Origin of the sequence: Janthinobacterium breve, assembly GCF_051380895.1 — a bacterium.
Classification (GTDB): Bacteria; Pseudomonadota; Gammaproteobacteria; order Burkholderiales; family Burkholderiaceae_D; genus Janthinobacterium.
This window is the reverse complement of record NZ_JBNYXY010000002.1, coordinates 57,672-281,269: the sequence shown is the minus strand read 5'-3', so window position 1 is coordinate 281,269 and position 223,598 is coordinate 57,672. Positions and strand designations below refer to the sequence as shown.

Genomic DNA, 223,598 nt, shown 5'->3' with positions numbered 1-223,598 from the left:
AGCGCGGCGCCGACCTGACGGTGGCTTACCTGGAAACCCAGGCGCAGATGGCCGGCTTGCGCCCCGTGCGGGGAAACAGTTACCGCCAGAGCGTGCATATCGCCGGCGTGAAGTCCTTGCCACAAGACAGCAGCCTGCAGGCCGTGGTGGGCGGCAAGGCCGTGCCGCTGGCGTTCGGCCCGGACTGGGTTTGGGCCACGGGCGATTCCGTTGCCGCCCATACCTTTGATGCGCCGCTGGTATTTGTAGGCTACGGCATCACGGCGCCGGAAGAGGGCTGGAACGATTTCAAGGGCGCCGATGTCAAAGACAAGATCGTCGTCATGATGGTCAACGACCCGCAACCCACTAGTGCCGAGCCGAACCGCTTCGCTGGCAAGGCGCTGACGTATTACGGCCGCTGGACGTATAAATTCGAGGAAGCCAAGCGCCAGGGCGCCGCTGGCGTATTGCTGATCCACACGAAGCCGTCGGCATCGTATGACTGGAGCGTGGTGCAGAACAGCTGGAGCGGCAGCGAACGCTTCCAACTGGTAGACCGCACTGCCGGCACGCCGCTGCAGGGCTGGATCGCGGAAGACGCGGCGCGCCGTCTGTTTGCGGCAAGCGGGCAGGACCTGGACGCCTTGCGCGCGCAAGCGGAAAGCAAAGACTTCAAGGCCGTCGCGCTGGACGCCAGGCTGAGCGGTGAAATGAAGTCCGCCGTGCGCAAGGTGGAGCAGTTCAATATCGCCGGCATGGTGCCCGGTACCGATCTGGCATTGAAGGATGAAGCCGTCATCTACAGCGGCCACTGGGACCACCTGGGCAAGCAAGGCGAGGGGGACGAAAAAGCGGGAGATACGATCTACAACGGCGCGGTCGACAACGCTTCGGGCACGGCCGGCTTGCTGGCCATGGCGCAGGAAGCCGTCAAGAAACCGGCCAGGCGCACGCAGATTTTCCTGTGGGTAGCGGCCGAGGAACAGGGCTTGCTGGGCAGCGCCGCCTACGCGGCCGACCCGCTGTGGCCCCTGGACAAGACGGCGGCCGCGCTGAACCTGGACAGCCTGAATTTCGTGGGCGCCACGCACGACATCGGCGCGCAAGGCAGCGAGCGCACGGAACTGGGGGCCATGGCCGCCACGGTGGCGAAATCCATGGGCATGCACATTGCGCAAGCGCGTCCCGACTTGGCCGGCGGTTATTTCCGCAGCGACCATTTCAGCTTTGCCAAGGCGGGCGTGCCCGCGTTTTCCGTCAATGGCGGACGCGAGTACATCAAGGACGTGGCAGCGTCGAAAGCCAAGGCGGCCGCCTACGGTCCCCGCTATCATCAGGTGACCGATGAGTACGACGCCAGCTGGGATTTGTCCGGCATGACGCAGCAGGCGCAATTCACCCTGAACCTGGGGCAAGCCGTGGCGAATGCAGCCAGGATGCCGGCCTGGAAGGCGGGCGATGCGTTTGGCAAGGCGCGCGAGCAGGCGAAGTAAACCCGGGGTCAGACCCTCAACACCGCCAACATCAAGATTAGCGTTAACTCGCCCGGGGGGCTGACCCCAGCTTTCGCTGCTCGAATCGGTACTTGCTCCACACCAGCAGCAGCAGCAACGGCATGGCGCCACCCACGGCGCACAGGGCCGGCCAGCCGCCGGCGGCAAAGCTGGCGCTGGCCAGCGCCGAGCCTGCCGAGGCGCCGATGAAGCCGCCCGCGATGAACACGGTGGTCACGCGCGCCCGCGCATGCGGCGCCAGCTTGTAGATGATGGACTGGTGCGTCACTTGCAAGCCCATCACGCCCATGTCCAGCAGGACGATACCGATCAATAACAGCACCAGCGAGTGGGCGCCAAAGCCGATCAATGCCCAGCCCGCGATCGAGGCGACGGCCAGCAGCCAGGTGGCCTGGCGCGCATAGCCGCGGTCGGCCATGCGGCCCGCCGTGTTGGCGGCAAAGGCGCCGGTGGCACCGGCCAGGCCGAACAGGCCGATCTGCATTTCCGAGTAGTGGTAGGGTGCGCCGCTGAGCAAGAAGGTCAGGCCCGTCCAGAACACGCTGAAGGTGCCCAGGCCCAGGCCCGAGAACAGGGCGCGCTGGCGCAGCAAGGGTTCCTGGCGGATGATGTCGGCCAGCGACGCCATCAGCTTGCCGTACTGTAGTTGGCCACGCGGCGCTTCGTTCGGCAGGATGCGGCGCAGCATGACGAGCAGGGCGGCCACGACGATGGCCGCCAGCACGTAGACGGTGCGCCAGCCGCCGCTGATCTGCGACACCGTGCCGGACACGGTACGCGCCAGCAGAATGCCCAACAACAAGCCCGTCATGACGGTGCCCACCATGCGGCCCCGGCTGTGATCCGGTGCATACGAAGCCACCATGGCCGTGACCACCATCAATGCGCTGGCCGTGATCCCCATCAAGACGCTGGCGATGGCGAAGACGATAATATTCTGGCTGGTGGCGGCCAGCAGCAGGGCGCCTATCTTGGCGATCAGCATCCACGTCAGCAACTGGCGGCGGTTCAGCACGTCGCTGAGGGGAACCAGAAACACGATGCCCAGCACATAGCCGATCTGCGTGGCCGTGACCAGGTAGCCCGCTTGCGGCACGCTCACGCCAAACGAGGCGGCCAGCATGGAAGTGAGCGGCTGCACGTAGTACAGGCTGGCGACGAGCACGCCGGCGGACAGGGCAAATAGCAGGATGCGGGTGGAGCTCAGCAGGGCGCTGGCATCGACGGAAGATGGTGCAGATTTCATGCGATACAACTTTCTTGGAATGACGCTTTTGGATCAGCATGATAGCGGGGCTGCGCATTTCTTGCCGGGCGCGGCCGATTTTGCGGTTGGGTGGCAGGTAAAAAAGCCAGGCAAAAAAATCCCGGTGATCGGTGCCGACGGCCGGGAAAAGGGTATAGGGGGATATACCGAGGGAGGAAAACAAAACGTGTTCTAAACTTACTGCGCGTCGTTAGTCGCGGCCTGCGATGCTCACTGCCTCGGCGGCCCCGTGCATCCGCACAGTTCCGCGCCTCGTCCACAACTCACTTCCGCTCGTGACAGTTTAGAAAGCGTTTTTATGAATGCTGCGCCAGCTCCGCATGCACCTGCGCCGTGATTTCATACGAGCGCAGCCGGTGCTGGTGGTCGAAGATCTGCGAGGTAATCATCAGCTCGTCGGCACCTGTTTCGGCAATAAAGGCGGCCATCTTCGCCTTCACCGTGTCCGGCGCGCCGATGGCCGTGCAGGACAGGACGGAATCGAGCATGGCGCGTTCCTGCCGGCCCAGCTGTTCCAGATAGCCGGGCACGGGCGGCTGCAAGCGCGACGGGCGGCCCGTGCGCAGGTTGACGAAGGCTTGCTGCATCGAGGTGGCGCGCAGGTGCGCCTCCGCATCCGTGTCGGCGGCGAACACGTTAAAGCCCAGCATTACGTAAGGCTTGGCCAACTGCTTCGATGGCTTGAAATGTTCGCGGTAGTAGGCCACGGCTTGCATCATCATTTGCGGCGCAAAGTGCGAAGCGAACGCATATGGCAAGCCCAGGTGGGCGGCCAGCTGGGCGCCGAACAGGCTCGAACCGAGTATCCACACGGGCACTTTCGCGCCCTTGCCGGGCACGGCCAGCACGCGCTGGCGCGGCTCGTCGGACATATAGTCGATCAATTCCAGCACGTCTTGCGGAAACTGCTCGGCGTCGGACTGCAAGTCGCGGCGCAGGGCGCGCGCCGTCGTCTGGTCGGAGCCGGGCGCGCGGCCCAGGCCCAGGTCGATGCGGCCCGGGTGCAGCGCTTCCAGCGTGCCGAACTGTTCCGCGATGACCAGCGGCGAGTGGTTCGGCAGCATGACGCCGCCCGCACCCACGCGGATGGTTGTCGTGCCGGCCGCCACATGGGCGATGACGACGGCCGTGGCGGCGCTGGCGATGCCGGGCATGCCGTGGTGTTCGGCCAGCCAGTAGCGGTTGTAGCCCCAGCGTTCGCCGTGCTGCGCCAGGTCCAGCGTATTTTTGAACGACTGGCTGGCGTTGCTGCCTTCGGCGATGGGCGCGAGGTCGAGTATGGAAAATGGAATCATGGTAGCGATATCGGGACGTGGTGGAAAATCACAATGGACGATTTGTCTATCCCCTGACGACAATAGGGTCGGCCTTGGAAGCGGCAGGGATGACAGGCTGTGCACATGATAATGCGAATCGGGAATTTGCGTACTGATCGGTAAAAAACTCGTATCGATTGGAAATCGTCCCTGGCAATGCTAGAGTGAGCCTCCTCACTTTATGCATCCCGCCATGTTCAAGACACCCCTCCTGCTGACCCTGCTTGGCCTGCTGCTGCAGCCCTCCGTTCACGCCGCGCCCGTCAGCCTGCAGGCGCAGGACACGGCCCGCTACGCGCTGGCCACCTATCCCGAAGCGCTGATCGCCAGCCTGGCAACGATGGTCAGTTTCAACACGGTGGCCGACCCGTCCGTGCCGTTTGCCGACAATCCCCAGCACATGGGTTTCAAGCGCTACCTGGCGCAAGAGGCGCAGCGCCTGGGTTTCGATTTCCACGATCATGGCCACGTGCTGATCATCGGTATGGGCAGCGGCAGCGAAAGGGTGGGCGTGATCACGCATGGCGACGTGCAGCCCGTGAACCCTGCCAAATGGGCCCGTTCGCCGTTCGAGCTGGACCGCAGCAGCGAGCCTGGAAAACTGCTGGGACGGGGCACGGAAGACGACAAGGGGCCTATCGCCACGGCCCTGTATGCGATGAAAGCCATCCAGGATAAACAGGTGCCGCTAAGCAAGCGCATCGAACTGTACGTCTACATGGCCGAGGAGTCCGACTGGGAACCGTTGAAACAGTTCCTCAAGACCCATACGCCGCCCCAGGTCAACATCACCATCGATGCGGAATACCCGGTGGTGACGGCCGAGAAAGGCTATGGCTCCATCAAGCTGACCTTACCGCCACGCATGGCTTTGCCGGTTGCGGGCGGCCCCGTACTGACGCAGCTGACGGGCGGCTTTTTCGGCAGCCAGATTCCGGAAGACGCCAGTGCCGTCATCGAGCACGCACCGGCGGCGCTGGAAGCGGCCATCCGCGCCCGCGCGCAGGGCCAGCAGGGCATGCGCTACAGCTATGCGCGCGATGGCGACACCTTGACGGTGACGGCGCTGGGCGTGTCGGCCCACTCGTCGAAGCCGGAAGACGGCGTCAACGCCATCAGCATGCTGGCCGACGCCCTGGCCGTACAGCGGTGGCAGGGCACGCAGGCGGCCGACATGCTGTCGTTCCTGAATGAACTGGTGGGCACGGGCATCTACGGCGAACGCTTCGGCCAGATCGCCTACCGCGACGGTTTCATGGGACCGATGACGGTGGCGCCTACCGTGCTCAAGCAACAAGGCGGCGCGTTGGAGCTGAACATCAATGTGCGCCGTCCGCAAGGCAAGACGGCGGCCGTGTTGCAGCAGCAGGTGACGGCCGCCTTCTATGGCTGGAAGGCGCGGCGCCAGGTACCGGCAGCGCTGCAAGTGCAGATCGGCGAGCCGTGGCTGCAGACGGACGCGCCGCAGATTCCCACCTTGCTGTCCGTCTTCGAGCACTACACGGGCATGGTAAATCCGCAACCGGTCGCCATCGGCGGCGGTACCAATTCGCGCCTGTTCCCGAATGCCGTCAGCTTTGGCCCGGCCATGCCGCACACGGTGTACACGGGGCATTCCGAACACGAGTTCATCACGGAAAAACAGCTGCTGCTGAACTTGCAGATGTACACGGCCGTGCTGATCGAGCTGGCGAAATAGCCGCTTGCAAAAATAGAGGGAAGTCATAGACTGCAAGCCTGAGACGAATCCGGGCGCCGAACTTTTTATGCGCATGCGGGTCTGACGTTTCCATGTAGGAAGGGAGCAGCTATGCATGAGCAACAGGAGGCCCGGCTGGCGCCAGGCAGTGCAGGCGGGGTGGTACCGCGCCTGAACCCGGACGAGGGGCGGTCATGAACTGGCCGCTGGAACTGGAAGTGGCGCACAAGCTGGCGCAGATGCGGGGCTGGCTGGAGCAGGAACGTGCCGGTGCCGTGCGCTTGCGTGGCGTGGACTGGTTTGCGTGGGCCACGGCGGGCGCGTCGAACAGCCATAGCCATACGGCCGAGTGCGGCTGCGCGGAAGTGCTGGTGACGCGCGATGCCGCCTACATCCTGACGGACGAAGCCGAAGCCATGCGCATGCGCGAGGAAGAAGTGCGCGGGCCATGGACGTGGCAAGTGTCGCCCTGGATGCAGCCGCAGCTGTATGAGTTGCGCGAGCATTTCGTGCAGCATGCGGCCGGTGGTGCGCCGGTCTTGTCCGACCGGCCAGGCTTGCACGAACGCAGCTTGCCCGTGGCCCTGCGCGAAGAGCGGCTGGTGCTGCTGGAATCGGAGCAGCAGCGCTATCGCCAGGTAGGGCAGCTGGCTGCCGGCGCGGCCGCGGATGCGCTGCGCCAGGCCCGCCCCGGCTGGAGCGAGCAGGAACTGGCTGCCGCGTGCGTGCGCGCGCTGTGGCTGCGGGGCTTGCAGGCCGTGCATGTGCTGGTCAGCGGCGAGGAGCGCCAACAGCGGTATCGGCGCGCGCCGCCGGCCCAGACGGAGCTGGGCACGCAAGCCGTGCTGGCCTTGTGCGCGCGGCGTTTCGGCCTGTGCGCCAGCCTCAGTCGTCAACGGCGCTTCGGCCCGGCGCAGCGTCGCGCCGATGGCACGGCGGTGGCCATGGACGATGCCGATGCCGCCATGCTGGCGCTGGAAGCGGTGGCGCTCGACGCTTGCGAAACGGGCCATGCGCTGAGCATGGTGTATCACGCGCTCGACAGCGCCTACGCGTATGCCGGCCAGCCCGACACGGTACGCACCAGCCGGCAGGGTGGCATCCATGGCTACCTTGCGCCCGAAGTGGCCGCCGGCGCACACACGGAAATCATCCTCAAGCGTGGCATGGCGCTGGCCTTCCACCCCTGCTTGCCCGGCAGCACGGTGGAAGATACGTTTTTGCTCGACGGCAGCCAATTGCACAACCTGACGCACGACCCGGCCTGGCCCTCGGCCGTGGTGCAGGGGCGCAGCCGGCCGTTGACCCTGGCCTTGGCCTGATGCGGCCATGTGCGAAAAACATTGGCAAGCATCGGCAAGCCCTGGCACCTATCAATAGCGCTGCATCACGCCTTTTTGCACGCTGACCCGGTCGCCGATCTGGAAGACGGGCTGAGTATTTTGCATGAGGGTGCGCGTCGTGCCATCGTCCAGGCGCAAGGTGACGCGGTACAGCATATTGCCCGCCGCCCCCGAGGTGCTGCCGCTTGTGCCTGATGTGCCCGCCTGCGTGTCGGCACTGCCTTGATCCATGCCGCGCGGCACGGTGACTATCGACTGCACCGTGGCTGAGCTGATGTTCATGCTGGACTGGCTCATGTCACTGCGCATGTCACTGTTCACGTTGCTGCTCATGGCCCTGCCGGTATCGGTGGCGGTGCTGGCCGTGCTGCTGGCCGGCGCGGCATAGCTTTCGCCACTATTGCTGCTCGCCAGGTCGGTATTGTCCGTGGAATGGCAGGCCACCAGCAAGGTACAGGCCAAGCCGGCCAGCAGCAGGGTTTTTTTCGATCTCATCTTGGTCTCCTCATGGTCGAACACTCAGGATCGGCACCCGCGGTGATGCGGATAGCAGCGATTGCTGCATGTAAGAGCACGCTGGCACCCGGATGTTCGGCAGCCGTCACTACCGATTGCGCTAGATCAAGCGGCTCATTGCCGTGCTTGGTATAAACGATGCTGGCAATCACCATTTGTGCATCCGCACGTTTCCTCACTGTTGAATAGGGAGAAAAAATGTCATCTGGTCCTACCGCAAAACTGATCGATGAGTTGGTGCTGGCCGTCGTCGGCACTACGCGCGATGCCCGTGCGCGCCATGTACTGAGCCAGGCCTTGCATGGCCTGGTCCGGCTGGCGCGCTCGGAACAGTTGCTGGACATGCAGCGCGATGCGGCACGCGCATTGGGCGCCGACAGCCGGCGCGAGGCGCGCGCCCTGATGCGCCGCCTGGGCGCGCGCAGCCAGGGGCAGTTGCAGCTGGCATTGCTGGATAGCGAAGCGGACCGCGCCTGACGGGCGGTCATGCCCCGTTCAGGCGTTGGGCTGCGGCGTACCCTTGCCGAGGGCAGCGGAGACCATTTTCGGCCAGAGGAAATACAGCGGCAGGCAGACCGCTGCTGCGGCCGTGATATCGACCACCCAGTCGCTGACGGCACCATGGCGGTAAGGCAGGAAACTCTGGATGAATTCGTCCAGCGCGCCCATGGCCGCCACCATCAGCACCGACAGCAGCGCCCGGCGCGCCATGCCGCCGCTCGTGCCGCTGAACAGGATCAGGGCCAGTACGCCATAGCCGAAGGAGTGCAGCACGCCGCCCGAGGCATATTGGCCCACGTCCGCGCGCACGCCGGGTATGTCGCCGACCAGGATCACCAGGACATACAACAGCAGTGCCGTACGGTAGCGCAGGCGTTCGTGGCGGTCGGCAAAACAGAGTTCGAGCAAGGGTGCAGGCATGATGCGTCAGGACAGATGGAAAGGCAGTCACAATATCATGTGCAGGGCGGGCCGCCGTGTTTTTGCGCAAGAGCCTGCCGTACAGGCAAAAAAAAGGCCCGCAGGGACGCGGGCCAAAAACCCAAATGAAATGGGTCAAGAGTTGAGAGTTGCTCGGTACTTGCCATGTCGCCCGCCTTGCCGGCGCGCGCCACAGTCATGAAAGGGGAGTGGTGTGCCATCGCAGCACACCTGTCTGTAGTCAGGCATATCGGTTGCCTGTACAGCAGATGAAGCAAGTATAGGGGGCGAACATGACCGGCCGATGACACGCCGCAACATTTTTTTGCAGCAGGCAGAATGACCGGGAAAATTGTGGGATATGGCAAGAATGGCCATGTTTCAGGAGTGACGGCAAAAAAAAAGCCCGCTGGTGAAAGCGGGCTTAAAACTATTTTCTTGGAGGAGAATAGTGGAGACAGGTGCATTATGCTGCGTCGCACGATATGTGTCTAATGATCTTTTTAGATATGCATTATTCTTTTTTGATATAACTCTGCTGTTTCACTCTCACTCCTTCACGGCCACCGTGTAGTTGAGCGCCATGCGTCCGCCATCGACATAGATGGTCTGGCCCGTCATGTAGCTGGCGTCGTCGCTGGCCAGGAAGGCGGCGATGCCGGCCACTTCTTCCGGTTCGCCGCAGCGGCCCAGAGGCGTGCGCGACAGGATCGTGTGGCGCGCCTGCGGGCTCGACAATACTGCCTGCTTGGCCAGTTCCGTCAGGATGGTGCCCGGCCCGATGCCGTTCACGCGCACACCGTGCGAGGCCAGATTCAAGGCCATGACCTTGGTCAGTTGGTTGATGGCGCCTTTCGACACCACATACGGCACCTGGTTCGGAATCGCCAGCTCCGCATTCACGCTGGACATATTGATGATGCAGCCGCTGTTGCGCTTGACCATCTCGCGCGCCACGGCCTGGCCGCACAGGAACATCGATTTCAGGTTGATGCGCATGACGCGGTCGAAATCATCTTCGCAGACGTCGAGGAAATCGGCCGCGTGCGTGACGCCCGCATTGTTGACGAGGATATCGATGTGGCCGAACTGCGCCAGCGTTTCCTTCAGCATGGCGTCCACGTCCGCCTTCTGGCTGACGTCGGCGCAAAAGAAGCGCGCTTGCGGGCCGAGGGAGGCAGCCGCCTGCGCGCCTTCTTCCTTGATGTCGACCAGCATCACTTGCGCCCCTTCGGCGATCAGGCGCGTGGCGCAGGCCAGGCCGATGCCTTGCGTGGCGCCCGTGACGATGGCGGTTTGATTGATCAGTTTCATATGTGCTCCTCGGCGGTAATAGGGGCCGCGCTGCCCAGCCTGCCAGCCTGCGCGGCAATGGGCAGATTTTAATCCCTGGGCAGGAATCAGAGGAGGATGGGTTCGTTCGGCAACTGGTTGCCGCGCGTACCGTCGGCGGGGAAGTGGCTTTGCAACAAGGTATTCAGTTGCTGCAAGGCGTCGAGCGTGCTGTCGTGATAATTGCCATCCTTGAAGCCTTTCGTCATGGTGCGGCACACGGCTTGCCACTGTTCCGGCGTGACGCGCCGGCCCACGTGGCGGTCGGCCACGATATCGACCTGGTGTTCTGCCAGGTTGATATAAATCAGCACGCCAACGTTATCTTCCGTATCCCACACGCCATACTGGGCGAACAGTTCGCGCGCCCGCTCGCGGTTGCTCACGCCCTGGTAGGCCATGCCCGGTGTCAGGGCCGCCTCGACGATCAGGCGCACTTCCGCCTGGTGCATCGCTTCACCGTCGGCAATGGCCGTCTCGATGGCTTTCAGGGTGCGTTCGGGAAAGGCCTGGCGCGCCGTCGCGGGCGTGCCCCGTAGATGCTTCAGGGCGCGTCCGCAGCGTTGTCCAAATGATAGTTGTTTTGTCATTACCAATCTCCCGAGGCGCCGCCGCCGTCAAAGCCGCCGCCGCCGCCGCCGCCACCGAAACCACCGCCGCCACCGCCACCGCCAAAACCACCGCCTCCGCCGAAGCCGCCTCCGCCGCGGTTGTTCAGCGCCTGGCTCAAAATGCTGCCCAGCACGACGCCGGTGGCGCCGCTGGACCAGTTGCTGCCGCGTTGCAGCCGGGTCGGCCCGCCGCGCGAGCGGAACACGGTCAGCACGATCAGGAAGCCGAAGAACAGCAGCGGCAGCCAGAAGGTCAGGCCGCCCGCTTCCACGGTGGCCGGCGCTTTCTGCTGTGCGGGAGCGGGGAATTGCTCCTGGTTCAGCAGGGTGGCAATCGCGCCCACGCCAGCGACCAGACCGCCGTAATAGTCATTTTGCTTGAAATGCGGGGCGATCACGTCTTGCAGGATGCGTTTCGATTGCGCATCCGTCAGCACGCCCTGCACGCCGCGGCCCGCTTCGATGCGCAGGCGGCGCAACGATGATGGATTGTCTTTCGCCACCATCAGCAGCACGCCGTCATCGACGCCCTTGCGGCCCAGCTTCCAGGCATCCGTCACGCGGATGCTGTATTGCTCGATGGCTTCCGGTTCCGTGCTCTTGACCAGCAGCACGGCGATCTGGCTGCCCGTCTTGGCTTCGTAGTCGGCCAGCACGCCTTCCAGCGCCGCTTTCTGCTTGGCGTCGAGCATGCCGGCGTTGTCCGTCACGCGCGCGGCCAGCGGCGGCACGGGCTGCAAGCCCTGCGCGCTGGCAGGCAGGCTGGTGCACAGCAGCAGCGCCGTCGCCAGCGCCGCCAGATAAGACCAGGCTTTCATCTTATTTGCCGAAGTTGACGGTTGGCGCGGTCGAGATGGCTTTTTCATTTTCCACCGTGAACGACGGCTTGACCTTGTAGCCGAAGACCATGGCCGTCAGGTTGTTCGGGAAGCTGCGCGCATGCACGTTGTAATCCTGCACGGCGACGATGTAACGCTGGCGCGCCACGGTGATGCGGTTTTCCGTGCCTTCCAGCTGCGACTGCAAGTCGCGGAAGCTGGTGTCGGCTTTCAGGTCCGGGTATTTCTCGGACACCACCATCAAACGCGACAGGGCCGACGACAGCTGCCCCTGCACTTGCTGGAACTTCTCGAAGGCGGCCGGGTCGTTCAGCACTTCGGGCGTGATCTGGAAACTGGTGGCGGCGGCGCGCGCCTTGGTCACCGCTTCCAGCGTTTCGCGCTCGTGCGTGGCATAGCCCTTGACGGTGTTCACCAGGTTGGGGATCAGGTCGGCGCGGCGCTGGTACTGGTTGACCACTTCGCCCCAGGCGGCCTTGGTGGCTTCGTCCTTGGTCTGGAAATCGTTGTAGCCGCAGCCGGTCAGGATGCCGGCCAGGACGGTGACGCTCAGCGCCAGGCGCAGCCATTTGGTGAATTGATTGGTGATTTGCATGATGGGTTCCGTGCGTAATGGGGGAAGTGAGGCAAATATACCTGAAACGGCCCGGGATGTCGGTTTAATAAGCGCTGGACGCCGCCCCTGGCTGCCTTGGCGCGCCGTGGCAACCCTGCGCCGCGTTACAATACGGTGTTTGCAACTGAATATAGAGAAGGTGTGCCGTGAATTTCATCAATAAATTATCCGCCGCGTGGACGGCCAATAATTCCCTGCTGTGCGTGGGACTGGACCCCGACCTGGCGAAACTGCCGGCCGAATTGCGCGACTTGCCCGATGGAATCACCACCTTTTGCACGCGCATCATCGACGCCACGGCCGACCTGGCCTGCGCATTCAAGCCGCAGATCGCCTATTTCGGCGCGCTGGGCGCGGAAAAGCAGCTGGAAGACATCTGCCGCTACGTGCGCGAACATTATCCGCACATCCCCCTGATTCTCGACGCGAAACGGGGCGATATCGGCGCCACGGCCACGCAATACGCGCGCGAAGCGTTCGAGCGCTACGGCGCCGACGCCGTCACCGTGAATCCGTATATGGGCGAGGATTCGCTCGACCCCTACCTGGCGTGGCAAGACCGCGGCGTGATCATCCTGTGCCGCACCTCGAATCCGGGTGGCTCCGACCTGCAATTCCTCGACACGGACGGCGTGCCCCTGTACCAGCGCGTGGCGCGCCTGGTGGCCGAGAAATGGAACAAGAACGGCCAGTGCGCGCTCGTCGTCGGCGCCACCTTCCCTGAAGAGCTGGCGCAAGTGCGCGCCATCGTCGGCGACATGCCGCTGCTGGTGCCCGGCATCGGCGCCCAGGGCGGTGACATCGCCGCTACCGTCGGCGCGGGCCAGACGGCCAACGGCATGGGCATGATGATCAGCTCTTCGCGCGCCATCATTTACGCCACGCCGCAAGCGGGCGAAGATTTCGCCGATGCGGCGCGCCGCGTGGCGATCGAAACGCGCGATGCGATCAATGCGCACCGTTCTGTATAAAAAACCCAACACCTTAAATGCTGGGGTCAGACGGGGACGCCGAGTCCCGTCGGGTCTGACCCCGGATTTTAGTCGCGCTGCGGGGCGACGATCTCCGCGTAATCGTAGAGCTCGCCCAATATCTCTTCCCCTCGTTCATCCACTGATTCCGACAGCACGTCGATTTCTGTAAACAGCATCTCGATGGTGCGGGCGCCGCCGTCGCCGTCGAACAGGCGGGCGGCGCGGTGCTGTTCCCAGCGCAGGTTTTCTGCTTCGCTCAGGGTTTGCGGAAAATTGCGGGCGCGGTAGCGGAACAGCAATTCCTGCAAGCGCTCATCGGCAAACGAGGGACGGGCCGTGGCCAGCTTGGCCGGCGTTTCCCGGCGCAGCGATTCGAGCAGGCGGCGGTCGTCGTTGCTGACGAAGCCGTTGTACAAATCTTCATCCACATCCAGCGGGATATGCGCGCCCGGGCGCTGGAACACTTCGGCCCAGATGGCATCCATGTTCGGCGCCGTGGCGGCCAGCTGGGCGTTGACTTTCGCGGCGTCCATGTCGATGCCCCACTGCGCGGCCATGGCGGGCGACAGGGTTTTCAGATTGCCGACCAGCATGGGCGACTTGTTCAGGTGCACGCTTTTCACGGGCAGGCGCGTCATGCCTTCCGGCATGGCCTCCTTGCGCGTGAACAAACGCGTGCGGATGGTGTCCGCGTCCAGGCTGAACAGTTCGCGTGGATCGTAGGCGCAATCCCAGACGAGGATTTCATTCTTGTTGCTCGGGTGCGTGGCCAGCGGCCAGACGACGCCCAGGCAGCCCCGTTCGGCGGGGAACATGCCGGACACGTGCAGGAAAGGCAGGCGCTCGCTGGCCGCCAGGTGCATGCCCATCTCGCTGGCGACCCTGTCCTTCTTGTGCAGCGCCAGGCAGAATTCGAACAGTTTCGGCTGTTTTTCGCGGATCAGGCGCGCCAGGGCGATGGTGGCGCGCACGTCGGACAGCGCATCGTGCGCCGCTTCGTGGACCAGGCCATTGGCCTTGCTCAAGTGTTCCAGTTTAAAACTGGTCTGGCCATCGTCGCGCTTCGGCCATTGAATGCCTTCCGGGCGCAGCGCGTGCGTCATGCGCACCACGTCGAGGATGTCCCAGCGGCCGCAATGGTTTTTCCATTCGCGCGCATACGGGTCGATCAGGTTGCGCCAGAACAGGAAACGCGTGACTTCATCGTCGAAACGGATGGTGTTGTAGCCCACGCCGATGGTGCCCGGTTCCGAAAAGGCCGCTTCGATGGTGGCGGCGAACTGGTGTTCGGGCACGCCCAGCTGCAAGCACTGCTGCGGCGTGATGCCCGTGATCAGGCATGATTGCGGATCTGGCAGGAAATCATTGGCAGGCTGGCAATACAGCATGATGGGCTCGCCGATCTCCTTGAGTTCGGCATCCGTGCGGATGGCGGCGAACTGGGCCGGGCGGTCGCGGCGCGGCTGGGCGCCAAAGGTTTCGTAGTCGTGCCAAAGAAAGGTCTGCTTAGTCATTGATGGTCGTTACTTGATTGGTTATCCGGGCCGGTAAAAGCGCCACTGCTACAGTTTTCTGAAAACCTGCCGATACTACACGAGAGGATGGTCATCATTGCGTTTCCCGCATGGTGGCATATATTGCCCGTTCAAGGAGGCCTATCGTGTCAATTCCCATCGCCGCAAGCGGCAATTCCACCCCTTCCGTGACTTCCGTCAGTACGGGCGTTGCCGGCAAGGACGATAAAGTACAGCAAAAGGACGGTGTCAATACTGAAATGAGCGTGAATGACCGCAGCAAGCTGCAATTGAACGCTTCCATCATGCAGGCCTCGCTGAACGTCTCGATCGGTTCCGAGAACGAGCCGCTGGCGCTGCTGTACAAGACGGCCATCACGAATATCAATGAAGCGCTGAAGGGCCAGTACGGCGAGGACGCGATCCAGAACGCCGCCTCGCAGGACAATAGCGCCGAAGCGACGGCGAGCCGCATTGTATCGCTGTCGACGGGTTTTCTTGACGCTTACAAGAAACAGAATCCCGGCATGGACGACGATACGGCCCTGACCAAGTTCATGGACACCATCAGCGGCGGCATGGAAAAAGGCTTCAAGGAAGCGCGCGACATCCTGGGCGGCTTGAAAGTGCTGAATGGCGATATCGCCGGCAATATCGACAAGACGTATGAACTGGTGCAGAAGGGCTATGCGGATTTCGTCGCCGCGCACAGCAGCAAGAAGGACGATGCCGCCAAGCCGGCTGACAGCAAGGCTGCCTGAGCTACAGCATGACCCTGTTGCGGCCGCTGGCCTTGGCGCGGTACAGCGCCGCATCGGCCGCCGCGATCAGCGCTTCGTCGTCCTGTTCGGCCGCCAGGCTGGCCACGCCGAAGGAACCCGTGATGTGCGGCAACGCGCTGCGCATGTCGGCGAAAATGACGGCTTGCTGCATGCGCTCGCACAAGCGCTCGGCGACCCGCAGGGCCACGTTTTCGCTGGTGTCGGGCAAGATCACCATCATTTCCTCGCCACCATAGCGCACGGCAAAATCCGTGGGCCGCAGGGCTGCTCCCAGCACTTGCGCGGCGATGCGCAGTGCCTGGTCGCCCGCCTGGTGGCCGTGGGTGTCGTTGAAACGCTTGAAATGGTCGAGGTCTATCATCACCAGCGACAGCGGCGAACTGCTGGCGTGGGCCGTGATGATCATGTTTGGCAGTAAATCGGTGAGCCAGGCGCGGTTGTACAAGCCCGTCAGGCTGTCGACCATCGATAGCTGGCGGTAGAATTCGCCCAGTTTCTGGCGCCGGCGCAGCAGGGCATTGGCGGCGCGGATGCGGAAGGACAGCAGTCGCAGCAGGTTGCGTGCCAGGCCGTTCGATTGCTCGATCAATTCCCAGACGACGGCCGCATCGATTACCAGCAAGTCGGTTTCTTCCAGGGCGGATATGGCGGCCAGGTTGCTCGCTTCATCGAGTACCGATTGTTCGCCCACGCTTTCGCCGGGCAAGACCTTGCTGACGGTGCCGTCATCCATGCCCGTGTGGGTGTCGGCGGCCACGGCCAGCGAGCCGCGCAGGACGATGTACAGGCTGGTGCCCTGGGTGTCGGCAATGGCTTCGCCCGCTTCCAGGCGCATGACGGGGCAGGGCGCCAGCATGGCGGCCGTCTGGCTGTCCGCAGCATCGCTAAATAGCTGTAAATCGCCGATGTTGCAGCCTGAAGCACCGAAGTTGCCGATCTGTTCCACAATCATACTTTCAAAAAGCCGGCGCGCGCGAGCAGTGGGCCGGTATCTTCATGATAGCGTAAAGCGGCCTAGACCGTAACGGCAAAAGCTTGCCTGATGTCACTTACTGTGGGAAATACGACAATTATTTCATTCTCGCCTACATGCGCTGGAATGCTGATGCTTTTGGCGTTGTGGTTGCCGCGCGCGAAAGGCGGGCCGCATGTGCAAAGGCAGCCTTGAACGGCTGCCTTGGTCTCTGGCGAATGTTGCAGTGGGGGAATTACTCGGCGGTTTCTTCCGCTTCGGCCGTATCGATCACGGCATTCTTGCCGCTGGCGTGGCGCTTGCTGTCTTGCAGGCGGCCCAGGGCACTATCGATGGCGCGTTTCAGTTTGTCGGTGGCGCCGGCAACGGATTGATGCACGGTGGCGTTCTGTTCGGTCACGGCAATTGGCTGATAGCCAGCAACGCGTGCTTCCATGACGCAGCGAATATCATCGGCGCCGCCTTTCGGGCCATTCGTGTCGCTGATGTGGACTTCGATGCGGGTCAGGTTGTCGCGGAAGCGGTTCAGTGCGCTTTCAAGTACGGATTGCACATGTTCGTTCAGTCCAGCGGTGTTGGCGATGGTGCTGTCGGTATGAATATTGATTTGCATATGCTTACTCCTGTCAATTCAAAAAAAACCCATCTCAGGCGTGTTGCGGCCTGGTTGCTGCCTCATGCACATGACCTCGTGCATGGAACTTATCTTACTCCAGTTTCCACAATTTCAAGGGGGCTGCACGATTAAGATGCGCTTAACCCTTCAGTCAGGTCAAGTTTCCCTGCGGAATTCTTTTGCCCCGCTGCTTAGCCATTGATCAGGCCGGCGGCGATATTGATCGACAGTCCCAGCACGACCAGGTTGAAGAAAAAGCTCAGCACGGATTGCCCCAGCACGATCTGCCGCATCAGCCGCGTCTGTACGCAAACGTCCGACGTTTGCACGGCCACGGCGATGGTGAAGGCGAAATACAAAAAATCCCAGTAATCGGGGTTTTGCTCGTCGTCGGGAAATTTCAGGGGGCGTAGTGCTGGGTCGGCCTGGTAATACAGGTGGGCATAATGGAAGCAGAACAGGGTGCCGACGAGGAACCAGGAGCCGACCAGGGTGAGGATCGTCAAGCCGTAATGCAGCGCGCGCTCGTCCGGCGCCATGTCTTTCATCGAGGACAGCTGCGAGACGATGGCCACCAGGCTCATCACGGATGCGACGGACAGGGCCGACAGGACCGTGGCGGCGCGCTCATCCTGGCGCGCCGCCATCACCTTCACTTTGTGATGGTTGGCACGCATCATCATCCAGGCCATCGTCGCCAGGTAGAACCAGACGGCGACGTTCCACGCCGTCAGCAAACGCGTCATCTGTTGCCAGGACGCGGGCAGCAGCAGGCCGGCCGCCACGCCGATGGCCGTGGCCATGCTCAGGTGGGGGCGGCTGCGGATGAAGCTGTGCAAGGGAAGCGTGATTTTCATGGTGCGGAGTGGTCAATGACAATAGCGCATCTTAGCTCTTAGTGCGCGCTCGCGGTGGCCGTTCTGGCGGCCGCTTCCTTCTCGTGGTGGGGGAAGCGGTCCATGCGCGACAGCACGGGAAATAGCACGGCCCAGATGCCCGTCACGGCCAGGGTGGCGGCGCCGCCGAAGAGGACGGCGCGCACCAGGCCGAACCAGCCGGCCGTCAAGCCGGATTCAAATTCGCCCAGCTCGTTCGAGGCGCCGATGAAGACGGCGTTCACGGCGCTGACCCGGCCGCGGATCTCGTCAGGCGTCTCGAACTGCACCAGCAGGTGGCGGATGTAGACGCTGACCATGTCGCCGGCGCCCATCAGGAACAGCGCCACGAGGGCCAGCGGGAAATAGCTGGTGCTGCCCAGCACCAGGGTGCCCAGGCCGAAGACGGCGACGCCGCCGAACATCCAGGCGCCCACGCGGCGCGTGATGGGAAAGATGGCCAGCGCGATCGAGCACAGGGCTGCGCCGGCGCCCGGTGCCGTGCGCAGCAGGCCCAGGCCGCTGGGGCCGATATGCAGCACGTCATGCGCGAGCGCCGGCAGCAGGGCCGTCGCGCCGCCGAACAGCACGGCAAACAGGTCGAGCGAAATGGCGCCCAGCACGATGGGTTTCGACCAGACGAAGCGCAAGCCTTCGAGCAGGGTGTGCCAGCTGACGGGTTCGCGTTTCACCACTTGCGGCGCGGGCGTGGTGGCGCGCATCAGCAAGACGGACACGATCAGCAGCGCGGACGAAATCAAATACACCACCTTGGGGCCGAAGTAATACAGCAAGCCGCCCAGGGTAGGCCCCAGGATGATGGCCACATGCGAGCTCGAAGAGCTGAGCGCGACGGCGCGGCTGAAGTGTTGCGTGGGCACCATGTTGACCAGCACGGCTTGCGTGGCCGGCATCATGAAGGCGCGCGCGCTGCCAAACAGCACCAGCACGGCAAACACGGGCCAGACGATGGAAATATTACTTAACGTAAACGCCAGCAGGGCCAGCGCGCAGGCCAGCTGCGCCGCCAGGCACCAGGCGATGATGTTGCGGCGGTTGTAGCGGTCGGCGACGTGGCCGGCCGGCAAGATCAGCACGAGGAAGGGCGCGAACTGCGCCAGGCCGATCAAGCCCAGGTCGAACAGGCTGCCCGTGATCTGGTACACCTGCCAGCCGATGGCCACGCTTTGCATTTGCACGGCCAGCGTGCCCAGCACGCGGGCGGACAGGTAAAAAGCGAAATTGCGGTGACGCAGGATACTGAAGCCGTTGCCGGCGGACGCGAGGGACATGAGATTTCCAGGGAACAGCAGGGTGGAGCGGTGGCGGCAGCGGATGCCGCGCCAGCAGCACCCGCTGTCTGGATGCTTACTTGGCCAGGTCGGCTTCGGTGGTGAAGGCGTCCGCGTAAAACTCGTCGGGTGGAAGTTGACACAATTGCACGAAATCGCGGTTGGCCGATTCGACGACGATCGGTGCGCCGCAGGCATACACTTGATAAGCGGACATATCCGGCAAGTCGGCCATGACGGCCTGGTGCACGAAGCCCGTGCGGCCGCTCCAGGCGTCTTCCGGCAGCGCTTCCGACACGACGGGCACGTAGGTGAACTGCGGCAAGTCGGCGGCCCACTGGCGGCACAGCGCATCCATGTACAGGTCGTGCGGACGGCGCGCGCCCCAGTACAGGGTGATCGGGCGCGGGGATTGCTCGTTGATCATGTGCTCGACGATGGCTTTCAGGGGAGCAAAGCCCGTGCCCGAGGCCAGCAGCACGACGGGCTTGTCGGAATCTTCGCGCAGGAAGAAGGTGCCCATCGGGCCTTCGAAGCGCAGGATGTCGCGCTCTTTCATGCTGCCGAATACCTGGTCGGTAAACAGGCCGCCCGGCATGTGGCGGATGTGCAGGCTCACGGGGCCGCCGTCGACGGGGGCGCTGGCCATGCTGTAGCTGCGGCGTTTGTTGTCGCGCAGCATGATTTCGATATACTGTCCGGCGCGGTAGTGCAGGCGTTCGCTGGCCGGCAACTGCAGGGTCAGCACGACGACGTCCGGCGCGACCTTTTCAATCGTGGTCACGCGTGACGGCATTTTCTTGATCGGATAATCGCTGCTGCCCGCCACTTCGCGCGCCTGCACCACCAGGTCGCCCTGGGGCACGGCGCAGCACAGCAGCGAGTAGCCTGCCGCCGCTTCATCTTCCGTCAGGGAGCGGGCCTGGTATGGCTTATGCTGTACATTGCCGGACACGATCTTGCCCTTGCAGGAGCTGCAGGCGCCGCTCTTGCAGCTATACGGCAAGCCCACGCCGGCGCGGATCGCCGCCGACAGGACGGTTTCGTCCGCTTCACAGCTGAATTGGTGGCCGCTGGGCTGAACAGTAATTTGAAAAGTCATACAATCCTTGAAATGAAAAATATGTTAATGCACTCTTTGCGCAAGCCGGTGGGCTTGCCGCGCCTGCTGATCCTGGGCTGCGGCGACGTCGGCCTGCGTCTGCTGCCCCTGCTGCGCGCGCGCTTTCGCGTCTTTGCCGTCACCAGCCAGCCTGCGCGTTGCGCGCAGCTGCGGGCGGCCGGCGCCGTGCCCATCGTGGCCGACCTCGATGACCGCGCCAGCCTGAAACGGCTGGCGGGACTGGCGTCGCTGATCGTGCACCTGGCGCCGCCCTTGTCGTCGGGCTTGCTGGACCGGCGCACGCGCAATCTGGTCGCCATTTTACCCGAGCATGCACGCATGGTGTATGTGAGTACCAGCGGCGTGTATGGCGATTGCGCCGGCGCCTGGGTCGACGAGACGCGCCCGCCCGCGCCGGCGAATGCGCGGGCGAAGCGGCGCGTGGATGCCGAACAGGTCTTGCGGGGCTGGGGCACGCGCCGCAGCGCCAGTGTGGCCATCCTGCGCGTGCCCGGCATTTATGCGCACGACCGCCTGCCCTTGAAGCGCCTGCGCGAAGGCACGCCGGCCCTGGCCGCGAGCGACGATGTGTACACCAACCATATCCATGCCGATGACCTGGCGCGCGTCATCGAACGGGCCCTGTGGCGTGGCAAGCCTGGACGCGTGTATCACACCAGCGATGACAGCGAACTCAAAATGGCCGAATATTTCGATGTCGTGGCCGACACCTTCGGCCTGCCGCGCCCGCCGCGCCTGCCGCGTGCCGAACTGCAGCAAGTGGTCACGCCGATGCTGCTGTCGTTCATGTCCGAATCGCGCCGCCTGCGCAATACCCGCCTCAAACGCGAGCTGGGCGTGCGCCTGCGCTACGCGCGCGTGGCCGATGCCTTGCAGTCGCTGTCCGCCGATGCGGCCAGCATCGGGTAAAATGGTCGGTTATCTGCGCACTTTGCTGGGCCGGCGCGCAGCGCGCCGTTGCGGCGGTGCGCCATTCACCTAAGGACTACAGCATGACCACCCTCACTTACGAAGCATACCTGGACGAGGTCACCACCGTCCTGACGGAATTGTACGACCTCGACGACGATGCTGCCATCAAGCTGGTCGTGGCGGCGCAGGACGCCGAATTTTTTGTTCCGCACGATGCGCATGAGGAAATGCGTACCGCCGAACAAGCCAAGAAAGATGCGGTCACCCTGTTCGAGCGCAAGCAGAATCGCCAGCAAACGCAGGAAAAACAGCAACAGCGCGTGCGCCAGCAAAAGAAATAAGAGCAGGCCATCGGCCGCCAGGCCGCTGGAACATGGCGCAGTGCGGCCTTCGGTGCAATACCGGGGTCATGCCATTTGATGCAGCGCAAACGCGTCATGGCGCGCTGGCGATATGGTGAGCAATGTCGTCACGCGTCCTGGCTTTTGTGGCGGGCTCCACAATTAGCACGACTTAGCGCGACGCTGTTTCTCGTCAGCAGGAGCGAGCCATGCGAGCTACTAGCCACCCCAGCAAGGAACAGGTGCGCGCCTATATGCGGCGCCGTGAACATGCACTGCAGCCGCCGCCGCCGCCCGATGAAATTCGCCGGCAACTGGCCTGGTGCCGCGTGGACGCCTTCCCCGGCACCTGCCTGACGGCCACCCCGGCCGGCATGGCAGCGCAAGGCTGGCATTTATCCGCGGACATGGCTCGCCTGAGCACGCTCATGGCGATTGCCTGGCTGATGCACAGCGGTGTTCCTCATTGTAAAAATTGATGACTTGCAGCAAATTTTTCCGATTTGAGTTATCCTCTAGCACATTCCAAGTGCGTCAATTCTCTTCAATTATCACAATTTTGCTTTAAGTTACGCAAAAATCAACAATAGCGTGTATTATATTGTTTGTGGCGTAAAGGCCGCATAATTGATGGCGCTTTTTAGTGTGTTTACCCTGAATTATTGCAGAAGAGACATTCGGTTTCTTTGTGCACTAATACAACAAGTACGGATTTTTGATCATGTCTCTCAAACAAATTACCTCTTTGCCTACCTACAACCCGAATCGCGTCCTCGATGCGATCATCGACAAGCTGCAACTGAAAAACGATGCAGCCTTGTCGCGCGCGCTGGAAGTGGCGCCACCAGTCATCAGCAAGATTCGTCACAACACCTTGCCGATCGGCGCCACGATCCTCATCCGCATGCATGAAATCAGCGATTTCAGCATTCGTGAACTGCGCGAGTTGATGGCTGCCTAAGAGCGCCTGACAGACGGCAAACTGAGAGGTGCCGTCTGGGTACGTCAGGCTTGCCGCGTGCGGCAGCCAGACCTGTTTTCCGCTGTTCTATTGCGTGTCACGGTTCAGCACCGGACGATCGATATAGAAACGCCCCATTTCCAGGCCGGTCGTGGACGACTTGACCACTGCTGCAGCCAGTGTGGCGGGCGCGCTGGAAAATGCGGTGTTGGCAGCCCCGGTCGCGCGACCCGAATACGCTGTCGCCTGCACCGCTGCGCTGGAAAAAGCCGTCTGCACGGCCCGACCCGAGTACGCTGTCGCCTGCACTGCGGCACTGGAAAACGCTGTTTGTACAGCCCGTCCTGAATACGCCAGCTGCACTGCGCGTCCCGAATACGCCGCCTGCACGGCGCGGCCCGAATACGCCGTTTCTGCACGGATATAATCTTCCCCGAACGTTTGCTCATACAGCTGCTTCATGCGCTCGCCCACGCGCTGGTGCGCCGCTTCGTCGTCTTCGCCGCGCAGGCCGATGTACGGGAAGTGATGCAGGAAGTAGCCGAAGACCTGCTCGCAGTCTGCCGCATATTTCAGGGTGTCGAGGATGTGGTAATGCCAGAAGGTATCGACGTCCATCAGCGGCGCCGTTTCTTCCTCCGGAAACTGTTTCATCAGGATCAGGAAGCGCCGGTATTCGAACTCCACCGCATTGGCTTTCTCCAGGCTCCATCCTTCGCCTGACTCCCTGTGCATCAGCTTGACTTTGATCGCGTCCAAATTCAAATCGGCAATTGCCTTGAAACTGTCGTTCGTATCCATGAATGTCCTTTGGTAAAGAGCGTTGTGGGAAATACAGTGCAACAAGGGAGAGGGGTGGGTGTGTACTCCTGGCAAGTAGTCGAGGAATGCCTGGCCCATGGCGGGCAGGCGCTGAGTTGTTCTACATCAATATTGCATCTAATTACAAAATATGCAAGCTGAGCTTGATTCAATGGGGCGTGCCTGTCAGGTGTTGGCCCGGCTGTCTTCCTGGTAGGGGAATGCGGTGGCGTCCGCACCCAGCGGCACGCTGACATGCACGCTCATGCCGGCGCCGGGGCTGCTTTCGATGTAGAAAGTGCCACCCAACAACTTGATGCGCTCTTCGATCCCCACCAGGCCAAATGAGCCCAGCTTGTTGCGTCCGTCGATGGCCGCGCCCACGCCGTTGTCGCTGACGCTCATCGACACGGTGTCGTGGCACTTTTCCAGCTTGACTTGCACGCTGCTGGCATTGGCATGCTGGGAAATGTTGCTGAGCGACTCTTGCAGGATGCGGAACAGGGCCGTGGCACACTGGTCGCTCAGACAGATGTCGTCATGGCTTTCGCTGACTTCGCAGGCGATGCCCGTGCGCAGGCGAAATTGCGCCACCTGCCATTCGACGGCCGCATTCACGCCCAGGTCCAGCACGGTAGGGCGCAAGTCGTTGATGATGTGCCGCACGCTCTTGATGGTGGCGTCGATCTGCTCCAGGGTCGAGCGGGCGCGGGCGTTCAGGCGCGGGTGGCGGCGCTGCGTGCGCGAAGCCAGCATGTCGGCATCGATGCGCAAGACCAGCAGATTCTGTCCCAGGTCGTCGTGGATTTCGCGCGCGATGCGCTTGCGCTCTTCTTCCTTGATCCGGTCGGCGTGGGCTGCCAGGCGGCGCAGTTTCTGGTGCGACAGCTGCAGGCGGATCTGGCTGGCGCGCAATTCCTCCGTCATGCCCGTCGCCATCTGGATGGCGCGTCGGCGCGACGACGTCAGGGCGTGAAACAGCATGTACAGCAGCATGCTGCTGGCAAAACCGGTCAAAAGTGCCAGCCACGGCAGGAAGGCATCGAAGCGCGTATACACGTCGCTCTTGCGCACGCTGAACAGCGCTTGCCACGCGCGGCCATTGTGCTCGATGAGCATCGTGCTGCTCAGATAGCGCCCCGAGTTGCCGGGCAGCCACCATGGCGCATGCATGCCCGCCGTCGTGCTGTCGAAGATGGGGCGCATATCGTGCGGCAGCTCCAGCGGCAAGTCCGGCTGTTCAAGCGCCTGCGGGTCGATATCGAACAGGGTCAGGCGGACATTGCGTACCGGCATGTCGGCCAGCGCGCTGCGCATCATCGTCACCAGGTCGTAGCCGATGCCGACGGAACCCTGGTAGGCCGCGCGCCTTTGCTCCACCGTGTCGGTCGGCATGCCGAAGCGGTACACGGGCAGGCGCATGGCCATGCCCGTCAGCTGCGGCCGGCCGTCCATCGGCACGGGTGCGCCGGAATTGCTGATCTGTCCCGTATCGCGCGACTGCGCCAGCGTTTCGGCGATCAGGGGGCGCGAAGCGATGTCATAGCCATACTTTTCCGGGGCGCTGGCAATCGGCTCGATGTATGCCAGCACGGAATAATGGGGGCGCGGGCCGGGCGGATGGATGGCAAACGCCGGATAGCCGTCGCGCCCGGGCGGATAGTCGCGCTGCATGGCCGCTTCGAAGGCGGCGCGCTGCGACTCGTCGAGTTCCCGGCTGTAATTGAGATTCATCACGCCCGGGTAGTTCTGTTGCAAGGCGATATTGGCCACGTAGCGGTGGAATTGCTCGCGGCTCACGTGTTCGTTGGCGCGGAACAGGCTGGCCGTGCCGCGCAGCAGGTTGGCATAGGACTTGACGCGCGAGCTGATGTTTTTCTGGGTATTGCGCGCCAGATTGTTGAACAGCTCGCTGGCATCGTTTTCGATCGACAGCGAGGCGGCCATGTAGAACAGCAGGCTCACCATCAGCGACATCACGAAACCGAGCAGCCAGAGCGGTTTTTTTTCAGCAGATAAGGGGTGTTTGCCGCCAGTAGAAGACATCGCCATCCGCATCAGGAAGAGGAATCGGGTGCCGCCTGTGTGCCGGAGGCTGTACTGAGTTGCACAATCACTATCGACATTGCAAATTGCTCAATAGCTGCCTAATATACAAAATTATCGTGAATATAGTCAACAGGCAATATTTCTGTTGGGAACGAAAAAAAACCGCCGCAGCGGTTTTTTCGTGGAGCGTGCGGCGCCTTACTTGGCGGGCTGCCAGCTGTCTTTCAGGGTGACGATGCGGTTGAAGACGGGCTTACCGGGCTGGCTGTCGACCCGGTCGGCCGCGAAGTAGCCGTGGCGCTCGAACTGGAAGCGCTGTTCCGGCTGGGCCAGTTCCGCGCCCGGTTCCAGCCACGCTTGCACCACGTCCTTGGCCAGCGGATTCAATGCCAGCTTGAAGTCCTTGCCGCCCGCGTCCGGTTGCGGGTCGGTAAACAGGCGGTCGTACAGGCGCACTTCGGCAGGAATCGCCGTCGCTGCGCTGACCCAGTGCATATTGCCCTTGACCTTGTAATTGGAGCTGCCTTCCGTGCCCGACTTGCTGTCCGGGAAATAGTTGCAATGCACGGCGATGACCTTGCCATCTGCATCCTTGTCAAAGCCCGTGCATTCGATCACATAACCGTAGCGCAGGCGAACCTTGCTGCCCGGCTTGTCGGCTATCGGTGGATACAGACGGAAATAGCCTTTATTGGGCACTTCCATGAAGTCGTCTTCCTCTATCCACAGCTCGCGCGAAATGGGGAAGGTGCGCAAGCCACGCTCCGGGAAGTGCGGATGCACGGGCGCCGTGCATTCCACGCTGTCGTTTTCAGGGAAATTGTCGATGATCAATTTCAACGGACGCAGCACGGCCACCGTGCGCGGCGCCTTCGGGTCCAGGTCTTCGCGCAAGCAGCCTTCGAGCACGCTGTAGTCGATCCAGCCGTCGGATTTCGTCACGCCCGTGCGTTCGCACATCAGTTGAATCGCTTCCGGCGTGTAGCCGCGGCGGCGCATGCCCACCAGGGTCGGCATGCGCGGGTCGTCCCAGCCGTCGACGATTTTTTCTTCGACCAGCTGGCGCAGCTTGCGCTTGCTGGTAACGATATAGGTCAGGTTCAGGCGCGAGAATTCGAACTGGCGCGGCACGGGCTGCTGGAAGAAGCCGCCGGCCGACAGGGTTTCCAGCAGCCAGTCGTAGAAGGGGCGGTGGTCCTGGAATTCCAGCGTGCAGATCGAATGCGTGATGTTTTCCAGCGCGTCCGAGATCGGGTGCGTGTAGTCGTACATCGGATAGATGCACCAGGCATCGCCCGTGCGGTGGTGGTGCGCATGGCGGATGCGATAGATGGCCGGGTCGCGCAAGTTCATGTTCGGCGAACGCATGGCATCTTCGCTCATCTTCGCGCGCAGGATGTGCTCGCCATCTTTGTATTCGCCTGCCTTCATGGCGCGGAACAGGGCCAGCGATTCGTCGCGCGGACGGTCACGGAACGGCGAATTCTTGCCGGCCTGACCGAAATTGCCCCGGTTGGCGGCCATGTCTTCGGCGCTCTGGCTGTCCACATAGGCGAAGCCGGCCGTGATCAAGTACTCAGCCATCGCGTACAGCTGGTCGAAATAGTCGCTGGCGTAGTGCAGGTGGCTCTGGCCATCGGCATGCTTCGGTTCCCAGTCAAAGCCCAGCCATTTCACGCTGTCCATGATGGTGTCGACGTATTCCTGCTCTTCCTTCGCCGGATTGGTGTCGTCGAAGCGCAGGTTGCACTGGCCGGCGTAATCGCGCGCCAGGCCGAAGTTGACGCAGATCGACTTGGCATGGCCCACGTGCAGGTAGCCGTTCGGCTCCGGCGGGAAACGCGTGATCACCTGGGGCAGGCCGGGACGCACATGGGCGCCGGCAGCCAGGTCGGCTTCGATGATGTTACGCAAGAAATTGGGCGCCAGCGCTGGCGCGGCGGTATTCGGTTTATCGTTGCTCATTGATCAATGCGGAAGAGTGACAGTAAAAAGCATTTTACCGTACCGCAAGCGCTTTATAAGCACGTATTTGCCCCCATATCCCAGCATGCAAGCGACGCGGGCGCCGTTCTATAGGATAATCTGCCTTTAATTAGCAAACAAATCGTGACCCCGGAGCCATTTATGGAAAATTTATATAACGTCCTCGGTGTCGCACCCAATGCCAGCGACGATGAAATCAAGAAGGTTTACCGTTCGCTGGCCATGCGCTTCCACCCCGACCGCAACCAGGCCCCCGGCGCCGAGGCGCGCTTCAAGAGCGTCACCAAGGCGTATGAAATCCTGGCCGACCCGGCCAAGCGCGCCGAATACGACCAGAGCGTGAACCACCGCATCATCATCGATCCGGAAGCGGAAGCCTATGCCCTGTGGTGCGGCGTGTTCCGCCTGCATGGCACCGTCCTGCCGGCAGATTAAGCCTGCTGGCGGCTGCCCGGCCAGCCCGAATGATTTGAAAAACAACAAACAATGGTGCTTTTGCTTTTAAGTAAAAGTGCCGCGCATCACATTGGAAAGCACAGCATGAGAAGAGTACACCCTGAATTCGCGTACCAGTCGCGCGAGCTGGAAGGCCAGATCGATGGCATCCTCGGCGACCCGCCGAACCGCAAGAACTATAAAAGCATGGTCGACGCGCTGGTGAGCGAGTACGCCAGCGGCGGCGGCATTGAAGACGTGAACATGCTGGCCTTCGCGCTGGTCGACCACATCACCTTCAGCGACCCGAAAGGCTTGCTGGCCGAAAGCGAAGACTACGAGTTTGGCGACCCTGCCCGCGTGTTTTCCATGGCGGCCTGCGCCGCGCCGGAAGCGGCCAAGATGTACGCCGCCATCGAAGAGAGCTTCCCCGACCTGGCGCGCCAGGCCATCATCACGGCCTTCTTGCACAAGAATCCGCGCCTGTGGGACGACGACGACCAGTCGCTCGACCAGCTGGCGGCCAATGACGACGGCGACGACGAGCACGACGAAGACGAAGCCACCGACGATTTCGCCCAGATGTTTGACCAGGATGGAGATGACCATGGCCGATAACAAGGATGATCAAAAGAGCAATCTTCCCGCGCTGACGAAACAGGTCACGGAACTGGTGCTGTCCGGTTCGCTGGGGCACGCCGAGCAGGCGTTTGCCGACGCGGCCGACCAGTATGGCGATCTTGCCGTGGTGGAAGTGTTGAGCGCCATCCCGCCGCAAGTGACGGCCCTGCACCTGGCCGGCTTTGACGGCGGCAAGATGTCGCTGGCAACCCTGCTGGTGCCGCCGAAAGCCTGGGCGGACAGCCTGGCCTTCATCGCCGCCACCTGGAGCGACGACCAGATCGAGGATGATCCGGAACGCATCGCCGAGTCGCTGTTCGCGCACATCCACGGCGTGGTGTTTTCCACCGACGACGCCGAGCGCCGCCGCGAGCTGCTGCTGGAAGCGTCCGCCACCGACTGGGGCGCCACGGCGTTCGCCATTTTGTTCTCGATGGCGCCGAAGGAAATCCTCGAAGTGGCGGGCGAAATCGTCATCAAGGGACCGTATGTGACGGGCGTGACCTCGTCCGACAACGACATCGTGCCGCTGGCCATTGAGCTGGCGCAAGCGAATGAAGACGGCTGGGACCGCTCGCTGTTCGAACTGTTCCCTGACTTCCGCCACAGCGCCGACCTGGCCGATGCCGAATACTCGGACGACCCGGACGAAGAGCCGACCATGTTGCAGCGCAGTACCAAGGAATTGCTGTACCGCCTGCGCAAGCAAGTGCCGAGCACGCGCAGCGCGCCGCGCTCCAGCACGCGCCGCAGCCTGGGCACGGGCATTTTCTCGTGATGAAAGCAGGGAACGTCTAATGCTGCCAGCAATTGTTGTAGAAAATCTTCCGCGCCTGGTGCGCGCCATCAAGCTGTTGCCGAACGACCCGCGCGAAGACGCGGCGCTGGACCTGGCCGATGAATTGACGGGCATCACGGCCATGGTGGCCGAGAAGTTCACGAATGAACGCACGGCCGACGGCATCCAGAAAGCGCTGTACCTGACGGTGGGCGGCGTGTCGCTGGGCCTGGAGCAGGCCGTCACGCATGAAGGCGACCAGGCCGCGCTCGATTTCCTCGTCGAGCATGGTGCCGAGCACGCGTTCCAGGTGGGCTTTCGCCTGATCAAGGAACTGTCGCAGCTGCCGGAAGACGCCCTCGTCGGTGAATACGACCAGGACCCCGTCTACCTGCAGCGCCGCCTGCGCGAGCTGTTCATCGATATTTGCCAGGCCGACCCGAACCAGAACTGGGCCGGCTATGAAAAGTATGCGCTGCAGTTGCAACAGCGCAAGGAAGTGCAGGCCGTGGTGCGCCTGGCCAGCTGGCTGCGCCGCCACCATGACAACGGCCCCGTCAGCGACAGCGACTTGAATGCCGAGGGCGTCATTGCCGTGGCCATCATCTTCGCCATCGAAGGCGGCGGACGCATCATGGCGCGCACGGGTCAAAAGGAGTTTGAACGCTTCGTGCGTTCCGTGCGCAAGAACAAGCCCGACTTCGAAGAGGGCTGGGCCGCCCTGGTGGCCAAGGTGCCCGTGCAGCACCACCCGGTGTTGCTCGAGCGCATAGAATCCTACCGTCGCAGCTGCACCGTCGTGCATAAAATCCTCACGCGGGCCAGCATGAAGAGCCTGTTCGAGGACCTGGAAAATTACGCTGGTTCGGAGCTGGACGCCGATTACTCCTGATGTACGTCAATGTAGGCCGGCATGTGCCGGCCTATTCTTTTTCTTCCAGCGCCGCTGCCTCGGCCAGTTTCACGAACGCCGCCACCAGCGGCGACGTCTCTTCTTCCCTCTGTGCCAATAACAGGCTGGTGGTCGCCTGCGGGTCGGCAATGGGGCGGTAGCACACGCCATCCATGCGGATGCGGTCGAACGAGGCGGGCAGCACGGAAATGCCGCAGCCTGCCGCCACCAGACCGATGATGGTCGATGCTTCGCCCGCTTCCTGCGCCACCTGGGGCACGAAGCCGGCCGCCTTGCACAGGCGGAAGATTTGCGGATAAATCCCCGTGCCCGCATCCTTGGGGTACATCACAAAGCTTTCGCCCGCCATGTCGGCAATGGCGATGGCCTCCTTGGCCGCCAGCGCATGGGCGACGGGCAGCACGAGGAACAGCGGGTCTTGCCGCAGTTGTGTCAGCTTGATATCGGATGGGTACGTCGTTTCCGGCGGGCGCACGAAACCCAGGTCCATCGTCCTGCCCGAGATCGCTTCCAGCTGATGCAATGTCGCCATCTCGTGCAAGGTCAAGGTGACGTGCGGAAACAGCTGACGATAGCGGTTGATGACGGTGGCGAAATACGGCGTAAACGGCGTGGAAAACGTAAAGCCGATGCGCAATTCGCCCGCTTCGCCCCGCTGCGCCCGGCGCGCCGTCACGGCCGCCTGTTCCGACAGGGCCAGGATGCGCCGCGCATCGTCGAGGAACAGGCGGCCTGCTTCCGTCAGGCGCACGGAGCGCTTGTTGCGCTCGAACAACTGCGCACCCAGCTCTGCTTCCAACGCCTGGATTTGCTGGCTCAGCGGCGGCTGGCCGATGTGCAGGCGCTCGGCCGCGCGCGTGAAGTGCAGCTCCTCGGCGACGGCGACGAAGTAACGCAGGTGGCGCAATTCCATAGTCAGTAATATATTTAAAGTATGAGTTGGGCCTTAAATATATATTGGACGATATGAGTTGGCAATCCTAAGATGAAGACTCGCTTTCTTTCCGAAACACGGCCATGTCTGATTCATCGCTTGTCTTTGCCCCCGCTGCACCTTCCGCCACCCCTGTTTCTGCTCCCGCTCCCCGGTCGGCCATTGCCAAGGGGACGGCGGAATTCAAGCGCAGCAACCGCGCCCTGTTCTTCGGCGGCTTTTCCACCTTCAGCTTGCTGTACTGCATCCAGCCCCTGTTTCCCCTGCTGTCGCAGCAGTTCCACCTGACGCCGGCGCAAAGCAGCTGGTCCTTGTCCGTGTCCAGCGGCTTGCTGGCCATCTCGCTGGTGCTGCTCAGCGCCGTCTCGGACCGCATCGGCCGCAAGCCGCTGATGGTGGCGGCTATGTTTTCCGCCGCGATGTTGACCATTTTGTCCGCCTTCGCCCAGGATTATGCGCAACTGCTGGTGATTCGCGCCGCGCTGGGCGTTGCCCTGGGCGGCATGCCGGCCGTGGCCATGGCTTACCTGGGCGAGGAAATCGAGGGGCCGTCGCTGGGCCTGTCGATGGGCCTGTACATCGCCGGCAGTGCGTTTGGCGGCATGTCGGGGCGGCTGGTGGCCTCCATGCTCAGCGATTTCCTCTCGTGGCGCTGGGCCCTGGGCGTGCTGGGCGTGGCCGGCCTGCTGGCGGCGGCGGAATTCTGGCGCAGCCTGCCCGCATCGAAAAACTTCGTGCCCAGTACCCGTGGCTGGAATGCATTGCCGCACGCCATCAAACAGCATTTTTCCGACCGCGGCTTGCCGTGGCTGTTTTGCCTGGCGTTCGTGCTGATGGGCTGTTTTGTCAGCCTGTATAACTACATCGGCTACCGCCTGCTGGCCGCACCATTCAACTTGCGCCAGAGCACGGTCGGCTTGCTGGCCTTTTTATACTTGATCGGCATCTTCAGTTCCGTCTGGGCGGGCCGCCTGGTGGACCGGCTGGGACGCCGGGGCGTGCTATGGATCATGCTGTCGGTGATGCTGTCTGGCATCTTACTGACCCTGTTCGATTCCTTGCCGCTGATCGTCATCGGCATGGCGCTGGCCACCTTCGGCTTTTTCGCCTCGCATTCGATCGCCAGCAGTTGGGTCAGCCGCCGCGCCCGCGCGCCGCAGGCCCTGGCCTCGGCCTTCTACCTGCTGTTCTATTACCTGGGTTCGAGCCTGATCGGTTCCGCCTCGGGCATGATGTGGGGCTTCGACGGCTGGACGGGCGTCATCATCATGCTGGGCTTGTGCCTGGGTGGCGGCGTGCTGATCGCCCTGCGCCTGCGTCATCTGCAGCCGCTGGGGGCGCGCGAAGCGGTGGGCTGAACGGCTATTTGGGACAGTTGCCGATCATCGTTTCCCCATTCTTGCCTGCGCCCGTGGTCACGCACAAGGTGCCCAGCGCGCTGGTGATTTTATAAGTGCGGCTGCCTTTAGCGGCATTCGCGCCCACTTCCTCGATTTTTGATGCTTCATACCATTTCGGCGGCACGGCCGCGTAGGCATCGGCAAACCCCTGCTGCATGCGCTTGAAGCCCGTGTCCTCGAATTTCTGCCCACCCCGTTGCGGGAATTCCTTGCGTAAGTCCCTGTCGATCTTGCCCACGTCGCGCTTGGCTTGCGCCAGGATGTCGGCTGCGCTGGGCGCTGACGGCGCCGTGATCGCTTCTGGCGTTGCTGGCACTGGCGCTGGTTCGACGGTGCGAGGGGGCAGGGGGCGGCTGATCGGCGCCACCATTGGCAGGCGCGGCAGGCGCGCGGCGGCTGGTTTGATGCTGGGCACTGGCTTGTGCGGCGCCGGGAGCGTGTGGTGCAGCCAGGTGATGGCCGGACCCTGCGGCAGGTTTTCGTCGCTGGCGAGGCGGGGCCGTGACTGCACGATGACATATGCCAGCCCTGCGTGCAGCAGGACAATCAGCAGCAGGCCGGGAGCGCGGCGGGGCAGGATGGGCAACGAGGTCATGGGTGGCATGGTGGTTCAGGTACGCCAATGTATCTGAGGTATTTGATCATTGTCTAAAATGTCACAAGCGCTTACAAAAAAGTGCCACACGGAAATTTCGACGCCATGGCCGTTAGTGGGGAACCCTGTGCCAGCTTGGCGATCCAACCCGGATACCACGCGAACAGGAGATCATCATGATGCAGGTAAAGGAAGTGGCACGGCGCTTTGGCGCCATCGAACACGCGATCGGCCAGGCGGCCCAGCTGTGCGGCAAGCAGCAGGGCATGCCCATGGACTTGAAGGATTGCATCCACCAGCTGGATCAGCAAAAGAGCGCCGTGCGGCAAGCCATCGACACGCACGACGATGCGCGCATCCGGCAAGCCGTCGAGCAGATGGAATCGCTGGGCGACCGCGCCAAGCGGGCCTGCGGCACGGCGTCCAGTGTGACGCCGGAAATGAAGAGCGCCGTGCTCAAGGTACACGATGAATTGTCGGACTTGAAGCAGCAGTTGCACTAGGCATCACTTCTTGAGCGTTTTACATCTGGCGGAACAGATGGGCATATAAAGGACTGACGCGCAGCTGCGCCGGATGCTGGCGCAGGGTCAGTGACAGCTTGCCCGCGTCGTCGCGTACGGCCGTGGCGATGGCGCTGGCATTGACGATGGTGCCCCGGTGGATTTGCCAGAACTGTTGCGGGTCCAGCTGGGGCAAGAGTTCCTTCAGGCTCGTGCGTATCAGCGCTTCGCTGTCCTGGCAGACAACGTTGATGTATTTGTCCAGCGCCTCGAAATACACGACGTCGGTCAGGGCGATCATGCGCACGCTGTTGCCGACGGCCGCCCGTATCATTTGCAGGCGCGGGGCGGGTGGCAGCATGGCTTGCAGCTGGCTCAGCAGGCGGGCCAGGTTGTCGTCGCTGTCGGACGCTGTTTCCGTTGCCGCCATGGGTGCCAGCGTGGCCGCCCCCGCTGGCGTTGCCGTTACTGTACTGCTTGTACCGTTGCTGCCGCCGCTGTCGCGCAAGCGCTGCTGCAGGCGTTCCACCGTCTTGCCCAGGCGTGCATCGTTGACGGGTTTTAAAACGTAGTCGGCGGCCGCATGTTCGAAGGCGGCCAGCGCGTATTCGTCATAGGCCGTGACAAACACGATGTTTGGGAAAGGCACGCCGTCGGGCCACTGTTCTGCCAGCTCCTCGGCCGCTTCCAGGCCCGTCTTGCCGGGCATTTTGATGTCGAGAAATAGTATGTCGGGCTGCATCGCCAAGCCTTGCTGCAAGGCCTCCAAGCCGTTGGGACAGGTGGCGACGATGTCGAGCTCCGGCCACAGCCGCTGCAAGGCGTGTGCGAGGGCGGCGGCGAGGATGGGTTCGTCTTCGGCGATCAGGGCGCGCGGCGCGCGCAGGGTGTGGTGGCTCATGCGAGGGGACTCGTGATGGTGGGTGGAAGGGGCAGTGTTAGGCGGGCGGTCGCGCCGGCCGGATGGTTGGCAGTCAGCGACAGGCTGGCGGCATCGCCATGCATGCCGTGCAGGCGTTCGCGGATATTCGTCACGCCCAGGTGCGTGCCCTTGCTCTGGCCCGGATGCGCGAGGCCCAGGCCATCGTCGCTGACGGTGAGGATGAGGACGCCAGCGTCCGTGGACGCCTGCACGTGGATATGTCCGCCTTCGATCTTCGGTTCCAGGCCGTGCTGGATGGCGTTTTCCACCAGCGGCTGCAGCAGCATGGGCGGCACCTTGATCTGGCGCAAGGCCTCGGGCAAGTCCAGCGTAAAGCTCAGGCGCGCGCCCATGCGGATGGACATCAGGCCCAGGTAGGCTTGCATCAGGGAAAACTCCTGCTCCAGGGTGGTGGATTCGGCGCGCGAGGAGGAAAGGGTGGCGCGCAAATACTGGATCAATTGATCGAGTAGCAACTGGGCGCGGTCCGGGTCAAAGCTGATCAGGCCCTGCAGGTTGGCCAGGGTATTGAACAGCATGTGCGGTTCGATCTGCGCCTGCAGCAGCTGCAGTTGCGCTTGCATGGCCTGGCGGGCTACGGATTCGGCGCGGGCCTTTTCCTGGGCAGCTTCCATTTGCAGGCGGGCAATCTTTTCGCGGCTGGAGAAAAACAGCACGGCGCCGCCCGTGGCCAGCAGGGTAAATACGAGCGTGCCCATCATTTGCGTAGGCAGCATGTTCTCGATACCGCCCACGTCCACGCCCGTCAGCCAGCTGAACAGGGCCAGGCCCAGCATTTGCGCCACGGGCACGGAAATCAGGATGATGAGCATGAAGGGCAGGAATTTTGGCCGCTGGCTTTCGCCCCACAGGGTCAGGCGCATGCCGTCGATCAGCAGGAAGGCGATCGTGCCGATGCACATCGAGGCGACCAGGTTTTGTCCAAAATGGCTGCCCGGATTGAGGATGAAGGTGATGACCAGCGCGCAGATCACATTCAGCGCCAGCGCATAGCGCGCGTCGTGCAGCATGCGATAGTAGGGCGAGCGGCGCTTGGCGGTGGCATCGGCGGAGGGGGCGTCGGATTTCATGTAGGTGTCTGCTGGTAGCGATGGGGCATTGTGTGCCAGCGCAGGCCAGGGCGCAACCTGACTGCGACGAAACGGGGCAGGCGTGCCGCCATTCGCAGCGGCGCGTCGCGAAACAGGGCCACTTTACTTTTCAAGAAGGGCGCGGGATAGTATGGCAAGACAGTCTTGAAACGCTAGATTTGCAATAAAGGAAACCTCCATGTGGCCCTATCCACGCACCCTGGCGCACCGCGGCGGCGGCACTCTGGCGCCTGAAAATACCTTGGCCGCCCTGCGCTGCGGCCTGGCGTACGGCTACCGCGCCGTGGAATTCGACGTCATGCTGGCATCCGACGGCGTGCCTGTCGTCGTGCACGACCCCGAACTGGGGCGCACGGTGGCTGGCAGCGGCGCCATCAATGACTACACGGCCGCGCAGCTGGGGGCCATGGAGGCGGGCGCCTGGTTCGGCCCCGCTTTCGCGGGCGAAGGCGTGCCCACGTTTGACGCCGTGGTGGCGTATTGCAAGGCGCAGCGTATCTGGATGAATATCGAGATCAAGCCGGCGCCCGGCTTTGAGGTGGCTACGGGCGAGGCGGTGGCGCGCGCCACGCGGGGCCACTTTGCACAGGAAATTGCTGCAGGGGAATTATTGCCGCTGCTATCGTCGTTCAGCATCGCCGCCCTGGAAGCGGCGCGCCAGGCGGCGCCGGAACTGGCGCGCGGCTGGCTGGTCGAAGCCATACCATCCGATTGGGCGCAAAAGGCGAAGGAACTGGGCGTGGTGGCGCTCCATTGCGACCACCAGCAGCTGACGCCGGAGCTGGCGCGAGAGATAAAGGAGGCGGGATACGGGCTGTTCTGCTACACCGTCAACACCCCGGAACGGGCCGGCGAGTTGCTGGCCTGGGGCGTGGACGGCTTTTGCACGGACCGGATCGATTTGATCAAGGCAAGTTGACAAGCTCTCGGCTCAATCTCAGCTTGACGGCGCCTGACAGAAGCGTAGCGAGCGGAAGTGAGATGTGGCCGAGAAGCGCAGCTGTGCTATAGCACAGCGAGCATCGCAGGCCGTATATCACGACGCGCAGTAGCTTATGTCAGGTGCTACTAGAAAGTCACGCGCATGCCTACAGTGAGGTTGCGTCCCATCAACGGGGCCGCATTCTTGATGAAGGAAGTATGGCTGTATGCCAGTTCATTCGTCAGATTGTTCGCCTTGATGTAGAACTGGGCTGGCGTCGTACCGATGCGCGTGTCGTAGTTGGCGGAGAGGTTGAGCATGTTGTAGCCCGGGGTTGCCGTTTCAAACGCGGCGACCTTGTCCTGCTTGCCCACGCGGTAGAACTCGGCGACGCCGCTCCATGCCTGCCAGTTGGCGTCAAGCTTCACGCCGACGCGCTGGGCGGGGATGCGGGGTAAATTGCCGCCGCCGTCGGCCAGCTTGGCCCGCACATAGTCGCCGAACACGCTGGCGCCAAACATCGGGTTCAGCTGCTGGCGCACTTGCCCTTCCACGCCCGTAAACGTGGCGTCGCGCTGGGCGTACTGGATCAGCTGGAAGCCTTCGTGGCTGTCCAGCGTGCTGCCGAAGATGTAGTTGTCCACCTTGTTGCGGTAGGCGCTGGCCGAGAAGGTCGTGGCGCCCGCATATTTGCGCAAGGTCAAGTCGATATTGTTCGACGTTTCCTTGCCCAGGTTTTGATTGCCCAGTTCATACGTGGCCGTGGCCATGTGCACGCCGTGCGCATACAGTTCCTCGGCGCTGGGCAAACGGTGCGTGCGCGAGATGGTCGAGCCCAGCGAATACTGGGGCGCGAATTTCCACACGGCGCCCAGCGACACGGACGTGCCCTTGGCGCTGCGGTCCTGCAAGGTGGCGCTGTCGACCGTGATGTCTTGCCATTCGTGGCGCAAGCCCGCCTCGAAGCGCCATTGGTCAAGCTTGTATTCCTCGACCAGGAAGGCTGCGTGTTTCTTCGTTACCGTGGGCGCCACGTACGCTTCCTCGCCCAGGGCCGAGAAGTCGCGCTTCGACGTTTGCAGGCCGACCACGCCGCGCCAGCCGAAGACGGGATGGTGTTCCATTTCCAGGCGCGCATCGTGGCCCTTGTTCTTGAAGGTGGTGGCGATTTCTGCGCCTTCGATTTCATCGTGCTTGTAATCGGTGAACGCGGCGCGCAGGCGCAGCTTGGCGAAGCCGGGCACGGGGTCGCGCAATTCGCCGCGCACATCCCAGCGCTCGCTCTTGAGTTTCACATACGGCACGCTGCCGTGCTCGTGGTCATGTTCTTCTTCATCCCCATGGTCGTGGCCTTCGTGGCCGCCGCAATGCAGGTGCGCGCCGTGCGGGTGGCAGCTCTCGAATTCGTGGTTGTGGCCAGGCAAGCCGTATTCTGCATGCTGGCTGGTGAAGGCCAGGCCCAGGAAGCCGCGTGAGCCCACCCAGGACACGCCTACGCTGCCCGTGTCCGTCTTGTTGTAGCTGCCGGCCACCTTGGAGCCGCCTTCCCATCCGCTGCCAACCTTGTATTCCTTGGCGTCGCGCTTGACGCCTTCCGCGTGGAAGGCGATGTTGCCGGAGCCGCCAGTCACTTCAAAGGCGCCTGCCTTTTCGCGCGCTGCCGAGTTGGCGCGTACTTCCGCGCTGCCTTCAAAGCCTTTTGCCGGCACGCGCGTGGGGATTTTCTTGTCGATCACATTGACGACGCCGCCGACGGCGCCGCCGCCGTAGGCCAGCGCGGACGGGCCGCGCAAGACTTCAATCTGTTCCGACAGCATCGGTTCGGCCGCCACGGCATGGTCGGGGCTGATGGTCGAGGCATCCTGCACTTCGGCGCCGTCGGACAACACTTTGACACGGGGGCCATCCATGCCGCGGATGATGGGACGGCTGGCGCCGGCGCCGAAATGACTGGAGGTAATGCCGGGCTGGCCGGCCAGGGTTTCCCCCAGGGTCGCGGCCCTTGCCAGCACCAGTGCCTCGCCTTCCAGTACGGTCACGGGCGTGCTCATGTCGTCGCTGCCCAGCGCCAGGGCGCTGGCCGAAACGGTCACGGCAGGCAAGGTGGCCGTCTGCTGCGCCAGGGCGCTGGCAGGGGCGGCAAAGGCCAGCATGATGGCCAGCGCGAGGGGAGTTGGTTGTTGAGGACGGACGGACATGGGCAAGAATTCCTTTATCGGCTATCGGTGTTGGCGGGGTTTGGGCAGGCGGTTGCCGGATGGGGTGACTACCCGAAGATGATAATGATAACCCATTATCATTACTGCGTGACAGTTTTTGCGGGCAGTGGAAGAAGGCGGATGGTGTATTCTGTCGGCTATGGAACGCACAACACGTCAAAAAACCGCTATTCAAGCCGCCATCGAGTCGGCCCAGCGCCCCTTGTCGGCGCAGGAAATCCTCGAACAGGCCAGCTTGCAGGTGACGCAGCTGGGCATCGCCACCGTTTACCGCAACTTGAAGTCCTTGGTGCTGGAAGAAAAGGTGCATGTGGTGACTTTGCCAGGTGAAAACCCGCGCTATGAGTCGAACACGGCCGCCAATCACCACCACCACCATTTCCAGTGCACCACCTGCCAGCGCGTGTTCGACGTGCATGATTGCCCGGGCGACTTGAAGCGCATGGCGCCGCAAGGCTTTGTCGTCGAGCGCCACGAGCTGACCCTGTACGGCCGCTGCGCCGACTGTAATGCCGCTGCCGGCGCCGCACCTGCCGTTGCGGCGGCAGTTGCCACCACTGTGCACGCCTGCGCCAGCGGCCACGAACCGGCCTGAGCGGTCCGGCCCTCCGTGTTGGCATGGGCGCAACAATGCCCGTGCCCGCCGCAATTGCCACACCCCATATCACGTATAATCTTCCCTTTAAAGCTGCCGCCACTCTTTGCCAAAAAAACATGAAATCATCTGAAATCCGCGACAAGTTCCTCAAATTTTTCGAGTCCAAGGGCCATTCCATCGTCCGTTCCAGCTCTTTGGTGCCAGGCAACGATCCGACCTTGCTGTTGACGAACAGCGGCATGGTGCAATTCAAGGATGTGTTTACGGGCACGGACAGCCGTCCGTACACGCGTGCCACCTCGGTGCAGCGCTGCGTGCGCGCCGGCGGCAAGCACAACGACCTGGAAAACGTCGGCTACACGGCGCGTCACCACACCTTCTTTGAAATGCTGGGCAACTTCAGCTTCGGCGACTATTTCAAGCGCGACGCAATTCAATACGCGTGGGAATTGCTGACCAAGGTGTATGGCTTGCCGGCCGACAAGCTGACCGTCACCGTGTACATCGAAGATGACGAAGCGTATGACATCTGGGCCAAGGAAATCGGCGTGCCAACCGAGCGCATCATCCGCATCGGCGACAACAAGGGTGCTCGCTACGCCTCGGACAATTTCTGGCAGATGGCCGATACGGGCCCGTGCGGTCCGTGCACGGAAATCTTCTACGATCACGGCGCCGACATTCCTGGCGGCCCGCCGGGCTCGCCGGACGAAGATGGCGACCGCTTCATTGAAATCTGGAATCTGGTGTTCATGCAGTTCAACCGCGACGAAGCGGGCGTCATGCACAAGCTGCCGAAGCCGTGCGTGGACACGGGCATGGGCATGGAGCGCCTGGCCGCCGTGCTGCAGCACGTGCATTCGAACTATGAAATCGACCTGTTCCAGCATTTGATCAAGGCCGCCGCGCGCGAAACGGGCGCCACCGACCTGGAAAACAAGTCGCTGCGCGTGATCGCCGACCACATCCGCGCCGCCGCCTTCATGATCGTCGATGGCATCATTCCGGGCAGCGAAGGCCGCGCGTATGTGTTGCGCCGCATCATCCGCCGCGCCTTGCGCCATGGCCACAAGCTGGGCCAGACCAAGCCGTTCTTCTACAAGCTGGTGGCCGATCTGGCCATCGAGATGGGCGGCGCCTATCCGGAGCTGGAAGAAGCGAAAGAAAACGTGTCCAACATGCTCAAAGCCGAGGAAGAGCGTTTCGGCGAAACCCTGGAAACGGGCATGAAAGTGCTGGAAGCGCAGCTGGCCAAGGATGCCACGGGCATCGACGGCGCCACCGCCTTCACCCTGTACGAAACCTACGGCTTCCCGCCGGACCTGACGGCGGACATTTGCCGCGAACGCAATATCAGTTTCGACCAGGTGGGCTACGACGCGGCCCTGAAAGAAAGCCAGGAACTGTCGCGCAAGGGCGGCAAGACGCACAAGGACAGCAAGGTCGAGTACACGGGCGAGAAAAACAAGTTCGTCGGCTACGATCAATTGACGTTCAGCAGCAAGGTCGTGGCGCTGTACGCAGCCGGCACGCCCGTGCAGGAACTGAAGGCCGGCCAGGATGGCATCGTGGTGCTCGACACCACGCCGTTCTACGCGGAATCGGGCGGCCAGGTGGGCGACCAGGGCGTGATCGCCTCCGGCGCGGCCACGTTTGCTGTCAGCGACACCTTGAAAATCCAGGCCGACGTGTTTGGCCACCACGGCGTGCTCGCATCGGGCGTGTTGAAAGTGGGCGACGCCGTCTCGGCCGAAGTCGATACGACCAAGCGCGCGCGCACGATCCGCAACCACTCGGCCACGCACCTGATGCACAAGGCCTTGCGCGAAGTGCTGGGCAGCCACGTGGCGCAAAAGGGTTCGCTGGTCGACCCCGATAAAACCCGTTTCGACTTCAGCCACCATGCACCGATGACGGCGGAGCAAATTGCCGCCGTGGAAACCATTGTCAATAAAGAGATCCTGGAAAACTGCGCCACGCAGTCCCATCTGATGTCGTTTGACGATGCCGTCAAGCATGGCGCGATGGCCCTGTTCGGCGAGAAATACGGCGACGAAGTGCGCGTGCTCGACATCGGCAGCTCGAAAGAGCTGTGCGGCGGAGTCCACGTGCAGCGCACGGGCGACATCGGCCTGTTCAAGATCATCGGCGAAAGTGGTGTTGCCGCTGGCATCCGCCGTGTGGAAGCCGTGACGGGCGAGGGCGCGCTGGCGCTGGTGCAAACCATCAACCGCCGCCTGGTTGAAGCGGCCCACGCCCTGAAGGCGCAGCCGGAAGAACTGACGGCCCGCATCGTCCAGGTGCAGGACCATGTGAAGGCGCTGGAGAAGGAACTGGCCGCGCTGAAATCGAAACTGGCGTCCGGTCAGGGCGATGAGCTGGTCACGCAAGCCGTCGATGTGAACGGCATCAAGGTGCTGGCCGCCGTGCTGGAAGGCGCCGACGTGGCCCGTTTGCGCGAAACCATGGACAAGCTGAAGGACAAGCTGAAGACGGCGGCCATCGTGCTGGCCAGCGTGACTGACGGCAAGGTCAGCCTGATCGCCGGCGTGACTTCGGACGCGACTTCCAAGGTCAAAGCGGGCGAGCTGGTAAACTTCGTTGCACAGCAAGTGGGCGGAAAAGGCGGCGGACGCCCCGATATGGCGCAAGCGGGCGGCACCGATCCGAGTGGTCTGGCGAATGCCCTGGCGGGCGTACCGGCCTGGGTCGGCGAACGCGCCAAATAAAGCGTAAGCTTGCAGGCATGCGGGGTTTTCACCCCACTGTCTCTTGAAAACGGCCCGCAGACGATGTTTGCGGGCCGTTATTTCTTTTGGAATCCCGTTGTGACCCCACAACAGCCGATGAACTATTTTGGTGCAGCGCGTCAATGCCCCTGATTTAGAGTAGTATGTCGAAAATCAGTGCAACAAAACAATGGTGGGATATTGATGATGAGCGACACACTACTTGATACCGAGATTATGGAATTTCACAAAGAACTCGACGCGCGGGGCTTGAATTGCCCCTTGCCGATTCTGAAGGCGAAAAAGGCTTTGTCAGAGCTGCAGAGTGGGGAAGTGCTGCGCATCATGGCAACCGATCCCGGTTCCGTGCGCGACTTCCAGGCTTTCGCCAAGCAAACGGGCAATGCCCTGCTGTCGCATGTGCAGACGGGCACCGAATTCGTCTTCCTGATGCAACGCAAATAATTCTGCCAGCCGGGGCCGCCGTGGCGCGGCCTGTTTGATACCTTGCCGTGCCGTTTTTATATCACTTTCACGCCCTTTTGCTGCCCTGCAGCGTAGCGGCAGACTCCCCTGAAATCCCCGAAGCCGGACAGTTTAGATGGATTGCTCTAACAAAAAATCGCACGATCGTGCTTAAATTCGGTTCAGGATTCAAATTTCTCTTATAATCGAACACACAATCAGCACTTGATCCGTCATTTTTATAATTTCCCAAAGGCATAGCTATGAAAGTCTTGGTACCCGTCAAACGCGTGGTCGACTATAACGTCAAAGTCCGCGTCAAGAGTGACGGCACTGGCGTCGATACCGCCAACGTCAAAATGTCGATGAACCCTTTCGATGAGATCGCGCTGGAAGAAGCGATGCGCCTGAAAGAAGCCGGCAAGGTCACTGAAGTGGTCGCCATCTCCTGCGGCGTGACGCAGTGCCAGGAAACCTTGCGCACCGCCATGGCCATCGGCGCCGACCGCGGTATCCTGGTGGAAACGACGACTGAACTGGAACCGCTGGCCGTAGCCAAGCTGGTGAAAGCCCTGGCCGAGAAAGAACAGCCGCAACTGATCATCCTGGGCAAGCAAGCCATCGATGACGACAGCAACCAGACCGGCCAGATGCTGGCAGCCCTGCTGGGTTGGCCGCAAGCCACGTTCGCCTCGAAAGTCGTGCTGGAAGACGGCAAAGTCACCGTCACGCGCGAAGTCGACGGCGGCCTGGAAACCCTGGCATTGACCTTGCCAGCGATCATCACCACCGATTTGCGTTTGAACGAGCCACGCTATGTGACCTTGCCGAACATCATGAAGGCCAAGAAAAAGCCGCTCGAGACCGTCAAGCCGGAAGACCTGGGCGTCGACGTTGCGCCACGCCTGAAGACCTTGAAAGTCGTCGAGCCAGCCAAGCGCTCGGCCGGCATCAAGGTGCCAGACGTGGCCACGCTGGTCGCCAAGCTGCGTACCGAAGCCAAGGTTATTTAAACATACCCCAAGACAAAAACTGGGGTCAGACCCTGAGGGTCCGCCCCCCGGCACTTGCACATTACTAGGAATAATCATGGTCGCATTAGTTATTGCTGAACACGACAACGCTACCTTAAAGGGCAGCACCCACCATACCGTGACCGCGGCTGCCCAGTGCGGCGGCGACGTGCACGTGCTCGTCGCTGGCTCGAACGCATCGGCCGCCGCCGCTGCCGCCGCGCAAATCGCCGGCGTGACGAAAGTCATCGTGGCCGACGCGCCATACTTTGCCGACGGCCTGGCCGAAAACGTGGCCGAGCAAGTGCTGGCCATCGCCGGCAACTACAGCCACATCCTGGCTCCCGCTACCGCCTACGGCAAGAACATCCTGCCGCGCGTGGCCGCCAAGCTGGACGTGGCGCAAATCTCGGAAATCACCAAGGTCGACTCGCCTGACACCTTCGAGCGCCCGATCTACGCCGGTAACGCCATTGCCACCGTGCAATCTGGCGACAAGGTCAAGGTCATCACCGTGCGCACCACCGGTTTCGATGCGGCTGCCGCCACCGGCGGTTCGGCTGCCACCGAAACCGTCGCCGCCGTTGCCGACGCCGGCAAATCGGCCTTCGTGGGCCGCGAACTGGCCAAGTCCGACCGTCCTGAACTGACCGCCGCGAAAATCATCGTGTCGGGTGGTCGTGGCATGGGTTCGGCCGAGAACTTCCACATCCTGGAACCGCTGGCCGACAAGCTGGGCGCCGCCATGGGTGCCTCGCGCGCCGCCGTCGACGCCGGCTTCGTGCCGAACGACTGGCAAGTGGGCCAGACGGGCAAGATCGTCGCGCCATCGCTGTATATCGCGGTCGGTATCTCGGGCGCGATCCAGCATCTGGCCGGCATGAAAGACTCGAAAACCATCGTTGCCATCAACAAGGATCCGGAAGCGCCGATCTTTGCCGTGGCCGACTACGGCATCGTGGGCGATCTGTTCGAGATCGTGCCGCAACTGGTCAAGGAACTGGGTTAATTTCAACCCGTCCCGGTTTTGTTACTGACAAAGCCACGCCGGCCCGCCCCACACGGCGAGCCGCGCGTGGCTTTTTTCTTGGAGAAAAGAAGATGAGCTATCAAGCCCCGCTGAAAGACATGTTGTTCGTCATGAACGAACTGGCCGGCCTGGCCGAAATCCATACCTTGCCGGGCTGCGAAGACGCGACGCCCAACACGGCCGAGGCCGTGCTGGAAGAGAACGCCAAATTCTGCGGCGGCGTGGTGGCCCCCTTGAACGGCCTCAGCGACAAGGAGCCCAGTTTCTGGCACGACGGCCAGGTCACCACTTCGAAAGGCTTCAAGGAAGCCTTCAAGGCCTACGGCGAAGCGGGCTGGCAGGGCGTGCAGCACCCGACGCAGTTCGGCGGCCAGGGTTTGCCCAAGCTCTTGGCGACGCCCTGCATCGAAATGCTCAATTCGGCCAGCATCTCGTTCGCCCTCGTGGCCCTGCTGTCGGACGGTGCCATCGAAGCGCTGCTGACGGCCGGCAGCGATGAACAGAAGGCCGTTTACCTGGAAAACCTGGTGTCGGGCAAGTGGACGGGCACCATGAATCTGACGGAGCCGCAAGCGGGGTCCGACCTGGCCGCCGTGCGCACGCGCGCCGTGCCGCAGGGCGACGGCACCTATAAAGTCTTCGGCACGAAGATTTTCATCACCTACGGCGAGCACGACATGGCGGAAAACATCGTCCACCTGGTGCTGGCCCGCACGCCGGACGCGCCTGCTGGCGTGAAAGGCATCTCGCTGTTCATCGTGCCGAAGTTCCTCGTCAATGCGGATGGCAGCCTCGGTGCGCGCAATGACGCCCACTGCGTCTCCATCGAGCACAAGCTGGGCATCAAGGCCAGCCCCACGGCGGTATTGCAATTCGGCGACCACGGCGGCGCCATCGGCACCCTGGTGGGCGAGGAAAACCGCGGTCTCGAATACATGTTCATCATGATGAACGCGGCCCGCTTCGGCGTGGGCTTGCAAGGCATCGGCCTGGCCGAGCGCGCCTACCAGCAGGCCGTAGCGTTCGCCAAGGACCGCGTACAGTCGCGCGACCTGGCCGGTTCGCCTGGCCCCGTTTCCATCATCCACCACCCGGACGTGCGCCGCATGCTGATGTCGATGCGCTCGCAAACGGAGGCGGCGCGCGCGCTGGCCTACGTGGGCGCGGCCATCAGCGACGTGGCGCACCACCATCCGGACGCGGACGTGCGCGCGGAAAGCCTGGCCACCTATGAGTACCTGGTGCCCGTCATCAAGGGCTGGGCCACGGAAATGTCGCAGGATGTCACGCGCGACGGCGTGCAAGTGCATGGAGGCATGGGTTTCATTGAGGAAACAGGCGCTGCCCAGCATTACCGCGACGCCAAGATTCTCACCATCTACGAAGGCACGACCGCCATCCAGGCCAATGACCTGGTGGGCCGCAAGACGGTGCGCGACGGCGGCGCTGTGGCGAAAGCCATCATCGCCCAGGTGCGCGCCACGGAAGCCCAGTTGGGTGAACTGACCGGCGCCGACTTCCAGGCCATGCAGCGCCACCTGGCCGAAGGCAGCGCCGCGCTCGAAGCGGTGGTGGAATACGTGGTGGCGAACATGAAGACGGACATCAAGGCCGTGTTCGCGGGCAGCGTGCCGTACCTGAAGCTGGCCGGCATCGTGCTGGGCGGCTGGCAGATGGCGCGCGCGGCCGTGGTGGCGCAGCAAAAGCTGGGAGAAGGCAGCGGCGACGCCTCGTTCTACAAGGCAAAAATCGGCACGGCGCGCTTCTTTGCCGACCACATCCTGTCACAAGCGCCGGGCTTGCGGGCCACCATCATCGACGGCAGCGCCGGCGTGATGGCCTTGTCGGAAGAGCAGTTTTAAGTTGAAACTTGGCCGGCGCAAGCCGGCTGAATGCAAAAAAAGCGCTGGAGATCACTCTCCAGCGCTTTTTTTATGGGTGGTAAATTGTGCGCCGTATTATCTGCGGGCGATGCCACTGCCCGAGTTGCGTACGAGGTCGCCAGCAGCCAGGCCAGGGTCCTGGTCAAACGCGAAATCGGCCTTGGCGCCCGTTTCGTATTGCACGGTGACGGTCCAGGTCTTGGCATTTTTCATGTGGCCTTCCACTTGCTTGCCCGCGTAGGCGCCGCCGGCGGCGCCGGCCAGGGTGGCCAAGTCCTTGCCGCGTCCGCCGCCGACCTGGCGGCCCAGCAGGGCGCCGGCCACGCCGCCGCCGATCAGGCCCAGCGCGCCGCCTTCACCCGCTTTTTCAGTGACGTTGACTGCCAGCACCTTGCCGCAATCGGCGCAGATTTGCTGCTGGGCTGGCTTGCTGTTCTGGCCCGCATACGCGTTGCCAGTCTTTTGCGCGGCCTTGGCGTTGATGATGGCCTGGTCGTATTCGCCCTTGGCGTCGCGCAGGCATTGCATGCGGGCTTTCGAGCTGCTTTCTTCTGCGCACAGTTTCTTGTCGTCGGCATAGCGCGTGCTGGCTTGCTTCGTGTCGTAGGCGTATTGCGCCTTCGGCGACAGGTTTTGCGCGAAGGCGGATGTGCTGAACAGGGCCGTGATGGCCACTGCGAGGATGAGTGGGCGACGAATCATGATCTTCTCCTAGGGTGTTGAATGTGCCAGTAATGTCGGCATTGTGAATGCAGTATAGAGGAAAATCATAATTGCTTACCAACACTTACATGTGCGTGTGCGGCGCGCAAGGTGATGTTATTTCTACACGGGGATTAACCGTAGGCGCCGCCTGTGTACAGCAAATCGAACAGGCGCGCCATGGTGGCGATCAGCACGCCAGCGCCTAGCATCAAGGTAGCGACCAGCACCACGGCCAGGGGCCAGCCCGTGTCCGACAGGCGGCCGGAGGCGGCGTTGTAGCGGGCATCCCACTTGTCGTCCGGCATCAAGCCCAGTACCAGCGCTTCCAAGAAGCCGCCCAGGGCGGACAGGGTCAGGGGCAGTATCTGGTAAAACCAGTCGGCCTCGGGAAACAGCTGACGCAGCAGCAAGGCGGCGGGCAGGGCGGCCAGATGTAGCCAGCCCCAGCGGTCTTTGGCGCCATGCAGGTAGAAGCGGTGCGCGCCCAGCGTACCCAGCAGGAAAGCCAGCAAGGTGGTGAATGCCTTGTTCTTGTGCGACTGTTGCAAAATGGTGGCGGTGGTCATGGGACTCCAGAGTTGCTCATCGGTAAAGATTGCCAGTATCGGTCATTGTCCCGCACAACGATAGCACTTTCCTGTGGCGTTTATGCAATGATTTAGCCTGATTTCAAGCCATGGCCGGCACGATAGGCGCACACGCCTATTGCGTCTTCGGCCATGACTGGTCATAATGTTTGATTAGCCCAAATTACACGCCCGTCATCATAACGCTTGCTGCCTGGCGGTAAAGCGCGCTATAATTTGCGGCTTTTTCCGCCTCAGCACACTTTTTGGAAATATTATGGTCGTTATTCGTTTAGCTCGTGGAGGCGCCAAGAAGCGCCCGTTCTTCAACATCGTCGCTACTGATTCGCGCAATCGCCGCGACGGTCGCTTCATTGAGCGTATCGGTTTTTACAACCCGATGGCGCAAGGTGGCGAAGTTCCACTGCGTATCACCGCAGACCGTCTGGCCTACTGGCAAGGCGTTGGCGCACAATTGTCGCCAACCGTTGCTCGCCTGGTAGCCAGCAACAACAAAGCAGCAGCTTAATTAGATCACTGGTTTGACGGTCAAGACTGCATCCGGGGTGAAAGTCCCCGATGACCTGGTACAGGTAGGCTATGTCTCCGGTGCTTATGGCATTGCTGGCGGGGTCAGGATCACTCCTTTCTCCGACGACGCGGATGCATTATTAAGCGTCAAAACCTGGTGGTTTGATAAACCGACCTTGCATGATGTTCAAGTCAGGCAAGCGAAGTTACACGGCGGCGACGTCGTGGCCCAGCTGGTGGGTGTGGTCGGGCGGGATGCCGCAGAAGCGCTGAAAGGTGTCTCTGTGCAAATTCCGCGTAGCCATTTCCCGACGCTGACGGCCGATGAATTTTATTGGTCCGATCTGATCGGACTGACAGTCGAGAATTTGCAAGGCGAGTGCCTCGGCACAGTGCACGACATGATGAGCAATGGTCCGCAGTCGATCTTGCGCGTTACGCCCGTCGCCACTGCCGATGAGACCGTTGAAAAGGCGCCTGAGCGCCTGATCCCGTTTGTTGGCCAGTTTGTCATTAACGTTGACAAGACCGCCAACAAGATCAGGGTCGACTGGGGCCTCGATTATTAAACCGCCTGCGCTTTATATTGCGCCGGGCAAACTTTGCAGGATGGTGAACGATGCAATTTGATGTCGTGACCCTGTTCCCGGAAATGTTTGCCGCGCTGACGCAGTCGGGTGTGACCCGGCGCGCCTTCGAGCAGGGTAAATGTGGCTTGTCGCTGTGGAATCCCCGTGATTTCACGACAGACAATCACCGTACCGTGGATGATCGCCCGTATGGCGGCGGCCCCGGCATGGTGATGATGGCCCGTCCCCTCGAAGCGACAATTCATGCCGCGAAGCAACGCCAGGCCGCATTGGGACTGGCGGCGCCGCGCGTGGTGTTCATGTCGCCGCAAGGCCGTCCATTGACGCACGAGCGCGTCACGCAGCTGAAAGCCGAGCCTGGTTTGGTGATCCTGTGTGGCCGCTATGAAGCCGTGGACCAGCGTTTGCTGGACCGCTGCGTCGACGAAGAATGCAGCGTCGGCGACTTTGTCCTGTCGGGCGGTGAATTGCCTGCCATGGCGCTGATGGATGCGGTGATCCGCCTGTTGCCGGGTGTCTTGAACACCGAGGCATCGGCCATCGAGGACAGCTTCGTCAATGGTTTGCTCGATTCGCCGCACTACACGCGGCCGGAAACGTATGAAGGCATGGTCGTGCCGCCCGTCTTGATGGGTGGCAATCATGCAGAGATCGTCAAGTGGCGCCGCCAGCGCATGCTGGAAGCGACTGCGACGAAGCGGCCTGACCTGCTGGTCAGTGCACGCGCCGCCGGCTTGCTCAGCAAGACCGACGAAAAATTCTTGGCCAGCCTGTAAGCCGTCTCCGGACGGCCGGCAGGGTGGTCAGTAGTGCCGGGCATGTTGCCCAAATTGTGTTACCCATCCTCTACCGGGCGGATACTTGCTATCCACAGTGCGCCGGCATGATGGTTTTCGGAGTTATAAAAATGGACTTGATTCAACAATTAGAGCAGGAAGAAATTGCTCGTCTGGGTAAAACCATTCCTGAATTCGCACCAGGCGATACCGTTATCGTCAGCGTCAACGTAGTCGAAGGCACGCGCAAGCGCGCCCAGGCTTACGAAGGCGTCGTTATCTCCCGTCGTAACCGTGGCCTGAACTCGAACTTCATCGTTCGTAAGATCTCGTCCGGCGAAGGCGTTGAGCGTACGTTCCAACTGTACTCGCCGCTGATCGCTTCGATCGAAGTGAAACGCCGTGGTGATGTTCGCCGCGCCAAGCTGTACTATCTGCGTGAGCGTTCGGGTAAATCGGCGCGTATCAAAGAAAAATTGCCAAACCGCCGCGTTGTGGCGAAAGCAAGCGCGTAATATCAGCGTCTGCATTGGAAAAAAGGGCGCCTCAGGGTGCCCTTTTTTCATTTGTGGCGTTGTGATGAGAAGAGATAGTTATGGCGACTTTATTTGATCCAAAACAACTAGCCATCGATTCGATCGCCGGCGAGGCGGCGCTGGACGCCGTGCGCCTGACGCCCGGCTGGCTGCGCCAGCGCCTGGCCGAACAGCCTGACTGGCAGCCCGAGATTACCCAGGATTTCCTTTCCGCCCGCGCCGTGCCCGTGCGCGCCGCCGTGCTCATTCCCATGGTGCAACGCCCGCAAGGCTTGACCATCTTGCTGACCATGCGCACGGACCACCTGAGCAGCCATGCGGGCCAGGTCAGCTTTCCCGGCGGGCGCAGCGAAGCCTTCGATGCGTCGCCCCTCGCCACGGCCCTGCGTGAAACGCAAGAAGAGGTGGGCCTGGCGCCCGAGCACATCGAAGTGCTGGGCTGCCTGCCCGATTACCTGACGGGCACCGGCTACCAGGTCACGCCCGTGGTGGGCCTGGTGACGCCGCCGTTCGAGCTGCGCGCCGACCCGTCCGAAGTGGCGGAAATCTTTGAGGTGCCGCTGGCCTTCCTGATGGATGGCCTCAACCATCAGCGCCTGTCAGTGGAATTACCCGGCGGACGGCGCTCGTTCTACGCCATGCCGTATGAGCGCTTCTACATTTGGGGCGCCACCGCCGGCATGCTGCGCAATCTGTTTCACCTCCTGCGCGCGTAAAATGGTGCCCCGCACGTAATAAGTTTGATTCCAGCACTGCACTGCGCTATCGTAGCGGGCATTGCGGTATTGCTGAAAAAGACAAAAAGGACGTTTGATGACATTTCTCTCCATACTTTGCGCATTGCTGATCGAGCAGCTCAAACCTTTGCGCGCGGACAATCCGATCTACGCCGAAATCAAGAGCCTGGCAATGCGCATGGAGACCTGGTTCAATGCCGGCCACGCCAACCACGGCCGCATGGGCTGGTTCCTCATGATCGGCGCGCTGATGGTGCCGACGGCAGGCGTGTACTGGCTCTTGCAGCATTATCAGCTGACCCTGCTGGCCTTTGCCTGGAACGTGCTCATCGTCTACCTGACCCTGGGCTTCCGCCATTACAGCCACTACTTTACCTCGATCCAGCTGGCCCTGAGTGCCGGCGACGAAGCGACGGCGCGCACCTTGCTGGCAGACTGGACCAAGCTCGACACAGTGGGCATGGAAGCGAGCGAAATCGCCCGCATCGCCGTGGAAAAAGCCCTGGTCACCACGCATCGCAATGTATTTGGCGTCTTCTTCTGGTTCCTCATGCCGCTGGGCCCTGCCTGCGCCGTGATGTACCGCGTGGCCGAATACCTGGCGCGCGCCTGGAACGAGCCCGAGCACATGCGCAATGAAGCCTTCGGCCAGTTCGCCGCACGCGCCTTTTACTGGATCGACTGGATCCCCGTACGCCTGACGGCCGTGGCGTTTGCCGTGGTCGGCAATTTCGAGGATGCTATCTATGCCTGGCGCAATTTCGCCCAGCGCTGGCAGGACGAAGCCATCGGCATCATCTTGACGGCTGGCGGCGGCGCCATGGGCGTACGCCTGGGCACGCCAGCCGAAACGGCGGCGCGCGTGCTGACGACGCCGGACTTGGCCGTCGATGACAGCGACAGCGAAAGCGATATCCTGCCCGGCGAAGAGCCGGGCGCGCGCGCCTTGCAGAGCACGGTGGGCCTCGTATGGCGCGCCTTGCTGCTGTGGATGTTGCTGCTGCTGCTGATGTCGGGCGCCGTTTTCCTCGGCTGACGCGGGCGCACACGCGCTGTCCATGCGCCTTGCGCGTGGAACAAGGTTAAAATAGGGGCTGGCGCGTTACGCGTGCCGGCCCCTGTTTGCAGGGGCAGGGCAGATCGAGGTAGAACCCAAGTCTTCTATAAGATATAATACTGACTTACCGCAGCAAACGTAGTTGAATTACCAGCCCGGCTTACCCGCCGGGGCCATTCACGCAATCCAGTCCCGACAAGCCACATGGCCGAGTTATCTCAAAAAACAGGGGAACTCTCAGACGAGTTCTTCATCCTTGGTCTCACCAGCAATGGCAAGCAATTCCGACCCAGCGATTGGGCCGAGCGCCTTTGCGGAGTGATGTCCTGTTTCAATCCCGAAGGTGGCGGGCGCAATGCGCACCTCCAGTATTCGCCCTACGTGCGCCCGACCGTCGTCAATGGCGTCAAGTCGGTGGTGGTCAACACCAAGCTGCGCGAGATCGAGCCCATGGCGTTTCACTTCGTGCGCGAGTTCGCCAAGGATAACGACCTGCAGATCGTCGAAGCCTGCTTCCTGCCGCCCCCCGAAGAAAAGTAAGACCCGTTCGATTGATGTGCCTCAAACCCGCCACGGCGGGCTGGCGTAGCGTGGACACTCTGCCTCAAACGGAGTGGCGACATCTGTACCCTGCAAACCATCCATTGCCAGCGAGATACCGGCGTGCAAGCAGCGGCGCGGCTGATGCGCCAGTATCATGTGGGCGACCTGATCGTGGCCGAACAGCCGAATGGCGAGCGCGTCCCCATCGGCATCCTCACCGACCGCGACATCGTCATTTCCGTCATTGCCCTGGGCCTCGACCCTGCCAGCTTGCTGGTTGGTCGCGCAGCTGCTCACCGCCAGCGAAGACGAAGACGTCTACGAAATGAGCAGGCGCCTGCGGCATGCCCGGCATTGCGCAATTCCGGTCAAGTCACGGCTCCCTGAAAATGCTACAGTCGCTGCTCGTTCAACGGGAAGCGTTCATGCACTATCTGGCCAAGGCTCTCTGGTATATCGAATCGCATTACGCCGACAATCTCTCGCTCGGCGATATCGCCCACGTGGGTGGCGTCTCGCCGTGTCACCTGACGCGCGCGTTTGGCCTGGCCACGGGCCACTCCGTGATGCGCTATGTGCGGGCGCGCCGGCTCAGCGAGGCCGCCCTCGTGCTGGCGCAGGGCGCGCGGGACATCCTCGCCGTCGCTCTGGAAGCCGGTTACAGTTCCCATGAGGCATTTACACGGGCGTTCCGCGACCAGTTCCAGATCACGCCGGAAAGAGTGCGGGCCCAGCGCCATGTCGGCAACCTCACGCTGGTGGGGGCGATCAAAATGGATGTGGCGCCGGGCGTGGCGCTGGAAGCACCGCGTTTCGAGCAGGGTCCCGCCTTGCTGGTGGCGGGGCTGGTCGAACGTTATCGCGCAGAAACTTCTGCCGGTATCCCCGCCCTGTGGCAGCGCTTCCTGCCCCATGTGGCACCCGGCCAGCTGGTGTATGGCGTGTGCTGCAACAATGATGATGCGGGCAATTTCGATTACCTGTGCGCCATGCCGGTGAGCGACTTTTCCCAGGCGCCCGAGGGCTGGACGCGGTTGCGCATCGCCCCGCGGCGCTATGCCGTGTTTCGTCACCGGGGCCATATTTCCACCATCCGCGCCACCTGGCACACGCTGTGGAACGCGTGGCTGCCCCAGTCCGGGCTGGAGGTGGCGGACGCGCCCGATTTTGAACGCTACGACCAGCATTTCGATCCTGCCAGCGGCATCGGCGGCGTGGAAATCTGGCTCCCCTTGAAAGCATGAGCATGTTCAATACCGTGTCTGCGCCGGCTGCCGGCAGTACTGCGCTGCGCCAGCGCCTGTTGCAAACCGCCGCCGCGCTGGCGGCAGGCCTGCCCCTGTACTGGGTGCTGGGGCCGCAGCCGCTGGGCTGGCTCGCCTGGTGTGCGCCGCTGCCCGTGCTATGGCTGGCCCTGCGCTCGTCCCGTCGCGATGCCGCCTGGATGACGTTCCTGGCCGCCATGCTGGGACTGTCATCCAACGTTGCCTATTTCCGCTTGCTCATGCCCCTGCCGGCCGTGCTGGCCGTGATGCTCGTCAAGGCACTGCTGTGGCTGCTGGTGGTGCTGGCCACGCGGCGCCTCGTGCTGCGCTACCGCTCCGGCTGGACGGTGCTGGCGTATCCCGTGCTGTGGGTTGCCATCGATACGCTGATGGCGTCTTTACTGCCCGATGGCAACTGGGGCAGCCTGGCGTATTCGCAAGCGGACAATGTTGCCATATTGCAGTTGGCTGCCTTGGCGGGCGTGCCTGGCCTGCTGTTTTTGCTGTGCCTGCTGCCATCCGCGCTGGCCTTGCTGCTGGCGGGCGGGCGCACATATGCGCCAGCGGCGGGCGCCACCGTGCTATTGCTGCTGGCTGCGTGGGCGGGTGGCACCTGGCGCGTGCAGGGCGCGTTGGCCTCAAGCGGGCCGGCGCCAGGCGGGCCGCTGGCGGGACTGGTGGCCATCGATGACTTTATCGGCCCGGCCACGCCAGTGGCACGCGCGCAAGCCATCTGGGACCAGTATGCGCGCCACGTCGAGCAACTGGCCGGGCAGGGCGCCACGCTGGTGTTGTTACCGGAAAAGATCGCCGTGCTGGCGCCGGCGCAGGCGGATGCCGTAGAGCAGCGTTTTCGGGCGCTGGCGCGCAGTGCGGGCGTGTGGATCACTCTGGGCATCGGCGTACAAGACGCTGCCGGCCGGCGCAACCTGGCCTGGCTGTTTTCGCCCGATGGCGCCATGCCCATCCGCTATCAAAAACATCATCTGGCGCCGCCCGAGCGCGATTTTCTTGCTGGCAGCACATATGCCGTGCAGCCGGTGGTGGGTCTGGCGATGGGCCTGGCCATCTGCAAGGACATGCATTTCGCGCCCCTGGGGCAAGCGTATGGCGCGGCCGGGGCGCAGGCGATGCTGGTGCCGGCCTGGGATTTCCAGCTGGACGCCTGGATGGGCGCGCGCATGACCGTGGTGCGGGGCGTGGAAAACGGCTATGCGGTGCTGCGCGCGGCGCGCGAGGGTGTGCTGACGGTCAGCGATGCGTATGGACGGGTGCTGGCGGAACGGGCCAGCAGCGCTATGCCGGGCAGCACCTTGCTGGCGCCGTTGCCGGCACACCCGCCCGTCGCCACCTGGGCAGGATGGCTGGGGCCGCTGTTCGGCTGGCTGTGCGTGGCGCTGGGTGTGATTTTGCTGTGCCTGGGGCGCCGCGCCGCGCCCGCTCCCTGACGTGAAATGTTACGTTTTGCTGCAATGCGCAAAACCGCATTGCGTCACCCTTTTTATATTCTCCGTACGCTGACCATATAATCGCCGCCGATTATTGCACCATTGCCGTGCTTATATCGGCGCGACGCCGGCATATATATTGCACTGCAATAAGTGGTTTTATCTGGTATTGAGAAATTCGGGCGGCTGGTATTAATTGGTACTTAATTCGGCCACGAAGTCATACATATCGCCGCGGAAGTAGGAGCGGCAAAATTCCACGGCGCGGCCATCGCGCAAAAAGCCCAGCCTTTCCACCGACAAGCCCGCATCGCCTTCCTCCGCCTGCAGCAGGCTGGCCTGTTCCCCCGTCAGTAAAAGCGCGCTGAGGCGCTGCAAGGCGCGCACGGGCCGGTTGCCCGCCTGTTCCAGCGCGTCATACATGGAGATATCGACGGCGTCGAGGTCCGGCAGGCAACTGGCGACGATGGTGGCGTACTCCAGGCACATCGGCACCTCGTCCGCATAACGAATGCGGTGGAAGCGGTACACGGGCGCGCCCGGCGACAGCCGCAGGCGCAAGGCCTCTTCCGGCGTGACGGTACCCTCTGCGCGCTTGAGCCAGACACTGCGGGGCGTACGTCCGCGCGCCCGCATGTCCTCGGAAAACGAGGTCAGCTTGGCGAAATTCTTCTCGATGCGCGTATTGATGAAATTGCCCGAGCCGGGCCGGCGCACCAGCAAGCCCTCGTTGACGAGGCCATCGATGGCCTTGCGCACGGTGATGCGCGAAACGGCCAGGTCGGTGGCCAGCTGGCGCTCGGCCGGCAGGGCTTCGTCGGGACCGAGGATGCGCTTGTCGATCGCTTCGCGCAGTGCGCGCTGCAGTTGCTGGTACAGGGGCAGGCTACTCGTCTGCCCCAGGCCTTGCATGATGTGAGCCAGGGTTGTCATACGCTGAGGGTCTCCGTTACGGCGCGTTGCAGACGCGCTCTGTATCTGTTTTGTGTCGCTGGATAATACCAAAAAAGACCGTTATAAAACCAATTTGAATTATCAGGCCGGCAATTTATGCCTGGCCTCGCTGGTATTTACCCCGCTCATACGGGCTACAGATTGATTCAGCTGAAGTGGTCTGTGTGATTCAAACAACGTTATAAAAAAAAAGTTGCAACTGGTAGTGTTCTGGTATTGGATAGTAGTATATTGGCGTTGAATTGGTTTTGTAAGTGGTTGTGCCGAAGGGTCTGCAGCATGCCGGCGAGAGTGGGCGGGCTGGAAAGAAGACCTACGTTAAAAATGAAAAGGTTCCAATCCTGGAGCCTAAATCAAGGGGGAGTACATGAAACGCAATTTGACAGCTAGCTCTGCAGCACGCAATTTGACGCCTATCGCCGCTGCTGTGGCTATGTTGATGGCAGGCGCGAGTTTCTCGGCGCATGCGCAGGAAGCCGTGGCCAAAGAAGCCAAGCCGGCAGCAACGGCCGATGCTGACGCCGGCCAGACCGTCGTCGTGACGGGTATCCGTGCATCGCTGGAACAATCCTTGAACCAAAAACGTAATTCCGACAGCCTGGTTGAAGTGATCACGGCTGAAGACGTGGGCAAGATGCCCGATAAGAACGTTGCTGATTCCCTGCAACGTTTACCTGGCGTCAGCGTGGCCGCTGCCGGCGGCGGCGAAGGCAGTTTTGGCGAGAACGACCGTGTCGCCCTGCGTGGCACACCGTTCGGCCTGACCCTGACCACTTTCAATGGCCATTCGGTTGGCAGCGGCGACTGGTTTGCCGACAACATCATCGGTGGCGGCCGCAGCGTCAGCTTCTCGCTATTCCCATCGGAACTGATCGGCCGCGTGACGGTGCATAAAGGTTCGCAAGCCAACCTGCTGGAAGGCGGCGCCGAAGGCGTGGTCGATATCGAGAGCCGCAAGCCGCTCGACTTCAAGAAATCCCTGACGGGTCAGGTCAGTCTGGGCGCAGTTTATTCTTCCAACTCGGGCAAGAAAGATCCTCAGTTCAGCGGCATGATCAACTGGAAGAATGAAGCCAGTACGCTGGGTGTGCTGGTGCAGGGTTTCCATCAGAAACGTACGCTGAGCCGCGTCGGCCAGGAAAATCAGATCTGGTACGACAAAGTTGAGCCAGGTTCGGCCATGGCCCAGGGCATCCCTGGTGCAGCTGGCGCCATGACCAACTATCTGGGTGGCACTGCCTGGTTTGAACAGCAGCGTACCCGCGATGGCGGCCTGATCGATATCCAGCTCAAGCCATCGAAGGACCTGATGCTGGACTTGACCCTGTTCCATTCGCAGCTCGATGCACCGAACATCAATCACAACTTCATGCAATCGCTGGGCCGTGCAATCGGCAATAACTGGGCGTCACCTGGCTATCCTGGCGCGAATGTCAGCGGTACCGTCAGCAATGGTGTCGTCACCAGCGTCAATGCCACTGTTCCGGCCAACTGTCCGACTTGCGCCACAATGTCCGGTTCGGTGCAGGAAATCTTTAGCCGTCCTGTTGCCAAGAGCAAGTCCGACTTTATCAATCTGGATGGCAAGTATCGCGTCAATGATCGCCTGATGCTGACCGGTAAGCTCGGTACCACCAAAGGTGTCGGTGAAACCGTCAGTGGTGCTTTGGGCGTTTGGATGCCTTGGACGGGCGGCGGTTACACCATGAACGGTGCAAACAATCCAATTACCTACAATATTCCTGGCGCCAACAAGTTCTCGATCGGCGGCAATAGCGGTGATCCGTATACCTACGGCTCGCACGTGAAGGCAGTCGACAAGGAAACATATGGTCAGGTCGATGGTACGTTGAAACTCGATTTGCCAGCCATTTCGTCCCTGCAGTTTGGCGTGCGCGTAGCTCAGCACGAACGCAAGCTGGATGCGATCGGCATCAATTCGAATATCGCAGGCAATACTGCTGCTGGCGCACTGGGCAATCCAGCCAATCTGCCATTCGGCGGCCTGACCTCGTTCCCTAGTGGTTTTAACGACTTGGGCACGAATGGCGCTGGCTATTGGACGTTCTCGCAAGATGCCGTCAATGGTTGGCTGAGCAAGTATGCCAACTACTCCGGCAACCTGCGTCAGAGTGAATTCAACATCAAGGAGCCAACCCAATCGGCTTATGCGATGTTGAATTTCGGAGCAGAGAGTTTCTCGGGTAATATCGGCGTTCGCTTTGTCCACACCAAGGAAGATGTCGACCGCTACGAATTGAATCCGGCGGCACAGTATGTCATCAAGAACTATACGAATACGTATAACGACTTTTTGCCTAGCGCCAACTTCCGTCTGGATGTGACGAAAGATATCGTTGGTCGTTTCGGCATCAGCCGCACGATGGCGCGTCCTGAACTGGGCATGATGGCTGGCCTGGACTTGCGCGACCAGCAATTGTTCGGCATCGTCGGTAATCCGGATCTGCGTCCGATTCGTGCCAACAACGCTGAAATCGGCGTGGAATGGTATTTCGCTCCGAAATCGATGGTGTCGGCCGGCGCTTTCTACTCGGCACTGGATGGTTATGTGACGTATGGTAGCGGCAAAGCAACGTTCTTCAATCAGTTGCAAGGTAAAAACACCGAGTACGTGATCGGCACCCCGATCAACACGACGGCTGAAGTCAAAGGTGTGGAACTGGCCTACGTGCAAGCGCTGCCAGCTGGCTTTGGTATCAATGCCAACTATACCTATACGGATGGCAAGGAAACCGGCAAAGCAGCAGGTTCGGCTTGCGGCGCCTTGGTCAGCCCGGATTGCACGCTGATCGGTACGTCGAAAAATGCGTACAACGTTGGCGGTTTCTTTGAAAACGACAAGTTCAGCGCGCGTTTGACGTACAACTTCCGTTCGGGTTACCTGAACGGTACCAGCCGTAACAGTGCGGCCTTCCAGTCGTCGATCGGTAGCCTGTCGGCATCGATTGCCTATCAGTTGACTGAAAACCTGGCAATCACGCTCGATGGCAAGGACTTGAACAATCCGACTGTGCGTTCCGTCATCCATACTCCGGGTGCCGGCGATATGCCAGGCGCGCTGTACAAGAACGGCCGCCAGATCTACCTGGCACTGCAAGGCAAGATGTAAGACGTTTTACTTGGTTGATGCCTCCCGGCGGACACCCGGGATGGCGTGACAATGGCGGAGCGCAACTGGCTCCGCCATTTTTTTATTGCAAGATGGCTTTTTTATATGGTGGGATACCTCCGATGACATTACACGCAATGCTGGCTTGCTTCGCCTGCGCGCTGCCACTGGCTGCTTCCGCCACTTCCGCCGCGCCGGCCTTCGCGCCGGAAGTGGTGGCTTATTATCCCGGCTGGAAATCGGCCGATTTTCCCGTTAACGAGCACAATATTCACGCTGGCAATGTCAGCCTGATCCAGTACGCGTTTGCCGACATTTGCTGGGATGGCGAACATGGCAATCCCGCACCCGATGGCGGCGGCGTGAGCGTCTGCCTGGATGTGCAGGGCCAGCCGTCCCGGCCGGAAAATGGCAGCATCGTGCTGCCGGCACCGCAAACCGATGCCGACAACTTGCGCAAGCTCAATGCGCTCAAGCACAGTAATCCGCGGCTGCGCGTCTTGCTGTCGGTGGGCGGCTGGATCTGGTCGAACCGCTTTTCGGACGTGGCCGCCATGCCGGCTGCGCGCCAGGCGTTCATCGCTTCCGCGCTGGAGCTGGTGCGCCGGCATGGCCTCGATGGCATCGATATCGACTGGGAACATCCGGCGAGCGGGGGAATCCCCTGTATCGAAGGCAAGCTCTGCCACCGCAGCGACGACAAGGAAAATTATGTGCGCCTGGCTAGCGAGCTGCGTAGCGCCTTCGACCAGGCGGGCCAGCCGGCTGCCGGCCGCCATTACCTGATCACCATCGCTGCCGGCGCACACGCCAGCCTGAGCGACGACAGCGACGCCGCGCCCGGCTGGATGGCCCGCCTGGCGGCACAGCTGGACTGGATCAACTTGATGACGTATGACTACCGCGGCGTATGGGATGCCGAGAATGGCCAGCTGGCACCCCTGTATGCCGATCCCGCCGACCCGCAGCGCGCAAAGCAGTTGCATGCGGACGCCACCGTGACGCGCTTCCTGCGCGCCGGCGTGCCTGCCGCCAAGCTGGTACTGGGCGTACCCTTTTATGGCTATGGCTGGAAACAGTGCGCTGCCGGCCCCCGCGGCGATGGCCTGTACCAGGCGTGCCAGGGCGCGGCCAGCGGCAATGACGGTACGCCGACCTTCACTTACCGGCATCTGATCGAGCAGGGCTACCTGATCGATGGCAAGGGCGCGCGCGGCTTCCAGCGCTACTGGAATACCGCGTCGCAAGTGCCGTATCTGTACAACCGCGACAGCGGCGTCTTCATCAGCTATGAAGATGTGCAGTCGGTGGCCCATAAAGTGCGCTATATCCGCGACCGGGGCTTGCGCGGTGGCATGTTCTGGGAATTGAGCGGCGATGCGCAGCAGGTGCTGGGCACGGCCCTGGCACCCGTCATGACGGAGAAACGACCATGAACCAGCGCTACCTCGCCCTCGACGTCCTGCGCGGCCTGACCGTCGCCCTGATGATCGTCGTCAATACGCCCGGCGACTGGGGCAGCGTGTATGCGCCGTTCCTGCATGCTGACTGGCATGGTTTTACCCTGACGGACCTGGTGTTTCCCAGCTTTTTGTTTGTCGTCGGCAATGCGCTGGCTTTTGCGCTGGGGAAATATGAAAATCTGGGGCATGGCGCCGTGCTGGCCAAGCTGTGCAAGCGCAGTGCGCTGATCTTTTTACTGGGATTCTTGCTGTACTGGTTCCCTTTCTTCAAGATTGACGACGCGGGCCAGTTCGCCTGGTCGCCCCTGTCGCAGACGCGCATTCCCGGCGTGCTGCAGCGCATCGCCGTATGCTACCTGGCCGCTGCCCTGATCTTGCATTACTGGAAGACGCGGGGCGCGCTGGTTTTCAGCGCCTGCGCCTTGCTCGGCTACTGGGCCATCCTGGCGACTTGGGGCGACTACAGCTTGCACGGCAATGCGCCGGCCAAGCTGGATCTGATCCTGCTGGGTGACAGCCACCTGTACCACGGCGAAGGCATCGCCTTCGATCCGGAAGGTATCCTCGGCACCTTGCCATCGGTCGTCAATGTGATTGCCGGCTACCTGGCGGGCAGTTTTTTGCGCCAGGCGGCACCGGCGCAGTTGCGCTACAGCCTGGTTCAGCTGGCCGTCGCCGGTGCGCTCTGCGTGGCGGTGGCCCTGTGCTGGAATGAAGTGTTTCCGATCAACAAGAAGCTGTGGACCAGCTCTTACGTGATGCTGGGCATCGGCCTGGACTTGCTGCTGCTGGCGTTGCTGATGTTCGTCATCGACGTGCGCAAGATCACGGGCTGGACGTATTTTTTTGAAGTCTTCGGCAAGAACACCCTGTTTATCTACCTGGTGTCGGAAGTGCTGGTGATCATCGCGTTTACCGTGCGCATCGGCGGCGGCAAGCTGTACCAGTGGCTGTACCAGCATGGCTTTACGGGCTGGGCGCCGGCGCGGGTGGCCTCCTTGCTGTTTGCCATCAGCTTCATGCTGCTGTGCTGGCTGATCGCCTACGGCATGGACAAGCGCAAGATCTATATCAAAGTCTAGCGCTAGAACTTCAGCTTCAGGCCGTAACGGGTGGCCAGCGCGGTGAAGAGCAGCATCAGGGCGGTGACGGCGGCGGCATTCCACAGGCCGGCCGCGCCGCCCGTCTCCAGGTAGGGCCACCAGAAGCGCGGCAGGTGCAGTACGGCCGCCAGTTGCTGCCACAGGTCGGGCACGATGTAGGCGAACAGGGCATTGGTACCGGCGGGCAACAGCACCACCGCCCAGGCGCGCCAGCGCCACACGTCGATGACGACATAAAACACCAGGAACAGGGCCAGGATGATGGCGCTGCACACCAGGGTATACGATTCCGTCGCCGCGATCTTGTTGATGTGGTGATACGGTCGCAGCAGCAGGCCGGCCGCCAGCAGGCCCAGCGCGAACCACGCCATGAAACGTATCCTCCGGGCATGGTTCAAGGCGGCGCCGCGCAGGAACAGCTGGCCTACCAAGGTGCCGGCCAGCACATTGGCCGCCGTCGAGCCCAGCACCTGCGGCACGTTGACAATCCCGTTGATACCCACCGGCAGGAAATCCAGGCTGCCCGCCACACCACCCATGTACAGCACGATCAGCAGGGAAAACACGCCCATCAGCGCCGTGCCGCTACCCTGGCACGCCAGGTACAACAGGCTGCACAGCAGGTAGGACCAGCCTATCATGCCGAGGATGCCCCACCACGACGGTTGCAGCCAGGTGCTGGAAAACTCGCTGTTCAGTTCACCACGGAACGTCGCCAGCAGAAACAGCATCAGGGTTCCACCTGCGGCCAGCTCCAGCTTGCCCGCGCCCTGGCGCCATAGCAGGATCATGGCCACGTAAAACAGAAGGAAGAACACGGCCTGCGGCAGCAGCGCCGTTTGCGCATCATAGCGGTAGGCATTCGCCAGCACCACGCCGGCCAGCATCAGGCTGGCGGAGCGCCACAGCAGGCGTCCCAGCAAGGCTGGCGTGACATGGCCGCAATGGCGTTGCAAGGCCAGCGGAATGGCCATGCCGACCATGAACAGGAAGCCGGGGAAGACCAGGTCGGGCACGGTGATGCCGTCGGCGCGCGGCCCCGCATGTTCGAGCCACCAGGCAATGCCGGGCATGCCGGCCAGATAGTTGATCCAGATCATGATGACGATCACGCAGCCGCGAAAGGCGTCCAGGCTGATCAGGCGTTCGGCGGCGGCGGAGGTGGCTGGCGGCATGGAAGGATGAAAAAAGGTCGAAAAAAAAGCAGCCCCGGCGTGAGCCGGGAACCGCTTTGCGCATGTTGCGGGGAGCAGGAGTTACTGTGCCGCTGCTGCCGGCGCCGCCGCTGCCGTGGCAGGACGGTTCAGCCACAGAATCCAGTAACGGGCCAGGTCGCCCACGCCGTCGCCGCCCTTGATTGTTTCCAGGACCTTGATGGCATCATCTTTCTTGCCGGCCATGGCGTAGGAATAGCCGAGGCGTAGCTTGGCATCTTCCGGACGCTTCAAGCCGCCCTTGGCGATGCCTTTCTGGATCAGGTCGATACCTTTGTCGAACTGGTCCATCGTCACGAAGGCGTAGCCCAGGTTGATCAAGCCCGTGCCATCCTTGCTCTTCATGGCCGAGGCTTCGCCGCTGGCGATGTTTTTCGCATCGTCGGCAGCGGCCTTGGTGGCCTGGTCGCGCAATTTCTTGTGTTTGGCGGCATTCGCCCCCGTGCCCAGCACGCCTTTGGCAAAGCCCGCGTCGAGGACTTTTTTCGCTTCCGTCGGGAAGGCGTTCTGCAAGGCAATTTCAGCCATGTCGCTGTAATCTTGCGGCGGCATGGTGCCCACGGCCTTGAATTGCAGGCGCAGCACGTCCAGCGCGAAGCGGTCCGAATAGCCGGCCTTACCCTGCAGACGGCCCAGCAGGTCGCTCCAGTAGTCGTCCGACGGATAGTAGCGCACCAGGTTTTCCATGGCGACCAGATAAGCGGCCGGATCCTTGCTCTTCGATCCCGTATTGGCCAGCAATTGCAATTCTTCGATGGTCGGCGTCTTGCCCGCTTGCTGCTTGGCTGTCAGGTCGGCCATCAGTTCCTGTTTCGCGCGCGCGAAATCATTGCTGAAGTAGTAGGCGCGGATGATGTAGGGGCGCACGGTGGCCACGTCACCTGTTTCCGTCTGGTAACGGGTGAACCACTTGATGGCGTTCGGATAATCCTTGGCGTTGTAGTGATAGTTTGCCAGGGCCTGGATGAAGTCACCTTCCGATTTTTTATCCAGCTTGCCCGATTCGATCACCGCTTCCAGCGCCGTCATGGCCATGGTCGCATTGTTGGTGGTGGAGGCCAGCGCCACGCGCAGGCGGTTCAGCACGAACAATTCGTACGGCGTCAGGGCGGGAATGGCGGCAGCCTGGTCGATGCGGCTTTGCACGTCGGCATAGTTTTTCGCATCCATCGAGGCCTTCACGGCGGTCGGATCGAGCAGTTTGAATACTTCAGGACGCACCGTGTCTGCGGGCACGGCGGCGGGCGCACCGGCGGCAGCAGCTGGCTTGGCATCCTGCGCGTGCGACAGGGCTGGCAGGACGTTCAGGCCGATAGCGGCCAGGATCAGGCTGAGACGGGCAAGACGGAATTGGGACATGGGTTATCCTTCAATCAATAACAAAAATACGCACCGGCACAGGCTGCCGCAGCATCGCGCAGCGGCATCGCAAAGGGGCAGGGAATCTTAAAAAACACACATTCTGCCATTCCGACCGGATAAGGCCAAGGGCGTCAGTGTGATAAATAGCGGCTATTGTCACATAAACTGCTGGGCTGGTGCGGCAAACGTGCGCGCCAGTGCTTGCCCTTTGGCATCGAACAGCAGGCAGCGCTGCGCCGGCAGATGCAGGCACATGGCGTCGCCCGCCTGACGCAAGCCTTCTTCGGCCGGCAGCTTGACGGCCAGCATCTCGGTCACACCCGGCATGCTGGCGTAGACGATGGCCACATCGCCCAGGTATTCGACATGGCTGACGGCCGCGTCGAGCACGTTGTTTCCCGCATGACTGCCCGCATTGGCGTGCTCGCGCAGGCTGACATGCTCGGCGCGCACGCCCAGGGTCAGCTGCTCGCCCGGCGCCACGCCATCACCGTGCGCCTCGACCTCGATCACGGCGCCGCCGGGCAGGCGCACGGCCACCGTGCCGGGTCCGCAGGCAACGGCCTCGCAAGCGATGAAGTTCATCTTCGGCGCGCCCAGGAAGCCGGCCACGAACAGGTTGCCTGGATGGTTGTACAGCGCGTGCGGACTGCCCACCTGCTCGATGCGCCCGCCGTTGAACACGACGATGCGCTCGCCCAGGGTCATGGCTTCGACCTGATCGTGCGTGACGTAGATCATGGTGGTTTTCAGTTCCTGGTGCAGGCGCGAAATTTCCACGCGCATCTGCACCCGCAACGAGGCGTCGAGATTCGACAGCGGTTCGTCGAACAGGAACACCTTGGGCTTGCGCACGATGGCGCGGCCGATGGCCACGCGCTGGCGCTGGCCGCCCGACAGGTCCTTCGGTTTGCGCTTGAGCAAAGGCGTGATCTGCAAGATCTCGGCCGCGCGCTCGACGGCGGCGCGCACCTCCGCCTTCTTGTGTCCCGCCAGGCTCAGGGCGAAGGCCATGTTCTCGTACACCGTCATGTGCGGATACAGGGCGTAGCTCTGGAAGACCATGGCCAGGCCCCGCTCGGCCGGCGCGATATCGTTGGCCAGCTTGCCGCCGATATGCAGCTCGCCGTCCGTGATGTCTTCCAGCCCGGCGATCATGCGCAGCAGGGTTGATTTACCGCAACCTGAAGGCCCCACGAAGACGACGAATTCGCCGTCGCGGATATCGAGGTCGATGCCGTGGATGACCGGGTGCTTGTCGTCATACAGCTTGACGATATTCTTTAAAACGATATGTGCCATTTGGTGGTTCTATCCTAGCTGGCGCTGGCTGGCGCCTGGGGGGAATCGGCCTTGCTCAGGTCGGGCTTGTCGGTGGCATCCTTGGCGCCGATGCGCATGAAGCGCGACAGGATCAAGACAGGCAGGGCCGACACCAGCACCCACAGGAAAAAGGTCTTGTAGCCCAGCGCGGTCTGGATGTCGCCGCTGATCATCTTGAACAGCACGAAACCCAGCTGCATCACGCCGGTGGCGAACGCATAGTGGGCCGTCTGGTACTTGCCGACGGAGACCACCTGCATCATGAACAGGATCAGGCCGACGAAGCCGAAGCCATAGCCGAACATTTCCACGCTGAGCGCGGCCGTGATCAGGGTCAGATCGGTGGGCATGCTGTGGCTCAGGTAATAGAACACCAGGTTCGGCAAGTTCATGGCCAGGATCAGGAAGAACATGGCGCGCTTCAGGCCCAGCCAAGATGTGAAATAGCCGCCGCCTATGCTGCCCAGCAAAAAGGCCACGGTGCCGGCCGTGCCGTACACGGCGCCCACTTCCGTCGTCGACAGGCCCAGGCCGCCCAGTTCGCGTGCTTCGCGCAGGAACAGGGGGCCGATGGTCTGCACTTGCGCCTCGCCGGCGCGAAACAGGATGATGAAGGCGATCATGCCCCAGATGCCGGGCTTTTTCAGGAAGTCCACCAGCACGTCCCACAGGGTGCGGCTGATGCCAGCCACGCTCTTGTCAGCCACGGCCGCGTTGCGCACCTGCGGCAGCGCCCACAGGTGGTAGGCGGCCAGCGACAGCATCATGGCGCCGATGATCAGGAAGATCACCGACCAGGCGGGCTTGATGCCGATTTTTTTCTCCAGGTAGCCTGCCAGGATCACCAGGCCGCCCAGCGAGATGAATTTGCCGGCGTTGAAAAAGGCGCCTTGCCAGCCCGCGTAGGCCGCCTGCTGCTTGTCCGACAGGCTGGCGATATACAGGCCGTCGCAGACGATATCGTGCGTGGACGAGGCCAGCGCGGCGACGAACAGCACGGCGATGCAGGCTGCAAACCACAGCGGCGTTTGCAGCGCCAGCGCGATCAGGCCCAGGCTTAGTCCACCGGCGAACTGGAACAGCACCACCATGGTCTTCTTGCTCGACGCCAGTTCCAGGAAGGGACTCCACAGCGACTTGAAGACCCAGGCAAAGCCGATCAGGCCTGTCCAGCGGGCGATCTGGTCGTTCGGCACGCCCATGCTCTTGAACATCAGGCCGGCCACCAGGGCCACGGCGTAAAACGGCAGGCCCTGGGCAAAGTACAAGGTGGGCACCCAGGAAATCGGGCTGCGGACGCCGCCCTTGCTACTGCTACTGCTGATGCTCTTGTCGTTCATGGATGCTTCCTCGGGTCGTCTTGAAAGTCGGGTACTGCGTTCGGTGCAAAGGCGCGATTACTGGCAGCGCCGCCTGGCCTCGGCCATGATGATGCGGTCGGCCGCCTCCTGCGCGTACACGCCGCTGGCGGCCGGGTAGCGTGCGGCCATCGCCGCCAGGCGCTGCAGCCGGCTACCCACCGCCTGCAGCGGCAGGGCGCCCGACGCCAGCGCGGCGCTGACGTCGTCCAGCGCGGCCGGCAGCTGCGCGGCATCGGCCAGCAGGGCCATGTCGGCGCCGGCGGCCAGGGCGCGCGAGCCGACATGCCCGCCCTGCGCGTCGATGCCGGGCGTCAGCAGCACGCCGCCGTAGCCCCACTGCTGGCGCAGCAAGCCATGCATCACCGCGTGGGACAGGCTGGCAGGCTGGCGCGCGTCGAGGGCCGGATAGGTCACGTGTGCGCTCATCATCGAGGCCGTCTGCGCGGCGGCCTGGCGAAACGGCACGAAATCGTGTTCTTCCAGCTGCGAGCGGGTCTTGTCGACGCTGGGAAGGACGCCACTGGCGCTGTGCTGCGGCAGGTACAGCCTGGCGCAGCACGCCACGCCCTCGGCCTGGCAGCCCGCCGTCCATGCTTGCGCCATGGCGGCGGCTTGTGCCGGGTCGCCGCCAAACGCCTGCGCGGCGCCAGGCGCCTGTCCGGTGCCGGTGTCGAGATTGAGCAGGGGCGCCAGCAGCAAGTTGATCCCCAGTGCGCGCAAGCCGCGCGCCGTTGCTGCGCCCGTGCCGTTGGCCAGCTCCGCGTCGCCGATGGCGCACAAGTCCATGGCGTCGGGCGGCTGCGGCAGCCAGGCCGGATAGGCCGCCGGCATGCCGGCCGGGTCGATGGCGATCAGCGCCTGCGGACCCAGGGCACGGCGCAAGTCCGTGCTCAAGCGGTTCAGCTGCGCCGCATCGCGCAGATTGGCCGCGTGCAGGCACACGGCACGGATGCCGTTCTGCTGCAGCCATTGCGCCATGGCCGCATCGAGTTCGGTACCGGGGATGGCCGTCATCAGCAGCTGCCCGGCGAGCAGGCGCAGGTCGGTGGCGATGGCGGCGCTCATTTGACGGCGCCGTCCATGCCGCGCATGAAGAAGCGCTGGGTAAACAGGAAGGCGAGCAGGGTCGGCACGATGGTGATCAGGGTACCTGCGGCGATTACACGCGTGCTGCTGCCGAAGGTGCCGCGCAAATACAGCACGCCCACCGACAGGGGAAATTCATCGGGCTTGCTCATGACGATGGAGGGCCAGATGTATTCATTCCACGATTCGACGGCCGTCAGGATGCCGACGGTGGCCAGCCATGGCGTAATCAGGGGCAGCATGATGCGGCTGAAGATCACCCACTCGGAGGCGCCATCGACACGCGCCGCGTCGATCAGGTCTTGCGGCACTTCCTCGAACGCCTGCTTGAGCAGCAAAATGGCCACGGCCGTCACCACGTTGGGCAGGATGACGCCCGTGTAGGTGTCGACCAGGCTCATTTGCGTGATGGTGATGAAGTTGACGAGAAAATTCACCTCCGACGGCAGCACCAGGGTGGCCAGGATCAGGCCGAACACCAGCTTGCGGCCACGGAATTTCAGGCGCGCCAGCGGATACGCGGCCAAAGAGCACAGCAGCAGTTTCCAGAACACGGTGAACACGGCGATCAGCACCGAGTTCTTGAAAAACGACCAGATCGGAATGGCCTGGAACACTTCGATGAAGTTGTCGAAGGACGGCGCCTTCGGCCAGAAAGTGGGCGGGAAGGCGAAGATATTGCCTTCCGTGGAGATGGCCGTCACCAGGGTCCACCAGAACGGGAAGACGCAGACGACGGCGATCGCGCACAGCACGGCATAGTGGCCCGCATATTGGCCTATGCGTTGCAAACGCGTTTTCAGGGGGCGGGAGCGGGTTGTCATGGTCATTCCCTCTCAGCGGTGCTTGGGTTTGAGGTAGCGTAGGCACAGCAGGGCGATGCCTATGCAGAACAGCGAGACGACAAAGCTGGCCGCCAGCGCGCGCGGCAGTTTCAGATGCTTGAGGCCCTGGTCGTAGGCGTAGTACAGCGCCGTGAAGGTGGAATTCATCGGCCCGCCCTGCGTCAGTACGTCGACTTCCTGGTAAGCCTTCAAGGCCGCCAGCACGGACAGGATGGAACACAGCATGATGGTCGGGCGCAGCATCGGCACGGTGATCTTCCAGAAGCGCTGCCAGCGGTTGGCGCCATCGAGCATGGCCGCTTCCTGCATGTCCGACGGGATCGATTGCAGCGCCGCCAGGTACATCACCATGTACCAGCCCAGGCCGCGCCACAGGGTGACGAACATGACGGCAAATAGGGCCAGGCTGTCGTTCGTCAGCCAGCCCACGGGCGCGTTCACGAGTTTCAGCGTCAGCATCACGTAATTGAGCGCGCCCTGTTCGTGGAACATGAAGCCCCACATGATACCGACCACGGAAACGGTGGTCACCACGGGCACGTAGAAGGCGGCGCGGAACAGGCGGATGCCGGGCAGGCGGTTGTTCACCAGCACGGCCAGCACGATGGCGCCCACCTGCACGAAGGGCACCATCAGCAAAAACATCAGCGAGTTTTTCAGGCCCGAGACGAACATCTCGTTGTTGAAGATATAGCGGAAGTTATCGAGGCCGACGAAGCGCGTCTCGCGTATCAGGCTGTAGTCGGTAAACGCCAGCACGGAGCCGTAGCCGACGGGCCAGAAGGAAAAGGCGGCCAGCAGCAGCAGGGCCGGGGTCAGGAACAGCCATGCTTGCACGGTGTGGCGGTGGGCGAGTTTCATGGTGTCCTCAGTGGCGCGGCAGGGCGGCCAGCTTCTTGTTCCAGATGGCGACGGCCTGGTCCAGCGCCTGCTTGACATCCTGCTTGCCCGTCACGCCCGCCTCGACGGCTTTGACCAGCGAGCGGCGCAATTCGTCGTAGTCGTCGATGCCGGCCACGTACAAGGTGCGCGAGTGATGCATCGACAGGGCGCCGGCGGCCACCGCTTTTTCCGCCGCGCCCGCGTTTTGCGGCGTGGCGAGGAAAAACGGGTCGGCCGCCGCCTTGACGGTGGTGGGGAAGACGCTGGCCTGTTTGGCGAAGGCCAGCTGGTTGTCGTCGTTCGTCAGGAAGCGCGCGAACTTGCCAACCGATGGCAGCAGGCGCGCCGGCACGCCTTTCGGAATGGCGAAGTGCACCAGCCAGCCGCCATCAGCGATGCCCGTCGGGCCCAGCGGCGCGGGCGCCACGTCGGTGATGGTGTAGATGTCTTTCGCATCGCCGCGGATGCGCTGCATGGCCGTGGGCGGCGCGAGCAGCATGCCCAGGCGGCCACCCTTGTAGGCGTCGATCACGGCCGGGAAGTTATCTTCGGCGAACAGGCTTTCCTTCAACAGGCCACCCACCTTGTAGGTGTCGGCCAGCTTTTGCACCAGCGCGACGTGCTGCGGCGAATTGAAGACGGCGCGGTTGTTCTGGACCACGCCCAGGCCCTGCTGCATGAACAGGCCGTCGATCTTCGACAGGGCCGGGGCGATGCCGGCCTTGCCCGTGCGTTGTGCGATCTGGCGCGCGAACAGCAGCTGTTCATCGAGGCTGGCAGGGCCGCGCGTGAGTCCCGCCTGTTTGAAGATATCTGTATTGAAGGCGATCACCGCGACATTGCTGTACATGGGAAAACCGTAGGTGCGGCCCTTGAAGCGCAAGTCTTCCAGGGCGCTGGGGATATAGCTGGCGCGCGCCTCCGCGATCAGGCCATCGACGGGTGTGAGCAAGCCGTCGCGCGCAAATTCGTCGGCCCAGGGCACGTTCAGGCTGACCAGCGCGGGCGGCGTGCCGGCCACGATGCGCGTGACCAGCTTGGTCTGGATGACGTCCCAGGGAAAGTCGATCCATTCGATCTTGACGTCGGGATTTTGCGCCTCATAGCGCGCCACCACCGCATTGAAATACGGCGTGAACTTGGGCTTCATGCTGAAGGTCCAGAATTCGATTTTCTCGGCAGCCCATGCCTGCGGCGCGAGCAGGCCCGCGCAGGCAACAACCGCCAACAGTCTCTTGATCGTCATTTTTATCCTGGAGCGTGGCGCTCCAATGTCCATGAGTCCGCGGCGCGGGTACATGCCCTTGCCGTCGCTTATATTCTTGTTTCGCTGCCGGCAGCTGCGCCCCGTGCCGGGGACGCAGCTGCCGATACTGCTTAGTTGGTCTTCGTGACCTTGCTCAAGTGGCGCGGCGCATCCGGGTCCATGCCGCGCGCGGCCGACAGTTTTGCGGCCATCACGTAGAAGGACTGGATGGCGACGATCGGGTCGAGATCCGGCGTGGCCGCCACGGGCAGGGTCAGGTCGCGTTCGGCCACGTCGGCGGGCGCCGCCAGCAAGACCTTGGCGCCCCGGCCGCGCATTTCCGTGGCCAGTTGCAGCAGGCCGGCCTGGGTCGGGCCGCGCGTGGCGAAAATCAGCAGCGGGTAGCCGTCTTCGATCAGGGCCATCGGGCCGTGCTTGATTTCGGCACCGCTGAAGGCTTCCGCCTGCAGGGCCGAGGTTTCCTTGAATTTCAGCGCCGCTTCCAGCGCCACGGGGAAGCTGATGCCGCGGCCCACGACCATGATGTTGCGCGCCGGCGCCAACACGTCTATCGCCGGCGACCAGTCGACGCGGGTCGCTTCGAGCAGCGCTTCGGGCAGCGCTTCCAGGCCCGCTTGCAGCTCGGGGTCGTTCTGCCACTGGGCCACCATGCGCGCGCCGGCGACCAGGCTGGTGATGAAGCTTTTGGTGGCGGCGACGCTTTGTTCCTTGCCGGCGCGCAGGGGCATGGCCCACTCGGCGGCGTGCGCCAGTGGCGAATCGATGTCGTTGACCAGGGCCACGGTGGTGGCGCCGCCGTCGCGGAAGTAGCGGATCGGTTCGACCACGTCCGGGCTCTGGCCCGATTGCGAGATCGAGATGGCTAGGGTGTCGCGCGTCACCAGCGGCGATTTGTTCAGGGTCACCAGCGACATCGGCAGGGACGCGACGACACGGCCCAGGCGCGCCATGATCAGGTAGGCGACGTAGTTGCAGGCGTGGTCCGAGCTGCCGCGCGCGATGGTCAGCGCGGTCGAGAACGAGGTGCTCCTCAATTTGCGGCCCAGTTCCGCGTAGCGTTCCGTATCGCTGGCCAGTTGCAGGGCGACGCATTCGGCGGCGGAAATGGCTTCTTTAAGCATCATTGAGGTCACAGATTTCTCCTTCTATATACACAGCTTTGAGTTTGAGATCGCGATCGAGTACCACCAGATCGGCGTAAGTACCGGGGGCCAGCCGGCCACGTTCTTCCAGGCCCAGGTAATCGGCGGCATTGGTCGACACGCGCTTGGACGCGTCGGCCAGGTCCAGCCCCAGTCCCACCAGGTTGCGCAGCGCCTGGTCCAGGGTCAGGGTGCTGCCCGCCAGGGTGCCGTCGGGCAGGCGCACGCCGCCCATGCATTTCTGCACGGCGTGGCGGCCCAGCATGTATTCGCCGTCCGGCATGCCGGTGGCGGCGGTCGAATCGGTGACGCAGTACAGGCGCGGGATGGCGCGCAGGGCCACCTTGATGGCGCCCGGATGCACGTGCAGCAAGTCGGGTATCAGTTCGGCGTATTCGGCATGCGCCAGGGCGGCGCCGACCATGCCCGGCTCGCGGTGATGCAGGCCGCTCATGGCGTTGAACAGGTGCGTGAAGCCCATGGCGCCATGCTCCAGCGCGGCCACGCCGTCTTCATAGGAGCCGAGCGTGTGGCCGATCTGCACGCGCACGCCGGCGTCGGCCAGCGTGCGCACCAGTTCCAGGTGGCCGGCGATTTCCGGCGCCACGGTGATGACGCGCAGCTTGGCCAGGGTTTGCAGGCGTTCGATTTCGGCCAGCGTGGCGGCGCGCGCGTAGTTGGGCTGCGCCCCGAGCTTGCCGGAGTTGATGTACGGGCCTTCCAGGTGGGCGCCCAGCACGCGCGCCGTGTTCGGGCGGCGGTGGTTGGCGGCGATGCCGATGGCCGTCAGGGCCATGTCGATATCTTCCGGCGGCGCCGTCATGGTGGTGGCCAGCAGGCTGGTGGTGCCGTGGCGCGCATGGATGGCCGCGATGGTGTAGACGGCGTCGCCGCCTTCCATGATGTCCTTGCCGGCGCCGCCATGCACGTGCAGGTCGATAAAACCGGGCAAAATATAATCGTCGCTGTTGTTCGACGGGTGGAGGGAATTGCCCGTGATGCTGTCCACGCGCTCGCCGAAGGCGATAGCGCCGTGGATCCAGCCGCCTGGGGTAAGGATATTGCCTTTGATAGTGCTGCTCATCTGCGCGACTCCGCTACGAATTCATAATAATCACTGCGGCAATACGAGTGGGTCAGTTCCACCGCTGCGCCGTTGTCGAGATAACTGACACGGGTGATGTGCAGCATGGCTTCACCCGTCTTGATATTGGCCAGCTTGGCCTGTTCCGCCGTGGCGTTGACGGCGCGGATATGCTGCAGCGCGCGCATCGGGATGGTGCCGCGCGATTCCAGGTAGCCGTACAGCGAATCGGTCACCTGCTGCGGGTCCGGCATGTACAGCGCGGGGATGGTGGTGGTCTCGATCGCCATCACCACTTCGTCGGCCGTGCGCAGGCGGCGCAGGCGCGCCACCGGCATGTGCGGCGACAGGCCCAGCGACAGCAATTCCAGCGGCGCGGCCGTGCCGATATCGCGCTGCAGCCAGCGCGAGCCGGCCGTGAAGCCCCGCTGGCGCAATTCTTCCGAAAAGCTCGTCAGGCGCGACAGCGGCTGCTCCAGCTTGGGGGTGATGTAGGTGCCCGAGCCGCGTTTGCGCGTCAGCATGCCCCGGTCGCACAGCATGTCGATGGCCTTGCGCGCCGTGACGCGCGAGATTTCCAGTATGTCCGACAGCACGCGCTCGGAAGGCAAGGCCTGGTTGGCGCGCCAGTCGCCGCTGGCGATGCCGTCCGACAGCATGTTCGCCAGCTGCATGTAGAGCGGCGTGTCGCTGGCCGGATTGGGTTTGAAGGCAGACAGTTTGGCCAGCATGGTCATTGCTCCTGCAAGTGCTTGCGTATCAGGCGCAGGCCGCCTGCGGCCGAGTCGCCCTGTGCCGGCACGACCAGTTGCAACAATGCCGCCGGCAGGTAGGCTGACAACGGTGCCGCCAGGCCGCCGCACAGGGCCACGGGCAAGGTGCCGGCCGGGTCGAGGGCCCTGGCGATGAGGGCGATCTGCTGGCCCGCATCGACCAGGATGGTACGCGCCACCACATTGGTGGCCGCATGTTCGAGCACCAGCCGCGCCAGTTGCGCGAAAGTGGTCTGGCTGGCGGCTGCCAGCCACACTTGCATGGCGTTGCGCTGGCCGCCGCAGGCGTCGATGACGGCCGTGGCGAAGGCGCTGCCGGGCACGCGCCCGTCGACCACCTGCTGCACGTGGTTGACTGCGCGCATGCCGATCCAGGCGCCGCCCGCTTCGTCGCCGGAGGGGAAGCCCCAGCCGCCCACTTCGTGACGGCTGCCGTCCGCGTGCAGCACTTCGCCCACGCTGCCGGTGCCGATGGCGACGATGGCGCCTGGCTGGCCCGCATGCGCGCCCAGCAGGGTGGTCAGGGCATCCGATTCGAGTGCCACGGCGGCATAGCCGGGATTGTGTTCGACGAAGCTGGCGGCCCACTGCTTGTTGTGCACGCCGGCCAGGCCCAGGCCGATGGCCATGCGCTGCAGCGCCGGCTGTTCCAGGCCGGCCGCGCGAAAGGCCAGGGTGACGGCATGCGCCACGGAAGTCCAGGCCCGCTCGATGCCCAGTCCCAGGCCGGAAGGGCCGCTTTGTCCCTGTGCCAGCTCCTGGCCATCGAGGCGCGCCAGGCGTACGCGGGTCCCGCTGCCCCCGCCGTCGACGCCGATTATGTATTCGATCATGTTGTGCAGTCCCGCGTTTGGTTGAATGCGCCTGTCTCGGTTCTTTTATTTGTCGGGCGGCGTAAAGCTGAAGGCACTATATTGTCGCCTCGATAGCTTGTCAACAGGTATTTAAGTGGTATTGATAAATGCCTTGCGCGATGTCGCACCATGCCCGAGGGAATGATTGCAAGTGTTTGTTAATAAAGGAATTTTTGTATTACTCGAATGGTATTGAAACTGGCCTTGTTTAATGCCAATTTTTCCCGGGTGGTCTATGTCTGGTGTTGCGCTATTGCTTGTATGCATGCTTGGCAAGGGGCGCCATGAAGAGTAAAGTCCGCCTTTTACACTGAGTTGGAAGAGCATGATGAACGACAAGGCAGCAAAGAGCGAGTACTGGGACGACTGGCAGCAAGAGGCGCTGGCCGCCGGCGTGTCGGCGCCGCTGGCTAAGCTGGGCATGGAAATGATGCGCACGCACCGCAAGAACCGCTGGCCGAAGGATTTCCTGGGCCGCGAAAGCGATGGCCCGGTCATGATAGAAATGTGCCTGGAAGACGAGGCGGAAACGGAATTGTTCTTTATCGAGAACCTGCATCCCTACGATGCAGCGCTGATCGAAAAGACGCGCCGCCGCCTGTGCCTGCACTGATAGTGCGCTGATGCCTGACTGGAACGGCCGCCTTGTGCGGCCGTTTTGCTTTTCGGGTGGCATTTTCATGGGGGAGTGTCATAATGGCTCAGGCATTTTCGCCCAGGTATGGAGTAAATGATGAGCAAGGCACAGGACAGCAAGAAGGAAGCCAAGAAGGAACCGGCCAAGAGCATGAAGGAAAAGAAGGAAGCCAAGAAGGTCAAGAAAGAAGAGCGCAAGCGCTGATCATGCGCGTGCGCCGTGCATTGATGCGCCAGTGGCGTGCGCCGGCCCTGCTGGCGGCGTTCGCCCTGCTGGCCTTCGGCGTACCCGTGTCCGGCGTGCTGGCGCAGCAAAAGGCAGCGCCGTCCACGTTCGGGCAAGTGGTGGGCAATGCCGTGCTGTGCATCGACCAGATCGACAACAAGGCCTTTTATGCCTATCTGCTGACGGCCTTCGGCCCCGCCTACAAGCATGAAGGGGGCGCCTACTGGTTCCGCACGGACGCCACCTTGTGGGGCGCGCCGATTACCGACGTGATCGTCAGCGACGATACCAGTCCCCTCGTCTTCATGGGCGTGGTGGCCGATTCGACGCCGGAAAAGCTGGAACCGGCCATCCGCAGCGCCTCGGGCCTGCGTTTCAATAAACTCGACAATTCCGCCTTTCCTGTCCGTGGTTCCGTGCCTGGCAGTAAAATCGTCTACTTCCGTAGCAAGGCGAAAGTGTATTGCGCCAAATACAAGCCGTTGCCGCCCGCGCGCACCCGATGAGGGTACCGGCTTGCCGCCGCGCATTTTGATCGTTTCATCCGCAGGGTCTCCATGTACACGCATTATTTCCAGCTCAAGCAATCGCCGTTCTCGATCGCCCCCGATCCGCGCTACCTGTTCATGAGTGAACGCCACCGCGAAGCGCTGGCGCACCTGCTGTATGGCGTGGGCAGTGGCGGCGGCTTCGTGCTGCTGACGGGGGAGATCGGCGCCGGCAAGACCACCGTGTGCCGCTGCTTCATGGAACAGATTCCGGAAAACTGTCAGCTGGCGTATATCTTCAATCCGAAACTGTCCGTCGAGGAATTGCTGCTGTCGATTTGCGAGGAATTCCGCATCGCCCTGGCGCCCGGCGTGGCCAGCGTGAAAGGCTATGTCGACGCCATCAATGCGCATTTGCTGGCCAGCCATGCACAGGGCAAGAACAATGTGCTGATCATTGATGAAGCGCAAAACCTGTCCGCCGCCGTGCTGGAGCAGCTGCGTTTGCTGACGAACCTGGAAACGAGCGAGCGCAAGCTGCTGCAGATCATCCTGATCGGACAGCCGGAACTGCGCGCCATGCTGGCCCGGCCCGAGCTGGAGCAGCTGGCGCAGCGCGTGATTGCCCGCTATCACCTGGGTTCGCTGACGGCCGAGGAAACAGCCAGCTATATCCGCCACCGCCTGGCCGTGGCGGGCAGCACGGCGCAGACGCCGTTCGCGCCCCGTTTGATGGCGCAGATCCATGCCTTGAGCCACGGCGTGCCGCGCCGCATCAACCTGCTGTGCGACCGCGCGCTGCTGGGCGCCTATGTGGAAAACCAGCCGCAGGTGACGCGCCAGATACTGCGCCGTGCCGCCGAGGAAGTGTTTGCGGAAGAGGGCAAGCCGGCTGCCGGACGGGGCCTGCGCTGGCCGCACGTGGCGGCCGGCGTGCTGGCCGGCGCCGTGGTCACGGCCGCGCTGGCCTGGCATTTCATGCCGCACGCCAGCGTGACCGTACCGGCGGTCACTGCACCGGCACCGGCCTTGGCCGCATCCGTGCCGGCGGCGTCTGCAGCGGTGGCCGCGTCCGCACCCGCCAGCGTGCCGGACCGCAACGCCGTGCTGCGCCAGCTGGCCGCCCTGTGGGGCGAGCAGTTGCCGGCCGGCGATGCTTGCCAGGCGGGCGCCCGCGCCGGCCTGCGTTGCCTGCACAGCCGGGGCGGCATCGCCGAACTGCGCGTGCTGGACCGTCCCGCCGTGCTGGCCTTACGCGATGGGCAAGGGGCGGAACAGCTGGCGCTGCTGACGCGCTTGCAGGGCGAGACGGCCACGCTGATACTGGACGGCAAGCCTCAAAGCCTGCCCCTGGCCCAGCTGGCGCAGCGCAGCGATGGCAGTTTCACTACCTTCTGGCGCGCCCCGCGCGCCTGGCGCGACGAAGTACCGCTGGGTGCCCGCGGCTCAGATGTGGACTGGCTGGCGCAGCGCCTGGCGCAACAGCGGGGCTTGCCGACGCCGGCCGTCAACCTGCCGCTCGATGCCGAGATGCAAGGCCAGCTGCGCGCTTTCCAGCAGAGCCAGAACCTGCGCGCCGATGGCATGGCGGGACCGAAAACGTATATACGCCTGATGCAACTGGGTGACAACGGGGAGCCGCGCCTGAGCAGCGCAGCTCCTGCCGTGGCAGCGTCCGCTGCGACGACGATGGTGGCGGGGAAATAAGATGTCCTACATACTTGAAGCACTGAAAAAATCGCAAGCCGAGCGCCAGCTGGGCGAGTTGCCTTCGATCCATGCACCGCAAGTGCAGCTGCATGATGGCGCAGCGTCCTCTGCTGCGCGGCGCGCGCCCGTCTGGCTGGCGCTGGGTGGCGTGAGCGTGGTCGTGGCCGCCGCGCTGCTGCTGTGGCAGCCTTGGCAGGCGGACGCGGCTGCGCCTGTCGTCCCTGCCGTGCTGGCCCAGGCCGTGCCCGCGCCCGTGCCAGCAGCTACCCCGCCAGCGGCCCCTGCGCCGGCGCCTGTGCCCGTGGTTGCCCCGTCCGTGCCGCCAGCGGCCACTGCCGCGCCCGTGCACCATGCCAGGCCCGTGGCGGAACCGAAGCAGGAGACGCCCGGCCAGGCCGCGCCAGCGCCCGTAGTGGCCCCGGCGCCCGCCGCGCCCGCGCCTGCAGCCGAAGAGACCGTGCCCGGCATGCGCGACTTGCCCGAGCCGATACAGCGGCAAATTCCCACTATCGCCATCGGCGGCTATATCTATTCGAAGAATCCGGCCGACCGCCTGCTACTGATCGACAAGGTCCTGCGCCACGAAGGCGAGGAATTGGCGCCCGGTCTGGTGCTGGAAAAGTTGCAGCCGAAGGCAGCCATCTTCAGTTTCAAGGGCTACCGCTACCGCGTGCCGTATTGAGTTGTTGCGCATCAAGGCCGGCCCGCCATCGCTGAACCATACTGGCCTGGCCTGGTCGAACCAGGGTCGCTGCGCCCGTGTGCGCGGCCGGGGGAGTTCTCATGATTGCTGCTGCAACTGCTGGTGAGGGTGCGCTTGATACGGATGCGCCGGAAAATCTGGCGCGCATCGACCATATCGTCGTGCTGATGATGGAAAACCGCTCGTTCGACCACATGCTCGGCTATCTGAGCCTGGAAGGCGGGCGCGCCGACATCGACGGCTTGCAGGCCAGTCATGCCAACGTGCACGCGGGCGTGGCCTACCCCGTGCACCATTTGCGGCGCACGGCCTTCGGCCCGCAGCAAGACCCGTCGCATACGGGCCTGTCGGTGGCGCAGCAATTGCAAAACAATAACGGCGGCTTCATCGACGACTATGCGCAAACGCATCCGGGCGACCCCGACATCGATCTGGTGATGGGTTACTACAATGGGGCCGACTTGCCCATGTATGATTTCCTGGCGCAGCAGTTCTGCGTCTGCGACCGCTGCTACAGCTCCGTGCCTGGCGCCACCTGGCCCAACCGCCTGTATGCGATCAGCGGCAAGGCGGCCGGCAGCAAGGACAGCAAGCGCGTGCCCCAGTATGCAAACAAGTCCTTCGTGCGCCACCTCGAGCATGCCATGGTCAGCTGGAAATTTTATTCCGCCTGGAAACCCTGGAGCCTGGCGCTGACGGACGACCATTACCGCTCGTCCGAGTTTTACGAGCCCTTCGGCTCTTTCGGGCGCCGCTATGGCTTCATCGGCGATGCGCTGGCGGGCACCTTGCCCTCGGTCAGCTGGATCGATCCGCATTTTTTTGACAATGACGACCATCCGCCGGCCGATATCCGCGCCGGCCAGGCGCTGGTGGCGCAGGTTTACCAAGCCCTGTCGCGCGGTCCCGCCTGGGCGCGCACCTTGTTGATCCTCAGTTATGACGAACACGGCGGCTTTTTCGACCATGTGCAGCCGCCCGCCGCTGTGGACGACGACCCCGCGTTTTGCCAGTACGGCGTGCGCGTGCCCATGTTGCTGGTGTCGCCGCTGATCGCGCCGGGCAGCGTCAGCCACCAAGTGGTCGACCACACGTCCATCATCAAGACCATTTTGCAGCGCTTTTGCCGCGCCGCCGATGGCGCCTTGCCCCAGATGGGCGCGCGCGTGGCGGCCGCCAGCGGCCTGGGCGCGGTGCTGAGCATGGAGCAACCGCGCATGGCACCGGCCGTGCCTGCGGCGGTGCTGGCGCAGCGTGCCGCATGGGAAGCGGATGTGCGGGCGCAGGAGTTCGCCCCGCTGGCGCGGGCTGGCGAGCTGGCTGCCGCTGCCGCCGTGCCCGTGCAATCGGATGCCGAAGCGGGGGTGATCGCCGCACATCGGCAGTTGGCGCGCTCGACCAGGAGTGCACAGGCGGCGCATGGCAAGCCAGCGCCCCGGCCGGCTGGGCTGCGCCGGGGGCAGGGTGGCAAGCCGGCGCACGCCGATGTGCTGCCCGGCAAGGGCACGGTCGATGGCGGCGGCCGTTGAGCCAGACGCCGTCCGCAGGCGATGCCATGCGGAAATCCTGTGGCGCTTGATCTGGGCGTAGATCTTGGCAATGAGCTGGGCGTTGACCCAGGCAAGGCCCGGCGCTGGCGCTGGTGGGGCTGCGTATAATCACTGCTTCTCAATCAAGGAGTGACCATGCACGATGCGATGCCCGCCCACCCGGTACTGGGTGTGATCGGCCGTTCCGGTAGCGGCAAGACGACCCTGCTGGAATTTGTGGTGAAGGAACTGGCGGCGCGTGGCTTGCGCGTCAACCTGGTCAAGCACAGCCACCATGACCTGGCGCTGGAGCCGCCGCAAAAAGACAGCGCCCGCCTGCGCATGGCGGGGGCGGCGGAAGTGCTGGTGGCGTCGCCGTATCGTTTTGCCATCGTGCATGAGCTGCGCGGCGCGCCCGAGCCGAGCCTGGCGCAGCAATTGTCCCGCATGGGGCCGGCAGACCTGACGCTGGTGGAGGGCTTCAAGACGGACCCCATCCCCAAGCTGGAAGTGTTTCGCCCGGAAGTGGGGCAGGAGCCCCTGTATCCGCATGACCCGCAGGTGATCGCCGTCGCCTCCGACAGCCCGGCGCCGGCCGACTTGCGCGAGGGCGTGCAATGGCTGGACTTGAATGCGCGCGAGCACGTGCTGGCCTGGCTGCTGCTGCAGTTGGAAAATAAGCTGGAAAAATAAGCTAAAGGTTTGCTGCGGCCATCCGTTAATACTGGTAAAACCTCATTGGAGAAATGTATGGACGTTGCAAGCATTGCTCAACTGTCAACCACGATGGCGGAGACAGGTACGCGGCAAGCCGTCGGTTTGACTGTCCTGAAAAAAGCCCAGGATATTCAAAGTTCGACTGCCACTGCCTTGCTGGCAGCCCTGCCGCCAGTACAGTCGGCGCCGAGTCTGCCGGCTCACCTCGGCAACCGCATCAACACGACAGCCTGAGCGCAGGTCTGTAGCGCCAGTCTGGCGCTCGCGATACCTAAGCCCACACCACCGTCGCCGACGGTGGCGCGTGGGCGTTTTTGTTTTTCTTCGCTGTAATCGTCATCGCTGCCCGAATTCCCCGCCTTCCTTTCCGCCCCATAAAGTTAACTAAATGACCATTGTTCGCCATGACACGGCCGATTCAGTAAAATGACGCCCATCACCCCGCGTTGTCCATGACGCAGCCTGGGGCGTGCCGTCAGGACTTACCGATTACTTTGACCCATGCAAGAGGATTTCCCATGAACAAACGTCAAGCTCTCATCGCCGCCGCCCTCGCGGGCATTTGCGCCGGTACTACCGTCAACGCGGCCGCGCACGATGGTCCCGCCCCCGGCGACAAGGAAAAATGCTACGGCGTGGCCAAGGCCGGGCAAAACGACTGCGCCTCGTCCGATGGCGCGCATTCGTGCGCGGGCCAGGCGGAGGCGGACAACTTGCCCACGGAATGGACCTATGTTGCCAAGGGCACGTGCGAACAGGCGGGCGGCTCCGTCAAGCCCATCAAGGCCGACAAGGCCGCCAAACCGGCCACGCAGCCGTAAGCGTCCGCAGCCTGCCCATGCCGCCAGTTCCAGCGCTTGCCGGTGCCGGCGTCGGCTTGCGCGCCGCGCACTACCGCGACTTTCTGGCGCGCCGGCCCAAGGTAGGCTGGCTGGAAGTGCATACCGAAAATTATCTGCAGCCGTCGGGCTGGGATAGTCATGTGTTGCAGGCCCTGCGCCAGGATTACTCGCTCAGCCTGCATGGCGTGGGCCTGGGCCTGGGTTCCGCGCGGGGCTTTTCCGAGCCCCATTTGCAGCGCGTGCGTGCCGTGGTGGAGCGCATCGAGCCGGCCCTCGTGTCGGAACACTTGTGCTGGGGCGCCGTGGCGCGGCAGCAACTCAATGATCTGTTGCCGCTGGCCTTGAATAACGCCGCCCTCGATTTGCTGTGCGCAAGAGTGGGACGGGTGCAGGATGTGCTGAAAAGGCCGATCTTGCTCGAGAATGTCTCCACTTACCTGCGTTTTGCCGACGATGCCATGAGCGAGGCGCAATTCCTGGCGGAGCTGGCGCGCCGCAGTGGCTGCGGGCTGCTGCTCGATATCAATAATCTGTATGTGAACCAGTGCAACCACGGCGAAGATGCCCTGCTTGCCATGCAAGCCATTGCACCGGGAAGCGTGGGCGAACTGCACCTGGGCGGCCATCTGGTGACGCCGCAGGCCGTGATCGACCACCATGGCGCTGCCGTGGCCGATCCCGTCTGGGACTTGTATGCGGCCGCGCTGCTGCGCTTTGGCGCCGTGCCCACCCTGGTCGAATGGGATACGCATTTGCCGCCGCTCGACATCCTGCTGGGCGAGGCGGACAAGGCGCAGGCCATGCTGGCGCGCCATGCGCCGCCGGCGCCGTGGCAGGGAACGGCGCCGTCGCCGGTCGCTCCTGCCGCTCCTGCCGATACGCTGGTGGCCGGTCAGCAAGCGTTTGCCACGGCCTTGCTGGATACTGTGGCAGCCCTGCCATTGTTCGCGGGAGAGGCGGTGCTGGAGCGCTTTGCGCTGTATCGTGGCAATCTGAGCGCCATCTGGCGCCGCACCCTGGGTCAGGCCTATCCTGTCGTGCTGGCGCTGGTGGGCGAGGATTTCTTTGGCGGCCTGGCGCGCGTGTACGGTCGCCAGTATCCGTCAGATAGCGCCGATTTGAACCAGTTTGGCGCCCGTTTCGCCGATTTTCTGGCTGCTTTCCCGCCTGTAGCCGCATTCCCCTATTTACCCGACATGGCGCGCCTGGAATGGGCCTTGCACCTGGCCCATTACGCGCCCGATGCGCAGGCGCTGGCGCCCGAGTCGCTGGCCGCCTGGCATCCTGCTCAGCTGGAAGCACGCCGTTTTACCCTGCATCCCGCTTGCGCCTTGCTGGCATCGAACTGGCAAGTGGCGGCCTTGTGGCGGGCGCATCAGGAGGGGGAAGGACAGGGGATGTTTCCGCACGAGATGCAGGTGGCGAGCCGGGCACTGGTATGCCGGCCGCGCTGGAAGGCGCAGGTGCTGGTAGTGGATGCGGCAGCGCACGCGGCCTTGCTGGCGTTACAGCAAGGACAAACGTTTGGCGCCGCGCTCGACGTGGCGTTCGAGCGGGACCCGGCATTTGACCTGGCGGCACACTTGCGCCAGTGGCTGACGCATGCGGTGCTGGCGGCGTGACGCTTTATTCGAAGGCCCGCAGCACGCGCGCTTCGCCCGTCTGATCGCGGTACAGGGCATTCGCGGCCAGGGTGGCGTCCATCATGCGCGTCACCTGCTCCTCTTCGAAGCGGGCCAGTTCGGCCGTGGCCGCGACGAGGGCCAGTTCCAGCCTGGCGCGCGCGCTCTGGTACAGGCTGCTAGTGTATTTGTCTGTGTTACGCAGTAATTCTTCCGCGTTTTCTATCACCTGGCGCAAATCGCCGATCAGGCGTTCCTGGCTGCGCGTACCTTGTTCGGGATGGTCCATGGCGCTTCCCTTCTGCAATCGATATTTATCTGACAATAACGACACTTGCAGCTTGATCCGGGCAGCCGGGCTGGCAGGGGCTGGCTGGACGCATGGGGCTGCTTTCGCGCCCCATGCCGTGGTCAGGCAGGAGCGACGACCGTGATACGGATATCGCCCACGCTGACAACCTGGCCGGCGCGGATCTTGGCAGTCTTGCGCAATTCCTTCTTGCCATCGACCTTCACCACGCCGCTATCGACCATGACCTTGCCTGCGCCACCGCTGTCGCACAGGCCGACCAGCTTCAGCAGCTGGTTCAGCTCGACGAACTCGGATGTTAAATCAAAGCTTACTTTTTGCATTGTATCCCTTATTGCAATGATGTGTTTTAAACACTTGATGACGTCATCAACTAAGGTCATAGTTTACATGAAGCCAGGGATAATGCAGGCTGAGCCTTAACTTTTGTTGGGCCGCGTCATCTCCAATGGCACGATCCACGCACTGAATTGCTCTTCCGTCACAAAGCCCAGGGCCAGCGCCGCTTCCTTCAAGGTCGTGCCTTCGTGCTGCGCTTGCTTGGCGATTTGCGCCGCCTTGTCGTAGCCGATATGCGGCGCCAGGGCCGTGACCAGCATCAGCGAGCGTTCCATCAGTTCGGCGATGCGACCACGGTTCGGCGCGATGCCGTGCGCGCAATGTGCGTCGAAGCTGCGCATGCCGTCGCCCAGCAGGCGCGCGCTTTGCAGGAAGTTGTGCGCGATCAGGGGCTTGAAGACGTTCAGCTCGAAATTGCCCGAGGCGCCGCCCACCGTGATGGCGACATCGTTGCCGAATACCTGGCAGCACAGCATGGTCAGCGCTTCGCACTGGGTGGGGTTGACCTTGCCCGGCATGATGGAGCTGCCCGGTTCGTTTTCGGGGATCGTGATTTCACCGAGGCCGGAACGGGGGCCGGACGCCATCCAGCGCACGTCGTTGGCGATTTTCATCAGGGCCGTGGCCAGGGTTTTCAGCGCGCCATGGGCGGCGACGAGCGCATCGTGGGCGGCCAGGGCGGCAAACTTGTTGCTGGCCGTCTCGAACGGCTGGCCCGTCAGGCGCGCCAGCTCGGCAGCGATGCGGCCGGCAAATTCCACGTGGGCATTCAAGCCCGTGCCCACGGCCGTGCCCCCGGCGGCCAGTTGCCGCAGCGGCGGCAACGATGCCGTGATGATGTGCTCGGCAAAGTCCAGCTGCGCCACATAGCCGGAAAATTCCTGGCCCAGGGTCAAGGGTGTGGCATCCTGCAAATGCGTGCGGCCGATCTTGACGATGTCGGCAAACTCCGTGGCTTTGGCGTCGAGCGTGGCGCGCAGCTGGCGCAGCGGCGGCAATACCGTGTTGGCGACGGCCAGGGCGGCCGCCACATGGATGGCGGTGGGGAAGATGTCGTTCGAGGACTGGCCCAGGTTGACGTCGTCGTTCGGGTGCAGCAGGCGCTCGGCGCCGCGCAAGCCGCCGATCAGTTCGGAGCCACGGTTGGCCAGCACTTCATTCATGTTCATATTGCTTTGCGTGCCAGAGCCCGTCTGCCAGACGGCTAGCGGGAATTCTGCGTCATGCTTGCCGGCTAGCACTTCGTCGGCCGCCTGCGTGATGGCGATGGCTTTCTTGCCATCCAGCAATCCCAAGTCCAGGTTGACGTGGGCGGCCGCGCGCTTGACGGTGGCCAGGGCGGCGATCAGTTCGGGCGGCATCTTTTCCGTGGAGATATGGAAGTGCTCAAGCGAGCGCTGCGTTTGCGCTCCCCAAAGCCGGTCGGCGGGTACGTCGATCGGGCCGAAACTGTCGCGTTCGATTCTGCTACTCATGGCATCCCTTTCATCGATGGAGGTGGAATGAGTGTACTCCAGACGTCAAAAAGGCACAGGATGATGCTGTATTGCATCATTTTTGCCATGGCCCATCTATATTTTTGCGATTTCCTGCCGTTAAAGACAGGCGAGTTCCCATTATTTATCTTGTTATCAAAGCGATTAGTCCATGCAAAGCAGCATTGTTTCCCGTTGGTCCCTGATCGCGTGCGCCGCCGCCAGCCTGCCCTTGTCGCCCGTGGCGGGTGCGGCCGAACTGGGCGAGATGGCGGTGCTGTCGCACGTGGGTCAGCCCTTGCTGGCCGAGATTGAACTGACGGCCCTGGCGCCCGAGGAAGCCAATGGCGTGATGGTGCGCCTGGCCTCGCCCGATGTGTACCGGGGCGGCGGCATCGGCATGGACCCGGCCCTGCAGACCTTGACGATCAGTCCGCTGGAGCGGGCTGGCCGGCACTATGTGCGCGTGGCCACCCGGCAAGCGATCCAGGCCAGTCATGTGCATTTGTATTTATTATTGGGCAATGGCAGTGGCGCCATCGTGCGCCTCGGTACGCTGTGGCTGACGCCCGCACCGCCCGCAGCCGTCGCCGCCAGTGCGCCAGCCAGGCCAGCCATTCCGGCGCCCGTGCCTGTGCTGCAGCCGCGCGCTGTGCCCGCCACAGCGCCGCCCGATGCCGCCGCGCTGGCGGCCCGCGCGCGCGCCGAGGGCCTGGTGCGCCCGGCGCGCGTGTTTGTGCCGCCGCCCGCCGCGCCCATGCCGGCTGCCCCCGTGCTGCGCCCGCCGCCGTTGCGCCGCGCCATGGTGCCCGTGGCCGCTTGCGCGCCGCAGGCGGATGCAGGGCAGGCGGAAGCGTGCGTGGCGCTGGACCAGAAAAACGTGGCTCTGAATGAAAAGCTCGGCGAATTGGAAGGCAAGATCGGCGTCTTGCAAAAGGCGCTGGCAATACCCGCCGCTGCGAGCGCTGCCGTTCTGCCTGCCGTGGCGCAAGCGCCGCATGTCAAGCCCAAGCCCCTGCATGGGGCGCCAGCGGCTGACAAGGAAACGAAAGCGGGCGGCAACGGCTTGCTGTGGCTGGGTGTTGGCACGCTGATCTTCCTGCTGCTGACGGCGCTTATCGTGTATGTCGTGCGCAAGCGCAAGCAAGCTGCGGGGCCGGGCGCGCCGTCGAAATACTGGGTCTTGCTGCGCAAGCCATTCCGCCGCAAGAAGAAGGAGGTGCCGGTGCTGACGGAAGCGCTGGAGGCGGCGGCCGAGCCGGAACCGGAGCCGTTCTCGCGTTAATGATGCGGCAAGGCCGCGCCAAGATTTGATATAAAAAAAGATATTCAAAAAAGACAGAAATTGCCTGTCTATCGTGTTGCCTATTTTTCAAAGATGGTGATATGATTAATTCAGTGGACTTGCTCTACGACAAAACAGTCCCAGCCTGGCGCAGTCACCAATGATAGTGTGGCGCGGCAAACAGGTGTAGCGTTGCATAAACGCCTGGGTCTGGAAGCGGTTTGCGATGCCGACGATGTGCTCGCGAACGCCGGATGCAACCGGCAGCGAGGCGGCGCCAGGAGATACCTGGGGTTCGCCTTCCAAATTCCCTTCCTTACTTCCCGAGCGCCGCAGATGCCGCCCTCCCTGGCGCGGCGGCAGACGTAAAAAAAGCACCCGCGGGTGCTGTTTCTGGCGCAGCAGGCTTGCTGATTGACTTACATGTGGGCGCGTGATCCTGGCATGGCATTCGACAGCTGCGTCATCCACGGTTCCGTGATGGCGCGGATTTCGCGGTCATTGGCCAGGATTTGCTTGAGCAAATCGATCTTGCGCAGGCGCGAGGCGCCGGCCAGGGCAGGTACGCTGCCCGTCATAGTCGTGCTGGCGGCGCTGGCGCACTGGTTTTCCAGGGTATCCAAGCCATCCCAGTCGCTCGAACGTGCGGCCACAACCATTTTATTGGTCATTCCTGCAATATTTTCATACATCGAGAGAACGTCGTTGGAGGTCATGAGCACACCCGTAACTAGTGAATGGATTACCGCTTGTCTAGATTAACGGCGTGCTGATCCGAAACTTGAGGGTGTTTTTGAAAAAAAAGTGAAAATAATTTGGATGGTTTTGGCTGGCAGCCGGAATCTCCCGCCGAGCCGTTGTTCCGCATGCGAAAAAGGTATGATTTCAGGCTATGATTTTGCTTATTTTCATCGAAAGGATCGCCATGCACGGTTTGCGTTTTTCCTGGTCCCGGACGCCAGTCCAGGCTGCCATCGCCCTCGCCCTGGCCGGCGCCACCCTGGTCTATGTACCGGCCCAGGCGCATGGCCAGCCAGCGGCCGCCAGCACCCCTGTCCCCGCTGCCGCCACGGCCTTGCCCGGCGACGACTTCTATGACTACGTGAATGGCGAATGGCTGCGCGGCACGGAGATCCCCGCCGACCGCAGCAGCTGGGGTTCCTTCGCCATGCTTGCCAACGCGACCAACGAGCGCATCATCGGCCTCGTCGAAGGCCTGGCGGCGGCGGCACAGAAGGATGCGGCAGCGCGCCAAGTCAGCGATTTTTACCGTTCCTGGATGGATGAAGGGGCTATCGAAGCGAAAGGCTGGGCGCCGATCAAGCCCTTGTTGACAAAGATCAATGGCATCCACGACCAGGCAGGGCTGGCACGCGCGCTGGGCGAGAGCTTGCGCGCCGATGTCGACCCGCTCAACGCCACCAATTTTTATACGGAAAACCTGTTCGGCCTGTGGGTGGCGCAAGACTTGAACGACACCACGCGCAATGTGGCCTATCTGCTGCAGGGCGGGCTGGGCTTGCCCGACCGCGCCTTCTACCAGAGCGACAGCGCGCGCATGCAGGGCTTGCGCACGGGCTACCAGGCGCATATCGCCGCCATGCTCCAGCAAGCCGGCTACAGCGATGCGCCGGCCCGTGCCGCCCGCGTGTTTGCGCTGGAGCAGCAGATTGCCGCCAGTCACGGCAGCCGCGAGGATTCGGCCGATGTCGCCAAGGGCAACAACGCGTGGCGCGCCGCCGACTTCGCCAGCAAGGCGCCAGGCCTGGACTGGAAAGCCTACTTCCAGGCGGCAGGGTTGGGCAATCAGACAGATTTCATCGTCTGGCACCCGACGGCCATGACGGGCAGCGCCGCGCTGGTGGCGAGCGTGCCGTTGGCCACCTGGAAGGATTTCCTGGCTTTCCACGCGATCAACCATTTCAGCACCACCTTGCCGAAGGCGGCCGCCGACCAGCGCTTCGCCTTCTATGGCAGCGCCCTGAGCGGCACGCCGCAGCAGTCGCTGCGCAGCAAGCGGGCGCTGGCCGCGACGAACGCGGCCCTGAGCGACGCCGTCGGCAAGCTGTACGTGGAGCGCTATTTCCCGCCGGAATCGAAAGCCCGCGTGCAGGACATGGTGACGAATATCGTCGCCGCCTTCTCGCGCCGCATCGACAAGCTGGACTGGATGGCGCCGGCCACCAAGGCGCAGGCGCAGGAAAAACTCAAGACCCTGTATGTGGGCGTGGGCTATCCGGAACGCTGGGCCAGCTATGCGGGCTTGCGCGTGGTGCGCGGCGACGCGCTGGGCAATGTGCAGCGGGCGGAACAGTTTCATTACCAGCAGGAACTGGCCAAGCTGAGCCAATCTCCTGACCGCAAGGCCTGGGCCATGCCGGCGCAGCTGGTCAACGCCGTCAACCTGCCGCTGCAAAATGCGCTGAACTTCCCTGCCGCCATCCTGCAGCCGCCGTTTTTCGACCCGGCAGCGTCCGATGCGGCCAACTATGGCGGCATCGGCGCCACCATCGGTCACGAGATCAGCCACAGCTTCGACGACCAGGGCGCGCAGTTCGATGCCCAGGGCAAGCTGCGCGACTGGTGGACGCCGGCCGACCTGGCGCACTTCCAGACGGCATCCAAGCAATTGGTGGCGCAGTTCGCGGCCTATAAACCGTTTCCCGACCTGGCCGTGAATGGCCAGCTGACCCTCAGCGAAAACCTGGCTGACCTGGCCGGCGTGGCGGCCGCGCATGACGCGTTCACCCTGTCGCAGCAGGGCAAGCCGGTGCAGGCGGGCGCGGACCGCGATTTCTTCACGGGCTACGGCGTCAGCTGGCGCAGCAAGGCGCGCGAAGCGGCGGCGCGCCAGCAAATCCTCACGGATGGCCATGCGCCGGCGCAATACCGTGCCGCCACCGTGCGCAACCTCGACGCCTGGTACCCGGCCTTCGACGTGCAGCCGGGGCAGCAGCTGTACCTGGCGCCGGAACAGCGCGTGCGCGTCTGGTAGCAGGGCTTGGCGCTGCCGGCCGGGGAGCGGGCCGGCAGCGTAAAATGCGCTCATCGATGACAGGAGCGCCATGAAGCCGACCCCACCGCAAGACCCCATCCACGCCATTACGGGCCGCACCCTGGCCCATTACGACGCCAGCGCCGAGCAGTTTTTTGAAGGCACGCGCGACCATGACGTCAGCCAGAATATCGCCGCGCTGCTGGCCGCCATCGGCAAGCCGGCGCCGTTGGCGATCCTCGACCTGGGTTGCGGCCCGGGCCGCGATTTGAAGGCGTTCACGGCCCTGGGCCACCACGCCACGGGCGTCGATGGCTGCCCCAGCTTCGTCGAGATGGCACGCTCCTACAGCGGCTGCACCGTGTGGCAGCAGGATTTCGTCGACCTCGATCTGCCCACCGCGCACTTCGACGGCGTGTTCGCCAATGCCGTGCTGTTCCACGTGCCCGGCGCCGCCTTGCCTGGCGTGCTGCGTGCTTTGCACGCGTGCCTGAAGGAGGGCGGCGTGCTGTTCAGCTCGAACCCGCGCGGCCACAACCAGGAAGGCTGGAACGGCGCGCGCTACGGCAGCTACCATGACGAAGAGCGCTGGGCCGCGTATGTGCAGGCGGCCGGCTTCAGTCTGGTCGAGCAGTATTACCGCCCGCCGGGCTTGCCGCGCGAACAGCAGCCGTGGCTGGCCACCGTCTGGCGTAAAGCTGCATGACTATGGAGTTGACGGACATTGAGTATGTGTTAGCAAGCGTACAGAGTTTTTGTTAGCTCAAGCGTAGTATGAACCTATCGACACGCAGCAAGCACAGCAAGAAGCTTGTGGCAGTGTGTGAGCCGCAGTACCGGCCCTTAGGGTGCCGGACTACAGAGGTACCAACTACAGTGAGGATTCATCATGAACAAAGATCAAGTCGAAGGTAAACTGAAGGAAGTCGGCGGTAAAATCCAGGAACAAGCTGGCAAACTGGTCGGCAGCGAAGAACAGCAAGCCAAGGGCCTGGCAAACCAGGTTGAAGGCAAAGTGCAGAAGAAGGTTGGCGATGTGAAAGACGCAGTCGAGACCGTCACCCGCAAACCGTAAATTTGGCAGCAAGAATGAAAAAACCGCTGCCTGTCGCGAGACAGGCGGCGGTTTTTATTGTGGGCGCGTTTTACTTCGCTACGCCCAGGTTTTGCTTGAAGAACATTTCAATTTTCTTGTACACGTGGCGCTGGCCCGCGCGCGATGAGATGCCGTGCTTGGCGCCCGGATACGTCATCAGGTCGAATTGCACGCCGCGGTTGACGAGCGCATCGATCAGGCGCGTGCTGTTGCTGAACAGCACGTTGTCGTCGGCCATGCCGTGCACCAGCAGCAGCGGCGACTTCAAGCCGTCGAGGTGGGCGAACACGGTGCTGTTCTTGTAGCCGTCCACGTTTTCCTTCGGCATGCCGAGGAATTGTTCCGTGTAGTGGGTGTCGTACAGCGACCAGTCGGTCACGGGCGCCACGGAAACACCCATGGCGATCTTGTCGGAGGCAGCCGACAGCAAACGCAGGGTCATGAAGCCGCCATAGCTCCAGCCGAACACGCCGATGCGCTTCGCGTCGACGAAGCTTTGCTTGCCCAGCCAGTCTATGCCCACCAGCTGGTCCGCCACTTCGGCTGCGCCCAGATTGTGATAGATGGCGTCCGTGAACGCGCGTTCGCGGCGCGAGGAACCCCGGTTATCGAGGCGGAAGACGACAAAGCCCTGCTGCGCCATGTACTGGTCGAAGTTGTTGCCCCAGCGGCGCGCCACGTGCTGCGAGTGCGGGCCGCCATACGTCGACAGGTAGACGGGATAGCGCTTGGTCGCGTCGAAGTTCGACGGTTTGACGATGGAGTAATACAAGGTCTGGCCATCGTTGGCTTTCAGGGTGCCGTACTCCGTCGTCAGGTGGTCCGCCTTGTATTTCGCGTACGGATGGCTGGCGTTCAGCGCGTTTTCTTCCAGCCAGCCCACCATCGAACCGTCCGGACGGCGGATGCTCACTTGCGGCGGCGTGGCCGGGTCGGAGTAGGTGTCGACAAACACTTCGCCATTGCGCGAGAACGTTGTGTCGTGCCAGCCATCGGCCTTGGTGACGCGCTGCGGCTTGTCGGCCGTGCTGCCATCGAGTGCCAGGGCGTAGGTCTGCTTGTCGATCACCGCATCGCGGTTCGACGAGACGAACACCTTGCCCGTTTTCTGGTTCACGGCCAGCACGCTGTCGATGCCCCATGCCCCGGAAGTGACCGGGTGCAGCAGCTTGCCGCTCATGTCATACAAATACAGATGGTTGCGGCCCGTGCGTTCGGACGACCAGAGGAAGGTGCCGTTCGACAGGAAGCGCAGGTCGTCATGAATGCTGACCCAGCTTGTCGACGTTTCCGTCAGCAGGGTGCGTTGCGCCAGCGTGGCGGCATCGACGGCGACCAGGTCGAGGGTCTTCTGGTCACGCGACTGGCGCTGGTACACCAGCGACTTGCTGTCCGCGCTCCAGTCGGCGCGTACCAGATAGATGTCCGGGTTCGTGCCCAGGTCCACCTGGCGTTGCGCACCCGTTTCCGGCGAGACGATCAACAGCTGCACCAGCACGTTCGGATCGCCCGCGGCAGGATAGCGCTGTTCCACAACATCGGTGCGGTCGGCGAAGATTTCGAAGCGGCGCACGACGGGCACGGGCGCTTCGTCGTAGCGTTTATACGCGATGGCGGAATCGTCGGGTGCCCAGTAGTAGCCGGTGCGCTGGCCCATTTCTTCCTGCGCCACGAATTCGGCTTCGCCGTTGCGGATGGTGCCCTTGCCATCGGTGGTCAGCTGGCGTTCCTTGTTCGTCTTGAGGTCGATCACATAGATGTTTTGATCGCGCACAAACGAGACGTAGCGGCCTTTCGGCGAGATTTTCGGGTCCAGCACATTGCCTTTGGCGACCAGGCGCGCCTGGTCCGGCTGGGCCGCATCGACCAGGTACAGATTGCCGGCCAGCGGCACCAGCAGCTGCTTGCCATCGGGCGACCAGCTGTAGCTGAGAATGCCGTTCAGGCTGGCCGTGCGCTCGCGTTCGCGGCGCGCCTGCTCTTCGGGCGAGATCGTTTCATTTGGCACCAGCGCCTTCGAGTCGATCAGGCGGTGCGTACTCTTGTCCTTCAGCTTGAATTCCCACAAGTCGAGCTGGAACTGGTTGTCGGCGCGGCCGCGCAGGAAGGTGACGCGCTCGCCGTCGGGCGAAACCTTCAGGTTGCGCACGCCAGGGCCGGCCAGCGCAGGATCGGCGTGGATGCGTTCCAGAGTCAGCTTTTCAGCCGATGCGGGAACGCTGGCCATCGCGGCCAGAAAACAAAGAATAAAACGCATGGATGTCTCGGTAGTTGGAAGAATGAATAACGCGGCATGCCAAACAGCGCAGGCAGGATCGAGCGTTGCCTAAGCGTAAGACGATACCAGAGCGTGCCTGTTTATGCGATAGCCCCGGCCACGGAATAAGACGTTCCTGGCCGTATTTCCTTCGTCAAAAATATCCAACAGCCGCCCATTCCATGGCGCTTTCCCTGGTTCAGGCCAATATCGTACCTTCTATCACGGTCAGGCATGCGCCGCCTATCCAGGCGTGGCCATCGCGGAAATTGACGGACACGCGGCCGTCGCGCTGCAGGCAAGTGCCCTGGCGCACGCGATAGTCGGCGCCCGCCAGCAGGTGCGCGATGCAGGCGTTGGCGCTGCCCGTGACGGGATCCTCGACCAGCGCGCCGTGCTCGCTGAGCAGCGCGCGCACTTCGTAATCGGCCGGCCCGCCGGCGCAGTGCGCGCCGTAGAGGGCCAGTCCGTCAGCCATTGACGCGGCCAGCAATGTCGTCAGCGCCGCGATGTCGGCATGGACGACCAGACAGGCTGCGGCGCTTGGCAGCGGCACGCACAGCCAGCGGATGCCCATGTCGACGACGGTGCCGCCAGCGGCCGCCGCGTCGCCCAGCGCCGTTTGCAGCAGCGGCAGCAGCGCGGGGGCGAGCGCGCGCGTGGTGCAGGGCGGCGCCTGGAACGCCAGCACGCCGCCGGCGCCGCGTTCTATCTGCACCAGGCCGACGCCGCATTCCTGCACGATGCGCGCGCCCTTGGGCTGCATGCCCGCATCGAGCAGGGCATGCGCCGTGCCCAGGGTCGGGTGGCCGGCGAACGGGAATTCCATCTCGGGCGAAAAAATCCGCACGCGGTAATCGGCGGCGGGATCGCGCGGCGCCAGCACGAAGGTGGTTTCCGACAGGCCGGTCCAGCGCGCGATCGCCTGCATCTGCGCGTCATCGAGGCCATTCGCGTCGAGCACCACGGCCAGCGGATTGCCCAGGAAGGGCAGCGTGCTGAAGACATCGACTTGCCTGAAGGGGCGTTGTTGCGGCATGGCGGTTTCCTTGTCGGCTTATCGGGCGGTGCGCAGGCGCTGCAGCGACAGCCGGTTCAAATACCAGGTCAGCAGCACGGCGGCCACCGTCAAGCCCGTGACAAGGCCGATCCAGAAACCGGCAGCGGCCATCGGCTCTGCCGGCGACCAGGGGAAGCCGGCCGGCGCGAGACCCAGCACATAGCCGATGGGCAGCGAGAAGCCCCAGAAGGCCAGCAGCTGGATCAGCATCGGCTGGCGCGTCACCTTGTAGCCGCGGATGGCGCACGAGGTGGCCACTTGCGTGGCGTCGGACAGCTGGAACAGCGCGGCAAACAGCAGCAGCTGCGCGCACAGCGCCTGCACCTGCGGGTCGGACGTATAGGCTTGCGCGATCTGGTGGCGGAAGACGGTAATGACGGTGGCCGAGACGATGGCCGCCGTCAGCGACATGGCCACGCCCACCCACGAAATGAAGCGGGCGCGGTGCAGATTGGCTTCGCCCACGGCATGGCCCACGCGCGTGACCAGCGCGATGCCGAAGGTGAGCGGCACCATGAAGACGACGGACGAGAAATTCAACGCAATCTGGTGCGCCGACACCTGGATCACGCCGAAGCGCGCCACCAGCAGGCTGATGACGCCAAATGCGCTCACTTCGGCAAAGTAGGTCACGCCGATGGGCAGGCCCAGGCGCAGCATGGGGCCGATGGACGACGGCTGCGGCCATTCCCAGTGCGTGAACGGATACGTGGCGTGGTAGGCGGGTGCGATCCTGATCCAGGCCAGCATGGCCAGCAGCATCATCCACACGCAGCAGGTGGTGGCCACGGCGCAGCCCACGCCGCCCATCTTCGGCATGCCCCAGTGGCCGTAGATCAGCAGGTAGTTGACGAGGATATTCAGGCCCAGCGCAGCCAGCGCGATGACCATCACGGGCTTGGTCTGGTTGATGCTGGTGCTGTAGCCGTACAGCGCGCGGTAGGCGGCGAACGGCGGCAGCGCGCAGCTGATGATGTGCACGAACAGCTTGGCCTTGGCCGCCACGGCTGGTTCGAGCATCAGGTGGTCGAACACCAGCGCCGCCATGTTCGTCAGCAGGCAAGCCACCAAGCCTACCAGCAGCGCCTTCCACAATGACTGGCGCACGATGTGTGGCACCTGGTCGTGGCGCACGGCGCCGATTTCATGCGCCACCAGCGTATTGATCGCCATCATGATGCCGCTCACGGTGACCAGGACGATGGACCAGATGGCCGCGCCCAGCGACACGGCCGCCAGTTCTTCGGGATTCGTATGGCCCGTCATCGCCACGTCGGCCGCGCCCATGCCAACGGTCGCCAGTTGGCCGATCAGGATGGGCCAGGCCAGCTTCCACAGTGAGGAAATTTCAGTACGGACGGCGGGCAGCGTGAACGAGGTAGTGTGTGGCATGGGCGGCAAGCTTAACTAAACACAAGATTCTACCGGCATTCGCCGTGCTTGTCCGCCGAGGCGCCCCATGCGCCCGGGAGTGCGCCGATCGATGTGCGTGATACAAGGCGCATGGCACGGCAAATGGCAATAACAGGCTCCGTGGGGCCTGCAATTGCTTTTAGTAACAATTTATTGTGCTTTTCCCATACTTTGTTACACCGTTTTTTCTACGGATGGCTACACTGACAGCAGTTGTCATGTCGATCACTTGTCCTTGGGGCGCGGTGTTCTTGCGCGGGACGATGCGGGCCAGCGGTTTTCCTCCCTGCGCCGCCTGTATTGAACGTGTGATCGCGCTGTCCCGTGGCCTTGTATTTGTTACACTAGCATCCTGACGCAACAGTCAGGCAAATCATCACCAAAGAATGAAGAATGGAGTTAATCATGACGGGCCCTTTCAAACACGCGCTGGCATGCGCGGCGACCTTGCTGCTTTCGCTGGGGGCCCATGCGGCCGCCCACGCGGGCGATATCACCCTGTTCGAAGACGTTGATTTTCGTGGCCGCGCAGTGAACCTGCGCGAGACGACGGACGATCTGTCACGCTTTGGCTTCAACGACAAGGCGTCGAGCATCCTGGTGCGTTCGGGCACCTGGGATGTGTGTACCGATGCCGGCTTCCGCGGCAGATGCAAGACCCTGGGGCCGGGGGAGTACAGCTCGCTGCCGGGCATGAATGACGCCATCAGTTCGGTGCGTGAAACGGGGCGCGGCGATGGCTACAATCCGGGACGCCCGGGGCGCGATCCGGACCGTGGCAATGGCGGCTATGGGCGTGGCGGCACGCTGGAGGTATATTCGGGCGCAGGACAGAATGGCGGCTCGGCGCGGCTGAACCGCGATACGGACGATTTCGTCAATATCGGTTTCAACGACCGCACCACCAGCATCGTCATCTACAACGGCTACTGGCAGTTGTGCAGCGACTCGAACTATAACGGCGTGTGCCGCATCTTCGGCCCCGGCCGCCACGACGACCTGGGACGCGGCCTCGATGGGCGCGTCTCGTCGGCGCGCATGGTCGATGAGCGCGAAGCGCGGCGCCAGCAGCAGTACGAACGGCCGCAGTATGAGCAGCCGCAGTACCAGCAGCCGCAGTACCAGCAACGCGGCGCTGTCCTGCTGTTCCCCGAAGCGGGCATGCGCGGCGAACCGCTGGCGCTGGACCGCAATGCGGAAGACCTGGTGCGCTACAACTTCAATGACCGCGCCTCGTCCATCGTCGTCAACGAGGGCCAGTGGGAAGTGTGCAGCGATTCGAACTTCCATGGCCGCTGCGAAGTGATCGGACCGGGCGAATACGGTCGCTTGAACGGCCTGGAAAACCAGATTTCCTCGCTGCGCCGCGTGCGCTGATTTTCTCCGGCACACATGCTGACAGGCCGCCTGCCGGGTTGATCCCGCCAGGCGGTTTTTACATTCGCTGCCGTGCGCTGACCTTTGCTTGCTCTTTGTTACACTCGCCGCCTGCCGCCCGGACTACACTGGCGAAAATGTAATCAGTATTGGAGTTGTCATGGTTCGATCTTTCCGGCCCGCGCTGCTGTGCGCCGCCACCTTCCTCGCCCCCCTTGCCGCATCTGCGGGCGAAATCACCCTGTTCGAGGACGCCGGTTTCCGCGGCCGCCCGGTCAGCCTGCGTTCCGACACGGGCGACCTGTCGCGCATGGGCTTTAACGACAAGACCTCCAGCATCATCGTGCGCTCGGGCACCTGGGAAGTGTGCAAGGACGCCAATTACCGTGGTAACTGCCGTACCTTTGGACCTGGCCGCTACGGCAGCATGCCGGGCATGAACGACGCCGTTTCCTCCGTGCGCGAAGTGGGCCGCCCGGGCCATGGCGGCGGTGATTACCGCCCCGATCACCGTCCCTATCCTCCGCGTCCGGAGCGTCCTCATCCCGGTTATCCGGGCCATGGCGGCGGACACCGTCCCGACATGAATGGCGCCGTGCTGATGTTTCCTGACGCCGGCATGCGCGGTCGGCCCGTGCGCCTGGACGGCGAAGTGCGCGACTTGAGCCGCTATGGCTTCAATGACCGCGCCGAATCGATCGTCGTCAACTACGGTCGCTGGGAGTTCTGCGTCGATGCCAACTTCCGTGGCCGCTGCGTGGTGATGGGGCCAGGCAGCTACGGCCGCCTGCACGGTGGCCTTGACCGCCGCATTTCCTCGCTGCGCCGCGTGCGCTAGGCGTTTTTCGCTGCCCCTTTCACCGCCCGCGCGCCCCGTGCCTCGCGGGCGGTGTTGTATTGTGCGCACGCGCTGTCGGCGCCAATTCGTGTACTCTTCCCATAGGCAGTTCAACCATGGGGAGCAAGCACGGTGGAATACAAGGACTACTACAAGGAGCTTGGCGTCGAGAAGACGGCGACCGAGGCCGAGATCAAGAAGGCGTATCGCAAACTGGTGCGCAAATACCACCCCGACGTGAGCAAGGAACCGGACGCCGACAAGCGCACCAAGGCCCTGAATGAGGCCTACGGCGTGCTGGGCGATGCGGAAAAGCGCGCCGCCTACGATGAACTTGGGCGTAACCAGGGCGCCCAAGGGCAGCCATTCCGGCCGCCGCCGGATTGGGGTTCGGGCTACGAATCGTCGGGCGCCGACGACAGCGACTTCTTTGCCGACCTGTTTGCCCACGTGGGCGGGCGCCGCCGCGCCGGCGGCAGTTTCCAGATGCAGGGCGAGGACAGCCATGCCGCCATCACCATCGATTTGCACGACAGCTACCAGGGCGCCAAGCGCCATATCGTCATGCGCGTGCCCGAAGCGGACGCGCAAGGCCATGTAGTGACGCGCGAGCGCACCCTGGAAGTGACGATACCGAAAGGCGTCACGGAGGGCCAGCAGCTGCGCATGAAGGGCCAGGGCCATCCTGGCAGCGGCGGCGCGCCCGCCGGCGACCTGTATCTGGAAATCCGCTTCCAGCCCGATGCACGCTACAAGGTGGAAGGGCGCGACGTGTTCGAGACGGTGCCCGTCACGCCGTGGGAGGCGGCGCTGGGCGGCGAAATCGCCGTGCCCACGCCATCGGGCACGGTGGCAGTCACCGTGCCGCCCAATTCGCAGACGGGGCGCAAGCTGCGCTTGAAGGGGCGCGGCATTCCCGCCGCCCAGCCGGGCGACCTGTATCTGCTGCTGGAAGTGGTGCTGCCGCCGGCGAACGACGACAAGGCGCGCGAATTGTATGCAACCATGGCGCGCGAGATGGCTTTCAATCCGCGCCAGAAGCTGGGAGGGTGAATCATGACAAACAAGGTAATTGGCGAACTGCTCGAAGATCGTGCCCTGAGCCTGGAGGAACTGGCGCGCGCCTGCGCCGTGGAACCGGACTGGGTGGTGCAGCATGTGCAGACGGGCGTGCTGCTGCAAAATGGCCCGCCAGCGGGGCAATTGACGGCCTGGCGCTTCACCAGCCTGGACCTGGTGCGCGCGCGCCGCCTGCACGAAATCGAATCCGTGTTCGACGCGAATGCCGAACTGGCCGCGCTGGTGGTCGATTTGTCGGAAGAGGTGGCGCGCCTGCGCCGGCGCCTGCACGTGCTGGGCGTCGATTAGACCATTCGCCCTTATACCGGCTCGCCGTGGCGTGTCACGGTGAGCCTGGCTATATAAAACTGCCCGTCGACGACCACCCGGTGCGGGATGCCGGCCACGTCGAAGCCGGGGCCGCCGTCTTCCATCCATTCCTGCGCCAGCGAGTCGAACTGCTGCGGCGTCATGCGCAGCATCTGCGCCGTGATGACGAAGCGCGCGCCAGGTTTTTGTTTGTTGACGAAGTCGTCGATGCCGGCCATGTGAATCTCTTCAATGTTGTGTCTGAAATCGGGGTCAGCCCCCCGGACACGTTGGCACTGAGCTTTGCGTTGGCGGTGTTGAGGGGCTGACCCCAGCAGTTGTTTGGGGCTTGCCCCCGCATGATACCCGCCCGCGCGCGCTTCTAGAAGACCTGTTCCAGCAAAGGCAACTGCTCCGCAAAGCGCTCGGTCAGCCACTTGCCCGCCTGGCCGGGCGGCGTGTCGGCGCGCTGGATCAGGTAAATCGGATAATTCTCGCCCTTGTCTACGGCCAGCGGCAGGTGCACCAATCGTCCTGCCGCCAGATCCTCGCGCACCATCGCTTCGGGCATGTTGCCCCAGCCAAGTCCCGCGCGCAGCAGCGCGTGCTTGGAACCGAGGTCGCCCAGGCGCCAGTTGCGCAATCCCAGCACGCCGAAATCCTGGCCTTGCGTCAGGTCGCTGCGGTCGCTGAGCACCAGCTGCACGTGTTCGCGCGCCACGTTGGAGGCAATCGGCCCTTCCTGCTGCGCCAGCGCGTGGCTGGGCGCGGCCACGGGAATCAGGCGCACATGGCCCACGGCCAGGCGTTCGAAGACGCTGGCCGTCGCCGTCATCCAGCCACCGAGGCCGATGTGGCAGCTGCCATCCATCACCAGTTGCGCCACGGCGCCCATGGCTTCGATGCGCAGGCGCAGGGCGACGGTGGGAAACTGCGCCTGGAACGCTTCCAGAACGCGCACCAGCACGCAGGTGGGAAACATCACGTCGACCACCACCGACACTTCCGCCTCCAGCCCGCCGGCCAGCGCCTTGGCGCGCGCGCGCATGCCATCGACCTTCAGGGCCACGGCGCGCGCATCGGCCAGCAGGGCCTTGCCCGCGTCCGTCAGGGTGGGCTTGCGCTTGCTGCGGTCGAGCAGCACCACATTCAGTTGTTCTTCCAGGTTGGCGACGGTGTAGCTGATCACCGACTGCGTGCGGTGCAACTGGCGCGCCGCGTGGGCGAAGCCGCCCGCGTCGATGACGGCGACGAAGACGCGCAACTGGTCGAGCGAAGGCTGGCCCGGTTCTCTCATGGCAACTCCATATCTAGAATTTCGATGCTAAACATTTATATTTATACGGTTTCATCGATGGTAGACCCGAACTATGCTGTGTGCAAGGGCTGCGACGTGGCCCATCCCGTCACCGATTTCCACAGGAGCAATTCATGAGCAAGGTCTTACACATCAATAGCAGCGTGCGCAACAGCGGTTCCCTGTCGCGCCAATTGTCCGGCGAATTCGTCGCCAAACTGGCTGCGCAAGGGGCCAGCGTCGTCGAACGCGACCTGGCCGCGCAGCCCGTGCCGCACCTGACGGAAGAGGTGATGGGCGCCTTCTTCACGCCGGCCGAACAGCGCAGCGCGCAGGCGGCTGCGGCCGTGCAATTGTCCGATACCCTGGTCGATGAATTGCTGGCCGCCGACGTGCTGGTGCTGGCTGCGCCCATGTACAACTTTTCCGTGCCCTCGACCCTGAAGGCGTGGATTGATCACGTGGCGCGCGCGGGCCGCACTTTCCAGTACACGGCCACCGGCCCCGTCGGCCTGGCGACGGGCAAGAAAGCGGTGATCTTCACGGCCAGCGGCGGTGTCTACAGCGCCGGCCCGGGCGCCGCGTATGACTACCTGAGCACCTATCTGCGCACGGCGCTGGGCTTCATCGGCATCACCGATATCGAGTTCGTGCAAGCCGAAGGCGTGGCCATGGGCGAGGACGCCGTCGCCAGCGCGATCGCCAAGGGCCGCGCTTCGATCGAGGCCCTGGCCGCCTGAGCCAGGTCCTCGGGGGGGTTGCCAATCTGCCATGGTTGACATAAGCTTGCCGGCGGCACGCCCCGTGCCAGCCCGGCGAGTGGTTCGCCATGAAAGTCCCCCATGCACAAGTTGGCAAGCGCAGTACTGTTCGGATGTTCCCTGCTGGCGGCAGGTATTGCGCAGGCGCAAACTGCGCCAGTGGCACCGCCCCACGTGGGGCGTCACGCCTCCACGCCCGACGATATCCGCGCCATCGAAAAAGTCGTCGCCGACTTCCAGGCGGCCCTGATCGCCAAGGATGTCAAGCTGCTGTCGTCGCTGATGCTGCACACAAACATTCTGTTCGCTTCGCCGGCCGACGACGGTTTCATCCAGAAAATGCGCGACACGACGGACGTCCATTTCGACGGCGTCGCGGTGGCCGGCTATATCGGTTTCGCCAACTTCATCAAGCGCGAACCGCAGCGCACGGAAGAAAAATTCTACAACGTCAAGATCACCCAGGACCGCCATGTGGCGTGGGTCAACTTCGACTACGAATTCCTCGTCGGCGACAAATTGTCCAACTATGGCGTGGAAGCGTGGCAGATGGTCAAGCGCGATGGCCAATGGAAAATCCTCAGCGTCGTCTGGTCCATGCATGCCGCCGCCGAGGCAGGGCAATAGGCGCCAGCCATGCCGCGTCAGTCGCGCGGCAGCTCGCGGATTTCTACCGTGCCACCTGCGTTCAGTACAGGGTTGCCCAGCAATAATTTTTTCGCATCGTCTATACTTTCGGCTTGCACACGTAGATAGCCTGACAAGTGCGGCGTCACCGGTCTGGCCTGGCCTGAGCGGTGCACGCAAATGCCGGGCCCGATGGAGCTGCCACCGCAGAAGCGGCCACTGGCCTTGAGCATGGCGAAGTAGTCTTGCCAGGCGGACGTGGCGATGTCCATTGGTGTTTCCGTGTCGTCATGCATGAAGATGATGTAGTCATTCATCTTTTTCTCCTGTGCCGCGTGATAAAAAGAGAGCTGAATTGAGTATCCTGAGCAATCGCGAGCGCATGGTTTTACCCTCACCGTGTCAGTCCGTAGAGACAAGCTGTCCGGCCATGTCATTTTTGGAGCGCACATCGTGCCGATAAAGTATGTTGATTTTTATGAGGTGAATTACACGGCAGAGCGCTTGCGCGGCTGCAAGCTATGGGGCGCGTACGTCGCCATCTATGCCCCCTCGTCCAACCCCATGCACCGGGTGAATTTGCTGCACAAGCGCAGGGTGTCGGCCGACCATCAGTTTACAACGGAAGCGGAGGCCATGGCGGAAGCGGGCGAGGTGGCCGTCAAGCTGGTCGAGCGGCGCCGGCGCCGTTATGTCTTCCACCCCTGAGCTGTCGCTCGGCTTGTTCAGGGACAAGTTATTGCGAATGAGCACGGTCCTGGCGTTGACGGTGTAGGCGCACTACCGAAGTTGCCCGTATCATACAAAATATCGTCACGCCTGAGGACCGCCATGAAACGCCAGTTGCACCTGCTCGTCATCGACCCGCAAAACGATTTTTGCGACTTGCCTGCCACCTGGCTGCCGCCAGGTGCCGCACCGGCCCTGGCCGTGCCCGGCGCACACGCCGACATGCTGCGCGTGGCGCAGCTGATCCGCGAAGGGGGCAGCGGTTTGACGCAGATCAGCGTGACGCTCGACGCCCACCACCGCTATGACATCGCCCACCCCGCCTTCTGGCGCACGGGCGATGGCGCTCCCGTCGCGCCGTTTACGCAGATCAGCGCGCAGCAGGTGCGCGACCGCCTGTTCCTGCCCGCCGCCAGCGGTGCCTTGCCGCGCGCGCTGGCTTATCTCGATGCCTTGCAGCAAGCGGGGCGTTATCAATTGATGGTGTGGCCCGTGCATTGCGAAATCGGCAGCTGGGGCCAGAATATCCATGCGGCCGTGCGCGCCGCCTATAACGGCTGGGAAGTGGATCAGCTGCAAGTGGTTGCCAAGCTGAGCAAGGGTTCCAACCCGTGGACCGAGCATTACTCGGCCGTCATGGCCGAAGTGCCCGACGCGCAGGATGCTGCCACGCAGCGCAACCTGGAGTTCCTCGCCACCCTGCTGCCGGCGCAGCAGATTTATGTCGCCGGCGAGGCGGGCAGCCATTGCGTGAAAGCCAGCACGGAGCACATCGCCGACTACTTGCAGGCGCAGCAGGGACCACAGGCGCTGGCGCGGCTGGTGCTGTTGACGGACTGCATGAGTCCCGTCACGGGCTTTGCAGCGCAGCAGCGCGACTTCCTGGCCGCCATGCACGAGCGCGGCGCGCGGCTGGCCACGTCCGCCGACGTCTTGCCCGAATTGCTGGCCAATGCGCTGGCCTGAGCCATTGTTGAGCGTGCGCTGCTGAAATGCTTGCGGTGGCGTACTATTCTGGCTTCAGGAAGTTGGAGAAAACACACATGACCCCGATAGTGCGCAGTTTGCTGGAAACCGATCTGTATAAATTTACAATGTGGCAAGCATTGCTGCACGGTCATCCGAATACCCATACCGAATACGAATTTGTCTGCCGTAACGCCACCGCCTTTCCCCTGGCCGAACTGAAGGTCGAGCTGGAAGAACAGCTAGACCACCTGTGTTCGATGTCATTTGCCGACGACGAGCTGGCCTATTTGCGCACCCTGCGCTTCATGAAGAGCGATTTCGTCGACTTTTTGACGGTGTTCCGCTTCCAGCGCAAGTTCATCGAGGTCAGCACGGATGGCGACACCCTGCTGGTGCACGCGGCCGGGCCGCAGGTGCATGTGATGGGTTTCGAGATTTTCGTGCTGTACATCATCAACGAACTGTATTTCCGCCGTTTCGACCTGGACGCGGCCATGCGCGAAGGGCGTCATCGCCTAGGCTTGAAAGTGGCGGCCGTCAAGGAATTCGGCAAGCTGCCACGGCGCAAGCACCCGTTTGAGTTTTCCGATTTCGGCGTGCGCCGGCGTTTTTCCGGCGCCTGGCACGACGAGGTGGTGCAGCGCCTGGCGCATGAAGTGCCGGAATATTTCAAAGGCACGTCGAATGTGTACCTGGCGAAAAAGCTCGGCATCGTGCCGATCGGCACCATGGCGCATGAATACATGCAGTCATTCCAGTCGTTCGGCGTGCGCCTGCGCGACTTTCAAAAGGCGGCACTGGAAGACTGGGTGCAGGAATACCGGGGCGACCTGGGCATCGCCCTGACGGACGTGGTCGGCATGGATGCTTTCCTGGCCGACTTCGACCTGTATTTTGCCAAGCTGTTCGACGGCTTGCGCCACGATTCGGGCGACCCCGTCGAGTGGGGCGAAAAGGCGCTGGCCCACTACGCGGCCCTGCGCATCGACGCCAATACCAAGCGCCTCGTGTTTTCCGACGGCCTGGACCTGGACAAGGCCTTCGCCCTGTACCAGCACTTCGCCGACCGCATCATGACGGGTTTCGGTATAGGCACCAATCTGACCAACGATGTGGGTTTGACGCCGCTCAACATCGTCATGAAACTGGTGCGCTGCAATGGCCAGTCGGTGGCGAAATTGTCGGATTCGCCGGGCAAGACACTGTGCAAGGATGAAACTTTCCTCGCCTACTTGCGGCAGGTGTTTCACCACCCCGCCGTTTAAGAGCCTATCCCAGTAGATGAATACATCCCCTGCTGGCGCCCCTCAGAAGCGGGGACTGCGTTGTTCGTCGTTGCGTGGCTCGCCACGCGTCCTCCTCACGCCTTGTCCGCGCTCCTGATCCGCTGCCAGCAGATGACGCTCCCTACTGGGATAGGCTCTAAGCGCTTGACATAAGCTACTGCGCGTCGCAATTTGCGGCCTCCGATGCTCACTGCCTCGGCGGCCCAGTGCTCAGCACAGTTCCGCTTCTCGGGCACAACTTGCTGCTGCTCGCTACGCTTCTGTCCGGCGCTTAAGTGCCAGTCTAGAAGCCTGCGACCACCGTGTTCATGTGCTCGACCTGGGGCGGGGCGGCGAAGAATTCGCCGACGAGACCGCGCCAGGCCTGGAAGTCGTCGCTGCCGCGGAAATGCACGGTATGGTCTTCCAGCGTCGTCCAGCCCACCACCAGACGGTAGGCATCGCCATTTTCGATCGAGCGCTCCAGGCGCATCGACTCGCAGCCGCGCGCGCGCTGGAACAGGGGCACGGCTTTGGCGACGGCCGCCTCGAAGGCGTCATGCGTGGCCGATTTGATCTGGATATGGGCAATTTCAAAAATCATGGCAAGTTCCACTGTGGAATGAAGGAAGCTTGATCTTGCCATAATTTGGCCGCGCGGGGGAGGGCCGCGCTCAGTGCGCGCCCGCTTGTTCTCTGCCATCCGCCTTGCCATCACCCTTGCCATCGCTTGCGGCCCGCGTGGCTGGCCGTGCGCTGTTCGATGTCGCTGCCGCCATGCGCTTGCACGATGGCGGCGGCCCGTTCGCTGTCCCCGGCCTGGTGCACGGCGACGACAAGGCGGAACATGCCGCGCCACGCCGCCTTGCCCTGCACGGTGACGGCCTCGTCGTCGACCGTATCGAGCTGCACGGCGTGCGCGGGGAAACCCTGCTCCAGCAGGGCGCTACGGGCCTGCTGCGCATCGGCAAGCTGGTCGAAGATGCGGATAAGGGCAGGCGAAACAAGGGGGCTGGTGGAGGTGCTCATGGCCAGGCTTTCCAGTAGGGGTATCCGAGTTTGACTTGCAAGCCTGTAAAAAATTCTGCCTCAGCCTGTAAAATCCTCGATCAAGGCGCAAAAGTTTGATAAATATCCAGTATGACTGCCAAGTCGCGCTAAGATACGCCTTGCGGTGCATCTTGCAGGCAGGGATGCGGGGTCAATCTTTCATAGGAGAACTAAATGGCAGCGAAGAAAATTCTGTTTTTGACCGGCGATTTTGCAGAAGATTATGAAACGATGGTGCCGTTCCAGGCCCTGCTGATGCTCGGCCATACCGTGCATGCCGTTTGTCCCGGCAAGAAAAGCGGCGCGACGATCAAGACGGCCATCCATGATTTCGAGGGCGACCAGACCTACACGGAAAAGCCGGGTCATTTGTTCACCCTGAACGCCAGCTTCGACGAGATCGATCCGGCCGACTATGACGCCGTGATGATCGCCGGCGGCCGCGCGCCCGAATACCTGCGCCTGAACGAGAAAGTCATCGCCGCCGTGCGCCACTTTGCCGACGCGGGCAAACCTGTCGCCGCCGTCTGCCACGGCGCGCAATTGCTGGCCGCCGCCGATGTCATCCGCGGCAAGCGCATTTCCGCTTATCCCGCCTGCGCGCCGGAAGTCAAGCTGGCGGGCGGCACGTATGCCGACATCGCCGTCACGGACGCCGTCACCGATGGACAGTTCGTCACGGCGCCTGCCTGGCCTGCGCATCCGGCCTGGCTTGCGCAGTTCGTCAAGCTGCTGGGCACCGAGATACGTTTGTAACCTTCACCAGCCCGGCAGGCCGCAGCGCTTGCCGGGCGCACCACTTTTCAGATTCGAGTTCTTCATGCATGCGCCGCGCAGTCAACCTTCCCGCAAACAACTTCCAGCGTCGCGCTGGCGCCAGCGCCGCCTGGCGCAAGCCGAATCTGGCCTGAGCGTCGCGCAGGAACGCCAGCTGGCCACCCTGCATGAGATTTCCACCTTGCTGGCAGGCCAGCACGCCATCGATGCGCTATGCCGTGGCTTCCTGCACCATGTGATGCAGTTCGCGCAAGCCGAAGGCGGCACCGTGCGTATCCTCGATCCGCAGCACGATACGGTGCACATCATCGTGCATGAGGGCATTTCCGATGCCATGGTGGAAGAGGAACATTGCATCCGCAATAACGATTGCCTGTGCGGCGCTGCCGTGGCGCAGGGCGTGATCCAGATCCGCGATTTCCGCCAGGTCGATGCGCTGCAGCGCTTCCGCTGCCAGGAAGAAGGTTTTATTGCCATCGCCGTCTTTCCCATCCTCGCGCGCGAGCAGGTGGTGGGCAGTTTTTCGCTGCACTTTGCGCGCCCGCAAGCCGTACATGCGCAGCAGCAGGGCTGGCTGGAAACGCTGGGACAGAGCCTGGGCATCGCCATCGAGAACCAGCGCCTGATCGCGCGCGAGAAGGAATTTGCCGTCGCGCGCGAACGCAGCCTGCTGGCCGAAGGCTTGCATGACAGCATCGCGCAAAGCTTGAACTTCATCAGCCTGCAAGTACAGATGCTCGACGATTCCGTGCGCCGTGGCCAGCTCGACGAAGCGGCCGAAGTGTTGCCGCTGATGCGCATGGGCGTCGAACAAAGCTACCAGGATGTGCGCGAATTGCTGGTCAATTTCCGCACGCGCTGGCATGGCAGCGACCTGGAAAGCAAACTCAGCGAAGTGCTGGCCAAGTTCGAGCTGCAAACGGGCGTCGTCGGCACCCTGGACATGAGCGGCAATGGCGCGCCGCTGGCGCCGGAGCAGCAGTTGCAGATCCTGTTCATCGTGCAGGAAGCGCTGTCGAATATCCGCAAGCACGCGCAAGCGAGCAACGTGGCCCTGCGGGTGGAAAACGGGCGCGACTTTGCGCTGCAGGTGCGCGACGATGGTGAAGGCTTCGCCGCCAACCTGCGCGACAAGAAAACGGAATTGCAGATCGGCTTGCGTATCATGCAGGAAAGAGCCGAGCGGCTGGGCGCGCAATTTGCCATCGACAGCACGCCCGGCGGCGGCACGACGATCTCGCTAGCCTTGCCGGCAGCCCGGCGCCAGGCGGCGTAACAGACGATTCATTCCTACCAGTCAGAAGATACAAATACGTGAACGCTCCAATCAAAATCCTGCTGGTCGACGACCACACCTTGCTGCGCAGCGGCGTCAAGCTGCTGCTGCAGCGCAATCCTCTATTCCAGGTGGTGGGCGAGGCATCGAACGGACTCGACGGCGTGCGCCTGACGGCCGAGCTGCGGCCCGACGTGGTGCTGATGGACTTGAACATGCCCGGCGTAACAGGCGTGGAAGCGCTGCAGCTGATCTTGCAGGACATGCCGCAGATGGTGGTGCTGATGCTGACCGTATCGGAAAATGCAGCCGACCTGGGCGCGGCACTGCGCGCGGGCGCGCGCGGTTACCTGCTGAAAAATATAGAAGCCGAGCAGCTGGGCCAGGCCATTTGCCGCGCCGCCGCCGGCGAATCGGTGATTGCCGACGCCATGACGGCCAAGCTGGTGTCGCAGTTCCGCGCGGGACAGAACGCGCCCCAGGCCGACTACGACAAATTGACGCCGCGCGAACGCGAAGCCATGGCTTGCCTGGCGCGCGGCCAGAGCAACAAGGAAATCGCGCGCCAGCTGGACGTGGCCGAAAGCACGGTGAAAATCCACGTGCAAAATATCCTCAAAAAGCTTAAGCTCAGCAGCCGTGTGCAGATCGCCGTGTATGCGGTGGAGCGCGAACTCGGCAAATAAGAGTACCTACATAAGCTACTGCGCGTCGCGATTTGCGACCTCCGATGCTCACTGTGCTCAAGCACAGTTCCGCTTCTCTGTCGCAACTCGCTGCCGCTCGCTACGGTTCTGCTAGGCACTCTAAAAATCAAAAAATGCGCAAATTAATGGCAAAAAATGCGCGATTGTTTGATCTGCATGGCGTTCCGGCCTAGACAACCCTAGTTCCTTTGACGTATGGCCTTGACGGTGCCTGCGCATTACACTCTTAGTCATTCGCTAATCTAATAAGAGAGTGTCATGCATAAGGTCAACGTCGATGGCTTGCTATCGAGCCAGGCTCTGTTCCGCCATATTTCCCCTTCGCAATTAGAACAATTGCGCCAGGATGTCGTGCGCGTCGAAGTGGAAAAAGGCAAAGTGCTGTTCCGCAAGGGCGAAGTGGCGGAAGGCGCCTATGTGGTGGTCTTCGGCCTCGTCAAGCTGAGCGTGTTTTCCATGGAAGGTACCGACAAGGTACTGGAACTGATCCGCCCGGGTCAGAGCTTTGGCGAAGCCATGATTTTCCTCGACGAACCGTATCCGTTCTGCGCCGAAGCGCTCGAACACTGCCTGCTGCTGCGCATCCCGCCGCACGCGCTGCTGCGCCTGCTGGACCAATCGCCGCGTATCGCGCGCCAGATGATGAACAGCCTGTCGCACCACCTGATGGGTTTTATTCGCAACGTGGAACGATGCTCCGTGCAGAACGCCACCCAGCGCGTGGTCGAGTACCTATTGCAGGCGTCGGACCAGCAGCGTTCGAACGAGGTCAAGCTGGACTTGAAGAAAAGTCTGCTGGCATCGTTTTTGAACCTGGCGCCCGCCACCCTGTCGCGCGTGCTGCACCAGCTGACGGACTTGCATTTGATTAAAGTCAGCGGTTCGCTGATCCAGATCCAGCCTGATGCGCTGAAGACGTACCGTCACGGCTCCGCCACGGCCATGTTGAACTAAGCTTTTTCAGTAGGCAAGGTCAGCCGCCAGAACAGCAGGGCGAGCAAGCTGACCGCCGCGCCCAGCGCGCATACCCCATGCCAGCCCGCCAGCGCATATACGCTGGTGGCGGCAATCGCACCGACACCGCTTCCCACCGCATAAAACAGCATATAGCACGCCACCAGGCGGCTGTGCGCGTCGCTGTCATCCTGGAAGATCAGGCTCTGGTTGGTCACGTGGATGGCCTGGCCTGCCAGGTCCAGCGCGATGATGCCGACGACCAGGGGCCACAGGGCCGCGCCGGCAAAGCCGAGCGGCAGCCACGCGGCCAGCAGCAACAGCAGCGCCGCGCCCGTCGTCCACTGGGCCCGGCCCTTGTCGGCCAGCGCGCCGGCCCGCGCCGCGCCCAGCGCCCCGATCACGCCCACGAGGCCAAACGCGCCGATGGCCGCGTGCGTATAGCCTTGCTCAGTCAAGGGCAGTACCAGGGCGCTCCAGAAAATATTGAAGACGGCAAACATCAGCAGGGCCAGCATGCCGCGCACGCGCAGCACCTTGTTGTGCCTCAACATGTCCAGCATCGAGGTAATCAGGGCGCCGTAGGCCAGCCGTTGACTGGCCGGCTGCGCCGGCGGCAGCTTGTGCCACAGCAGCAACAGCAGTGCGCAAGCCATGGCCGCCGAGACAAAATACACGGCGCGCCAGTCGGCCAGATCGGCCACCACGCCGGACAAGGTGCGCGCCAGCAGCAGGCCGATCACCACGCCGCCCTGCGCCATGCCCACGACCCGGCCCCGCTCGTGGCTGGCTGCCGCACTGGCCGCGTAGGCGATCAAGCCCTGCGTCATGGCGGTGCCCAGCAAGCCTACCAGCAGCATGCCGCCCAGCAAGGCGGTCGTGGAACGGGCGCAGCCCAGCGCCGCCAGGGAGATGGCAAGCAGGCCCAGCTGGAACAAGGTCAGGCGGCGCCGGTTCAGCATGTCGCCCAGGGGAACCAGCAGCAGCAGGGCCAGCGCGCAGCCGAGCTGCGTGGCCGTGACGACCATGCCGCTGGCGGCGTCCGTCATGCCGAATTCGTGCGCCAGGGTGGCGAGCAAGGGCTGGGCGTAATACACATTGGCCACGCTGAGGCCGGCTGCGCAGGCGAACAGCCAGACGAGGGTGGGGGGAAGTGTTGTCGTGAGGGGAGGGTTTATGTCGCGCATAGAGTTTACAATAAAGTGGTTTCAAATTAAAACTAGTTGGAGTCTACGTCGGGAAGTTTTAAAATGCAACCACTCAATCCTGGAGACTGCCCGTGGCCAAGCGCAAAAGCCTGAAGACCGACCCCTGTCCCGTGGCGCGCGCGCTCGACGTGATCGGCGAGCGCTGGTCGCTCTTGATCGTGCGCGACGCCTTCGACGGCATGCGCAGGTTTGGGGAATTCCAGAAAAGCCTGGGCGTGGCGAAGAATATCCTGGCCGACCGCCTGCACACGCTGGTGGAAGAGGGCATTTTTACGGTCGCGCCTGCCTCGGACGGCACGGCTTACCAGGAGTACGTGCTGACGGCCAAGGGTCTGGGCCTGTTTCCCGTCGTGGTGGGCTTGCGCCAGTGGAGCGAGGCGCAATTGTTCGAATCGGGCGAGGCGCATTCCACCTTGCTGCAGCGCGGTTCAGGCTTGCCCGTGCGCAGGATGGACGTGCTGGCCGAGGATGGCCGCGTCTTGCAGGCGGGTGATACCGTCGTGCACAAGGTGTCGCCCCAATGACGCGCGTGGCCGTGCTGGGCGGCGGGATTACCGGCGTGACGACGGCGTATGCGCTGGTGAAACGGGGCATGGACGTGACCCTGATCGAGCGGCACCGCTATGCGGCCATGGAAACGTCGTATGCGAATGGCGGGCAATTGTCGGCATCGCACGCGGAAGTGTGGAACCACAAGGCAACGATATGGAACGCCCTGAAATGGATGGCGCGGCGCGATGCACCGCTGCTGCTCCATCCCTGGCCCAGCTGGCACAAGCTGAGCTGGTTTGCACAATTTCTTGCCGCCATGCCGGACTATGAGCGCAACACTATCGCCACGGCGCGCATGGCGATCGCCGCGCGCGAACATTTGTTTGCGTGGGCGCAAGCGGAAAACATCGCTTTCGATCATCGCCGCGCAGGCATCCTGCATGTCTATCGCGACAAGGCCGGTTTCGAGCGGGCGGCCGGCGTGTCGCGCCTGCTGGCCCGCGGCGGCTTGCAGCGGCGCGCCGTCACGCTTGCGGAAATGCGCGCCATCGAACCGGCCCTTACAGGCGACTTTTACGGCGGCTACTACACGGACAGCGATTCCACGGGTGACATCCACAAATTCACCAGCGGCCTGGCCGATGCCTGCGCGCGCCTGGGCGTGGCGTGCAACTATGGTCAGGAAGTCACTGCGCTGGCGCGCGAGCACGGCAAGGTGCGCGTCAGCATGGGCGGGGACAGCACCTTGTTCGACGCCGTCGTCATCTGCGCGGGCACGGCCAGCCGCGCCATGGCGGCATCGTTGGGCGAGCATGTGAATGTGTATCCCGTGAAAGGCTATTCGATCACCGTGCAGCTCGATGACGCAGCCAGCCGGGCGGCGGCGCCCAAGGTCAGCCTGCTCGACGACGCCACCAAGCTGGTCAGCAGCCGCCTGGGCGAGGACCGGCTGCGCGTGGCGGGCACGGCGGAATTCAATGGCGTCAACCACGACATCCGCGCCGACCGCATCCGCCCGCTGCTGGCATGGGTCGAACAATGTTTTCCTGACGTCAATACGAGCAAGGTGATCCCGTGGGCGGGCCTGCGCCCCATGCTGCCGGCCATGCTGCCGAAAGTGGGGCCGGGCAAGGCGCCCGGTGTGTATTACAACACGGGCCACGGCCATCTGGGCTGGACCCTGGCGGCGGCAACGGCCGAGATGGTGGCCGAGGCGGTGGCTAGTTCTTCGGCAGCAAATCGCTGAGCGCGGCGCGGCCCTTGACGGTGAGGAAGGGGCCGACCTTGCTGTAGGACAGTAAAAAATCGTTTTCGCAGCCGCTGCCGTTGGAATCTTCCCAGAACGACACGCCTTCCGGCTTCAGGGACAGGTGGAAGCGGCCACGGCCGTCGTAATCCGTGCCCTTGCACTCGGCGTCGATTTTTACATTCTTGAAGAGGGCCTGGCGCAAGCGGTCCGGCAATTCGGCCTTGTCGTCGCCATCGCTGGCGCTGGCGCCAAACCAGTTCCACACGTCCGTTTCCTGGCCCGTTTTTACGTCCCAGGTGCGGAATTTGATGGAGATGCCATTGGCGCCATAGCCTGCCGGCCAGCGGTAAAACTTGATCGTCACCCAGCGCGGCGACCAGTAGGTGGGCTCCGCATACACTTCGTCTTCCGTCGTGAAACCGTTGCGACCCAGGTATTCGCGGCGCGTGGCATAGAAGTCGGCCAGGTCCTTTTTGTTCTTTGCCAGCACGGCGCGCAGCTGCGCATTGATTTTCGCCACGCCGTCGCCGGGGCCGATCAATTCCGCCGTGATGGTGTCGCCGATTTGCAGGTTGCGGTATTGCTTGCCTTCGAAGGCGATGGGTTTGCTCACCTTGGTGCTGGGAAAGTCTTCCAGCGCCAGGTTGTAGGCATCGCTGGCGCAGGATGGATGGTCGCGGTCGCCCGCCGCTTCCAGCAGGGTCAAGGCCAGGGGTAGGGTCTTGCCGCTTTTTGGGTCCGTCCAGGTGCCGATGAGCTTGTCACTTAGCTTGCCGCCCTGCGACGCGTTGAGTTTCCACGTGCCCGTCGTGTCGCCCTTGGCGTCGGATTCGCTCCAGTCGCTCTTGCCGTTCGGCATGGTCAGCATGATGGGCGTCTTGTAGCGCGTGTAGTAATAATTGCCGCTGCGGTCAGCCCCTTGCGTGGGGCTGGGCTGGTTGAAGCAGGCGACGATATTGGCCTTGCCCAACGTGCCCTGCCACACCCCTTGCACGGGCGGCTCGGCCGCCATGGCGACATTCAGGGCGGGCAGGGTCAGGCAAGCAAACAGAAAGCGGCGCATCGGTTTTTCCTCTCGTGGGCGATGGCCGATTCTACATGGCCACCGCCTGGAAATGCCACACGCCAACTTTTATGCGGGCTTTTCCTGTGCCACCACGGCCATCGCCGCGCCCAGGTATTGCAGCATGGCGGCGTCGACAAAGCTGCCTTCCATCAGGCGCGGTTCCTGTTGGTGCGCCTGGCGGAATTTCAGCTGCGTGGCGGGGGCCGTGCCCGCATACGAACGGAACAGCTCCAGCCACTGCCGCGCCAGTTGCAGCACGGCCGGGTCGGTGGGCGGCGTGCGCGCATCGATGGCGGCGCGTACGGCGGCGATCAGGGCCGGCCACTCGCCCGAGCGCTTGCCGTAGTTGGCGGCCAGGTGCGCATATTCCTGCGCATCGAGGAAAGGACGATACAGCGCAATGCGCGAGGCATTGAAGGCGGCGATGATGAACTGCATCAGCTCCGCATCGATGCTGGTCGTCGCTTGCATGGATGGTTCCTGCGCGTGCATGTCGTTCAGGCGCGCGAACATGCCGGGATGGGCGCCCGTGTCGCGCACCAGCTTGACCATCCATTCCGTGGCCAGGGCCTGCGCTTGGGCATCATCGGGGCCGGCGCCCGCGTCCCTGGCGGCGCGCACGCTTGCCACCAGTGCCTTCCATTCCTGTGCCACGGCCGCATCGGACAGCAGCGGCAGTTGTTGCAGTTCTTCGTTGCTAAAGTATTTGTCGTACATGGTCATCAACTCCATTGTAGTGAGCCACTCGCTCAGTTCCGGGGCCTGCCCCTGCGCCAGCTGCGCCTGCAAGGTGCACAGGCGTACACGCAGGGTGGACGCCTGCGCGATCTGGCGCTCCAGCATGGCGATCTGCTGCGCCACGATGGTGCTCAAGGGCAGGTCCGGCCCGGCGAGGGCGTTGGCGATATCGGCCAGCGACAGCCCGAACTTGCGCAACGCCATGATCCGGTGCAGCCGGTCCATGTCGCCGTGCTGGTACAGGCGGTAGCCAGCTTGCGTGCGCGCCGAAGGCGAGAGCAGGCCGATGCTGTCGTAGTGGTGCAGGGTGCGGATAGTCAGGCCCGTGAGCCTGGCCAGTTCACCGATTTTCAACAGCATCGTCTTCTCCTTGTCTTCAGTGCGTGCAACCACGATGGCGCCTGACGCTACGTCAGGGTCAAGCAGGAATGTAGCAGAGGACCCGAAAAAACCGGCAAAAGAATCCGTTGACCTTCATTTTTTTGTACGGTATATTTATAAAACCGAATGACAGCATCAGCAAAAGAAGAGGGTTCGGGCCAGGCAGCATGACGGAATAATCGTTGTGCGGCGCAGCAAGATGCGCCCTTGGCAGGGCTGGAAAGACAATCCGCGCAGACGGATTTTTTTCACAGTTAGTTTGTACGTTAAATATAATATGCCGTCGGCAAGAGCCGGCCGGCGAGAGAGACGACCATGATGAAAAGTATCGTTTGCGATACGCCCGGCAGTTTGCGCATGGAGCAGCGCCCCGTGCCCGTGCCCGGCGAAGGCGAAGTGCTGCTGCGCATACGCCGCGTCGGCATCTGCGGCACCGACATGCATATCTTCCGCGGCACCCAGCCCTTCCTCAGTTATCCGCGCGTGATGGGCCATGAGTTGTCCGGCCATATCGACAGCGCGCCAGCCGGCTCGCGCCTGGCCGTGGGCGACCAGGTCTACGTGATGCCCTACCTTTCGTGCGGCAGCTGCGTGGCCTGCCGCCAGGGCAAGACCAACTGCTGCACCCGCATCGAAGTGCTGGGTGTGCACCGCGACGGCGGCATGACCGAATACCTGGCGCTGCCCGAGCGCTTTGTCTTCAAGACCGAAGGCATCTCGCTCGACGACGCGGCCATGATCGAATTTCTCGCCATCGGCGCGCATGCCGTCAAGCGCGGCGCGGTCGATGCGGCCAAGCGCGTGCTGGTGGTGGGCGCCGGCCCGATCGGCATGGCAGTGATGCTGTTCGCCTCCTTGAAAGGCGCCGACGTGACGGTGCTCGATGGCCGCGCCGACCGCCTGCAGTTCTGCCGTGACGCGCTGGGCATCGCCCGCACGGTGGCGCTGGGCGAGGGCGACAAGGAGCAGTTGTCGGAGGCCACCGGCGGCGAATTCTTCGATGTGGTGTTTGACGCCACCGGCAATATCGCCGCCATGGAGCGGGGCCTGGACTTTGTCGCCCACGGCGGATCCTATGTGCTGGTGTCCATCGTGCGCGACCGCCTGTCCTTTTCCGACCCTGAGTTCCACAAGCGCGAAACGACCTTGCTGGGCAGCCGTAACGCCACCGTCGACGATTTCGAGGAAGTGGTGGCGGCCATGAAGGCGGGACTGGTGCCGACCGCGCTGCTCAATACGCACCGCACGACGCTCGACGAATTTACCGGCGTGCTCGATCACTGGATGCAGCCCGAAGCGGGCGTCATCAAGGCCATCGTCGAGGTCTGAGATGGCTCACCCCGACCATAATCCCATCCTGCAGTTCGGCACCAGCCGCTTCCTGCAGGCGCACGCCGACCTGTTCGTCAGCGAGGCGGCCAGCCTGGGCCAGGCGCTGGGCAATATCACCATCGTGCAAACCACGCACAGCGCGCAGGGCGCGGCGCGCGTGGCGGCGTTTCGCCGCAGCGGCGGCTATCCGGTGCACATCCGCGGCTGGCAGGACGGCGCGCAAGTCGATGAAGAGCGCTGCGCCCGCGCCGTCACGCAAGCGTGGCAAGCCGGCAGCGACTGGCGGCAGGTGCGCGATGCGGCCGTGGCCGCGCGCGTGATCGTCTCGAATACGGGCGACACGGGTTACCAGCTGGATGACGCCGACCACGCCGGCATGCTCGATGGCGCGGCCGTTCCCGCCAGCTTTCCCGCCAAGCTGCTGGTGCTGCTGCACTGGCGCTTCCTGGCCGGCGCCGCGCCCATCTCGATTTTTCCATGCGAACTGGTGGCCGACAACGGCAAGGTGCTGCGCCAGGTGATCGTGACGCTGGCGCGGCAGTGGCAGCTCTCGCCAGGCGCCATCTCGTATCTGGAAACGGGCTGCCTGTGGATCAATTCCCTGGTCGACCGCATCGTTTCCGAGCCGATCGAACCGATAGGCGCGGTGGCCGAGCCGTATGCGCTGTGGGCCATCGAGGCGCAGGAAGGCATGCTGCTGCCGTGCCGCCATCCGCAACTGGTGGTGACAGGCAGCCTGCGCGTGTATGAACAGCGCAAGCTGTTCCTGCTCAATCTGGGCCACACGTATCTGGCGCAGCTGTGGATGGAACGGGGCAGTCCGGCCGGCATGACGGTGCGCGAGGCGATGGACGATGGCGCCATGCGCACCGCGCTGGAAGCCTTGTGGCATGAGGAAGTGCTGCCCGTGTTTGCCGCCATGGAGGCGCTGCACGGTGACGCCGCGCTGGCCTATGTGGCGCAGGTCAGGGAACGCTTTTGCAATCCCTTCCTCGCACACCGCCTGGCCGACATCGCCCAGCACCACGCCGGCAAAATCGAGCGCCGCATGGCGCCCGTGGTGGCGCTGGCGCAGCAGCTCTGTCCCGCCCTGGCACAGCCGGGCCTGCGCGCCATGCTGGCGCCGGGAGCGCAGCCATGAACGCCCCGCTCACCGCAGTTGTTTCATTTTCGGCATGCCGATCCAATCCGATATCGACTAAAATGGCCCACTCATCCACTTTCCCTTTCGCTGGCATAGCGCGTTCATTCATCCATGTCCAAACCCGCCACCGTCTTCAAGCGCAGCACCAATCTGCTGTTGCAATTTCTCGCCGAGAATGTCGCAGTGGGCGAGATGCTGCCGACGGAGCAGTTCCTGACCACCATCTGCCAGGGCAGCCGCACGGCGATCCGCAGCGCGATTGCCTACCTGTCGACGCGGCGGCTGATCGGCAGCCCGGCGGACCGGCGCGTGCTGAGGAAGCCCATACCGGGCGACTACTTCGATATCTCCGAATTGCAGTCGGGGGCAGAGCGCATCCAGCAAGTGCTGATGGAGCGCGTGTACCAGCGCGACATGCCGCCCGGCGCGGAATTCTCGGAAGCGGAGCTGGCGCGCGAGGCGGGCGCCAGTACCGTCAGCGTGCGCGAATTCCTGATCGGCTTTTCGCGTTTCGGCCTGATCGAAAAGAAGCCGCGCGGCGGCTGGCGCCTGTGTGCGTTCGATCGCTCCTTCGCGACCGAACTGGCGGACATGCGGCGCATGTTCGAAATGGCGGCCGTGGAGCAGTTTGCGCACCTGCCGCATGGCGATCCGGCGTATGCGGAACTGGCGCGGTTGATCAGGCAGCACGAGAAGCTGGCGGCCAGGATAGACACGCGCCACAACGCCTTTCCGGCGCTGGACCGCGAGTTCCACACCTTCCTGATTGGCCTCTTGAACAACCGCTTCGCGCAGGGCTTCTACGATATCGTCTCGTTTGTCTTCCACTATCACTACCAGTGGGACAAGGGCGAGGAAAAGGGCCGCAACCAGTACGCGGTGCAGGAGCACCTGGCCATCTTGCGCGCGCTGGCGGAGCACGACATACCGAAGGCGCTCGAGGCCATGCGCTCGCACCTGGATTCCTCGCGCCGCACCATGCTGTCCTCGATCGGCACGCGCGAAAAACTGAGCCAGCCAGGCGTCTAGCCATCCTGGCCGGGGAGGGTGCGCCATGAGCCTCGCTTCCCAGCCTGCCAGCCTGCTGTTGATGTCGCCCGAGGATAACTGCCTGATCGCCAGGACAGCCCTGGCCTGCGGCGACATCGTCGCCATCGATGGCCAGTCCGTCACCCTGGCGCAAAACATCCTGATCGGCCACAAGGTGGCGCGCCGCGCGCTGGCCGTGGGCGACAAGGTACTGCGCTACGGCGCCCTGATCGGCAGCATTACCGCCCCCGTCGCCATCGGCGAGCATATCCATACGCACAACCTGGCAAGCGATTACATCCCCACGTTTACCCTGGGCCAGGACGGCCACCATTTCCTGGACAAGGACGATCAAGCATGAACGCTCCCGTAACGACACCCGCCCTGTCGGGCTACCTGCGCGCCGATGGCCGCAAGGGCATCCGCAATATCGTGGTGGTGGCCTATATGGTCGAATGCGCGCACCACGTGGCGCGTCTGATGGTCAACGCCTTTCCCGGCCAGCCCGTGCACCTGATCGGTTTTACGGGCTGCTTCCCGAACGAATACGCGGACCAGGTGATGCGCCGTTTGCTGACGCATCCGAACGTGGGCGCCGTGCTGCTGGTATCGCTGGGCTGCGAAGGTTTCAATAAATATGGACTCTCCAGCGCGGTGGCCGACAGCGACCGTCCCGTCCACACGATCACCATCCAGGAAAACAGCGGCACGCGTCCCAGCGTGCGCAGCGGCACGGAATGGATAGGCTGGGCGTTGGAACACCTGGCGCAGCAGGAGCGCGTGCCGATGGGGATCGATGAACTGGTCGTCGCCACCATCTGCGGCGGCTCCGACAGCACCAGCGGCATCAGCGCCAACCCGGCCGTCGGCGTGGCTTTCGACACCCTGATCGCGGCCGGCAGCCCCTGCATCTTCGAAGAGACGGGCGAACTGGTGGGCTGCGAATACCACATGCAGCGGCGCGCCGTCAGCCCGGAGCTGGGCAATGCCATCGTCGAAACCGTGGCCAAGGCGGCCCGCTACTACACCATCATGGGCCATGGCAGCTTCTCGCCGGGCAACGCCGATGGCGGCCTCACCACGCAGGAAGAAAAGTCGCTGGGCGCCTACGCCAAGAGCGGTTCCTCGCCCATCGTCGGTATTTTGAAACCGGGCGACCAGCCGGCCGGCGGCGGCCTGTACCTGCTCGACGTGGTGCCGGACGGCGAGCCGCGCTTCGGTTTTCCGAACGTGTCGGACAACGCGGAAATCGTCGAACTCATTTCCTGCGGCGCCCACATCACCTTGTTTACCACGGGCCGCGGCTCCGTGGTGGGCTCGGCGATTTCGCCCGTCATCAAGGTGTGCGCCAATCCGCAAACCTTCGAGCGCCTGGCCGACGACATGGATATCAACGCCGGCAAGATCCTCACGGGCGAGGCCACGCTGGAAGAAGTGGGCGCCGAGATCGTTGCCGCCGTGCTGAACGTGGCCAACGGAGAACTGAGCCGCTCGGAAGACCTGGGCCACCAGGAATTCGTGCTGACCTATAAACAATTCGACGCGGTGGGGCCAGGTTGCTTCCCGCTGCGCGCTGCTTGAGGGCTGAATTCATGGATGTCACACAATTGCGTACCTTGCCGCGTAGTGGTCTGTCACTGCCCTGCATCGGCATGGGCTGCGCGCCGCTGGGCGGCCTGTACCAGCCGCTCAGCGACGCGCAGGCGCGCGCTACGCTCGATGGCGCCTGGGATGCCGGCGTGCGCTTCTTCGACACGGCACCGTTCTATGGCTATACCCAGTCCGAACACCGGCTGGGCGCGGCGCTGCGCGAGCGGCCCCGCAATGCATTTGTGATCAGCACCAAGGTGGGACGGTTGATGCGGCCCGACGCCTCCGTGCACCCCGGCGACGACGGCTTTGCCGCGCCGCTGCCGTTCCGCCCCCGTTACGACTATACGTATGACGGCGTGCTGCGTTCGCACGACGACAGCCTGCAGCGACTGGGGCTGGATCGCATCGACATCCTGTTCGTGCACGATATCGGCAAGGTCACGCATGGCGAACACGATCAGCAATACTGGCGCCAGCTGACGGCCGGTGGCGGCTTTCGCGCGCTGGACCAGCTGCGCGCCAGCGGCCAGGTGAAAGCCGTGGGCCTGGGCGTCAACGAATGCGACGCCGTGCTGCGGGCGATGGCGGAATTTGACCTCGATTGCACCTTGCTGGCAGGCCGCTACACCTTGCTGGAGCAGGCATCGCTGTCGCCGCTGCTGGACCTGTGCGTGGAGCGCGGCAACGCCATCGTGATCGGCGGCCCGTTCAATTCGGGCGTGCTGGCCGGGAACGGCAAATTCAATTACGCCGATGCGCCGGCCGCGATACTCAAGCGCGTGGCGCGTCTGGACGCCGTCTGCCGCGACTTTGGCGTGCCGCTGCAGGCCGCGGCACTGCAGTTTCCGCTGGCCCATCCGGCCGTCGCTTCCTGCATCCCGGGCGGCCAGGACCTGGCGCAGCTGCGCCAAAACCTGGCCTGGTTCGCCACACCGCTGCCCGACGCCCTGTGGCTGGCGCTGCGGGAAGCGGACCTGCTCGATGCGCGCGCGCCGCTGCCTGCGGGAGTGGCAGCATGATGCGCATCGACGCCCACCAGCACTTCTGGCAGCTGGCCGCGCGTGTCGGCAACTGGCCGCCGCCATCCCTGGCCGCCATCCACCGCGATTTTGCGCCCGCCGACCTGGCGCCCCTGCTTGCCGCACACGGCATAGCTGGAACCGTGTTGGTGCAGTCCCTGCCGTCCGAAGACGATACGCACTGGCTGCTGGCGCTCTCCGAAAAAAGCAGCTTCATTCGCGCCGTCGTCGGCTGGAGCGATTTGCTGGCGCTTGACGCGCCGGCCAATATCGCCCGCCTGGCGTCGCAACCGAAGCTGAAAGGCTTGCGGCCCATGCTGCAGGAACTCGAAGACGATGCATGGATCGCCGATCCCGCGCTGGCGCCGGCTTTGACGGCCATGCTGGAACACGGCTTGCGGCTGGACGCGCTGGTGCTGCCGCGCCACTTGCCCGCGCTGCTGCATTGCGCGCGCGATTATCCGCTGCTTCCCATCGTGATCGACCATGCGGCCAAGCCGCCGATTGCCGATGCCGCCTTCGGCCACTGGCGCGAAGACATGGCGCAGCTGGCCGCGCTGCCGAACGTGCACTGCAAGCTGTCCGGGCTGGTGACGGAAGCGCGGCCCGGCTGGCGCGTGGACGATTTGCAGCCGTATGTACGGCACGTGCTGGATGTATTCGGTCCCCGGCGCGTGATCTGGGGCAGCGATTGGCCCGTGGTGGACCTGGCCGGTGGCTATGCGGCGTGGCTGGCCGCCAGCGAAGCACTGCTGGCGCATCTGGGGCAGCAGGACAGGAACGATATTTTTGGCCTCAATGCACTGCGCTTTTACGACATCAACCAGGAAACGCCATGAAAAGAATGGGCATGGTCATCGGCATCGCGCCGGAGCGCATCGCGGAATACAAAACCCTGCATGCCGCGGTCTGGCCACAAGTGCTGGCAAGGCTGGCAGCCGCGCATGTCAGCAATTATTCGATCTTCCTGCGCCAGCCGGAAAACCTGCTGTTCGGCTACTGGGAATACCACGGCGAGGATTTTGAAGCCGACATGGCGGCCATCGCCGCCGACCCTGAAACGCAGCGTTGGTGGACCTTCTGCGCCCCATGCCAGCTGCCCCTGGCCTCACGCGCCGAGGGCGAGCATTGGGCGATGATGGAGCAGGTTTTTTACCTTAGTTAGCAAAAATCCAGGGTCAGACCCGCCGGGTCTGACCCCAGTACTTAAGGTGTTGGGTTGAAAGTATAAAAATATGGAGATGAAATGACCGCCAGACTACAAGGCAAAATCGCCCTGCTCACCGCCGCAGGCCAGGGCATCGGCCGGGCCACGGCCGAAGCATTCGTGCGCGAAGGCGCCACGGTGATCGCCACCGATATCAACCAGGCGCAGCTCGACGCGCTGAAAGAGGCGACGGGTTGCGCCATCCGCCTGCTTGACGTGACCGATGGCGCGGCGATCATCGCGCTGGCCGACGAGATCGGCCCTGTCGATATCCTGTTCAACTGCGCGGGCTTCGTCGATGGCGGCACTATCCTGGAATGCGACGATGCTGCCTGGGACCGTTCCTTCGACATCAACGCCCGCTCCATGTACCGGCTGATGCGCGCCGTGCTGCCCGGCATGCTGGCCAGGGGCGCCGGCTCCATCGTCAATATGTCGTCGGTGGCGTCGAGTGTGAAGGGGGCGCCGAACCGCTTTATCTACGGCACCTCGAAGGCGGCCGTGGTGGGCATGACCAAGTCGGTGGCGGCGGATTTCGTCACGCGCGGCATCCGCTGCAATGCGATCTGTCCCGGCACCATCGAGTCGCCCTCGCTGAAGGAACGCATTGCCGCCCAGGCGTCAACGACAGGCGTGAGCATCGCTGAAGTGCAGGCCGCGTTTGTCGCGCGCCAGCCGATGGGCCGCGTCGGCAAGGCCGATGAAATCGCCGCCCTGGCTGTGTATCTGGCCTCCGACGAATCCGCCTTCACCACCGGCATGACGCACGTCATCGACGGTGGCTGGTCCAACTGATTACTACAACGAGAGAACCACATGAAACTGATGCGTTATGGCGCCAAGGGCGCTGAAAAACCTGGACTGATCGATGCCAACGGCGCCGTGCGCGATCTGTCCGGCATGCTGTCGGATATCACGGGCGCGACCCTGGGCAAGGATGGCCTGGCGATCTTGGCGGCCCTCGATATCGCCAGCCTGCCGGTGGTGGCCCATCCCGGCCGCATCGCGCCGCCGTGGAAGGGCGTGGGCAAGTTCCTGTGCGTGGGCCTGAACTATGCCGACCATGCGGCCGAGTCGGGCATGGCCGTGCCGCCGGAGCCGGTGCTGTTCATGAAGGCCACCAGCGCCATCATTGGCGCCAATGACGCCGTGGTGATGCCGCAGGACTCGAAGAAAAGCGACTGGGAAGTGGAGCTGGGCGTGGTGATCGGCACCACCGCGCGCTATGTATCGGAAGCGGATGCACTGTCGCACGTGGCCGGCTACTGCGTCGTCAATGACGTGTCCGAACGTGAATACCAGCTGGAGCGCGGCGGCCAGTGGGACAAGGGCAAGGGCTGCGACACCTTCGGCCCGATCGGCCCGTGGCTGGTGACGGCCGACGAAGTGGCGGACCCGCAAAACCTGGGCCTGTGGCTGGAAGTCAACGGCAAGCGCGTCCAGGACGGCAATACCAAAACGATGGTCTTCGGAGTGGCCAACCTGGTCAGCTACATCAGCCGTTTCATGACCTTGTACCCGGGCGACATCATCAGCACCGGCACGCCGCCGGGCGTAGGCATGGGGCAGAAACCGTCGGCCGTCTACCTGAAACCGGGCGACACCATGCGCCTGGGGATCAGTGGCCTGGGTGAACAGCGGCAGACTGTGCATGCCTGGAATCCGGAACTGATCGACAGTTAAACGAGTGACAGACCGACACGCCGCCAAGATGCTCAGACATCGGCGTGCCGGCCTATGGCAGTGGAGTGGAGGAGACACACCATGATTCAATCCGAAGAGATACTGGCGCTGAACAAGGTCAGCAAGCGCTTTCCCGGCGTGCTGGCGCTCGATAACGTCAGTTTCAGCCTGCGCAAGGGCGAGGCGCATGCGCTGTGCGGCGAAAACGGCGCCGGCAAGTCCACCCTGATGAAGGTGATGAGTGGCGTATACCAGGCCGACGAGGGGGAACTGGTCTACAAGGGCAAGGTGTGCAGTTTTGCCTGCAGCGTGGATGCGGAGGCGGCCGGCATCGCCATCATCCACCAGGAACTGAATTTGATCCCGCACTTGAGCGTGGCGGAGAATATTTTCCTGGCGCGCGAACCGGTGCGCGGCATTTTTATCGACCGCAAAAAAATGCACGCCGACGCGCAGGCGCTGCTGGATCGTTTAAAACTGCGCATCGACCCGCGCCAGCTGGTCAAGAACCTGTCCTGTGCGCAGCAGCAGATGGTGGAAATCGCCAAGGCGCTGTCGCTCAATACGGAAGTGCTGATCATGGACGAGCCCACGTCCTCGCTGACGGAAAGCGAGACGGGCCAGCTGTTCGACATCATCAATGAACTCAAGCGCAACGGCGTGAGCGTGGTCTACATCTCGCACCGCCTCGAGGAGATGCAGCACATCATCGACAGGGTGACGGTGCTGCGCGACGGGAAATTCGTCTGCACCGACGATTTTGCCGCCACCACGCTGGACGCCATCGTGGCAAAGATGGTGGGCCGCACCCTCGACGAAAAGTTTCCCGACCGCGTCTCGACGCCGACCGATGACGTGCTGCTGCGCGTGACCGATTTGCACCGCAAGGACGTGTTCGGCCCGCTGAGCTTTGATTTGCGGCGCGGCGAGATCCTCGGCTTTTCCGGCCTGATGGGCGCGGGACGCACGGAAGTGGCGCGCGCCATCTTCGGCGCAGACCCGCTCACCGGTGGCGCGATCCATCTGGGCGACATGGAAGTGACGATCGCCAGTCCCATCGACGCTATCGGACACGGCATCGCCTACCTGTCGGAAGACCGCAAGAGCCACGGCCTGGCGATCCGCATGTCGGTGGCGGCCAACCTGACCTTGACTAATGTATCTGGGCTGGCGAACCGTTTCGGCTTCATCGATTTCGCCAGGGAAGAGGCTGTGGCGCAGCAGTATATCGCGGCGCTGGGCATCAAGACGCCGACCTCGAAACAGATCGCGCGCAACCTCTCCGGCGGCAACCAGCAAAAGATCGTCATCAGCAAATGGCTGTACCGCGAATCGAAAATCATCTTTTTCGACGAACCCACGCGCGGCATCGACGTGGGGGCCAAGTTCGCCATCTACCAGTTGCTCGACAAGCTCGCGTCGGAAGGCATCGGCGTGGTGCTCATCACGTCCGAGCTGCCCGAGATCATGGGCATGACGGACCGGGTGGCCGTGTTCCATGAAGGGCGCATCAGCGGCATCGTCAATACGCGCGAGTCGTCACAGGAAGAGATCATGCAACTGGCGTCGGGGCGCGTAGTCAGTTCCACCCTTGGCCAGGCGGCAGTCACAAAAACAGAAAGCTTAAAAAAATGAATAAAGAACTGATACAAAAATTCGCCGCGCTGGGCAGCCTGTCGCTGTTGTTGCTGGTGTTTTCCCTGACCAGCAACGCCTTTTTCTCCGTCAGCAACGGTATGAGCGTGGCCTTGCAAGTCACGTCGATCGCCTACCTGGGCATTGCCGCCACCTGCGTCATCATCACGGGCGGCATCGACCTGAGTTCCGGCTCCGTGCTGGCGCTGGCCGGCGTGGCCGCCGCGCTGCTGGTCAAGAGCGGCGTGCCCGTGCCGGTCGCCATGCTGGGCGGCGTCGTGGTGGGCGCCATGTGCGGCGCCGTCAACGGCTTTTGCATCACGCAGTTGAAACTGCCGCCCTTCATCGCCACGCTCGGCATGATGCTGATCGCGCGCGGCCTGGCGCTGCAGGTGACGGGCGCGCGCGCCATTTCCGGCCTGGGCGATTCGTTCGGCGAACTGGGTAACGGCGTGCTGTGGCGCATCGAGCGCGACACGGGCGGCACCTTTCCCGAAGTCGTCTTCCCTGGCATTCCGTATCCGGTGGTACTGATGGTGGTGATCGCGGTGGCCGTCTCCATCATGCTCAGCCGCACCACCTTTGGCCGGCATATCTATGCGGTGGGTTCGAATGCGGAAGCGGCGCGCCTGTCGGGCGTGAAGGTGGGCCGCGTGACCCTGCTGGTGTACACCTTGTCCGGCGCTTTGTCTGGCTTGACGGGCTGCGTGCTGATGTCGCGCCTGGTGACGGCGCAGCCGAACGAAGGCGTGATGTACGAACTCGATGCGATCGCCAGCGCCGTGATCGGCGGCGCCTCGCTGATCGGCGGCATCGGCACCATTTCCGGCACCGTCATCGGTTCCTTCGTCATCGGCATCCTGCGTAACGGCTTGAACATGAACGGCGTATCGAGCTTTATCCAGCAAATCATTATCGGACTGGTCATCTTGCTGACCGTCTGGATCGATCAGAAGCGCAACCGCGCCTGAAGCAGTAGCTGAAAGTAGTCACACCCATAAATCTATAATTAAATGAGGACGACAATGAAAACCTTCAAAGCCTTCAACACCATCTTGCTCGGTCTGTCGACCGCAGCATTTGCCCTGAGTTCCAGCGCTGCCTTCGCCGCCCCGGGCGAGATCGCCGTGATCGTCAAGACGACCAATTCCAACTACTGGCAAAACGTCAAGAAGGGCGCCACGGCCAGCGCCGCCGATGCCAAGGGCTACAGCCTGACCTTCCAGGGGCCTGCATCGGAATCGGCCATTGCCGACCAGGTCAGCATGGTGGAAAACGCCGTCACGCGCAAAGTGGCCGGCATCGTGCTGGCCGCGTCGGACCCGGACGCGCTGGTGCCGGCCCTGAAGAAGGCGTGGGAAGCGAAGATTCCCGTCGTGCTGATCGATTCGCTGGTGGCCGAGAGCGGCAAGCGCTACTACCAGTCCTTCCTGTCGACCGACAATGAAGCGGCCGGCGAGCAAAGCGCCAAGGCCCTCATTTCGCAGGTCGGCAAGACGGGCAAGATCGCCGTCATGTCGTATGTGGCCGGCGCCGGTTCAGAGACGGGCAGGGTGGGCGGCTTCAAGCGCTATATTGAAAAGAACTCGCAGCTGCAGATCGTCGGCACGTATTATTCGCAGTCGCAGATGGCCACGGCGCTGAACCAGACGACCGACGTGCTGGCATCGAACCCTGACCTGAAGGGCATCTTCGGCGCGAACGAGCCGACAGCCGTGGGCATGGGCCGCGCCATCGCGCAGGCGGGCAAGGCCGGCAAGGTGATCGCCGTGGGCTTCGACGGCAATGAAGATCTGAAAAACTTCGTCAAGGACGGCACCCTGTATGCGACCGCCGTGCAGGGCTCGTACTCGATGGGCGCGCTGGGCGTGAAAACCCTGGTCAGCCTGATCGAAGGCAAGAAGGTCGCGCCGTTCGTCAACACGGGCGTGGTGATCGTCACCAAGGCCAATGTCGACCTGCCGGAAGCGAAGAACGTTTTATATTGAGGATCAGCTGATCGTCAGGCGCTGCTTCAATTCCTTGAGCAGCGTGCCGGTCTTCGCAGTCAGCTGGCGCGCCAGCGGCCACGCCAGGGAAAGGGGCAAGCCTGGCGTGGCGCAGGCAGGCAGTACTTCGACGATGGCGCCGCTGGCCAGGTGCTCCTGCACCAGCCAGGTCGCCTGCTGCGCGATGCCCAGGCCGGCCAGCACGGCGGCCGTCTGCGCCTCGGCGTCACCCACCGTCAGGCGTGGATGGACCGCGCGCCGCTCCACCCCGTTCTCGCCGGCAAACAGCCACGGCGCCGCCGTGCCGTCGCCGCGTCCGTAGGCGATGCAATCGTGGCCATCGAGATCGGCGATGGACGCGGGCGTGCCGCGCCGCGCCAGGTAGGCGGGCGCCGCGCAAAAGATCAGGCGCTCTTCGCCTAACTGCATCTGCCCCAGCGTTTGTGACCAGCTGCCCGGCGCGCCGATGCGCACGGCGATATCGATGCGCTCCTCGAACAGGTCGACGAAGCGGTCGCTGAAGGCGATCGACGGCTGCAACTGGGGATATTTTTCGCACAGATCAATCAGCGCCGGCATCACGCGCATGCGGCCATACGAGGCCGGCACGCCGATGCGCACCTTGCCCGCCAGTTCCGTCGCCTGTTCGCCCAGCACCTCTTCCGCGTCCATCAGTTCTTGCAGCACGCGCTTGCAGGTGGCGTAATAGGCGCGGCCAGCGTCGCTCAGTTTCAGCCGGCGGGTGCTGCGCTCGAACAGCAGCACGCCCAGCCGTTCTTCGAGGCGCGCGACGCTCTTGCTGACAGCCGAGCTGCTCAGGTGCAGGCGTTCGGCCGCCCTGGTAAAACTACCCGCGTCGGCCGTGGCGAGGAAGGGTGTGAGGCCTTTCAAATGTTCCGATGAAAACATGATTCGCGAATTTTATTCATGAATAAGGTGAAATAGTATCGCGGATAAGAATTGGTGTCGCGGATATGATGGATTTTTCTTTCGGAGGCACTCTCTCATGCAAAAACACGCTCTCATCATCGGCGCCAGCGGCGTCATCGGCAGCAAGCTGGCCACGCATCTGTTGGCGCAAGGCTGGCAGGTGACGGGCGTCTCGCGCGGCCGCACGCCAGTGCCCGCCGGCTGCGTAGCGCTGCCGCTCGATGCGACGGATGGCGCGGCTGTCGCCGCCGCCCTGGCCGGCCTGGACGCCAGCCACGTCTTCTTCACGGCCTGGGCGCGCCAGGCCAACGAGCAGGAAAATATCCGCGTCAACGGCGCCATGGTGGCCAATGTGCTGGCCGCGCTGGGGCCATCTGGCCACCTGCGCCATGCGGCGCTGGTAACGGGCCTCAAGCACTATCTGGGGCCGTTCGAGGCGTATGGACAAGGAGCAGTGCCCGTCACGCCGTTCCGCGAAGAGCAGGGCCGCCAGGACGTCGAGAATTTTTACTATGCACAGGAAGACCGCCTGTTCGCAGCGGCCGCCCAGTACGGTTTTACGTGGAGCGTGCACCGCCCGCACACCATCATCGGCTACGCGCTGGGCAATGCCATGAACATGGGCCTGACCCTGGCCGTGTACGCGAATTTGTGCAAGGCCAGCAGCCAGCCCTTCGTCTTTCCCGGTTCGCCCGCGCAGTGGCATGGCTTGTCCGACATGACGGACGCGGGCCAGATTGCGCGCCACCTGGCGTGGGCGGCTGACAGCCCCGCCGCGCGCAATGAAGATTTTAATATCGTCAATGGCGACGTGTTCCGCTGGAAGTGGTTGTGGCCGCGCCTGGCCGCGTACTTCGGCGTGGCAGCGGAGGACTTGCCCGTGACCATGGCGCCGCTGGCCGACCGCATGCAGGATGCGCCCGCGCAATGGCGTACCATCGCGCAGCAGCATGATCTGGTGGAAACGGACATCGGCCGCCTCGCCTCCTGGTGGCATACGGATGCCGACCTGGGACGGCCGATGGAAGTGATGACGGACATGGGCAAGAGCCGCAAGGCGGGCTTTCTTGATTACCAGGATACGCAGGATGCCTTCTTCAATCTGTTCGAAAAGTTGAAGGCGGAGCGCGTCATTCCGCGCTGACCTGCTCCGCTGCGGCCGGTGGCGGGGCTGCCGCTGCCGCCGCATTGCTCTTGTGTTGCTGCGCCCGCTGCCATTCCAGGCCCGGGCGGTCGACGCGAAATTGCAGCAGGCGTCCCTGCACCACTTCCGTCACATACGCCGTGCGTCCATCGGGGCCGCCAAAGGTGATGTTGCTGGGCTTGGCGCCGGGCACGCTGATCTCGCGCAGGATGCGGCCCTGCGGCGACAGTTTGATCACGCTGCCCTTGCCGTAGCGCGTCACGTACAGGTTGCCATCGACGTCCACGCGCATGCCATCCATGCCGAAATCGTCAAACTTGATCAGCAGGCGCTTGCCGCTCAGGCTGCCATCTGCGGCGATGTCATATATCCAGATATTGCGCTGCACGCTTTCATTCACATACAAAATCTTGCCGTCCGGGCTCACTTCGATGCCGTTGGCCGTGCCCATGGTGTCGAGCGCCAGCGTCACCGTGCCATCGGCCGCGATGCGCCACACGTGGCCCGTGTTTTCCTTCCAGTTCGGGTCGCTCGCATACAGCACGTCATCGGCCGTGATGGCGATATCGTTCGGTTGCGTCATGCGCGGCTCGTGCGCGTGGATGGACAGCGTGCGCGTGGCCGGATCGACCAAGTAGATCGTGTGTTCCATGTAGTCGGCCACATACATCTGCCCCCGGCTGCCGAAGCGGATGCCGTTGGCGATGCTGGTGCCGGGCAGGCTCATCCACACCTCGCCGCTGCCATCGGGACGCACCTTGCCGATGGTTTGCTGGCGCGCAAAGTTGACGGCATAGATATTGCCATCCGCATCGACGGCCGGGCCTTCGATACCCTTGGTGAAGGAATGCGCGGGCGTGAAGGTGGTGGTGAGGAACAGCGCTTCGTGCGCGGGCGGGCTGGCGCAGGCGGACAGGTTGGCCAGCGCGGCGGCCAGCACGGCGGTGCGCAGCCAGGGCAGGGCGTTTCGGGAATCGGACATCAAGGCTCTCTGTATGGCAAGGGTGGCGTATGTTACCCGACGCGCGCCAGCCGGGGCGCCAGTCTAAGCCTCACCCCAGGCCGCCACCCTAGGCCGCCACCACGACCAGGTCGGGAAAGTCATCCTGCCAGTCAGCCCATGCATCCTGCAAATGCGCGTGCATGCCGGCGCGTTCTTGTGCCAGATCAAATTCGTCGGCGCTGGCCAGCAGAAAATGGGCTATGGCGCGCAGGGTGGCGGGGTCGGCGTGGATGGTGACGTCGGAGCAGGGCAGAGGGCGTTCGGACGGCGCGTCTTGCAGATAGCAGTGCAGGGAAAGGTGTGTTGTCATGGGTGTCAATTGTCAATTGTTAATTGTCGATGTGGGAACCCAGCATGGCGTGCGCGAGCAGGTCGGCGCGGGCGGCGGCTTGTTCTTCGCCACTTAAAACCAGCGTGTCTTGCCGTCGTGCGCAGCCGCTGCCATAGCCCAGGGTTTCGCTGTAACCGTACACATAATCGCCATGATCGAGCGAGCCGCGCCGGGAATGAAGTAGCTATCTTGGGTGAGTTCGCCGACGAGGAAATGGTATTGGTCCATATGGCAATGCGGGGGAGGGTTGCGACAGGCGCATTTTTGCACGGAATGCAACATATTACCAATGCACGCGCGCGACCATTCCGTCAGGCGGCCTGATGCGTATGTAGTTGATTTAAATGGAATTCGAGCCGGATTGCGCTTACTTCGAGCCCCATTGCGGTTACACTCAGTCTGACTATACTGCAATGATGACCGTGGTGTCTGTTCACTGCGTCGCTGGCCATCCTACGGAGGCATCATGTCCTATGCGAATCCCACCACCCATAATGGGTTCCTGATCTCGGCCTACGCCTGCGAACTGCCCGAGGGGTGCTGGCAGGGACAGTTGGTGCTGAGCAAGTGCGGCTTTGAAGATGTGCGGCAAGCCAATCTGGAAAATCGCAGCACGCAGCACGAAGCGGAGCAATCGGCCCTGGCCATGGGGTGGCAGCTGGCCAATTACGTGCTACCCCTGCGCACTGTTGACGATAAGTAATGTAATGCTTTCATTTCGTAAGGTAAATAGAGTATCGTGTTTGGCCAGAGAGAAATACACCGTATGCAGCAATCGAGCTGGCGTGCGCGGCGATGCCTGAGTGAACGCCGCGGAACGAAGAGTTGTCCTTGAGGCCGGCCCCCACAGGCCGCACACCGTCACCATGCACCACACAGCACTCTCGCCGGATCCTGAGGATGCGCCCGCCCAGCAGTTGCCCTCCGAGCTAAATCTGCATGCCTTGCATAGCCGCGAAGTCAAGCTGCTGCGCGAGACGATCAATCAACTGTTGATCATGGCCAAGATGCAGGTACAGGAAAAGGATAAATCCGACGCTTTTGGCCTGTTGATCATGCAGTTGCGCGAAGCCAATCAAAATCTCGTGCTGGCGACGTTTGGCGCGCAGGATATGCAAGCGTCCGCCGAAGCGACAACCTTGCGCCAGACGGAATTCCTGGCCATGCTTGCACATGAGTTGCGCAACCCCTTGCAGCCGCTGGCGATGGCCAATGACTTGCTGGCCAAGAAGGTCGACCTCGATCCCCAGCTGGTGGATGTGCATGGCGTGATCGGCCGCCAGGTGGCGCATATGGCACGCCTGATCGACGACTTGCTCGACGCTTCGCGCGTCAGCAGCGGGAAGATCACCTTGCAGCTGGCGCCCATCCTGCTGAGCGACATCCTCGCCAGTGCCGTGGAAGTTGGCCAGGCCAGCATCAGCCAACGCCAGCAAGTGCTGAGCGTGAGCCTGCCGGACGAACCCCTGGTGATCGAAGGGGACCTGGTGCGCCTGACGCAAGTGTTTGCCAACTTGCTCATCAATGCCAGCAAATTTACGCACGAGTTTGGCCACATCGACATCGTCGTCAGGCGCCACGATGATTTGGTGGAAATTGCGGTCAGCGATGATGGCGCCGGCATCGCCCTCGATATCCAGCCCTTCATCTTCGACCTGTTTACCCAGGGCTTCCGTTCGCTGGAACGGGCGCAGGGCGGCCTGGGCATCGGCCTGTCGCTGGTGCGCATCATTACCCAGTTGCATGGCGGCACCGTGGATGTCTTCAGCGCAGGGGTCGGCTTTGGCAGCCAGTTTGTCTTGCAGCTGCCCTTGTCGTCGCTGGCGCCGCCATCGCAGGACATGCAGGCGGTACCTGCGGCGTGCGCATTGCCACGCCGCATATTGCTGATCGAGGATAATGCCGATGCGGCGGAAATGTTGGCGCTGCTGCTGACGCAGGACGGCCACCATGTCGACGTGCGCAATGACGGCCCCAGCGGTTTGCGCGCCGCGCTCGATGCGCCCTACGATGTGATCGTGTGCGATATCGGCTTGCCCGGCATGGATGGCTACCAGGTCATCAGTTCGGCCCGTGCGGCCTTGGTGGCACCGCTGCCGTGTTTTGTCGCCGCGTCAGGGTACAGTCAGCTTGGCGAGTTCGACCGCGCTGGCCAGGCGGGGTTTGACCACTACCTGGTAAAGCCCATCAATATCGACGCTTTGTCGAGAATAATCACGGCAACGGTTCCGCGCTGATGGGCGAGGAAATCCTGATGCTTTTGTTTAACATGGTCCATGCACCGAAAACCGCAGAGAAAAGATCCGATTATGGCCACAGTCCATGAACAGCGGCAGCGCAGGATAGAGCACGCGCTGTTACGCGAACCAGGTGCGGTGGTAGACGTCAGTATTCGCCTTTGGGAGCAACTGGCCACTGAATTGAATCAGATCATTGGTGAACGGGGCGTGGAGTCGATGTATGCCCGCAGCCTGCACCAGAGTCAGAAGCAGTTCAGCTGGTTGTCACCCCATCCGCCGCAAGCGCTGGCAGTTGCCATGGCCGCCTTGCGCGCCAGCTTGCAGGGACAGGCGACCGCAGTCGCCTGCACGGCAAGCACAGCGATGTTGATGCACTTCATCAATACCCTCATTTTATTAATTGGCGAACTCTTAACGAATAGCATCCTCCTCAAAGCCTGGGGTGATGACGTTGTGAATAATGCTGGAACGGAGCCGAACGAATGAACAAAGTTACCATCCACCGCCTGGCAACTGGCGTGCCGGGGTTGGACGAACTGCTGGGCGGCGGAATACCCGAGTTTTCCTTCAACCTGGTGGCGGGCACGCCCGGCAGCGGCAAGACGACGCTGGCGCACCAGATCATGTTTTCCCTCGCCACGCCCGAGCGCAAGGCGCTGTTTTTCACAGTCCTGGGCGAGCCACCGCTGAAGATGCTGCGCTATCAGCAGCAGTTCCCCTTCTTCGATGTGGAAAAGATCAACCAGTCGATCAAGTTCGTCAATCTGTCGGCTGACTTGCTGGAAGGCGATTTCGACCTCGTGCTGGCGCGCATCGCCGAAGAGGTGGCGGCGTTCTCGCCCAGCCTTGTCTTCGTCGACTCCTTCCGCTCCGTGGTGCAGTCGGCCAAGGCCATGAGCACCGGCGCTGCCGGCCTGCAGAATTTTGTGCAACAGCTGGGCGCGCAAATGACCAGCTGGCTGGCAACGACCTTCCTGATCGGCGAATACCTGGCGCCCGAGGCCGAGTCGAGCGCCGTGTTCACGGTGGCTGACGGCATCCTGTGGCTGTCGCAGCTCGTGCATCGCGATGCCATGGTGCGCAAGATCCAGGTGGTCAAGATGCGCGGCCAGTCGCAGAGCCTGGGCGTGCACACCTTCCGCATCAATGACGATGGGGTGCAGATTTTTTCCCGCGCCGTGCTGAAGACCAGCGGCATGCAAGAGGTCAGTATTTCCGGCAATGAGCGCCTGTCGCTGGGCGTGCCGGAGCTCGATACCATGATGGGCGGCGGCTTGCCGGCAGGTTACTCACTGCTGCTGGTGGGGCCATCCGGTTCCGGCAAGACCGTGCTGGCCACGCAATTCCTGACGGAAGGCGTGCGCTGCGGCGAGCCCGGCGTGATCGCCGCCTTCGAAAAAAGCCCGAACCAGCTGCTCAGCCATCAATTGAGTGAACTCGTCAGTTCCGGCCAGATCGGCGTGATCAACACGCGCACCCTGGATTTGTCGCTCGATGAAATCCTGCATGACCTGGTGAGCATGATCACGCGCATGAAGGCCAAGCGCGTGGTCATCGATTCGCTGTCCGGCTTTGAAATGGCGCTGGCCTCCATGTTCCGCGAAGATTTCCGCGAATCGCTGTACCGTCTGGTAGCTGCCTTGACGGACATGGGCGTGTCGGTGCTGATGACGGCCGAGCTGGAAGACCAGTACACCATGCTGCGCTTCAGTTCCTACGGCAATGCTTTCCTGGCCGACGCCATCGTCATGCAGCGCTACATCGAGCTCGAAGGCCAGTTCAAGCGCGTGGTATCGGTGGTGAAGGTGCGCGGTAGCGGCCACAGCAAGGATATCCGCTTCTACGATATCGACGCCGGCGGCTTGAAGATCGGTGCAGCCCTCAGCCAGTATCAGGGCATACTGTCGGGCGACCCTTACCGGGTCTAGGCGTTGAGGCGTATGATGGAAGTGCGGCCATGCCGACGGTGATGGCTGTGCGCAGAGGAGACGGATGATGCGTCTTCTGTGTTTCCGTGCTGATCAAGAGGAGATATGATGGACAAACCCGAATTCATCCTGGCCGCGAAAGCCATGGAAACGCTGGAAATGTATCAGACCTTCTACGGCCATTCGCAGGAATACCAGGCGCATCAGCAGGAAGTCTTGAAATTGCTGCGCCACAAAGGGGCCTCCCTGCTGGTGTCGGAACATGGCCCGGCGAAGTTCTTGCTGGCCTTTGCCGATGCGCTGGAAGCGGCCAGCTTGCCGGGCGAGTATGTGCCGCTCAACCGCAGGTAGGGCGCGCCTGTGCCGGCAGGGGCGCCAGCAGGAGATGCTGTCTGTTGTCGGGATCCACCCCTAGCCGCCGTTCGCTCCTTCATTCAGCGACACCCTGGGCAGGCGCACGGTAAACACCGTGCCGCGTTCCAGGCTCGACTCGGCGCCGATGGTGCCGCCGTGCGCGCAGGCGATTTCACGCGCGATAAACAGACCCAAGCCGATGCTGGTGGCATTCGGCGCCTTGTGCTCGTCAGAAACGGCCAGCTGTACCAGGGGATCAAAAATGGTCTTCAGCGAGGCCTCAGGGATCTGGCGGCCAAAATTCTTGACTTGCACCACGGCCGTATCGTCATCGCCGCAGGCCGTGATGGTCACCGGCTGGTCGTCGGTGCGATATTGCGCAGCATTGTTGAGCAAATTGGAAAACAGCTGGGCCAGGCGGGGCGCATCGAAGTCGCCGATCATCTCGCCCTTGGTGCTCAGTTCAAACTTGCATTTCGGGTGAGCGGCCGAGGCATCCTCGACGGCCGTCTTGCAGATTTCCCCGAGATCGCCCAAGGAGGAGGAGATGGGCATGTGTCCGCCCAGCTGCGTCCTGGCAAATTCCAGCAGATCGTTCACCATGGTCGTCATGGTGGCTGCACTGCGGGCAACCCGGGCACCGATCTCTACCGTGGAAGATGAGTTCGCGCTCGGCCTGCTCAGCAGCGCACCGGCCATCGTCATGGTGCTCAGCGGACTGCGCAGATCGTGGCTGAGGATGGCGAGAAAGGTATTGCGGGTGCGGTCGCTCTGCTGCGAATAGCGTATGGCCGACTCCTGCAACGCCTTGTCTATCGCTTCATTGAAGCGCAGGATGTCTTCTGTCGCCGTTTTTGACGCCACTGACACCTGTGCCATCCACAGTCGCAGAACGCTGGCCCGCATTGCGCGAAATTCCGCCGTCAGCTGTGGCAGCGTGAAGCCTATCTGCTGGCGCAGGAAACCATGCGTCGCGGCTGCGGTTTCCTTGCCCGTTATTTCTGACACGCCCGTGATCGATTTCTTTTTTCGCTGCGCCGCGTTTTCGATGACGTCCATGTCGCGCACGATGGTTTCAAGCATCTGCTTTGCATGATCGCGTAATTCTGCTTTCGAGATGTCGGCGCCAGGAATGGGGAGCGAGCTGGCGAAGAGTTCCCACTCTTTCAGGATCTGCTCCAGATGGTCGGTAATAAAGCGCGATAGTTTCACGATGGACCAATGCGTTGATAGAAGAGGAGCCAGTGTACGCCGTTGACGCGATGCATGGCGCATTGCGCGCGTGCAGGACGTTGCGAGGGCTCTTGCTGAAACGGATGGTGGAGCTGAATTGTTTCCCATGCCGGTCCGTCTGGAATGGTCGTATTGCACACAATGGCAAGCTGACACCGGATTCTTCGATGTCATGACGGCGAAGGCATGTTGCCCAACAAATGTGGTATTTTTTTATATCATGTTTGTGACAATAGGTGAATATGTTGCCATCTATTTGGTGCACACTTTGCCGGATATTAATCCGGGAGTGTATCCATGACCAGCTTACGCGGCCTGCCGCCACGACTGCCGGGAGCGGGTTTCCGGGGTTTTTCCTTGCTGCCGCTGGCCATTTCATTTGTTGTGCTGGTGTGTCTGTCCCTCCTGGCGATCCAGTTATGGATGACCTTGCGCGCGCGGGAAGTGCAATTGAGTGAAGCCGCGCGTGAAAGCGCCAATTTGGCACAGGCTGTTGCCCAGCATGCCTCTGACACGATTAAAGAGGCTGATACGGTACTGGTCGGACTGGTGGAGCGCGTGGAGATAGGTGGTGTCTCCGATCTTGAACTGGCCCGTATTCATAAATTGCTGGTCACCCGCGTCGCCGAGCTGCCCCAGTTACACGGCCTCTTCATCTATGCCAAGGATGGCAGCTGGCTGGTGAATTCTCAGAAAACGTTGTTGAACAATCTGAATAATTCTGATCGAGATTATTTCAAATACCATCAAACGCATGCTGGCCGAGGGCCTTATGTCGGTCCTCCCTTGCGCAGCAAATCGACGGGGGACTGGATAGTTACCGTGTCGCGGCGGATCAATATGCCTGACGGAAGTTTTGGCGGCGTGGTGCTGGCGACCATCAATATGAATTATTTCAGGCTGTTTTATGAACGTTTTTCTATAGGGGAAAAGGGCGCTATTTTCATTGCGAATGGAGCGGGCATACTCTTATTGAGACGGCCGTTCGATGAGAGTTTGCTGGGACGCGATATTTCACAATTCCCTGTGTTTCATGATTATTTGCCTAAAAGTCCCGTTGGCACCGCCGTGATCAGGTCGGGAGTCGATGGCGTGATGCGTATCAATAGCTACCGAAGAATCGAGGAATACCCGCTGGTGGTCTCGGCCGCGCTGTCACAGGATGAAGTCCTCGCTTCGTGGTGGTTCGATACGGTGATTCAAAACATGGTGGGTGGCGTGCTGGTACTGCTGATCGCGTTCATCGGGTACCGCGTGGTGCGGCAAATCGATTTGCGGGTCAAGAGCGAGGCGGGATTGCTGGAGGCGCGCAACGAGCTGGAATTGATCAATGAAACCCTGGCCCGCCTCGCCAATCAGGACGGCTTGACTGGCCTGGCGAACCGGCGCCATTTCGATCAGTCGCTAAGCGCCGAGTTCAGCCGTGCGCAGCGCGAAGAAAGTGCTCTGGGACTGGTCATGATCGATGTCGATTTCTTTAAGCAATACAACGATATCTATGGCCATGTGGCCGGTGATGAGTGCCTGAGAAAAATTGGCAAGGTGATGGCCTACAGCATGCGCCGGCCAGGAGACCTTGCGGCGCGCTACGGTGGCGAAGAAATGGTGGTTTTATTGCCTGGTACGGATCTGGTCGGCACATTGGCGGTGGCGGAAGGTTTGCGCGATGCCGTGCAATCCATGGTCATTGCCCATACCGGCAATCCTCTTGGTGTCGTGACAGTGAGTATCGGCGTGGCGGCTTTTGTGCCGGTGCATCTGAAAAATCAGGCAGTGGAACTGGTTGAGCTCGCTGATAAGGCCTTGTACAAGGCCAAGGCATCCGGGAGAAACCAGGTCTGTTATGAATCTGCTTGCGAAAGTGCCGAGCAGCTTGCGACTGCTTTTGCATTTCGATAGCAATTTTTGAATGGCGAGGGCCGGCGTAAGCTTTGCCCTGCGTCCTGGGGGGCGCGTGTGCCAGCCTTGCCCATGTACAATCGGCAACATACGGATCGACGTGTCCGCCCCTTCATTGCGGAGTACGTCCGAGCGTGACACAAACATTGCAAACCTGGCTACTGGCCTGGCGCGAAGCCTTGACGTGCATCGGTTTGGGACTGCGCGATGCGCGCCATGCGGGCCTGTGGTGGCGCTCCGCGCTGTGGTGCATGGCGGTTGTGGCGCTGTGGCTGGGGCTGTATAGCTGTTTCGGCCGTTTTTTTGTCGAACTGAGCGCCATGCTGGCGCTGGTATCGGTCACCGGCTTGCTGGGCCTGGGCGTGATGGATGGCGTCGGGACACTGGCCAACGGGCCTGCCACGCTCTCGCAGATGGGCAATATCGCCGGCAGCCTGGGTAGCGCCGCCAAAGCCCTGCTGTCGATCGGCCAGATCGCCCTGGCGTTGCTGGCGCTGGCCGCCTTGTTCTATGTCATCGTTTTTATCGTCGGCGCCATCGGCACGGCGCGCTTGCCGCTGCGCTGGCTCTTGCTGGAACGGGCCAGGACCGTGGCGGCGCGCCGCTATGTCCGCTGGCAGCCGCCGGCAGGCCTGGCGCTGCCCGCCGCGCGCCCCGCCTGGCGGCGGCGTCTGTTGCTGCTGCTGTCCCTGCTGATCCCCGTGTGGGCCATGTGCGTGCTGATCTCGTACTTGCTGGCCTGGAACGTCCAGATGATCTACGGCGCGGCGGCCGAAGAGGTGCTCAGCGTGGAACAGCAAACGGCGTTGCGCCGCGAACAGCGCCCGGTAATTTTTGCCTTGGGCCTGCTGCTGTGTTTGCTGATGCTCATACCGATCCTCAATTTATTGTTGCCAGCCTTGCTGTGCTCCAGCGTTTGTCATTTGCAGCGCCGCGGCTGGCGCGCAACGGGGTCAGCAATCAAAGTGTAGTGAACCGGCAAGACGCGCCACCCTAGAGCGCGCGATTGAAATCGGAGCAGTTACCCATGCCGGCCAGACGGACAAGGGCGGCGCGCCATACATTCTGCACCCCTTGCGCGTCATGTTGCGCGTCGCCCCGGCGCCCAGCAGATCGTTGCCGTGTTGCATGATGTGGCGGAAGATAGCGATTGCAAAGTCACCTTCGACGACCTGGAACGAGAAGGATTTTCCCAGGAAATCATCGACGGCGTGCGTGGCGATTCAGGTCCGCCATTCGTACACGACCTGAGCGGCTGATGTTGTCGTTAGGAAAAACCGCCTGCGGCGCAAAACCTGGTTAGACGAATCGGAGAGGATTGCGCTTGCAAGCGCAACCCGGTTTTGCGGCGCCGAGCTGTGCTCGCCGAAGTCCCGCAAAACCCCCCCGCCCTTACCGGACGCGGATTCGACGCCCGCGTTCTGCATGCATGGAATAAATAAAAAGGGCCTCCCCGCCAAAACGGGGAAGCCCTTCTATTTATTCAGTGGTGGAGACGGCGGGAATCGAACCTACCGTAAGCCTTGGTTTCTTGGCTGTCTTAACGGTTTCACTGTCAAAATACTGACAATCTGTCTTTGTTGATGACAGTTGCCTCAATGAAAAAAGACGAAGTACAGCCAGGCTGTAGACAGCTCGTGCTCCGGAACGAAAGTAATCTTGTTAGTCGCTGTCACGATATTGAGCGAATGCGGCAATACCGAATAGGGACATGAACATTATTGCCTGCGCCCATTTTGTGCCATACCAAGCATGTGTAAGTTCTCTATGTTCCCAGCTTGAAACGACAGCCATCTTGCTCACCGTGTCTAGTGACCAGTAGTCTAAAGCGGGGATGAAGAACACAAATGTGCCGGTTACGAGCCATAAAGTCCAGTTTCCTACCCGGTGCCCACGTGCCCAGGCGTAAAGCAACCCACTGATCAGGCACGCGACCCCGAACAACATCCAGGCGGTTGGGCCAGGTGGTAATCCGATAGTCTCGGCGTTCATGCAGTGCATGTTGCCGAAGTGCGCGTGCGGATGCACGCGGGGGCGGGTTGATATGTGGCTTAGCGACTATGGCAGACCGTGAGGCATAAACTTATATTTCCCAAGTCGTGGGCGATGTTGCAGGTGGCCGCTTCCGTACCCCATAGCGGACCATGGAGTAGTTGAAGTTTGACTTAACGTTGACGTCTAGCGAGGTTGAAAATCATGGATGTTGTTGCTTGTAGAGAAACCAAGTTAATACTGCCATGATAACTAAAGAGAATAGCGCACTGGTGAGCAGTATTCGTTTTGCGTGATGCTTTCCAATCACTATCCCCAAGAGCCCGCCCCATGCTATTGGCAAGATCGCATAGATGACGTATGACACGACTTTTAGTAAGTTGGAGCATGATTCGCGACAAACGTTGGTCTTTGCGACGACCTCAAACGCATGAGGCACCATATCGAAGGCGATGCCAACCAAGAACCCGAGGACAATAAAAGCAATCTTTTTCACCATCACTTGACCTCGAAGAAAAGGATTAATTTCGAGTTCCGAAGATCGGAGTAAACCGGTATCCAAGGGTTATTGATTCCCAGGGTGAACCGTGCAAATGTCTCCAACGTTCCGGTTAGGCCGTTATTCGTGAGCCGTGACTCGTTCCATAGATCTATGTGCCCACCGCTTGCGCTTGCAGGTGCTTCAGCAATCCCACGTGGTTTGCCTTGCGTATTTCCACTGTCTACACATGCCCGATTGGCTTCTGCCACGATAACATCGGAAAACCTCTGTTTTCCGAGAGACCGCTCTTGGCCGGTTGCGGTGGGTATCATGCGACTCTAACTCATTTAACAACTAATGTCAGTTGAAGTTGCATTGAAGTATCTTAGTTTTTTTCCATGTGACGTAGCAACGATTCGCGTATCAACGTCCGATTCGGCTCACTCAAGCCCAGCAACGGCCGCTCCAGGTATTTGTATGCCTGTCCTTTTTTTGACACGCGGTCTTGCCGGCCAAATTGATGCACATGCGCTACGCGCGCCACCCACCCAAAGAACCCGACCTCAATCTGGTCGCCGGTCGCCTTTACTTTCAGGTGTTTGGCGGTGCGAATCTTGGCGAACATGGCCGCCTTCTGCCGCTTGATCCGTCCATTCTTCCCCTTGAATTCCTTGCGCCGCTTGCGCGCCGGATAGGCCGCGCCGTCCGGGCCCTGCTGCGCCTTGATGCGCTGCGCCTGACTGCGCCGCAGGTCGATGGCCACTTTGTGATTGATGGCGCGGCGCTGGGCAGGCTGCAGCTTGGCCAGCAGGGCGCCGGCCCAGGCTTCCAGCGCGCGCAGGTTGTCGCTCATGCTGTCGCCTCGGGCGTGCGCCATTCCGCCAGCAGCGTCTCGCCGTCATACAGTTTCCAGAACTCGTCCGCGTAGGCGGGCATGTGCTGTATCTCGGCCAGGTGCTTGATGTCGAGGCGGCCCGCTTCGCCGGCCTTGACGGCCACGCGCTCGGTCAGGTCCAGCTTGATGGAAATGTCGACCGTTTCGTGGTTATTAAAATCGACCTCGAAGGCGATGCCATGCTTGCGCGTTTCCTCATTCGCCATCAGGTCGAGCTGATGCACTTTCAGCCAAGCGATCAGGGCTAGCAGACTTGCCGCCGTCACTGAAGCTGCTGGCACCTGGACTGCTTCTCTCAAGGCGACAGACTATCCGTGCGTAATTCAAATGACAGGCGGTACTGTTGGAGGTAAGACTTTCACTGGTTCTCCCTACTCGGCGGCTACCGGCGTCCGCTTCCTCACGTTGCCTCTGCGCAAGCTCTGCCTTGGCCCCCCGCAACGAAGTGCCGGCGATAAAGCGGTCGAGAAGTCCCGTCCTGGATAATCGATCAACCTCCGTGTGAGCGTTCTTTGACCGAGTCCGTGTCGCCGTCAAGTGAGTGCAGAGATCCGAGTGTCGGCGCTCGAATGCGCGGTCCATTAGGACGTCGAAGGAGGCCGCCTGTCCGGCCGGCGTCCGGGTGGCATCCTGCTCTCGGACACACGCATGCAGCACGCCATCTAAGTAATCAATCGAAGTCATGTTCTCGATAAGTAGAAGAGTTTGTCAAACTTTATTATCTTTTGTCAGACTTTATTATTCACTGACAGCCCAGCAGTACTTTCACACTCATCTTAAACCTGTTCCACGCTGAATATCACCATAAATCGAAGAGTGATAAGTAGGATTATCACGGAAGGAAAAACTCATTCGATGTGCTATTTCGCCAGTTAAAGCGACTGGTGGATCATCTGGCCGGTATCGAGTCCCCCGACTTGGTACTCGTTCAGCCCCTTGGTGCCGCCTCCTTCCCTGTTGCTGATTGACCGGCGAGGCCTCACCGCCGTCAGACACACTGGCCAGCGTCGAACGGTTCTGCGCGGCGACCAGCGGTGTGCTCGCCGCAGTGATGGGTCATCTCGCGTAGATAGTTCTGGTCCGCCTATGACAATCTGGCGCGAAGGTCGATGTCGTTCAAAGGTCTGCGTATCGAGGCAGCAAGTCCTGATCGACCAATCGGATTTCAATGGCATTGGCTATCTTGACATGCTCCGGATTCTCGTCAGAGAAAGGCGCGTCGATGACACTGACGATGATCGTGCCAATCTGCTGGTTGTCGGTCCCCAGCACCGGCACCAGTGCGCGAGCCTCGGGTACTTGCTGAACGTTGAGTACCCTTGGCAGATACAGCATCCAGCCGATTCCTGGACGGTCTTTGAAAACCTTTTTGTCAAAGTAGCCGGCCGATTCAACCGTCACGACGGTGGGATGCCAGATTGCTACGGACTTATGAACAAGCTCTGTGACGAGTTGCCAATCTTGCGCGAACGCGCCTGGCTTGGCACGCAGCACCATCATGCTTGTTTCCGGCATAACGCGTCCAACGTATTGAACCGACGCGCCTTCGCTGCCGTCGCGACCATTCCACATGCTGACGATGCGCGGATCCACATCGTGTTTCAACGACTCGGTCAACACCGCAATGGCGGCTGTGGTGGGGCCATCGTGGTCAAAGACTTCGTAAAGAACTGCTTCCGCTTTTTTGTTCCCTTTAAGAAACCAGCCATTTAATATCGGTGAACATGCTAGCAGATCAGGAACAAGTCCTTGTAGCTCACCCAGCATCGTCTTGACGTCAAGCCCGCCGGCGTGACGGAATATTGCGGTAAATTCGTAGGGACGTTTCATGGATTGAATACCGTTTCGATTGGAAGGCGCATTACCACGAGCGCTTTTGAGAAAAACCGATAACTCTTAGATTGCATGAAGTACCAGCGGAGTTGAACTGGTGGCATCGGCTTTGCGACGCCAGATTGTCTGGATGCCTCAGCCAACAGCGCCCCATCACCGTTCCACCACTCTTGCGGATCGCCAGCATCGTCAAAAAATTGATCATACTTCGCTTTGGCTTCCTTGAGGAGACACTGACTGGAATCAAAACCGTCAAATGTCACGCCATTGAACATCCATTCGGTAATAAAGCCCGGTCCGACCGGCAAACCGGCGATGCGTTGCTGGTAAGCAATTGCCGTTTTAGACCATCCCGCCGTGGGTCGGTTGAAAGGCGTGCCCGTATCCGGAGGACATTTCTTGCATTTCTCCTTGGTCGTGTTAGTTTGTGCATCTGTACGCGCGATCGGTGTGGTCGTGGCCTTATCAGCTTCTTTCTGGCGCTCGCGCGCCTGCTCGCCAGCAGCACCGGCCACTGCGCCGACGCCGAGCACAACGAGAACGCGGGCCGCCACTGCCTCAATTGCCGTTATGGCCAGAGCTCCCATCAGTACGTCCTTTCGAGTTTCTTGTGCAATACCGCAAGCATGTCGTCGAGCCGTTGTTCCGGCCTGGCGCCGGGCTTGCGCAGGTGAGAATCGAACAGCTGGTCGTCATATATGCCGGGCGCATCTGCCGCCAGGTACATCAGGCGCACAATGTGCGGCGCGGACGTGAAGCCGATACGAAGCGCGTAGTCATGCGCTGCCTGCATGCGGTCTTGCACTGCAGCGCGACTAAGCCGGTCCTGCATGTCGGGACGGTTGCCTATGAACTGGGCGCACACTGCGATGACGAACTGGTGTGTGTCGCGCGCTTCGAGTTCTTCCCACTGGGCTTCACTGAGCTTGAGCATGCCGCCTACCGATCCATGTCCGTTGGCCCCGGTGTAGCAGATGCCATTCATGAATGTAACCAAAAAAATTTTCACGCTGTTCAGGATCCAGCACTTCGGCCAAGCTGACCAGTACACGCGGATCCCAAAAGCGCAGCAGCGCGGTGCGCCCGTCTGGCAATACCGTGTCGAGGTTCAACTGCAACAGCTGCGCCAGACCGGCGATGTTTTGCGGTGCGATCAGCCAGGTGACGGCGGGGAGCGCTTGTTCCAATGACGCCAATGCTTCAATTAAAGCGTCACCGGCTTGTTCTGCGTCGACCAACCATGGCCCGGCATGGGCCAAGGCCGCGTCCGGAGTGCCAGTGAACAGGGAATGGCAACCCTCGCGCGTCGTCAAGGACGTGCCGAGTTGTACGCGATATTGCGCGCCATCGACTAAGGCATAAAGCCTCAACGCAGGCGTGGTCAAGTGTAGCTGCACCAGGCGCGTTACCACATCGATAGGCGCCGTCACTCGCGCACCACGGTCGCACTGCCGAAAGTCGCGGCCTTGAGCAAGCAGTCAAGACATATACCCGAAGTCGTGCTCGATGCGATCAGGGCTGTGTTGCTTAAGGCCTCGGCCTTGTCGTCGGCAGCAGGATCTCCGATTGACGATTCGTTCGACCAGGTCGTCGTGATTTGACCTGACAGCAACTTTGCACCGCACGCGGTCGAATCCATGTGACGCGCATAACCGTTGCCACTGCCGTCTACCAGCATGCGCTGGCCAAGTACATGCGGCGCGGCGTCGATCTGGATACCTACTTTTTCGTGAACGGCTACCAGGCCGTGCATGAATTCGACAAGGGCCGCGTGTTTCACCTGATGGAACCTGACGTGAACCAGGAGCTGTACGGCGTGCCGCAGTACCTGAGCGCGCTGCAATCGGCCTGGCTCAACGAGGCGGCCACCCTGTTTCGCCGCAAGTATTACAAGAACGGTTCGCACGCCGGTTTCGTGTTTTACATGACGGACGCCGCAGCGAACACGCAAGACGTGGACAACCTGCGCCAGGCCATGCGCAACCGCAAGGGGCCGGGCAACTTCCGCAACCTGTTCATGTACGCGCCGAACGGCAAGAAGGATGGCATCCAGATTCTGCCGGTGTCGGACGTGGCCGCCAAGGACGAGTTTTTCAACATCAAGAGCGTCACGCGCGACGACCAGCTGGCCGCGCACCGTGTGCCGCCGCAGTTGATGGGCATCCTGCCGAACAATGCCGGCGGCTTCGGCGCGGTGGAACCGGCCGCGCGCGTCTTCGCGCGTAACGAGCTGGTGCCGCTGCAGGCGCAGTTCGAAGCGATCAACGAGTGGGCCGGTGTGGAAGTGGTGCGCTTCGCCCCGTATGACCTGGCCACAGGCGGGGAGGGCGCGCAATGAGCGACCACGTAGACAACACCGACAAGATCATCTTCGCGGAGGTGGCGCGCGGCCTGGCTGCCGTGCGCCGCCGGCCCGCCCTGGTGGCGCATGGCTGCTGTCATTATTGCGACGAGGCGCTGGCGTCCGCGCTGCTGTTCTGCGATGTGGACTGCCGCGACGACTACGAGAAAGAGCAGGCGGCCAAGGCCCGCGCCGGTCGACCAGAATGACCGCCACGCCGCGATAGCCGGTAGGACAGGGCCGCGACAGCCCAGCCGCGCCGGAGCGCCCCAGCCACCGCACAGGCCGCTCCCGAGGCGGCTTTTTCACGTCCCGACGAATGAAGTTGCTATGGATGCAAGAAAAAGGCCCATTTCGGCCCGGCGCGCGCAGTTGTCCCCCCTCCACACCTGCCCGCTATATAGGTCTCTTTTGACTCAAATTTGCGCCATGGCCGAAGGCGCATGAGGACTGGCGCGGCGGGGCAAAGAGGGGGCATGCGATTTGACGCATTTTGACGCACTTTGAGCGCTTTTTCGTGCGGGTGGTGTGGCGATGTCGGAACGGCGTTATTTTCGCGCTATGCTGCGCTTTGGCGCGTTCTTGGGCATGCATCGATGTCTGTGTAGGTAACCAGGCTTCGGTTCGACGACAGTGGTCTGATATCAAAGGTGCGCTATTTAGCAGAGAGGACTTGCGGCAGCTTCTGGACATGAAATGCCTCGACAACAAAATCGACAAAGGCGCGCGTCTTCGCCGGCAACAGTTTCTGACTGGTGAAATACAACGAGATCGCCCCCACATCACCATACCAGTTCGGCAGCAATCGTACCAGCGCACCACTTTCCAGATGTGGAGCAGCGTGGGGAACTGGTATCAATCCGACGCCAAGGCCCAGCACCACGGCTCGGCTGAGTGCATCCGGATCGTTAACCAGCATAACCGCCTGCTGTTTTGCTGTGACTTCGACTCCTGCGTTATTGCGCATGACCTGAATCCGCACGCGACCAGTCAATGGAGAGCGCATCACAACACTGGGTAATTCGGCAAGTCCGGCTGGATCTTTGGGACGACGCTTGCCCTGTAATAGCGCAGGCGATGCCACTGCAATCAAATGTATTCGCGCCAATTCGCGCGCCACCATACCGGGCGGTAGCTCAAAACCAGCACCGACCGCCGCATCAAAGCCGCCTGCGATCAGGTCCAGCGGACGGCTATCGAAAACCCAATCGGGAGTTACTCCCGGATATCTTTCGAGAAACGCCGGCATGAGGGGTAACAGATAATCCATGCCAAATCCAGGTGCCGCGCTCAACTTCAACACGCCAGTCGGTTGCCCGGCATTGACCTTGATGTCGGCAATTGCGCCCTGGATGCTGTCGAGACCAATCTGTACTGATTGCCGAAAACGTTCACCCGCTTCACTTAGCGTCAGGCCACGGGTGCTACGCTGGAAAAGTCGTACGCCAAGGTTCCGTTCAAGAAGCGCGACGTTCCGACTCACTGCTGCTGGTGTCAGGCCCAGCCGACGTGCTGCAGCAGAAAAGCTACCGCTCTCGGCACTGCGGACGAATGACTCCAGATTGGCGAGAGTTTCCACGATTTCACCTTCAAGTATTAATTGAAACTGATTATAGTTGATTGATACTAACGCAATAAACACCAAGGCCCTAAAATTCAACTCAGCAAACAGTTTATTCACTTAATTTCAAAGGAGAAATCATGACTATCGGCATCATTGGCTCGGGCGCCCTCGGCTCCAACTTCGCTCGCATTCTTGCAAAAAAAGGGATATCGGCCACCATCTCCAACAGCCGTGGACCAGCCTCGCTGGCTGACTTGGTTGAAGAACTGGGGCCATCTATTAAGGCCGGCACAGTGGAAGAGGCCGCAAGCGCTGATATGGTGCTAGTTGCGGTCCGCTGGGTCGATGCAGAGAAAGTACTGGGTAGCCTGCCGGCGTGGAGCGGTCGCATCGTGATCGACGGCACTAACCCTGTGGAGTTCTTCGATCCAGCAACGTCGCCGGATGCGAACGACGTAAGCAATCCTCTCGCCGCATATGGGATCAAGGCGGTCGATCTTGGCGGAAAGCATTCAAGCCAGATCATCCAGCAATTCGTTCCTGGTGCACGGGTCGTCAAAGCATTCAATCATAACGACGTCAATGTGCTGAAGGAGCCGGAGACGGCAGGTGGCAAACGCGTATTGTTTTACTCTGGCGATGACGCTGCCGCAAAGGCCGAGGTGCGCGGTATCATGGAAGTTGCCGGATTCTTCCCGATTGACCTCGGCGCGCTGGACGTCGGTGGACCGTTGGCCTCGCTGCCCTTCGGGCCGCTGTCGACGCATAATTTCATCAGTATCTAATCGAGATCGTTCGCTCGCCGGCATTAAGCCGTGAAAACCCCCGCCGCCGGTTGGCGTGCACACCAAAACAAAAGGAGATTGTTCAGCCGCTAAGCGGATTTAAGCAGTTAGGCGAAAAAAAAGCTGTCATTTTGTTGTCATTCCTAGGCTAAAACAGCCCAAAAACAACCCAAATAATGACAGCCTTCTTCTTGCTACTACTTGATTCTAAACAATTCAGTGGTGGAGACGGCGGGAATCGAACCCGCGTCCGCAAGCACTCTACAGACAGTTCTACATACTTAGCACTATCATTTAATTTAACTCAGCCAGCACGGATGTGCACGTTATGGGCAAGCGAGTTACCTATTATTTAGTCGGACGCTAAGTAACCCAGCATCAGACGAGTCCCTGTAAATGACTCTAGAGCTTTTGACGGCCCACCCCAGGGACGAGGTGTTCTAGAGCTAACAGCGATTAAGCTGCCAGTGCGTACGAGTTATCGTTTGCAGTTAAGTTTTTTCAGGTTGTATTTACGAGGTAGCCCGCCCTCGGTATGCCCTGCGCTGCTTTGCAACCCACGTCGAAACCAGGTCGTCCCCACAGAACCTTCATTGTAGCGCAATCTTCACACTCTTGCATGATGCATTCGCAGTAATGGATATAAGGCCAGGCAGACGCAGTTTCAAGTCATCAAGCCGCCAGCTGCCGTGCCTGCGCCGCCTTCACCACCGCGCTGACCAGCTCCAGCAGGGTCAGTGGCGTGTCCAGCAAATGGTCGGCATTCCAGTGTTGCGGTTCGATGGGGCCGCAGTAGCCCCAGGCGCAGGCGACCGTGCGCATGCCGGCGGCGCGGCCGGCCTGGATGTCGCGCAGGTCGTCGCCCACGTACCAGCATTCCTCTGGCTGCAATGCCAGGCGGCGCGCCGCTTCCAGCAAGGGGGCGGGGTGCGGTTTCGGGTGCGCCATGGTGTCACCCGAAATCACGCAGCCGGCCGCGCCCAGGCCGATCTGGCCCACCAGCGGGTCGGTGAAGCGGGCCGCCTTGTTGGTGACCACGCCCCAGGCCAGGCCCAGCGCTTGCAAGCCGTCGAGCATGGCGGGGATGCCGTCAAATAAACGGCTTTCCACGGCCAGGGCCGCTTCGTAATTGTTCAGGAAGCCGTCTTTCAGGGCTTCGTAGCCGCTTTCGCCTGGGCCGATGCCATACGACGCACCTATCATGCCGCGCGCACCGGCCGAGGCCGTAGGGCGCAGGATTTCATATGGGGTCGGCGCCAGGCCGGCGCGCGCCCGCAGCAGGTTGATGGCCGCTGCCAGGTCGGGCGCGGTGTCGGCCAGGGTGCCGTCGAGGTCGAACAGGATGGCGCGCGGGGCTGGCAGATGGTCTGTGATCATGGCGGGCAAAGTGTGTCAAGTAGGAACGAAAAATGGCGGCCGCAGCCGCCTTTATTGTGCGTGATGGTTACAGCGGCCGGGTGCAGGCCACCAGATAATTGACGCTGGCATCGCTATTAAGTGAGTAAATCTTGGTCAGCGGATTGTAGCCCATGCCGCGCATGCTGTGGACGTCCAGGCCGGCGCTGCGCGCATATTGCGACAGTTCGGCCGGGGTGATGAACTTGTCATAGTCGTGCGTGCCTTTCGGCAGCAAACGCAGCAGGTATTCGGCGCCCAGGATGGCGAACAGATACGCTTTCGGGTTGCGGTTCAGGGTCGACAGGAAGATGTGGCCGCCCGGCTTGACCAGGGTGGCGCAGGCCTTGACGATGGCGGCGGGGTCCGGAACGTGCTCGAGCATTTCCATGCAGGTCACGACGTCGTACTGGCCCGGCTCTTCCTCGGCCATGGCTTCGGCGGCGATCAGCTTGTAGCGTACCTTGGCGCCCGATTCCAGGCTATGCAGGTCGGCCACTTTCAAGGCCTTGTCGGACAGGTCGATGCCCGTCACGTCGGCACCCTTGCGGGCCATCGATTCGGCCAGGATGCCGCCGCCGCAGCCGATGTCGATCACGCGCTTGCCGGCCAGCGGCACTTTCGCGTTGATCCATTCCAGGCGCAGGGGGTTAATTTCGTGCAAGGGACGAAACTCGGAAGTGGGGTCCCACCAGCGGTGGGCCAGCTCACTGAATTTTTGGATTTCGAGAGGGTCGGCGTTCATAGGTCGAATAATAGCGGCAATTTTACAATTGGGCAGCCACGGACGAAAAAAAACCCCGCCTTGGCGGGGTTTTTCATGCTGTCCTTGACTTGCGCGATGACTTGCGGCAAGTCCAGGGGCTCAGCTATTACTTGTTGCGGGTACCAACAACTTCGATTTCCACGCGACGGTTTTTCGCACGGCCTTCGGCAGTTTTGTTATCAGCAACAGGTTGTTTCTCGCCTTTGCCTTCGGTGTACACGCGGTTGCTTTCAACGCCTTTGGTGACCAGGTAGGCTTTGACAGCATCAGCACGACGTACCGACAGTTTTTGGTTGTAAGCATCGGTGCCGACGGAGTCAGTGTGACCCACAGCGATGATGACTTCCAGGTTGATGCCGCCCAGTTGTGCGGTCAGTTCGTCCAGCTTGGCTTTGCCTTCTGGCTTCAGCGTAGCTTTGTCGAAATCGAAGAATGCATCAGCAGCGAAGCTGACTTTTTCCGAGGTAGGAGCAACGACGACTGGTACTGGTACGACAACGACTGGTGCCGGTGCTGGTACGACTGGCGCTGGTGGAGCCACGCATTTGCCGTCTTGCAGGGTTTCTGGCTCTACGCACAGTGGCACGTCGCAACCTGGCACCGCGTCAGCAGGTGTCCAGTAGCCGGTGCGCCAGCACAGACCGAATGGATCGCGCACGATCACGCCGCGGGCATCTTGCACGTAAGCGCTTTTTGGGCTTGGTGCTTGGATGTCAGTGGTAACTGGCGCGAATGGTGGGGAGGTTGGGGTTTGGGCCGAAGCCGAGCCAGCAATCACTGCGGATGCAGCGAAAAACAGCGTTACAAATTTATTCATTCTTTTTTCCTTTCGGGGGGTGATATCCGCAGAACAACACTGCGCTACTGGTGCTACGTGCCAAGATTTTATCATGTAGACCATATGCGCTCGTTTCAGATTGCGAAACTAGCAATTAACTTCTCAGTCATTTTGCCACACGCATCAGGGGCGCACGACCGTGGTTAAATCAAAGCTTGCCTGATTTTAGACCGCGCGTTGTTTTTGCGCAACGAAAATGCCCATTTGTAACGCATCTGTAACAATTGATCGCTTTTTTTGCCACTTTGAAGGGCAGGCGTATTGAACTGGTATTGCCATTGTGCATTATCGACAAGCCGGCGTGCACGGCCCTGGTGCAAACTGGCAATATTGTCGGCATGGCCAATTTGTACAGGTAGCTGGGCGCGCATGCTAAAATCGTGCGCTTGACTGTTAAGAGTGTCGAGCAAATGCCCACGGCGGCACTGCATGGCCAGGACCTACCCCTGCGGTACGCGTGCTGGTCGTGTCGCCAGTTCGCCGATTTGCTCGGGCACTCTGCGACATGGAAGCCGGGCCGCGCCAGCAGCGCGCGGTGCGGCGTCCACGACGACAGCCGCCTAGGATATGCAGTATTGCGTCATACATTGCGTAACAGATAAGTTAACCACAGCCTGAGATCAGTCGAACCGCCAATGGATCAATTCGCAAAAGAAACAATTCCTATTTCCCTCGAAGAAGAGATGCGCAAGAGCTACCTCGATTACGCCATGAGCGTGATCGTCGGTCGCGCCTTGCCCGATGCGCGTGATGGCTTGAAGCCAGTGCACCGCCGCGTCTTGTTCGCGATGCATGAAATGAATAACGTGTGGAACCGCCCTTACGTCAAGTGCGCCCGCGTGGTCGGCGAAACCATGGGTAAATACCATCCCCACGGCGATGCCTCGATCTACGACACACTGGTGCGCATGGCGCAAGATTTTTCGCTGCGCTACATGCTCGTCGATGGCCAGGGCAACTTCGGTTCCGTCGACGGCGATGGCGCCGCGGCGATGCGTTACACCGAGTGCCGCCTGGACAAGATCGCCGGCGAACTGCTGGCCGATATCGACAAGGACACCGTCGACTTCCAGCCCAACTACGATGGCAAGGAAAAGGAACCGACGGTCTTGCCGACGCGTATCCCGAACCTGCTGATCAATGGCTCGTCCGGTATCGCGGTCGGCATGGCGACGAACATTCCGCCACACAACATCACCGAAGTCATCGATGGCGCGCTGTACGTGCTGCGCAACCCCGATTGCACGATCGATGAATTGATCGAGATCATTCCCGCCCCCGATTTCCCTACCGCCGGCATCATCTATGGCGTGTCGGGCGTGCGCGACGGCTACCGCACGGGCCGCGGCCGCGTGGTGATGCGCGCCAAGACCCACTTCGAAGAATACGGCAAGGATGGCGGCCGCATCGCCATCATCGTCGACGAGCTGCCATTCCAGGTCAACAAGAAATCCTTGCTGGAACGCATCGCCGAGAACGTGCGCGACAAGAAGCTCGACGGCATTTCCGACATCCGCGACGAATCCGACAAGTCGGGCATGCGCGTGGTGATCGAGCTGAAACGGGGCGAAGTGCCGGAAGTGGTGCTGAACAACCTGTACAAGCAGACCCAGTTGCAAGATACCTTCGGCATGAACATGGTGGCCCTGGTCGATGGCCAGCCGAAGCTGCTGAACCTCAAGCAGATGCTGCAATGCTTCCTGTCGCACCGCCGCGAAGTGGTCACGCGCCGCACCGTGTTCGAACTGCGCAAGGCGCGCGAGCGGGGTCACGTGCTCGAAGGCCTGGCTGTCGCGCTGGCCAACATCGATGACTTCATCGCCATCATCAAGGCCGCGCCGACGCCGCCGATCGCCAAGGTCGAGCTGATGGCCAAGGCTTGGGATTCGTCCGTCGTGCGCGAAATGCTGGCCCGCACGGGCGACGGCACGACGCCAGGCGGCATTGATGCCTACCGTCCGGAAAACCTGCCGAAACACTACGGCATGCAAACGGATGGCCTGTACAAGCTGTCGGACGACCAGGCGCAGGAAATCTTGCAAATGCGTTTGCAACGCCTGACCGGCCTGGAGCAGGACAAGATCGTCAACGAGTACAAGGACGTGATGGAACATATCGCCGACTTGCTCGACATCCTGGCCAAGCCGGAACGCGTCACCGTCATCATCACCGATGAAATGACGGCGGCGAAAAACGAATACGGCGCTGGCAACAAGGACGTGCGCCGCTCGCAGATCGAGCTCAATGCGACCGACCTGGAAACGGAAGACCTGATCACGCCGCAAGACATGGTCGTGACCCTGTCGCACACCGGTTACATGAAGGCGCAGCCGATTTCCGAATACCGCGCGCAGAAGCGCGGCGGACGCGGCAAGCAAGCCATGGCGACCAAAGAGGAAGACTGGATCGACCAGCTTTTCATCGCCAACACGCACGACTACATCCTGTGCTTCTCGGATCGTGGTCGCATGTACTGGCTGAAGGTGTGGGAAGTGCCGCAAGGCTCGCGCAATTCGCGCGGCAAGCCGATCGTCAACATGTTCCCGCTGCAGGACAACGAAAAGATCACTGTGATCCTGCCGCTGTCGGGCGAGAACCGCACGTTCCCGGAAGACCATTACGTGTTCATGTCGACCAGCCTCGGCACCGTCAAGAAGACGCCGCTGAAGGACTTCAGCAATCCACGCAAGGCCGGCATCATCGCGGTCGACCTGGACGACGGCGACTTCCTGATCGGCGCGGCGCTGACCGACGGCCAGCACGACGTGATGCTGTTCTCCGATTCGGGCAAGGCAGTGCGATTCGACGAAAACGATGTGCGTCCGATGGGCCGCACGGCGCGCGGCGTGCGCGGCATGAATCTGGAAGAAGGCCAGCACGTGATCGCCCTGCTGGTGGCCGAGAACGAGCAGCAGTCGGTGCTGACGGCCACGGAAAACGGCTACGGCAAGCGCACGCCGATCACCGAGTACACGCGCCATGGCCGTGGCACGAAAGGCATGATCGCCATCCAGACCAGCGAGCGCAACGGTAGAGTGGTTGCCGCGACCCTGGTTGATACCAGCGATGAAATCATGCTGATCACCACCGGTGGCGTGTTGATCCGTACCCGCGTGTCGGAAATCCGCGAAATGGGCCGCGCGACGCAGGGCGTGACCCTGATCGCCGTGGAAGACGGCACCAAGCTGTCCGGCCTGCAGCGCGTGGTGGAAACGGATATCGACGAAGTCGAGCTGACGACGGAGGCGGGCACGGATGCCGCACCGGCGGCCGCCGACCCGGTTGATCCTGTCGATCCGGCCCAGCCGGAGTAAGATGATTGGGGCTCTTTCGGGAGCCCCAATTGCTGTTGGCGTGCCACTCGCGGCGCCAGCCTGCGTACCCCCAGGTAGTTCCCCGCTTTTGTAAAGTCCCGCATGCCATGAGAAAAATCGTCGCCACCTTCTTCGCCGCGTTTTCGCTGGCCTTCCTTGCGACCCTGCCGGCCCTGGCCCAGAGTGCGCAAGCCACGCCTGCCCGCCAGGTGGCGCCCAGCCCCGCCATGAAAGTGGCCGTGCGGCGCATGCTCGACGCGATGCAGTTCCCGCAGCTCACGCGCAGCATCTTCGACCAGATGCTGCAATCGGTGCCGGCCATGATCCGCCAGTCGGCGCAGCAGCAAATCAGCAGCAACCCGAACCTGGACGAGCAGCGCAAGGCGCGCGCGCTGGCCAGCGCCGAGGAGGAAATCCCCGTCGCCATCGCCACCCTGACGCAGGTACTGGCCGACCCGACCCTGATCGACGAATTGAGCGCTGAAATGGTGCCCCTGTACGCGCGCTTTTACACGGTGCCGGAAGTCGAGCAGCTGACGGCCTTCTACAAGACGCCGCTGGGACGCAAGATGCTGGCCACCATGCCGCAACTGTCGGCCGAATCGATGGCCATCAGCCAGCGCGTGCTGATCCCGCGCGTGAATGCCGTGCTTGACCAGGTCATGCGGGCGGCCACGCAGTCGCCCCAATAATTCCATTTTTCCAAGGACCGTATCGTGACCCATATCTACAATTTCTCCGCCGGCCCCGCCGTCCTGCCCAAGGAAGTGCTGGCGCAAGCGGCCGCGGAAATGCAGGACTGGCATGGTAGTGGCATGTCGGTGATGGAAATGAGCCACCGTGGTCCCGAATTCATTTCCATCTACAAGCAGGCAGTGGCCGACCTGCGCGAACTGCTGGCCGTGCCCGAGAACTACAAGATCCTGTTCCTGCAGGGCGGTGGCCTGGGCGAGAACGCCATCATCCCCATGAACCTGGTGGGCCTGGCCGCGCAGCAGCCGGCCACCATCGATTTCGTGCACACGGGTTCGTGGTCGGGCAAGTCGATCCAGGAAGCGGCCAAGTATGCCAACGTGAACGTGGCCGCGTCGTCCAAGGCCGCCCGTTTCACGAGCGTGCCGCCGGTCTCCGAGTGGAAGCTGACGCCGGGCGCCGCCTACCTGCACATCTGTACCAACGAAACCATCGACGGCGTGGAATTCCAGCAGGCGCCGGGCGTGCCGGCAGGCACCACCATCGTGGCCGACATGTCCTCGCACATTTTGTCGCGGGTCATTGACGTATCGCAATATGGCGTCATTTTTGGCGGTGCGCAAAAGAATATCGGCCCGGCCGGCCTGACGCTTGTCATCGTGCGCGAAGATTTGCTGGGCAAGGCCCTGACTATCTGCCCGTCCGCGTTCGACTGGAGCATCGTGGCCGAACATGAATCGATGTACAACACGCCGCCCACCTACGGCATCTATATTGCCGGCCTGGTTTTCCAGTGGCTCAAACGGCAAGGTGGCGTGGCAGCCATGGAACAGCGTAATATTGACAAAGCGGCGCTGCTGTACGCGGCGCTCGATGTGGACGACTTCTACCAGAACCGGGTCGCCCCGGAATACCGCTCGCGCATGACCATCCCGTTCTATCTGCGCGACGAAAGCTTGAACGACGCATTCCTGGCCGGCGCCAAGCAGCGCGGCCTGCTGCAACTGAAGGGCCACAAGTCCGTCGGCGGCATGCGTGCATCGATCTATAACGCGATGCCGATCGAGGGCGTGCAAGCCCTGGTCACCTATTTGAACGAGTTTGCCGAACGCTGAGTCGCATAGACGACCGCGCCGGCCCGCCGCCGGCGCAGGCCGCGCGGCCATGATTGAAGTACAGCTGACGAAACACACCAACCATGACCGATAAATTGAAACCGCTGCGCGAACAGATCGATGCGATCGACGCGCAAATCCTCGAGCTGCTGAACCGCCGTGCGCAAATCGCCCAGCAAGTGGGCCATGTGAAGGCCGAGACGCAGGCGCCCGTGTTCCGCCCCGAGCGCGAAGCGCAGGTGCTGCGCGGCGTGGCCGAGCGCAATCCCGGTCCCATGGGCGACCGCGAAGTGCAGACCATCTTCCGCGAAATCATGTCGTCCTGCCGCTCGCTGGAAAAACGCGTCACCGTGGCGTACCTTGGCCCGGCCGGCACCTTCAGCGAACAGGCCGTGTATCAGCAGTTCGGCAGCGCCGTCGAAGGCTTGCCGTGCGCGTCCATCGATGAAGTGTTCCGCTCCGCCGAGGCTGGAACGGCGGACTTCGGCGTGGTGCCGATCGAGAATTCCTCGGAAGGCGCCGTCAACCGCACGCTCGACATGATGCTGCAGACTAGCCTCATCATCAGCGGCGAGGTGGCCATTGCAGTGCACCACAGCCTGATGAGCAAAAGCGGCAACATGGATGGCGTCACCTCCATCTGCGCCCATTCGCAGGCGCTGGCGCAATGCCAGGTGTGGCTGAACCAGAATTACCCGCACATCGCGCGCCACGCCGTGGCCTCGAATGCCGAAGCGGCGCGCATGGCCGGTGAGGACCCGGCGGTCGCTGCCATTGCCAGCGAACTGGCGGGCGCGCAGTACAAGCTGGGCGTGGTCAAGGGCCATATCCAGGACGACCCGCACAACCGCACGCGCTTCGCCGTCGTGGGCACCTTGCAGACGGCACCGTCGGGCAAGGACCAGACGTCGCTGGTGCTGGCCGTGCCGAACAAGGCGGGCGCCGTGTACCAGCTGCTGGCACCCCTGGCGAAGCACGGCGTGTCGATGACGCGCTTCGAGTCGCGCCCGGCGCGCATGGGCAGCTGGGAGTATTATTTCTATGTCGATGTGGAAGGCCATGTGCATGACGCGGCCGTCGCCCAGGCGCTGGCCGAGCTGCAGAGCAATGCGGCGTTTTTCAAGGTACTGGGGTCGTATCCGGTCAGCTTGTGAAGTTGTAGCTATTCTAACAATCATCCATTTTTTTAAAGAGCACCATGTCTAAAAATATCGGTCCAGAATACGTCCGCGCCATCGCCCCTTACCAGAGCGGCAAACCGATCGCGGAAGTCGCGCGCGAATTCGGCCTCGACGAGGCAGCCATCGTCAAGCTGGCGTCGAATGAAAACCCGTACGGCATGCCGGAATCGGCCAAGCAGGCGATGATCGCCGCCATCGATGACCTGGGCCGCTACCCGGACGCCAACGGCTTTGACTTGAAAGCCGTGCTGTCCAAGCGCTATGACGTGCCGGCCGACTGGATCACCCTGGGCAACGGCAGCAACGACATCCTGGAAATTGCCGCGCACGCCTTCGTGCAGCATGGGCAATCCGTGGTGTACTCGCAGTATTCGTTTGCCGTGTACGCGCTGGCCACGCAAGGCCTGGGCGCTCGCCACATCGTCGTGCCGGCGCAAGCCTACGGCCATGACCTGGACGCCATGGCTGCGGCGATTGCCGACGACACGCGATTGATCTTCATCGCCAACCCGAACAACCCGACCGGTACTTTCCTGTCTGCCGCACAGCTCGAAGCGTTCCTGCAAAAAGTGCCGCAGCACGTGGTGGTGGTGCTGGACGAAGCCTACAACGAATTCCTCTCGGCCGACGACCAGTACGAGTCGACGGCGTGGGTGCGCCAGTATCCGAATCTGGTGGTCTCGCGCACCCTGTCGAAGGCGTACGGACTGGCCGGCCTGCGCATCGGCTTCGCCATCGCCCAGCCGGTGCTGACGGACCTGATGAACCGCATCCGCCAGCCATTCAACGTCAACTCGCTGGCGCAGGCGGCCGCGATTGCCGCCCTGAACGACAAGGCCTTCCTCGAGCAAAGCGCGCGCAATAACGCGGCCGGCTACCAGCAGTTCATCGAAGCGTTTACGCAACTGGGCCTGGAATTCGTGCCCTCGCACGGCAATTTCGTGCTGGTGAAAGTGGGCGACGATGATGAAGCGGGTGCGCGCGTGAACCTGGCGCTGCTGAAACAGGGCGTGATCGTGCGCCCTGTCGGCAGCTACGGCTTGCCGCAATGGCTGCGCATTTCCATCGGCCTGCCGCAGGAAAACGCCATCTTCATCGCCGCGCTGACGAAAGCGCTGGCTTGACGATATGACGACGCCTGCACTGAAAAAAATCGTCATCTTCGGCGTAGGCCTGATCGGCGGCTCGTTTGCGCGCGCCCTGAAACACGCGGGTGCTGTCGGCACCGTGGTCGGCATGGGCCGCTCGCCGGCGTCCCTGTCGCGTGCGCGCGAACTGGGCATCATCGACGAGATCGGCGGCGACATGGCCAGTGCCATGGCCGGCGCCGACCTGGTGCTGCTGGCCGCGCCCGTGGCGCAGACGGGCGCCATCCTGGCGTCCATCGCGCCGCACCTGCAGCCAGGCACCATCGTCACCGACGCGGGCAGCACGAAAAGCGACGTGGTGGCGGCCGCGCGCGCGGCGCTCGGTGGCAAGGCGGGGCAATTCGTGCCCGGCCACCCGATCGCGGGGCGCGAGACGAATGGCCCCGATGCGGCCATCATCGATCTGTATCAAGGCAAGAAAGTGGTGCTCACGCCGCTGGCGGAAAATAGTGCCGCCGATGTGGAGCGGGTGGCGGCCGCGTGGCGCGCCTGTGGCGCCATCCTGCATACCTTGACGCCCGAAGACCATGACAAGGTGTTTGCCGCCGTCAGCCATCTGCCGCATTTGCTGGCCTTTGCGCTGGTCGACGACATCGCCAAAAAGTCCCACGCGGGCCTGCTGTTTCAATATGCGGCCAGCGGCTTTCGCGACTTTACGCGCATCGCCGGCTCATCGCCGGAAATGTGGCGCGATATCAGCCTGGCCAACCAGCCGGCGCTGCTGCACGAACTGGACGCCTATCTGGCGCAGTTGACGACCTTGCGCGCCCACCTGGCGGCCAACGACGGCGCCGCCATCGAAGGCGTGTACGCGAACGCCCAGCACGCGCGGCAGCAATGGATCGAGGCGATTGAAACGGCGGAAATTCCGCCCGCGCCCGTACAATAAATACTCAAGGATTCCAGCATGACCCAGACCAAGCACTACCCCCACCATATCGATTTGACGCCGGTGATGCACGCCGAAGGCACGGTGCGTTTGCCCGGCTCGAAAAGCATTTCCAACCGCGTGCTGCTGCTGGCCGCGCTGGCCAGGGGCACGACAAAGATCATCGACTTGCTCGCCTCCGACGACACCTTCGTCATGCTCACGGCACTGACCTCGCTGGGCGTCAAATGGACGCAGGATGAATTGACGGGCGACCCCGCCTCTGCCCACCAGGTGCACCATGTGGAAGGCTGCGGCGGCGTCTTTCCGCACCACGAGGCCGACTTGTTCATGGGGAACGCCGGCACGGCGATCCGCCCGCTGACGGCGGCGCTGGCCGTCATTGGCGGCGACTACACCTTGCACGGCGTGTCGCGCATGCACGAGCGCCCCATCGGCGACCTGGTCGACGCGCTGAATGCCGTCGGCACGCAGATCGAATACACGGGCGAGCAGGGCTTCCCGCCGCTGCGCATCCGCCGCGGCCACATCCACGCGCAGCGCATCGCCGTGCGCGGCAATGTGTCGAGCCAGTTCCTGACGGCCCTGCTGATGGTGGCGCCGCTGATGGCGCGCGACCATGCAGTGACCATAGCCGTCACGGGCGAGCTGATCTCGAAGCCGTACATCGAGATCACGCTGAACCTGATGCGCCGTTTCGGCGTGACGGTCGAGCATGACGGCTGGCAGTCGTTCACCGTGCAGCCGGGCCAGCAGTATCAAAGCCCGGGCACCATCCATGTCGAAGGCGACGCCTCGTCGGCCTCGTATTTCCTGGCGGCCGGCGCCATCGGCGGCGGTCCCGTGCGCGTGGAAGGCGTGGGACGCGACAGCATCCAGGGTGACGTGCGCTTCGTCGAAGCCTTGCAGCAGATGGGCGCCACCATCACCATGGGCGAGAACTGGATCGAGGCCCGTTCAAATGGCGTCTTGAAAGCCGTCGACATGGATTTCAACCACATTCCCGATGCGGCCATGACGATCGCCGTGGCCGCCCTGTACGCGGACGGCACTTCGACCTTGCGTAATATCGCCAGCTGGCGCGTGAAGGAAACGGACCGCCTGGCCGCCATGGCGACGGAATTGCGCAAGCTGGGTGCTGAAGTGGAAGAGGGCGCGGATTACCTGCGCGTGACGCCGCCGGCACAGATTCTTGCCGCCACCATCGACACGTATGACGACCACCGCATGGCCATGTGCTTCTCGCTCGCTTCGCTCGATGGCGCCGCGCGCCGCGGCAACGCCATGCGCATCAACGACCCGAAATGCGTAGCCAAGACCTTCCCCGAGTATTTCGCCGCGTTTGCGGGGATTGCCAAAGACACCTTGATTTAATTGATTGTTTAACACTATGTCGACCTCCAACATTCCTGTCATCGCCATCGACGGCCCCACCGCTTCCGGCAAGGGCACGGTGGCGCACCGCGTGGCCGACAAGCTGGGCTTTCATTACCTGGACTCGGGCGCGCTGTACCGGCTGACGGCGCTGACGGCGCTGCGCCGCGGCACGGACTTGCGCGACGAGCACGCGCTGGCCAAGCTGGCCGAGCACTTGCCCTGTCATTTCGCGGGCGGCGAGATCCTGCTGGCGCAGGAAAACGTCACCGAGCAGATCCGTGCCGAAGAAGTGGGCAATACGGCGTCAAAGATTGCCGTACTACCAACGGTGCGCCAGGCCCTGGTCAGCTTGCAGCTGGGTTTTCGCAAGACGCCCGGCCTGGTGGCCGACGGACGCGACATGGGCACGGTGATCTTTCCGCATGCCCCACTGAAGGTGTTCCTCACCGCCAGCGTCGAGGCGCGCGCGCAACGGCGCTACAAGCAATTGATAGACAAGGGTTTTTCTGCTAATATGGAAGACCTTCTGATGGATTTGCAGGCGCGGGACGAACGTGATACTCACCGTGCGATTGCGCCGCTGGTCCCCGCAGAAGGGGCGCATGTCCTCGATACCTCGGCCATGACGGCAGATGTTGCCGTTGAAGCCGTGTTGAAATGGTATGCCTCAGTAATGAAATAGTATGATTTCCATGCTATGTGGTGCCCGTTGACGGCTCCTGGCCTGTCCGGGTGTGTCAAAAACCTAACCCAGTTTAAGTCGCGTCGTGCGATCTCTGCTGGATAACCTGTGTGAACCCTATGTCTACTGTTACAACTAACGAATCTACCGGTATGGAAAGTTTTGCTGCGCTCTTCGAGGAATCGTTGTCGCGTCAAGATATGCGCTCCGGCGAAGTTATTTCCGCTGAAGTCGTGCGCCTCGACCACAATTTCGTGATCGTGAACGCTGGCCTCAAATCCGAAGCATTCATCCCTGTCGAAGAATTCAAGAACGACCACGGCGAACTGGAAGTTAAAGTTGGTGACTTCGTTTCCGTGGCGATCGAATCGCTGGAAAATGGTTTCGGCGATACCATCCTGTCGCGCGATAAAGCCAAGCGTCTGGCTTCGTGGCTGGCTCTGGAAAAAGCGATGGAATCGGGCGAAATCGTCGTCGGTACCGTCAATGGTAAAGTCAAAGGCGGTCTGACCGTGTTGACCAACGGCATCCGCGCATTCCTGCCGGGCTCGCTGGTTGATACCCGTCCTGTCAAAGACACCACCCCATTCGAAGGCAAAACCCTCGAATTCAAGGTCATCAAACTGGACCGCAAGCGTAACAACGTGGTTCTGTCCCGCCGCGCCGTCATCGAAGCTTCGATGGGCGAAGAGCGTCAGAAACTGATGGAAACGCTGAAAGAAGGCACGGTCGTGACCGGCGTCGTCAAAAATATCACCGACTACGGCGCGTTCGTGGATCTGGGCGGTATCGATGGCTTGCTGCACATCACCGACCTGGCATGGCGCCGTGTACGTCACCCGTCGGAAGTACTGACGGTTGGCCAGGAAATCACCGCCAAAGTCCTGAAATACGATCAAGAGAAAAACCGTGTTTCGCTGGGCGTGAAACAACTGGGCGACGATCCTTGGACCGGTCTGTCCCGTCGTTACCCACAAAGCACCCGTCTGTTCGGTAAAGTAACGAACCTGACCGACTACGGCGCATTCGTGGAAGTGGAACAGGGTATCGAAGGTCTGGTACACGTTTCCGAAATGGACTGGACGAACAAAAACGTTGCTCCTAACAAAGTTGTCCAACTGGGCGACGAAGTAGAAGTCATGGTTCTGGAAATCGACGAAGAGCGTCGTCGTATCTCGCTGGGTATGAAACAGTGCAAAGCCAACCCTTGGGATGACTTTGGCGTTACCCACAAGAAGGGCGATAAAGTCCGCGGCGCGATCAAATCGATCACCGACTTCGGCGTGTTCATCGGCCTGGCCGGTAACATCGACGGTCTGGTGCACCTGTCCGACCTGTCCTGGACCGAAACCGGCGAAGAAGCCGTGCGTCGCTTCAAGAAAGGTGACGAACTGGAAGCCATCGTTCTGGCCATCGACGTTGAGCGCGAGCGCGTTTCCCTGGGCGTCAAGCAACTGGAAGGTGACCCATTCAACAACTTCGCAGCCATGAACGACAAAGGCTCGCTGGTAACCGGCACCGTTAAATCGGTTGAGCCTAAAGGCGCCGTGATCCAACTGTCCGAAGAAGTCGAAGGCTACCTGCGCGCTTCCGAAATCTCGCGCGACCGCGTTGAAGATGCTGGTACGCACCTGAAAGTCGGCGATACCGTCGAAGCAATGGTGTTGAACATCGACCGCAAAGCCCGTGGTATCCAACTGTCGATCAAAGCGAAAGACAACGTTGAAACCCAGGAAGCCATGCAGAAGATGGCAGCTACCGACAACAACGCAGCTTCGGGCACCACCAGCCTGGGCGCCTTGTTGAAAGCTAAGTTCGATAACAAGAACTAAGACTGCGGATACGGCAGATGACAAAGTCCGAGCTGATCAACCGCCTTGCTGAGCGTTATTCTCAGCTGGTGGCGAAAGATGCGGAGTATGCCGTCAAGACCATTCTCGATGCGATGACCAACGCCCTGGCGACCGGTCAGCGTATCGAGATCCGCGGTTTTGGCAGTTTTGCCCTGAACAGCAGGCCCCCGCGTATCGGCCGCAACCCGAAATCCGGCGACAAGGTGATGGTTCCTGAAAAACGGGTACCTCACTTCAAACCGGGAAAACAGTTGCGCGAGCGGGTGGACGCGATGGTCGGGCAACCGATTATCGAGGATTAATCGTCTGCTGGAAGGCGACATAGAAAGCGGCGTCCTTGGATGCCGCTTTTTTTTGTTAATATGTTCTAAGTTTGTGCCATGAGGGCACCAACACCTTTGTAGTTATTTCTGGACCTATCGATGAAAATCATCTCCACCATCGTTGGCTGTGTTCTTTTCGTCCTGTTCTTCAGTTTTGCGCTGAAGAATGCGCAGGTTGTCGACCTGCATGTTTTCCTCAATTATGAAATTCGCGGCCCCCTGGTCCTGATGCTGCTGGGCTTTTTTGTCGCCGGCGCCAGCCTGGGCGTACTGGCCTTGACGCCGACCGTGTTCCGTCACCGCCGCGAAGCGACCAAGCAAAAAACCACCATTGCCGCGCTGCAGACCGTTGGCGTGGCCAGCAATGTCCAGCCGCAACCGGACAGCGTGAGCGCGCAGTAAGCGGCGCCGTCGCTCTTATCTCTCTTACTCGAATAAAAACAATCGCATGGATTTTGAACTCTGGTGGCTCTTGGGTATCCCGGTGTTTTTCGCGTTGGGCTGGATTGCCGCGCGTGTTGACATTCATCAACTGGTGTCCGAATCGCGCAGCTTGCCGCGCAATTACTTCAAGGGCTTGAATTTCCTGCTCAATGAGCAGCATGACAAGGCCATCGATGCCTTCATCGAAGTCGTCAAGCTGGACCCGGAATCGGCCGATATGCACTTTGCGCTGGGCAACCTGTTCCGCCGCCGTGGCGAGACGGAGCGGGCCATCCGCGTGCACCAGAATTTGCTGGCGCGCCCGGACTTGCCGCTGGAGCAGCAGGGTCATGCCGCTTATGAACTGGGCATGGATTACCTGAAGGCGGGCTTGCTGGACCGCGCCGAAGAAACCTTCAACAGCCTGGTTGACACGCAATATGCGGCCCAGGCGCGCCGCGCGCTGCTGGAAATCTACCAGCGCGAAAAGGAATGGCCACGCGCCATCGAAGCGGCCGTGGGTTTGCAGGAATCGGGCGCCGGAGCGCGCCAGAAGGAAATCGCCCAGTTCTATTGCGAGCTGGCGCATGACGCGCTGGTACACATGAGGCCGGACGAAGCCATGCCGCTGCTGGAAAAAGCCCTGCAGACGGACCGCAAGAGCGTGCGCGCCACCATCCTGACGGGTGACGTGCTGCTGGCGCGCGGCGACGTGGAAGGCGCGCTGACCACCTGGCGACGCGTGGAGCAGCAAAGCGTGCCGCACGTGGCCCTGGTGGCGCAGCGCCTGATGGATGGCTACACCAAGGTGGGCCGCGCACAGGAAGGCGTCAACTTGCTGCGCTCCTACCTGGAAGAGGCGTCGTCGATCGACTTGATCGAAGTGGTCTTCAAGGCCGTCATCGAGCTCGACGGCGTGGAAGCGGCGAAACAGCTGGTCAGCGCCGAGCTGCGCCGCACGCCGACCTTGCTGGGGCTGGATAAACTGCTCGAGGCGCGCATGATGGATGCCCCGGCCGCCATCTGGTCCGAGCTGTCGATGGTGAAAAACCTCGTGCACGGCTACACGCAGAAGCTGGCCCGCTACCAGTGCAGCCACTGCGGCTTCAAGGCACGCCAGTTTTACTGGCACTGCCCGGGCTGCAACCGCTGGGAAACGTATCCACCGCGGCGCACGGAAGAGCTTAACGTCATGAACTGATAAATCGTACACGCCACCTTGCCCCGCGCAATGTGGCGTGTACTTGTATGTAACACCTGAATTTTACAAATAAGAAATACGGCACAACCATGAAAATCACCATTATCGGCACGGGCTATGTGGGCCTCGTGACGGGCGCCTGCCTGGCGGAGCTGGGCAACGACGTCTTTTGCCTCGACCTGGACGCACAGAAGGTAGCCTTGCTCAACAGCGGCGGCATCCCCATCCATGAACCGGGGCTGGACGAAGTCGTGGCGCGCAACCGCGCCGCCGGCCGCATGACCTTTTCCACCGATGTCGAGGCAGCCGCCGCGCACGGCGTGATGCAATTCATCGCCGTCGGCACGCCGCCCGATGAAGACGGCTCGGCCGACCTGCAGTACGTGCTGGCGGCCGCGCGCGGCATCGGCAAGTACATGACGGACTTCAAGGTCATCGTCGACAAGTCCACCGTGCCCGTCGGCACGGCCGAAAAAGTGCGCGCCGCCATCCAGGGCGAACTGGACGCGCGCGGCGTGGCCGCCACGTTCTCGGTGGCGTCGAACCCGGAATTCCTCAAGGAAGGCGCGGCCGTCGAAGACTTCATGCGCCCTGACCGCATCGTCATCGGCGTCGATGCCACGCCGGACGGCGAGCGCGCGCGCGAATTGCTGAAAAGCCTGTACGCGCCGTTCAACCGCAACCACGAGCGCACCTACTGGATGGATGTGCGCTCGGCCGAATTCACGAAGTATGCGGCGAATGCCATGCTGGCCACGCGTATTTCCTTCATGAATGAACTGGCCAACCTGGCCGACAAGGTGGGCGTCGATATCGAGGCCGTGCGCCACGGCATCGGTTCCGACCCGCGCATCGGCCACAGCTTCCTGTACGCGGGCTGCGGCTACGGCGGTTCCTGCTTTCCGAAAGACGTGCAGGCGCTCGAGCGCACGGCGCGCGGCTATGGCCAGGAATTACTCATCCTGCGCGCCGTCGAAGCCGTCAACGACCAGCAGAAGCAGGTGCTGGGCCGCAAAGTGGTCGCTCGCTTCGGCGAAGATTTGACGGGCCGGCATTTTGCCGTGTGGGGACTGGCCTTCAAGCCGAACACGGACGACATGCGCGAAGCGTCGGCCCGCGTCCTGCTGGCCGACTTGCTGGGGCGCGGCGCCACGGTGGCCGTGTACGACCCCGTCGCCATGGCCGAGGCACGTCGCGTTCTGCAACTGGACTTGACGCCGGAGCAATTGGCGAAGGTGCGCTTTGCCGACAGTCCGAAGGATGCGCTGACGGACGCCGATGCGCTGGTCATCGTGACCGAATGGAAAGCTTTCCGCAGCCCCGACTTCGAGCAGGTCAAGGCGCGCCTGAAGCAGGCCGTGATCTTTGACGGGCGCAACCTGTTCGAGCCGGCCGTCATGGCCGAGGCGGGCATCGAATACCACGGGATCGGTCGCTCGATCCTGACGCGCGCATGAGCGCCCAAGAGGTGGTCGCCTTGACGGCGCCGGCCGCGCTGGCGCAGGTGCGCCTGCTGGTGGTGGGCGATGTGATGCTGGACCGCTACTGGTTCGGCGATGTCAGCCGTATTTCGCCGGAAGCGCCCGTGCCCATCGTTCGCATCGAGAAGCGCGAAGAGCGCCTGGGTGGCGCGGCCAACGTGGCGCGCAACGCGGCCGCGCTGGGAGCGAAGACGAGCTTGCTGGGCGTGGTCGGCGACGACGAGGCCGGCAGCCAGGTCGAGCGCCTGCTCGAAGGCGGCGGCATCCACAGCTATCTGCAGCGCGATGCGGCCATTTCCACCATCATCAAGCTGCGCGTGATCGGCCGCCAGCAGCAAATGCTGCGCATCGACTTCGAGGATGCGCCCAGCGATACGGTGCTGCGCGACAAGCTCAAGCAATTCAATGCGCTGCTGCCGCACTACGATGTGGTGATCCTGTCGGACTACGCCAAGGGCAGCCTGGTGAATGTGGCCGAGATGATCAAGGCTGCCAAGGCCGCCGGCAAGATCGTCATGGTAGACCCGAAAGGCGATGATTTCAGCCGCTATGCGGGAGCGTCAGTGCTCACTCCGAACAAGTCCGAACTGCGTCGCGTGATCGGTAACTGGAATACGGAAGAGCAATTGACGGAACGCGCGCAGCAGATGCGCGCGCAACTGGGCCTGGAAGCCTTGCTGCTGACCCGCTCGGAAGAGGGCATGAGCTTGTACACGGCCGATGAAGTGCTGCACATGCCTACCGATGCGCGCGAAGTGTTCGACGTCTCGGGCGCCGGCGACACGGTGATCGCCACCATGGCGGCCATGCTGGGCGCCGGTATGGGCCTGGGCGACGCCGTGCGCACGGCCAACCGGGCCGGCGGCATCGTCGTCGGCAAGCTGGGTACGGCCACCGTCACCCGCGAAGAGCTGTTTCCGCAGTAATCGCCGCTGTATTCCGCATCTCGCCTGCGCCGCATCGTTTGATCTGGCGCAGGTTTTCCCCTGCTTCCGCCGTCCCGTCTTGTCAACCGTATCACGCCACAGCCGTTAAAGCCGTTAAGGCGCTGCTCCTCCTTTGCGTTCGAGTCATCTTGAAACCACATCACGGAGAGATACCCATGTTCAAAAAAATACTGCTGGCCATCGTCACCCTGATCGCGACGATGGGCTTTGCCTTTGCCCAAGTCGATGTCAACAAGGCGGACCAGGCGGCACTCGACAGCGTCAAGGGCATCGGCCCCGTCACGTCGAAAGCCATCGTCGATGAACGCGCCAAGGGCGGCGCCTTCAAGGATTGGGCCGATTTTGAAAGCCGCGTGAAGGGTATCGGCCCGAAAAGTTCCGTGAAACTGTCGGAAGCGGGCTTGCAGGTGAATGGCCAGGCCAAGTCCGGCGCGCCAGCGGCTCCGGTGGCGAAAGCTGCCTCGGCAAAAGCTGCTGTGAAGGACGTTGCAGCGAAAGAAGCCGCACCGAAGCCAGCTGCTGTGACCGACACCGCTGCGGCGCCAGCCAAGACAGCCGCTGAAACGAAAAAAGAAGCGGCTGCCGCGAAGAAAGAAGCCAAGGCCGCCGCTGCTGCTGCCAAGAAAGAAGCTGCCGCTGCCAAGGCTGCCGCTCCTGCCGCTCCTGCCGCCGCTGCGGCCGATGGCGCCGCGCCTGTGAAGAGCGCTGCGGAAGCGAAGAAGGAAGCTGCTGCGGCCAAGAAAGAAGCCAAGGCTGCCGCCGCTGCCGCGAAGAAAGAAGCGAAGCTGGCTGCAGCCGATGCGAAGAAGGCTGAAGCCGAGAAAAAGTAAGCGTGTTGCTGTAAAGCGTGTTGCGTGGTGGTGCCGCGCAGGACGAGAAGAAAACCCCGCGTGGTACCGGCCGCGCGGGGTTTTTTTATGCGCCCGCCACTTTGCCCGGCCTGTGCGCCTATAGCTGCGACTCGATCGGCAGCCAGCGCATCACAGACACCAGCATGCGGCGCCAGAAGCCCGCTTCGGGATCGTGCGTCCACACCTTGGCGGGCTGTTCGGTGGCATCGGACCAGCGCAGGGCGCCGTTGTCAAGGAATACGCGGTAGCTGGTGTCGCTAGCCGTCGAGCGCAGAAACAGTTCGCGCATGTCGGCTCCCAGTGCGGCATCGTTGAACAGCACGCCCATCTCCGTGTTGAGCTGGGCCGAACGGGGATCGAGGTTGAAGGACCCGACGAAGCCCCGCTGACCATCGACCACCACGGCCTTGGTATGCAGGCTGGCGCGGCTCGAACCCAGCAGGCTGATGCGCTTGCGGTGCAGGGTCTTCAATTCATACAGCCCGATGCCGCCGTCCAGCAAGGCGTGGCGGTAGCGCGCATAGCCCGCGTGCACGAGGGCCACGTCGGTGGCGGCCAGTGAGTTGGTCAGCACCTGAACTCTGACGCCGGCGGCAACCTTGCCGGCCAGGCTCTGCGTGAGTGCCTGGCCGGGCACGAAGTATGGCGAGGTTAGCATCGCTTCTTCGCGCGCCTGGGTCAGCAGCGGCAGCAAGCTGTGCATGAGCCAGTGCTCGCTGCGCTGCAAACTGGCTACGGGGGCGGCTTTTTCCGGCGGGTCCGACAGCACTTGCACCTGCGCGCTCCAGTGCAGGCGCAAGCGGCCATCGAGGTGGGCTTGCAACTGGCCCGCATCGGTCAGCTGCCGCAGATAGGGCGAGGCGCCCAGTTCGCCCGTGAGCGCATCGAGGCGGGCGCGCACGGCCTGCAGTTCCGGCGCGCCTGCGTTCTTGCCGGCGTGCAAGGCGCCGATGGGGATGACGGCGCGGCTGTTCCAGAAGCGGTCGAAGATGTCGCTAGTTTGCTGTACGGCGGGACCCACGAGCAGCAAGTCGGCATCCTGGAAATTGACTTGCTCGGCGGCATCAAAGTATTCATCGCCGATATTGCGCCCGCCGACCAGGGCCACCCTGCCGTCGACGATCCAGGCCTTGTTGTGCATGCGCCGGTTCAGGCTGACGGCACGCAAGGCCATTTCCACGGCGCGCAACCAGATGCCGTCGCGGTTGCGGCCCGGATTGAAGATGCGCACGTCGATCAGCGGATGGCTGTCGAGCGCGAGGATGGCGGCGTCCTGGCCCCGCGCGTTGATATCGTCAAGCAACACGCGCACGCGCACGCCGCGGTCGGCCGCGCGCAGCAGTTCGCGCACCAGCAGGCGTCCCGTGACGTCGTTATGCCAGATGTAGTACTGCAGGTCGATGCTGCGGCCCGCCTCGCGTGCGCTCAGGGCGCGCAGGGCGAATGCTTCGAGATTGTCGTCGATCAGGGCCGTGCCGCTCTGCTCCGGGCGTTGCGCCAGCTGCGGCGCCAGCACGCGGTCGAGCAGGGTGGCGTCGGCCGCCACGGGCAAGGCCGTGCCAGGCGCGCCCAGCGACCGTTCGGCGAAGCGCCCGTAGCTGTACAGGGCGGCGATGCTGAGCACGGCAAACAGCGCGGCCAGCAACAACAGTTTGACGAGCATGCGGCGCACCGTCAGCTGACCGCGGGCATGCTGCGGCGCGAGGAAAGCCTGATGGTGTGGGGCATGCGGTCTCTTTCAGCTGAATGGCAACAGCCGATTGTAGCAGTTTCTATAATGCACGATTTTCAGGCCGTGCCCGCCGGCAGCCGCGCCAGGAAGCCGTGAATCTGCGACACCACGGCGGCGCCTTCACCGACGGCGGCCGCCACACGCTTGGTCGAGCCGGCCCGCACATCGCCGATGGCGAAGACGCCCGGCACGCTCGTTTCCAGCGCGGCACGGTCCGGCAAGTCCGCCGGATACACGGCGTGGCCATGACCATGGGCGCGGCATTCGGCGCGCGTGACGTCGAAGCCCGTGCGAATGAAACCCTGTTCGTCGACGGCCACGGCGCAGTCGTGCAGCCAGTCCGTGTTCGGATCGGCGCCGACGAAGAGAAACACGCGGCGCACGGCGCAATCGCACTCTTCACCGGTCTGCTTGTTGCGCCAGCGGGCGCCCGTCAAGCCATCCTCGTCGCCCTCGAGGGCGATGATTTCCGTGTGCGTGTGCACGGTGATGTTGGGCGTGGCGGCGATGCGCTCGATCAGATAGCTCGACATGCTGGCCGCCAGCCCTTCACCGCGGATCACCATGTGGACCGTGGCGGCGTGGCCCGAGAGAAACACAGCCGCCTGGCCGGCCGAATTGCCGCCGCCGACCAGGATGATCTCTTCCTGTTTGCACAGCTTGGCTTCGATGGGCGAGGCCCAGTAATACACGCCCCGTCCCTCATACGTTTTCAGGTTGGCCAGCGAGGGTCGGCGGTAGCGCGCGCCGCACGACAATACCACCGTGCGGGCGCGCACCTGCGTGCCGTCGCACAGCTTGACGCGCAGGGGCCAGGTGTCGCACAGCAGGCTGGCGGCGCTCGCCGGAGTGGCGATTTCGACGCCGAACTTTTGCGCCTGCACATAGGCGCGTCCCGCCAGCGCGCGGCCGGAGATACCGGTGGGAAAGCCCAGGTAATTTTCGATGCGCGCGCTGGCACCCGCCTGGCCGCCATACGCGCGCTGTTCCAGCGCCAGGACCGATAGTCCTTCCGAGGCCGCATACACGGCCGTGGCCAGGCCGGCGGGCCCGGCGCCCACCACCAGCACGTCGAAGATCTTGTCGCCGGACAAATCGGGCAGCATGCCCAAGCAGCGTCCCAGTTCCGCATTGCCGGGGTTTTTCATGACCTTGCCGTCGGGACAGACCACCAGCGGCCATTCCTGTGGCGTAGGCTGGTAGCGCTCGGCCAGCGCAGCGGCAGCCGCATCGTTGGCCGGGTCGAGCACCGTGTGCGGGTGGCCATTGCCCGACAGAAAACTTTGCAGGTGGAACAGATTGCCATTGCCGCGGGGACCCACCAGCACGGGGCCGCCCGAATTGACTTCGATCAGGGCCACGCGGCGCAGGATCAGGGCGCGCACGATGCGCTCGCCCATTTCCGCTTCCGCCACGATCAGCGCGCGCAGGGATTCCGAGCTGATGACGAGCACGTCCACGTCGCCCACGGCATGGCCGTTGACGAGGGCGGGGCGGCCCGACAGCTGCGCTACTTCGGCGATGAAATGGCCGGGGCCGATTTCGCGCATCAGCGAGGTGCGGCCCAGGCCTTCATGGCGCGTGACGGCGACGTGGCCCGCCAGGATGACCAGCATGCCGAAGCTGCTGCTGCCCGCCTCGAATAGGGTGGCGCCGTCAGCATGGTGGCAAACCTTGCCATAGCGTTGCAAGCGGCGCAGTTCCGCTTCGGTGAAGACGGGGGAAATCTGATGCATGCGGCCCTGGATATCGAGGCTGCTGGCCTGGACGGGGTCGTCCTGCGTGGTTTCGGGGATGAATTCGGGTGCGCTGCTGCTCATGACTGATCCATTGATTGAATAAGCAAATTACTAAAATAACTAACCGCCACGAGTCTAGCGCATGCGCGCGCGGCCCGCTGGTGCGCCGCGCTTGGCAACCCTGGCAGGGCACAAAGCCAGGCGCCATGCGGCTTGGCGCGCGGGCGGCCGCAGCGCGGGCTGCCTGGCGGAACACCGGCTTTTAGCCATACGCCGTCCAGCATCTCATATTAGAATGGGTCTTTGTTGAAATTACTCAAACAGACACGATGGCTTACAAGACACTTGAAGATACGATAGGCAATACTCCGCTGGTGCAACTGACGCGCTTGCCGGGCGCCGATGCGATTGCGCGCAACAACGTCATCCTCGGCAAGCTGGAAGGCAACAACCCGGCCGGCTCCGTGAAGGACCGCGCCGCCATGTCCATGCTCAAGCGCGCTGAAGAGCGCGGCGTCATCAAGCCAGGCGATACCCTGATCGAGGCCACCAGCGGCAATACGGGCATCGCGCTGGCCATGGCCGCCGCCTTGCGCGGCTACAAGATGCTGCTCTTGATGCCAGACAATCTCAGCGTGGAGCGCCGCCAGAGCATGGCCGCCTACGGCGCCGACATCCTGCTCACGCCGAAGACGGGCGGCATGGAATATGCGCGCGACCTGGCCGAGCAGATGCAGAAGGATGGCCGCGGCGTGATCCTCGACCAGTTCGCCAACGAAGACAATTCGCGTGCCCACTATGAAAGCACGGGACCGGAGATCTGGCGCGATACCAATGGTCAGGTCACGCACTTCGTCAGCGCCATGGGCACGACGGGCACCATCATGGGCGTGTCGCGCTATTTGAAGGAACAGAATCCCTCCATCCAGATCATCGGCGCACAGCCTGAGGACGGTTCGCAGATTCCCGGCATCCGCAAATGGCCGGAAGCGTACCTGCCGAAAATTTACGACAAGTCGCGCGTGGACCAGGTGGAATACGTGAGCCAGGGTGTGGCTGAGCGCATGGCGCGCAGTCTGGCGGCGGAAGAGGGCTTGTTCTGCGGCATCTCGGCAGCCGGCGCCTGCGAAATCGCGCTGCGCATCTCGCAAACGGTGGAAAACGCGACCATCGTGTTCGTCGTCTGCGATCGCGGCGACCGTTACTTGTCCACCGGCGTGTTTCCTGCTTGATAGTTGATACGGGAAAATAATATCGGCCAGAACGGCCTGAGAACTGCTGGAAATACCCCCTCCCCATGGCGGGGAGGGAAAACCTGCGAAACTGGCAGGATCAGCCTTGTGGCGTTTCGCCTTCTTTTGGCTTGAATTGCTTGTCGCTGATGCGGAATTTGTTACGACGGTCACCCATCAGGTAACGCAGGTCGCGGATGCTCAGGTCGCTCACTTCGTGCATGCGGATCAGCAGCGATGCGCCGACGGGCAGGCGGTGGTGACGGATTTTGCTGATGACTGGTGGCGCGACTTCCAGCGCGCGCGACAGCGCTGCGTCGTTTTTCAGGCGCAGGTTTTCGATCAGGGTATCGAGCAATCTGTTTGGGTTGTACTGGAGCAGATCGTCGGAGTCCGAATCGCTGTTCATATCAATGCCGACTTGGTTTGTCATGATGTTAATGTTCCTTCTGTAGTTGCACTGCAAAGTAAAAAACACTCGGAGCTCGCTCTTGCTGCGTTCATGTTCATTCTTTACTAAAAGGAACAAATTCACACACGGTACGATCCGGGAAACAGTTTTTAATGATATATACACAATTGTACAACAGGATTCCATTTCAGGCAGGAAAGCTCTGTAATCTTGCTTTGTACAAAATAGGTGTTGTCTTGTTGCAACAGCTATTTATTCTTTATTATGCTCCATGATAGAACAAAAATTGTACTTTGACAAAAGTTAAGTATAGAACCATTTCTGTATTCCGTGCCGCACAAAGGCTGGCGAGCGAGGCTGGCACATGTTATCGGCCCCACCATAGACCTGTTTGCTGGTCGCTTCAACATCGCTTACGCTTTCTTACAAGTAATATTATAACTTTACACTGACTTTCGGTTAGCGTGCGCGCACTTGGCTGATAGCCTTGCCCAGGTCAATCACTGACATGGCATAAAAATAACTTCTGTTGTATTGAGTTATAGCAAAGAAGTTATTGCTTGCCAAGTAATACTCAGTTGCTTCGGAACCATTTTGCAGATCGATCAAGCCGAACAACGTGTTCCGGGGCGTGGATGAGACGGTACTCACGCCGGCCTCCTGCAATTCTTCCAGCCGGTACTTGGCTTGCAAGCCCTGGCCGATGAACTTTTCCCAGGCGTGGTTGGCCGAGACGGTGACGCGATATGTGCTGATGGCCGGGTCGTCGCGCCGCCAGCCGTGTTCGACGAGGAAATGCGCGACGCTGCCGATGGCGTCTGCCGTGGAGTTGCGCAAGTCGATGTGGCTATCGCCATCGAAGTCCACCGCATATTTCATGATGCTGCTGGGCATGAACTGCGGCAGGCCGATGGCGCCCGCATACGAACCGAGCAGTGTCAATGGATCGATGCCATCCTTGCGCGCGTACAGCAGCGCGTTTTCCAGTTCCCCCTTGAAAAATTCCATGCGCGCGGCCCGCGTCGGGCTTTCCGGATAGGAAAATGCCAGGGTGGTCAGCGCGTCGAGCACGCGGAAACGGCCCGTGTTGCGTCCGTACACGGTTTCCACGCCGATGATGCCGACGATGATCTCGGCCGGCACGCCATATTCGCGCTCGGCGCGCGCCAGCGCTTCGGCGTTCTCTTCCCAGAATTTCACGCCCGCATTGATGCGCACCGGCTCGATGAAGCGGGCGCTGTAGGCTTGCCAGTTCTTCGGCTTGCCCGGCGGCGCCGGCTTCATCAGCTGCACGGTCGACTCGACATAGCGCACCTTGCCGATCAGGGTATCGAGCTCGGCGCGGTCAAAGCCATGCTTGGCGGACATCTCGTCGAGGAAGGCGCGTACTTCTTTCCAGTTGGCATAGTCGACAAATTCGCCTTCGAAGTCGAATTTCGCCGGTGCTTTTTTGGCTGTCGCCTTGGCGGGCGGCGCCTTGGCCGCGCGCACGGCACGGGCGCGGTCGGCAGCGGAAATATTGCTGTTTTCGCCAGCGTGCGCGGTCGCCAGGCACAGGGGAAGGGAGAGGAGCAGGGACAGGGCGGAGGTTTTGATCGGTAACAAGGAGCGTCTCATCGGCATTGGGTTAACAGGCGGCGCAAGTTGCGCCGCGCGCGGAATTGTTCGTCTGGGTTGGCATTACCATACTTCATCGCGGCATAGATTGCCAGAAACTGTGCGATGGCGGCGTGCGCCTCGGGCGTGGCCTTGCCTGCGGCCAGGCGCGCAGCATAACCGTGCGGGCCTTCATGCGGCGCACGGCTGTAGCCGCGCTGCGCCTGCTGGCGGCAAAACTGCGCGTACAGGGCGTCGAGTGGATCGCCTTGCCTCGCTTGCCTCCACCAGACCAGTGCGCCAGCTGCGGCGGACAGCAGGGCCAGCACGGCGCAGACGAGGGCCAGGGTCGTCGCCGGCAGATTTTTCAAACTATCGAGCATGGCGCGCTGGCGCTGTGGCGTGGTGTCGAGCGCCCAGCTGCTCCAGGCGTGCTCGGCCTGCTGCCATTGCTGGCGCCACGCGGCAACCGCGCCGTTGGCGCCGCCATTGAGGCCGGCCAAGGCGCGCCACGCCGTCAGCGGCGACGGGGCCGCTGGCAGGGCGGCGTCCAGGTTGCGCTCGGTGCGCAGGGGGGCGACGGCGCTGGTGGGATCGATGCGCACCCAGCCCCTGCCCGCTAGCCACACTTCGCTCCAGGCATGCGCGTCGGACTGGCGCACAGTCAGGCTGGGGCTGCCGCCGTCAGTGTTGCGTGCACCGCCCTGGTAGCCCGTGACGACGCGCGCGGGGATGCCCATGGCGCGCATCAGCACGACGAAGCTGCCCGCGTAATGCTCGCAAAAGCCCGCCTGCGTGGTAAACAGGAAGTCATCGACGCCTTGCTTGCCCAGCAGCGGTGGCTGCAGGGTGTAGCGGAAGGGCGCGCGGTGGAAGTGGTCGAGCACGGCGGCGATGGCGTCGGTGGGCACCAGCATCTGCGCGCCGCTGCCGCGCAAGGCGCGGGCCCAGGCCACGCTGCGCGGGTTGCTGCCAGCGGGCAGGGCCAGCCATGGCTGCTGCTGGGCCAAAGACAGGCCGGCCTGCAGCCGGTAGCGGGGCTGGGAACTGACGCGGTAATGCACGGTCGAAGTAATGGGGTGTATGGTCAGCACTTCCAGCGCGGACGAGACGACGTATGGGTTGCCGGGCAAGCGTTCGATGCTGCGAGGCAGGTCGAGGGCGAAGATGCGCCGCTGGCCGCTCGCTTGCAAGGTCACTTCGTATTGGCTGGGCTGGCCTTCCAGGGTGATGTCTATGCGGCTGTCGCTGGCAGGCGCGCGTCGGCCCGCGCCCCTGCGCGTCCAGGTGGCACCGTCGTAGTCGCCCAGCACCACGCCGCGCCAGTACAGCTGGTCTTGCGGCGGGAGTGGCGTGGAAAAGCGGGCCGTGAAGACGGGTTCGTTTGATACGGCCAGCGAGGCGATGGCGCCCGCTTGCATGCTGTCCGACAAGCCCGTGCGCGCCTGCGCGCCCTCGTGCGGCGCACCCCACAGGGGAGCGTCGGGACGCGGCACGGCAAGAAACATCACGGCCGACAGGGGAATGGCCAGCGCCAGCATGCGCCCCAGCAAGCCTAGCCTTTGCGCCAGGCGGGGCTGCAGCGTGCCGTACTGGGCCGACAGCAGGGCGGCCAGCAGGACGATGACAGTGGCCAGCATCCAGGCGGCGCTGAGAATGCCTTGCGCATGAAAAAAATTGGCCAATAGCAAAAAGAAACTGAGGAAGACGAAGACGAAGATGTCGCGCCGGCCATGCATTTCCAGCGATTTCAAGGCCAGCAGCAGGGCCAGCATGGCCACGCCCGCATCGCGTCCCAGCAGCGTGCCATAGCTGGCGTACACGCCGGCGATGCCCAGCAGGGCCAGCGGCACGAGCAGGGCCAGCTGCGGCTGGCGCCGGCCCCGCACGGTAATGATGGCGCGCCACAGCAGGGGAGCGACAGCGGCGGCTGACAACCACGGGGGCAGGTGCAGCGCGTGCGGCGCCAGCACCATGGCGGCGGCCAGCAACAGCAGCAGGATGTCGGCCTTCTCGCGCGGCAAGCTTGCCAGCCAGTGTTTCATGGCACCGCCTGATCTTGCTGCAGATTATGCAGGGCCAGCGCGCGCAGGCAGGCGTCGCGCTGGCTGGCACCCAGGGCCGGTGCCAGAGTCAGCACACCCAGGCGCAAGCCATACGGCAGGCCCGTGCGGTCCGCCTGCAGCACCCAGGCTGCCAGGCGCGACAGGCACGCTTCCGGCGCCAGCGCGTGCAGGTCCGCGTGGTCGAGCATAAGGTTGCCATGCGTGCCGTGCGGTGCGCCAGCTGGCGCGTCGGCGCCAGGCTGGAATTGTTTGCTGAACAAATGCTCTCCGTCATGGCGGGCGATCTGGCGCCAGGCCAGGCGTTGCAAGGGATCGCCGGGCTGGTAGGCGCGCACGCCGGCCAGTTCCAGGACGCCGCCGCGCGCGCACCGTGTGCCCTGGTGTACCGCGCCGGCCAGCCAGGGCAGCGGCGGCGCATCTTGCTCGGGGTGCGGATACACGAGCACGCGCGCCTCAGGCTGCCAATGGCACCAGGCAATAAACAGGCCCAGTGGAAAACTGCCGGACAGGCGCACGGCTGGCGCATTCAGCCAGCCCCGTTGCTGCGTTGCCACGCCGATGCTGACGGCCGTTTCCCCGTGGGCGGCGATATCGGCCAGGCCGGGTGCTGCTGGCGAACCGATGACGGCCAGGCGGATCGCATGGCGCGGGCGGGTGCTGCGGTTGATCAGGCGCAAGGTGAATAAGGCGTGGCTGCCCGCAAACACGGGGTTGCCCGGTGTGGCTGCCAGCGACAGCCCCGCCAGGTTGCGGCTGGTAAACAGCATGTCGGCGATGGCGCAGGCGGCCGCGAAATACGTCAGCGCATAGCCCAGGCCCAGGCGGTAATTGACGGCGGCGATCCACAGCGCCAGTAGCAGCGCGGCAAATGCCAGGCCCGCACGCGAGGGGCGGATGTGCACGCGTTGCGCGCCCAGCCAGGGGCGCGCCGGTAGCCATGGAATAGTGCGCCAGCGCATGCCGCTCAGACGGGGATGCTCAAGAGCAGGTGCTGCAGCAGCGCGCGGCTGTCCGTGGCCCCTTGCGCGGCATGCAGGCGGTGGGCGCAGACGGGCAACAGCACGGCTTGCACATCGTCGGGCGTGACGTGGTCGCGTCCGGCCAGGGCGGCCCAGGCGCGCGCCGCCTGCAACAGGGCCAGCGCGGCGCGCGGGCTGAGGCCATCGGCAAACACGCCGGGCACGCGGGTGGCATGCACGAGGGCCAGCACGTAGTCGACCACGGCGGGCGAGGCGTGGATGGCGCGCAGGCCCGCTTGCGCCTGCAGCAATTCCTCCGCGTTCATCACGGCCGGCAAGGTTTGCAGCATGGCGCGGCGGTCGGTGCCCAGCAGCAGCGCCCGTTCGGCGGCCGCATCGGGGTAGCCGAGGGTGACGCACATGAGAAAACGGTCGAGTTGCGATTCTGGCAGGGGGAAGGTGCCCAGCTGGTGCGCGCAGTTTTGCGTGGCGATGACGAAAAACGGCTGCGGCAGCGCGTGCGTGACGCCATCGAGCGTCACTTGCCGCTCTTCCATCGCTTCCAGCAAGCCCGATTGTGTCTTCGGCGTGGCGCGGTTGATCTCGTCGGCCAGCAGTACTTGCGTGAACAGGGGGCCGGGGTGAAAGGTGAAACTGGCGCTGGCGCGGTCATACACGCTCATCCCGGCCACGTCGGCGGGCAGCAGGTCGCTGGTAAATTGCTGGCGCTTCCATTGCAGGCCCAGCGAGATGGCCAGCGCATGCGCCAGCGTGGTCTTGCCCACGCCGGGCACGTCTTCGATCAGCAGGTGGCCGCCCGCCAGCACACAGGCGAGGGTCTGGCGGATCTGCAAGTGTTTGCCGACGAGAACTTCGCCGATCTGCCGTGCGGCCTGGTGTATTTTCGAAAACATGTTATTTCTATCACAGTACGTGAGATTATTTAATTTACAATCGCTTTGGCCAGGTCAAACGGCGCTGCCCGCTTGCTGCGCGCTCGTGGTAGATTAGAGTGACAGCAAAGGCGGCAAGGGCGGCACAGACCAGCCAGTGATTTTATGCGAGAACGCGCCAGGCAGGCAGGAATGCTCTGCAGTGACTTCGGCGCGCGTTCCCGGTATGGATAGAGAGCAGAGACAGAGGTAACCAGTACAGCGCATGAGCACAGCCATTTATACCCATCCCGATTGCCAGCGCCACGAAATGGGCGACTGGCACCCTGAATCGCCGGCCCGCTTGCAGGCCATCAATGATCAATTGATCCTCGCGCACATCAGCGACCTGGTCGAGCACCGCGACGGCGTGCGCGCGCAATTGTCCGATATCGAGCGCAACCACAGCGCCACGGCCATCGGCCTGGTGCGCGACAATGTGCCGCTGGAGGGCGATTACTATCCGCTCGACGGCGATACCCTGCTCAACGCGCACAGTTATGAGGCGGCGCTGGCCGCCGCTGGTTCGGCCGTGGCGGCCACGGACGCCGTCATCGATGGCGAGATCAGCAACGCCTTCTGCGCGATCCGCCCGCCCGGCCACCATGCGCGGCCCAGCGAGCCGATGGGTTTCTGCCTGTTCAACAATGTCGCCATCGCCGCCAAGCATGCACTCGACGTGCGGGGCCTCGAACGGGTCGCCATCGTCGACTTTGACGTGCACCATGGCAATGGCACGGCCGAATCCGTGGCAAATGATTCACGCATCCTGATGGTGAGTTTTTTTCAGCACCCGTTTTATCCGTACAGCGATGTCGAGTCTTACACCGACACGCGCGTCAACGTGCCCGTGCCGGCCCGCTCGAAGGGCGATGCCGTGCGCCAGCTGGTGCTCGACCACTGGCTGCCGGCGTTGCACCGGCAGCAGCCGCAGATGATTTTCATTTCCGCCGGTTTCGATGCCCACCGCGAAGACGACGTGGGCGGCATGGGCCTGGTGGAGGCCGACTACACGTGGCTGACGCAGCAGATGATGGCCGTGGCCGATCAGTATGCCAAGGGCCGTATCGTCAGCTGCCTCGAAGGGGGCTACAACCTGTCGTCCCTGGGCCGCAGCGTGGCGGCACATGTGAAGGCGCTGGCGGAGCTGTAAGGGCGCAGCGTTAATTACAGCAAGCTGGGGCGGCTGCGGGAATTGGTATGGCGGTGGGTCTGGTAATCGAGTGCATCGCCGGCCATGAAGCGGCGCCAGGCTTGCGTGTAGACGAGCGATGATTTATCCGCGTCGAAGCTGTCGAGCTGCAACATGTCGCGGTGGTGCTTGATTTCATTGACCAATTGGTCATACAGCATTTGCAAGCCATAGCTGTCGGCGCTCTGGCGTTTCAGGCGCTCTTCCAGCTGCGCCACCTGCCCCTGCAACTGCCGGCATTCCTGCTTCCACTGCTGCATGCTGCCATTGCGCGGCACGCGCTTGGGCGCCGCCTTGGCGGGGCGCGGGCTGGCACCTTCGCATTCCGCGTGTGCCTCCGGCGCCGTGCCAGTGTGTTCCATCATCATATCGACCTATCCCCATCGCGTATCTCCCGGAGCCAGCCTGGAAATCATTGCTTTTCATTTAAGAGGCGATATTAGAGCATACTTTTTTGTTGCTTGCAGTAAATATAAGAATCCTTGTGGAAATGCTTGACCTGGCTTCCCGGGCGCGTATCACTGGTGAAGTGCTGCCTTCAAGGGCGCTGCGGGGGCGGCTCCGGCCATTTTTCCGTCGTCGGCGTATGTCAGGGTCAGCAGGGTATTGTCGTCCCAGTTCACGTCATGCAGCGGCGGCACGTAGCGCTGGCGGTCTTCCGTGACGCGGATGTCCAGCGTGCGCTCGCCCGAGCGCGCCTGTACGCCCAGCAGCTTGCGGAACACGGGAAACGGCACGTGGATCAGCGACGAGTGGCAGGGCCCGCCCGCCAGGCGGAACAGGTTGCGCCGGACAAAGGGCAGGTCATCTTGCTCGACGGCCCAGCGGATTTCGCATTCCAGGCGCAGGTCGCCCAGGCGGCGCACGTTCTGGGGCAGGCCCGGCGTGTGGATGTCGGCGCGCCAGCGCAGGGTGTCGCGCTTCTTGTTGCTGACCAGGTCGGCATTCGCGTCGTAGGCGGTCTTGTCGCGCGTCAGCGTGAAGCCGCCGTCCGCCGCCAGGGGGACGGGGATCGACAGGTTGTCGGCCGACAGGTGCAGCGTCACGCCATCGAGCCTGGCCTGGGGCGTGGCGGGGATCAGCATGAAGCGCAACGGAGCGCCCGGCGCCAGGCGCTGGTGGTCGGCATACGCGTCGAGTCCCTTTAGCATCGTGCGGTAGGGGCGCAAGTCGGGATCGCGCGTGCCTTGCACGTCGACAACCTGCTGCATTGCCTGGCTGGCCGTGTCGCCCGGCGGCACCGCTTGTTCCTGGGCCATGGCGGGCAGCAGGCAGGCGCAAAGGGGGGCAAGGAGGAAAAAACGGGGAAGATGCATGGAATGCGTGCCAGGTTGAGCTTGCAATAGGGAAACCGGCCAGGCTGGACGGACTGCGGATCTTATCATTCAAGTAACTGCTAAATTATCACCAATTGTCTCGTCCGCGTCGCACGGCTGGCGCTGGCGGTGGAAAATGGGACGTCGTGGCGGCAACCACGTAAAATAGCGGATTGACTGAACGAACTGAAGGCAAGAGCATGGCGATACAATGGTACCCAGGACACATGAACGCGGCCCGCAAGAAAGCGGCCGAGACCATGGAAAACACCGACCTGGTGATTGAAGTGGTGGACGCGCGCCTGCCGGCAGCCAGTTGCAATCCCATGGTGGACGAGTTGCGCCTGTTCCGCCAGCGCCCTTGCCTGAAGATCCTCAACAAGACCGACCTGGCCGATCCGGCCGCCACTGCCGCCTGGGTGGCCTATTTCAATGCCCAGGAAGGCGTGACCGCGTATGCGATGACGACCAAGAAGCCGGGCGACGTGGCGCGCATTCCAGACCTGGCCAAATCGCTGGCGCCGCATCGCGGCGTGCCGACCAAGCCGCTGCGCATCATGATCATGGGCATCCCCAACGTGGGCAAGTCGACCCTGATGAACGCGCTGCTGAAAAAGCGCGTGGCGAAGGTGGGCGACGAGCCGGCCGTCACCAAAATGCAGCAAAAGTTGTATCTGGACAAGAACACCATCCTGGTCGACACGCCCGGCATGCTGTGGCCGAAGATCGCCATCCCCAGCGACGGCCTGATGCTGGCGGCCAGCCACGCCATCGGCTCGAATGCGCTGATCGAAGAGGAAGTGGCCGTGTTCCTGGCCGAGGAATTGCTCAAGCGCTATCCGGACTTGCTGGCGGCCCGCTACGGCACCAAAGTCGGCGAAGTCGATGCCATCGGCGTAGTCGAGGGCATCGCCGCCAAGCGCGGCTTCCGCATCAAGGGCGGCGACTACGATTTCGAGAAAGCCTCGCATACCTTGCTGCTCGACTACCGCAGCGGCATCCTGGGACGCATCTCGCTGGAAACGCCGGATACGCGCGCGGCCTTGCTGACCCTGCACGCGGCCGAGATGGCGGAAAAAGCGGCCATAGCGGCAGCGATTGCGGCCGAAAAAGCAAAAAATGCGGCGCGCGGCAAGCGCGGCACGTAATTCAAGCGACAGCCATGCAAAAAGCGCCGCGACATCACTGTCGCGGCGCTTTTTTTATGCGCTGCCAGATTATCCGAACTTGAAGCTGGTAACGGCCAGCGCCCCAAAAAAGTCCTCCTCGTGATACACCACGTGCGCCGCTTCCTGCTCGGCCGCGCCCAGCGCCACCATCAGCGGCAGCAGATGGTCTTCCTGCGGATGCGCCTGGCGCGCGCCCGGCGCGCGGTCCCAGGCCAGCAATTGCGCCAGCCTTTGTGCCGGCGGCAAGGCCATCGCCTGGCGCAGCCAGGCATCGAACTGGTGCGAGGCGACGGCGCCCGCCTGGCCGAACTGGCGCAGGTTATGGTAAGACAGGCCGCTGCCGACGATCAGCACGCCCTGCCGGCGCAAGCTGGCCAGCGCGCGGCCCACCTCGATGTGCGTGAGCGGATCGTAGCCGTGTTTCAGCGACAATTGCACCAGCGGCACGTCCGCCTGTGGGTAGATGGGGAACAGGGCGCTGAAGGTGCCGTGGTCGAAGCCTCGCTCGTGGTCGAGACGTGCCGGGTGGCCGGCCGCGTCCAGCAACTGTTTTACCTGCGCCGCCAGTGCCGGCGCGCCGGGCGCCGGGTACTTGATCTGGTAGGTGTGCGGCGGAAAGCCCGAATAATCGTAAATCATGCCCGGTTGGGGGCTGGCCGAGACGAGAAATTGCGGCCCTTCCCAGTGCGCCGTGACCACCAGCACGGCTTTCGGGCGCGCGCCGATCTGGCGCGGGATGTCCTGCAGCGACGCTTCGAGCACGTCGTAGCGGTCGCCGAACTGGTCTTTCATGAACGGCCACGGGCCGCCGCCGTGCGACAGGAAATAGGTGGGGAAGGTGTGCTCTTGCATGGCGGCTCCAGAGTGGAATGACTGATGCTATCGATGATAGTCATGCGCGGTCAGTTGATCAAGATCGCAATTATTGATATATCATTTCCATTTTGTTGATGATGGGATGGTCATGGATACCTTGCGCAGCATGCGCGTGTTTCGCGCCGTGGTGGAACTGGACAGTTTTGTGCGCGCCAGCGAGCGCCTGGATCTGTCGCCTGCCATGGTCAGCAAGCATGTGATGCACCTGGAGCGCCACCTGGGTGCGCGGCTGCTGAACCGCAGCAGCCGCCACCTGAGCCTGACGGAAATCGGCAAGGTGTATTTTGAACAGTGCCGCGACATGCTCGACAATCTCGATGAAGTGGAAGCGACCGTGGGCCGCACGACCGTGGTGCCGCGCGGCATGCTGCGCCTGAGCGCCCCCGTCTGGTTCGCCAACGCCATCTTTACGCGCACCCTGGTGGCTTACCGCGAGCGCTTTCCGGAAGTGACGTTTGACATCGATTTGAGCGGGCGCGTGGTCAACCTGGTGGAAGAGGGCTTTGATCTGGCCCTGCGCGTGAGCCAGGCGCCATCGCCGACCCTGATTGCGCGGCCCATCGGCAGCATCGCCTTTCACCTGGTGGCTGCGCCCGCCTACCTGGCGCGCGCGGGCCAGCCGCACCTGCCGCAAGACCTTGCGCGGCACGCCATGATCAGCTATTCGCTTTTATCAAACGGCAATGAACTGGCCTTCGACGGGCCGCAGGGACACGAGACGGTAAAGTTCTCGCCCGTGCTGCAATGCAATAACGAAAGCCTGCTGCACGCGGCCGCACTCGATGGCATGGGCATCGCCCTGTTGCCGTCGTGGCAAACGGATGCGGACCTGGCGGCAGGGCGGCTGGTGCGCCTCTTCGACGGCTACCAGCTGGCGGGCGGCAAGGTGTACGCCGTCTACACCAGCCGCCGCTACCTGTCGTCGAAAGTGCGCACCTTCATCGACTTCCTGGCCGATGAAGGGCGCCTGGGGACGTAACTACGCCAGTGAGCGCTTGACGTCGATCAGCGCGAACAGGCGCGCGCTGCGCATCCACGCCAGCACCAGCGCCGCCAACTGCGTCGCCAGCAGGCCGGCGACGATGGCCAGCGGGCCCGGGGCGGCCAGGTTCAGGCGCGCCACGCCCAGCAGCGCATACAGCGCCAGTCCCAGCACGGTAATGACGAGGTAGATGGCCAGGCAGGCCAGCGGACGCTGGCGCAGCATGCCGAGGCCCCGCCACCAGGCCTTGACGGCCGAGGTGCGGCGCCGGTCGACGGCCAGCGCCGCGCGGCCCGCGTCGAGCGTGGCGCAGGCCAGCAGGAAGAGCAGGCCCGTCGCCAGCAAGGCCAGATGACGGGCCAGGTCGGCATCGGCTTCCAGGATGGCCTTCGCCGCATGCTTGTCGGCCAGTTTCAGCGCGCCGGCGCCGATCGCCAGCGCCACGCTCAGCGGCACGATGCTCCACAGCAGCATGCGCAGCATCCGGCCGTATTCGCTGAAGGCGCCCGTCAGCAGGGGGCCGAAGCCCAGAGGCGCAGGGGCGCGTGCGGCCGTCACCACCAGGCCGCTCAGCAGTGGCGACAGCAGCAGGGTCAGGACGATGCCGGCGATGGCGGCCTGGCTGATGGCGGCGCCGTTGCGTCCCGTATTGGCCACCAGGTCGGCCAGGGTCATCAGGTCGAGCTTGTGCGCCAGGGCCGCCGCATGCACAGCCTGATCGAGGCTGGCGCTCAAGGTGCGCCACAGGGGAATGACGGCAAGGATGGCAGGGATCAGCAGCAGGCCCGCCCACAGCAGCAGCAAGCGCCATTGCAGGGCGGCGCGGCTGGCGCGCGTGGTCAGGGTCAGGCCGCTGGCCCGTGTCGTGGAAGTGGCGCTCATACGATGGCAATCAGGGAAAGGAGGTATTGGAAGGCAGCGGCGAGGTCGAGGCTCCAGCGCCGTGCGGCCGAGGTGTCGGCTTTCAGGGTGCGGCTGTCATCGAGCTTGTTGACGTCGAGGTAATGCACGCGGTCGGGGTCGAGTTCGGCCGAGACGGCCTTCACGGGCTTGCTCCAGGTGTAGCGCTGCCACAGCTGGTCGTTATCCCATACCACGCGTTCGGACGTGCCATCGGCAAATTTCACCAGCAGCACCTGCGGCACGGGCGCGCCGCGCCGGCGCAGCACCACGCTGGTGAGATATGCATACGGTCCCGTGCCGGGCTTGGCGTCCGGGTGCGCCTTCTCCCATGCCTCGCGCACTTTTTTCTCCTCTTTTTCCAGCGCGTCGGGCGTGTGTTCCACGCGCTTGCCGTTCACCAGTGCCATGCCGGCCAGCGGCGTCTGCTCTTCGCTGGTGAAGCTGCCGATGTGGTCGTCGATATTCGCGCTGGCATAGACTTGCTGCGCGAAGACCTGTTCCACGATGCGCCGCTGGCCCGTCGCCTCGGCCAGCGCTTCGCGCAGGTCGGCTACGCTGGGGTGGCGGAATTTCCACTGTTCGTAATACGCCTTGAAGCCCCGTTCCATGGCATCGCTGCCGATGCGCGCTTCCAGGTCGCGCATGGTGATGGCCGTGCGGCTGTAGACGGGTCCCACGCCCTGCAGGCGATTCCAGGCATTCTGGCCCAGCGGGTCGGCCGCATCCTGGCGCGGTGCGGCCATGCGCTCGAATTCGAAGACCTTGAAGACGGGGTCGAAGCCCAGGCGCTTGAGCAGGGGCGTGGTGGCGTGGATGTCCTGGCCGCGCGCGCGCAGCATGCGCTGGTCCCAGTACTCGTTCAAGCCTTCATCGAGGATGGGCTCCTCGAACTCGTTCGAGGCCAGGATGCCGTAGAAATAGCCATGGCCGAATTCATGGATGGTGACGAAATCGAGGCCGAATTCGGGAATGGTCTTCGGTTCCAGCTTGGCGTAGCTCGAGGCGGTGATGAAGGTCGGGTATTCCATGCCGCCCGCTTCGGCCGCATTAAACGGTGGGATCACCACCGTCAGGGTCTTGTACGGATACGGGCCCAGGGTGCGCGAGAAATACGTGAGTGCATCCTTGGCCGCCTGCAGCGCGGGCCCCGCGTTGGACGCGTACTCGGGCGGGTACAGCACCTTGATGGCCACCGGCGGGCTGCCAGGACCGCTCCAGCTGCCCGTCAATGGCTGCGCGCTGCGCTTGTCGGCCGTCCAGGCGAAATCGTGCACGTCGCCCTGTACATAGTGATGCGTGAGCATGCCGTCCTTTTCCTGCGGCGCGCCCTGCAGCTCGCCCGTGGCGCCCACCGTGTACTCCTTGGGCACGGTCAGCTTCACGTCGTAGTTGCCGAAATCGGCGTAGAACTCCGAGTTCAGGTGAAATTCATGCGCGTTCCAGCGCGGCGCGGTGGCGCCCCGTTCGCCGGGCAGTTCCAGCACGGCGATCTTGGGGAACCACTGGCCCACCAGGTGGAAGCTGCCGAAATAGCCGGTGCGCGCGATGACGCGCGGCAGCTGGTCGAAGAAGCGGATGTCGAGCGTCGTCTCGGCGCCAGGCGCGACGGCCTGCGGCAAGTCGACGCGCACGACGCTGCGGTCGGTGGCCGGACCGTTGTCGGGCTGGACGAAATGCCAGGGAGCCTTGGCGCCGTTCTGCGTCATGCTGCGCAGTTCGATGTAGCCCCACTCGCCGTCGCGCGTGTCGACGCCCGAGCGGAAGCCCGTGTCGAACTTGCGCTTCTCGGTGAAGAAGGTCGAATGTTCGCCTTCGAACGCATTCAGGTACAGGTGCAGGTACACGCTGCTGACGGCTTGCGCGCTGCGGTTGCGCCAGCGCAGTTTCTGCTGTCCATCGATGGTGTGCTTGACGGGATCGAGCGTCGCTTCGATCCGGTAGTCGACCACGCGGTCCGACAGGGTCGCTTGCGCGGCCGTGCGCGCGCCGCCCCAGGCGTTGCTGGCGCTGGGCGTGCTGACGGCGGATGCGTGCGGCAAGGCCGGGGCGATGCCGTCGGCGGGGGGCGCCAGCGGCACGGGCGCGCTGGCCGGCTTGCCCTGGCCCGGCTGGGCGAACAGGTCGGCCTGCAGGGCCAGGCCTGCCAGCAGCATGGCGGTGATGGAGAGGGCTTTGAGCTTGCCCGAGATGGGGAAAAAACCAATGCTGCGGCGTGTGCCGCGGGGACTTGGCGGCCCCCGGCGCGTTGTGCTACGACTTTCCATGCGTGACTCCCACAGTGACTTCTTATTGTTGATTTTCAAATGCAGTCGGCTGCGCCCAGGATCACCGGGCGCACCTTAATATACCTACAAAAATGCCAAATCACCAATAAAATATTGGCATAAGGAAAGTACCATCGGGCTGCTGCTTGCGGCGCCGCGCGCCGTGCGTATAATGGTTCGCTTTTGCCATCCCTCTCTTCCACTACCGTGCGTTCACGCTGCGGTGACGCCTCAAGCCTGCCTCCATGATGCCTGCCCCTCCCGTCCTGACCATCGCCACCCGCGCCTTGCTGTTGTGCGCCCTGGCCATGCCGGCGTGTGCGCAGGAGGGCGTGGATGGCGTCACGGCTGGCGTCACGCATGGCGACTTGTCCAGCGAACTGGGACAGGGCGGCCAGCACAGCGTGCGCGGCGCCCTGTCGCGTGACCAGGACGGCATGTCGCTCGATGTGGCCATCGACGGGCTACGCAATGGCAATTACCGCGATGGCAGCGTGTTTCAGCAGCGCGGCTTGAATGGGGGCGCGGAATGGAAGGTGCGCCAGGGCCGCTTCGGCTTCAGCGCCGAGCAGTTGAACCAGGACACCCACTATCCCGCGCCCGAGGCGCCATTCCTGGCCCTGCTGGCGGTCCGCCCGGAAGACCTTTACCGCTATGAAGTGCGGCGCGCCAGCGCCTTCGTGCAGCGCTATGTGGGCAATTTCGAGCTGGGCGTGGAACTGTCGCAGCGGGAAAAGCGCGCCACTGCCCACTATGCGGGCGAGGAGGGCAGCAGCGAATCGAGGTACAGCAGCCGCCGCCGGCAACTGGCGCCCCGCGTGCGCCATTACGGCAAGATGGGCGGCGTGGGCACGGATACGGAAGTGGGCCTCGACCTGATGCAGTGGCAGCGGCGCTCGGGGCGCGATGGCGACGGACAGCGCCGGCAGTATTCGCGCGCGCTGCTGCTGCGCGAAGAGCTGGCTTTCGGCGGCGCGTATGCGCCGCGCCTGCTGCTGGGGCTGCGGCATGAACAGTTCCAGCTCGATCCGGCCGACATGCCCGCCGGCGGCAGCGACTGGGAAAACCAGAATGCCTGGGACTTGCAGGGCAGCTTGCAGCTGCGCCCGCAACTGAGCGTGTACGCCAAGGCCGCGCGCAGCTACCGCATCGACGATGATGGCTATACCAGCGCCGGCTACCGTCCCCTGGCGGGACAGCTGCGGCGCGAAACGGAAGTGGGCGCCACCTTCGGCGACGCGGCGCGCAGCGCTTCCGTGCGCATCTTCAGCGAGCGCCTGAGCAACCAGATAGTCTTCGACCAGAGCCTGGGCCAGCTGGGCTTTGCGGGCAACCTCGACCCTTCGCGCCGCGACGGCATCGCCATCGAGGCCAGCATGGCGCTGGCGCGTGACTGGCGCCTCGACGGGCAGGTGCGGCAAGTGCATGCGCGCTATGACGATTACGCCTACGATGGCCCGGATATCGCCCTCGTGCCCAAGACACTGGCCAGCCTGCGCCTGTACTGGACGGGGCAGGCCGGCGCCAGTGCCGACGTGGGCGTGCAATGGCTGCGGGCCCTGCGCTATGGCCGGGATTTCGACAACAGCTGCCTGGCGCAAGTGCCCGCGTTCGCCACCCTGGACGCGCGCCATACGCGCAAGCTGGGTGTCTGGGAGCTGGAACTGGCCGGCAGCAACCTGGCCAACCGCCGCCATTACGGCGATGCACCGGGCTGCCGCTCGAGCATTTACCTCAACGACGCGCGCCAGCTGCGCGTGTCGGCGCGCTACCATTTCTGAGGCAAAGGCATAGCGGCGCTTAAAAGCGGCTTAATCGGGCGCAAACGGAGCGCGTAAAAGTGCCTTTTTTCCGCCCGAGCTTCAATGGGCAGCGCAAAAAGTGGTAATCTCGCCCCGTTCACGACCACTTTATGATGAAGGATTAATATGCGTTTTCTGCGTTTTCTGCGTTTCTTGCGTCCCCTGCTCGCCGCCGTCACCCTGGTGGCGGCCACCGGCGGCGCCATGGCGGCCGATACCGGCTTTACCACGCTCCCCACGCCAGTGCGCACGGACACGGGCAAGAAGGTGGAAGTGGTGGAGTACTTCATGTATTCCTGCCCGCATTGCTATGCGCTCGATCCGCTGATGCACGACTGGGTCAAGAAGCAGGGCGACAAGATCGCCTTCCGCCGCATCCACCTGGCCTTCAACGGCCCGAAAGATCCGCAGGCGCACGCCTATGCCACGCTGGAAGCGATGGGCCAGCTGGACCAGTTCCACGACAAGATCTTCCGCGCCATCCACGTCGAACGCAACCGCCTGAACCGCGATGACGCCATCCTCGAGCTGCTGGTGAAGAACGGCATCGACAAGGCCAAATACCTGGACATGTTCAATTCCTTCGGCGTGCAGACCAAGCTGAAACGCAACGAGCAGCTGATCACTGCCAGCAAGATCGACAGTGCGCCGACCATCGTCATCGATGGCCGCTTCGTGACGTCGCCGGCGCAGTTGTCGCGTCCGGGCCAGTCCGAGCCGCAAACCCAGACGGCGACTCTGCGCGTGATGGATGAACTGGTGGCGCGCGTCCTGAAAGAGCGCGCTCCCGCGCCAGCGAAGAAGTAAACCGGAGATCGTCATGAAACAGCTGCCCTGGACTTTGTGCGTACTGGCCCTCGCCCTCGTGGCGTGGCTGACGCTTGCCGTCGTCAACGTGGAAAACCAGCGCAATGCGCTGGTCACCAAGGCTTGCGTGGACCCCGCGTTCAAGAACGAGGTCGATGCGAAATGCCTGGCGTCCGTGCAGTCGCGCGCGCACTGGTGGCAGCATCTTGGCTACGCCATGACGCACCTCGGGAATTGAAGGCGTCTGCATGAAAAACCCGCCGCGCGCGGGTTTTTTTTTGTCCGCGTATGATAAAGCCACAACCATCGAGGAGGGACAATGAAGGAAGTGATCTTGATTACCGGCAGCAGCCGCGGTATCGGCGCTGCGACGGCACAGCTGGCGGCGCGCCAGGGCTATGCCGTCTGCGTCAATTACGTGCGCGATGCGCAGGCGGCGGAGGAACTGTGTGCGCGCATCGTCGCTGGCGGCGGCGAGGCCATTGCCGTGCAGGCTGACGTGGGCGATGAAGCCGACGTGGCGCGTTTGTTTGACGAAGTCGACGCGCGCCTGGGGACGCTCACGGCGCTGGTCAACAATGTGGGCGTGCTGGAGCAGAAATGCCGGCTGGCCGACATTTCCGTGCAGCGCCTGGAACGCGTGCTGCGCACCAACGTGATCAGTTATTTCCTGTGCTGCCAGCAAGCCGTGCGGCGCATGTCCACGGCAAACGGCGGGCAGGGCGGGCGCATCGTGAATGTCTCGTCGGTGGCCGCGCGCATCGGCTCACCGGGCGAATACATCGATTACGCGGCCTCGAAAGGCGCTGTCGATACCTTGACCATCGGGCTGGCAAAGGAAGTGGCGGCCGAAGGCATTCGCGTCAACGGCGTGCGGCCCGGCATCATCTACACGGACATTCATGCCTCGGGCGGCGAGCCGGGGCGGGTGGCGCGCCTGGCGTCCGGCGTGCCCATGCAGCGCGGCGGCCAGCCGGAAGAAATTGCCGACGCCATCCTGTACCTGCTGGGGCCGGGAGCTAGCTATGTGACGGGCAGCATCCTCGATGTGGCGGGCGGCCGCTGATTTTCAACGCTTTTTCAACTTATTTTCAAATCTGGCAAGCAATTGATTCAAGCGCCGGGCCAATTATCAAGTGGAGCAAGCGAGTCCAGAATGGCGGGGTGCCATGCGCACATCGATCAACCCATCTGGAACTACCATGCCTGCTTCTGCTTTTGCCCCCGCCATCCTGGCCCTGTCGCTGCTGGCCGTCGCGCCAGCCTGTTCCGCCACGCATCTGCCCATGCCGGCCCACCTGTCCGGCGCCGCAGCCACCGACAAGGTGGTGCTGGCGGGGCGCCGCTATGCCGCATTCTGGCAGAGCGGCGACCCGGCCCTGGCGCGCCTGGCGCTGGCAGACGACTTTACGGATCGCAGCCTGCCCGCCGGCCGTCCGCAGGGGCTGGCCGGTCCGCTGCAGGCGTCGTAAGTGTTTCACGCCGCCGTGCCGGACTTGAAGGTGGCCATCGAGGAAATGCTGGTGGCGGGAAGCCGGGTCACGCTGCGCCTGCATTTCACGGGCAGGTTCACGGGCGTCTTCCCCGCGCCGCAAGGAGTCGTGCAGGGGCAGGGGCAGGCGATTGATTTCCACGTTTTTGATTTATACCAGGTCAACGCGCAGGGCCGCATCAGCGACAACTGGCATTTGGAAGATAAGCTGACCCTGCTGCGCCAGCTGGGCGTGCTGCCACAGTAATGGCGGCCCTCAGGCTTGCAGCACGGCGAACTGCTGCAGCAGGAAGTCGGCCAGCAGGGCGACGCGGGGCGGCTGGAAGCGGCTGCGCCGGTACAGCAGGTTCAGGGGACCGCTATCGTCAAAGTAATCGTCGAGCACCGTTTGCAAGCGCCCCGCGCGCAGGTCGTCGCCGATGTCAAGCAGGGATTTGTAGGCATAGCCATGGCCGGCCACGGCCCAGCGGCGCAGGATTTCGCCGTCGTTGCTGTGCCAGGCCCCTTGCAGGCGCAGGCTGTGGCGCTTGCCATCCTCGTGGTAGCGCCATTCCTGCGGCGCGCCATCGCCCGCCGTGAGCACCAGGGTAGGCAGCATCGCCAGGTCGCGCGGCACGGCCGGCAGGCCCACGCGGGCGGCCAGCGCGGGCGCCACGCACACGACGCGCCGGCCCGGATGCAGCAGGCGCGCCACCATCTCGCTGTCGGGCAGCTCGCCGTAGCGGATGGCCAGGTCGATGTCGTCCTGTACCAGCCTGGCCGTGGCGTCGGTGAGTATCAGCGCGTGGCGCACCTGCGGGTCATGCGGGATGCGCGGCCGCAGGGGCAGGCGTTGAAGGGGGAGCAGAATGGGGCGTGATCACCACGGTGCAGGTGGTGCCGGCCACCAGGACCAGGTTCTTGTCCTGCTCGTCGATGTGGATGCGCACGGGCACGCGCTGCGCCAGGCGCACCCAGTTGAAGGTGGGATTGACGTCGGCCAGCAATTCACGGCCCGTTGCGGCGTCGCGGTCGGTGATGCCGCGCGCAATGCTCTCGATATGGCCATGCAGGGTGCCGCCGCTCATCAGATTCATTTCCGCCTTGTCGTCCTGCGCCAGCATGCCCAGCTTGGTCTCTTCGAAATAGCCGACGACATAGTACGAGGCGCTGTCGATGACGGCCAGCTTGGCCGCGCCGACGGCGGCGAAATCGCCCTTGTGCACGTTCAGGTTCGTCACGTAGCCGCTGACGGGCGCACGCACGGTGGTGCGTTCCAGGTTCAATTGGGCCAGTGCACGGGCGGCCAGCGCCGCCCGCACCTGCGACGAGGCCGAACTGGCGGCAAACGCCGCGCTTTCACGGCTTTCCGTGGAGATGATGCTGGCGTCGAGATTGGCGCGGCGCTGCGCTTCCTTGCCGCGGCGTCCCTGCTCCGTCCTTTGCGTGGCCAGCACGGCGTCGGCCTGCGCCAGCGCGCTCGCATAGCGTTCCTTGTCGACGATGAACAGGATATCGCCCTTTTTCACCACCTGATTGTCGCGCACCAGTACGTCCGTGACGGTGCCGGCCACGTCGGCGCTGATGTTGACGATATCGGCCTTGATGCGCCCGTCGCGCGTCCACGGCGATTCCATGTAGCGGTCCCAGACGGTCTTGCCTATCCACAGGGCTGCGGCCAGTAGCAGCAGGGTGATGGCATAGCGGGTCAGTTTGCTTACCATGTCGGTAGCCCTTCCTTGATCAGATTGAACATTTTTTATTTGAGCGTTATTGGTACAGCGATAAAGCCAGCGCGCCGAAGATGGCGATGAAGATGCACAGCCGCGCCAGCGAAGGGTGCCACACCATGCGGTACACACCCAGCCAGCCCAGCACGCGGTCGAGCAGGGTTTGCAGGCCGATGCTGAGGATGAACAGGGGCAGCAGGGTGGGAATCAGAATTCCGAACAGGGCGAATTCACGCGGCATGATGGTCTCCGGCGCCAGGCGCCATGTTGTCGAGTAATGAGGTGTAGATCGAATGCAGGTCGACTAGCGCCGTCTGCAGGCGCACGCCCTGTTCCGGTGCCGTGCCGCTGGCAGCCTGGGCCGCCCGCACCACGGCGCCCGCCTGCAAGGTGGCCGCCAGCGCCGCCTGCAGTTGCGCCTCGCCGCGCGTGCGCAGCCAGGCGGCGAGGCTGTCCACGCAGCGCTGCAGGGCGTCGCGCGCGGGGCTGTTGCCGGAGGAGCTGGCGATCAGTTCGCGCAAGTCAATCACCGAGTGGCCGATTTCCAGCAGGGTCAAGGCCTGGCGCACGACGGCGCGCGTAGCGCCCCCCGGCGCCGGGCCGGCCGCCGCGTTGAGCTGGCTGAGCAGGTCGCGCACGCGGTTGTCGAAACGGTGTTTTACGCGGCGCGCGGGCGCCGTGCACGCATGCAGCGCTTCGCGCCACAGGGCCGGGCCGATATGGTCCTTGTGGCCCATCGTGTGCTCGGGCAGCAGCACGGCAAACACGAGGGCGGCCAGCATCAGTCCCACGATTAGCGCCATGCCCGTGTTCAGGAAGGCGGCGCCATCGACGCGCATGACGTTCAGTGGCGCCATCTGCGTGATGAAGGTCGACACGCCCAGGCCCACGCCCAGCTTGGCGGGATTCGTCATCAAATACAGGCCCACGGCCAGGAAGGGCGCAAAACTCAGCACCAGCATGGGGAAGCCGTCGCCGTGCAGGAGCACGAAGTACACGCACACGAGCGACAACGGCATGGCGATCAAAAATCCCGTCAGCACCTGGCGGATCATCATGATCGGACGGGGCGAGGACGAGGCCAGCGCGCAGAACACGGCCGCCATCAGCATCGCCGTGCCGGCGTAGGGCCAAGCCAGGAAGTAGGCGCCCAGGGCCAGCAGGGCCAGGCTGATGCCGGCGCGCGCGCCGCTGGCGATCACCAGCGCGGGCGGCGTCTTCGGCGCATACGCCTGCGGCGTGCCGATGGCCAGAGGCGTGTCGTGCGCCAGGCTGAAATAGACTTCGTGAAAGCGGCTCATGTCGCGCGCGAAGCGTTCCAGCAGCTCGCACATAGTGTCGAAATCGATGCGCTGGGCATGCACGATGGTCGCGCTATCGATGTCCATGCGCGCCTGGCCCAGCGCCGTTTGCAAATGCTGCTGCATGGTGTCGAGCGAGTCTTGCGAGGGCGTGGCCTGCAGCGCCTCGGCGACGATGGCGTACAGGGGCGCGCACGCTTGCATGACTTGTGTCTCGCCATCGCGCTGCAGGCGGTCGAACAGGCGGTGGAAGGTGTAGAAGGTGGTCAGCGCCGTCATGAAGGTAGCGTTGAAGGCATGCAGCTTGCGGTTTTGCGCGCGCACGTGGCTTACTTTGCTGGTGACTTCGAACAGGGCGGCCGAGCGGCCCAGTTCCAGCGCCGCCACGTCGGCGGCAAACTGCAAATGCGTCAGTTCCACCTGCGCAGGCGTGAGTTTTTGCTGCAGCACGTCCTGGCAAAAGGTGAGGAATTTGCCGTAGCGCGCCTGCACCGTGCGCATCACTTGCGTGCCCTGGTGGCGCGGCAACAGCACGCTGGAGACGACGGCCGAGCAGATGATGCCCAGGCTCACTTCGGCCACGCGCGTGACGGCCAGCGCGAACACCTGCATGGGCTGCTCGATGGCGGGCAACACGATCATGCAGGCCGTGTAGCCGGCCAGCACATACACATACGACTGGGCGTTGCGGTGCAGGGCCGAGCCGCTCGTGCACAGGCCCACCCATAGTGCCAGGCCGGCGAACAGCAGCACGGGCTGCTGCGGGAACAGGCCGATCAGGGTCAGCGCGGCAGTGCATCCGAGCAGGGTGCCGCACAGGCGGTAAAAGCTTTTTTCCAGCACCATGCCGCTGCTGGGCAGGGCCAGGATGATGGTGGTGGTCATCGCCGTGCTGGGCGAGTCGAGTCCCAGCCGGTAGGCCAGCCACAGGGCGCAGAACGCGGCGATCAGGGTCTTGCCCACGTAAATCCAGCGTTCGCCTTCGGTCGTGCGCCAGTCCTGCAGCGCCAGCGCCAGCCAGTGGGCCGCCCGGGACAGGGGGCCGTGCGTGAATGTTGTTGCTGTGGCTGGCGTCATCGATAGGCTATCAGTTCTGGTTGTGGAGATTGTTGAGGTTGCGCAACTGGCGCATGTACAGCTTGTCGAGCACTTGCAGCTCTTCTTCCGTAAAACCCTCGTACAGGGCCGAGGTTTCCTGGTACACGTCGGGCAGCGCCGTTTCGATCAGCGCGCGGCCCTTGTCGGTCAGCGAAATCATCACCGAGCGGCGGTCGCCGGGACGCGTGCCGCGGTGGATCAGGCCGCGCGTTTCCAGGTCGTTGCAGACGCGCGTCAGGTTGGCCGGCTTTTCATGGCAGGCCATGCCTAGGGTGCAGGCGTTCGAGGTTTCATCGTCCGTGCCGTACAGCACGGCCAGCACCATGTAGCTGGCATCGACCAGGTCGTGCTTTTTCAGCGCCGCATTGGTCAGGTCCTTCATGCCTTTTTGAATGTGGTACGTCATGCGCAACAGGCGCATCAGTTCCATGGGGAAGCCTGGCATGCGCGTGCGGATGTTTTGCAGCCGCTTGGAGGTGGCGTCAAAAGCGGTCATGTCATATTCCTTCATGTGTGAATAAAGTTCCGATTGTATCTTGTTGAGCCATGGCAATACCAGGATTGCAACACTAGATGCCGCCTCCCAGTGCATTCATCAAGGAAACGTACAGATCGAGCTCGCGTGCCCCATTTTGCGCCTGCTGTTGTTCTTCCGCCAGCAGCGCCACTTGCGTGTTGAGCATGTTGATGGCGTCGCTCATGCCCGCCTTGTACGCCTTTTCCGCCAGGTCGCGTGCGCGCTGGGCCGTGGCCAGCGCCTGCACGGTAAGCTGGTGCTGCTTTGCCAGCGACTGGGCGCGGGTGACGGCGTTGGCCACGTCCGACATGGCGTTGATGACGGTGGCGTTGTAATGCTCCACGGCGCCGTCGTACACGGCCGTCTGGCTGCCCAACTGGGCGCGCAAGCGGGCGCCGGCAAAGATGGGCAGGCTCAGCGCGGGCGAGGCGCCGCGGATGTCCGAGTTGGCATCGAGAAAATGGCTGAAGCCGAAGGCCTGGAAGCCGGCAAAGGCCACCAGGTTGACGTTTGGATAAAACTCGGCCTTGGCCGCGTCGATGCGCTGCGCCGCCGCTTCCACGCGCCAGCGCTGGGCGGCGATGTCGGGACGGCGGCCGATCAGGTCGGCGGGCAGGGCGGCGGGAATGGCCAGCGGCTGGTCCAGGCGCAGCACGGGGCGCGTGAACGCCGCGCCGGCTGCCGGACCCTTGCCCGCCAGGGCCGCCAACTGGTTGCGCAGCAGGGCCAGCGACTCGGCCGACTGCTCCAGCTGGCGGCGTCCCGCCGGCAAGGTGGTTTCGATTTGCGCCACGTCGATGTCGGTGCCGATGCCGGCGGCCTTGCGCTGGCGCGTGATGTCGAGGACGCGGGCGCGCTGCGCCAGGCTGCGTTCGATCACGTCCTGCAGCTGGAATTCATACGACAGCTGGATGTAGGTGCGCACCAGCGCCGTTTCCAGGGCCAGGCGGGCCATCTGCGATTCGGCCGAGGCCATCTGCACGTCGCCCAGGGCGGCGGACAGGGCGGCGCGGTTGCGGCCCCACAGGTCCAGGTCGTACGAAGCTGTCACGGTGGCCTGGTTGCGCCAGGCGTAGTTGCCTGCCAGCGGCGCCGGCGTGCTGCCGTGCTGCGAATACAGCTCGCGGTTGATGGAGATATTGGCGTCCGCCTGCGGGCGGGTCTTGTCCTCGGCCGCGCCGGCCAGCGCTTCGGCCTGGCGCACGCGCGCCTGGGCGCCGCGCAGGGTGGGGCTGTCGGCCAGCGCCTGCTCCATCAAACGGTTCAGTTGGGGGTCGTGCAAGTCTTGCCACCATTGCGTGCGCGGCCATTGTATGGCGGCACTGGCGGCGGCATCCACGGCCTTGCTGGCCTGCAGCTTGTTGGCGTCGAGCATGGCCGATTGCGGCGCGATATGGCCCATGTCGGCGCAAGCGCTCAAGGCAAGGATCAGGCTGGCGGCAAGCAGACGGCGGTGCAGGGACATGCAGGAACTCCGGGAGAAGATAGTGACGGGGGTGTTGCTGACAGCTCGCCGCGGTGAGCTTCGGGAGTGGCCCGAGTGCTGCGCCGCAACTGAGGTGTGTTACTGACTTGCTGAAACCGGCTGACTGGTTTCTTATTGCACGACGTGCTTGGTGGTTTGCGCGACATCAAAGTCCGCTTCCGTTTGCGGGATCAGGCCAGCCTTGCGGGCGGCGTAGAACTCGGCCATGACTTGTTCGCGTGTCACCTTGCTGGCGGCGGTGGCCGGCGTTTTCGGGTAGTCGACTTCGCTGGTGGCGATTTCACCGGCGTTGCGGGCACGGATATATTCGGCTGTGACGTCGGCGCGCGTCAGTTGCTGGCTGGCGGCGACTGGCGAGGCGCTTTGTGCGAAAGCCGAGGTAGCGGTGGTAATGGCAAACAATGCTGCGATGAGTGATTTGGCTTGCATGATGAAACTCCAATATGTGCATGATGGCTGGGTGGATGGGCCGGCTCGCCACTTACCGGTCGGTTCGGCGGCAGGGCGCTGGTGGGCGCCCTGCCGCCGATGAAGCAGTTTCTGGATGAGAAAATGCTTACTTGAATTAACTATAGCAATGAATAGTACATTTGTGAAGTAATATTTTAAAATATTTGTGCGATGCCGCATTTCCCCGGGGGAAATGCCGTGCAGGCGTGCGCCGCTGGCCAGGGCAGGGGAGTAAGCTGGATTTTTTATCAACGGGAGTCAGCCATGAGCGGCAGCACACTCGATCCGGATAATTTGCCCGTCACTCCCGACCGCGTACTGGGCAGCGGCCATGGCAAGGGCGCGCTGGGGCCCAGCGACAGTTCCGACAGCGGCAGCGACATGCAGGGCGTGCCTGGCCAGGATGCAGAAGAGCTCGATAACGACAGCGATGCGGCCGGCACGGGGGAGCGGGCCGGCGTGGAGCCCCACAACGGGGCACCCGATGGCGGCTACATCGACGTCGATCATGTCGAGCGCCTGGCGCCCGTGCCGCCGGCAGAGAAGGGCGAGGGCGAATTGCCTCCATGAATTACTGTCTCTCCTGCGCCATCAGCGTAAAATGCAGGCAAGGCGGCGTGCGCGTCGCCATGGCCAGCCGGCCGGCACAGGATAGGATGTCAGAGGATGCAAACGCAGATGTCGGAAGAGAAAGAAAAAGACTTGATGTTGGTGTACCGCGAGACGCGGCCACGCGAGTTTTTTGGCGAAAAAAGTAACACCAATCACCTGGCCTGGAGTTTGCTGGTGGTGTTGCTGGCGCTGGCGTTCTGGCTGGCCGTGGCCCTGGCGGCGACGGAAAACCAGCGCAATGCCCTGGCAACGAAGGCTTGCCAGGATCGCGTGTTCCCGGCGGAAATCGACACTTCTTGCCTGAAGCAGGTCAAGTCGCGCGATCACTGGTGGCAGCATGTGGGCCATGCGCTGGTGCGGATGGGCGCCTGAGCCGGGCGCAAGCTGGCTGAACGACCAGGCTGAATCTGGCGGCGGCGAAGGCCGCTGCGGTGATACGGTGATGAAGCGATAGTGCGGGAGGCGCCATGCCACGCGATCACTCGCGCGAGCAGCCGCAATGGCTGCTGGCGCGCCACAGTGCCTTGACGGCGCGCTAGTTGCTACGCGCCTATGGTTTGCTATGCCTGTTTTCTCTGGCGATTGCCGCCGCCTTTGCGCTACGTGGCCTCTGGACCATTCTCGCCTTTTCGTTCGCCGAACTGGCCCTGGTGGCCGTCGCCCTGCTGCATTACCTGCGCCATGCGCGCGACTATGAACATATCGTCCTGCGCGACGGCGAGCTGATCGTCGAACAGGTCAGCGCCGGCCACTGCCGGCGCCACCACTTTTCCCCATGGCGCACGCGCGTCGGCGTGCCGCACTGGCCGCGTCAGTTGATACACATCCATGATATCGGCGCTGGCGGCGCGCGGGTGGATGTGGGCGTGTTCGCCACGCCCGAACGGCGCCGGCAAGTGGCGCAGGAACTGCTGGCCCTGTTGCCACCGCCCTTGTCGCCGCCGTGAACGCCTTACACGGCCCGCGACGGGCCTTCCCACAGATTGATATGACCTTCACGCGCCTGCACGTCGATGGCCGCCAGTTCTTCGGCCGTAAACGTCAGTTGCTGCAGCGCGGCCACGTTTTCGCGGATTTGCGCACTGCTGCTGGCACCGATCAGGGTCGAGGTGACTCTTGCATCGCGCAGCACCCAGGCCAGCGCCATCTGCGCCAGGGTCTGCCCCCGCTGCGCGGCAATCTGATTCAGGGCGCGCACGCGGGCCAGGTTTTCCGCGCTCAGGTGCTTTTGCAGCAACGAGCCGCCGCCGGGGCGGTTGACGCGCGCATCCTGCGGCACGCCGTCCAGGTACTTGTCGCTGAGCAAGCCCTGCGCCAGCGCCGTGAACGTGATGCAGCCCATGCCTTGCGCTTGCAGGGTATCGAGCAAGCCGTCTTCCTCGATCCAGCGGTTGAGCATATTGTAGGCAGGCTGGTGGATCAGGCACGGCACTTTCCACTCCTTCAGCAGGGCGGCCGCCTCGGCCGTCTTTTGCGGCGAGTACGATGACAAGCCCACGTACAGCGCCTTGCCCTGCTGCACGGCGGTGGCCAGCGCGCCCATGGTTTCTTCCAGCGGCGTGTCGGCGTCGTAGCGGTGCGAGTAAAAGATGTCGACGTAATCGAGGCCCAGGCGCTGCAAGCTCTGGTCCAGGCTGGCCAGCACGTATTTGCGCGAACCGCCGCCCTGGCCGTAAGGGCCGGGCCACATGTCCCAGCCCGCCTTGGTGGAAATGATCAGCTCATCGCGGTAGGGCAGGAAATCGTCGCGCAGCAGCTTGCCGAAATTGCTTTCCGCGCTGCCATACGGCGGGCCGTAGTTGTTGGCCAGGTCGAAATGCGTGATGCCCAGGTCGAAGGCCGTGCGCAGCATGTCGCGCTGCGAGGCCAGATGGTTGCTGTCGCCAAAGTTGTGCCACAGTCCCAGGGACAGCAGCGGCAATTTCAGCCCGCTGCGCCCGCAGGTGCGGTATGGCATGCTGTCGTAGCGGTTTTCGGCGGCGTGGTAAGTCATGGCATCTCCCGGTTGAATGAAGCGCTTATTTTCGCGCAAAATCAAGGTGGGCGTGCGTGCTCCTTGCGCGCGACCGGACGCGCCTTACAATAGGCGTTCAGGAGTCTCGCAAGGAGCGGTCATGGAAATCGAATTGAAATTGTTGCTGGCGCCGCAAGATGCGCCGCAGCTGCGCGCACACCCCCTGCTGGCGCAGACTGCGCAAGGTGCGCCGCAGGTGCTGCAGATGCACGATATCTATGTCGATACGCCCGATTTGCAGCTGTGCCGCCACCAGGCGGGCTTGCGCGTGCGCCAGGTGGACGGGCGCTGGGTGCAAACCTTGAAGGCGGGCGGCAATGTCAGCGGCGGCCTGCACAGCCGCCATGAGTGGGAAGACGACGTGCCCGGGCCGCAACCGGATCTCGCTGCGCTCGACTCTGCCATCGGCCGCAAGCAGCCCATCCGTGCGCTGCTGCGCCAGGATGCCATCCGCGACGCCTTGCAGCCCGTGTTTACCACGCGCATCGAGCGCACCGTATGGCAGCTGCGCACGCCGCAGGGCGACCAGATCGAATGCGTGCTGGACCAGGGTGTCATTGAAAGCGGTGCGGACGGCGCCGCGCGCAGCGTAGCCGTCAGCGAGATCGAGCTGGAGTTGAAGCAAGGACAGGCCTCCAGCCTGTTCGACATGGCGCTGGCCTTGCTGCAGGACGTGCCGCTGCAACTGGGCCACATGAGCAAGGCGGAGCGCGGCTACCGCCTCGCAGCGCCGCAGCCTTTGCGCGCCGTCAAGGCCCTGCCCCTGGCGCTCGACGATGGCATGACGGTGCAGCAAGCCTTCATCAACATCTGCGGCAATTGCCTGGAACACGTAAGCGGCAACCAGGATGGCGTGGCGGGGGGCGAGGATGTGGAAAGCGTGCACCAGATGCGCGTGGGCTTGCGCCGTTTGCGCTCGACGCTGGGCATGTTCAAGTCCCTGCTGGCGCTGCCGGAGGCGCTGAAGAGCGAACTCGACTGGCTGGGCGGCGCGCTGGGCGAGGCGCGCGACTGGGATGTATTGGCTGGCAATACGCTGGCGCAACTCGATGGCGAGGCGCAAGCCGCTGCGGCGGCGCTGGCACAGGCGGCGCACGCGCAGGCGCGCCTCAAGCACGTGCAAGCGGCCCAGGCCGTCACCTCGGCGCGTTACACGGCTTGCATGCTGGGCTTGCAGCGCTGGCTGCAGGCGCGCGCATGGCGCGACAGTTGCTCGACGCGCCAATTGCGGCGCCTGGACGTGCATATCTGCCCGTTTGCCCGCGCTACCCTGCGCAAGGATCAGCGCCGCCTGTTAAAGCGGGGAAATGACTTGCCGCAGCTGGCGCCGCTGGCGCGCCACAGGGTGCGCATCGCGGCCAAGAAAGCCCGCTATGCCCTTGAATTTTTTGCCTCCTTATATGACGCCGGGCAAGTCAGGTCCTACGTGAAGCGGCTGTCCGTCTTGCAGGACGAGTTGGGCTGGCGTAACGATATCGGGGTGGCGGACCGCTTGCTGCGCGCGCTGGCCGAAATGCAGCCTGATCTGTTGCCGCATGCCGCCTATGCGCGCGGCTTCCTGGCGGCGCAATTGCAGGGGGGGGCAGGCAAGGCGCTGGCGCGGCCGTGGCGGCGTTACGCGGCCGCCCCTTTGCCGTCGAAGGGCAGCATCGGGCAGGCCTGACAAGCTTGCCGTGCCGCCATAGTTGAAACCATCTCCCGCTGGCACTTCTCAAGAGCGCAGACGGCGTTGATCGTCGTTGCATGGCGCAGCATGCGCGCGGCGCTGCACAAATCTTTCCAGGTCCGTGAGCGTCAAAGGGCGGCTGAAGAAGTATCCCTGATAAGCGCGACAACCGTAGCGCGCCAGGAAATCACGTTGTGCCAGCGTCTCGACGCCCTCCGCGATGACTGCGATGTTCAGGCTGCGAGCCAGGGCGATGATGGTTTTGGCGATCGATGCGTCGCTAGGGTCATGGGTCACGTCGCGGACAAAAGACTTGTCTATCTTTAACTGGTCCAGCGGCAAGCGCTTGAGATAGGCCAGGGAAGAATAGCCTGTGCCAAAATCGTCGAGCGAAAAACCGACGCCGTGCGCTTTGATTGCAGACATCTTGGCGATCACGCCGCCGACGTCCGACACCAGCAGGCTCTCGGTCAGCTCAAGCTTGAGACGATGTGGGTCGGCGCCGCTGCAGGCCAGGGCGAACAGCACCTGATCGACAAAATCGTCCTGGTTGAACTGGCGCACGCTGACATTGACCGCGATGCTCAGATGGCGCATGTCGGGGTGTGCGGCCCAGGCGACCAATTGTGCGCAGGCCGTTTCAAGCACCCATTGTCCCAGCGGGAGGATCACGCCGATTTCTTCGGCCAGCGCAATGAAGTCGCTTGGCGGCACCAGTCCGCGCAGCGGGTGTTGCCAGCGTACCAGCGCTTCGACTCCGGTAACGCCGCCATGGTGGTCGATTTGGGGCTGGTAATGGAGTATCAACTGCTGGCATGGAATGGCGTCGCGCAAGTCCGTTTCCAGCGCGGCCCGTTCCAGCATGGCCACCTCCATGGCGGGATCGAAGAAGCGCAAGGCATTGCGTCCCACCGCCTTGGATTTGTACATGGCCAGGTCCGCCTGCTTGAGCAGATCGTCGATGCTGGTCAGATTGCCCATGAAGAGTGTCGCGCCGATACTCGAGGTGCTGCGGTGGGTAACCTGGTTGAGCCAGTAGGTCTGGCTCAGTTCCTGCAGTATCTTGTTGCCGACGATATCGACCTGGGCCGCCGCCTGTTCCGCATTCACATGCAGGTCCGTCAGCATGACGACGAACTCATCGCCGCCCAGGCGGGCCACGGTGTCGCCTGCGCGCACGCAGCCGACCAGGCGCCGCGCGACTTGATTGAGCAACAGGTCGCCCATGTCGTGTCCAAGCGTGTCGTTGAGCGTCTTGAAATTGTCCAGATCGATGAACAGGACGGCGCCATGGTTGCCGCTGCGCAGGCTGGCCTTCTTCGCCTGCTTCAGGCGGTCCAGCAGCAAGATGCGGTTGGGCAACTTGGTGAGTTGATCGAAGAAGGCCAGTTGCTGTATTTGCTTCTCTGTCTTCTTGCGCTCGGCCCGCCGCAAGCGGTGCCGTTTTTGTATGATCAGCAGCCCGAGCGTGCTGAAGATGGCGACCAAACCGAACAGGACGCTTTGCGCATACAAGCTGTGGCGCCACGGCGCGAACAAGACCTCGGTGTCGCGGCTCACGGCGATGCGCAGCGTCGTGCCGAACAGGGTCGCGCTCGATGGCACATGGCGCTCGGCGACCATGCGCTGCTTGTCGGCGCCACGTGGTAGCCCGGGCATCCGGGTGTCAGTCCGGCGCGAAGAAGCCAGGTACAACTGGCCGTCTTCGCGTGAGATCGAACTATGGACATCGCGCGCATAACGAATCGAATCGAGCAGGTCGGAGAAGTAGGCGGGCGCCAGGCTGACCAAGACGATGCCGCCAAAGCCGCCCTGAAACCCGCTGATGCGGCGGCACAGGCTGATCGCGCCGGGAGCGGCGGTATTGCCCGGCGGCGCGCTAACGTGCAGCAATTGCGGATCGGCGAGTCGCATGGCTTTCTGGAAGCAATCGTTTTGCCGGAAGTTTTGACCCGCCATGCCGGCGTCGCTGCCCGCCACCACCTGCCCGTCAGGACCGATGACGAGGATGGGGCGGATGCCGATCAGCGCATCGTTGATCACTTTGAGCGAGTGATTCGCCCGCCGCAGGTGATCGCCTTGCGCTTGCCAGGCCGCCAGTTCGTCGATGATGCTGTCGATCACGCGCTTGCTCAACTTCAATTGCGGCGTTAAATTCTTTTCCACGATTTCCGCCTGCATCGCCAGTCGCTCGTGTTCCTGCGTATCAATCCGGTGATATTCCTCGTACTGGGTGAATGCAATGAAGCCGGCCAGTGCCGACAACACCATGGCGTGGATCAGCCATTGCTGGAAAAAGTGTTCATTTTTAATGTGCTGCGGTGCGGACATGGAAGGTAGGGAAGGTTCTGGCGCGGCAGCCCGTTGCCACTGGCTTGCTTCGGCCCGGATGGCCAAATGCTTTTGTTGCAAATGAGAAAGTGTAGCGGGGCATGCGTAAGCAAAATGTAAATTGCTTGGTCGGGCACGTAAATGTTTCGTAAATTCCGGACCTATCGTCCCGCCGCCATTTGCAGGGGCAGTGCCAGAAGGGGGGAGGGGTCTGCTGGCCAGGTGCGCCGTGCCGGCCTGGTCCAACTTGGCCAGCGTCACGCGCTGATGTAGATCATGCGTTCACATGTAAAAAAGGAAGTTATTACCTTTCGGTAAAAACTTCCTTTGGAAAAATATGACAATTTTCATGTCATATTTTTATGTCAAAATGTCGTTGACGTTGACAAGAGAAACGCGTTTAAGCGAAGTTCTTGGCAACGAATTCCCAGTTGACCAGGCCCCAGAACGTTTCCACGTACTTGGCGCGCAGGTTGCGGTAATCGATGTAGTAAGCGTGTTCCCAGACGTCGCAGGTCAGCAGTGGCTTGTCACCGGTGGTCAGCGGGCAGCCGGCGTTCGAGGTGTTGACGATGTCGACGGAGCCGTCGGCTTTTTGCACCAGCCAGGTCCAGCCCGAACCGAAGTTGCCCACGCACGACTTGGTGAATTCTTCCTTGAACTTGTCGAACGACGACCATTTGGCGTTGATCGCGTCAGCCACGGCACCGGTAGGTGCGCCGCCGCCGGCCGGCTTCATGCCGTTCCAGTAGAAGGTGTGGTTCCATACTTGCGCTGCATTGTTGAAGATGCCGCCCGACGATTTCTTGATGATCTCTTCCAGCGACAGGTTCTCGAACTCGGTGCCCTTGATCAGGTTGTTCAAGTTCGTCACATATGCCTGGTGATGCTTGGCATAGTGGTATTCCAGGGTTTCTTTCGAAATATGCGGCGCCAGAGCGTCCATTTCATACGGCAGTGGTGGCAGAGTATGTTCCATGTGATGTCCCTTTGTGGTGAGTGTTCGGAGTCTTCCGGCCCGGGGCCGGAGGGTTGAGCCTGCGTGCTTGAACCAAGCATTCTTGCTGAACGAGCCACTATTGTAAAGCGGATGCGCCATTGCTGCAGATTCCCGCATGCGTTGCCGATGCTGGTAGCGTATTGATTCTCGTTTAGCTTAAGTCGCGAGGAAATGTTCCCCGCCGCAAGCCTCAGCGGATGCGGCGCGTAGTCTCGCGCACGATCAGTTCCAGCGGCGGAATGGCCGCCTGCACGGCTTCGCCGTTGATCAGTCCCAGCAGCGCTTCGGTGGCGATGCGGCCGATGTCGTACAGGGGCTGGTGGATGGTTGTCAGCGGTGGCGTCGTGTAGGACGAGCCGGGCAAGTCATCGAAACCGACGAGCGAGATATCGTCGGGCACGCGGATGCCCTTGCGGTACAGGCACAGGCGCACGCCATAGGCGGACAGGTCGTTGGCGGCGAAGACGGCGCTGAATTGCTGCTGCGTATCGAACAGATGGTTCATGGCCAGCATGCCACTTGCCTCGTGGAAATCGCCTTCCACCATCAGCTTTGGGTCGATGGCGATGTCCGCTTCGCGCAGCGCGCGCTGGTAGCCCGTCAGGCGCTCGGCCGCATCCGTGTTGTTGGCGGGGCCGGAGACAAAGGCGATGCGGCGGTGGCCCAGTTCCACCAGGTGGCGCACGGCCAGGTAAGCGCCGTATTCGTTGTCGAGCTTGAAGCCGATGGCACTTTTGGTCGCCAGCGTGCGGCCCGTCGAGACGATGGGCCGCTGCTGCGAAAAATCGAGCACGCTCTGGTCCGAGATGCGCCCCGACAGCAGGATGATGCCGTCGACTTTCCTCGCCAGCAGCAGGCGGATGCGGTCGGCCTCTTCCTGCGCATTCCAGTGCCCGCTGACGATGACGGACGCATAGCCCGTGTCTTTCAGGCCGTCGTCCACGCCGCGCAGGCTTTCGTCGAAGAAGGGGCTGGAAATATCCTGCACCACGATGCCGATGGTCATCGAGCGGCCCTTTTTCAGGCCCTGCGCCATCTGGTTCGGCGCGAATTTCATGTGCGCGATGGCCGCCAGCACGGCGTCGCGCTTGTCGTCGGATACCTTGGCCGTGCCGTTCAGGATGCGTGAGACGGTGCTGGGCGAGACGCCGGCCTGGCGGGCCACGTCGAGCAGGGTGGAAGGGGGAGCAGCGTGGGCGCTATCGTTCAAGGTGATTCCTGGGTGTCAAGATGGCTGGTTGTCAGTGCTCTGAAAACCTTTTCAGTGAAAGGTTACCATAAACGGAGGCGATGGCTGCAGGTGAGCCTGGCCGGAACGGTGTAAGTCGATACGTGCCGCACGACAATGTGCGCGATGATGTGCTGGCGTGCCCATTTTGCTTGTTGTGAAAACGTTTTCACAAAAAACAACAGCAACGCAGGCACGCTGTATTTTCACCTTTCTCATAGGAGAACAAGCGCCATGGCGCTCCTCTTGCCACGCTGTCCTCAATAAAAATGACAACTTTTTCGGTTGACTTGGTTTTCTTTGCGGTGTTAAATGGAGTCATGTTGTGAAAACGTTTTCAAGATAGAAGACGCTCAATAAACGGAGATGAAATAATGAAGTCAAGCATCCTTGGCGCGGCCCCGCTGGCAGCGCTGGCCCTGGCCTTTGGCGTGGCCGCCGCGCCCGCAGCCGTTCCGCCTGCCGCAGTGCTGCCGGCGCTGGTCCCCGCCACGATTACCGTCGCCTCCTTCCCTGACCTGGACCGCGCCGTCAAGACGGCCTTGCCCCTGTGGGAGAAGCTGTACCCGCAAGTGAAGGTCAAGCTGGTCAGCCTGCAGATCGATGACCACCATAACTCGATGACGACGGCGCTGGCGGCCGGTGCGCGCCTGCCTGACGTGATGGCCATCGATTTTCGCTACGTCGGCAGTTTCGCCGAATCGAAGGGCATGGAAGACTTGCTGCAGCCGCCTTACGGGGCAGGGCAGTACCGCGCCCAGTTCGTGCCGTTCACCTTCGTGCAGGCCACCAGTTCGCGCGGCACCCTGGGCGCCATGCCGGCCGACCTGGGACCGGGCACCCTGTTCTACCGCAAGGACTTGATGGACAAGGCGGGCATCAAGGAGGCCGACCTGACCGCCTCGTGGGAGTCGTACATTGCCGCCGGCAAGAAGCTCAAGGCAGCCACCGGCACCTATCTGCTGGCCGGCGCCAGCGACCTGGCCGACATTTATATACGCGCCAATTTGAAGGATGGCGAAGGCATTTATTTTGGCGACAAGGGGCAGGTGCTGGTCGACTCGCCCCGCTTCGTGAAAGCGTTTGAACTGGCCAAGGCGGCGCGCGTGGCCGGCATCGATGCGCGCACCGTGGCCTGGACGGGCGAGTGGGCCGAAGGCTTCAAACGCGACAAGGTGGCCAGCCAGATGATGGGTTCCTGGCTCAGCGGCCACCTGGCCAAATGGCTGGCGCCGGCTTCCTCCGGCCAGTGGCGCGCGGCGAACCTGCCGGCCGGCGCGCTGGCGTCGTATGGCGGCTCCTTCTACGGCATCCCGAAAAAGGCGGCGAACAAGGCGCAGGCGTGGGAATTCATCAAGTTCATGACCGTCAACAAGGACATTCAGTTGCACTCGCTCAAAGAGATCGGCGCCTTCCCGGCCCTCAAGGCGGCGTATGCGGACCCGATGATGGACGAGCCGCAAGCGTATTTCGGCGGCCAGAAGACGCGCTTGCTGGCGCGCGACACGGCAGCGAAAATTCCCGTCATCCGCGTCGATAAGTTCGATGCCGTGGCGCGCGACATCGTCAACATGGAACTGGAAAGCGTGCTGGCGCAAAACAAGGATATCAAGACGGCCCTGGCCGACGCCAAGGCCCTGATCACCCACCGCGCGCGGCGCTAGGAGCAGCATGACTACCTCCATGCCTTGTACCGAGGGTGCGCCCGCTGCTGCTGCAGCGAGGCCCGCCAGGAAACGCTTCAACATGAAGAAGTGGGCGCCGTACATTTTCATCAGCCCCTTCTTCATCCTGTTCGCCGTCTTCAGCCTGTTCCCGCTGCTGTTTTCCATCTATTTATCGTTCAACCAGTGGGAAGCGGCCAGCGGCGTGGAAGCCATGCAGTGGGTGGGCCTCGATAACTACAAATATGCGCTGAGCGATCCGTGGTTTTTGCGCTCGCTGGGCAATACCGTCTGGCTGGCGCTGGCCTCGGGCGTGCCGCAGCACCTGGTGGCCATTCCCTTGGCGGCCTTCATCCACAACAGCTTCAAGCGCTCGCGCAACCTGGTGATCGGCATTTACTTTTTACCGTTCATCACCTCCAGCGTGGCCATCGCCATGGTCTTCAATACCCTGTTCTCGCGCGACTATGGTCAGATCAATGTGCTGATCCAATGGTGCGCCAGCCTGCCGCTGGTGGGCGGTCTGTTCCCCGCTGAGTCGATTGACTGGCTGGGCAGCTCGCTGTTCATCAAGCCGGCCGTCGCCTTCGTCATCTTCTGGCGCTACCTGGGCTGGAACCTGGTGCTGTACCTGTCGGCGCTGCAGGTGATACCGAAAGATTTGTATGAAGCGGCCACCATCGACGGCGCCTCGAAGCGCCAGCAATTCTGGTACATCACCTTGCCGCAGCTGCGTCCCATGATCTACCTGGCCGTCACGCTCACCATCATGGGCAATCTGCAGCTGTTCGAGGAACCGTTCGTGCTGGTGGCCGAATCGAGCGGCGTGAGCCAGTCCGTGATGACGACGGCCATCTTCGTCTACAAGACGGCGTTTTCCTCGGGCGACTTCGGCACGGCGTCGGCCATTTCCTGGCTGCTGTTCCTCATCATCGCCAGCACCACCTGGGTGAATAACCGCATCTTCAGCCGCAACGAACGCAAGGAGGCCCGATGAAAACTACCCGCTGGACGGCCTACGCCATGGTGGCCATCGGCGCCCTGATCATGGTCGCGCCGTTCTACTTCATGTTTGTCTTCGCCACGCACACGAGCGCGGAGATCTACAGCCTGCCGCCGCCGCGCTGGTTCGGCACGGCCTTGCTGCACAACCTGGAACTGCTGCAGGAACGCCTGCCGTTCTGGCGCAACATCGGCATCAGCCTGTACGTGGCCCTGATGACCACCGCGCTGACCCTGTTCTTTTGCTCGCTGGGCGGCTATGCGTTTGCCATGTACGAATTCCGCTTCAAGCGGCCCTTGTTTACGCTGGTGATGGCGTCGATGATCATCCCGTCCTTCATGAACATGATCCCCACCTTCATGCTGATGGATTTCCTGGGATGGCTGGACCAGCCGCGCGCCCTGTACGTGCCGGGCGCGGCCGGCGCGCTGGGGATTTTCCTGATGCGCCAGTACATCGGCACGGCAATTCCGAAGGACTTGATCGAGGCGGCGCGCATCGATGGTTGCGGTGAATTTGCCATCTACTGGCGAGTGGTGCTGCCGCTGATCGGCCCTGCCATGGGTACCCTGGGCCTGATCACCTTCATCAACTCGTGGAACAATTTCATCACGCCGCTGGTCGTCATGCGCTCGGTCGAGAATTACACGATCCCGCTGGCGCTGCGCAGCATGCAGGCGCCGAACAACACGGAGTGGGGCGCGCTGATGACGGGCGCGGCGATTGCCGTGCTGCCGCTGCTGCTGATGTTTTTTGTCGCCTCGAAGCGCCTGATCGAGGGCCTCACGCAAGGCGCCGTCAAAGGCTAGAACTCTCTTCATCCACTCACACTGACATGACCATTATGCATAACGACGATACCGATACCACCTTCCCTGCCACCTTCACCTGGGGCGTGGCCACCAGCGCCTACCAGATCGAGGGCGCCGCCGCCATCGACGGCCGCGGACCATCCATCTGGGATACCTTCAGTCACACCGACGGCAAGATCATCGACGGCAGCAATGGCGACGTGGCCTGCGACCATTACCACCGCTACGCCGACGACGTGGAACTGATCGCCAACCTGGGCGTCAACGCCTACCGCTTTTCCATGTCCTGGTCGCGCGTGCAGCCCACAGGTTCGGGCGCCTGGAACGAGGCGGGCTTCGATTTCTATGCGCGCCTGCTCGATGCGCTGGCCGCCAAGGGACTCGATGCCCATTTAACCCTTTACCACTGGGACTTGCCGCAAGCCTTGCAGGACGAGGGCGGCTGGCTCAATCGCGCCACCTGCTATCACTTCGCCGCCTACGCGGCCGAGGTGGCGCGCCGCTTTGGCCACAAGGTCGTCAGCATCGCCACGCACAATGAGCCGTGGTGCACGGCCGTGCTGGGCCACGGCACGGGCCAGTTCGCCCCCGGCATGGCCGACCCGGCCGCCGCCGTGCAAGTGTCGCACCACTTGCTGCTGTCGCACGGCCTGGCCATGCAAGCGATGCGCGCCGTCAATCCGCCCGCGAAACTGGGCATCGTGCTCAATCAATGGACGGCCACGCCGGCCACCGACAGCGCCCAGGACCGGGAGCTGGCCGAACTTGAATATGCGCGCTCGGTGCAGTGGTATATGGACGCCATCTTCAAGGGCCGCTACCCGGTCCTGGCCCTGAAACACGTCGACGCCTCTGCTTTATCTATCTTTGAAAACGATTTCACAGATATTAAACAGCCCATCGATTTCCTCGGCGTGAACTACTACACGCGCGCTTTCATGAGCGCCGAGACACCGCCGCGCAAGCCCGAGTGCAAGCTGGGCGTCAACGACATGGGTTGGGAAACCTACCCGCAGGGTTTGACGGAGTTGCTGGTGGGCCTGCACCGTGAATACCGGCTGCCGCCCGTCTACATCACGGAAAACGGCATGGCCGTCGCCGACAAGCCCGTCGACGGCAAGATCCATGACCAGGCGCGCATCGAGTACGTGCAGCTGCACCTGGACGCCTTGCGGGCGGTGATCGCGCAGGGCATCGACGTGCGCGGCTATTTCTACTGGAGCCTGATGGACAACTTCGAGTGGAACTCGGGCTATGCCAAGCGCTTCGGCATGCTGTACGTCGATTACGCCACGCAGCAGCGCAGTTTCAAGGACAGCGCCCTGTGGTACCGCGACTTCATCGCCGCGCAGCGGGCCGCGCATACTACTGATGCGCCGGTTTTGGCAGGGGAGCACTGAGATGGCCGCCATCTCGCTGCGCGGCATCCGCAAGACCTACGGCGACGGCCCGGAAATCGTCAAGGGCCTCGATCTCGATATCCACGATGGCGAATTCATGGTTTTCGTGGGGCCGTCCGGTTGCGGCAAGTCGACCCTGCTGCGCATGATCGCGGGACTGGAAGACATCAGCGCGGGCCAGCTGCGTATCGGCGACCTGCTGGCCAACGACGTGGCGCCGGCCGAGCGGGGCATCGCCATGGTCTTTCAGAGCTACGCCCTGTATCCGCACATGACGGCGCGCGACAACATGGGCTTTGCCCTAAAACTGGCGGGCAAGCCGGAAGCAGAAGTGCGCGCCGCCGTGGGCAAGGTGGCCGAGATCCTGCGGATCACGCACCTGCTGGACCGCAAGCCCAAGGCCCTGTCCGGCGGCGAGCGTCAGCGCGTGGCCATTGGTCGCTCCATCGTGCGCCAGCCCAAGGTATTCCTGTTTGACGAGCCGCTGTCCAACCTCGACGCGTCGCTGCGCGTGCAGACGCGCATCGAGCTGGCCAAGCTGCACCAGGAACTGGGCACCACCATGATCTACGTCACCCATGACCAGGTCGAAGCCATGACCCTGGGCGACAGGGTGGCCGTCTTCCACGGCGGGCACCTGGAGCAAGTGGGCGCGCCCCTGGACCTGTATCGCCATCCGGCCAGCCAGTTCGTGGCCGGCTTCATCGGCGCCCTGCGCATGAACTTTTTGCCGTGCGCTGCCGTGCCGGCACTGGCCAGCCAGCTCGGTGGCGCGGTGGGCATGCTGGTCGGCATACGCCCCGAGCATCTGCGCCTGGTGCCGCGCAATGAGGGCTACGGCGCCAGCGTGACCCTGATCGAGCAGCTGGGCGATGCGCAGATCATCCACGCAACGCTTGACGATAGCCCGCATGCGGTGGCCATCAAGCTGCATGGCGAGGCGCGCCACGCGCTGGCGCAGGGCAGTGCCATCGGCTTCGCGCCGGAAGAAGGCCATGCCTTTCTGTTCGACACGGCCGGGCGCGCCGTGGCCACCCATTGACCCCGCACGGAGGCGACATGACTTCAGATTGACACCCAAAAAATGTGCAGCAGTAGCCAAAGAGCTATGTGATCATCATTCAACCAGCGGTACAGGAGACAACAACAATGCAACAGCTCAAACGCAATACCATCGCCATCAGCCTGGCGCATGCGACATTCGCTCAGTTCATCTTGCTGGGCAGCGGCGCCGCGCTGGCGCAGGAGGTGGCCAGTACCACGACCACCACTGACACGGCAAAACCGGCAGCCGAGCAGATGGACCGCATCGTCGTCACGGCCACGCGCCGCAACACCTTCGTGCAGGAGACGCCACTGGCCGTCACCGCCTTCAACCAGGACACACTGCAAAACAACCAGGTCAAGGATCTGGCGTCGCTGGCCACCATGGTGCCCAGCCTCGTCGTCGAGCAGCATGGAGACTCGGGCGGCGTGCACGTCTACATGCGCGGCGTTGGTTCGGCCAACCACACGGAGCTGGGCGACCCAGCTGTCGCCTTCTATGTCGATGGCGTGTATTCGCCGCGTCCGCAGGGCGCCACGGCGCTGATGTACGACCTGTCCCACGTCGAGGTGGCGCGCGGACCGCAGGGCACCCTGAATGGCCGCAATTCGACGGCAGGCGCCGTCAACCTGGTGTCGGCCGCACCGAGCACGGCCAAGTTCATGGGGTCGGCCGGCATCACGGTGGGCGACAAGCGCCATTTGCAGACGCAGGGCATGCTCAATATCCCGTTTTCCGACGATATGGCGCTGCGCATTGCCGCCATCAAGGATAGCCACGACGGCACGGTGGACTTCCGCCGCGGCTCGAACGTCATGCCGGGCACGGCCAAGTATGGCGCCGGCGACCAGATGGGCGTACGCGCCTCGCTGCTGTGGAAAATCACGCCGCAGCTGCGCGGCACCTTCATCGCCGACTACTTCCTCGACCAGGGCGCCGGCAACGTCTACCTGGCGGCCGAACCGAAAGGGGGCGAGAAGCTGCGCTCGGCGCTGATCGACACGCCGGGCACCCTGGACCAGTCGATCTTGACCTACAAGGGCAAGCTCAATTACAAGCCGACGGAGGCGCTCGACTTTACTTACCTGGGCAGCTGGAGCCGTTACAAGCGCCAGAACAGCAATGATGCCGATGCGGGCCTGTTCCCCGGCTTCAAGTCGGAAAACCGCACCGACTGGGCGCAGTTCGACAGCTATTCTCACGAGCTGCAGGCGCGCTCGGACGACGATGCGCCGTTCCAGTGGGTGGCGGGCCTGTTCCTCTTCAATGAAAAGAACAAGGTGCGCTTCGATATCGACCGCAGCCAGATTTCGCAGGCTGCCGTGCAGCAGGATATCGCCAATGGCGCCGTGATCTTCGTGCAGCCCACCGTGGGCCAGTACGCTTCGTCGATGTCCTTCATCCAGGGCGACCGCCAGCTCAAATCCAAGGCCGTATTCGGCCAGGTCAGCCAGCAAGTGACGGACCAGATCAAGCTGACGGCCGGCGCGCGCTACACGAAAGACCATAAATTCGACATCGGCGGCAAGAACTGGGCATGCCCGAACTGGCCCGCGAACACGCCACTGGGCACCACGGTGCTCACTTCCGACCAGCTGCGCCAGCTGGTCACGCCTGGCACGGGCCTGGCCAATACGCACAATATCGGGCCCGGTGGCGCCATCACGGCCGCCAGCTGCGGCAATACGCCAGGCGACAATACGGCCGACCTGAAATATGGCCAGGCCACCTGGCTGGGACGCATCGAGTACAAGCTGCGCTCCGATATCTTGCTGTTCGGCTCCGTGACGACGGGCTTCCATTCGCCAGCCATCGGCGACGGCGGCGCCACCACCAAGCCGGAAAAGCTGACCAGCTATGAAATCGGCTTCAAGTCGGACCTGTTGAACCGCCAGCTGACCCTGAACCTCGATGCCTTCCTGATGAAATACAAGGACAAGCTCGAATCGCAGGTGGTCAACAGCGTGCTGGCCAACTTCAATGCGGCCGGCGCCACCGTCAAGGGGCTGGAAGCAGAGTGGGTGTGGCGGCCAACGTCGGTCGACCGCCTGACGGGCAACGCCACCTGGCTGAAAGCCGTGTACGATGATTTCATGTCGTGCGACGTCGATGCGGCGCGCGCGAATGGCCAGTCCTGCGGCTCGACGGCACCACTGGTGAACGTGGGCGGCAGCACCATGAAGCATGCGCCGAAGTTTTCCACCACGGTGCAGTACGAGCATGATTTCAATGTCGCCGGCGGCCAGCTCACGCCGCGCGCCTCGGTGCATTATGAAACCATGTCGTACGTGGGGGCGGGGGCGTTCAATGGCGACGTGCCGGGCCATGCGGGCGTCAAGCGCCAGGAAGCCTACACCACCCTGGACCTGAGCCTGCGTTTCCAGCCGGCGAACAAGGCTTACACGGTGGAAGCGTTCGTGCAGAACGCCACCGACAAGGCGGTCAAGCTCGACGTCAATGAAATCTGCACGGACGTGGGTATGCCATGCCAGCCCACGCAGCAGATCTACGGCGCCTTCTACAATGCGCCGCGCACGTTTGGCGCGCGCGTGTCGATGAAGTTCTGATGGCGTAGTGTGAAAGAGTAGTTGCAGTCCACTCAGTAGGGAAGGTGTTGGGCCGGGGAGTTTCCCCGGCCTTTTTTATGCCTTCGCTTACTCCAGGGTTGCCTGCACGCTGGCGATGCCGATCTGCGCGCTGCCTTCGGCCAGGCGCACGTTGACGTTCTGGCGCGCCTGCAGCTGCGCCGGCGAGCGCACGATGGCGCCTTTTTCGTCACGCAGGATAGCGTAGCCCCGTTCCAGGGTGCGCTGCGGGTTGAGCAGTTCCAGCTGCGCCGCCAGGCCGTCGAGGCGGTGGCGCCGCTGGCCTAGCTGCTGCGCCATGGCCGCGCCGCCGCGGCGCTGCGCTTCCAGCAGGCGCGCGCGCGGCGCCGTGACGTCGGGCCGCAAGGCGGTCCAGCGCGAACGCAGGCGCTCGAGCGCGTACTGCGACTGGTTGAGGGGAGCGCGCGCCGCATGCGTCATGGCCGTCGACAGGGCCAGCAGTTGCAAGCGCTGTTGCTGCAGTTGCGCCTTCGGGTTGAGCAGGCGGCGGTTGTGGCGGTCCAGAGTCTGTGCCGCATCGTCGAGGCGGCGGCGCATGGCGCGGCGCAGGTCGGTCGCATCGGCGCGCAAGGAGGCCAGCCAGTCGGCGCGCGGCGTGACCGCCAGTTCGGCCGCCGCCGTCGGCGTGGCAGCGCGCAGGTCGGCCGCGAAGTCGGCGATGGTGAAATCGGTCTCGTGACCCACGCCGCTGATCACGGGCATGGAACAGTCTGCGATCGCATGGGCCACGGCTTCATCGTTGAACGACCATAAATCTTCGATGCTGCCGCCACCACGGCACACCAGCAGCACGTCGCACTCGGCCCTTGTTGATGCCGTGCGGATGGCGTGCGCGATTTTTTCCGGCGCCTGCTGGCCCTGCACGGGCGTCGGATACAGGATGATGGCCACGTGCGGTGCGCGGCGCTTGAGCGCGATCAAGACGTCGCGCAGGGCAGCAGCCTGCGGGCTGGTGACGATGCCGATGCTGCGTGCGAACATGGGAATGGCGCGCTTGCGTTCCTGGTCGAAGAGGCCCTGCGCCGCCAGTTTCTCCTTCAGGCGCTGGAACGCTTCATACAGGGCGCCCACGCCGGCACGGCGGATGGCTTCCACGTTGATCTGGTAATCGCCGCGCGCGCCGTACAGGGTGACCAAGGCACGCACTTCCACCTTGTCGCCTTCGCGCGGCGTGAAGCCGGCGTACTGGGCGCGGCCACGGAACATCACGGCGCGCACCTGGGCCCCATCGTCCTTGAGGGTGAAATACCAGTGGCCCGAGGCGGCGCGCGTGAAGTTGGACATCTCGCCGGCGATCCAGGTCAGGGGGAACGAGCGTTCGAGCAGGCGCGCGACGGCCTGGTTCAGGGCGCTGACGGTCAGCACGGGCGGGGCGGCAAAGCCGCTGTCAGTCGGGGTGTCGTTCATCATCAGGCAAGGGGAAAGAAGGAAGCTGTCCACATATTATCGGCGAGGTCATGCTTATGTCATATATCGCGCAAAACAACAAGTTCTATTTCTAAGTAGTTGATTTCATGCAGTATTCCTGTATGCCTGATTTGCGTGCACAGGGAAAAAAACCTTTAATATCAAGCACATCAGTGCAGCCCCTGCCACTTACGCACAAAGTTATCCACAGAAAATGTGCGGAACTTTTTGCCTTGGACAAACGTTGCCGGACAGGCTACTTTAGGCAAAGAAAAATGCCCTGCTATATTTTTGCGCACGGAAATAAAGTGCATAGGAATCAAGCGCTTAGTATGCCATGCCTGGCCTTGCGCACAATCTTATCCACAAAAAATGTGCAGAACTTGGCGCCGGCGCGTGAATTATCCACTGAAACGGCCATGGCATGGCTTGCCTGAATTTTGCGCAGCATAAAAATAGCCATATGAATCAAGTGGATAGCATCCAGGTGTACGTCTTGCTCACAATCTTATCCACAGAATGTGTGCAAAACTGCATAAATCGTTTCGTGTTTTGTCCGGGTTCTCCACTGCATGAACAGACTGTATCGCTGCCTTATTTTTCAGCATTGGAAAAAACTCCTTTTAAATCAAGGGTCTTGTAAGGAGTCAATCGGCTTGCTCACAATCTTATCCACACTTTATGTGCGGAACTGCGCTGGCGGTGGGAAAGTGTTGTTTGAGGACGCTTTTTTGCAGGAAAAACCCCGCTTTTTACATCTTGCTACATTTTTATGCAGGGCAATAAAAACGATATAAATCAATGTACTTGGCGCCTATTCTTGCGTTTGCGCACAATCTTGTCCACAGATTGTGTGCAGAACTTTGACCCTCTCAATGTCCCTTGCTTCGCGCCGTCTGCCACTTTTTTATGCATACATTTAATTTTCTTTAAAATCAATGACTTAATTGAATTCCGGGGCTTTGCGCACAATCTTGTCCACAGTAAATGTGCAGAACTCCATATTTGTTAATTTTATGACATTGACTACTGTCGATAAGCTGCTATGCCTGTATTTTGCGCAGTACGATAATATCCATCAAAATCAATGACTTGCATGCTGGACTTCATGCTTGCTCACAATCTTATCCACACAAAGTGTGCAAAACTGCGCGCTGGCAGCGCCCGTCCGCCGCGCCGTGTAGACAAGTGTGCATGCAGGCGCCACTTGCCGCCGGCGCGGCAACGCGCTACATTGCGCCATTCCTGCGCTGACATGCCATCGTTCTTCGGCGCTCGGTACAATACAGGCTGTCCGGGCGGTCCATCGCCTTCCCTTTACCAGGAGTTTCTTTTGCTCGCTATATTTCAAGCCGCTGGCTGGCCCATCTGGCTGTTGTTGATCGCTTCCATCGTCGCCCTGGCCTTGATCATCGAGCGCCTGCTGTATTTGCGACGTGGCAAGATCTTGCCCCGCAAGCTCTTCGATGAAGTGGTGCAGGTGTATCGCAGCGGCAAGATCACGCCGGACACGCTGGCCAAGCTGGAAGATAATTCGCCGCTGGGCGTGGTGCTGGCCGCCGCCCTGCGCAATGTCGACGCGCCGCGCGAGGTGATGAAGGAATCGATCGAGGAGGCGGGCAGCGGCGTGGCCCACACGCTGGAACGTTTCCTGACGACACTGGGCACCATCGCCACCCTGGCGCCGCTGATGGGCCTGTTCGGCACCGTGGTGGGCATGATCGAAATCTTCGGTTCGCAAAACGCCAGCGGCTCGAATCCCGCACAATTGGCCCACGGCATCTCGGTGGCCTTGTATAACACGGGCTTTGGCCTGGCCATCGCCATGCCGGCCCTGATTTTCTACCGTCACTTCCGCGCCCTCGTCGACAGCTTCGTCATTGACATGGAGCAGCAAGCCGTCAAGTTCGTCGACATCGTCCACAGTGGCCGCCAATGAACTTCCGCAAAGGCAAGGGGCGTGAAGACCCCGAAATCAACCTGATCCCGTTCATCGATGTGCTGCTGGTGATCCTGATCTTCCTCATGGTCAGCACCACCTACAGCAAATTTACGGAGCTGCAGATCACCTTGCCGACGGCCGACGCCGAGCAAGCCAAGGACAAGCCGCAGCAGATCGACGTGACCATCGATGCCAAGGGCAACTACACGGTCAACCGCGAACCGGTCTCGTTCCGCGACGTGGCCGGCCTGTCCGACGCCCTGCAAAATGCGGCCAAGGCGGCCAATGGCGGCAAGGCGCCCGCGCAGACGCCCGTGGTGGTGGTCAACGCCGACCAGTTCGCCATGCACCAAATGGTCATCCACGTCATGGAAGCGGCACGCCTGGCCGGCTATGAAAAGCTGACGTTTGCGGCGCAGGCGGGTAGCAAGTAAGCTATTATTCAACCCCAATCGAAGTGCTGGGGTCAGACCCGCCGGGTCTGACCCCGGATTTTGCACCTGGGGTTATTTTTAACGTCTGTCCCCATGCCCACATCCTCCCCCGCCAAGCTTGAAACCACTCTCACCCGCGCCTGGCTGACGCGCGGCCCGCTAGCGTGCGCGCTGTGGCCCGTCTCCCTGCTGTTCGGCGTCCTGAGTTCCGTGCGGCGCTGCCTGTACCGCGCTGGCGTGCTGCAGTCGAGCCGGCTGCCCGTGCCCGTCGTCGTCGTCGGTAACATTTTTATCGGCGGCACGGGCAAGACGCCGCTGACGATCTGGCTGGTGCAAGCCTTGCGCGACGCGGGCATGCGCCCGGGCGTCATTTCGCGCGGCCATGGCAGCGCCGACCGGCTGCCGCGCCCCGTCACCGCCACCTCCACGCCGCAGCAGGTGGGCGACGAGCCGCTGCTGATCTTCCAGCGCGGCGGTTGCCCCGTGATGGTGGGGCGCGACCGCGCGCAAGCGGGCAGGGCGCTTCTGGCGGCGCACCCGGACGTCGACGTGCTGGTCACGGACGACGGCTTGCAGCATTACGCCTTGCAGCGCGACGTGGAAATCGTGCTGTTCGACGGTCGCGGCGCCGGCAATGGCTGGCTGCTGCCAGCCGGTCCCTTGCGCGAATCGCCGCGCCGCCGGCGCGACGTGACGGTGATCAATGCGCCGGAGCTGGCGCCCGATCTCGTTGCCAGGGTTGCGCCCGCAGGTGCGTTGGTCGTGCAGATGCTGCTCGATGGCGGGGAGGCCGAACGCCTGCTTGACCGCAGCGAGCGCATGCCGCTCGCCACCCTTGCCGCCAGCGGCCAGCGCGTCGTGGCGGCGGCCGGCATCGGCAACCCCCGGCGTTTCTTTGCCATGCTGTGCGGCGCCGGATTGGACTTCATGGAACTGCCCTTGCCCGACCATCACGACTTCCTCGACCAGCCATTTGCGGCACTGGAGACGGATGTGATCTTGATCACCGAGAAGGATGCAGTAAAATGTGCGCAAATTGAACATCTCAAAGATGACCCGAGACTGTGGGTTGTCCCCGTCAGTGCGCGCATCGATAGCGCGCTGGCCCAACAAATTGTGGAGAAATGTCGTGGACGCTCGACTGCTTGATATCCTGGTCTGCCCTGTTTGCAAGGGTCCGCTTGAACACGATAAGAAGGCGCAGGAACTGATTTGCCGCGCCGACCGCCTCGCCTATCCTATCCGCGATGGCATTCCCATCATGTGGGCGGACGAAGCGCGTACCCTGCAAGACGCAGTGGAATAACGATGGCGTTCATCGTCATCATCCCGGCCCGCCTGGCCTCGACGCGCCTGCCGGGCAAGCCGCTGGCCGACCTGGGCGGCAAGCCCATGGTGGTGCGCGTGGCCGAGCAGGCGCTGCTGTCGGGTGCCGCGCGCGTCATCGTCGCCACCGACCATGACAGCATCCGCGCCGCCTGCGCCGCGCATGGCGTGGAAGTGTGCATGACGCGCGCCGACCATCCGTCGGGCACGGACCGCATCGCCGAAGTGGCGCGCACGCTAGCTTTGCCGCCCGACGCCGTCGTCGTCAACCTGCAGGGCGATGAACCCCTGATCGATCCGTCCCTGCTGGCCGCCTGCGCGGCGCAGATCAGCGCCACCGTCCCCATGGCGACCTGCGCCCATCCGCTGCACGATGTGCTTGACGCATTCAATCCGAACGTGGTGAAGGTCGTGCTGGACAAGAACGGTCGTGCCTTGTATTTCTCGCGCGCGACGATTCCCTGGCACCGCGACGGCTTCGCGCAATCCCGTGAAAACTTGCCGCAAGGCTATGTGCCGTTGCGCCATATCGGCCTGTATGCGTACAGCAATGCGTTCTTGCAAGAATATCCGCAATTGTCCGCTTCGCCGCTGGAAGCCATCGAGGCGCTGGAGCAGTTGCGCGTGCTGTGGCACGGTGTTGCCATCGCCGTGCACGTGACCGAAAGTGCGCCGGCCGCCGGCGTCGATACGCCGGAAGATCTTGCCAGAGTACAGGCGCACTACCAGCACGCCACCTGAGAAAACGCCCATGGCTGCGTTGCCCCGCCTTGCCGTACATTCGTACTGTCTGCGGCGGGGCGCCTTGCCCTGAACGTTTTTCAGGCGCCGTGCGTGCGCGAGAAAAACTTTATGCGGGGTCTGCCATAAAAAACCACATTTTGAAACGTCCGTATCGCTAATTGCTGGCTTTGATCAATCAGGGCATAGCAATTTGATAGCAAACTGGCGCTCCGGGGATTTTTTGTGGTAAGTTTCGTAGGGAAAGATAGCCATAGCAACATCATCTAAAAATAATTACACATACCACCATCCAAAATCTGTTTTTTAGGAACTTTTCAATGCGTCTGATACTTTTAGGAGCACCCGGTGCCGGCAAGGGCACCCAAGCTAATTTCATCAAAGAAAAATACAACATTCCACAAATCTCCACGGGCGACATGCTGCGCGCGGCGATCAAGGAAGGCACGGAACTGGGCTTGGCAGCGAAAAAAGTCATGGATGCGGGCGGCCTCGTGTCGGACGACATCATGATCGGCCTGGTCAAGAACCGCCTGCAGGAAGCCGATTGCGCCAATGGCTACCTGTTCGACGGCTTCCCGCGCACCATCGCGCAAGCGGACGCCATGAAGGATGCCGGCATCAATGTCGACTACGTGCTGGAAATCGACGTGCCCGATGCATCGATCATCGAGCGCATGGATGGCCGCCGCAGCCACCCCGGTTCGGGCCGTGTCTACCACGTCAAATTCAACCCGCCGAAGGTCGACGGCATCGATGACATCACGGGCGAACCGCTGATCCAGCGCGACGACGACAAGGCGGAAACCGTCAAGAAGCGCCTGGATGTGTATCACAACCAGACCAAGGTCTTGCTCGGCTACTACAACGACTGGGCCAAGTCCGGCCTGCCAGGCGCGCCGAAATACCGCCGCATCGCCGGCGTCGGTCCGGTCGAGCAAATTCGCGACAGCGCCTTTGCTGCCCTGGCGGAATAAGCAGTTTTTTAAAAGCGGACCTGAGTGTCCGCTTTTTTTCTGCCCGCTTTTCAGGCAGACTGCCAGCATGGCTGAGTGCATAACGTTTTCGTAGTTCAGGTTTTTTGCAGGTCGTGTTTTCCTGGCTGCGCGTGCCTACCCGGTGCGGTCTGCAGCTGTTGGCAATGACGTCGGATAAAAACAGAAGGGGACGATATGGCAGCCAGTTTGTGGTTTGCGGTAGCCTGCGGCGTGGTCGCAGTCATTTATGGTTTGGTGTCGCGTAGCTGGATCCTGCGCCAGGATCCCGGCAACGCGCGCATGCAGGAAATCGCCCTGGCCATCCAGCAGGGCGCGGCCGCCTACCTGGCGCGCCAGTACCGCACCATCGCCATCGTCGGCGTGGTGCTCCTGATCGCCATCTATGCGCTGCTTGGCCTGCATACGGCGCTGGGCTTTTTGATCGGCGCCGTGCTCTCGGGCGCCTGCGGCTTCATCGGCATGAATGTCTCGGTGCGGGCCAATGTGCGCACGGCGCAGGCGGCCACGCTGGGTATCAACCAGGCGCTGAACGTGGCCTTCAAGGGCGGCGCGATCACGGGCATGCTGGTGGTGGGACTGGGCTTGCTGGGCGTGACCCTGTTCTACTGGCTGCTGGTGACG

The 223,598-nt window shown here is 62.6% G+C and carries 222 protein-coding genes, 1 other RNA gene and 3 pseudogenes (2 of these 226 cut by a window edge); 131 read left to right on the top strand and 95 right to left on the bottom strand.

The annotated features are described in order from the left end of the window. Positions 1–1,475 carry the 3' portion of a M28 family peptidase gene (locus ACQ4W0_RS04140; RefSeq protein ID WP_436575618.1) on the top strand. Its footprint begins 178 nt before the window's first position, so only the last 1,475 of its 1,653 coding nucleotides appear in the window; the start codon falls outside the window, past its left edge; the stop codon is at positions 1,473–1,475. A gap of 43 nt (positions 1,476–1,518) precedes the next feature. On the opposite strand, the gene ACQ4W0_RS04135 is transcribed toward ACQ4W0_RS04140, so the two are convergent. Next, on the bottom strand, positions 1,519–2,742 hold the full coding sequence (locus ACQ4W0_RS04135) for an MFS transporter (RefSeq protein WP_436575617.1): 1,224 nt from the start codon (positions 2,740–2,742) through the stop codon (positions 1,519–1,521). Here ACQ4W0_RS04135 and ACQ4W0_RS04130 point away from each other — a divergent pair. After that, a complete protein-coding gene (locus ACQ4W0_RS04130) occupies positions 2,741–2,938 on the top strand; it encodes a hypothetical protein (RefSeq protein WP_436575616.1) in 198 nt (65 codons plus the stop codon). The two genes, ACQ4W0_RS04135 and ACQ4W0_RS04130, sit on opposite strands and share 2 nt — an antisense overlap. Before the next feature lie 121 nt (positions 2,939–3,059). Here ACQ4W0_RS04130 and ACQ4W0_RS04125 read toward each other — a convergent pair whose 3' ends face one another. Then, complete coding sequence (locus ACQ4W0_RS04125; RefSeq protein WP_436575615.1) at positions 3,060–4,058, bottom strand: LLM class flavin-dependent oxidoreductase; 999 nt, start codon at positions 4,056–4,058, stop codon at positions 3,060–3,062. A 214-nt stretch (positions 4,059–4,272) separates the two neighbouring features. On the opposite strand from ACQ4W0_RS04125, the gene ACQ4W0_RS04120 reads away from it, so the two are divergent. Together ACQ4W0_RS04120 and ACQ4W0_RS04115 are read left to right on the top strand one after the other, a co-directional pair. After that, the gene (locus ACQ4W0_RS04120) at positions 4,273–5,778 is read left to right on the top strand and encodes a dipeptidase (RefSeq protein WP_436575614.1); all 1,506 of its coding nucleotides are present in this window, start codon (positions 4,273–4,275) and stop codon (positions 5,776–5,778) included. Positions 5,779–5,972: 194 nt separating this feature from the next. Next, the gene (locus tag ACQ4W0_RS04115) at positions 5,973–7,100 is read left to right on the top strand and encodes a M24 family metallopeptidase (RefSeq protein WP_436575613.1); all 1,128 of its coding nucleotides are present in this window, start codon (positions 5,973–5,975) and stop codon (positions 7,098–7,100) included. A gap of 51 nt (positions 7,101–7,151) precedes the next feature. On the opposite strand, the gene ACQ4W0_RS04110 is transcribed toward ACQ4W0_RS04115, so the two are convergent. After that, the gene (locus tag ACQ4W0_RS04110; RefSeq protein ID WP_436575612.1) at positions 7,152–7,616 is read right to left on the bottom strand and encodes a hypothetical protein; all 465 of its coding nucleotides are present in this window, start codon (positions 7,614–7,616) and stop codon (positions 7,152–7,154) included. Between the two features lie 219 nt (positions 7,617–7,835). On the opposite strand from ACQ4W0_RS04110, the gene ACQ4W0_RS04105 reads away from it, so the two are divergent. After that, on the top strand, positions 7,836–8,114 hold the full coding sequence (locus tag ACQ4W0_RS04105) for a hypothetical protein (protein WP_436575611.1): 279 nt from the start codon (positions 7,836–7,838) through the stop codon (positions 8,112–8,114). 18 nt (positions 8,115–8,132) lie between these two features. Here ACQ4W0_RS04105 and ACQ4W0_RS04100 read toward each other — a convergent pair whose 3' ends face one another. The 5 genes from ACQ4W0_RS04100 to ACQ4W0_RS04080 all read right to left on the bottom strand — a co-directional run bounded on the left by ACQ4W0_RS04100 (position 8,133) and on the right by ACQ4W0_RS04080 (position 11,935). After that, complete coding sequence (locus ACQ4W0_RS04100) at positions 8,133–8,558, bottom strand: VanZ family protein (protein WP_436575610.1); 426 nt, start codon at positions 8,556–8,558, stop codon at positions 8,133–8,135. Between the two features lie 549 nt (positions 8,559–9,107). Next, the gene (locus tag ACQ4W0_RS04095; protein WP_436575609.1) at positions 9,108–9,872 is read right to left on the bottom strand and encodes an SDR family NAD(P)-dependent oxidoreductase; all 765 of its coding nucleotides are present in this window, start codon (positions 9,870–9,872) and stop codon (positions 9,108–9,110) included. 86 nt (positions 9,873–9,958) lie between these two features. Next, entirely contained in the window at positions 9,959–10,480 is a 522-nt protein-coding gene (locus ACQ4W0_RS04090; protein ID WP_436575608.1) for a TPM domain-containing protein, read from the bottom strand. Next, positions 10,480–11,319 (bottom strand): TPM domain-containing protein, encoded by an 840-nt coding sequence (locus tag ACQ4W0_RS04085; protein WP_436575607.1) that lies wholly within the window; start codon positions 11,317–11,319, stop codon positions 10,480–10,482. The genes ACQ4W0_RS04090 and ACQ4W0_RS04085 overlap by 1 nt, the downstream gene beginning before the upstream one ends. A 1-nt stretch (position 11,320) precedes the next feature. After that, a complete protein-coding gene (locus ACQ4W0_RS04080; protein ID WP_152253691.1) occupies positions 11,321–11,935 on the bottom strand; it encodes a LemA family protein in 615 nt (204 codons plus the stop codon). 167 nt (positions 11,936–12,102) lie between these two features. Here ACQ4W0_RS04080 and pyrF point away from each other — a divergent pair, with 167 nt between their 5' ends. Next, positions 12,103–12,927 carry an orotidine-5'-phosphate decarboxylase gene (pyrF, locus tag ACQ4W0_RS04075; protein WP_436575606.1) on the top strand — a complete coding sequence of 275 codons (825 nt, stop codon included), beginning with the start codon at positions 12,103–12,105 and terminating at the stop codon, positions 12,925–12,927. 68 nt (positions 12,928–12,995) lie between these two features. Here the strand turns inward: pyrF and sbcB are convergent, their stop codons facing one another. Then, positions 12,996–14,444, bottom strand: a complete 1,449-nt coding sequence (gene sbcB / locus ACQ4W0_RS04070; protein ID WP_436575605.1) for an exodeoxyribonuclease I — start codon at positions 14,442–14,444, stop codon at positions 12,996–12,998. Positions 14,445–14,590: 146 nt separating this feature from the next. Between sbcB and ACQ4W0_RS04065 the strand changes: the two genes are divergently transcribed. Next, complete coding sequence (locus tag ACQ4W0_RS04065) at positions 14,591–15,205, top strand: DUF5610 domain-containing protein (RefSeq protein ID WP_436575604.1); 615 nt, start codon at positions 14,591–14,593, stop codon at positions 15,203–15,205. 1 nt (position 15,206) lies between these two features. Here the strand turns inward: ACQ4W0_RS04065 and ACQ4W0_RS04060 are convergent, their stop codons facing one another. The 5 genes from ACQ4W0_RS04060 to ACQ4W0_RS04040 form a co-directional block, all read right to left on the bottom strand. Further along, on the bottom strand, positions 15,207–16,172 hold the full coding sequence (locus ACQ4W0_RS04060) for a GGDEF domain-containing protein (protein WP_436575832.1): 966 nt from the start codon (positions 16,170–16,172) through the stop codon (positions 15,207–15,209). 262 nt (positions 16,173–16,434) lie between these two features. After that, the gene (locus tag ACQ4W0_RS04055; RefSeq protein ID WP_436575603.1) at positions 16,435–16,812 is read right to left on the bottom strand and encodes an HPF/RaiA family ribosome-associated protein; all 378 of its coding nucleotides are present in this window, start codon (positions 16,810–16,812) and stop codon (positions 16,435–16,437) included. A 194-nt stretch (positions 16,813–17,006) separates the two neighbouring features. Next, positions 17,007–17,672 carry a DUF1345 domain-containing protein gene (locus tag ACQ4W0_RS04050; protein ID WP_436575602.1) on the bottom strand — a complete coding sequence of 222 codons (666 nt, stop codon included), beginning with the start codon at positions 17,670–17,672 and terminating at the stop codon, positions 17,007–17,009. A gap of 38 nt (positions 17,673–17,710) precedes the next feature. Beyond that, entirely contained in the window at positions 17,711–18,982 is a 1,272-nt protein-coding gene (locus ACQ4W0_RS04045) for an MFS transporter (protein WP_436575601.1), read from the bottom strand. A gap of 76 nt (positions 18,983–19,058) precedes the next feature. After that, complete coding sequence (locus ACQ4W0_RS04040) at positions 19,059–20,084, bottom strand: CDP-6-deoxy-delta-3,4-glucoseen reductase (RefSeq protein WP_436575600.1); 1,026 nt, start codon at positions 20,082–20,084, stop codon at positions 19,059–19,061. Positions 20,085–20,096: 12 nt separating this feature from the next. Between ACQ4W0_RS04040 and ACQ4W0_RS04035 the strand changes: the two genes are divergently transcribed. The 4 genes from ACQ4W0_RS04035 to ACQ4W0_RS04020 all read left to right on the top strand — a co-directional run bounded on the left by ACQ4W0_RS04035 (position 20,097) and on the right by ACQ4W0_RS04020 (position 22,319). Beyond that, entirely contained in the window at positions 20,097–21,014 is a 918-nt protein-coding gene (locus ACQ4W0_RS04035; RefSeq protein ID WP_436575599.1) for an SDR family oxidoreductase, read from the top strand. Positions 21,015–21,097: 83 nt separating this feature from the next. Beyond that, positions 21,098–21,358, top strand: a complete 261-nt coding sequence (locus tag ACQ4W0_RS04030) for a hypothetical protein (RefSeq protein ID WP_426072619.1) — start codon at positions 21,098–21,100, stop codon at positions 21,356–21,358. 209 nt (positions 21,359–21,567) lie between these two features. Further along, a complete protein-coding gene (locus tag ACQ4W0_RS04025; protein ID WP_436575598.1) occupies positions 21,568–21,837 on the top strand; it encodes a hypothetical protein in 270 nt (89 codons plus the stop codon). A 242-nt stretch (positions 21,838–22,079) separates the two neighbouring features. Beyond that, complete coding sequence (locus ACQ4W0_RS04020) at positions 22,080–22,319, top strand: hypothetical protein (RefSeq protein WP_029496207.1); 240 nt, start codon at positions 22,080–22,082, stop codon at positions 22,317–22,319. A gap of 87 nt (positions 22,320–22,406) precedes the next feature. On the opposite strand, the gene ACQ4W0_RS04015 is transcribed toward ACQ4W0_RS04020, so the two are convergent. The 3 genes from ACQ4W0_RS04015 to ACQ4W0_RS04005 form a co-directional block, all read right to left on the bottom strand. Continuing rightward, complete coding sequence (locus tag ACQ4W0_RS04015) at positions 22,407–23,120, bottom strand: glycine-rich domain-containing protein (RefSeq protein ID WP_436575597.1); 714 nt, start codon at positions 23,118–23,120, stop codon at positions 22,407–22,409. Positions 23,121–23,306: 186 nt separating this feature from the next. Further along, positions 23,307–25,166, bottom strand: a complete 1,860-nt coding sequence (locus tag ACQ4W0_RS04010; protein WP_436575596.1) for a sensor histidine kinase — start codon at positions 25,164–25,166, stop codon at positions 23,307–23,309. A 201-nt stretch (positions 25,167–25,367) separates the two neighbouring features. After that, complete coding sequence (locus ACQ4W0_RS04005) at positions 25,368–27,134, bottom strand: glutamine--tRNA ligase/YqeY domain fusion protein (protein WP_436575595.1); 1,767 nt, start codon at positions 27,132–27,134, stop codon at positions 25,368–25,370. A 162-nt stretch (positions 27,135–27,296) separates the two neighbouring features. On the opposite strand from ACQ4W0_RS04005, the gene ACQ4W0_RS04000 reads away from it, so the two are divergent. From ACQ4W0_RS04000 to ACQ4W0_RS03985, 4 genes are all read left to right on the top strand, one after another. Further along, complete coding sequence (locus tag ACQ4W0_RS04000) at positions 27,297–27,590, top strand: DnaJ domain-containing protein (RefSeq protein WP_010395442.1); 294 nt, start codon at positions 27,297–27,299, stop codon at positions 27,588–27,590. Positions 27,591–27,695: 105 nt separating this feature from the next. Continuing rightward, entirely contained in the window at positions 27,696–28,208 is a 513-nt protein-coding gene (locus ACQ4W0_RS03995) for a hypothetical protein (protein WP_071079095.1), read from the top strand. Next, positions 28,198–28,989: a hypothetical protein gene (locus tag ACQ4W0_RS03990; protein WP_436575594.1), complete on the top strand. Its 792-nt coding sequence runs from the start codon at positions 28,198–28,200 to the stop codon at positions 28,987–28,989. The genes ACQ4W0_RS03995 and ACQ4W0_RS03990 overlap by 11 nt, the downstream gene beginning before the upstream one ends. A 19-nt stretch (positions 28,990–29,008) precedes the next feature. Further along, entirely contained in the window at positions 29,009–29,881 is an 873-nt protein-coding gene (locus tag ACQ4W0_RS03985) for a hypothetical protein (protein ID WP_436511770.1), read from the top strand. A gap of 31 nt (positions 29,882–29,912) precedes the next feature. Here ACQ4W0_RS03985 and ACQ4W0_RS03980 read toward each other — a convergent pair whose 3' ends face one another. Then, positions 29,913–30,815: a LysR family transcriptional regulator gene (locus ACQ4W0_RS03980; protein ID WP_436575593.1), complete on the bottom strand. Its 903-nt coding sequence runs from the start codon at positions 30,813–30,815 to the stop codon at positions 29,913–29,915. A 104-nt stretch (positions 30,816–30,919) separates the two neighbouring features. On the opposite strand from ACQ4W0_RS03980, the gene ACQ4W0_RS03975 reads away from it, so the two are divergent. Continuing rightward, entirely contained in the window at positions 30,920–32,194 is a 1,275-nt protein-coding gene (locus ACQ4W0_RS03975) for an MFS transporter (RefSeq protein ID WP_436575592.1), read from the top strand. Positions 32,195–32,198: 4 nt separating this feature from the next. Here ACQ4W0_RS03975 and ACQ4W0_RS03970 read toward each other — a convergent pair whose 3' ends face one another. Beyond that, on the bottom strand, positions 32,199–32,840 hold the full coding sequence (locus ACQ4W0_RS03970; protein ID WP_436575591.1) for a hypothetical protein: 642 nt from the start codon (positions 32,838–32,840) through the stop codon (positions 32,199–32,201). Positions 32,841–33,007: 167 nt separating this feature from the next. Here ACQ4W0_RS03970 and ACQ4W0_RS03965 point away from each other — a divergent pair, with 167 nt between their 5' ends. Then, positions 33,008–33,334: a hypothetical protein gene (locus ACQ4W0_RS03965; RefSeq protein WP_436575590.1), complete on the top strand. Its 327-nt coding sequence runs from the start codon at positions 33,008–33,010 to the stop codon at positions 33,332–33,334. Positions 33,335–33,353: 19 nt separating this feature from the next. On the opposite strand, the gene ACQ4W0_RS03960 is transcribed toward ACQ4W0_RS03965, so the two are convergent. Continuing rightward, a complete protein-coding gene (locus ACQ4W0_RS03960; RefSeq protein ID WP_436575589.1) occupies positions 33,354–34,235 on the bottom strand; it encodes a LytR/AlgR family response regulator transcription factor in 882 nt (293 codons plus the stop codon). Further along, positions 34,232–35,347: a sensor histidine kinase gene (locus tag ACQ4W0_RS03955; protein ID WP_436575588.1), complete on the bottom strand. Its 1,116-nt coding sequence runs from the start codon at positions 35,345–35,347 to the stop codon at positions 34,232–34,234. The genes ACQ4W0_RS03960 and ACQ4W0_RS03955 overlap by 4 nt, the downstream gene beginning before the upstream one ends. Before the next feature lie 199 nt (positions 35,348–35,546). Between ACQ4W0_RS03955 and ugpQ the strand changes: the two genes are divergently transcribed. Then, positions 35,547–36,287, top strand: a complete 741-nt coding sequence (gene ugpQ, locus ACQ4W0_RS03950; RefSeq protein WP_436575587.1) for a glycerophosphodiester phosphodiesterase — start codon at positions 35,547–35,549, stop codon at positions 36,285–36,287. Positions 36,288–36,436: 149 nt separating this feature from the next. Here ugpQ and ACQ4W0_RS03945 read toward each other — a convergent pair whose 3' ends face one another. Further along, the gene (locus ACQ4W0_RS03945) at positions 36,437–38,488 is read right to left on the bottom strand and encodes a TonB-dependent receptor domain-containing protein (RefSeq protein ID WP_436575586.1); all 2,052 of its coding nucleotides are present in this window, start codon (positions 38,486–38,488) and stop codon (positions 36,437–36,439) included. A 160-nt stretch (positions 38,489–38,648) separates the two neighbouring features. On the opposite strand from ACQ4W0_RS03945, the gene ACQ4W0_RS03940 reads away from it, so the two are divergent. The 6 genes from ACQ4W0_RS03940 to ACQ4W0_RS03915 all read left to right on the top strand — a co-directional run bounded on the left by ACQ4W0_RS03940 (position 38,649) and on the right by ACQ4W0_RS03915 (position 46,206). Then, positions 38,649–39,104 carry a Fur family transcriptional regulator gene (locus ACQ4W0_RS03940; RefSeq protein ID WP_436575585.1) on the top strand — a complete coding sequence of 152 codons (456 nt, stop codon included), beginning with the start codon at positions 38,649–38,651 and terminating at the stop codon, positions 39,102–39,104. A gap of 119 nt (positions 39,105–39,223) precedes the next feature. Next, positions 39,224–41,836 (top strand): alanine--tRNA ligase, encoded by a 2,613-nt coding sequence (gene alaS / locus ACQ4W0_RS03935; protein ID WP_436575584.1) that lies wholly within the window; start codon positions 39,224–39,226, stop codon positions 41,834–41,836. Positions 41,837–42,073: 237 nt separating this feature from the next. Next, on the top strand, positions 42,074–42,301 hold the full coding sequence (locus tag ACQ4W0_RS03930; protein WP_010395510.1) for a sulfurtransferase TusA family protein: 228 nt from the start codon (positions 42,074–42,076) through the stop codon (positions 42,299–42,301). Between the two features lie 263 nt (positions 42,302–42,564). After that, on the top strand, positions 42,565–43,314 hold the full coding sequence (locus ACQ4W0_RS03925) for an electron transfer flavoprotein subunit beta/FixA family protein (RefSeq protein WP_099379460.1): 750 nt from the start codon (positions 42,565–42,567) through the stop codon (positions 43,312–43,314). A 76-nt stretch (positions 43,315–43,390) separates the two neighbouring features. Beyond that, on the top strand, positions 43,391–44,323 hold the full coding sequence (locus tag ACQ4W0_RS03920; protein ID WP_077400542.1) for an electron transfer flavoprotein subunit alpha/FixB family protein: 933 nt from the start codon (positions 43,391–43,393) through the stop codon (positions 44,321–44,323). Positions 44,324–44,415: 92 nt separating this feature from the next. Beyond that, entirely contained in the window at positions 44,416–46,206 is a 1,791-nt protein-coding gene (locus ACQ4W0_RS03915) for an acyl-CoA dehydrogenase (protein WP_436575583.1), read from the top strand. 96 nt (positions 46,207–46,302) lie between these two features. Here ACQ4W0_RS03915 and ACQ4W0_RS03910 read toward each other — a convergent pair whose 3' ends face one another. After that, positions 46,303–46,929: a glycine zipper 2TM domain-containing protein gene (locus ACQ4W0_RS03910; protein WP_436575582.1), complete on the bottom strand. Its 627-nt coding sequence runs from the start codon at positions 46,927–46,929 to the stop codon at positions 46,303–46,305. Between the two features lie 134 nt (positions 46,930–47,063). After that, positions 47,064–47,498 carry an NINE protein gene (locus ACQ4W0_RS03905; RefSeq protein ID WP_436575581.1) on the bottom strand — a complete coding sequence of 145 codons (435 nt, stop codon included), beginning with the start codon at positions 47,496–47,498 and terminating at the stop codon, positions 47,064–47,066. Between the two features lie 277 nt (positions 47,499–47,775). On the opposite strand from ACQ4W0_RS03905, the gene rpsP reads away from it, so the two are divergent. The 10 genes from rpsP (at position 47,776) to ACQ4W0_RS03855 (ending at position 54,981) form a co-directional block, all read left to right on the top strand. Next, positions 47,776–48,027, top strand: coding sequence for a 30S ribosomal protein S16 (rpsP, locus tag ACQ4W0_RS03900; RefSeq protein WP_010395524.1), 252 nt, complete (start codon positions 47,776–47,778; stop codon positions 48,025–48,027). 13 nt (positions 48,028–48,040) lie between these two features. Next, complete coding sequence (rimM, locus tag ACQ4W0_RS03895; RefSeq protein WP_436575580.1) at positions 48,041–48,598, top strand: ribosome maturation factor RimM; 558 nt, start codon at positions 48,041–48,043, stop codon at positions 48,596–48,598. A gap of 50 nt (positions 48,599–48,648) precedes the next feature. After that, positions 48,649–49,395, top strand: coding sequence for a tRNA (guanosine(37)-N1)-methyltransferase TrmD (trmD, locus tag ACQ4W0_RS03890; RefSeq protein WP_436575579.1), 747 nt, complete (start codon positions 48,649–48,651; stop codon positions 49,393–49,395). A 131-nt stretch (positions 49,396–49,526) separates the two neighbouring features. Then, a complete protein-coding gene (gene rplS / locus ACQ4W0_RS03885) occupies positions 49,527–49,910 on the top strand; it encodes a 50S ribosomal protein L19 (RefSeq protein ID WP_010395528.1) in 384 nt (127 codons plus the stop codon). 80 nt (positions 49,911–49,990) lie between these two features. Beyond that, complete coding sequence (locus ACQ4W0_RS03880) at positions 49,991–50,647, top strand: CoA pyrophosphatase (RefSeq protein WP_436575578.1); 657 nt, start codon at positions 49,991–49,993, stop codon at positions 50,645–50,647. A 97-nt stretch (positions 50,648–50,744) separates the two neighbouring features. Next, positions 50,745–51,704: a CobD/CbiB family protein gene (locus tag ACQ4W0_RS03875; protein ID WP_436575577.1), complete on the top strand. Its 960-nt coding sequence runs from the start codon at positions 50,745–50,747 to the stop codon at positions 51,702–51,704. 225 nt (positions 51,705–51,929) lie between these two features. Further along, on the top strand, positions 51,930–52,265 hold the full coding sequence (locus tag ACQ4W0_RS03870) for a DUF3579 domain-containing protein (RefSeq protein ID WP_029496213.1): 336 nt from the start codon (positions 51,930–51,932) through the stop codon (positions 52,263–52,265). A 123-nt stretch (positions 52,266–52,388) separates the two neighbouring features. Beyond that, positions 52,389–52,655, top strand: coding sequence for a CBS domain-containing protein (locus ACQ4W0_RS03865; RefSeq protein WP_436575576.1), 267 nt, complete (start codon positions 52,389–52,391; stop codon positions 52,653–52,655). Positions 52,656–52,693: 38 nt separating this feature from the next. Continuing rightward, positions 52,694–53,512 (top strand): AraC family transcriptional regulator, encoded by an 819-nt coding sequence (locus ACQ4W0_RS03860; RefSeq protein ID WP_436575575.1) that lies wholly within the window; start codon positions 52,694–52,696, stop codon positions 53,510–53,512. A gap of 2 nt (positions 53,513–53,514) precedes the next feature. After that, positions 53,515–54,981: a nitrilase-related carbon-nitrogen hydrolase gene (locus tag ACQ4W0_RS03855; RefSeq protein ID WP_436575574.1), complete on the top strand. Its 1,467-nt coding sequence runs from the start codon at positions 53,515–53,517 to the stop codon at positions 54,979–54,981. Positions 54,982–55,173: 192 nt separating this feature from the next. On the opposite strand, the gene ACQ4W0_RS03850 is transcribed toward ACQ4W0_RS03855, so the two are convergent. Continuing rightward, positions 55,174–55,914 (bottom strand): GntR family transcriptional regulator, encoded by a 741-nt coding sequence (locus tag ACQ4W0_RS03850; RefSeq protein WP_436575573.1) that lies wholly within the window; start codon positions 55,912–55,914, stop codon positions 55,174–55,176. Positions 55,915–56,374: 460 nt separating this feature from the next. Between ACQ4W0_RS03850 and ACQ4W0_RS03845 the strand changes: the two genes are divergently transcribed. The 3 genes from ACQ4W0_RS03845 (at position 56,375) to ACQ4W0_RS03835 (ending at position 61,610) form a co-directional block, all read left to right on the top strand. After that, positions 56,375–59,065, top strand: coding sequence for a TonB-dependent receptor (locus ACQ4W0_RS03845; RefSeq protein WP_436575572.1), 2,691 nt, complete (start codon positions 56,375–56,377; stop codon positions 59,063–59,065). 122 nt (positions 59,066–59,187) lie between these two features. After that, positions 59,188–60,501, top strand: a complete 1,314-nt coding sequence (locus ACQ4W0_RS03840) for a glycoside hydrolase family 18 protein (RefSeq protein ID WP_436575571.1) — start codon at positions 59,188–59,190, stop codon at positions 60,499–60,501. Beyond that, positions 60,498–61,610 carry an acyltransferase family protein gene (locus ACQ4W0_RS03835; RefSeq protein WP_436575570.1) on the top strand — a complete coding sequence of 371 codons (1,113 nt, stop codon included), beginning with the start codon at positions 60,498–60,500 and terminating at the stop codon, positions 61,608–61,610. The genes ACQ4W0_RS03840 and ACQ4W0_RS03835 overlap by 4 nt, the downstream gene beginning before the upstream one ends. Before the next feature lie 2 nt (positions 61,611–61,612). Here the strand turns inward: ACQ4W0_RS03835 and ACQ4W0_RS03830 are convergent, their stop codons facing one another. The 12 genes from ACQ4W0_RS03830 to ACQ4W0_RS03775 form a co-directional block, all read right to left on the bottom strand. Then, positions 61,613–62,806, bottom strand: a complete 1,194-nt coding sequence (locus tag ACQ4W0_RS03830; RefSeq protein WP_436575569.1) for a DUF5009 domain-containing protein — start codon at positions 62,804–62,806, stop codon at positions 61,613–61,615. 81 nt (positions 62,807–62,887) lie between these two features. Next, a complete protein-coding gene (locus tag ACQ4W0_RS03825; protein WP_436575568.1) occupies positions 62,888–64,204 on the bottom strand; it encodes a tetratricopeptide repeat protein in 1,317 nt (438 codons plus the stop codon). 159 nt (positions 64,205–64,363) lie between these two features. Beyond that, positions 64,364–65,509: an ABC transporter ATP-binding protein gene (locus tag ACQ4W0_RS03820; RefSeq protein WP_436575567.1), complete on the bottom strand. Its 1,146-nt coding sequence runs from the start codon at positions 65,507–65,509 to the stop codon at positions 64,364–64,366. Between the two features lie 14 nt (positions 65,510–65,523). Beyond that, a complete protein-coding gene (locus ACQ4W0_RS03815) occupies positions 65,524–66,870 on the bottom strand; it encodes an MFS transporter (protein ID WP_436575566.1) in 1,347 nt (448 codons plus the stop codon). Between the two features lie 57 nt (positions 66,871–66,927). Then, entirely contained in the window at positions 66,928–67,956 is a 1,029-nt protein-coding gene (locus ACQ4W0_RS03810) for a glycoside hydrolase family 3 N-terminal domain-containing protein (protein WP_436575565.1), read from the bottom strand. Further along, entirely contained in the window at positions 67,953–68,801 is an 849-nt protein-coding gene (locus ACQ4W0_RS03805; RefSeq protein WP_436575564.1) for a carbohydrate ABC transporter permease, read from the bottom strand. Before ACQ4W0_RS03805 ends, ACQ4W0_RS03810 begins: the two co-directional genes overlap by 4 nt. Before the next feature lie 12 nt (positions 68,802–68,813). Then, positions 68,814–69,683, bottom strand: a complete 870-nt coding sequence (locus ACQ4W0_RS03800; RefSeq protein WP_436518579.1) for a carbohydrate ABC transporter permease — start codon at positions 69,681–69,683, stop codon at positions 68,814–68,816. A 7-nt stretch (positions 69,684–69,690) separates the two neighbouring features. Further along, entirely contained in the window at positions 69,691–70,950 is a 1,260-nt protein-coding gene (locus tag ACQ4W0_RS03795; protein WP_436575563.1) for an ABC transporter substrate-binding protein, read from the bottom strand. A 131-nt stretch (positions 70,951–71,081) separates the two neighbouring features. Then, positions 71,082–72,095 carry an SIS domain-containing protein gene (locus ACQ4W0_RS03790; protein WP_071079063.1) on the bottom strand — a complete coding sequence of 338 codons (1,014 nt, stop codon included), beginning with the start codon at positions 72,093–72,095 and terminating at the stop codon, positions 71,082–71,084. After that, positions 72,085–73,197: an N-acetylglucosamine-6-phosphate deacetylase gene (nagA, locus tag ACQ4W0_RS03785; RefSeq protein ID WP_436575562.1), complete on the bottom strand. Its 1,113-nt coding sequence runs from the start codon at positions 73,195–73,197 to the stop codon at positions 72,085–72,087. Before nagA ends, ACQ4W0_RS03790 begins: the two co-directional genes overlap by 11 nt. Continuing rightward, entirely contained in the window at positions 73,194–73,928 is a 735-nt protein-coding gene (locus ACQ4W0_RS03780; protein ID WP_436575561.1) for a GntR family transcriptional regulator, read from the bottom strand. The genes nagA and ACQ4W0_RS03780 overlap by 4 nt, the downstream gene beginning before the upstream one ends. 2 nt (positions 73,929–73,930) lie before the next feature. Next, positions 73,931–74,803 carry a glucosamine kinase nucleotide-binding domain-containing protein gene (locus tag ACQ4W0_RS03775; RefSeq protein WP_436575560.1) on the bottom strand — a complete coding sequence of 291 codons (873 nt, stop codon included), beginning with the start codon at positions 74,801–74,803 and terminating at the stop codon, positions 73,931–73,933. Between the two features lie 346 nt (positions 74,804–75,149). On the opposite strand from ACQ4W0_RS03775, the gene ACQ4W0_RS03770 reads away from it, so the two are divergent. The 9 genes from ACQ4W0_RS03770 (at position 75,150) to bufB (ending at position 83,297) form a co-directional block, all read left to right on the top strand. Next, on the top strand, positions 75,150–75,437 hold the full coding sequence (locus ACQ4W0_RS03770) for a hypothetical protein (protein WP_436575559.1): 288 nt from the start codon (positions 75,150–75,152) through the stop codon (positions 75,435–75,437). A gap of 230 nt (positions 75,438–75,667) precedes the next feature. Then, positions 75,668–76,192, top strand: coding sequence for a hypothetical protein (locus tag ACQ4W0_RS03765; protein WP_436575558.1), 525 nt, complete (start codon positions 75,668–75,670; stop codon positions 76,190–76,192). 51 nt (positions 76,193–76,243) lie between these two features. Next, entirely contained in the window at positions 76,244–77,881 is a 1,638-nt protein-coding gene (locus tag ACQ4W0_RS03760) for an AAA family ATPase (protein WP_436575557.1), read from the top strand. 1 nt (position 77,882) lies between these two features. Then, positions 77,883–78,566 (top strand): general secretion pathway protein GspB, encoded by a 684-nt coding sequence (locus tag ACQ4W0_RS03755; RefSeq protein WP_436575556.1) that lies wholly within the window; start codon positions 77,883–77,885, stop codon positions 78,564–78,566. A gap of 101 nt (positions 78,567–78,667) precedes the next feature. Then, positions 78,668–80,116 (top strand): alkaline phosphatase family protein, encoded by a 1,449-nt coding sequence (locus ACQ4W0_RS03750; RefSeq protein ID WP_436575555.1) that lies wholly within the window; start codon positions 78,668–78,670, stop codon positions 80,114–80,116. 156 nt (positions 80,117–80,272) lie between these two features. Beyond that, on the top strand, positions 80,273–80,809 hold the full coding sequence (gene mobB, locus ACQ4W0_RS03745; RefSeq protein ID WP_436575554.1) for a molybdopterin-guanine dinucleotide biosynthesis protein B: 537 nt from the start codon (positions 80,273–80,275) through the stop codon (positions 80,807–80,809). A 57-nt stretch (positions 80,810–80,866) separates the two neighbouring features. Beyond that, complete coding sequence (locus ACQ4W0_RS03740) at positions 80,867–81,067, top strand: YjfB family protein (protein ID WP_436575553.1); 201 nt, start codon at positions 80,867–80,869, stop codon at positions 81,065–81,067. Positions 81,068–81,351: 284 nt separating this feature from the next. After that, on the top strand, positions 81,352–81,654 hold the full coding sequence (locus ACQ4W0_RS03735) for a BufA1 family periplasmic bufferin-type metallophore (RefSeq protein ID WP_436575552.1): 303 nt from the start codon (positions 81,352–81,354) through the stop codon (positions 81,652–81,654). Between the two features lie 17 nt (positions 81,655–81,671). Beyond that, entirely contained in the window at positions 81,672–83,297 is a 1,626-nt protein-coding gene (bufB, locus tag ACQ4W0_RS03730; protein WP_436575551.1) for an MNIO family bufferin maturase, read from the top strand. A 4-nt stretch (positions 83,298–83,301) separates the two neighbouring features. Here the strand turns inward: bufB and ACQ4W0_RS03725 are convergent, their stop codons facing one another. From ACQ4W0_RS03725 to fumC, 3 genes are all read right to left on the bottom strand, one after another. Continuing rightward, positions 83,302–83,586 carry a hypothetical protein gene (locus tag ACQ4W0_RS03725; protein WP_436575550.1) on the bottom strand — a complete coding sequence of 95 codons (285 nt, stop codon included), beginning with the start codon at positions 83,584–83,586 and terminating at the stop codon, positions 83,302–83,304. A 122-nt stretch (positions 83,587–83,708) separates the two neighbouring features. Beyond that, positions 83,709–83,930 (bottom strand): RNA-binding S4 domain-containing protein, encoded by a 222-nt coding sequence (locus tag ACQ4W0_RS03720; protein ID WP_071079051.1) that lies wholly within the window; start codon positions 83,928–83,930, stop codon positions 83,709–83,711. A gap of 96 nt (positions 83,931–84,026) precedes the next feature. Then, entirely contained in the window at positions 84,027–85,421 is a 1,395-nt protein-coding gene (fumC, locus tag ACQ4W0_RS03715) for a class II fumarate hydratase (RefSeq protein WP_436575549.1), read from the bottom strand. Between the two features lie 172 nt (positions 85,422–85,593). On the opposite strand from fumC, the gene ACQ4W0_RS03710 reads away from it, so the two are divergent. Further along, complete coding sequence (locus ACQ4W0_RS03710; RefSeq protein ID WP_436575548.1) at positions 85,594–86,706, top strand: type IV pilus assembly protein FimV; 1,113 nt, start codon at positions 85,594–85,596, stop codon at positions 86,704–86,706. Positions 86,707–87,125: 419 nt separating this feature from the next. On the opposite strand, the gene ACQ4W0_RS03705 is transcribed toward ACQ4W0_RS03710, so the two are convergent. After that, a complete protein-coding gene (locus ACQ4W0_RS03705; RefSeq protein WP_436518563.1) occupies positions 87,126–87,422 on the bottom strand; it encodes a flagellar protein FliT in 297 nt (98 codons plus the stop codon). Positions 87,423–87,631: 209 nt separating this feature from the next. Between ACQ4W0_RS03705 and ACQ4W0_RS03700 the strand changes: the two genes are divergently transcribed. The 3 genes from ACQ4W0_RS03700 (at position 87,632) to ACQ4W0_RS03690 (ending at position 90,776) form a co-directional block, all read left to right on the top strand. Beyond that, positions 87,632–89,701, top strand: coding sequence for a M13 family metallopeptidase (locus ACQ4W0_RS03700; RefSeq protein ID WP_436575547.1), 2,070 nt, complete (start codon positions 87,632–87,634; stop codon positions 89,699–89,701). 70 nt (positions 89,702–89,771) lie between these two features. Then, the gene (locus ACQ4W0_RS03695) at positions 89,772–90,407 is read left to right on the top strand and encodes a class I SAM-dependent methyltransferase (protein WP_436575546.1); all 636 of its coding nucleotides are present in this window, start codon (positions 89,772–89,774) and stop codon (positions 90,405–90,407) included. Between the two features lie 183 nt (positions 90,408–90,590). Then, entirely contained in the window at positions 90,591–90,776 is a 186-nt protein-coding gene (locus ACQ4W0_RS03690) for a CsbD family protein (protein ID WP_035825486.1), read from the top strand. Positions 90,777–90,846: 70 nt separating this feature from the next. On the opposite strand, the gene ACQ4W0_RS03685 is transcribed toward ACQ4W0_RS03690, so the two are convergent. From ACQ4W0_RS03685 to ACQ4W0_RS03675, 3 genes are all read right to left on the bottom strand, one after another. After that, a complete protein-coding gene (locus tag ACQ4W0_RS03685) occupies positions 90,847–93,054 on the bottom strand; it encodes a S9 family peptidase (protein WP_436575545.1) in 2,208 nt (735 codons plus the stop codon). A gap of 199 nt (positions 93,055–93,253) precedes the next feature. After that, positions 93,254–94,093, bottom strand: a complete 840-nt coding sequence (locus ACQ4W0_RS03680; RefSeq protein WP_436575544.1) for a PhzF family phenazine biosynthesis protein — start codon at positions 94,091–94,093, stop codon at positions 93,254–93,256. A gap of 18 nt (positions 94,094–94,111) precedes the next feature. Beyond that, positions 94,112–95,506, bottom strand: coding sequence for an MATE family efflux transporter (locus tag ACQ4W0_RS03675; RefSeq protein ID WP_436575543.1), 1,395 nt, complete (start codon positions 95,504–95,506; stop codon positions 94,112–94,114). Between the two features lie 426 nt (positions 95,507–95,932). On the opposite strand from ACQ4W0_RS03675, the gene ACQ4W0_RS03670 reads away from it, so the two are divergent. The 4 genes from ACQ4W0_RS03670 (at position 95,933) to ACQ4W0_RS03655 (ending at position 99,110) form a co-directional block, all read left to right on the top strand. Then, a complete protein-coding gene (locus tag ACQ4W0_RS03670; protein ID WP_436575542.1) occupies positions 95,933–96,904 on the top strand; it encodes a beta/gamma crystallin family protein in 972 nt (323 codons plus the stop codon). A gap of 160 nt (positions 96,905–97,064) precedes the next feature. Further along, positions 97,065–97,742: a beta/gamma crystallin-related protein gene (locus ACQ4W0_RS03665; protein ID WP_436575541.1), complete on the top strand. Its 678-nt coding sequence runs from the start codon at positions 97,065–97,067 to the stop codon at positions 97,740–97,742. A 132-nt stretch (positions 97,743–97,874) separates the two neighbouring features. Next, positions 97,875–98,795, top strand: a complete 921-nt coding sequence (locus ACQ4W0_RS03660; RefSeq protein ID WP_436575540.1) for a DnaJ C-terminal domain-containing protein — start codon at positions 97,875–97,877, stop codon at positions 98,793–98,795. Between the two features lie 3 nt (positions 98,796–98,798). Beyond that, a complete protein-coding gene (locus tag ACQ4W0_RS03655) occupies positions 98,799–99,110 on the top strand; it encodes a chaperone modulator CbpM (protein WP_099665182.1) in 312 nt (103 codons plus the stop codon). An 11-nt stretch (positions 99,111–99,121) separates the two neighbouring features. Here the strand turns inward: ACQ4W0_RS03655 and ACQ4W0_RS03650 are convergent, their stop codons facing one another. Further along, complete coding sequence (locus ACQ4W0_RS03650; protein WP_436575539.1) at positions 99,122–99,349, bottom strand: hypothetical protein; 228 nt, start codon at positions 99,347–99,349, stop codon at positions 99,122–99,124. Between the two features lie 143 nt (positions 99,350–99,492). Continuing rightward, positions 99,493–100,407 carry a LysR family transcriptional regulator gene (locus ACQ4W0_RS03645; protein ID WP_436575538.1) on the bottom strand — a complete coding sequence of 305 codons (915 nt, stop codon included), beginning with the start codon at positions 100,405–100,407 and terminating at the stop codon, positions 99,493–99,495. Positions 100,408–100,541: 134 nt separating this feature from the next. Between ACQ4W0_RS03645 and ACQ4W0_RS03640 the strand changes: the two genes are divergently transcribed. Both ACQ4W0_RS03640 and ACQ4W0_RS03635 read left to right on the top strand, forming a co-directional pair. Next, on the top strand, positions 100,542–101,147 hold the full coding sequence (locus ACQ4W0_RS03640) for an FMN-dependent NADH-azoreductase (RefSeq protein WP_436575537.1): 606 nt from the start codon (positions 100,542–100,544) through the stop codon (positions 101,145–101,147). Between the two features lie 102 nt (positions 101,148–101,249). Continuing rightward, the gene (locus tag ACQ4W0_RS03635) at positions 101,250–101,795 is read left to right on the top strand and encodes a nuclear transport factor 2 family protein (RefSeq protein WP_436575536.1); all 546 of its coding nucleotides are present in this window, start codon (positions 101,250–101,252) and stop codon (positions 101,793–101,795) included. Positions 101,796–101,812: 17 nt separating this feature from the next. Here ACQ4W0_RS03635 and ACQ4W0_RS03630 read toward each other — a convergent pair whose 3' ends face one another. Beyond that, positions 101,813–102,112 (bottom strand): YciI family protein, encoded by a 300-nt coding sequence (locus ACQ4W0_RS03630; RefSeq protein ID WP_436575535.1) that lies wholly within the window; start codon positions 102,110–102,112, stop codon positions 101,813–101,815. A 136-nt stretch (positions 102,113–102,248) separates the two neighbouring features. Between ACQ4W0_RS03630 and ACQ4W0_RS03625 the strand changes: the two genes are divergently transcribed. The 3 genes from ACQ4W0_RS03625 (at position 102,249) to pncB (ending at position 104,758) form a co-directional block, all read left to right on the top strand. Next, positions 102,249–102,503 carry a hypothetical protein gene (locus tag ACQ4W0_RS03625; RefSeq protein ID WP_436575534.1) on the top strand — a complete coding sequence of 85 codons (255 nt, stop codon included), beginning with the start codon at positions 102,249–102,251 and terminating at the stop codon, positions 102,501–102,503. Positions 102,504–102,626: 123 nt separating this feature from the next. Further along, positions 102,627–103,490 carry a cysteine hydrolase family protein gene (locus ACQ4W0_RS03620; RefSeq protein ID WP_436575533.1) on the top strand — a complete coding sequence of 288 codons (864 nt, stop codon included), beginning with the start codon at positions 102,627–102,629 and terminating at the stop codon, positions 103,488–103,490. A gap of 77 nt (positions 103,491–103,567) precedes the next feature. After that, positions 103,568–104,758: a nicotinate phosphoribosyltransferase gene (pncB, locus tag ACQ4W0_RS03615; RefSeq protein WP_436575532.1), complete on the top strand. Its 1,191-nt coding sequence runs from the start codon at positions 103,568–103,570 to the stop codon at positions 104,756–104,758. A 304-nt stretch (positions 104,759–105,062) separates the two neighbouring features. Here pncB and ACQ4W0_RS03610 read toward each other — a convergent pair whose 3' ends face one another. Both ACQ4W0_RS03610 and ACQ4W0_RS03605 read right to left on the bottom strand, forming a co-directional pair. Further along, positions 105,063–105,362, bottom strand: coding sequence for an antibiotic biosynthesis monooxygenase family protein (locus ACQ4W0_RS03610; protein WP_436575531.1), 300 nt, complete (start codon positions 105,360–105,362; stop codon positions 105,063–105,065). 110 nt (positions 105,363–105,472) lie between these two features. After that, positions 105,473–105,787 carry a hypothetical protein gene (locus ACQ4W0_RS03605; RefSeq protein WP_436575530.1) on the bottom strand — a complete coding sequence of 105 codons (315 nt, stop codon included), beginning with the start codon at positions 105,785–105,787 and terminating at the stop codon, positions 105,473–105,475. A 195-nt stretch (positions 105,788–105,982) separates the two neighbouring features. Here ACQ4W0_RS03605 and ACQ4W0_RS03600 point away from each other — a divergent pair, with 195 nt between their 5' ends. From ACQ4W0_RS03600 to ACQ4W0_RS03585, 4 genes are all read left to right on the top strand, one after another. After that, positions 105,983–106,564 (top strand): DJ-1/PfpI family protein, encoded by a 582-nt coding sequence (locus ACQ4W0_RS03600; RefSeq protein ID WP_096234228.1) that lies wholly within the window; start codon positions 105,983–105,985, stop codon positions 106,562–106,564. A gap of 64 nt (positions 106,565–106,628) precedes the next feature. After that, positions 106,629–107,861 carry a GAF domain-containing sensor histidine kinase gene (locus ACQ4W0_RS03595; RefSeq protein WP_436575529.1) on the top strand — a complete coding sequence of 411 codons (1,233 nt, stop codon included), beginning with the start codon at positions 106,629–106,631 and terminating at the stop codon, positions 107,859–107,861. Positions 107,862–107,899: 38 nt separating this feature from the next. Then, the gene (locus ACQ4W0_RS03590) at positions 107,900–108,547 is read left to right on the top strand and encodes a response regulator (RefSeq protein WP_436575528.1); all 648 of its coding nucleotides are present in this window, start codon (positions 107,900–107,902) and stop codon (positions 108,545–108,547) included. Positions 108,548–108,826: 279 nt separating this feature from the next. Continuing rightward, complete coding sequence (locus ACQ4W0_RS03585; RefSeq protein ID WP_034759676.1) at positions 108,827–109,522, top strand: Crp/Fnr family transcriptional regulator; 696 nt, start codon at positions 108,827–108,829, stop codon at positions 109,520–109,522. Here ACQ4W0_RS03585 and ACQ4W0_RS03580 read toward each other — a convergent pair. Then, positions 109,519–110,709, bottom strand: a complete 1,191-nt coding sequence (locus ACQ4W0_RS03580; RefSeq protein WP_436575527.1) for an MFS transporter — start codon at positions 110,707–110,709, stop codon at positions 109,519–109,521. The two genes, ACQ4W0_RS03585 and ACQ4W0_RS03580, sit on opposite strands and share 4 nt — an antisense overlap. A gap of 92 nt (positions 110,710–110,801) precedes the next feature. On the opposite strand from ACQ4W0_RS03580, the gene ACQ4W0_RS03575 reads away from it, so the two are divergent. Together ACQ4W0_RS03575 and ACQ4W0_RS03570 are read left to right on the top strand one after the other, a co-directional pair. After that, complete coding sequence (locus ACQ4W0_RS03575) at positions 110,802–111,254, top strand: winged helix-turn-helix transcriptional regulator (RefSeq protein ID WP_436575526.1); 453 nt, start codon at positions 110,802–110,804, stop codon at positions 111,252–111,254. After that, entirely contained in the window at positions 111,251–112,468 is a 1,218-nt protein-coding gene (locus tag ACQ4W0_RS03570) for a D-amino acid dehydrogenase (RefSeq protein ID WP_436575525.1), read from the top strand. The genes ACQ4W0_RS03575 and ACQ4W0_RS03570 overlap by 4 nt, the downstream gene beginning before the upstream one ends. Here ACQ4W0_RS03570 and ACQ4W0_RS03565 read toward each other — a convergent pair. Together ACQ4W0_RS03565 and ACQ4W0_RS03560 are read right to left on the bottom strand one after the other, a co-directional pair. After that, positions 112,443–113,534: a hypothetical protein gene (locus tag ACQ4W0_RS03565; protein ID WP_436575524.1), complete on the bottom strand. Its 1,092-nt coding sequence runs from the start codon at positions 113,532–113,534 to the stop codon at positions 112,443–112,445. The genes ACQ4W0_RS03570 and ACQ4W0_RS03565 overlap by 26 nt on opposite strands. 69 nt (positions 113,535–113,603) lie before the next feature. Next, positions 113,604–114,635, bottom strand: a complete 1,032-nt coding sequence (locus tag ACQ4W0_RS03560) for a MerR family transcriptional regulator (RefSeq protein ID WP_436575523.1) — start codon at positions 114,633–114,635, stop codon at positions 113,604–113,606. A 339-nt stretch (positions 114,636–114,974) separates the two neighbouring features. Here ACQ4W0_RS03560 and ACQ4W0_RS03555 point away from each other — a divergent pair, with 339 nt between their 5' ends. The 13 genes from ACQ4W0_RS03555 to ACQ4W0_RS03495 all read left to right on the top strand — a co-directional run bounded on the left by ACQ4W0_RS03555 (position 114,975) and on the right by ACQ4W0_RS03495 (position 127,286). Beyond that, the gene (locus tag ACQ4W0_RS03555; RefSeq protein ID WP_436575831.1) at positions 114,975–115,985 is read left to right on the top strand and encodes a zinc-binding alcohol dehydrogenase family protein; all 1,011 of its coding nucleotides are present in this window, start codon (positions 114,975–114,977) and stop codon (positions 115,983–115,985) included. Between the two features lies 1 nt (position 115,986). Next, the gene (locus ACQ4W0_RS03550; protein WP_436575522.1) at positions 115,987–117,129 is read left to right on the top strand and encodes a mannitol dehydrogenase family protein; all 1,143 of its coding nucleotides are present in this window, start codon (positions 115,987–115,989) and stop codon (positions 117,127–117,129) included. A 114-nt stretch (positions 117,130–117,243) separates the two neighbouring features. Beyond that, positions 117,244–118,161: a GntR family transcriptional regulator gene (locus ACQ4W0_RS03545; protein ID WP_436575521.1), complete on the top strand. Its 918-nt coding sequence runs from the start codon at positions 117,244–117,246 to the stop codon at positions 118,159–118,161. 25 nt (positions 118,162–118,186) lie between these two features. After that, positions 118,187–118,522: a UxaA family hydrolase gene (locus ACQ4W0_RS03540; protein WP_436575520.1), complete on the top strand. Its 336-nt coding sequence runs from the start codon at positions 118,187–118,189 to the stop codon at positions 118,520–118,522. Further along, a complete protein-coding gene (locus tag ACQ4W0_RS03535; protein WP_436575519.1) occupies positions 118,519–119,742 on the top strand; it encodes a UxaA family hydrolase in 1,224 nt (407 codons plus the stop codon). The genes ACQ4W0_RS03540 and ACQ4W0_RS03535 overlap by 4 nt, the downstream gene beginning before the upstream one ends. Before the next feature lie 11 nt (positions 119,743–119,753). Continuing rightward, positions 119,754–120,773 carry an aldo/keto reductase gene (locus tag ACQ4W0_RS03530; protein ID WP_436575518.1) on the top strand — a complete coding sequence of 340 codons (1,020 nt, stop codon included), beginning with the start codon at positions 119,754–119,756 and terminating at the stop codon, positions 120,771–120,773. Next, complete coding sequence (locus tag ACQ4W0_RS03525) at positions 120,770–121,612, top strand: amidohydrolase family protein (protein ID WP_436575517.1); 843 nt, start codon at positions 120,770–120,772, stop codon at positions 121,610–121,612. The genes ACQ4W0_RS03530 and ACQ4W0_RS03525 overlap by 4 nt, the downstream gene beginning before the upstream one ends. An 11-nt stretch (positions 121,613–121,623) precedes the next feature. Then, on the top strand, positions 121,624–121,938 hold the full coding sequence (locus ACQ4W0_RS03520) for an L-rhamnose mutarotase (protein WP_436575516.1): 315 nt from the start codon (positions 121,624–121,626) through the stop codon (positions 121,936–121,938). A gap of 81 nt (positions 121,939–122,019) precedes the next feature. After that, on the top strand, positions 122,020–122,775 hold the full coding sequence (locus ACQ4W0_RS03515) for an SDR family oxidoreductase (protein ID WP_436575515.1): 756 nt from the start codon (positions 122,020–122,022) through the stop codon (positions 122,773–122,775). A gap of 21 nt (positions 122,776–122,796) precedes the next feature. Next, positions 122,797–123,663, top strand: coding sequence for a fumarylacetoacetate hydrolase family protein (locus ACQ4W0_RS03510; RefSeq protein ID WP_436575514.1), 867 nt, complete (start codon positions 122,797–122,799; stop codon positions 123,661–123,663). An 81-nt stretch (positions 123,664–123,744) separates the two neighbouring features. Beyond that, entirely contained in the window at positions 123,745–125,298 is a 1,554-nt protein-coding gene (locus ACQ4W0_RS03505) for a sugar ABC transporter ATP-binding protein (protein WP_436575513.1), read from the top strand. Beyond that, positions 125,295–126,269, top strand: coding sequence for an ABC transporter permease (locus ACQ4W0_RS03500; RefSeq protein ID WP_070257549.1), 975 nt, complete (start codon positions 125,295–125,297; stop codon positions 126,267–126,269). The genes ACQ4W0_RS03505 and ACQ4W0_RS03500 overlap by 4 nt, the downstream gene beginning before the upstream one ends. 84 nt (positions 126,270–126,353) lie before the next feature. Beyond that, complete coding sequence (locus tag ACQ4W0_RS03495; RefSeq protein WP_436575830.1) at positions 126,354–127,286, top strand: ABC transporter substrate-binding protein; 933 nt, start codon at positions 126,354–126,356, stop codon at positions 127,284–127,286. 3 nt (positions 127,287–127,289) lie between these two features. Here the strand turns inward: ACQ4W0_RS03495 and ACQ4W0_RS03490 are convergent, their stop codons facing one another. Then, positions 127,290–128,195 (bottom strand): LysR family transcriptional regulator, encoded by a 906-nt coding sequence (locus ACQ4W0_RS03490; protein WP_436575512.1) that lies wholly within the window; start codon positions 128,193–128,195, stop codon positions 127,290–127,292. Between the two features lie 97 nt (positions 128,196–128,292). Here ACQ4W0_RS03490 and ACQ4W0_RS03485 point away from each other — a divergent pair, with 97 nt between their 5' ends. Continuing rightward, a complete protein-coding gene (locus ACQ4W0_RS03485; protein WP_436575511.1) occupies positions 128,293–129,360 on the top strand; it encodes an SDR family oxidoreductase in 1,068 nt (355 codons plus the stop codon). Here ACQ4W0_RS03485 and ACQ4W0_RS03480 read toward each other — a convergent pair. From ACQ4W0_RS03480 to ACQ4W0_RS03470, 3 genes are all read right to left on the bottom strand, one after another. Further along, positions 129,347–130,342 carry an SMP-30/gluconolactonase/LRE family protein gene (locus ACQ4W0_RS03480; RefSeq protein WP_436575510.1) on the bottom strand — a complete coding sequence of 332 codons (996 nt, stop codon included), beginning with the start codon at positions 130,340–130,342 and terminating at the stop codon, positions 129,347–129,349. The genes ACQ4W0_RS03485 and ACQ4W0_RS03480 overlap by 14 nt on opposite strands. A gap of 88 nt (positions 130,343–130,430) precedes the next feature. Beyond that, positions 130,431–130,673, bottom strand: a complete 243-nt coding sequence (locus ACQ4W0_RS03475) for an Imm32 family immunity protein (RefSeq protein WP_436575509.1) — start codon at positions 130,671–130,673, stop codon at positions 130,431–130,433. A gap of 19 nt (positions 130,674–130,692) precedes the next feature. Then, positions 130,693–130,836, bottom strand: coding sequence for a hypothetical protein (locus tag ACQ4W0_RS03470; protein WP_436575508.1), 144 nt, complete (start codon positions 130,834–130,836; stop codon positions 130,693–130,695). A 324-nt stretch (positions 130,837–131,160) separates the two neighbouring features. Between ACQ4W0_RS03470 and ACQ4W0_RS03465 the strand changes: the two genes are divergently transcribed. The 5 genes from ACQ4W0_RS03465 (at position 131,161) to ACQ4W0_RS03445 (ending at position 135,213) form a co-directional block, all read left to right on the top strand. Then, entirely contained in the window at positions 131,161–131,397 is a 237-nt protein-coding gene (locus ACQ4W0_RS03465) for a hypothetical protein (protein ID WP_282406083.1), read from the top strand. Positions 131,398–131,560: 163 nt separating this feature from the next. After that, positions 131,561–132,931: a hybrid sensor histidine kinase/response regulator gene (locus tag ACQ4W0_RS03460; RefSeq protein ID WP_436575507.1), complete on the top strand. Its 1,371-nt coding sequence runs from the start codon at positions 131,561–131,563 to the stop codon at positions 132,929–132,931. A 72-nt stretch (positions 132,932–133,003) separates the two neighbouring features. Further along, on the top strand, positions 133,004–133,420 hold the full coding sequence (locus ACQ4W0_RS03455; protein WP_436575506.1) for a hypothetical protein: 417 nt from the start codon (positions 133,004–133,006) through the stop codon (positions 133,418–133,420). After that, entirely contained in the window at positions 133,417–134,862 is a 1,446-nt protein-coding gene (locus ACQ4W0_RS03450; protein ID WP_436575505.1) for an ATPase domain-containing protein, read from the top strand. The genes ACQ4W0_RS03455 and ACQ4W0_RS03450 overlap by 4 nt, the downstream gene beginning before the upstream one ends. Before the next feature lie 105 nt (positions 134,863–134,967). Further along, a complete protein-coding gene (locus tag ACQ4W0_RS03445) occupies positions 134,968–135,213 on the top strand; it encodes a hypothetical protein (protein WP_436575504.1) in 246 nt (81 codons plus the stop codon). 60 nt (positions 135,214–135,273) lie between these two features. Here ACQ4W0_RS03445 and ACQ4W0_RS03440 read toward each other — a convergent pair whose 3' ends face one another. Next, positions 135,274–136,557, bottom strand: a complete 1,284-nt coding sequence (locus ACQ4W0_RS03440; RefSeq protein WP_436575503.1) for an ATP-binding protein — start codon at positions 136,555–136,557, stop codon at positions 135,274–135,276. 189 nt (positions 136,558–136,746) lie between these two features. On the opposite strand from ACQ4W0_RS03440, the gene ACQ4W0_RS03435 reads away from it, so the two are divergent. The 3 genes from ACQ4W0_RS03435 to ACQ4W0_RS03425 all read left to right on the top strand — a co-directional run bounded on the left by ACQ4W0_RS03435 (position 136,747) and on the right by ACQ4W0_RS03425 (position 139,607). Then, positions 136,747–138,348 (top strand): sensor domain-containing diguanylate cyclase, encoded by a 1,602-nt coding sequence (locus ACQ4W0_RS03435; protein ID WP_436575502.1) that lies wholly within the window; start codon positions 136,747–136,749, stop codon positions 138,346–138,348. 134 nt (positions 138,349–138,482) lie between these two features. After that, a complete protein-coding gene (locus ACQ4W0_RS03430) occupies positions 138,483–139,319 on the top strand; it encodes a hypothetical protein (RefSeq protein ID WP_436575501.1) in 837 nt (278 codons plus the stop codon). A gap of 150 nt (positions 139,320–139,469) precedes the next feature. Continuing rightward, a complete protein-coding gene (locus ACQ4W0_RS03425; RefSeq protein WP_436575500.1) occupies positions 139,470–139,607 on the top strand; it encodes a hypothetical protein in 138 nt (45 codons plus the stop codon). Between the two features lie 935 nt (positions 139,608–140,542). Here ACQ4W0_RS03425 and ACQ4W0_RS03420 read toward each other — a convergent pair. From ACQ4W0_RS03420 to ACQ4W0_RS03385, 8 genes are all read right to left on the bottom strand, one after another. After that, positions 140,543–140,902 (bottom strand): hypothetical protein, encoded by a 360-nt coding sequence (locus ACQ4W0_RS03420; protein ID WP_436575499.1) that lies wholly within the window; start codon positions 140,900–140,902, stop codon positions 140,543–140,545. A 304-nt stretch (positions 140,903–141,206) separates the two neighbouring features. Further along, entirely contained in the window at positions 141,207–141,674 is a 468-nt protein-coding gene (locus ACQ4W0_RS03415; protein WP_436575498.1) for a phage virion morphogenesis protein, read from the bottom strand. Then, entirely contained in the window at positions 141,671–141,997 is a 327-nt protein-coding gene (locus ACQ4W0_RS03410; protein WP_436575497.1) for a phage tail protein, read from the bottom strand. The genes ACQ4W0_RS03415 and ACQ4W0_RS03410 overlap by 4 nt, the downstream gene beginning before the upstream one ends. An 835-nt stretch (positions 141,998–142,832) precedes the next feature. Then, entirely contained in the window at positions 142,833–143,546 is a 714-nt protein-coding gene (locus ACQ4W0_RS03405; protein ID WP_436575496.1) for an immunity 52 family protein, read from the bottom strand. Then, the gene (locus ACQ4W0_RS03400; RefSeq protein WP_436575495.1) at positions 143,543–144,136 is read right to left on the bottom strand and encodes a restriction endonuclease fold toxin 5 domain-containing protein; all 594 of its coding nucleotides are present in this window, start codon (positions 144,134–144,136) and stop codon (positions 143,543–143,545) included. Before ACQ4W0_RS03400 ends, ACQ4W0_RS03405 begins: the two co-directional genes overlap by 4 nt. After that, a complete protein-coding gene (locus ACQ4W0_RS03395) occupies positions 144,136–144,483 on the bottom strand; it encodes a hypothetical protein (RefSeq protein WP_436575494.1) in 348 nt (115 codons plus the stop codon). The genes ACQ4W0_RS03400 and ACQ4W0_RS03395 overlap by 1 nt, the downstream gene beginning before the upstream one ends. Continuing rightward, the gene (locus ACQ4W0_RS03390; RefSeq protein ID WP_436575493.1) at positions 144,467–144,934 is read right to left on the bottom strand and encodes a DUF4123 domain-containing protein; all 468 of its coding nucleotides are present in this window, start codon (positions 144,932–144,934) and stop codon (positions 144,467–144,469) included. The genes ACQ4W0_RS03395 and ACQ4W0_RS03390 overlap by 17 nt, the downstream gene beginning before the upstream one ends. Positions 144,935–144,975: 41 nt before the next feature. Beyond that, complete coding sequence (locus ACQ4W0_RS03385; protein ID WP_436575492.1) at positions 144,976–145,188, bottom strand: hypothetical protein; 213 nt, start codon at positions 145,186–145,188, stop codon at positions 144,976–144,978. Positions 145,189–145,227: 39 nt separating this feature from the next. Here ACQ4W0_RS03385 and ACQ4W0_RS03380 point away from each other — a divergent pair. Then, a pseudogene (locus tag ACQ4W0_RS03380) lies at positions 145,228–145,887 on the top strand (phage portal protein); the annotation flags it as partial. Then, a complete protein-coding gene (locus tag ACQ4W0_RS03375; protein ID WP_436575491.1) occupies positions 145,884–146,099 on the top strand; it encodes a hypothetical protein in 216 nt (71 codons plus the stop codon). The pseudogene ACQ4W0_RS03380 and the gene ACQ4W0_RS03375, both read left to right, overlap by 4 nt. A 446-nt stretch (positions 146,100–146,545) precedes the next feature. Here the strand turns inward: ACQ4W0_RS03375 and ACQ4W0_RS03370 are convergent, their stop codons facing one another. Then, positions 146,546–147,469, bottom strand: a complete 924-nt coding sequence (locus ACQ4W0_RS03370) for a LysR family transcriptional regulator (RefSeq protein ID WP_436575829.1) — start codon at positions 147,467–147,469, stop codon at positions 146,546–146,548. A 122-nt stretch (positions 147,470–147,591) separates the two neighbouring features. On the opposite strand from ACQ4W0_RS03370, the gene ACQ4W0_RS03365 reads away from it, so the two are divergent. After that, positions 147,592–148,239 carry an NADPH-dependent F420 reductase gene (locus ACQ4W0_RS03365; protein ID WP_436575490.1) on the top strand — a complete coding sequence of 216 codons (648 nt, stop codon included), beginning with the start codon at positions 147,592–147,594 and terminating at the stop codon, positions 148,237–148,239. Between the two features lie 220 nt (positions 148,240–148,459). Here the strand turns inward: ACQ4W0_RS03365 and ssrA are convergent. The 5 genes from ssrA to ACQ4W0_RS03340 form a co-directional block, all read right to left on the bottom strand. Then, positions 148,460–148,820: a transfer-messenger RNA gene (gene ssrA, locus ACQ4W0_RS03360) on the bottom strand. 91 nt (positions 148,821–148,911) lie between these two features. Next, a complete protein-coding gene (locus tag ACQ4W0_RS03355; protein WP_436575489.1) occupies positions 148,912–149,616 on the bottom strand; it encodes an HAD family hydrolase in 705 nt (234 codons plus the stop codon). A gap of 67 nt (positions 149,617–149,683) precedes the next feature. Then, a complete protein-coding gene (ubiG, locus tag ACQ4W0_RS03350; RefSeq protein ID WP_436575488.1) occupies positions 149,684–150,379 on the bottom strand; it encodes a bifunctional 2-polyprenyl-6-hydroxyphenol methylase/3-demethylubiquinol 3-O-methyltransferase UbiG in 696 nt (231 codons plus the stop codon). A 127-nt stretch (positions 150,380–150,506) separates the two neighbouring features. After that, positions 150,507–151,217 carry an outer membrane protein OmpA gene (gene ompA, locus ACQ4W0_RS03345; RefSeq protein WP_436575487.1) on the bottom strand — a complete coding sequence of 237 codons (711 nt, stop codon included), beginning with the start codon at positions 151,215–151,217 and terminating at the stop codon, positions 150,507–150,509. Positions 151,218–151,381: 164 nt separating this feature from the next. Next, complete coding sequence (locus ACQ4W0_RS03340) at positions 151,382–151,609, bottom strand: hypothetical protein (RefSeq protein ID WP_436575486.1); 228 nt, start codon at positions 151,607–151,609, stop codon at positions 151,382–151,384. Between the two features lie 264 nt (positions 151,610–151,873). Here ACQ4W0_RS03340 and gyrA point away from each other — a divergent pair, with 264 nt between their 5' ends. From gyrA to ACQ4W0_RS03265, 15 genes are all read left to right on the top strand, one after another. Then, the gene (gene gyrA / locus ACQ4W0_RS03335; RefSeq protein WP_436575485.1) at positions 151,874–154,552 is read left to right on the top strand and encodes a DNA gyrase subunit A; all 2,679 of its coding nucleotides are present in this window, start codon (positions 151,874–151,876) and stop codon (positions 154,550–154,552) included. A gap of 107 nt (positions 154,553–154,659) precedes the next feature. Then, a complete protein-coding gene (locus ACQ4W0_RS03330; RefSeq protein WP_436575484.1) occupies positions 154,660–155,244 on the top strand; it encodes a DUF2059 domain-containing protein in 585 nt (194 codons plus the stop codon). A 24-nt stretch (positions 155,245–155,268) separates the two neighbouring features. After that, complete coding sequence (serC, locus tag ACQ4W0_RS03325) at positions 155,269–156,360, top strand: 3-phosphoserine/phosphohydroxythreonine transaminase (RefSeq protein WP_436575483.1); 1,092 nt, start codon at positions 155,269–155,271, stop codon at positions 156,358–156,360. A gap of 83 nt (positions 156,361–156,443) precedes the next feature. Next, the gene (gene pheA / locus ACQ4W0_RS03320; RefSeq protein WP_436518519.1) at positions 156,444–157,514 is read left to right on the top strand and encodes a prephenate dehydratase; all 1,071 of its coding nucleotides are present in this window, start codon (positions 156,444–156,446) and stop codon (positions 157,512–157,514) included. Between the two features lie 44 nt (positions 157,515–157,558). Next, positions 157,559–158,665 (top strand): histidinol-phosphate transaminase, encoded by a 1,107-nt coding sequence (gene hisC / locus ACQ4W0_RS03315; protein ID WP_436575482.1) that lies wholly within the window; start codon positions 157,559–157,561, stop codon positions 158,663–158,665. Between the two features lie 4 nt (positions 158,666–158,669). Further along, positions 158,670–159,578 (top strand): prephenate dehydrogenase, encoded by a 909-nt coding sequence (locus ACQ4W0_RS03310; RefSeq protein WP_436575481.1) that lies wholly within the window; start codon positions 158,670–158,672, stop codon positions 159,576–159,578. Between the two features lie 18 nt (positions 159,579–159,596). Continuing rightward, a complete protein-coding gene (gene aroA / locus ACQ4W0_RS03305; protein WP_436575480.1) occupies positions 159,597–160,952 on the top strand; it encodes a 3-phosphoshikimate 1-carboxyvinyltransferase in 1,356 nt (451 codons plus the stop codon). Between the two features lie 16 nt (positions 160,953–160,968). Next, the gene (gene cmk / locus ACQ4W0_RS03300) at positions 160,969–161,637 is read left to right on the top strand and encodes a (d)CMP kinase (RefSeq protein WP_436575479.1); all 669 of its coding nucleotides are present in this window, start codon (positions 160,969–160,971) and stop codon (positions 161,635–161,637) included. Positions 161,638–161,756: 119 nt separating this feature from the next. Further along, a complete protein-coding gene (gene rpsA, locus ACQ4W0_RS03295) occupies positions 161,757–163,469 on the top strand; it encodes a 30S ribosomal protein S1 (RefSeq protein WP_071650172.1) in 1,713 nt (570 codons plus the stop codon). A 17-nt stretch (positions 163,470–163,486) separates the two neighbouring features. After that, positions 163,487–163,792, top strand: a complete 306-nt coding sequence (locus ACQ4W0_RS03290) for an integration host factor subunit beta (RefSeq protein ID WP_008446215.1) — start codon at positions 163,487–163,489, stop codon at positions 163,790–163,792. 120 nt (positions 163,793–163,912) lie between these two features. Next, entirely contained in the window at positions 163,913–164,215 is a 303-nt protein-coding gene (locus ACQ4W0_RS03285) for a LapA family protein (RefSeq protein ID WP_034751796.1), read from the top strand. Positions 164,216–164,261: 46 nt separating this feature from the next. Continuing rightward, positions 164,262–165,437 carry a lipopolysaccharide assembly protein LapB gene (lapB, locus tag ACQ4W0_RS03280; protein WP_436575478.1) on the top strand — a complete coding sequence of 392 codons (1,176 nt, stop codon included), beginning with the start codon at positions 164,262–164,264 and terminating at the stop codon, positions 165,435–165,437. An 89-nt stretch (positions 165,438–165,526) separates the two neighbouring features. Next, positions 165,527–166,894, top strand: coding sequence for a UDP-glucose dehydrogenase family protein (locus ACQ4W0_RS03275; RefSeq protein ID WP_436575477.1), 1,368 nt, complete (start codon positions 165,527–165,529; stop codon positions 166,892–166,894). Beyond that, positions 166,891–167,844 (top strand): D-glycero-beta-D-manno-heptose-7-phosphate kinase, encoded by a 954-nt coding sequence (rfaE1, locus tag ACQ4W0_RS03270; RefSeq protein WP_436575476.1) that lies wholly within the window; start codon positions 166,891–166,893, stop codon positions 167,842–167,844. The genes ACQ4W0_RS03275 and rfaE1 overlap by 4 nt, the downstream gene beginning before the upstream one ends. 176 nt (positions 167,845–168,020) lie before the next feature. Next, on the top strand, positions 168,021–168,695 hold the full coding sequence (locus tag ACQ4W0_RS03265; RefSeq protein WP_436575475.1) for a ComEA family DNA-binding protein: 675 nt from the start codon (positions 168,021–168,023) through the stop codon (positions 168,693–168,695). A 118-nt stretch (positions 168,696–168,813) separates the two neighbouring features. On the opposite strand, the gene ACQ4W0_RS03260 is transcribed toward ACQ4W0_RS03265, so the two are convergent. Next, positions 168,814–170,379: a phospholipase D family protein gene (locus ACQ4W0_RS03260; RefSeq protein WP_436575474.1), complete on the bottom strand. Its 1,566-nt coding sequence runs from the start codon at positions 170,377–170,379 to the stop codon at positions 168,814–168,816. Positions 170,380–170,504: 125 nt separating this feature from the next. Then, a complete protein-coding gene (locus tag ACQ4W0_RS03255; protein ID WP_436575473.1) occupies positions 170,505–172,268 on the bottom strand; it encodes an FAD-dependent oxidoreductase in 1,764 nt (587 codons plus the stop codon). A gap of 248 nt (positions 172,269–172,516) precedes the next feature. Here ACQ4W0_RS03255 and cysM point away from each other — a divergent pair, with 248 nt between their 5' ends. After that, positions 172,517–173,419, top strand: a complete 903-nt coding sequence (gene cysM / locus ACQ4W0_RS03250) for a cysteine synthase CysM (RefSeq protein ID WP_436575472.1) — start codon at positions 172,517–172,519, stop codon at positions 173,417–173,419. Between the two features lie 100 nt (positions 173,420–173,519). Here the strand turns inward: cysM and ACQ4W0_RS03245 are convergent, their stop codons facing one another. The 5 genes from ACQ4W0_RS03245 to ACQ4W0_RS03225 all read right to left on the bottom strand — a co-directional run bounded on the left by ACQ4W0_RS03245 (position 173,520) and on the right by ACQ4W0_RS03225 (position 179,366). Next, positions 173,520–173,852, bottom strand: coding sequence for a hypothetical protein (locus tag ACQ4W0_RS03245; RefSeq protein WP_034751784.1), 333 nt, complete (start codon positions 173,850–173,852; stop codon positions 173,520–173,522). Positions 173,853–174,290: 438 nt separating this feature from the next. Continuing rightward, positions 174,291–175,436 (bottom strand): lytic murein transglycosylase B, encoded by a 1,146-nt coding sequence (gene mltB / locus ACQ4W0_RS03240; RefSeq protein ID WP_436575471.1) that lies wholly within the window; start codon positions 175,434–175,436, stop codon positions 174,291–174,293. Positions 175,437–175,444: 8 nt separating this feature from the next. Beyond that, positions 175,445–177,472 (bottom strand): transglutaminase TgpA family protein, encoded by a 2,028-nt coding sequence (locus ACQ4W0_RS03235; protein ID WP_436575470.1) that lies wholly within the window; start codon positions 177,470–177,472, stop codon positions 175,445–175,447. Continuing rightward, positions 177,469–178,452, bottom strand: coding sequence for a DUF58 domain-containing protein (locus tag ACQ4W0_RS03230; protein WP_436575469.1), 984 nt, complete (start codon positions 178,450–178,452; stop codon positions 177,469–177,471). The genes ACQ4W0_RS03235 and ACQ4W0_RS03230 overlap by 4 nt, the downstream gene beginning before the upstream one ends. Positions 178,453–178,457: 5 nt before the next feature. Continuing rightward, the gene (locus ACQ4W0_RS03225; protein ID WP_436575468.1) at positions 178,458–179,366 is read right to left on the bottom strand and encodes an AAA family ATPase; all 909 of its coding nucleotides are present in this window, start codon (positions 179,364–179,366) and stop codon (positions 178,458–178,460) included. A gap of 244 nt (positions 179,367–179,610) precedes the next feature. Here ACQ4W0_RS03225 and ACQ4W0_RS03220 point away from each other — a divergent pair, with 244 nt between their 5' ends. After that, positions 179,611–180,537: a histone deacetylase family protein gene (locus ACQ4W0_RS03220; RefSeq protein ID WP_436575467.1), complete on the top strand. Its 927-nt coding sequence runs from the start codon at positions 179,611–179,613 to the stop codon at positions 180,535–180,537. Positions 180,538–180,551: 14 nt separating this feature from the next. On the opposite strand, the gene ACQ4W0_RS03215 is transcribed toward ACQ4W0_RS03220, so the two are convergent. Continuing rightward, positions 180,552–180,944 carry a hypothetical protein gene (locus ACQ4W0_RS03215; protein ID WP_436575466.1) on the bottom strand — a complete coding sequence of 131 codons (393 nt, stop codon included), beginning with the start codon at positions 180,942–180,944 and terminating at the stop codon, positions 180,552–180,554. 150 nt (positions 180,945–181,094) lie between these two features. Beyond that, the gene (locus tag ACQ4W0_RS03210; protein ID WP_436575465.1) at positions 181,095–181,892 is read right to left on the bottom strand and encodes a hypothetical protein; all 798 of its coding nucleotides are present in this window, start codon (positions 181,890–181,892) and stop codon (positions 181,095–181,097) included. A 200-nt stretch (positions 181,893–182,092) separates the two neighbouring features. On the opposite strand from ACQ4W0_RS03210, the gene ylqF reads away from it, so the two are divergent. After that, positions 182,093–183,040, top strand: a complete 948-nt coding sequence (gene ylqF / locus ACQ4W0_RS03205) for a ribosome biogenesis GTPase YlqF (RefSeq protein WP_436575464.1) — start codon at positions 182,093–182,095, stop codon at positions 183,038–183,040. A gap of 69 nt (positions 183,041–183,109) precedes the next feature. Here the strand turns inward: ylqF and ACQ4W0_RS03200 are convergent, their stop codons facing one another. Continuing rightward, positions 183,110–183,913 (bottom strand): DODA-type extradiol aromatic ring-opening family dioxygenase, encoded by an 804-nt coding sequence (locus ACQ4W0_RS03200; RefSeq protein ID WP_436575463.1) that lies wholly within the window; start codon positions 183,911–183,913, stop codon positions 183,110–183,112. 112 nt (positions 183,914–184,025) lie between these two features. Between ACQ4W0_RS03200 and ACQ4W0_RS03195 the strand changes: the two genes are divergently transcribed. Beyond that, positions 184,026–184,916 (top strand): LysR family transcriptional regulator, encoded by an 891-nt coding sequence (locus ACQ4W0_RS03195; RefSeq protein ID WP_436575462.1) that lies wholly within the window; start codon positions 184,026–184,028, stop codon positions 184,914–184,916. Here ACQ4W0_RS03195 and ACQ4W0_RS03190 read toward each other — a convergent pair whose 3' ends face one another. Next, positions 184,917–185,801 carry a hypothetical protein gene (locus tag ACQ4W0_RS03190; protein ID WP_436575461.1) on the bottom strand — a complete coding sequence of 295 codons (885 nt, stop codon included), beginning with the start codon at positions 185,799–185,801 and terminating at the stop codon, positions 184,917–184,919. Beyond that, entirely contained in the window at positions 185,798–188,086 is a 2,289-nt protein-coding gene (locus ACQ4W0_RS03185; protein WP_436575460.1) for a M1 family metallopeptidase, read from the bottom strand. The genes ACQ4W0_RS03190 and ACQ4W0_RS03185 overlap by 4 nt, the downstream gene beginning before the upstream one ends. A gap of 245 nt (positions 188,087–188,331) precedes the next feature. Between ACQ4W0_RS03185 and ACQ4W0_RS03180 the strand changes: the two genes are divergently transcribed. The 5 genes and pseudogenes from ACQ4W0_RS03180 (at position 188,332) to ACQ4W0_RS03160 (ending at position 192,434) form a co-directional block, all read left to right on the top strand. Beyond that, the gene (locus ACQ4W0_RS03180; protein ID WP_436575459.1) at positions 188,332–189,867 is read left to right on the top strand and encodes a TonB-dependent receptor domain-containing protein; all 1,536 of its coding nucleotides are present in this window, start codon (positions 188,332–188,334) and stop codon (positions 189,865–189,867) included. A 147-nt stretch (positions 189,868–190,014) separates the two neighbouring features. Further along, a complete protein-coding gene (locus ACQ4W0_RS03175) occupies positions 190,015–190,695 on the top strand; it encodes a thiol:disulfide interchange protein DsbA/DsbL (protein WP_436575458.1) in 681 nt (226 codons plus the stop codon). A 13-nt stretch (positions 190,696–190,708) separates the two neighbouring features. Next, positions 190,709–190,933, top strand: a complete 225-nt coding sequence (locus ACQ4W0_RS03170; protein ID WP_436575457.1) for a hypothetical protein — start codon at positions 190,709–190,711, stop codon at positions 190,931–190,933. Between the two features lie 81 nt (positions 190,934–191,014). Then, a complete protein-coding gene (locus ACQ4W0_RS03165) occupies positions 191,015–191,761 on the top strand; it encodes an SDR family oxidoreductase (protein WP_436575456.1) in 747 nt (248 codons plus the stop codon). A 136-nt stretch (positions 191,762–191,897) separates the two neighbouring features. After that, a pseudogene (locus ACQ4W0_RS03160) lies at positions 191,898–192,434 on the top strand (ester cyclase). 9 nt (positions 192,435–192,443) lie between these two features. Here ACQ4W0_RS03160 and ACQ4W0_RS03155 read toward each other — a convergent pair. The 7 genes from ACQ4W0_RS03155 to ACQ4W0_RS03125 form a co-directional block, all read right to left on the bottom strand. Then, the gene (locus tag ACQ4W0_RS03155; protein ID WP_436575455.1) at positions 192,444–192,980 is read right to left on the bottom strand and encodes a substrate binding domain-containing protein; all 537 of its coding nucleotides are present in this window, start codon (positions 192,978–192,980) and stop codon (positions 192,444–192,446) included. 7 nt (positions 192,981–192,987) lie between these two features. Beyond that, a complete protein-coding gene (locus tag ACQ4W0_RS03150; RefSeq protein WP_436575454.1) occupies positions 192,988–193,890 on the bottom strand; it encodes an efflux RND transporter periplasmic adaptor subunit in 903 nt (300 codons plus the stop codon). A 46-nt stretch (positions 193,891–193,936) separates the two neighbouring features. After that, the gene (locus tag ACQ4W0_RS03145; RefSeq protein WP_101484274.1) at positions 193,937–194,137 is read right to left on the bottom strand and encodes a DUF1656 domain-containing protein; all 201 of its coding nucleotides are present in this window, start codon (positions 194,135–194,137) and stop codon (positions 193,937–193,939) included. Beyond that, entirely contained in the window at positions 194,127–196,274 is a 2,148-nt protein-coding gene (locus ACQ4W0_RS03140) for an FUSC family protein (RefSeq protein WP_436575453.1), read from the bottom strand. The genes ACQ4W0_RS03145 and ACQ4W0_RS03140 overlap by 11 nt, the downstream gene beginning before the upstream one ends. Positions 196,275–196,284: 10 nt before the next feature. Beyond that, positions 196,285–196,791 carry a MarR family winged helix-turn-helix transcriptional regulator gene (locus ACQ4W0_RS03135; RefSeq protein WP_436552396.1) on the bottom strand — a complete coding sequence of 169 codons (507 nt, stop codon included), beginning with the start codon at positions 196,789–196,791 and terminating at the stop codon, positions 196,285–196,287. Between the two features lie 73 nt (positions 196,792–196,864). Continuing rightward, positions 196,865–198,277, bottom strand: a complete 1,413-nt coding sequence (locus ACQ4W0_RS03130; protein WP_436575452.1) for an efflux transporter outer membrane subunit — start codon at positions 198,275–198,277, stop codon at positions 196,865–196,867. Positions 198,278–198,409: 132 nt separating this feature from the next. Then, positions 198,410–198,727 carry a DUF4148 domain-containing protein gene (locus ACQ4W0_RS03125; protein WP_436575451.1) on the bottom strand — a complete coding sequence of 106 codons (318 nt, stop codon included), beginning with the start codon at positions 198,725–198,727 and terminating at the stop codon, positions 198,410–198,412. A gap of 285 nt (positions 198,728–199,012) precedes the next feature. On the opposite strand from ACQ4W0_RS03125, the gene ACQ4W0_RS03120 reads away from it, so the two are divergent. The 3 genes from ACQ4W0_RS03120 (at position 199,013) to ACQ4W0_RS03110 (ending at position 200,307) form a co-directional block, all read left to right on the top strand. Beyond that, complete coding sequence (locus ACQ4W0_RS03120) at positions 199,013–199,318, top strand: hypothetical protein (RefSeq protein ID WP_436575450.1); 306 nt, start codon at positions 199,013–199,015, stop codon at positions 199,316–199,318. Positions 199,319–199,414: 96 nt separating this feature from the next. Continuing rightward, positions 199,415–199,732, top strand: coding sequence for a hypothetical protein (locus ACQ4W0_RS03115; protein WP_436575449.1), 318 nt, complete (start codon positions 199,415–199,417; stop codon positions 199,730–199,732). A 167-nt stretch (positions 199,733–199,899) separates the two neighbouring features. Beyond that, positions 199,900–200,307, top strand: coding sequence for a DUF2244 domain-containing protein (locus tag ACQ4W0_RS03110; protein WP_436575448.1), 408 nt, complete (start codon positions 199,900–199,902; stop codon positions 200,305–200,307). Positions 200,308–200,312: 5 nt separating this feature from the next. On the opposite strand, the gene mgrA is transcribed toward ACQ4W0_RS03110, so the two are convergent. Next, entirely contained in the window at positions 200,313–201,353 is a 1,041-nt protein-coding gene (mgrA, locus tag ACQ4W0_RS03105) for an L-glyceraldehyde 3-phosphate reductase (RefSeq protein ID WP_436575447.1), read from the bottom strand. A gap of 121 nt (positions 201,354–201,474) precedes the next feature. On the opposite strand from mgrA, the gene ACQ4W0_RS03100 reads away from it, so the two are divergent. Then, complete coding sequence (locus ACQ4W0_RS03100; RefSeq protein ID WP_436575446.1) at positions 201,475–203,037, top strand: CYTH and CHAD domain-containing protein; 1,563 nt, start codon at positions 201,475–201,477, stop codon at positions 203,035–203,037. Between the two features lie 48 nt (positions 203,038–203,085). Here ACQ4W0_RS03100 and ACQ4W0_RS03095 read toward each other — a convergent pair. The 3 genes and pseudogenes from ACQ4W0_RS03095 to ACQ4W0_RS03085 form a co-directional block, all read right to left on the bottom strand. Beyond that, positions 203,086–204,465 (bottom strand): annotated as a pseudogene (locus tag ACQ4W0_RS03095) (putative bifunctional diguanylate cyclase/phosphodiesterase); the annotation flags it as partial. Positions 204,466–205,771: 1,306 nt separating this feature from the next. After that, entirely contained in the window at positions 205,772–206,350 is a 579-nt protein-coding gene (gene sodB / locus ACQ4W0_RS03090) for a superoxide dismutase [Fe] (protein WP_071078930.1), read from the bottom strand. Between the two features lie 211 nt (positions 206,351–206,561). Next, positions 206,562–207,581: a LacI family DNA-binding transcriptional regulator gene (locus ACQ4W0_RS03085; RefSeq protein ID WP_436575445.1), complete on the bottom strand. Its 1,020-nt coding sequence runs from the start codon at positions 207,579–207,581 to the stop codon at positions 206,562–206,564. Between the two features lie 392 nt (positions 207,582–207,973). Here ACQ4W0_RS03085 and ACQ4W0_RS03080 point away from each other — a divergent pair, with 392 nt between their 5' ends. From ACQ4W0_RS03080 to ACQ4W0_RS03055, 6 genes are all read left to right on the top strand, one after another. Beyond that, entirely contained in the window at positions 207,974–209,263 is a 1,290-nt protein-coding gene (locus ACQ4W0_RS03080) for an extracellular solute-binding protein (RefSeq protein WP_436575444.1), read from the top strand. A gap of 7 nt (positions 209,264–209,270) precedes the next feature. After that, positions 209,271–210,260: a carbohydrate ABC transporter permease gene (locus tag ACQ4W0_RS03075; protein ID WP_436575443.1), complete on the top strand. Its 990-nt coding sequence runs from the start codon at positions 209,271–209,273 to the stop codon at positions 210,258–210,260. Next, positions 210,257–211,075 (top strand): carbohydrate ABC transporter permease, encoded by an 819-nt coding sequence (locus ACQ4W0_RS03070; RefSeq protein ID WP_152251754.1) that lies wholly within the window; start codon positions 210,257–210,259, stop codon positions 211,073–211,075. Before ACQ4W0_RS03075 ends, ACQ4W0_RS03070 begins: the two co-directional genes overlap by 4 nt. 26 nt (positions 211,076–211,101) lie before the next feature. Further along, positions 211,102–212,478 (top strand): GH1 family beta-glucosidase, encoded by a 1,377-nt coding sequence (locus ACQ4W0_RS03065; RefSeq protein WP_436575442.1) that lies wholly within the window; start codon positions 211,102–211,104, stop codon positions 212,476–212,478. Position 212,479: 1 nt separating this feature from the next. Continuing rightward, positions 212,480–213,520, top strand: a complete 1,041-nt coding sequence (locus tag ACQ4W0_RS03060; RefSeq protein ID WP_436575441.1) for an ABC transporter ATP-binding protein — start codon at positions 212,480–212,482, stop codon at positions 213,518–213,520. A 107-nt stretch (positions 213,521–213,627) separates the two neighbouring features. Then, positions 213,628–216,090, top strand: coding sequence for a TonB-dependent receptor (locus ACQ4W0_RS03055; RefSeq protein WP_436575440.1), 2,463 nt, complete (start codon positions 213,628–213,630; stop codon positions 216,088–216,090). Positions 216,091–216,177: 87 nt separating this feature from the next. Here the strand turns inward: ACQ4W0_RS03055 and xseA are convergent, their stop codons facing one another. Then, positions 216,178–217,539 (bottom strand): exodeoxyribonuclease VII large subunit, encoded by a 1,362-nt coding sequence (gene xseA, locus ACQ4W0_RS03050; RefSeq protein ID WP_436575439.1) that lies wholly within the window; start codon positions 217,537–217,539, stop codon positions 216,178–216,180. Positions 217,540–218,869: 1,330 nt separating this feature from the next. On the opposite strand from xseA, the gene ACQ4W0_RS03045 reads away from it, so the two are divergent. The 7 genes from ACQ4W0_RS03045 to ACQ4W0_RS03015 all read left to right on the top strand — a co-directional run. Continuing rightward, positions 218,870–219,475, top strand: coding sequence for a MotA/TolQ/ExbB proton channel family protein (locus ACQ4W0_RS03045; protein WP_436575438.1), 606 nt, complete (start codon positions 218,870–218,872; stop codon positions 219,473–219,475). Beyond that, a complete protein-coding gene (locus tag ACQ4W0_RS03040; RefSeq protein WP_436575437.1) occupies positions 219,472–219,912 on the top strand; it encodes an ExbD/TolR family protein in 441 nt (146 codons plus the stop codon). Before ACQ4W0_RS03045 ends, ACQ4W0_RS03040 begins: the two co-directional genes overlap by 4 nt. Positions 219,913–220,005: 93 nt before the next feature. Beyond that, positions 220,006–221,061, top strand: a complete 1,056-nt coding sequence (gene lpxK, locus ACQ4W0_RS03035) for a tetraacyldisaccharide 4'-kinase (protein ID WP_436575436.1) — start codon at positions 220,006–220,008, stop codon at positions 221,059–221,061. Next, complete coding sequence (locus ACQ4W0_RS03030; RefSeq protein WP_010395789.1) at positions 221,042–221,218, top strand: Trm112 family protein; 177 nt, start codon at positions 221,042–221,044, stop codon at positions 221,216–221,218. The genes lpxK and ACQ4W0_RS03030 overlap by 20 nt, the downstream gene beginning before the upstream one ends. 2 nt (positions 221,219–221,220) lie before the next feature. Further along, entirely contained in the window at positions 221,221–221,979 is a 759-nt protein-coding gene (gene kdsB / locus ACQ4W0_RS03025) for a 3-deoxy-manno-octulosonate cytidylyltransferase (protein WP_436575435.1), read from the top strand. 320 nt (positions 221,980–222,299) lie between these two features. After that, positions 222,300–222,956, top strand: a complete 657-nt coding sequence (adk, locus tag ACQ4W0_RS03020) for an adenylate kinase (RefSeq protein ID WP_034782090.1) — start codon at positions 222,300–222,302, stop codon at positions 222,954–222,956. A gap of 195 nt (positions 222,957–223,151) precedes the next feature. Further along, positions 223,152–223,598, top strand: the start of a protein-coding gene (locus tag ACQ4W0_RS03015) for a sodium-translocating pyrophosphatase (RefSeq protein WP_436575434.1). Its footprint extends 1,677 nt past the window's final position; 447 of the gene's 2,124 nt are visible here — the first part of the coding sequence; it begins with the start codon at positions 223,152–223,154; its stop codon lies beyond the right edge, outside the window.

Coding starts and splice junctions, on each gene's coding strand:
- ACQ4W0_RS03190 (WP_436575461.1), bottom strand. CDS start 185,801: ATGAGCGCCACTTCCACGACACGGGCCAGCGGCCTGACCCTGACCACG.
- ACQ4W0_RS03070 (WP_152251754.1), top strand. CDS start 210,257: ATGAAAACTACCCGCTGGACGGCCTACGCCATGGTGGCCATCGGCGCC.
- ACQ4W0_RS03400 (WP_436575495.1), bottom strand. CDS start 144,136: ATGGGAGCTCTGGCCATAACGGCAATTGAGGCAGTGGCGGCCCGCGTT.
- ACQ4W0_RS03255 (WP_436575473.1), bottom strand. CDS start 172,268: ATGAGCAGCAGCGCACCCGAATTCATCCCCGAAACCACGCAGGACGAC.
- ACQ4W0_RS03985 (WP_436511770.1), top strand. CDS start 29,009: ATGCTGCCAGCAATTGTTGTAGAAAATCTTCCGCGCCTGGTGCGCGCC.
- ACQ4W0_RS03765 (WP_436575558.1), top strand. CDS start 75,668: ATGCGCGTGCGCCGTGCATTGATGCGCCAGTGGCGTGCGCCGGCCCTG.
- rplS (WP_010395528.1), top strand. CDS start 49,527: ATGGACTTGATTCAACAATTAGAGCAGGAAGAAATTGCTCGTCTGGGT.
- rpsP (WP_010395524.1), top strand. CDS start 47,776: ATGGTCGTTATTCGTTTAGCTCGTGGAGGCGCCAAGAAGCGCCCGTTC.
- ACQ4W0_RS03405 (WP_436575496.1), bottom strand. CDS start 143,546: ATGAAACGTCCCTACGAATTTACCGCAATATTCCGTCACGCCGGCGGG.
- ACQ4W0_RS03355 (WP_436575489.1), bottom strand. CDS start 149,616: ATGATCACAGACCATCTGCCAGCCCCGCGCGCCATCCTGTTCGACCTC.
- ACQ4W0_RS03515 (WP_436575515.1), top strand. CDS start 122,020: ATGACCGCCAGACTACAAGGCAAAATCGCCCTGCTCACCGCCGCAGGC.
- ACQ4W0_RS03755 (WP_436575556.1), top strand. CDS start 77,883: ATGTCCTACATACTTGAAGCACTGAAAAAATCGCAAGCCGAGCGCCAG.
- ACQ4W0_RS03510 (WP_436575514.1), top strand. CDS start 122,797: ATGAAACTGATGCGTTATGGCGCCAAGGGCGCTGAAAAACCTGGACTG.
- ACQ4W0_RS03075 (WP_436575443.1), top strand. CDS start 209,271: ATGACTACCTCCATGCCTTGTACCGAGGGTGCGCCCGCTGCTGCTGCA.
- ACQ4W0_RS03640 (WP_436575537.1), top strand. CDS start 100,542: ATGAGCAAGGTCTTACACATCAATAGCAGCGTGCGCAACAGCGGTTCC.
- ACQ4W0_RS03055 (WP_436575440.1), top strand. CDS start 213,628: ATGCAACAGCTCAAACGCAATACCATCGCCATCAGCCTGGCGCATGCG.
- ACQ4W0_RS03750 (WP_436575555.1), top strand. CDS start 78,668: ATGATTGCTGCTGCAACTGCTGGTGAGGGTGCGCTTGATACGGATGCG.
- ACQ4W0_RS03525 (WP_436575517.1), top strand. CDS start 120,770: ATGATGCGCATCGACGCCCACCAGCACTTCTGGCAGCTGGCCGCGCGT.
- ACQ4W0_RS03955 (WP_436575588.1), bottom strand. CDS start 35,347: ATGAAATCCGACGCCCCCTCCGCCGATGCCACCGCCAAGCGCCGCTCG.
- ACQ4W0_RS03720 (WP_071079051.1), bottom strand. CDS start 83,930: ATGCAAAAAGTAAGCTTTGATTTAACATCCGAGTTCGTCGAGCTGAAC.
- ACQ4W0_RS03605 (WP_436575530.1), bottom strand. CDS start 105,787: ATGAGCACCTCCACCAGCCCCCTTGTTTCGCCTGCCCTTATCCGCATC.
- ugpQ (WP_436575587.1), top strand. CDS start 35,547: ATGTGGCCCTATCCACGCACCCTGGCGCACCGCGGCGGCGGCACTCTG.
- gyrA (WP_436575485.1), top strand. CDS start 151,874: ATGGATCAATTCGCAAAAGAAACAATTCCTATTTCCCTCGAAGAAGAG.
- ACQ4W0_RS03780 (WP_436575561.1), bottom strand. CDS start 73,928: ATGCTGGCCAAACTGTCTGCCTTCAAACCCAATCCGGCCAGCGACACG.
- ACQ4W0_RS04035 (WP_436575599.1), top strand. CDS start 20,097: ATGAAAAATATGTTAATGCACTCTTTGCGCAAGCCGGTGGGCTTGCCG.
- ACQ4W0_RS03565 (WP_436575524.1), bottom strand. CDS start 113,534: ATGCGCCGCTTTCTGTTTGCTTGCCTGACCCTGCCCGCCCTGAATGTC.
- ACQ4W0_RS03230 (WP_436575469.1), bottom strand. CDS start 178,452: ATGCGCTGGCGCACTATTCCATGGCTACCGGCGCGCCCCTGGCTGGGC.
- ACQ4W0_RS03120 (WP_436575450.1), top strand. CDS start 199,013: ATGAGCGGCAGCACACTCGATCCGGATAATTTGCCCGTCACTCCCGAC.
- ACQ4W0_RS04100 (WP_436575610.1), bottom strand. CDS start 8,558: ATGCCTGCACCCTTGCTCGAACTCTGTTTTGCCGACCGCCACGAACGC.
- cmk (WP_436575479.1), top strand. CDS start 160,969: ATGTCGACCTCCAACATTCCTGTCATCGCCATCGACGGCCCCACCGCT.
- ACQ4W0_RS03225 (WP_436575468.1), bottom strand. CDS start 179,366: ATGTTTTCGAAAATACACCAGGCCGCACGGCAGATCGGCGAAGTTCTC.
- ACQ4W0_RS03915 (WP_436575583.1), top strand. CDS start 44,416: ATGAGCTATCAAGCCCCGCTGAAAGACATGTTGTTCGTCATGAACGAA.
- ompA (WP_436575487.1), bottom strand. CDS start 151,217: ATGAATAAATTTGTAACGCTGTTTTTCGCTGCATCCGCAGTGATTGCT.
- ACQ4W0_RS03210 (WP_436575465.1), bottom strand. CDS start 181,892: ATGCATCTTCCCCGTTTTTTCCTCCTTGCCCCCCTTTGCGCCTGCCTG.
- ACQ4W0_RS03395 (WP_436575494.1), bottom strand. CDS start 144,483: ATGCTCAAGCTCAGTGAAGCCCAGTGGGAAGAACTCGAAGCGCGCGAC.
- ACQ4W0_RS04115 (WP_436575613.1), top strand. CDS start 5,973: ATGAACTGGCCGCTGGAACTGGAAGTGGCGCACAAGCTGGCGCAGATG.
- ACQ4W0_RS04015 (WP_436575597.1), bottom strand. CDS start 23,120: ATGGATACGAACGACAGTTTCAAGGCAATTGCCGATTTGAATTTGGAC.
- sodB (WP_071078930.1), bottom strand. CDS start 206,350: ATGGAACATACTCTGCCACCACTGCCGTATGAAATGGACGCTCTGGCG.
- ACQ4W0_RS03975 (WP_436575592.1), top strand. CDS start 30,920: ATGTCTGATTCATCGCTTGTCTTTGCCCCCGCTGCACCTTCCGCCACC.
- ACQ4W0_RS04085 (WP_436575607.1), bottom strand. CDS start 11,319: ATGAAAGCCTGGTCTTATCTGGCGGCGCTGGCGACGGCGCTGCTGCTG.
- ACQ4W0_RS04090 (WP_436575608.1), bottom strand. CDS start 10,480: ATGACAAAACAACTATCATTTGGACAACGCTGCGGACGCGCCCTGAAG.
- ACQ4W0_RS04080 (WP_152253691.1), bottom strand. CDS start 11,935: ATGCAAATCACCAATCAATTCACCAAATGGCTGCGCCTGGCGCTGAGC.
- ACQ4W0_RS03545 (WP_436575521.1), top strand. CDS start 117,244: ATGTCCAAACCCGCCACCGTCTTCAAGCGCAGCACCAATCTGCTGTTG.
- ACQ4W0_RS03535 (WP_436575519.1), top strand. CDS start 118,519: ATGAACGCTCCCGTAACGACACCCGCCCTGTCGGGCTACCTGCGCGCC.
- ACQ4W0_RS03705 (WP_436518563.1), bottom strand. CDS start 87,422: ATGACCTCCAACGACGTTCTCTCGATGTATGAAAATATTGCAGGAATG.
- lapB (WP_436575478.1), top strand. CDS start 164,262: ATGGATTTTGAACTCTGGTGGCTCTTGGGTATCCCGGTGTTTTTCGCG.
- rpsA (WP_071650172.1), top strand. CDS start 161,757: ATGTCTACTGTTACAACTAACGAATCTACCGGTATGGAAAGTTTTGCT.
- ACQ4W0_RS03480 (WP_436575510.1), bottom strand. CDS start 130,342: ATGTCCGATTCCCGAAACGCCCTGCCCTGGCTGCGCACCGCCGTGCTG.
- ACQ4W0_RS03595 (WP_436575529.1), top strand. CDS start 106,629: ATGCATGCGCCGCGCAGTCAACCTTCCCGCAAACAACTTCCAGCGTCG.
- ACQ4W0_RS03490 (WP_436575512.1), bottom strand. CDS start 128,195: ATGTTTTCATCGGAACATTTGAAAGGCCTCACACCCTTCCTCGCCACG.
- hisC (WP_436575482.1), top strand. CDS start 157,559: ATGTCTAAAAATATCGGTCCAGAATACGTCCGCGCCATCGCCCCTTAC.
- ACQ4W0_RS03805 (WP_436575564.1), bottom strand. CDS start 68,801: ATGACAACCCGCTCCCGCCCCCTGAAAACGCGTTTGCAACGCATAGGC.
- ubiG (WP_436575488.1), bottom strand. CDS start 150,379: ATGAACGCCGACCCTCTCGAAATCCAAAAATTCAGTGAGCTGGCCCAC.
- ACQ4W0_RS03860 (WP_436575575.1), top strand. CDS start 52,694: ATGCACTATCTGGCCAAGGCTCTCTGGTATATCGAATCGCATTACGCC.
- ACQ4W0_RS03835 (WP_436575570.1), top strand. CDS start 60,498: ATGAACCAGCGCTACCTCGCCCTCGACGTCCTGCGCGGCCTGACCGTC.
- ACQ4W0_RS03675 (WP_436575543.1), bottom strand. CDS start 95,506: ATGCCACACACTACCTCGTTCACGCTGCCCGCCGTCCGTACTGAAATT.
- ACQ4W0_RS04125 (WP_436575615.1), bottom strand. CDS start 4,058: ATGATTCCATTTTCCATACTCGACCTCGCGCCCATCGCCGAAGGCAGC.
- ACQ4W0_RS03275 (WP_436575477.1), top strand. CDS start 165,527: ATGAAAATCACCATTATCGGCACGGGCTATGTGGGCCTCGTGACGGGC.
- ACQ4W0_RS03980 (WP_436575593.1), bottom strand. CDS start 30,815: ATGGAATTGCGCCACCTGCGTTACTTCGTCGCCGTCGCCGAGGAGCTG.
- ACQ4W0_RS03570 (WP_436575525.1), top strand. CDS start 111,251: ATGACGCGCGTGGCCGTGCTGGGCGGCGGGATTACCGGCGTGACGACG.
- ACQ4W0_RS03365 (WP_436575490.1), top strand. CDS start 147,592: ATGACTATCGGCATCATTGGCTCGGGCGCCCTCGGCTCCAACTTCGCT.
- ylqF (WP_436575464.1), top strand. CDS start 182,093: ATGGCGATACAATGGTACCCAGGACACATGAACGCGGCCCGCAAGAAA.
- ACQ4W0_RS03710 (WP_436575548.1), top strand. CDS start 85,594: ATGCAAAGCAGCATTGTTTCCCGTTGGTCCCTGATCGCGTGCGCCGCC.
- ACQ4W0_RS03695 (WP_436575546.1), top strand. CDS start 89,772: ATGAAGCCGACCCCACCGCAAGACCCCATCCACGCCATTACGGGCCGC.
- ACQ4W0_RS03810 (WP_436575565.1), bottom strand. CDS start 67,956: ATGAGCGCCGCCATCGCCACCGACCTGCGCCTGCTCGCCGGGCAGCTG.
- ACQ4W0_RS03175 (WP_436575458.1), top strand. CDS start 190,015: ATGCGTTTTCTGCGTTTTCTGCGTTTCTTGCGTCCCCTGCTCGCCGCC.
- ACQ4W0_RS03290 (WP_008446215.1), top strand. CDS start 163,487: ATGACAAAGTCCGAGCTGATCAACCGCCTTGCTGAGCGTTATTCTCAG.
- ACQ4W0_RS03165 (WP_436575456.1), top strand. CDS start 191,015: ATGAAGGAAGTGATCTTGATTACCGGCAGCAGCCGCGGTATCGGCGCT.
- ACQ4W0_RS03445 (WP_436575504.1), top strand. CDS start 134,968: ATGATGGACAAACCCGAATTCATCCTGGCCGCGAAAGCCATGGAAACG.
- ACQ4W0_RS03220 (WP_436575467.1), top strand. CDS start 179,611: ATGAGCACAGCCATTTATACCCATCCCGATTGCCAGCGCCACGAAATG.
- ACQ4W0_RS03310 (WP_436575481.1), top strand. CDS start 158,670: ATGACGACGCCTGCACTGAAAAAAATCGTCATCTTCGGCGTAGGCCTG.
- ACQ4W0_RS03260 (WP_436575474.1), bottom strand. CDS start 170,379: ATGCTCGTCAAACTGTTGTTGCTGGCCGCGCTGTTTGCCGTGCTCAGC.
- ACQ4W0_RS03680 (WP_436575544.1), bottom strand. CDS start 94,093: ATGCCGCAACAACGCCCCTTCAGGCAAGTCGATGTCTTCAGCACGCTG.
- ACQ4W0_RS03560 (WP_436575523.1), bottom strand. CDS start 114,635: ATGCTGTTGAAAATCGGTGAACTGGCCAGGCTCACGGGCCTGACTATC.
- ACQ4W0_RS03635 (WP_436575536.1), top strand. CDS start 101,250: ATGCACAAGTTGGCAAGCGCAGTACTGTTCGGATGTTCCCTGCTGGCG.
- ACQ4W0_RS03080 (WP_436575444.1), top strand. CDS start 207,974: ATGAAGTCAAGCATCCTTGGCGCGGCCCCGCTGGCAGCGCTGGCCCTG.
- ACQ4W0_RS03670 (WP_436575542.1), top strand. CDS start 95,933: ATGACGGGCCCTTTCAAACACGCGCTGGCATGCGCGGCGACCTTGCTG.
- ACQ4W0_RS03330 (WP_436575484.1), top strand. CDS start 154,660: ATGAGAAAAATCGTCGCCACCTTCTTCGCCGCGTTTTCGCTGGCCTTC.
- ACQ4W0_RS03690 (WP_035825486.1), top strand. CDS start 90,591: ATGAACAAAGATCAAGTCGAAGGTAAACTGAAGGAAGTCGGCGGTAAA.
- ACQ4W0_RS03775 (WP_436575560.1), bottom strand. CDS start 74,803: ATGATCGAATACATAATCGGCGTCGACGGCGGGGGCAGCGGGACCCGC.
- ACQ4W0_RS03265 (WP_436575475.1), top strand. CDS start 168,021: ATGTTCAAAAAAATACTGCTGGCCATCGTCACCCTGATCGCGACGATG.
- pheA (WP_436518519.1), top strand. CDS start 156,444: ATGACCGATAAATTGAAACCGCTGCGCGAACAGATCGATGCGATCGAC.
- ACQ4W0_RS03580 (WP_436575527.1), bottom strand. CDS start 110,709: ATGCGCGACATAAACCCTCCCCTCACGACAACACTTCCCCCCACCCTC.
- ACQ4W0_RS03685 (WP_436575545.1), bottom strand. CDS start 93,054: ATGCGTTTTATTCTTTGTTTTCTGGCCGCGATGGCCAGCGTTCCCGCA.
- cysM (WP_436575472.1), top strand. CDS start 172,517: ATGGCTTACAAGACACTTGAAGATACGATAGGCAATACTCCGCTGGTG.
- ACQ4W0_RS03550 (WP_436575522.1), top strand. CDS start 115,987: ATGGCTCACCCCGACCATAATCCCATCCTGCAGTTCGGCACCAGCCGC.
- ACQ4W0_RS03630 (WP_436575535.1), bottom strand. CDS start 102,112: ATGAATGACTACATCATCTTCATGCATGACGACACGGAAACACCAATG.
- ACQ4W0_RS03925 (WP_099379460.1), top strand. CDS start 42,565: ATGAAAGTCTTGGTACCCGTCAAACGCGTGGTCGACTATAACGTCAAA.
- ACQ4W0_RS03245 (WP_034751784.1), bottom strand. CDS start 173,852: ATGACAAACCAAGTCGGCATTGATATGAACAGCGATTCGGACTCCGAC.
- ACQ4W0_RS03990 (WP_436575594.1), top strand. CDS start 28,198: ATGGCCGATAACAAGGATGATCAAAAGAGCAATCTTCCCGCGCTGACG.
- kdsB (WP_436575435.1), top strand. CDS start 221,221: ATGGCGTTCATCGTCATCATCCCGGCCCGCCTGGCCTCGACGCGCCTG.
- ACQ4W0_RS04050 (WP_436575602.1), bottom strand. CDS start 17,672: ATGAAAATCACGCTTCCCTTGCACAGCTTCATCCGCAGCCGCCCCCAC.
- sbcB (WP_436575605.1), bottom strand. CDS start 14,444: ATGACTAAGCAGACCTTTCTTTGGCACGACTACGAAACCTTTGGCGCC.
- ACQ4W0_RS03740 (WP_436575553.1), top strand. CDS start 80,867: ATGGACGTTGCAAGCATTGCTCAACTGTCAACCACGATGGCGGAGACA.
- ACQ4W0_RS03125 (WP_436575451.1), bottom strand. CDS start 198,727: ATGCAAGCCAAATCACTCATCGCAGCATTGTTTGCCATTACCACCGCT.
- ACQ4W0_RS04000 (WP_010395442.1), top strand. CDS start 27,297: ATGGAAAATTTATATAACGTCCTCGGTGTCGCACCCAATGCCAGCGAC.
- ACQ4W0_RS04120 (WP_436575614.1), top strand. CDS start 4,273: ATGTTCAAGACACCCCTCCTGCTGACCCTGCTTGGCCTGCTGCTGCAG.
- ACQ4W0_RS03485 (WP_436575511.1), top strand. CDS start 128,293: ATGCAAAAACACGCTCTCATCATCGGCGCCAGCGGCGTCATCGGCAGC.
- ACQ4W0_RS03995 (WP_071079095.1), top strand. CDS start 27,696: ATGAGAAGAGTACACCCTGAATTCGCGTACCAGTCGCGCGAGCTGGAA.
- trmD (WP_436575579.1), top strand. CDS start 48,649: ATGCAATTTGATGTCGTGACCCTGTTCCCGGAAATGTTTGCCGCGCTG.
- ACQ4W0_RS04020 (WP_029496207.1), top strand. CDS start 22,080: ATGTCTCTCAAACAAATTACCTCTTTGCCTACCTACAACCCGAATCGC.
- ACQ4W0_RS03440 (WP_436575503.1), bottom strand. CDS start 136,557: ATGGGAAACAATTCAGCTCCACCATCCGTTTCAGCAAGAGCCCTCGCA.
- ACQ4W0_RS03845 (WP_436575572.1), top strand. CDS start 56,375: ATGGCAGGCGCGAGTTTCTCGGCGCATGCGCAGGAAGCCGTGGCCAAA.
- ACQ4W0_RS03200 (WP_436575463.1), bottom strand. CDS start 183,913: ATGCAAGAGCACACCTTCCCCACCTATTTCCTGTCGCACGGCGGCGGC.
- alaS (WP_436575584.1), top strand. CDS start 39,224: ATGAAATCATCTGAAATCCGCGACAAGTTCCTCAAATTTTTCGAGTCC.
- ACQ4W0_RS03960 (WP_436575589.1), bottom strand. CDS start 34,235: ATGAGCCACCACACCCTGCGCGCGCCGCGCGCCCTGATCGCCGAAGAC.
- pncB (WP_436575532.1), top strand. CDS start 103,568: ATGACCCCGATAGTGCGCAGTTTGCTGGAAACCGATCTGTATAAATTT.
- ACQ4W0_RS03185 (WP_436575460.1), bottom strand. CDS start 188,086: ATGGAAAGTCGTAGCACAACGCGCCGGGGGCCGCCAAGTCCCCGCGGC.
- ACQ4W0_RS03140 (WP_436575453.1), bottom strand. CDS start 196,274: ATGACGCCAGCCACAGCAACAACATTCACGCACGGCCCCCTGTCCCGG.
- ACQ4W0_RS03825 (WP_436575568.1), bottom strand. CDS start 64,204: ATGTCCCAATTCCGTCTTGCCCGTCTCAGCCTGATCCTGGCCGCTATC.
- ACQ4W0_RS04005 (WP_436575595.1), bottom strand. CDS start 27,134: ATGAGCAACGATAAACCGAATACCGCCGCGCCAGCGCTGGCGCCCAAT.
- ACQ4W0_RS03905 (WP_436575581.1), bottom strand. CDS start 47,498: ATGACCACCGCCACCATTTTGCAACAGTCGCACAAGAACAAGGCATTC.
- ACQ4W0_RS03930 (WP_010395510.1), top strand. CDS start 42,074: ATGGAATTTCACAAAGAACTCGACGCGCGGGGCTTGAATTGCCCCTTG.
- ACQ4W0_RS04040 (WP_436575600.1), bottom strand. CDS start 20,084: ATGACTTTTCAAATTACTGTTCAGCCCAGCGGCCACCAATTCAGCTGT.
- fumC (WP_436575549.1), bottom strand. CDS start 85,421: ATGAGTAGCAGAATCGAACGCGACAGTTTCGGCCCGATCGACGTACCC.
- ACQ4W0_RS03910 (WP_436575582.1), bottom strand. CDS start 46,929: ATGATTCGTCGCCCACTCATCCTCGCAGTGGCCATCACGGCCCTGTTC.
- ACQ4W0_RS03585 (WP_034759676.1), top strand. CDS start 108,827: ATGCATAAGGTCAACGTCGATGGCTTGCTATCGAGCCAGGCTCTGTTC.
- ACQ4W0_RS03500 (WP_070257549.1), top strand. CDS start 125,295: ATGAATAAAGAACTGATACAAAAATTCGCCGCGCTGGGCAGCCTGTCG.
- ACQ4W0_RS03135 (WP_436552396.1), bottom strand. CDS start 196,791: ATGACCGCTTTTGACGCCACCTCCAAGCGGCTGCAAAACATCCGCACG.
- ACQ4W0_RS03940 (WP_436575585.1), top strand. CDS start 38,649: ATGGAACGCACAACACGTCAAAAAACCGCTATTCAAGCCGCCATCGAG.
- ACQ4W0_RS03530 (WP_436575518.1), top strand. CDS start 119,754: ATGGATGTCACACAATTGCGTACCTTGCCGCGTAGTGGTCTGTCACTG.
- ACQ4W0_RS03700 (WP_436575547.1), top strand. CDS start 87,632: ATGCACGGTTTGCGTTTTTCCTGGTCCCGGACGCCAGTCCAGGCTGCC.
- ACQ4W0_RS03880 (WP_436575578.1), top strand. CDS start 49,991: ATGGCGACTTTATTTGATCCAAAACAACTAGCCATCGATTCGATCGCC.
- rfaE1 (WP_436575476.1), top strand. CDS start 166,891: ATGAGCGCCCAAGAGGTGGTCGCCTTGACGGCGCCGGCCGCGCTGGCG.
- ACQ4W0_RS03760 (WP_436575557.1), top strand. CDS start 76,244: ATGTACACGCATTATTTCCAGCTCAAGCAATCGCCGTTCTCGATCGCC.
- ACQ4W0_RS03100 (WP_436575446.1), top strand. CDS start 201,475: ATGGAAATCGAATTGAAATTGTTGCTGGCGCCGCAAGATGCGCCGCAG.
- ACQ4W0_RS03375 (WP_436575491.1), top strand. CDS start 145,884: ATGAGCGACCACGTAGACAACACCGACAAGATCATCTTCGCGGAGGTG.
- ACQ4W0_RS03655 (WP_099665182.1), top strand. CDS start 98,799: ATGACAAACAAGGTAATTGGCGAACTGCTCGAAGATCGTGCCCTGAGC.
- ACQ4W0_RS03855 (WP_436575574.1), top strand. CDS start 53,515: ATGTTCAATACCGTGTCTGCGCCGGCTGCCGGCAGTACTGCGCTGCGC.
- ACQ4W0_RS03455 (WP_436575506.1), top strand. CDS start 133,004: ATGGCCACAGTCCATGAACAGCGGCAGCGCAGGATAGAGCACGCGCTG.
- ACQ4W0_RS03340 (WP_436575486.1), bottom strand. CDS start 151,609: ATGCGCGCCCAGCTACCTGTACAAATTGGCCATGCCGACAATATTGCC.
- ACQ4W0_RS03130 (WP_436575452.1), bottom strand. CDS start 198,277: ATGTCCCTGCACCGCCGTCTGCTTGCCGCCAGCCTGATCCTTGCCTTG.
- ACQ4W0_RS03610 (WP_436575531.1), bottom strand. CDS start 105,362: ATGATTTTTGAAATTGCCCATATCCAGATCAAATCGGCCACGCATGAC.
- lpxK (WP_436575436.1), top strand. CDS start 220,006: ATGCCCACATCCTCCCCCGCCAAGCTTGAAACCACTCTCACCCGCGCC.
- ACQ4W0_RS03970 (WP_436575591.1), bottom strand. CDS start 32,840: ATGCCACCCATGACCTCGTTGCCCATCCTGCCCCGCCGCGCTCCCGGC.
- ACQ4W0_RS03040 (WP_436575437.1), top strand. CDS start 219,472: ATGAACTTCCGCAAAGGCAAGGGGCGTGAAGACCCCGAAATCAACCTG.
- ACQ4W0_RS03920 (WP_077400542.1), top strand. CDS start 43,391: ATGGTCGCATTAGTTATTGCTGAACACGACAACGCTACCTTAAAGGGC.
- ACQ4W0_RS03850 (WP_436575573.1), bottom strand. CDS start 55,914: ATGACAACCCTGGCTCACATCATGCAAGGCCTGGGGCAGACGAGTAGC.
- mobB (WP_436575554.1), top strand. CDS start 80,273: ATGCACGATGCGATGCCCGCCCACCCGGTACTGGGTGTGATCGGCCGT.
- ACQ4W0_RS03115 (WP_436575449.1), top strand. CDS start 199,415: ATGCAAACGCAGATGTCGGAAGAGAAAGAAAAAGACTTGATGTTGGTG.
- ACQ4W0_RS03620 (WP_436575533.1), top strand. CDS start 102,627: ATGAAACGCCAGTTGCACCTGCTCGTCATCGACCCGCAAAACGATTTT.
- ACQ4W0_RS03790 (WP_071079063.1), bottom strand. CDS start 72,095: ATGATGCTTAAAGAAGCCATTTCCGCCGCCGAATGCGTCGCCCTGCAA.
- ACQ4W0_RS03505 (WP_436575513.1), top strand. CDS start 123,745: ATGATTCAATCCGAAGAGATACTGGCGCTGAACAAGGTCAGCAAGCGC.
- ACQ4W0_RS03285 (WP_034751796.1), top strand. CDS start 163,913: ATGAAAATCATCTCCACCATCGTTGGCTGTGTTCTTTTCGTCCTGTTC.
- ACQ4W0_RS03840 (WP_436575571.1), top strand. CDS start 59,188: ATGACATTACACGCAATGCTGGCTTGCTTCGCCTGCGCGCTGCCACTG.
- aroA (WP_436575480.1), top strand. CDS start 159,597: ATGACCCAGACCAAGCACTACCCCCACCATATCGATTTGACGCCGGTG.
- ACQ4W0_RS03195 (WP_436575462.1), top strand. CDS start 184,026: ATGGATACCTTGCGCAGCATGCGCGTGTTTCGCGCCGTGGTGGAACTG.
- ACQ4W0_RS03520 (WP_436575516.1), top strand. CDS start 121,624: ATGGTCATCGGCATCGCGCCGGAGCGCATCGCGGAATACAAAACCCTG.
- ACQ4W0_RS03065 (WP_436575442.1), top strand. CDS start 211,102: ATGACCATTATGCATAACGACGATACCGATACCACCTTCCCTGCCACC.
- ACQ4W0_RS03965 (WP_436575590.1), top strand. CDS start 33,008: ATGATGCAGGTAAAGGAAGTGGCACGGCGCTTTGGCGCCATCGAACAC.
- ACQ4W0_RS03945 (WP_436575586.1), bottom strand. CDS start 38,488: ATGTCCGTCCGTCCTCAACAACCAACTCCCCTCGCGCTGGCCATCATG.
- bufB (WP_436575551.1), top strand. CDS start 81,672: ATGCCGCCAGTTCCAGCGCTTGCCGGTGCCGGCGTCGGCTTGCGCGCC.
- ACQ4W0_RS04130 (WP_436575616.1), top strand. CDS start 2,741: ATGCGATACAACTTTCTTGGAATGACGCTTTTGGATCAGCATGATAGC.
- ACQ4W0_RS03475 (WP_436575509.1), bottom strand. CDS start 130,673: ATGACAACACACCTTTCCCTGCACTGCTATCTGCAAGACGCGCCGTCC.
- ACQ4W0_RS03235 (WP_436575470.1), bottom strand. CDS start 177,472: ATGAAACACTGGCTGGCAAGCTTGCCGCGCGAGAAGGCCGACATCCTG.
- ACQ4W0_RS03665 (WP_436575541.1), top strand. CDS start 97,065: ATGGTTCGATCTTTCCGGCCCGCGCTGCTGTGCGCCGCCACCTTCCTC.
- ACQ4W0_RS03385 (WP_436575492.1), bottom strand. CDS start 145,188: ATGGATTCGACCGCGTGCGGTGCAAAGTTGCTGTCAGGTCAAATCACG.
- ACQ4W0_RS04105 (WP_436575611.1), top strand. CDS start 7,836: ATGTCATCTGGTCCTACCGCAAAACTGATCGATGAGTTGGTGCTGGCC.
- xseA (WP_436575439.1), bottom strand. CDS start 217,539: ATGATGAACGACACCCCGACTGACAGCGGCTTTGCCGCCCCGCCCGTG.
- ACQ4W0_RS03770 (WP_436575559.1), top strand. CDS start 75,150: ATGATGAACGACAAGGCAGCAAAGAGCGAGTACTGGGACGACTGGCAG.
- adk (WP_034782090.1), top strand. CDS start 222,300: ATGCGTCTGATACTTTTAGGAGCACCCGGTGCCGGCAAGGGCACCCAA.
- ACQ4W0_RS03555 (WP_436575831.1), top strand. CDS start 114,975: ATGAAAAGTATCGTTTGCGATACGCCCGGCAGTTTGCGCATGGAGCAG.
- ACQ4W0_RS03435 (WP_436575502.1), top strand. CDS start 136,747: ATGACCAGCTTACGCGGCCTGCCGCCACGACTGCCGGGAGCGGGTTTC.
- ACQ4W0_RS04135 (WP_436575617.1), bottom strand. CDS start 2,742: ATGAAATCTGCACCATCTTCCGTCGATGCCAGCGCCCTGCTGAGCTCC.
- ACQ4W0_RS03180 (WP_436575459.1), top strand. CDS start 188,332: ATGATGCCTGCCCCTCCCGTCCTGACCATCGCCACCCGCGCCTTGCTG.
- ACQ4W0_RS03645 (WP_436575538.1), bottom strand. CDS start 100,407: ATGAGAGAACCGGGCCAGCCTTCGCTCGACCAGTTGCGCGTCTTCGTC.
- ACQ4W0_RS03725 (WP_436575550.1), bottom strand. CDS start 83,586: ATGGACCATCCCGAACAAGGTACGCGCAGCCAGGAACGCCTGATCGGC.
- ACQ4W0_RS04010 (WP_436575596.1), bottom strand. CDS start 25,166: ATGTCTTCTACTGGCGGCAAACACCCCTTATCTGCTGAAAAAAAACCG.
- ACQ4W0_RS04055 (WP_436575603.1), bottom strand. CDS start 16,812: ATGCAAATCAATATTCATACCGACAGCACCATCGCCAACACCGCTGGA.
- ACQ4W0_RS03875 (WP_436575577.1), top strand. CDS start 50,745: ATGACATTTCTCTCCATACTTTGCGCATTGCTGATCGAGCAGCTCAAA.
- ACQ4W0_RS03465 (WP_282406083.1), top strand. CDS start 131,161: ATGTCCTATGCGAATCCCACCACCCATAATGGGTTCCTGATCTCGGCC.
- ACQ4W0_RS03830 (WP_436575569.1), bottom strand. CDS start 62,806: ATGCCGCCAGCCACCTCCGCCGCCGCCGAACGCCTGATCAGCCTGGAC.
- ACQ4W0_RS03600 (WP_096234228.1), top strand. CDS start 105,983: ATGGCAGCGAAGAAAATTCTGTTTTTGACCGGCGATTTTGCAGAAGAT.
- ACQ4W0_RS04030 (WP_426072619.1), top strand. CDS start 21,098: ATGACCACCCTCACTTACGAAGCATACCTGGACGAGGTCACCACCGTC.
- ACQ4W0_RS03815 (WP_436575566.1), bottom strand. CDS start 66,870: ATGAACGACAAGAGCATCAGCAGTAGCAGTAGCAAGGGCGGCGTCCGC.
- ACQ4W0_RS03820 (WP_436575567.1), bottom strand. CDS start 65,509: ATGGCACATATCGTTTTAAAGAATATCGTCAAGCTGTATGACGACAAG.
- ACQ4W0_RS04095 (WP_436575609.1), bottom strand. CDS start 9,872: ATGAAACTGATCAATCAAACCGCCATCGTCACGGGCGCCACGCAAGGC.
- ACQ4W0_RS03215 (WP_436575466.1), bottom strand. CDS start 180,944: ATGATGATGGAACACACTGGCACGGCGCCGGAGGCACACGCGGAATGC.
- ACQ4W0_RS04110 (WP_436575612.1), bottom strand. CDS start 7,616: ATGAGATCGAAAAAAACCCTGCTGCTGGCCGGCTTGGCCTGTACCTTG.
- ACQ4W0_RS03795 (WP_436575563.1), bottom strand. CDS start 70,950: ATGACGATCAAGAGACTGTTGGCGGTTGTTGCCTGCGCGGGCCTGCTC.
- ACQ4W0_RS03735 (WP_436575552.1), top strand. CDS start 81,352: ATGAACAAACGTCAAGCTCTCATCGCCGCCGCCCTCGCGGGCATTTGC.
- ACQ4W0_RS03150 (WP_436575454.1), bottom strand. CDS start 193,890: ATGGTAAGCAAACTGACCCGCTATGCCATCACCCTGCTGCTACTGGCC.
- ACQ4W0_RS03450 (WP_436575505.1), top strand. CDS start 133,417: ATGAACAAAGTTACCATCCACCGCCTGGCAACTGGCGTGCCGGGGTTG.
- mgrA (WP_436575447.1), bottom strand. CDS start 201,353: ATGACTTACCACGCCGCCGAAAACCGCTACGACAGCATGCCATACCGC.
- ACQ4W0_RS04025 (WP_436575598.1), top strand. CDS start 21,568: ATGCGAGCTACTAGCCACCCCAGCAAGGAACAGGTGCGCGCCTATATG.
- ACQ4W0_RS03415 (WP_436575498.1), bottom strand. CDS start 141,674: ATGAGCGACAACCTGCGCGCGCTGGAAGCCTGGGCCGGCGCCCTGCTG.
- ACQ4W0_RS03460 (WP_436575507.1), top strand. CDS start 131,561: ATGCACCACACAGCACTCTCGCCGGATCCTGAGGATGCGCCCGCCCAG.
- ACQ4W0_RS03145 (WP_101484274.1), bottom strand. CDS start 194,137: ATGCCGCGTGAATTCGCCCTGTTCGGAATTCTGATTCCCACCCTGCTG.
- ACQ4W0_RS03060 (WP_436575441.1), top strand. CDS start 212,480: ATGGCCGCCATCTCGCTGCGCGGCATCCGCAAGACCTACGGCGACGGC.
- ACQ4W0_RS03650 (WP_436575539.1), bottom strand. CDS start 99,349: ATGGCCGGCATCGACGACTTCGTCAACAAACAAAAACCTGGCGCGCGC.
- nagA (WP_436575562.1), bottom strand. CDS start 73,197: ATGAGCAGCACTATCAAAGGCAATATCCTTACCCCAGGCGGCTGGATC.
- ACQ4W0_RS04045 (WP_436575601.1), bottom strand. CDS start 18,982: ATGTCCCTCGCGTCCGCCGGCAACGGCTTCAGTATCCTGCGTCACCGC.
- ACQ4W0_RS03540 (WP_436575520.1), top strand. CDS start 118,187: ATGAGCCTCGCTTCCCAGCCTGCCAGCCTGCTGTTGATGTCGCCCGAG.
- ACQ4W0_RS03870 (WP_029496213.1), top strand. CDS start 51,930: ATGGCCGAGTTATCTCAAAAAACAGGGGAACTCTCAGACGAGTTCTTC.
- ACQ4W0_RS03170 (WP_436575457.1), top strand. CDS start 190,709: ATGAAACAGCTGCCCTGGACTTTGTGCGTACTGGCCCTCGCCCTCGTG.
- ACQ4W0_RS03800 (WP_436518579.1), bottom strand. CDS start 69,683: ATGAAACTCGCCCACCGCCACACCGTGCAAGCATGGCTGTTCCTGACC.